This is a genomic window from Paenibacillus sp. FSL R5-0908 (assembly GCF_038006245.1).
Lineage (GTDB): Bacteria > Bacillota > Bacilli > Paenibacillales > Paenibacillaceae > Paenibacillus_AQ > Paenibacillus_AQ odorifer.
Genome location: NZ_JBBOUV010000001.1, coordinates 5,073,905 through 5,304,590, shown reverse-complemented (window position 1 = coordinate 5,304,590; position 230,686 = coordinate 5,073,905). Strand labels below are relative to the sequence as shown.

Genomic DNA, 230,686 nt, shown 5'->3' with positions numbered 1-230,686 from the left:
CATTGTATTGCCCTCGTGACTGTAACCGCCCTCTGCGTTGACTACTGTGATGCCATGAGGCAGCTCTCTAAGACGATTCAGCATTTTATCCCGTTCCTTGGTAACAATGAAGCAGGTTAGCTTAACATGACGAATATGAATCATATCAACCACTCTGCTTTTTACAAAAATACAGAGCATAGCGTATAAGGCTGAGTCCCAGCTTTTAAAGAAACCTAAACTCAGAATAACGATCCCATCCATTACGAAGAGTACATTCCCAATAGGTATATCCCGCTTACGTGTAATAATCGAGCCTAATATATCAAATCCTCCAGATGAGCCCCCGGCACGGAGAGAAAATCCAACCCCGCCAGCAATAATTACGCCGCCAAAAATACTAGCCAAAATCGGGTCTTTGGTCACTTTCACCGCAGGAATAATTGTCATGAACCAGGTGGTAGCTAAAACGGAAAGCATGCTTAGTAAGATGTACTTTTTCCCCACTGCAATAAATCCCCAGATCAGAACAGGAAGGTTTATCGCAAAATAAATGATTGAGATGTACTTCGGATTAGTTACATACCCGATGACTGAAGCCACCCCCGCTACCCCGCCGCTTAGCAGTTGATGAGGAATTAGAAATAATCTCATCCCTGCGGCGACTAAAAAAGCTGAAAAAATAATGATTGCCGCTTCTCTTACTGGTCTGACTACGGACCGCATGCTGAGCGGTAGCCCGTAATTTCGTACGTGCATGACACAAATCCCCTCTTTTTCTTATGTCTTTTTAGTTTGCCTTTTTTTGAAAATATAAACTCACTATATTTCCAATTAAAAAGGATACCACAGATGAAGGCGTTCGTAAAAATTATTTTATCGTACTGATTATATTTATTTATGAACCCACTCACTATGAATTCTTTCACAGTCTGATCTGCAAATCTGTCATTTCTCATTGTCTAAAGTGAAAAAGCCACGCATATCCATGAGTAATAGAAAGCTAAACAAGCCTCAGATCTCTTTTGGTATGAATGAATTAGTAAAAGGAGTGGAGTAGATTGGACAAGTATGTAAGCTGGATGGCGACTCTGCGGTTGTTCTCGGGCAGTGCAGAGATTATAGCTGCGCTGATAATGCTCAGATTAAATCAGGTCGATAAAGCGCTGGCTGTCAATTCTGGACTGGCTTTGGTAGGCCCGACCATATTGATATTGACGACAGCTATTGGCCTGACTGGGATGGCACAGCAGCTGTCATGGAGCAAATTAGGCTGGGTGGGCTGCGGTGTAGCCTTTCTCTTAATCGGGATTTTGAAAAAATGATAGATGATAGGCATATTAGGCGCGTACAAGCATAAATATGGAATAAAGCAATTAAGTAGAGGACAGCTTGGGGGTACTTTGTATGGCAGATGATTGGCTGCAATTGTTTCCTGAAAAAGTAAGAGCGCTGTTAAAGTGCCTTCCCCTTCCGCTGCTAGGAATGGTGGAGGAGATTCGTGTCCGTGAAGGTCGTCCGCTGGAAATTAACTACTCTGGTAAATATCACTTTCTAAGAGTGAATGGCAGTTTGACGCAGAGGCCTGAAGAAGCTTACAAGCCGGATCGGGAAGACACTCATCGACTGCTAGACCTGATCAGCAACCATTCGCTATATACGATGGAAGAAGAGCTGAGAAAAGGATTTATTACGATTCCCGGCGGTCATCGGATAGGACTTGCTGGTCGGACAGTACTGAGTAGCGGAGGTGTAGAGCATCTTCGTGATATCACTGGCTTTAATGTCCGAATTGCTCGTGAAGTACCTGGAATCGCAGATGGAGTGTTGCCTTATTTACTGGACAAGGGGCGGCAGCGAATGATGCACACCTTGATTCTCTCCCCTCCACAGCATGGCAAGACTACCCTACTCCGCGATCTTGCGAGACAAATCTCCTTAGGGGAATTGGGCAAGCGCGAAGGGATTAGACCGGGGCTGAAGGTGGGAATTGTTGACGAACGGTCTGAAATTGCTGGCAGCCGGCGTGGTGTTCCCGCTTTTGACGTGGGTCCGCGGACAGATGTTCTTGATGGCTGTCCCAAGGCAGAAGGCATGATGATGATGATCCGGTCGCTATCGCCAGATGTATTAATCGCGGATGAGATTGGGCGTCCGGAAGATGCCGAAGCAGTTACCGAGGCACTGCATGCCGGAATATCTGTCATTGCTTCCGCTCACGGAAAAGATGTAACAGAGTTGGCTCGTAGGCCGGGTCTTGGAGGACTGCTGGAACAAAAGATGTTCGAGAGATATGTCATACTCCATCGTTCAGAAGCAGGTCTCACGTTTCGCATTCTGGATGGTCAGAAAAGAGGAATGCTGCTTATCTCTCCCGGGGATCGACTAGGTGGTGATTTGCATGCTTAAGCTGTTCGGTGCTGTGCTCATTGTGGTGGCTGGTACGCTTGCAGGTCTCCAGTTTGCTCGTCAATATGCAGACAGGCCCAGACATATCAGAGGTTTAATAGCAGCACTACAGCGGTTGGAAACAGAGATCATGTACGGCTTCACCCCACTGCCGGAAGCCATGCGGCGGATTGGGAATCAGTCGAAGGACCCGCTGAAATCGTTGTTTGTCAAAACAGCGGAGGAGATGAGCCCTCCCTATGACAGAAGCGCCCAGGATGCCATCCAGCGGGCGATGGAAGCATATTGGAAGTCTACCGCTATGAAGGGGACAGAAAGAGAGATTCTTCGCCAGCTCAGCTGTACTCTCGGCACAAGCGATAGGTCGAATCAGAGCACTCATATCGCGTTAGCATTGCAGCAATTGAAGCAGGAGGAGTCGGTGGCCAGAGAGGATCAAGGCAAATATGAAAAGTTAAGTAAAAGCCTGGGTCTGCTGCTTGGAGTACTGATCGTCATTTTGATCTTTTAGCGAGGTGCCAGGAATGAATATTGAAGTCAATGCGATTTTTCAAATTGCCGGCATTGGCATAATTATCGCCATGATACACACGGTGCTCAAACAGATGGGAAAAGAGGATTTTGCACATTGGGTCACCGTGATCGGGTTCGTAGTCGTGCTGTTCATGGTGATTCGTATGCTGGACGGGTTGCTGCAGGAAATAAAAACGATCTTTCTTTTTCAATAGGCGTGCTATGGAGATTATTCAAGTTGTTGGGATTGGGCTGATATCGACCATATTGATTCTCGTACTGAAGGAACAAAAACCGATGTTCGCCTTCCTTCTTGCTACTACAACAGGCATTCTAATTTTCATGTTTCTGATCGGCAAGATCGGAATGATCCTCTCTACACTGGAGCGGGTGGCTGAGTCATCGGGGATGGAAATGATTTATTTGAAGACTGTTTTCAAAATCATCGGCATTTCCTATATCGCGGAGTTTGGTGCACAGATTGTACGAGATGCCGGTCAGGAATCAATTGCTTCCAAAATAGAACTCGCCGGCAAAGTGCTAATTATGGTACTAGCCGTACCCATTATCAGCATCATTATCGAAACCGTCATGAAACTACTGCCTGCTTAAAGCAATCGTGAAGAGAGCTGAGCAACGAATCGGGAGGAGAAATTATGCAAGAGCGCAGTGTTTTCCGACCTCCAAAACTAAAAATAATACTGCTGCTGCTTCCATTCTTTTTCATACTATGGTTTGCAGGTACAGCTCAGAGTGTGCAAGCTTCCTCAACACCAGAATCCGGCAGTTCTTCCCCGGTAGATCAGTGGGTTAAGAGCCAGGTGGATAATTTACCCAAAGATAAAGTCGAGTCGTATTGGGATCAGCTGATGAAGGATTATGGTGGTTTTTTCCCGGACGGGGCCACACCTACGCTAATGGACATGCTGCTTCCAGGAGATAAGGGTCTCAGCTTAAAGGGTGTGTTATCTGGGCTTCTAGGCTTTATGTGGCATGAGGTTCTGTACAATGGAAAGCTGCTCGTGACGATTGTGATGATCAGTGTGCTCAGCATGATTCTGGAGACGCTGCAAACCGCTTTTGAGCGAAAAACGGTCAGTAAGGTCGCTTATACGCTCTGTTATATGGTGGTGCTGGTTATTGCCGTGAACAGCTTCAATATCGCTATTGGTTATGCAAAGGATGCTATCGATCGGATGATCGATTTCATGATGGCGATGATTCCACTGCTGTTCGCGCTGCTGGCTTCGATGGGGAATATCGTTACAGTCTCCGTCACCCATCCGTTAATTGTTTTTATGATTCATACGGTTGGCACCATGATCCACACCCTTGTTTTTCCGTTTCTGTTCTTCTCGGCTGTGCTGCATCTGGTCAGCGCATTGTCGGAGAAATATAAACTAACCCAGCTGGCTAATCTGCTGCGAAACATCGGTGCTGGATTGTTAGGTGTACTGCTAACTGTGTTCTTAGGTGTAATTTCCGTTCGAGGGATAACAAGCTCAGTAACGGATGGGGTCACCATTCGGGCCGCTAAATATATTACAGGGAATTTTGTTCCGGTCATCGGCAAAATGTTCGCGGATGCCACAGACACAGTAATCTCAGCTTCACTGCTGGTGAAGAATGCGATCGGATTATCGGGTGTCATTATCATATTGTTCCTGTGTGCTTTTCCCGCGATCAAAATCCTGGTGCTTGCCCTTATCTACAACATAGCCGCTGCAGTGATGCAGCCGCTGGGAGAGACGCCGATTGTGGTCTGTCTCCAGACGATTGGAAAAAGCATGGTCTACGTATTCGCTGCTTTGGCTGCTGTTTCCTTAATGTTTTTTATGGCGGTTACGATCATGCTGACTGCGGGCAATTTGACCGTAATGATGAGGTGAAGCAACAAAACTTTTAGGAGGGAAACCATGAGCTGGTTGGGCGGTTGGCTGCGGGAGATCATCCTGGTTGTGCTGTTGGCGTCATTTGTTGAATTGCTGCTCCCAAGCAAATCCATGGAGCGTTATGCAAGATTGGTGCTAAGTCTCCTAATCCTGCTCACGATGCTCAGCCCTATCGTCTCTCTCCTGAAAGGTGATGCAATCTCCGAACTGAGTATCGCTATGGGACAGCAAGAGAAAGAGGGCGGTTTGTTCACTGGCGGAGGGAAGGGAGACCCATCCTTGGAACAGATTCTGGCAGAGGGGCAAAAGCTTGCACAAGGCCGTCAGGAACAGAGTCTGCAGCTCGCTGCCGAAGAAGTGGCGGGTCAGATGAAAGAGCAGATTATCAGCGAGACCGGCAAACGCGGGGTTAATGTCACCGTAACACTGGGCATAGGGAAGTCTGGCGGCACCGGTAACGAAGACGTCCCTGTCATTTCTAATGTAAGGGTCTCTATGCCTCAGACAACGGCTAACTCCCCGGGTACTTCCGGAGCTTCCAGCCCAGCGACTACAGCACCCATTACAATCTCTCCTGTAGCACCTGTAGAAGTTAAAATTGGCGCTAATCCGGGAGATAACGTAGAGAGTGAAGCGACATCATCAGCTGAACCTAATAAAGCAGTGAACGGAACTGTAGCTGAAGACAGCGCGTCCTCGAGTGAAATGGAGTCCATTGTAAAGCTGCTGGAGCTGAAGTGGGATTTGGATCCCAAAGTCATTCAGGTGGATGGCAGCGTGGCTAGTAACGTCAAATCATGAGCTTGATGTTTCTAAGAAACTATAATTTTTAGGAGGGATGGGAGTGGGCAATTGGCTGAAAAAGCTTGAGCAGTGGGCTGGGGGTGGGGCCGGCAGTCCAAAGAGAAGCCATACCTTTCGCTGGCTGATCATTCTGGGTCTGCTGGGCGCAGCGATCATGCTATTCAATTCCTTCGTCAATGTGAAGAGGATTGATAACGAGAATACAGGGCGTGAGCCGCCGGTGAATCAGTCCTCTCAAACGGCGCTGGTGCAGAGTGATCCAACCACAACGACCAATTCGTTCGACAGCATCGAACTAGCGATGGAGAACCGGATGAAGGAAATTTTGGAGAAAATCGTTGGCGTCGGTACAGTCGATATCATGGTTACAGTGGAGTCTACAGAAGAAATTGTCGTGGTGCGTAATATGAATGACTCCCAACAGCTTAGTGAAGAGACGGATGCCAGTGGGGGGAAACGTCATACGACACAATATACGAGGGATGGCGAAATCGTAACCTACTCGCAATCAGGGGACGAGACACCCATTGTGACGAAGCGGATCAAACCTCAGATACGCGGCGTACTGGTAGTTGCCAAAGGGGCAGAGAACAAAGTTGTTCGTGGACTCGTCGAGCAGGCTATAGAAAAAGGCTTGAACGTCCCAATCCAGCGCATTTCAGTAGTGCCACGCAAACAAGAGTAGCAGGAGAAAGTCAATAAGTGAGTGCTTCCGAAGCAGCCACTAGATTAAATTTTAGGAGGAATTAGGAATGAACGGCAAAAGACAAACGATATGGTTGGTTTCTATGCTCAGCTTGATGGTGGTCCTCTCTGCATACTATTTATTCACTGAAGACTCAGGTGCTTCGATTCCAAAAGACACGGCTGGCACCATGCAGGTTGATTCCCTGAAAGACACAGCAGGTGCAGCGTTGCCAACGGTTGGCGACAAAGGTGTTGTTGTGAACGAAGTTGTTAGTCAAGGCGATGTTGTTGCCGATGAAGGCGTTGTAGATAGCACTACTGGCGCCGCTACTACAGACGACAGCGCTACTGCCGCCGCTACTACAGACGACAGCGCTACTGCCGCCAAAACGGATGACAGTGCGGCTACCGCTAAAACGGATGATAGCACTACTACTGCTAAAACGGACGAAAGTACAACTACGGCTGCTAAGGACGACAGCAGTAAAGCTGCCGCAAATAGCAGTGACTCAGAGAAGACAACAACCGACACTGCTGCTAAAGATGCCACGAAAACAGATACATCTGCTAAAGATACAGCCGCAAATACAACAACCAAGACTCCAGCCAAAAATGACAAAGAAATTCTTGATGAAGTAGCTTCTCAAAGCGTATCGGCGAGCAGCATGTTCACTAACTACCTTTATGAACGTGAGCAAAAGAATCTTAAGAACCAACAAGACTTGCTTGCTTTGATTAATGACATGGATAAAACACCTGCTGATAACGCAGTCGCTCAAGAACAACTTCTCAATCTTGAAGAAAAAGAATCCAAAATTACTGGTATCGAAGAACAACTTCAACAAAAATATGGAGAAGCGATTGTAAAGGAAGAAGCTGGAGACAGCTACAAAGTAGTCATTCTCAGCGACAAACTGGATGTAAAGCAAGCGGTTAGCATCGTGGATCTCGTAATGAAGGAACTCAGTGTATCTCAAGATAAAATTAGTGTACAATACGTTTCTGAGCAATAATAAGCTGTAAAATTAAAAGAAAAATGACGAAAGAGCTCGGGTTGCCCCGGGCTCTTTCCATTTTTACCGATTGTGATATAATACATAAAGTTATCTTGTCCGCTTAAGAAGTGGCTTCGAGAGAAAGCTGAAGGAGTGAACTGATATATGTTCAAGTTGAGCGAAATTAAGGAATTGATTAAATTGCTGGACCAGACCTCCTCTGTACATGAGTTGGAGATCGAAAGCGAAGGAATGAAGCTTGCAATTCGCAAACCGGATCGCCCTGAAGCTGATGGAACAGCAGTACAGGCGACTCCTTATGCTGCCTATCCCTTTACGCCTGCCCCGCAGCCGCAGAGCGTACCGCAAGTATCCTATCCGGTAGTAGGTGAAGTTCCTCCAGCGCAGCAGCCACAAGCAGCTGCAGAAGGCAAACTACATAAAATTGTGTCTCCAATGGTGGGGACCTTTTATAGTGCCGCTTCTCCGGAAACGCCTTCGTTTGTTAATGTTGGAGACCGTGTAAGTGAAAAATCAACGGTTTGCATTATTGAGGCGATGAAACTGATGAATGAGCTGGAAGCGGAGATTAAAGGTGAAATCGTGTCTGTACTTGCTGAGAACGGTCAGCTTGTAGAATACGGTCAACCACTATTCTTGGTTAAACCGGAATAAATACCGCAGACTACTTAAGGAGCGGAAGCTTCGCAAAACTTTGGGAGGAAACGCATGAACATTCAAAAAGTGTTGATTGCCAACCGCGGCGAAATCGCGGTCCGCATTATTAGGGCCTGCCGTGAACTGGGCATTTCCACCGTCGCGGTCTATTCGGAACCCGACCGGGATTCACTGCATGTCCGGTTGGCTGATGAAGCTTACTGCATCGGTCCGATGCCGGCCAAGGACAGCTATCTGAACTTTACAAATATTATGAGTGTAGCCACCTTAACGGAATGTGATGCCATCCATCCTGGCTATGGATTTTTAGCTGAAAATGCGGATTTTGCAGAGATTTGTGAATCTTGCAATATTATCTTCATAGGACCTTCTCCAGATGCCATAAACCGTATGGGTGACAAGGCTGTAGCGAAGGAAACCATGAAACTGGCTGGAGTTCCGATTATCCCGGGCTCAGATGGTCTTGTAGGCGATGTAGAGGAAGCTGTCATGCTGGGCCGCGATATTGGTTACCCGATCATCGTTAAGGCTACTGCAGGTGGCGGAGGTAAGGGAATACGGATTGCTGAGGACGAGGAATCTTTGGTGAAGCAGATTACTGCTGCACAACAGGAAGCACAAAAGGCGTTTGGTAACGCTGGTGTATATCTGGAGAAATTCCTAACAGGCATGAAGCATGTGGAGATTCAGATTATTGCAGATAAACATGGCAACGTAGTGCATTTAGGTGAACGGGACTGCTCCGTGCAGCGTCGTCGCCAAAAGCTGATTGAAGAGGCACCTTGTTCAGTGCTCACACCGGAAATTCGGGAAGCCATGGGTAATGCAGCAGTTCGAGCAGCGCTTGCCGTGAATTATTCGGGAGCCGGAACACTTGAATTCCTGCTTGGACCGGATGGACAGTTCTACTTCATGGAGATGAATACCCGTATTCAGGTTGAACATCCAGTAACAGAAATGGTTACAGGTGTGGATTTGATTAAGGAAATGATCTCTGTAGCAGAAGGCAATCCGCTGTCATTCACTCAGGAAGATATCGTGATTAATGGCTGGTCAATTGAATGCCGTATAAATGCTGAAGATCCTGAGCGTAATTTCATGCCTTCACCAGGAAAAATCGGCTTTTATTTGCCGCCAGGAGGCCTTGGCGTTCGTGTAGATAGTGCGGCGTACCCAGGATATACGATTTCCCCTTTCTATGATTCTATGATTGCAAAACTGATTGTCTGGGCTCCTACACGTCAGGAAGCGGTTGCGAAGATGAAGCGCGCCTTGGCTGAATTCGCCGTGGAAGGCATTCATACCACCATCCCTTTCCATCAGAAACTGTTGGAGCATCCTGTATTTTTGGATGGTAACTTTGACATTAAGTTTCTTGAAGAGTATGAAATTTAGGACGACTTCGGTTTGTTTGTCATAAAGTTCGTCAAATGATATAGTATGTTTAATAAGAGACGTGCTTTACGCTTGAAATCATGAACAATCTTTCTTGAAAGGTGTGAAGTCTAAAATGAGTACATTGCCGACAGAATACGAACGGACGGAAATCGGTGAAATCCAGATTGCTCCTGAAGTAATCGAGGTTATTGCAGGTCTGGCGACCGTTGAGGTTAAAGGTGTAGCAGGTATGAGCGGCGGATTCGCCGGTGGTATTGTTGAACTTCTTGGACGTAAGAATCTGTCCAAAGGAGTTAAAGTAGAGGTTGGACAACGTGAAGCTGCGGTGGATGTTTCTGTAATTATTGAATATGGCAATCGCCTTCCAGAAGTGGCTGCTGAAATTCAACGTAATGTTAAGCGCTCCATCGAGACTATGACTGGTCTGACTGTTGTGGAAGTGAATGTGCATATTCATGATGTGCAATTCAAGAACAACAACACTGTAGACAAGAACGAAGAAACTGAAACGATTCTTCGTGTGAAATAGCAGTCATCGTTCTTCCATAAACCCCCGACAGCAAAGTCGAGGGTTTACTCTAATTTAAGGAGGTTATGAGACTCGTGGCAAAAATTTTGGACAGACTTTTGCTGTTTGTCTACAGCTTAAGTATCGGAATACTATCTGTTATTGCCATCCTCCTCTTAAGCGGTGCGATTCCTAGAACTTTGGAGATTGAGAATGGACCAGCAGCTTATATTACAGCAATAATAGTAGCAGTTGTCTTGTTCCTTCTGAGCATCCGATTTTTCTACATCTCTCTGCGCCGTGATCGCGCTTCATTGCCTTCGGTCGATCAGCGTACAGAGTATGGGGATATCCAGATTTCAATGGAAACTATTGAGAATCTGAGTCTTAAGGCTGCCGGTAAAGTGAAGGGAATCAGAGATCTCAAGTCACGTATTCGTGTCTCGCAGGCTGGCCTTGAAATTACAATTCGTGCAGTAGTGGACGGTGAGCATTCATTACCGCTGCTTACGACAGAAGTACAACGTCAGGTGCATGATTTCGTGCAGGAGACAACCGGCATTCCGGTTGCTGATGTGTCTGTATATATTGCTAACCTCACGCAGTCTCCAAGCTTCAAAAGTCGAGTGGAATAGAGGTGAGTTTCCCTTATGTCTTGGAAAGAAGTATGGGAAAGTCACGGGGGTAGAATCGCCGGAGTGACTTTCGGCATTGGTCTGGGTTTGATTTATTTAATTTGCGGTTTTTGGGATATGCTGTTCTTTGCACTGGTAGTGTTCATCGGATATACGCTCGGCAAAAGAAAGGATACCGCGCAAGCGCCCCTGTTTCAATGGCAGGAGTTGGTTTCGCGATTATCCGGACGCTGGCGTCCCTTTAAGTGAACCGCGATAGTCTTTTTCCCGGAGCAGGAAACCGTAAGTTTGTGTTGTCCGTTGCCCCCGGAAGAAAGGCTTTGCGGTTTTTTTTGCGACAAGGGACAGGTATATTTGCGAGCTTCCTCTGAAGGTATCTTCGCTTTGTGCAATAATCCTCACAGGAATAGGGAAAGAATGAATAAGTGTGAAGCGATATTTGGGTCGTAGACGTTGATGCAGTACAAGTGAATATTTTAATGCGATATAAGATTTTAGGAGGAACACATGAAAAGACGTATAGCTAGAGAGATTATTGTCCAAAGCCTGTATCAGATGGAAATGAACGATGTGGAAAGCGCGGAAGCCGTAGAAATGCTGCTCGAGGAAGCTTCAGAAGAGAATGAAACCGAACGTGTAATCACGGACGAGATTCAGCTTAAACACTATGTGGTAGAGCATGTGAATGGGGTATGGGAGCACAAGGTAGCGATCGACGATATACTTGAACATTACCTGAAGGGCTGGCAAATGAGCCGTCTGTCACGTGTGGATCGTCAGATTCTACGTTTAGCAGCGTATGAAATGGTGTTCGCCAATGATGTGCCTGCGAAGGTTGCAGTGAATGAAGCAATCGATTTGGCCAAGCATTTTGGAACGGATGATTCCGGGAAGTTTGTTAACGGAGTACTCGGCAAGATGATCCAAGAGATAGATACTATTAAAGCTGACCATTCTTAATTTATAAACCATAGTAAAGTATATAAAAGGGGAGAGACTAACATGACAGCAGCAATCATCAGTGGTAAACAAGTATCCGAGGAAATTCGTATTAGCATTGCCCAAGAGGTTGCTGAACTGGCGAAACGCGGCGTAAAGCCCGGTTTGGCTGTTATTCTAGTAGGTGAAGACCCGGGATCTCAGGTTTATGTTCGCAATAAGGAGAAATCTTGTATCAGCTTAGGATTCCATTCGGAAGTGCATAAATTGGATGAATCCACTTCTCAAGAAGAACTTCTGGCACTGGTAGCAGAGCTAAACGGACGCGATGATATCGACGGAATTCTGGTTCAACTCCCATTGCCTAAGCATATCGAGGAGAAGGCAGTTATTGATGCAATCTCCGTGGAAAAGGATGTAGACGGCTTTCACCCTGTCAATGTAGGCAACCTGGTCATCGGTGCCGACAGTCTTCTTCCATGTACTCCTGCAGGAGTAATCGAACTGATCAAACGTACAGGAACAGGTATGGCAGGTAAACATGCCGTTGTAATTGGTCGTAGCAATATTGTAGGAAAGCCAGTTTCCCTCTTGTTGCAACGCGAAAATGCTACCGTAACTATGTGCCATTCCCGTACAGCTAATATGCAAGAGATTAGCCGTCAAGCGGATATTTTGGTTGTAGCGATCGGACGAGCTAATTTCATTGACGCTTCCTATGTGAAGCCGGGTGCTGTTGTCATCGATGTGGGCATGAACCGTCTGGATAACGGTAAACTCGCAGGTGACGTTGATTATGAAAGTGCAAAAGAAGTTGCCGGATACATCACGCCTGTTCCAGGCGGAGTTGGACCGATGACTATTACAATGCTGATGAGCAACACGCTGATTGCGGCTAAACGCCGTCACGGCCTGGAATAGGGGTAAGATTCATGGCGGCAGAGCGGCAGGTTTATTCGATAAAAGAACTCAACCGTTATATCCGCATGAAGCTAGACTCGGATAATTTACTTTCGGATGTGTGGATTCGCGGAGAGATTTCCAACTTTACACATCATGGCAGCGGGCATATGTATTTCACACTTAAGGACGAGAGCAGCCGCATTAAAGCGATAATGTTCGCTTCTCATAACCAGCGGCTGCCTTTTATTCCGAAGGAAGGCGCTCGGGTAATTGCCAGAGGTAATGTGACCGTCTATGAACGGGATGGGCAATATCAGTTCTACGCCACACATATGCAGCCTGATGGGATTGGCAGTTTATATCTGGCCTATGAGCAGCTGAAGAGCAAGCTTGAAAAAGAAGGCCTTTTTGCAGAAGCTCGCAAGCGTTCGTTGCCGCGGTTCCCGAAGTGTATTGGTGTGATTACTTCCCCAACAGGAGCAGCTGTACGAGATATTGTAATTACGCTTCAGCGGCGGTTTCCGCAGGTAGCTATTGTAATCTATCCCGTATTGGTGCAAGGCAAAGGCGCTGCGCCTTCGATAGTGAAGGCGATTGGTGCGCTGAACGCCATGGGTGAAGCCGACGTGCTTATCGTCGGCCGCGGCGGCGGTTCGCTGGAGGAGCTGTGGGCGTTCAACGAGGAGGAAGTCGCGCGAGCGATATCGGCATCAAGGATTCCGGTCATCTCGGCCGTCGGCCACGAGACCGATTTCACGATTGCCGATTTCGCCGCCGACCTCCGCGCGGCTACGCCCACAGCGGCCGCTGAGCTGGCCGTGCCTCATGCCGGCGAGCTAGCTGCGCAGCTTCGCCAGCTGCAGCAGCGGCTGCGCCAGGCGCTGCAACAACGCGCCCAGCGCGGACGTGAGCGCCACTCGGTGCTGCAGCGCTCGCTGGCGCTGGCAGGCCCGCGCCGCACGCTGATTCAGCACACGCAGCGGCTGGACATGCTGCGTGAGCGGCTCCAGCGCTCAGCGGATGCACGGCTCAGCCGTTCCCGCGAGCGCAAGGCGGTGCTGCATCACAGTCTGCAGCGGTTCCATCCGCGCGACAGTGTTGCCGCAGCACGTCAGCGCACGGACAGTATGCGCCGTGAGTTAATGGGCGCTATGCAGGCTCGCTTGCAGGAGAAGCGCTCTCGCTATGTGGCAGAAATTCGTCACTTGGATGCGCTGAGCCCGCTAAAAGTAATGTCGCGAGGCTACAGCTTAGTGTATGACGAGGCGGAAGAACATTTAATCAAATCGCTGACCGAAGTGCAGCTTGGCGATCTTGTGGTGATAAAGATGAATGACGGACAGCTGAACTGCCAAGTATGGGGGATGAAGGAGGATGGCAAAGACGATGACGAAGGAAGCGGAACTTGATTTTGAAGGCGCTATGGACCGACTGGAGGAAATCGTTCGTGAGCTTGAACACGGCGACGTTCCTCTGGAGAAGGCCATCGATTTATTTCAGCAGGGCATGAAGCTGTCGCAGCTTTGCGGCAGCAAGCTGGAACAAGTAGAGCGTAAGATCGAAATGATTACCCAAGAGGACGGAGAACTGCGCAAAAAGCCGTTTGGTGCACGTCTGGAAGGGGACGCCGATGAATCGCTTTGAGAATGATCTGGAGGGAAGCTCCGCAAGTGAAAGCATGCGGCAGCCGCTGGAGGATTACATCGCATCGATAAGTGATTTGCTCTCACATGAGCTTGAGACTATTCTTCCCGCAGCGTGGACGGTTCCAGAAAATTTACAGCAAGCGATGAAGTATTCGCTAATGGCAGGGGGCAAACGCCTCCGGCCGTTGCTTGTGATCGCTGCTTGTGAATCACTGGGAGGCAGCCGTGAAGCAGCCTTGCCTGTTGCAGCTGCGATTGAGATGGTACATACCTACTCGTTGATTCATGATGATCTGCCTGCCATGGATAATGATGATTATCGGCGCGGCAAGCTGACGAATCATAAAGTCTTTGGTGAAGCATCAGCTATTCTTGCGGGTGATGCGCTTTTGACCCATGCTTTTTACAGTGTGGTACAAGCCTCCCGTAAATTTGGCATTCCTGCTGATAATGTTTTATCCATAGTGGAGGATCTGGCGGAAATGGCAGGTCCACGCGGCATGGTCGGCGGTCAGATTGCAGATATGGAAGGCGAGCAAGGGCTAACAGATCTTGCGCAGCTGAAATATATTCATCTGCATAAAACCGGAGATTTAATTATCTTTTCGCTGTTAGCCGGCGGACGTATCGCAGGGGCAACAGAGAAGCAGCTTGAAGCTCTGCGTGATTTTGGTACAAGCATCGGACTCGCTTTTCAAATCCAGGATGATATTCTTGATTTGGTTGGTGATGAAGGCAAGCTTGGCAAAAAAACAGGCAGCGATATCAAGCAGCAGAAGGTAACCTACCCTTATTTTATTGGGTTGGAGGAATCTCGTGCTGAGGTGAAGCAGCTTACAGAAGCAGCCCAAAATGCTGTGCTGAATGGCGGTTTTTACGACAACCAGCGCCTGCTGGAAATTGCAGATTATTTAATGGCACGTGATCACTAAGGATGAACTTTCGAAGCGGCTGTATTTCGACAGCCGTTTCGTTTGTGTTATAATGGTTTTTATATATTTTACAACATCTAGGAAAGCGGGGAACTATTCGTGCTGCTTCCACAAATAAATGATCCACAACAACTGAAATCACTGTCAGTCGAAGAATTAACTACTCTTGCAGAGGAAATTCGACGATTTCTGATTGAGAAGCTTACAGCAACCGGCGGGCACCTCGGTTCTAATCTGGGGGTGGTGGAGCTCACGCTGGCCTTACATTATTGCTACAACAGTCCTCGTGACAAAATGATCTACGACGTTGGCCACCAAGCCTATGTCCACAAAATACTGACCGGCCGTCAAGATCGCTTTGATACCCTGCGCAAATATCAGGGATTGTGCGGCTTTGTTAAGCGCTCTGAAAGCGAACATGATGTGTGGGAGGCTGGACATAGCAGCACCTCTTTGTCGGCAGCGATGGGGATGGCTATGGCTCGTGATCTTAAAGGCGAAGACAACAAGGTGATTGCCGTGATTGGGGACGGTGCGCTTACCGGCGGGATGGCTTTTGAAGCGCTTAACCACATTGGCCATGAGAAGCGTAAGCTGATGGTTATTTTGAACGATAATGAAATGTCGATTGCTCCGAATGTAGGGGCGATGCACAATTATTTAAGTAAAATTCGTTCGGACCGTCATTATTTGCGTGCCAAAGACGAGGTTGAAGGGCTGCTTAAGAAGATTCCGGCCATCGGTGGACGATTAGCGAAAACCGCTGAACAGTTAAAAAACAGTCTTAAATATATGATGGTTCCTGGAGTATTGTTTGAAGAGCTTGGCTTTACGTATCTTGGGCCAGTGGATGGACATGATCTGGAGAAAATGATCGACACCTTCCATCAAGCAGATAACGTGGCGGGTCCTGTGCTTGTGCATGTGCTGACGACCAAAGGCAAGGGCTACAAACCGGCTGAGACTGATTTTTATAAATCGCATGCCATTTCGCCTTACAAAATTGAGTCGGGTCAGGCACTTAAAGCTGTAGGTCCTCCAATGTACACCGAAGTATTTGGCAGTACGCTGATTGAGCTGGGACGTGAAGATTCGCGTCTGATTGCAGTTACCCCTGCGATGCCAGGCGGTTCAGGTTTGTTTCCTTTTGCGAAGGAATTCCCGGATCGCATGATTGACGTCGGGATTGCAGAGCAGCATGCGGCAACCTTGTGTGCAGCTTTGGCTATGGAAGGGATGAAGCCGGTATACGCCGTGTATTCTACCTTCATGCAGCGTGCCTATGATCAGATCGTCCATGATATTTGCCGCCATAACGCCAATGTTATGTTCGCCATTGACCGCGCTGGATTTGTGGGTGCAGATGGGGAGACTCATCAGGGTGTGTACGATGTTGCTTTTATGCGCCATATCCCTAATATGGTTATGATGATGCCAAAAGACGAAAATGAGCTGCGCCATATGATGAAGACGGCACTTGAATATAATGACGGTCCAATTGCTTACCGCTATCCGCGTATTAACGGAACAGGTGTGGCAATGGATGCTGAACTGCATACCCTTCCTATAGGATCATGGGAACGACTGCGTACAGGAGAAGGATATGCTGTAGTGGCATGTGGTCCTATGGTTCAAGTGGCTGAAGAAGCCGCTGATTTGCTGAAGCGGGAAGGGATTCAGGTGGGTGTTGTGAATGCGCGTTTCCTGAAGCCGCTTGATAACTCCATGCTTCTTGATTTGGCTCATGCTGGAACCAATATGGTTGTTATTGAAGAGGCATGCCAAGCGGGAAGTCTCGGCAGTGCGGTATTGGAATTCTACGCGGAGCATGAAATTTATGACGCTCGTGTACATCTGATGGGTGTGCCCGACATCTTCGTGGAGCATGGCTCCATTAAAGAACAACGTCAGCAAACAGGTCTTACCGTAGAAGCGTTATGTGCACGTATCAAGTCCATGATGGCTCTAAGTGCTTATAATTACAAAACGACTTCGTCTTCCTAAGTGGAAGCCGAAGATTAGTAACCCTTGAACGATCGGGAGATGACCATGGAACACCGTAAAGAACGGATTGATGTACTGCTTGTGGAGCAAGGTTTTTATGAAAGCCGGGAGAAAGCTAAAGCTGCTATTATGGCAGGGTTGGTGCTCGCGGATGAGGAACGTATTGAAAAAGCTGGCATGAAGGTCTCGCGGGAATCTACCCTTAAGGTTAAAGGCTCTGTGCATCCGTATGTCAGTCGTGGAGGCCTAAAGCTGGAGAAGGCTCTTCGCCAATTTAATATTGATCTTACCGGTCGGAACATGCTGGACATTGGTGCTTCCACTGGCGGCTTCACAGATTGTGCGCTTCAGAATGGTGTAAGCCATGTGTATGCCATTGATGTTGGCTATAACCAGCTGGATTGGTCACTGCGTAATGATGAGCGAGTGAGCGTTATGGAGCGTACAAATTTCCGGTATATGACACCTACAGATTTGCAGGGTCCTGTTCCGGACTTTGCCAGTATTGATGTATCTTTTATTTCCTTAAAAATAATTCTCCCACCCCTCAAAGCCTTGCTGCAACGTCCAGCAGATATCGCTGCACTCATCAAGCCGCAATTTGAGGCTGGACGTGAGAAGGTTGGAAAATCAGGTGTGATTCGTGATTCCGCTGTCCATAAAGAGGTTTTGATTAATGTACTGACTATGGCTGCAGAGTTAGGATTCGGTCTCCATGGATTGACTTTTTCGCCAATTACAGGCGGGGAAGGCAATATTGAGTTTCTTGCTCACTGGAGACTGATGCCAGAAGTGGCGGAAGGCGAAGAATCATCCGTACAGCCGGCAGCTGCTGTTGCAGCAGTCATTCCAGTGGAGGACTTTCCATCCCTTGCTGATGAAGTGATTAAGCAGGCTACGGGTACTTTTAATGTGAGTTCTACTCATGGAAACTCCCTGCGCCGCTAGAGCTTTATGAACACCCCGTCAACCTCAAATGGTCAGCGGGGTGTTTTGCAGATTTGCTCAAATGGATTGAATTTATTAAAATAAAGACCCGGTATAAAATCCGGGTCTTTATATTTTGAATCTTTTTTGGAATTACTGTGCTTGTTGTAATTGTAAATTGCTGAATTAGCGAATAATATCAATTATGCGGAAAGCTTATAAAAAGACAGCTTAGAAGCAGGATTTACCAGGGCTTCACGCGAATAAATCACCGAGGTGATTGATAGTGGCGGGTAGCTCTGACAAGGTCGTTATGGCGTTTATTGGGGTAGCATTATCGATTTTTATAATATATCGGATATATGTATGGCTGCAGAGTTCTCCGCGTTCTTTTATGAAGGATCAGATTCCGTTCAATAAAGTGATTATTCCACATCCCTCTATTGATATACTTGAGGATGAGGGATATGAGGTCGTTGGAGGGAAATTAAAAATCCCTTTGTCTTTCAACGTAAATGGGGCGCAGATGTATAGCCGGTTATTTATAGATTATGTGGCGACAAAAGAGGAAGGCTCGTTATATTTAGTTATCCTTTCCAGACCACGCAAGCCTTTGGATTTCACAGGCAGCGGCTTACGTGATACCTTGCTTCCCTACCTGCTGATCTATCCGGAATGCAGCGGCGTTCTATATGTTAATGTAGCAACAGCATCGATCCATGTAATTAAGCTTGGCAAAGACGACGGAGAATCAAACTGAGTCCATATTTTTTATATACCAGGAGGCAACAATGAAGGGACAACGACATATTAAGATTCGTGAAATTATTACACAAAAGGATATCGAAACACAGGACGAGCTTGTGGAAGCCTTGCGTGAATCAGGTTTTCAAGTTACGCAAGCTACAGTATCTCGAGATATAAAAGAGCTGTTGCTCATCAAGGTACCCATGGATGATGGAAGATATAAATATTCACTACCAACAGATCAACGGTATAATCCCATTCAGAAGCTTAAGCGCGTCCTTGTGGATAATTTTGTGCAGATCGATTCCTCGGCTAATCTTGTGGTGATGAAATGTTTACCAGGTACGGCTAACTCTGTCGCTGCTTTGATTGATAATATTGACTGGCCGCAAATTATGGGAACCCTTTCTGGTGATGATACAATCCTTATTATTTGCCGTTTACCTGAGGACAGTAAAACTGTAATTTCACAAATCATGGGTTATATTTCTTAATTATAATTAATCAGATGCCTGTCATCTTCTCGGAGGTGCTCTATTAGTGTTAGAAACCTTGTCTATACGCAATCTTGCCGTCGTTGAGGCGGTTGATGTGCATTTTTATCCTGGCTTCCACGTGCTTACAGGGGAGACCGGGGCAGGTAAATCCATTATTATTGATGCGCTTGGATTGATTGTTGGAGGCCGCGGTTCAGCGGATTCCATTCGTTATGGTTGTGAAAAAGCGGAGATGGAGGCGCTCTTCAGTCTTCCCAGCGGTCATCCCGTTTGGGAGACTTTGGAGCGTCTTGGCATTGAGGCCCAGCGCGAGGAGCATCTTATTATACGACGCGAGCTTACCTCTCAAGGTAAAAGTACATCACGTGTAAATGGACAGATGGTCAATCTTACCATGCTTCGCGAGATCGGCGAGCAGCTGGTTAATATACACGGCCAGCATGAGCACCAGAACTTGCTGAAGGCGGAACGGCATCTGGGACTGCTGGATACATACGGAGATCCGATTATTGGTCCGCTAAAGGCAGTTTTTCAGGAAAGGTATTCTGCCTTCGCGAAGGTGGAGAAAGAGCTGCGAGAGCTGCAGGAATCCAGTCAGAAGGCATACCAAATGCTTGACTTATATCGTTTTCAGCTTGAAGAAATTTCATCCGCCGGATTAAAACCGGGAGAAGATGAATTACTTACCGAAGAACGGGTCAAACTATCCCACAGTGAGAAAATGATGGATTCCGTATCGGGTGCATATGAGCTGCTTTACGACAGACAAGGCTTGGAATCGATCGGTAATGTTATTTCCAGACTTGAGGATGCAGTTCGTTACGATGAGAAGGGTTTGCGAACAGTGCTCGAACAGCTGCAGTCCTCATATTACCAGCTAGAGGATGCTGCTTTTCAGCTTCGTGATTACCGGGAAAATATCGAGTTCAATCCGATGCGACTTGAAGAAATCGAGAATCGTCTGGATTTGATTACTGGACTCCGACGTAAATATGGAGAGAGTGTAGAACAGATTTTGGCTTATTATGAACAAATTCACCGGGAAACTGATTTGCTTGAGAATAAAGATGAATATCTGGAGAAACTGACGGCGAAGCGCGATTCGCTGCTGTCTGTATTAATGGAAGCAGCTACGGAATTAAGTGAAGCACGCAAGCTTTGTGCTGCTGATCTGGCCACCCAAGTGGAGGGTGAGCTTAAAGACCTTCAAATGGAAAGAACTTCGTTGCAGGTCAAATTAGACACGCTGGAGGACCCGCGTGGAGTGGAATACAATGGTCGGCGTATTCGCCTCACAAGACAAGGGATAGACAGCGCAGAATTTATGATATCCCCTAACCCGGGCGAACCCCTGAGACCGCTTGGCAAAATCGCCTCTGGTGGTGAGCTGTCGCGTATTATGCTGGCAATGAAAAGTATTTTTGCGCGCCATGATGCAATTCCAGTTCTGATTTTTGATGAAGTGGATACCGGTGTCAGCGGCAGAGCCGCTCAGTCCATCGCAGATAAGCTGTTTAAGCTGTCCTCTACCTGTCAGGTGTTCTCCATTACTCACTTGCCGCAGGTGGCTTGTATGGCTGACCATCAGTACTTAATCCGCAAAAAGGTTGAGGATGGAAGAACCATGACTGAAGTGGAATCCCTAACGAACGATGGACGTGTAATGGAGCTGGCCCGGATGCTGGGTGGCGTAGAAATTACCGAAAAAACATTGCATCACTCGCAGGAAATGCTTAATCTGGCCGAGGCAAGTAAGGCTGCAACAAGCTAAGCGGAGCAATGATTGACAGTAATAAAAGCCTGGGGGCAAGGTTATCTTATAGGTACGCAATTGGCGACCACCTTTTTCGTCAAGCGAAAGAAGCAAAAGGGAGCGTGACAGCCATTGAAGCCTAACCTCAGGAAGTTAATGCCAGGCCTTTTATTTGCCTTCTTTCTTAGTTTATCGGGCATAACGGGAACAAATCTAAGTTCTGCTGCACCACTGCATGGTGAACCAGCCAAGGTGACTGCACAAGGAATTCATTCCGAGCTTAAGGTGATCCCGGGAGGTCAAACGATCGGTGTGAAAGTGAAATCAGCAGGTGTTTTGGTTGTTGGTCATCATCTGATTGAAGTATCCGAGAAATCTAAGCTTTCCCCAGGAGAGGTCAGCGGTTTAGTGCCGGGTGATCTGATGATCTCCATGAATGGTGAGAAATTGGATGAGTTGTCCAAGGTGGCCAAGCTGGTGGATCGTGCTGGTAAAGCGAATAACCCCTTGACCATTGTCTTCAAACGCGGAGGTAAAGAGCATACAGCTAAGTTAAAGCCCGCGTATGACATTCATGACAAAGTGTGGCGGTTAGGCCTGTACATTCGTGATTCAGCAGCGGGTGTCGGCACATTAACTTTTTATGCTCCCGAGCAAGGTGTATATGGAGCTTTGGGACATGTGATTACAGACATGAATACCGGTACTCCAATTGTTGTAGGCAGTGGTCATATCGTTCAGTCCAGTGTCACCTCCATATCCAAAAGCCAGGATGGCGATCCGGGCGAGAAACGAGCGCATTTTTTGAAAGAAAGCCAAGTGCTTGGAAATGTGGAGAGTAATACTGACTTCGGCATCTTCGGTAAAATGAGCTCCAATCCCGAGCACAGTCTTTACAAAGAACCGATCCCCGTGGCGATGAGCGATCAAGTCAAGGAAGGTCCTGCTGAGATCCTAACTGTAGTTGACGGACAGCAGGTGGAGCGGTTTAAGGTTGAGATCATTCATGTAGCACATCAGCAAACGCCAGCCACTAAAGGAATGGTGCTGCGAATCACCGATCCACGTCTTATCGATAAGACAGGCGGTATCGTTCAAGGTATGAGCGGAAGTCCTATCGTACAGGATGGCCGCCTCATCGGAGCCGTAACTCATGTATTTGTAAATGATCCTAAGTCCGGTTATGGGTGCTTCATCGAATGGATGCTTCAAGATTCAGGTGTGACCAAACAGGAGAATAGGTATTCATTAAATCTTAAGGCGGTTTAGCCTTAAGATTTTTTGTCGAACGATTGCGAAGAACCTCGAACATTGAGATAAAATATTTAATTATAATCCAACGCAGAAAAAAAATAAAGAAAAATAATTTTCGACAGAAGGGAATTCGATCTCCATGTCGAAAACGTAAGAGACAAGAAAAAAATGTTATTTTCGAATAGCAGATATAATTAAGGAGGAAGCAGCCAGTGCAGAATATTGAAGTGTTGTTGGCCGATGATAACAGGGAATTTACGAATTTGCTTTCCGAGTACATTTCTGAGCAAGAAGATATGACCGTAACGGGTATCGCCTACAATGGTGAAGAAGTGCTTCAAATGCTTAGCGAAGCACGTAAAATTCCCGATGTTCTTATTCTTGATATCATCATGCCGCATTTAGACGGCCTAGGTGTATTGGAACGTCTACGTGATATGGATCTGAATCCTCAACCGAAGATCATCATGCTGACTGCTTTTGGTCAGGAGAACATCACTCAAAGAGCTGTACAGCTTGGTGCATCCTATTATATTTTGAAACCGTTCGATATGGAGGTCCTGGCAAATCGTGTACGTCAGCTTGTCGGCTCTCAAGGCAGCATGAGCTCCTCCTCCAACATGTACAATTATTCGTCGACGTCCAGATCGAATGTAGTGCCGCTCTCTAAGGGCAAGAACCTCGACGCTAACATTACCTCGATTATCCATGAAATCGGTGTCCCAGCGCATATCAAGGGTTATCAGTACCTGCGTGAAGCGATCACCATGGTATATAACAATATCGAGATCCTAGGTGCGATTACGAAGACGCTCTACCCAGCAATCGCTGAGAAGTTCAAGACCACGCCTTCACGCGTTGAACGTGCCATTCGCCATGCGATTGAAGTGGCTTGGACCCGTGGCAACATCGATTCCATCAGCCATTTATTCGGCTACACCATTAATATCTCCAAATCTAAGCCTACTAACTCGGAATTTATTGCCATGGTAGCCGACAAGCTGCGGATTGAGCATAAGGTTAGTTGAAAGGGTTAGGGGTAGTGCGGGGTACAGTCAGTATAAAATCGATAAACTTGTTTTGAACCGATAAACTTTTTTAATCTCGCCCGATAAACCTAAATGGTTTATTGGGTTTTGTTTTTATTTAAAGATTAGCCATCTTATAAATGGTGAAACTCAAGCAGGGGGCTTAGAACAATCGGGCGAGCTGGTTAGATAAACCGATTCTTCTATCAGATATAGAGAACTACATTTATGAGTTAAGTCGGAGGAATCTTCATGAATTATTACGAATCAGGTGTTGAAAGAATTAAGAATATTGATGCGAATTTATACATTGGAATTTCAAAAAAAAGATACGAAGAAGTAAGATCTAGAGGTGAATATGAAGCAGATGCTAATTTGATTGCAGAGTATTACCGTAGAGTCGGCGTGTTTTTGCAGTTTATCTCGAGGGAAGCAGCAAGTATATACATAGGAATGGATATGTTATTAGGTTTTAAAATGGAGGAAAATGAGTGGGACAGTTTCTTAGAAACGTGTCCGAATTTTAATAAAATTGATATTATGCTTATGAAATTAATAAGTATACATTATTTACGCTGGTGCTCTTTGCTTGAGGCGCGCGACAATATCGCATTACAGTTTCCAGATATATATGAACCGATGATCAAATTATTTGAGAGAGGTGGGGGACGGATTAATACCCATCACCACGAACTGGTTGGTGGATTTGGAGCTTTTTCACGCTCTATTTATGCAAATAGAGGAGATATGACCCCTTTTGATATAAGCGATGTTGCTCTAGAAAATATCATTAAGGAAGTAGAACTAGCAGAAGGTTACTTAGCGGACTATAAGAACGGAAATTTATCAGAAAATAATTGTATCCGCTGTGGTAACAAATTATTGATCCTACCAAACTTATCGGATTATGGTTATCAGTGGTATAAAATTAAATGCGAGACTAAAGACTGTTTTGATAAAAATTTCTCATGATACTTCAATATAGTCATATCAATCAGAGTGTCCGCGGCAAGAGCTATCAAGAAATCAATGCAGTAAAAAGACACTGAGATCTATTCATCAGTGTCTTTTTTGTAGATACTTTTCCACCAACATTTTATTTCATCGTTCTTGTAATCATTTCATTCAGAAGGTTGGAATTTAAAGCAACTTAATCAGCTCTTCTAGCTCATCAACCATACCTTTTGCAAGTTCAAAATTATTGCCTTTTAAAGCTAATTCTATTTTCATTTCAACTGCTTTTTTATTTTGTTCATTTTCTAAATAATCTTTATCAAAATGACTGGCATAAATCATCTTTCTGAATTTTCGCATACTCATTTTTCTAATCGTCTTATCTTCAATGATTAGTACATAATCCATCCCATTTACTACAGAATAGAAATCATGAGAAATCATGAGTATCGCACCTTTATAGTCTTCAATGGCTTTCTCCAATGCGATTTGTGTATAGGTGTCTAAATGGCTTGTCGGTTCATCAAGAAGCAATAAGTTTGCTTTGCTAGCAGAAACTTTTGCCAATTGCAGTATATTTTTTTCGCCACCAGATAAAGATTCTATCTTTTGATTAAGAATTTCTCCTTCAAAGCCATAGTTTGAAAGATGTGCTCTAATTTCGTCATAAGTTGCAAACCCGGCATCGATGAAGTCTTCTAGTATGGTATTAGAATCCTTTAGCACTTCGTCTTGAAGCTGAGAAAGATAAGCCACTTTAACATCAGCATTTATTTCAATTGAATCATGATTATTTTTAAAGATATCTCGGAGTAAAGTCGTTTTCCCGGTACCGTTTGGACCGATAAGAGCTACTTTATCTGTAGGTTTCATCTCAAAGTTAACATTTTCTAAAATCAACTCATCAAAGGAAACACTATAATTATTCACATTTAAAACAGTGATGTCTTCTTCAATTTCATTGTCCACACCAAAACTGATTTTTGGTTGCTTAATATCAACGAATGGCGCTTTAATTTTTCGCGCTTCCAATCTTTCTTGAAACTTAACCCTAGCTTTTAACGCTCTTCCTCTAGATGCTTCTGAATTATAGGTTGCGATCGCTCTAAGATTATCGATAATGTTATCGTATCTCTCTATTTCTTCTTGTTCAGCGACTGCTATTTCTTGTAACTCAATTTTCGTCTGAAGTAATGAGAAGTTATACTCAATATATCGCCCATCGAACTCTTGGATCTCCATGTTTTCAAGGTGTATAATTTTGTTAAAACAATGATTCAATAGGTAACGGTTATGCGTAACAACTAGCAATATTCCTTTGTGAGCATTAATAAGATTTTTAAGTGCATTTAGGTTTTCAAAATCTAAAAATACATCGGGCTCATCCATAATCATTAAGTCTGGATTCTTCAGCATTTCCTTCATCACTTGAATAAGCTTGAATTCCCCACCACTTAGGTCGGATACCCTAGCATCTTTTAGCTTCAAGAGGTTGGCTAAATTTAGTTTCTTATTAATATTGCTTTCAAAATCATTTCCATCCATTAAATCAAAGGCATCTAGAGCTAATTGATACTTTTCGAGTAATGAATCAATATCTGATGATGTTTCCATTTCAGTGAGGATAGCTGTTATTTCATTTTGTATCTTAATAAATTCTTCTCCTATATATTCAAAAACGGTTGTTTCTTTAGATTTGTCTAGTTGCGAAAACTGACTTACATACCCAATTTTGCAGGTTGGGTCCATCTCTAGCTTGCCTTCGAACAAATATTTTTCTGGATCCATCAGTATATCGATCAGTGTACTTTTACCACTGCCGCTTGTTCCTATAAAAGCGCAATGTTGTGCCTCTTCAAGCGTAAATGAAATGTTTTTATATAGGTCTTTTTGCGGGAATGCGAAGGATAAGTTATCAACTTTTATCATAGTGTTACCTTTCTTAACTAAAAATAGTGACTATTATAAGATGTATTGAAGAGTACAGATTTTGAGTTTACCGTTGATAGAGTAACACTGTTTACAAGCAACTTCAATCATTTCGCATTAAAGTTGCTTGTGAAATTTTAAAATACAACTTAGAACAATATGATCACGCCTGCCCAGATAGCGTCTTATAGCTCGGTTACATCTGGCCAGTAGTTGGGTTGGCTGTGGCACGGAAAGAAGATTGCAGATGCGATTGTAGTAAATAATTCGGCCTACGTATCTGTACGCGCGATGTCCGAAGCGACCGGAGTAGGGGTGACGGTTGAAGGAAAAACGATAATAGTGGAGAGTAAGGAGACTGAGAAGGCAGCGCTAAAGGCAAGTATTGCTGCGGCTAAACTCCGGGAAAGATTAGCAGGGGCAGAATCAAGCATTCAAGTTCACAAAGAAGCGATCCAACTGGTGGACACTACTGCGGGTGACCTAACAAGCGCAGCAGACTTAGAGGCTCGAAGAAACTATATCGCGGAGTTGAATAAACGTGTAGAATTCATGGGAATAGAAATTTTGCAGATTAAGGCGCAGCTCGGCGAATAATAAATGAATAATAACAAAGAGTCTCGTCATTACTGGTGCGGCTTTTTTTACTTGCAATTAGATAAATCCCTTCCATTCTCACAAAGCTCTACTTCACAAAACATACACCCATTTGGCAAATAATGTTTGACATGTGAGGAATGTCACTGATAAGATGATGTAAATTAAACCTAGTTGAATAATCGGATAAGGTTCTTTAGAGGATCTCATTATTTTTTTGCTCTTAATACCTATTAAATACATAAGTATAGTTGAATTTATATTTATCGGAAAGGGTGAATGGAGTGTCGGAGGAAACACTGGTTATCGAACATTTGAATAAAGTATTCGCCGCGCCTGCAGGTGATGTTATCGCATTAAGCAATATTCAGCTGAAGGTGAAAAAAGGCGAGTTGATTACGATTATAGGTCCCAGCGGCTGCGGAAAAAGTACCTTGCTAAAAATAGTGGCAGGACTGGATACGGGCTATAGCGGCACGGTTCTACTGAATGGCAAACAGATCGACGGACCGAGTATTGAGAAGGGATTTATTTTTCAAGAACCAAGACTTTTTCCGTGGTTGACGGTGGAGCATAATATTGCAGCAAATTTATCGCTTAAAAATCCAGAGGTTCGCAAAAAAGTAGCTGAATTGATTGAACTTGTACGATTAAAGGGTTTTGAGAAATCCTATCCACGTGAGCTGTCAGGCGGGATGGCCCAACGAGTATCTATTGCTAGGGCGTTGCTCCGTAATCCGGATGTATTATTGCTCGATGAACCTTTTGGCGCACTAGACGCTTTTACTAGATCACATCTGCAAGAGGTACTTCTTGATATTTGGCAGAGCAATAAGACGACTATGTTATTTGTGACTCATGATCTGGATGAAGCTGTATTCCTGGGCGAGCGGGTAGTCATTATGAATCCCCGACCTGGGCATATTCGCAATATTCTTCCCATCGATTTACCGTTTCCGCGAAAAAGATCCAGTACTTCATTCCAAGAATTACGTCGACTGGTTCTGAGTGAGTTTGAGAAAGTAGAAGAACCGGCAATCGATGTTGGAGCTGGTATCTAGATAAAGAGAGTCCATTTTTTATAAAAAGGGGAGAAATGATCCATGAAATTATTTCGTAATTCACTACTTCTTATGCTTGTTTTGACTGTATTTGCAACGGGCTGCGCTTCGAATGAAAAGAGTGCGGGAAAGAACGACGCCAACAAATATGAAGGTGTGACCATTAAGATTGGCGTGCAGGGCAGCGGGGGGATGTTTGGTAAAGCCCGTGAGGAAAAATGGTATGAGCAAGAATTTGATAAGCTGGGCGTAAAAGTAGAATGGACGGAATTTCAAAGTGGACCCCCAATGACAGAGGCGATCGCTTCTAATAAGTTGGACATAGCGACTCTTGGTAACATGCCGGTGATTGCAGCCCAAGCTGCGGGTATTCCTATTAAGATTATCTCACAAGTATTAGAAGGTACGAATAACGTTGCTCTTCTTGTACCTGGTAGTAGTACTGCTCAGAAACTGGAGGATCTGAAAGGCAAGAAGATAGCTGTTACAAAAGGCAGCAATGCTTACAACTTCCTTTATCGCGGTATTGAGGAATCAGGTCTTAAAGAAGCAGATTTTGAGATTATCCAGCTACAGCCCGATGAAGCACAACCTGCATTTGAATCCGGTGGCGTTGATGCATGGGCTACATGGGATCCGTATATTACTCTAAACGCATTGACCGGTAAAGGGAAGGTTTTGACGGATGGTGAGCAATTGGGTGTCTTATCTCCTTCTTTTGTGATCTCCCGTTCAGCGTTCGCAGAGAAATATCCAGAACTAGTTACGCTTTATTTAAAAGTGACCAACAAAGCTATAGCTTGGGAGACAGATAATCGCGCTGAAGCGACTGAAAGATATGCAGCTGAGCGGAACATTCCGGCAGCGGTAATCGAGGGTACGTTTGAACGTTCCCAGATGATCAACATTCCAATTAGTGATGCTGTTGTTGAAGAATTGCAGAAGACAGCCGATTTTCAATTTAATATTAAGAACATCCGTAAAGAGATTGAAGTTTCTAAAATAACAGACAATCAATATATTGAAGCAGCACTGAAGGAACCTTTGAAGTAACGGATGAAACCACAGATGTAGAAAAGAGGTTGTTTACATGCAATTCAGTGCTGAAAAAGCTGTGATCTCGCCACTAATCCATAAAAAGAATCCAGTAAAGAAACGTGGACTTTCCATCCAAACGACGAATATATTGCTTGGACTTATCTTACCAATTGCTTTACTCCTGATTTGGGAGATAGCCGGAGCGATGGGAAAGTTAAATCCTATATTGCTGCCAAGGCCAAGTGAAATATGGCGGGAACTGGTTAGCTTGACCGCGTCCGGTGAGCTGGCGAAACATTTAGGCATATCTGCTTGGCGGGCACTGCTTGGTTTCTTAATTGGGGGAGGGCTTGGCTTAGCGGCGGGTTTGTGGGTAGGCTTCTCATACAAAACAGAACGTTTGCTGGATCCGTCGCTGCAAATGCTGCGCACGCTGCCTCATTTAGCAATCGCTCCACTATTTATTTTGTGGTTCGGATTCGGTGAAACCTCAAAAATATTGTTGATTGCCAAAGGTTCATTTTTCCCGTTATACGTGAACACATTTCTAGGAATCCGTTCGGTGGACAACAAGTTGTTTGATGTTGGGAGAGTACTGCAATTCAGTAAATGGCAGATGGTGAGTAAGTTAATTATTCCAGCCTCACTGCCCAACATCTTTTTAGGTATCCGCTTGTCTGTGGGCATAGCTTGGCTTGGACTTGTCGTAGCGGAGATGATGGGTTCTAGCTCAGGTGTTGGCTATCTAATCAATGACGCGCGATCGTTTTCTTTGACCACAGTGGTATTTGTTGGGATCATCGTGTTTGCCGTAGTAGGAAAGCTGTCAGACTCATTAGTAAAGTTGTTGGAATCGAGATTGCTAAGATGGCAAGACAGTTATAGAGGAGATAAAGGATCATGAGCAATCACCTATCCAGTAATAAAATAGAGCGTCACGACGATGGTTTAAGCTGGATTCCAAAAAAACTGCATGGCTGGATTGTACCTCTAGCTCTAGTGGTGATTTGGGAAGTGGCAGCTGCGCTCCATTTAGTCTCTGCGACGACATTGCCTGCTCCATCTACCATTATTGCGCAGTTCTTTTCTTTAATAGCTAGCGGTGAGCTGTTTCGACATCTGGGGATTAGCGCCTATCGGGCAGGGCTTGGCTTTTTATTGGGATCTGCTACTGGACTGCTGCTTGGCTTATCTACAGGACTTGGGAAATTAGTAGAGCGTACACTGGATCCATCTTTACAGATGCTTCGAACGATTCCATTACTTGCCCTTATTCCGTTATTCATTTTGTGGTTTGGTGTGGGTGAATTTTCTAAAATACTAATGATTTCATTAGGTGCTTTTTTTCCAGTTTATCTGAACACTTTTCTAGGAATTCGTAATGTTGATATCAAGCTTGTTGAAGTATCCCGTATTTTCCAATACACAAGATGGCAGCTGCTTAGCAAAATGATTATTCCGGCTGCTATGCCTAATATTCTACTTGGTATTCGCTTATCACTTGGTGCATCGTGGCTTGTACTCGTCGTAGCGGAGATGATGGGAACAAGTGCGGGGATAGGCTATATGATTCAGGATGCCAGAGCTTATTCGCAAACAGATATAGTATTCGTTGGAATTTCAATCTTTGCAGTGATAGGAAAACTTTCGGATTCCGCAATTCGATTGCTGGAGAGAAGATGGCTGCATTGGCGTGATACATTCAAAGGTTAACGAACTCTAGAATTCGAAAGGCAGGGTCATTATGGGAACCAGAAAAGATCAGCTACATTTAGGTGCATTTATTTATTATTCAGGACATCATCATTATGGCTGGCGGCATCCGGAATCAGGAGCGGATAAGATCTTCAATTATAAATTTTATCGCGAATTGGCAAAAACCGCCGAGCGTGGGAAGTTCGATATGATGTTTTTGGCGGACTTGCTGTATGTGATGGGTGCGGATCAAGCTGCTTCGGGTATGCTGGACCCATTGACGCTGTTGTCAGCCCTTTCGACAGAAACAGAAAAACTCGGATTAACGGCTACCGTATCGACCACGTATAACGAACCTTATAATGTGGCTCGCAAATTTGCTTCTTTAGATCATATTAGTGAAGGCCGAGCAGGTTGGAATATTGTCACCTCCCAGCTCGATGTGGAAGCTTATAACTATGGGAAGCCGGAGCATCCAGAGCACGGACTTCGGTATAAAATGGCACGTGAATTTGTTGAGGTGGCAACGCTTCTCTGGGACAGCTGGGAGGATGACTCTTTAATCGTCAACCGCGAAGAGGGACAATTTGCTGACGCGAAGAAGATCAAAGAAGTGGAATACAAAGGGGAGTGGTATTCTACAAAAGGAACCCTCAATGTTCCTCGCTCACCTCAAGGATATCCTGTACTTATTCAAGCCGGATCTTCTGGTCCAGGACAAGATTTTGCAGCTAGTTTTGGAGAGGTGATCTTTACGGCACAGCAGTCGCTTGAAGCGGCTAAGGCCTTCTATGAAAGCGTCAATTCCAAATTAGCAGATTATGGCCGTGAACGTGGCAGCTTAAAAATTATGCCGGGCTTATCTCCGATCATTGGAGCGACCGAAGAGGAAGCCCAAAGTAAATATAAAGAACTGCAGGAGTTGATTCCTCCTGCCGCTGTTGTTGGTATGTTGTCTGGCATGTTGAGGTTTGACCTGTCCGAATACCCAGTAGATGGACAGTTGCCTGAGATTCCTGATCCAGTAGAAGCATCAAATGGAATGAAAAGCCGGGTTCAGCTGATTATGGATATGGCTCGTAAGGACAAATTATCGATATTAGAATTAGGCCGCCGTTTGCTTGGTGCACGAGGACATATGCAGTTTGTTGGAACCTATGAACAATTGGCAGATTTAATGCAATTGTGGTTCGAAGAGTATGGCTGCGATGGATTTAATATTATGCCACCAGTACTGCCGGGCAACTTGAATGAATTCGTGGATCATGTTGTGCCCATTTTGCAAGCACGCGGCTTGTTCCGTACTGAGTATACGGGGAGTACCCTTCGTGAACATTTAGGATTGGAGCGTCCAGGTATCCGTCATTTTCAGAATCGTAGAGTGGCTGAAATAGGGGCTGGTAAATAAGGTGATCATCGGAGTGGATTTATTCAGATTGTACCGAGTTGGCTATTGAGGTATCACTATAGTGAGCCAAATGCAAAGAAGCGATTCTTCGATAAATGAGGAATCGCTTCTTTTTTATCGCATTGTCAGAGCGTTCTTGTCTAATAAACAGCAAAGTCTTGGAGCGTTTGTATTCTTAGATCAAAAGGATGATAATTGGTAAATACGCAGGAATAATTACTTTACATAACTTTATACCAAAAAGCGAGGCGTAAGGAAATGAATGCAGCAGAGTTTCAACGGTATGTTAAGGAGTTCAGTGAAATCAAAGGGTTTGATACCAGCACCATTGAGCAGAGAATGCTGTACTTAATGACTGAGGTTGGGGAGTTGTCCAAAGAGGTTTTGTCTGTATCTTTTCATCCAGATGCGGAGCGGAAAGAAAACTTGGGATACGAGATGTACGATGTGGTGTGGAATATTTTTGATCTGGCCAATAAACTTGGCATTGATCTGGAGCAGGCTTTTAAACGTAAGCTGGAGATTAATGAACAGAGGACTTGGGAGTAGGGTGTATCTATTGAATACTTTAAAAAAATCCAAGGACCTCCCCCGAGGGAAGCCTTGGATTTTTTTTACTCTAAATTTTATTTAAATGAAGCATAACCTTCATCAGCCATTACAACACTACCGTTAATTGCACTAGCTTCTGGTAAGGAGAGCAAGTATACAGTGTCTGCAACTTGTTCAGGCAATGTTAATTTGTTACCCATTACTTTACTCTTCATTTGGTCGACCATTCCTTGATCTTTATATCCTTGGATAATTGGCGTATCTACAGCGCCGGGAGCAACGGCAAGCACGCGGATGCCATGAACCGAAAGTTCAAGTGCTGCGGATTTAGTCATCATAATGACCGCACCTTTGGAAGCATGATATGCGAATGTACCTGGGGAAGCTAGGAATCCAAATACAGAAGCTGTATTGATAATCACACCTTTGATGCCGAGCTCACGCATTTTTTTACCAGCAGCGATAATCCCATGGGCTACACCATGCTGATTGACATTAATGACACTGTGATAATCCTTAAGGTCTTGGTCTAGTACAGGAGTGACGCGGCCGATTCCGGCATTGTTGAACATAACGTCAATTCTTCCATAAGTATCTACAGTTTTCTGAACCAGCGCTTCGACATCTTCATATTTGGAAACATCTGTTTTGACGAAGATAGCTTCGCCACCCTCTTTAATAATTTGTGCTACCGTTTCTTCACCTAATTGTTGATTGAAATCGGCAACGACAACTTGATCACCTTTACTTGCGAATTTAATGGCGGTTTGTTTCCCGATTCCACTGGCTCCACCTGTTATTACGGCTACTCTTTTGTCTGTCATTTGAGTTTCCTCCTCAAGAAATATAGTTATACTAGAAATGAAAGTTGATATAGTAAAATTGGTTACTTACTAACTTATTTACATTGTAACACTTGTCTAAATTAATTAAAATTTAAGTAAATTTAATAGTTATTAAGTAAAGATTAACTTAAGGGGTGATTCAAATGAATTTGGAGCAATGCGAGAATATCGTAGAAGTCGCAAAGATTGGTTCTTTAACCAAAGCAGCTCAGAATCGTCATATCACTCTATCCGCAATGAGTCAGTCTATTACCATGCTGGAGGCTGAGCTGGGAGTTACTTTGTTCATCCGTTCGCGGGGGCAAAAGGCGGTTCCCACAGCAGAAGGAAATGCCATTATTAGCAAAGCAAATGAAGTCCTGATGAAAGTAAATGAATTAAAAGAAGAAGCACAGATTTACAGCGATACGTTAAGTGGTCATTTGAAAATTGCTACGATACCTGGACCCATGCATCTGATGGTGAAGGTAATCTCTAGTTTTAAGGCAGATTTTCCGAATGTGAAAATAGAGATTTTTGAAAAGGGGCCTAAAGAAATTCTGGATAATGTACTTCAGGATGAAATGGACATTGGACTTATGGTCTCACCGGAGGGAATGCCTGACACATATAAGGGGGTTAAGTTTGAACGGTTAATGGAGGGAAAGATTGTAGTGGGTGTACACCCACACTCACCGCTAGCCCTGAATTCAATCCTTACACCGGATCAGTTAGTGGGGCAGACGTTAGTTTTATACGATGATCCTTACATTAAGGACTATGTAGAGCGATATTTATCTGGCTATGGGCCGATCAATTTGCTTTTTGTAAGTAACAACACACGGGCGATTGAGAATGCAGTTGCAGAAGGATTGGCCATCACAATTGGTCTGGATTATTCGTTTCTAAAAATATCAGAGATGACTTCTGCCTTCATGAAAACTATCGAGTTACGATCACCAGATACCCGTGCGAAATATTCAGGAGCTATTGTCTCTGCTTCAAAACAGACCTCCCAAACCGCCCGAAGATTTATCAACAGGCTAAAGCATGAATTTGATGAAATGATTAGACGAAGTTAACAGTATGCCTTGGTAAATTTTATCTAACCTTTACGCTTCCTAGTTAATATTAACCCTATGATGTTGTCCAAGCTCAGATCGATATTAGGACAGCCAAGTGGGGAGGATGTCAACACAGTGAGAAGGTATCTAAGGCAAATTAATGTTGTTATTATCTTTGTTTTGTTGATTTCGTTGTTACAACCGGGGGCAAATGTTCGCGCTTCCATTTCTGATTTACCAGCAACAGACTACGGAACCGTTATTGATGTTCGCCAAACAGAGCTTGCAACTGGGGCGATGTATACCTGGATGGATCTCCAGAATGAACGTGGTTTACAAAAGATACATGCAGTGGAGTTCAACCCGCAACAAGGAAATTTGGAGCTGCGGGCAGGCACGAAGGATGGAAAGGTATACGGTATGAAGGGCGTTACAGAAATGGCCACGTATGCGGATTCACCTGGAAACCGAGTGATCGCAGGAATAAATGGTGATTTCTATGAAATCTCCGGTTTTGCTACGGGTGTCCCTAATGGACTTTTTATGGATGAGGGTGTGATCCTGAACAGCTCGATCTCAGCTTTTACATTCGGTTTAAAAGAAGACGGCAGCTCCATTTATGGTGTGCCGAAGCTGACCAAAAACGTGACGATTAATGGAAAAACAACCAATCTGACCAGCATCAACCGATACCGAAATATGAATGAGCTGGTTCTTTATACGGAAGATTATAATACAACTACAAAGTCGACCAATGAGGGTGACGAGGTTGTTCTAGATATTGTCGAGGGAGAAGTGAAAAGCGGCCAGGCCTTGAAGCTGAAGGTATCTGAGATTCGCAACAATCAAGGCAATACGCCGCTTACCAAAGGAAAAGTAGTTTTGTCTGCTAACGGAACGTCTCGTGCTGTTCTGCAAGGGCTATCGGTTGGCGATAACGTTACTGCGACCTTTGCGCTTAGCGGAGAATGGAATGATGTGAAGGTAGCTATTGGCGGCGAGGGGCCGCTGGTAAAAGACGGAGTAGTTCAACAAGGCATTGGGCCTTTAGGAATTCATCCACGTACAGCCATTGGGACAAAAGCGGACGGAAGTCTCGTTTTATTCGAAGTGGATGGAAGATCTCCAGGTTTTAGTGAAGGTGTAGATACGGATGAGCTTGGCTACATTTTGAAGGATATGGGCGTAGTGAACGCCATGAATCTGGATGGTGGCGGTTCTTCTACTTTTGTGGCCAGAATGCCGGGTGCATCTGGTGTCAAAATGATGAATCAGGGCTCTGATGGCTATGAACGTAAAACCGGCAACGGTTTGCTGGTCGTCAACACAGCCCCAGAGCAATCTACAGCTTCTAAGCTGGTTGTGCAGCCGAATACGGAACGTATTTTGCAAGGCTCCAGCTTTATATTCAAAGCGGCAGGAGTGGACGAGAACGGCCATCCGGCGCCTTATTCGGGTACTTTGAATTGGCAGGTGGACGCTAACCTTGGTACTGTCGATGCGAACGGAGTCTTCACCGCAGGAACCACTGCCGGCACGGGGACGGTAAATGTAGAGGCTGAGGCAGTCAAAGGCAGTGCTGAAATTGAGGTTGTAGATAAGCTTACAGAGCTTAGGTTTCCTGATGAGATTAAAACTTATTCTTCAGGTGCTGCTGCACAATTAACTGTGAAGGCGCTGCGTAATGGACAGGTAATTCAAGCCGACAACCATTCCTTCGAATGGCGGGTTGAGGGCGAGATCGGAACCGTGGACGAAAAGGGTCTGTTTCAGGCGACGAGTGAGAACGGGAAAAACGGAAAAATTTATGCTAAGTACGGGGACGTTGAGACTTCTTTTGAAGTAAATGTGGGGTTGCCGCCTGTAGTGCTGGAGGATTTTGAGAATGGCATTGATAAATATATAGCCTCTAGTGCAGCAGCTAACAGTGTGGCGATTCGGGAAGTGACGGATCAGGATTTTGTCCGCAACGGGGATAAAGCCTTGAAGCTGGAATATGATTTTGTTAATAAAACAGGCACATCCGGTGCTTATTTAGCCGCAAGCTCAACCGCCAATCGGATTCAGATTCCGGGGTATCCTGAAAAGATCAGTATGTGGATCTACGGAGATGGCAAAAAGCACTGGCTGCGGGGACAGATTCGGGATGGCAATAATGCGGCAGTGCCCGTGGATTTTACCGATCAGGTAAATGGTGTGAACTGGACGGGGTGGAAATACGTCGAAGTATCCGTTCCTAAGGGAAAAACCACGCCCTTAACGATGGATATGCCTGTCCGCTATATGGAGACAAGCAATCTTAACAAGAGTGCGGGAGCTATTTACGTTGATGATATTCGTGCCATTTATGGCCCGCTAGAGGAGGACAGAACACCTCCTATTCTTAAAGATGCATATCCCGGCGTGAACGAAATTGTCAAAACAGCTACACCGACCCTTTCCGTCAATGGTGAGGATGATGGTTATGATCCAGTGGTGCATCCGGGAACGACCTTAATCGATCCTGACAAAACACGAGTATATGTGGACGATCAATTAGTGGAGCATGGCTTTTATCCTCCAAAGGGTCAGATTACTTATAAACCAAAGGTTCCACTTACAGAAGGCCGTCATAAAGTGAAAGTTGCCATCCGCGATTTAAGCGGTAACCAGACGATAAAAGAATGGTATTTTACAGTAAATTTGGGCTCTCCGTTCTATGTGTACAAAACACCAGAAGTAGTATATGCCGGCAACACTTACACTTTGGACGTAACGGCAGAGAAAGCGAGCAAGCTGAAGGAAGGAAATCTTACGTTTGCTTTTAATCCAGCTGCAGTTAAAGATTTGCAGGTAATTCGGGGGAATAAGTTATCAGAAACACAAGTGGAGTCCATCATTGATCCGGTATTGGGCACTGTGCGTCTTAACTTAACGAATATCAATTCCTCCAATCTGGGAGATACGGATCTCATCGGGCAAATTCAATATACAGTTCGTAATGATTTTGTGGGTCCCTACACTCAGGAGCAGTTGGCTGGAGATATTAGCAAAGCTTTTGTAATCGAAAATACATCCGGATCGGTAACTTCTACAGAGGGTTCTGGGGTTCCTATTTCTTTTATTGGAGCAGCTGTTGAATCTGTTGTGAAGACACAGTTGATGCTCACTTGGAACCATTATGATCTTGCGAAGGGCTTTGATGCATCTTTTGCGGTAAAAGATCTGAATGGAAGTGTCGTTGAAGGAGCAAAGCTGCTGTTCGATGGAGTGGAGGTACAAGGTGTTGCTTCAGGGGCAAGTGGAACACTTACTACTGACTCTGTCACTTCAGCAGAAGGAACTTTTAAATTGCAGGCGGTAAAAGGAAATACCTATAGTCCTGTGATGACGTTCAAGGTTGCTCAGTATGACGCTACTGCAGCTCCGCGTAATGTTAATGTTACGATGGGCCAAGATGCAGCAACTTCTCGCCAGTTCACTTGGCAGACAGAACCGTTGACCATGGATACTGTAGTAGAACTTGTGAAAAAAGCGGAGTTTACAAGCTTTCAAGCTGCGAATGTAATAAAAATTACCGGCAGCAGTTCAATTTACAACACCAACAATGACGGAACGATGCGAGTTCATAAAGCGGAGGCCACTGCGCTTACCCCCGGAACGGAATATGTATATCGTGTGGGTGATGGCGAGTCAAATGTAAGTCTGCAAGGAGCTTTTGTTACAAGTGGTGTTGAGGACACTTCTACAAAATTCCTGTTTATCGGAGATTCCCAAGCAGATTCTAAGGCTGGTTTTGGTCTTTGGGGAAATACGATTGAAGCGGCTTACGCGTATATGCCAGATGCGGAAATGCTGGTTCACGCTGGAGATATGGTGGATAAAGGCTTTGAACAAGAGCAGTGGAACTGGTGGTTTGATGCAGCCCAAAAGCAGCTGAGGAATACCACACTTGTTCCGATTATCGGGAACCATGAAGTGATGGGAACCAATGGAGATGGGGATTATCTGGCGCAATTCAATAACCCGCAAAACGGTGCGGCGAGCGTAAAAGGTACGAATTATTCTTTTGATATTAAGGATACGCACTTTGTGGTTATGAATACAGAGCATTCAGGTAGTCCGTTCACTGAACAGGCCGAGTGGTTGGATCAGGATCTTTCGGCTACAGATAAAAAGTGGAAGGTGATTTTTTTCCATCAAGGACCGTACGGCAGCATCTATTCGAATGAGCAGGTGCAAGCGAAGTGGGTTCCGGTATTTGATAAGCACAACGTTGATTTGGTGATGAACGGTCATGACCATATCTATTTGCGAACTTTTCCGATGAAGGATGGTAAACAGGTTGCAGAAGGCGAAGGCACTCGGTATGTTATCGGCGGTTCCTCAGGTCCTAAGTTTTATGCGCTGACACCACGTTTTTGGCAGGAGAAAATATATGACGAAGATGAGCAAATCTATACGGCTGTTGAGATTGAGAAGAACGAGATTACGGTTACCGCAAGAACAGTAGACGGGGTTGAGATTGACCGTTTAGTGATCGGCAAATTCGTTCCGGAATCCATTACGCTGGATCAAACTGCTGTAGAGCTTGAGCCTGGGGCTAGCCTGCAATTGCAAGCTAAGGTGGGGCCGGATGAGGCTAATCATCTGACAAAGCTTTGGTCCATCGTTCCTGATCCGGCAGAATCAGTAGTTACTGTAAATGAAAATGGCTTGGTTACTGCATTGAAGCCAGGGACAGCTAAGATAAGAGTCACAGTGGCAGGTTACCCGAATATTTTTGCCGAGAGTACGATAACTGTAGATGCGCTGCAGGCAATTAAGCTTCAGGGAAAGAGACAGCTTAAACCGGAAGAAGTTGACCAATCTGTAACAGAAGCTGTCTATGCATCTGGTAAACGTACCGCTATATTAGATGGACTTCATTATTCCAGCTTGAATGAGAATGTTGCTACGATCAATGAACAGGGTTTGGTTCAGGCTCATGAGGAAGGCTCCACTGTGATTTCAGTAACCTATAGGGAGTTCGCCTCGGAGTATAACCTTGTCGTAACAAATGATGAGGCACCTATTCTTACAGAAATAACGATGGATGGGCCGGATTCGCTGGAACAAGGAAGTAAAGGCTCCGTTGTTGTTCAGGCGGTATACAGTGACGGCAGCAAGCAAGAATTGTTCGAGGGAGTAATCTTTGATACATCCGATCATTCCATTGCAATGATTAGTGAAGCTGGAGAACTTCATGCTCTGAGTGCTGGTACAACAAAAGTCAGCGCTGTTTATAACGGTTTGAGCACTGAATATATTCTGACAGTGACTGAGGGCTCGCCGGGTACGACACCAAGCCCAGAGCCAACGCCGACGCCGACGCCAACACCAAGTCCAGAGCCAACATCAACGCCGGGTGCTTGGGAGCCGGGACCTGCGGTGACACCAACGCCAACCGCTACACCAACTCCGTCGGCATCAGCAAAAACGGGCGTAGTCACCATCACTGCTACTCAACTTTCAGAGAGCAAGAATGCTCAAGGTGAAGTTGTGGTTTCTGTTGATGGAGCGGTTACGGAATTACTTTTGCCAGGCAACGCAGCAGAGCTGCTTGGACGCGCACCGCTTAGAGTGGTTATGCAGGATTTATCCGTTACGCTTCCTGCTACAGTACTGGCAGAACTAAGTAAGCTAATCTCAGCTGAGGCTCTTGCCAAGAGTACGATTTCGCTACGACTGAAACCTGTAGCTAATAATACAGCAGTGGATCTGTTGGCTCGTGCAAGTACACTTGCGGGTGCACAATTGCGGGCGAAAAGTGATCTACGGGAATGGTCGCTTAGCATATTCAAACAAAATGACCAGTCCTTCTCGTTAAGACAGTTTGCAGAGCCGATTATGATTTCATATAAGGTTGGTGCGGATGTAGATCGAAGCTTGTTAGGTATTTATTTTATCGAAGATGTGGGTAAATTAGAGTATATGAGCAGTACATGGACGAATGGTTATCTATCTGCTGCCGTCAGCCATTTTAGTAAATACGTTGTTTTAGAAGTTGATAAAACATTCAAAGATTTGAAGTCCGATCACTGGGCTTACCTTACTGTGAAGCAGCTTGCTGCAAAACAACTTGTACTAGGTGTTGCTGCGGACCGATTTGATCCGAACCGTGCGGTTACACGGGCGGAGTTCACAGCGATGTTAGTTCGTGCGCTTGGTTTGAACGGTCAAGCAGAAGCTGGTTTCGCTGATGTACCTACAGATCAATGGTATGCAGAAGCAGTAGGGTTAGCCCAACAAGCAGGAGTGATTAACGGCCAGACTGCTTCACAGTTTGAACCGGAGGCGAAGATCTCCCGCCAGGAGATGGCTGCAATGCTGGCTCGTGCATATGCTTACGCCAAGAGTAATGTATCTGTAGCTAGCCGTAACATTTCAGCATTCAACGATATTGGTTATGCTCCACAGTGGGCTCAAGAGGCAATCAGCGAAGTGTACAGACTTGGTTTGATGCAAGGACGGGCTGAAGGACAATTTGCACCGAACCAAAACGGAACACGTGCTGAAAGTGCACAGATGATCCTCAACCTGCTGAGGGTTATGGAGTAATGATTGTGGCCAGTCTCAGGTTGATGGGGACTGGCTGTTCTTTTGATAATTGGATTAGTTGGATATGTGCAGGGTACACACGCATGAACACACAAGAGGGGAAAAGCGGAGTAAAAGTAAAAACAGGTGGTGAGACACAAAAGGTTGGAGAACGGAAATGGAGAACGGAAATGGAGAACGGAAAGTTAAGGCAGGCTTGCTGAGGTACGGCTAAAGCTAAGACACGCACGCTGAGGTACGCTAAAGCTAAAGTACCTCGCTGAAGTGTGCTAAAGCTAAAGTACGCCAACAGCGATGCACACTTGGTAAGTTCGGCTCGGACGAGGTCCGTTTATCAAGTAAAGTTTGTTTTTAACAGATAGCCTCGATGGTTTGGGATCGTAACGGACTGTATTGCCGCTATTTTAACTTTTTGGTCCATTTTTCCAACTTTTCGGACTCCATAGCTCTTATTGTCATACTTTTGCCCGGAATCGTAATATATTTTAATAAATAGGTGCATCTGAGTCCGATAGATGAGCAGAATGGCTGAAATCAGCTTAATAAGGTCTCCTCGGTCCGATGAGGTAGAATTGAGTGAGTAAGGTGAGCCAAGTGGAGCTAGGTAAGCCAGGTAAGCCAGGTGAGCCAGGTGAGCCAGGTGAGTCAGGTGAGCTAGGTGAGTCAGGTGAGTATAGTGAGTGAGGCGTGCAAGTTGAGTTAGGTAAGTAAAGTGAGTAAAGTGAGTAAAGTGAGCAGAAAGCGGAAGGTAAGACCAAGAAGATGAATGGGGCTTAAGCAGAAAGTAAAACTGAGGTGAGTAACGAGCATATTCCAAATCCTTACAGACGAGCGCTGAGTATTTTTCCTGTATTTTGTGAAGATAGGGTTATATTGGGCGTGGAATACTGGGAATTACTCTTCAGAGGCAAGTAAAAACAAGGAATAATTGTTATTAGCCAACACAAATTGTTATGTTGTGTTATGATAGTAGGGAGGTGACTCCCATGAATGATTTTGAGAACTATCCCGATGAGCTGGGTAATTTCATTCGGCACATCAGAAAGACGAGAGGGTTAACCTTAAGAGGACTGGAAGAAAAGAGCGGTATAAGTTACTCACAGCTTAGCAAAATCGAACGTGGAGAGAGCATTCCGCTTAAAGACAATCTGGACAAGATCATTGAAGCGCTTGGAACGGATCTGAAGAATCGGATGTACCATTTGGCAGATTATATGCCAGATATTGAATATATCAAGACCTTGAAGCAAGGATATGAGCTGCCACAGCTCAAACAGTCTCAAGATTACATCTACGAGACAGCCTTTAACAAGCTTAAGGAATTCAGAGCGAAGGAAGGGAAAGAAACATCGTACGTTTCCTTTGATTCGAATGAAGTTATAGTTTACGAAACGGAATATGGGGCAGGAATAGTAATAGAGAAGATTGAGAAATACAATCTGACCGATGTCCTGAACGATAAGTTTGAGGGTAACCTCGACTCCTTAAGAAAGAGCCCCCGTAAAGGGCGTCAAGCCTTTCTATTTGGCGAGTGGCTACGGGAGTGCGTTTATGAACTGAAGGAAGAGGAACAGGATCAGGTCATACAAGCACTTAAAGAATTTACTCAGTTTAAAGTACAACAAATAAAGGGTGCTTATAAATAATGTATGCCTTTTGCTAATGATCTCAAAAATGAATGAATGTTGCCCTTTCTTGCAGCCATCTATTCATCTTGATCCATAAACTAACAACTAAAAATGGTTTGACAGAAAAGGGGATATTAATAATGAAAATTAACATGAAGTTTACCAGCAAGGGCAAAGTCGCTATAGAGAATTTTAATAACGAGGAATTGCTGGAGATCTTCGCACGTTACATCAAGACATTATCCAAAAAGTATGACATCGAAGTTGATGTTCCTCTTGAAGCGAATCAAAACATTGTTGGTGATGGTGCGGTAATCGCAACTGCAAAAAATGTGAAATGTGATGTTGAAACTTTCTTTAAAGAATTGGGCAGAGATATTAAAGTTCCCTTGAAGAAAAGACTCGGCGGCAAATTGGAGAATGTGTTCAAAACAGAAATTACAGAATAGAGCATTATTTTTATCTGAGATTACCCATCATATGTGCATATAAAAAAGGTAGGGCCGCGGAGGCTCTACCTTTTTTATGTTTATGTACTTGACTTAAGGCGACCTAAGGAGCTTATTGGTGGTTGAAGCTGGAGAAAAATGTGTACCATGCGTCAGTGTGAATTTAATGGGGAAGGGGATATTATATATTTTCAGAATCTATGAGGTTTCTACTTCTCATGATATCTTTAATAATTTCAATGAAATCCGGTAACGCATGGGCATCAACCGCTAGCTCATAGATTCTTAGTAAATCCTCGTCAGATATAGATTCCAGAGATGAGGGCCGTGGAGAGGGATGAAAATAGTAATTCATTATGATCCTCCATCATTAATTGTTTTTATTATAGGTTTATCTATATGGTATCATTTGGAATAGGATCCGTCTCCTGTCATTCATCCTACGAATTTATCTTTACATTTGAGGATTATTATGGCATAATATGCGATTTTGAGGAAAATACTAAAAAGTTTCAATTTTTAATAAAATAATCCCGGCATGTGTGAACATGCCGGGATTATTAAAAACTGAATTTTATTCTGACGGTTTTTTCTTTTGTGAAGTAAGATACTTCTTAAGGCGAGGTTCATTGGATTCCGAAACAGTAGTGAACTGCGTACCTTGATTAAAGCATACAATCTTCCGCCCGGGATCATAGCCTTCTATGTTGTTGATATTGACGACATTGCTGCGGTCAAGGCGTTCGAATCCCTTACCCTCATACGCTACGGAAAGATCGGAAAGCGTGGTGGGGAGAATAAATTCGCCTTCTTTCGTATGGACGAATATTGTATTCTTATAATTGGAGAAATACAATATATCTTCCTCTAGAATATCACTAGAGGAACCGTCTTTCTGTAAGACACGCATCTTTTCCCCATCCTTGTTTGATTACTTGCGCAGTTCTTTTGGAATCTCAGGGCTGTTAGCAAGTGGTTTCAGAATTGTTGCAAAAACTATAGCAGAAGTACCTAAGATGTTAGAAGCATAACGAGCTAAATTTTTCTTCATTTGATTGACCTCCTTTGTAATGGAATTATAACTGTAAAGGATTGAACTAAAAATGCCAATCCAATGACAAACGAATGGATCCAAAAATTCAAAGAAACCAGAATTATGGAAATGATCTTTAAACCCAAATACCATTCTTTGGGGATTTGCGCATTAGCATCAGGATTTGGAGCACATAAGATCATTACAAGCAAAGAAAAAAGATTAATCCAAATAAAATGGTTATGTATTAAATAAGTGATATGAGGGATCAGTGAACAGATAAAGATAGATACAATATTGCAGGACCTTGCGGATTTTAAATGCACTCCACCAGAAGACATTCTTAGGAGCATGAAGCTAAATAAGGCTAAGAATGTTTCCTTTAGCTGTCCAGTGAGCCCGCCGATGCATAACGAAGCTATAATAATGAATAAAGTATTTAAAATAATGCTAAGGGCATAATGCATGATTTCAATGGAATGCGTTTGCTCTGGATTACTTTTCTTAATGACCTCAACAATTTTAAAAGTTAAATGACTCATAGTTATTTCTATCCTTTTTGTGTGAGAAATATAGATATCCCCATAATAGTACTCCATAAAAAATTGGGATGAAGAAAAAGAAAAAAGATTCAAAAAAGTAGGTGAGTAAAGTAACGACAATTACTGTAGGAAGATTAAGAGCAAATAATAATTTTTCGCTAGTCGTTGGTTTAATTCTTACATCGGGTTTGTCAGGTACAAAGTCAAATCCAATACGTTTATGACCCACATACATACCAATGAGAACCGCGGCTAATGCTGATAATATCTGCATTATCATTATGTTTTTTGTAATCGGTTCCGAAGTATTTAGAGGCATGTTGATTACAGAGTCTAATAGATACATAATTATGGTTTGAATCACCGAGTAAGCTTGATAAGCCATTCCGGTTAATATGGAAGCGTAGAAGGGATGAATCCGGAATAACATCCACATAAAACAAAACATTAGTGCATATTGTGAGAAAGTATCTAATGAAGCTATCCCATAGTTGATTCTAAGGGTATAAGAAAAAAAGCCCATAATAAAACTAGCAAACAACATCTCTTTATGATATAAGTCAATTTTGAAAATTTTGAAAGCCAGAAAGAACATTGCATAGGTCTCTAGTATTGAAAATATCATAAAAAGCATAAAATCTATCATGCCGACACTCCCGATGTCTTCTAGTATAACTAACCCTATTATTGCAAGTATCGTATAAAATGGACTAAAATACAACAACTACAGTATAATTTTCCTCCTATTTTTTCAAAAAAATTCAAAATGAGAGGGGTTTAGACATGGATCGACGTCCAGAAAGCAGTGAGTATCTTGAAGAATTATCAAAGTATGTCGATTTAGTGCCAGTTGAAGGGGACATTTGTACTGTTTTTAGAGCGCAGACGGATGAGATTTGTAGCTTTATTTCGAACCTTACGGAAGAACAAGGAGAGCATCGTTACGCTCCTGATAAATGGAGTATTAAGCAAATGGTTGGCCATCTAGCGGATACTGGAAGAATTATGTCTTATCGTTTGTTGCGCGTTGCAAGAGGAGATAAGACCCCGCTGGCGGGCTTTGATGAAAAGGACTATGTGCCTACCGCAAATTTTGAAGCACACACTCTAGAAAAACTACTGGCTCATTACAAGCTTGTCCGAGAGTCAACGCAAGCTCTTTTGGATACTTTGCCGGAAGATGCATGGACTCGTAAGGGAACGGTTAACAATGCAACCATCTCCGCGAGAGCAGTGGCGTGCGTAATGATTGGGCATGATCATCATCATTTGAATATTCTTAAAGAAAGATATCTGGTTTAATCGAGTTTTATTTTTAAAAAAGCATTCCTGAGGCCATTGCGGCTTCGGAATGCTTTTTTAGCTAAAGGTATATATTTGGGGCCCCCGCAAAGTACCTGAGTAAGCATCGAAGCAAAGCCTCACTTTGTGGTTATATTTTATAGTGGAGGATTCTTGTGGCATTTGCGGCATACCGGATAGTAAGCTTCATTACCACCAATCTGGATTTGCTTGCCGCTATATACGGGCTTGCCGTTTTCTACTCGTAGAGCCATAGTAGCTTTGCGCTCGCAGAACCAGCAGATCGTCTTCATTTCCTCGATTTTATCAGCGTAGATCAGCATATATTTGCTGCCTTCAAATAACTGATTCTGAAAATCATTTTTAAGTCCGAAGGCCATTACCGGAATGCCCAGCTCATCAACGATACGCACTAGCTGGAGAATACATTCCTTGCTTAGAAATTGACATTCATCAATAAGTACACAGTGTGGTTTAGGTTGGTTACTGCTGACGATATTATAAATATCTGTGTTCTCATCGATGGGGATCGCTTGTTTCCGAAGCCCAATACGAGAAGAAATAAAACCAACCTCGTCCCGGTCGTCTATGGATGGAGTGAAAATAAGCACCGATTTCCCCTGCTCTTCATAATTATGTGCAACCTTGAGTATCTCAATAGATTTCCCACTGTTCATTGCTCCGTATTTGAAAAACAATTGTGCCACTTCCATCTATCCTTTCGTAAAAACAATGATTATATCTAAAAAATGCGACCTTATTAGAGTATCATATTCGGATCGGATGTATCCAGTGAAAACATTGCAATTGATTGATTGTGGTATGATAAGAGGTAATAAGAGATGGGAAAGGAAGTAATAAGTGTGACTGAAAGATTAGATGAATATAAGGAACGGTTAGCTCTTTTGCAGCAGAATGGAGATTTATCCAGTGACACAGGAAGCTTGCTGGAAGAAATGATGGCGGATTTGGTGGAATTGAACCGGAGTAATAAAGCACTGCGTCGAGCAATACTGAAAACTGGACAGGCTTCCACGATGTCAACTCGGTTAAGGGATGCACTGTACGAATAGAAAAAGAGGGTATGCGAATGGCTTTGATTTTCTCTTTTCTCAAAAAATATAAGGTAGCTGCAATAGCTGCCCTTGTAATGATGCTCATTGAATTGACGGTAGAATTATCACAGCCTTTGATCATTTCCAAAATCATTGACTTAGGGATCCGAGAAAAAGATACCTCTGTAGTATGGCTGTGGGGCAGTATATTGATCGGCAGCGCGGTAGTTGCGTTTACAGCCGGGGTACTCAGTTCTTTTTTTGCTGCCCATGCAAGTCAGAGCTTTGCGTTCGATCTTAGGGACAAATTGTACGAAAAGGTACAGTCTTTTACGTATGAAGTATTCAATCGTTTTGCTACCTCGTCACTGATTACCCGTCTGACTGGTGATGTATCACAGCTGCAGGATACTATTTTTATGAGCTTGCGCTTTATGACACGGGTGCCACTTGTTGTGGTAGGCAGTGTGATTATGGCGTTAGTTGTTCATGTGAAGCTGGGATTACTGCTGACGGTGGCGTTACCTTTGTTGATTTTTTTCCTCTACTGGATTATGAGAGAAGCTTCCTTGTTATTTCGTACGGTCCAGCAGCGTTTAGACGGAGTTAATGGCGTGATTCAGGAGAATCTTACGGGTATTCGCTTGATCCGCGTATTTGTGCGTATGGGGTATGAGATTGAACGTTTCACGGTATTTAGCGGGAATTTGATGAGATCAACGGTGTCTGCCTTGCGTTTGACTGAGACGACGATGCCTTTTGTTATGCTTATTGTGAATGCGGCGATTTTGGCGATTTTATGGTTTGGACGGATAGCCATTTCCAATGGGGATGCTACTTTGGGTCAGACTGTTGCTGTTATTAATTACTCCTTGCGAACGATTGGAGCACTATCAGCGATATCTGGTCTTGTTGTAACGTTTTCCCGCGCTCGGGCCTCCTCTCAGCGTGTTTCAGAAGTTATGGAAGCGGGAGCTGGAGTTCATGAAGGCGGGACTTTGCAAGGCGAGCCGATTCAGGGCCACGTTAAATTTGAAGGCGTTTGCTTTAAGTATCCTAATAGTGATATCTCTGTCCTGGAGGACATTCATTTTGAAGTAGCTGCTGGTGAGCGAGTAGCGATTATGGGGGCGACCGGATCAGGAAAATCCTCACTCGTGAGTCTGATTCCGCGCTTGTATGAAGAGACAGACGGGATCATTTGGATTGACGGTGATAAAAGTGCCGATATCGATATTTCCAGACTGCGGAGATCGATAGGTTATGTGCCTCAGGAATTGCAGCTTTTCAGCGGATCAATTCGCGATAATATTGCTTGGGGAAATGAACACGCCACACTAGAACAAATCCAACAAGCAGCGGCGGCTGCACAAATTCACGAGACGGTAAAAGGGTTGCCCGATGGCTATGACACGATGCTTGGTCAACGTGGGGTTAATCTCTCCGGCGGACAAAAGCAGCGGTTAACGATTGCCCGTGCACTTGTTAGGAAACCGGCTATGTTGATCCTTGATGACAGCACCAGTGCCCTTGATGCGGTTACGGAAGGGCTTTTGCTGGAGGCGCTAAAGGATATCTCCTGTACAACCTTTTTGATTACTCAGAAAATCAGTTCAACGGCATCAGCCGATTTGATCCTGTTGCTGGATGAGGGACGATTAATTGGCAAAGGCTCGCATAAGGAGCTTATGGGAAGCTCCGAGCTGTACCGCAAGATTTATGAATCACAGGTAGAGGAGGCGAAGCAGCATGTTCAAAGCATTAATTGAACCTTTTCGTCATCCTAAACCGAACTTTGAACTTGGCGCGGGACGAAGTCTAGGGACAGCATCTGGCGGCAAACCTAAAGCAAAGGCGAAGGATTGGTCAGGGACGCTGCTCCGGATCTGGAGTTATCTAGCTGAGCGTAAAGCCAAGCTTATTCTTGTACTGATCATGGTTGTCTTCAGCTCAGCGCTAGCGCTGCTGGGGCCATACATGATTGGCAGAGCGGTGGATAATTATCTGGAAGGTACCGGCGGGCGCTCATGGGTTGTTTTTCTGACAAGCCTTGCATGTGTGTACATTTTTTATTCTCTGACTTCTTGGCTGCAAAACATATGGATGATCGAAATTGCTCAAGAAACTGTCTTACGGATGCGTACGGAGCTATTCTCCCATTTACACCGTCTGCCCATTTCCTTTTTTAATCGGAGACAGCAGGGAGAAATTATGAGCCGTCTTACCAATGATATCGAGAACGTCAGCTCTACGTTAAATAGCTCGGCTATTCAGATATTTTCAAGTGTTTTAACCTTGTTAGGAACCGTAGGGGTTATGCTGTGGCTTAGTCCCTTGCTGACGCTGCTCACATTCATGGTAGTGCCTTTGATGTTGTTAGGCATGCGCTGGATTACACGCCGTACAGGCCCACTGTTTAAAGAACGTCAGCGTAATGTAGGGGAGCTTAACGGTTATATTGAGGAGACCTTATCCGGACAACGGATTATCAAGGCTTTTTCACAAGAGGAACGGGTCATCTCTGGTTTTCATGAACGCAACAAGCGAATTATGCTGTCAGGCTACTGGGCGCAGTCCATTTCTGGTTTCATCCCCAAGCTTATGAATGGTCTTAATAATCTTAGCTTCGCCATTGTTGCAGGAATTGGTGGTCTGCTTGCGATCCGTGGGTCGATTACAGTGGGTGTGATCATTGTATTCGTTGAATATACCCGCCAGTTTACTCGTCCGCTTAATGATTTAGCAAATCAGTGGAATACCTTGCTCTCAGCGGTGGCAGGGGCTGAGCGGGTGTTTGAAGTGCTGGACGAAGAGACCGAGGCTAAAGATGAAGGTGCAGCCATATCACTTGAAACTGTACAGGGTGCGGTGAAGTTTGAAAATGTAGCTTTTTCTTATGATGGAGGTTCTAACACGCTGCAGGATATCAGCTTTGAAGCGAAGCCTGGCGAGATGATCGCTTTAGTTGGACCAACCGGTGCAGGTAAAACAACGCTAATAGGGCTGTTATCCCGTTTCTATGATCCTAATCAGGGGGAAATCACGCTGGATGGCTTAGATATCACTTCGATTCGGCGGGAAAGCTTGAGAAGTCATATGGCCTTTGTATTGCAGGATTCCTTTTTGTTCAAAGGGAGTATCCGCGATAACATCCGATACGGGAGGCTGGATGCGTCCGATGAAGAGGTTGAAGAGGCGGCTAAGCTGGCCAATGCCCATTCTTTTATTATGCGAATGCCTGAAGGTTATGAACGGATGCTCTCGGCGGATGGCAGCGGTATAAGCCAAGGGCAGAAGCAGCTGCTCTCCATTGCGAGAGCGATTCTTGCTAACCCCTCTATGCTTGTGCTTGATGAAGCAACCAGCAGTATTGATACAGTGACCGAGATCAAGATTCAGGAAGGGCTGCAGGCGCTGATGAAAGGGCGAACGAGCTTCGTCATCGCTCATAGACTTGGCACGATTCGTGCGGCTGATCGAATTCTTGTGCTTCAGGGCGGCAGATTATTGCAGCAAGGCTCTCATGAAGAGCTGCTGAAGCAAGGCGGACTGTACAGTGAGTTGGTACAGGGGCGGCGGAAAGAGGCGCTTGATAAGGCGGGGATTTAAGAAAAAGGCGAGAATTTTCAGGGAGCGCAGATTGCGTCCATGAAGTTCTCGCCTTTATGTTATTTGCGATAGATAACGAGCACCAGTTCGGGTGAGCTGGGAGGTTTTGATTGTGGGGAAATCTATTGTACAAATTACAATCAGCAGGGAATAAGGCTTGATTGTGTGCGATTCGAGATTCATATGATCAGATGAACAAATGATGAGATGAAAATGCTGATTCTAAGTTTAGTATAGCATCTTAAGAGATCGTTTCCTGCGTTCCGGCTTGTTTCGCCTTTTGCTTCTCCTTGAACCTTGGACCTACGTAATTCTTCTTACGGTCCCTAGCCAGAATCCAGCCACCAAGGAAAGTCATGCCAGCTGCGAAGAGCAGCAATCCACCACCGAAATGCAGCCAAGCAAAGTGGGGCACAACGGTATCATCACCATGCATGGATATGTAATCAAAAATATCATCCTTCATCATGAGGAAGCCCTTCATTGCTATTAAGCCCGGAAACACAAGAATAAGGATGGCAATGAAGCGTGAAATTAACAGTTTCATAAGTGTCTCCTACCCCTCTTAGCCCTTTAGATTCACCCATATGATAACGCTTTAGCAAGAAAAAGTCCATTTGCATATGACGTTTATAAGTTTTGTAATAGAGCAAAAAGAGAGTACAATATACTAAGTAAAATGAACTTACGTGTAATGACTGGAGGATACATATCATGACAATTTCATGTGACGTGGCCATACTTGGCGGAGGTACTGGAGGGTATGTGGCGGCTATTCGCGCTGCACAGCTTGGAAAGTCCGTTGTCGTCATCGAAATGGACAAACTGGGAGGAACCTGTCTGCATCGGGGCTGCATTCCTAGTAAATCACTGCTCCGTAGTGCAGAGGTATATGCTGAAATCAATGAGAGTGAGAGCTATGGCATTGAGACAAGCGGTGTACAGCTGGTATTCCCAAAGGTACAGAAACGCAAAGAAGCTGTAGTTGAGCAACTTCATCAAGGCGTACAATATTTGATGCGCAAAAATAAAATACAAGTTGTCAAAGGTAAAGGGCGCGTAACGGGTCCTTCTATTTTTTCTCCGCGCAGCGGTGCTGTAGCTGTGGAACTGGAAGATGGGGAGATGGAAACAGTAGTTTCCAGCCATCTTATTATCGCTACGGGCTCACGCCCACGAGTATTGCCTGGTCTCGAACCGGACGGGAAAGTGATTCTTAGCAGTGATGAAGCGCTCACGCTCGAAGAGCTGCCATCTTCTATCATTATTGTGGGCGGCGGTGTAATTGGTGTCGAATGGGCTTCAATGCTGGCTGATTTTGGAGTGCAGGTGACTGTGGTTGAAGCGGCAGGTCAGTTACTGCCTCAAGAGGATGAAGAGATAGCTAGGGAACTACAACGGTTGTTGAAAAAGCGTGGTGTTAAGGTACTGACTGAAACTACAGTGGATGCTGCAACCTGCCAGGTAACGGAGGATGGAATTTCGATCGAAGCCCGTAAGGGAGAGCAAAGTCAAAGCCTATCCACAGAAAAATTGCTTGTATCCGTAGGCAGAGTGGCCAACATCGAGAATATTGGTCTTGAAAACACAGATATTCGCTTTGACAAAGGGATTATTGCTGTAAACGCTAGTATGCAGACGGCAGAGCCGCATATTTATGCGATTGGTGACTGCATCGGCGGGCTTCAATTGGCTCATGCAGCCAGTCATGAAGGGATTATGGCGGTTAACCATCTATCTGGTGAGAAGCTACATCCTTACCATACACATTTAGTACCACGTTGTGTCTATACTCGGCCTGAGGTAGCAAGTGTGGGCTACACCGAGAAGGAAGCTAAAGAGCTTGGACATGATGTAGTGATTGGCAAGTTCCCATTTTCGGCCATTGGCAAGGCAATTGTATATGGCCAGAAGGACGGATTTGTCAAAGTTGTTGCCGATCGTAGCAGTGGAGATATTCTTGGTGTGCAGATGATTGGTCCTCATGTGACGGATCTAATTGGAGAAGCGGCCTTGGCACAGCTTCTGGATGCAACACCTTGGGAGATTGGTGAAGCTATACATGCTCACCCTACCCTTTCGGAGATTATCGGAGAAGCAATGTTAGCTGTGGATGGAAGATCTATTGGATTTTAGTTTTTCTTAGCTTTTCTTTTTGGGTAGAAAGGGATTATAATATACTCAAGTCAAGTCTTAGTACCAGGTTTTAAGATCAGGGCACAATTGGTCTTAATTCCTGTAAGACTTCAGGCTTTATGAATAAGGAGGTATCTCTTTATGGAATCCCAAGGTACTGTAGAAACGATTAACAGACATAAGCAGCTTGGACTTAGTGACGGCCAGGTCATCGATATGTACAGATATATGTCGCTCGCTCGTAAATACGATGAGCGCAGTCTGCTGCTTCAGCGCGCTGGCAAGATCAACTTTCATGTCTCCGGCATAGGCCAGGAGGCGGGTCAGGTGGCGGCGGCGTTCGCGCTGGACCGGCAAAATGATTATTTTTTACCTTATTACCGCGATTATGCTTTCGTGCTCTCAGTGGGTATGACTACACGCGAACTTATGTTGTCCGTATTCGCTAAGGCAGAAGATCCAAACAGTGGTGGGCGGCAAATGCCGGGTCACTTTGGCAGCAAACGTCTGCGTATTGTGACAGGGTCAAGCCCTGTAACCACGCAGGTCCCTCATGCGGTTGGCTTTGCTCTGGCGGCCAAAATGCAGAAGAAGAAATTCGTCTCCTTTGTAACCTTCGGTGAAGGTTCCAGCAATCAGGGGGATTTTCATGAAGCTTGTAACTTTGCCGGAGTGAATAAGCTGCCGGTTATTATCATGTGCCAGAACAATCAGTACGCAATCTCTGTTCCTGTTCATAAACAGTTAGGCGGCAAGGTTAGCGACCGTGCGCTGGGTTATGGATTTCCTGGTGTGCGTGTAGACGGAAACGATCCGCTTGAGGTTTATCGTGTCGTTAAGGAAGCGCGGGAAAGAGCCCTCGCGGGTGAAGGTCCTACGCTGATTGAAGCGATGATGTACCGTTTGTCTCCACACTCCACCTCAGATAATGATCTGGCTTACCGGACCAAAGAAGAGGTTGATGAGAACTGGAAGAAGGACGGCGTAGCAGGATTCCGTAATTATTTGATCGGTCTGGGATTGTGGAGTGACGAGCAAGAACAAGATCTTGCTGCTGAATGCAATCTTGAGCTTAAAGCGGCTATCGAGTATGCCGATAATGCTCCGTTCCCGAAACCGGAAGACACACTGCTGCATGTATACAGTGATTCCGACCTCAAAGGAGGGGCATAAACCATGGCTATAATGGAATATATCGATGCCATCAGGCTCGCGATGAAGGAAGAAATGGAGCGCGATGATTCCGTGTTCGTGCTTGGTGAGGACGTTGGTCTCAAAGGCGGCGTATTTACCACAACCAAAGGTCTACAGGAACAGTTTGGCGAAGAGCGGGTTATGGATACACCCCTCGCTGAATCAGCGATTGCTGGTGTAGCCATCGGAGCAGCTATGTACGGAATGAAACCAATTGCTGAAATGCAATACTCCGACTTTATGCTTCCGGCGACGAATCAAATTATCAGTGAAGCGGCTAAAATCCGCTATCGTTCAAATAACGATTGGAGTTGCCCGGTTGTCATTCGTGCCCCTATTGGCGGCGGGGTGTTCGGTGGATTGTATCATTCACAGTGTCCGGAATCGATTTTCTTTGGTACACCTGGATTGAAGATTGTAGCGCCTTACTCCGCTTATGATGCTAAAGGGTTGCTGAAGGCAGCCGTACGTGATCCTGATCCGGTGCTTTTCTTTGAGAACAAAAAGTGTTACAAGCTGATCAAGGAAGAAGTTCCAGAAGGGGATTACACCGTTCCAATTGGCGAAGCTAATCTGCTGCGTGAGGGAACGGATATTACGGTGATTGGCTATAGTCTTCCGCTGCATTTTGCTATGCAGGCTGCGGAAGAATTGGAACGCGAGGAAGGAATTACAGCACATATTCTTGATCTGCGTACCTTGCAACCGCTGGATCGTGATGCGATTATTGCTGCTGCCCGTCAAACCGGTAAGGTATTGATTGTGCATGAAGATAATAAAACAGGCGGAATTGGCGGCGAAGTGGCAGCCATTATCGCAGAGCATTGTCTGTTCGAGCTCGATGCACCAATCTTCCGTCTTTGTGGTCCCGATGTTCCGGCGATGCCAATCAGCCCACCAATGGAGAAGTTCTTCATGCTTAGCAAAGAAAAAGTGAAGGCGGAAATGCTTCGACTGGCGCAATATTAAAATAGCTGAGTGAATGCGAAGCTTCGTAAAACTCAGGTGATGCTTACGAAGCTTCGTAAAACTTTAAGAATATGCTTACGAAGCAAGTTTTACTATGTAGTCTTTCTAAGAGTCAATGCTTCGTAAAACTTTTAAGGAGTGAAAAGATGTCTGACAACCAAAAGTTGACTGACGTGATCATGCCGCAGCTGGCGGAATCGCTAGTATCGGCGACGATCGGCAAATGGCTGAAGAAACCGGGCGATCCGGTAGAGCAATACGAACCAATATGTGAGCTTATTACAGATAAAGTAAATGCTGAATTACCTTCAACGATCGATGGAGTTATGGGTGAACTATTGGCGGAAGAAGGCCAGGTTGTCAATGTCGGCGAAGTCATTTGTCGTATAGCCGTGCCTGTGACTGCATCTGCTGCTGCAAACGTGACTAACACTAACACAGTTGCAGCTAATTCCTCTAATAATGTTGCAGGACAAAGTGCGACTTCAACTGCTGGCGATACGATGCGTGCACGCTATTCTCCTGCGGTACAGACTTTGGCTGCTGAACATAACATCGATCTGACTTTAGTTGCTGGTACTGGTATGGGCGGTCGGATTACCCGTAAAGATGTGCTGACCTTCCTCGAAAGCGGCGGAGCTAGATCTGCAGCTTCGATTTCTGCTAGCCAGCCTGCCCCAATGGCGTCACAACCGCCTGCTCCACAGTTCGTTCAAGCCCAAGAGAAGAAGGCAGAAGAGCCACTTCGCCATTCGGGTCTACACTTGAGCGAATCTCCTCGTATTCCAACAATTGAAGTTGAGGGTGGCAGAGGCAGCAGTTCTGAATACCTGATTGATGTAACGCCAATCCGGAATACAATTGCTACAAGAATGCGTCAAAGTGTCTCTGAGATTCCGCATGCTTGGACAATGATTGAGGTAGACGTGACTAATCTGGTCGCACTGCGCAATAAACATAAGGATGAGTTCAAGCGTAAAGAAGGTATCAATCTAACCTATCTGGCTTTCATGATGAAGGCTGTTGTGAGTGCGATTAAGGATTACCCGATTATGAACTCTGTCTGGGCTGTAGACAAAATTATTGTCAAACGTGATATCAATATCTCGTTAGCGGTAGGTACAGAAGATTCGGTTATCACTCCTGTGATTAAGAAGGCCGATCAGAAAAATGTCGCTGGGTTGGCTCGTGAGATTGATGAATTGGCTCAAAAAACACGCGAAGGCAAACTGAGCCTGGAAGATTTGCAGGGAGGGACTTTCACTGTAAATAATACAGGCTCGTTTGGCTCCATTCTTTCTTATCCAATCATTAACTATCCACAGGCAGCGATTTTAACATTTGAATCGATTGTAAAAAGACCTGTGGTTATTAACGATATGATAGGTGTGCGATCAATGGCTAATATTTGTCTGTCGCTCGATCATCGGATTCTGGACGGAGTCATTTGCGGTCGTTTCTTGCAACGCGTCAAGGATAATATTGAAGGATATACCCCGGATACGAAACTTTACTAAAATAATAACGAGCCAAACTGTGCAGGCATGAGACTGAAAAAGGGGACCTGACGGTATGAATAATTCAGATATTCGTAAGCTGCAGATTTCATATGACCCTATTATGGAGTATGGGACGGCCTGGGAGCTGCAAAAAGAAAGTGTGCATGCCATTGATTCTGGCGAGCAGCCGGAGAGACTTATTCTTTTACAGCATCCGCCTACCTATACTATCGGTTCACAAAATCATCCTGAACATCTTCTCTTGGATCATGAGCAGCTCGAAGAAAAAGGAATCGCGCTGTTTGAAATCGATCGCGGAGGAGATATTACATATCACGGACCCGGTCAGCTTGTAGGTTATCCGATTCTTAAACTCGGAGAAGATGGCAAAGTGGATTTGCATGGGTACTTGCGCAGTCTGGAGGCTGTTATTATTGATTATTTGGCATCCTACGGAATTGTCGGAGATCGTAAACCGGAGTACACCGGAGTATGGGTTGGCGATGAGAAGATCTGTGCTATTGGTGTGAAGTTTAATAAGAGTAAATTCCGAAGAGGTTTTATTACCAGTCATGGTTTTGCTTTTAACATTTCTGAGGGGATTGCGGCGCGCGGGTTTCAAGGGATTATTCCATGCGGGATCACCGATTTTGGAATAACTTCTCTAGAGGAATGTGCAGGTCGTCGATTTGAGCTTCATGAGGTGGCTGAAGAGCTGGTCCCATATTTCTTGAAACATTTTCCATATGAAGAGCTGATGGACACTTTCTGTGATATGGCAAAGGCTGATTAGGAACAAACGTGCAGGCCAAATAGCGGCAAGGAGTTCCTAGCCGCTATTATTAATGCTTCCTGAGCAATGTTTAACCTGCAAGGAAAGGCTCGATAACCATAAAGAGCGTAGAGGCAATCATGGCAAACAACATGACGTAGATGAAGATCTTGAACCATTTATTACGTTGCATGGGTAACTCCTTTAGATTTAGTTTAAGTTATTAACATGAAGATTGTAATGCCGTACAACCATTGTACCGTATTCACGAAAGAGAGGGAAGTCCAGTGATTTCACAAGACCGATTGATTCAGGAGTTTATGGAACTTGTCCAAGTTGATAGCGAAACAAGAAATGAACGGCAGATTGCCGATGTCCTTAAGAGTAAGGTTAACGAACTGGGTTTAGAAGTGCTCGAAGACGATTCACAGGAAAGAACCGGACATGGAGCAGGTAATCTATTCATTACCTGGCCAGCTGAGAATGGAGGAGCTGCTCCAAAGCTTCTGTTCACTTGCCATATGGATACGGTTGTTCCAGGACAAAATATCAAGCCTACACTTGGTTCAGATGGATGGATTACAAGTGATGGTACTACGATTCTTGGAGCTGATGATAAAGCAGGACTTGCTGCATTGTTCGAAGCCATTCGCGTGATCCAAGAGCAAAAGCTTCCGCATGGTCAGATTCAATTCGTGATTACAGCGGGTGAAGAATCTGGATTGCTGGGCGCACGTTCGATGGATCCAAGTAACTTGGATGCAGACTTCGGCTTTGCACTAGATTCCAATGGTGAAGTTGGAGCGATTGCGGTCGCAGCACCGACACAGGCAAAAATCACGATGCAAATCTTTGGGAAATCAGCTCATGCTGGCGTGAACCCAGAGGACGGCATCAGCGCAATTCAAGTTGCTAGCAAAGCGATTGCAGCCATGAAGCTGGGTCGTATTGATAACGAAACCACAGCGAATATTGGGAAGTTCGCTGGCGGCGGCCCAACGAATGTAGTGTGCGATCACGTCCAGCTGGATGCAGAAGCACGCAGTATTGTGCAGGAGAAGGTTGGCGTTCAAATCGCTTCGATGCGCGAAGCACTCGAGACAACTGTTCGGGAATACGGCGCAGAATGCGAATTCCGCAGTGAAATTATCTACCCTGCTTTTAGCTTTAATGAGCATGATCCGGTAGTGCAGCTTGCACAGCGGGCCATTACTTCTATGGGGCTTACTCCATGCCTGTTCCACTCTGGCGGAGGTAGTGATGCTAATGTGTTCAACGGTCTAGATGTTCCGACTGTTAACCTTGCAGTGGGTTATGAACATATCCATACTACCAAGGAACGGATTAAAGCCGAAGATATCGTAAAAGTGGCTGAACTCGTTGTGAATATTGTAAAAGAGAGCGTAAAGGGCTAACAGCCTTATAAAACAGCAGAGCAGTGATTCTTTCGTAACGGAGGATCGCTGCTCTGCTGTTTTTTTATGGTGAGTTTAGTGTAGCAATATTTAGAGCATTCCAAAAAATCCATGCGGCCTCTAATGCCGCTTTTGGCGAGTCTCCAAGTAGGAATTTTCGGAATCCCCGGATGTACCCCTCTCTTGAGGCTAAAGGACCCAGATGACGCTAAAAGCAAAATTATCGCCATTTGAGCAGAGTTTCGGACACGAGTGCAGCTATTCCTTAGGAAGAGGAGCCTATAGTGTGTTTTTCGTGCCGATAGCGTCACTGGGGTCCGATAGCCAAGCAAAAGTGGGGAAAAGGTATGTTTAAGTGCAGCTGTGTCCGACAGCGTCAAGTCCACCCCTCTCTTGAGGCTAAAGGACCCAGATGACGCTAAAAGCAAATTTATCACCATTTGAGCAGAGTTTCGGACACCAGCGCAGCTATTCCTTAGGAAGAGGAGCCTATAGTGTGTTTTTTGTGCTGATAGCTGCAATGGGGACCGATAGCCAAGCAAAAGTGGGGAAAAGGTGTGTTTAAGGGCAGCTGAGTCCGATAGCGCCAAGTCCGCCCCCTCTCTTGAGGCTAAAGGACCCAGATGACGCTAAAAGCAAAATTATCGCCATTTTGGGCAAAGTTTCGGACACCAGCGCAGCTATTCCTTAGGAAGAGGAGTATATAGTGTGTTTTTCGTGCCGATAGCGTCACTGGAGTCCGATAGCATAGCATAAGTGGGGAAAAGGTGTGTTTAAGTGCAGCTGAGTCCGATAGCGCCAAGTCCGCCCCCACTCTTGAGGCTAAAGGACTCAGATGACGCTAAAAGCAAATTTATCACCATTTGAGCAGAGTTTCGGACACCAGTGCAGCTATTCCTTAGGAAGAGAAGCATATAGTGTGTTTTTCGTGCCGATAGCGTCACTGGAGTCCGATAGCATAGCATAAGTGGGGAAAAGGTGTGTTTAAGTGCAGCTGAGTCCGACAGCGTACAAAGGTAGGCGCAATAGCGACCTAATCAAACAACTTGTGCTAGATATCAGCATCGTGAGCGATCAACAAGTTATGTCTGATATGAGCATCGTAAGCGCATAGTCGCTTAATCAAACAACCTGTGCCCATTACCAGCATCGTAAGCACAATACCCCATAATCGGGGGCGACGCAAAAAGACTGGGGTGCCCCAGCAGCCATTTCATGGCTTTTGAGACACCCCTATAGTTGTGTGAACATGTATGGCTAAGTCCCAAAGGATAGGATGAGTTCATCCTGCCTTGGACGGAAGGATTGCGGATTGATCATGCAGGGAAAGAATGTATGCCAAGGGCATATCGCGCCCATACTGCTGGATCCATCCAGCCAAGATGGCCTTTATTTCCTCCGGCTTACCTACCATCATAACTGCGGATGAGCTTGTACGGCTGAAGATTTCGTTCATCTGAAATTCCTTCTTTCCCTTTAAGTTTGCTATAATACACCGTATGCACAATAGAGAAAAAGGAGACCAGAAACTTTATGGGAGAACAACATTTGCACAGCAAACCCGAGCTTGATGAAGTGACATTGTCTACACAGCCTGTTTTTGATGGGAAGATTATATCTTTGCAGGTGGATACAGTGAGACTGCCTGATGGAAATACTGCGACACGTGAAGTTGTGAAGCATCCCGGTGCTGTAGCGGTGCTTGCTTTAAACAACAACAAAATGCTTGTTGTAGAGCAATACCGTCAGCCCATGCAACGCACTGAGGTGGAAATTCCTGCTGGGAAGCTGGATAAAGGTGAAGATCCATTAGTTGCGGCTGGTCGTGAACTTCAGGAAGAGACTGGATTTCACAGTGGAGATCTGAAATTGCTTAAATCCTTCTATACTTCTCCCGGCTTCGCCGATGAGATTATTCATTTGTATGTGACTACTAACGCTCAACCAGGGGACATGTCACTGGACGAGGATGAATTTCTAGAGGTTTCGGAGCTTACCTTGGAGGAAGCGTATCAATATATGGCTGACGGGCGCATCGCGGATGCAAAAACGATGATGGCAGTGTACGCTTGGCATCTATACACGCTGACAGGCCAATGGAATTAACAAATGAACTGAAGAGTTTCTATTGCGATTTGCATGTTCATATTGGGCGAACGTCGGAAGGTCAGGCTGTCAAAATTAGCGGCAGCCGCGAGCTTACCTTTGCGGGTATTGCCAAAGAAGCTGCAGAGCGCAAGGGACTAGAAATGATCGGTATTATAGATAGTCATTCACCTGGCGTCCTGCGGGATATTCAGCGCTCTTTGGAATCTGGAGAGATGACATTAGCTAAAGGTGGAGGCATTGCTTACCGAGGGACTACGATCATTCTGGGAACAGAAATTGAAATCCGCGAGCCTGGGCGAAAAGAGTGCCATGTGCTCGCCTACATGCCGGACGTGGAACGCATGACCGACTTTAGTGCGTGGATGAGCCGCTATATGCGGAACGTGAATCTAAGTTCCCAGCGCCTGTATGCTCCGGCTAGGGAGCTTCAGGATGAGATTTACGGGCGGGGAGGCATTCTTATCCCTGCACATATTTTCACGCCTCACAAGGGCTTGTATGGCTGTGCTGCCGAGCGTATGGCGGACATCTTTGATCTGGAACGCATAGCTGCGGTTGAACTTGGGCTGAGTGCAGATTCCGAAATGGCTGGATATCTCTCTGAACTGGATGATTTCACGTTTCTAACCAACTCAGATGCGCATTCACTGGGTAAGTTAGGGCGTGAGTATAACGTGATGGAGCTGGCACAGCCTTCGTTCGCTGAACTGCGGCTTGCACTGGAACGTAAAAATGGGCGGATGGTAAGTGCTAATTTCGGACTTAATCCGCGGCTTGGCAAATACCACCGGAGCTATTGCGGGGGCTGCGGCAGTATTATTGATGAGGCTTATGTCAACTCGGATCGTTGCCAATATTGCGGCAGTCTTAAGCTGGTTAGAGGTGTCTTCGACCGGATCCTAGATATTGCGGACCGCAAGACGCCGTTAGTGCCTGCTGACCGTCCACCCTATCATTATCAGGTTCCGCTTGAATTTATCCCGGGGTTAGGGAAGGCGAAGATGAACGCGTTACTGCAAGCGTTTGGAACTGAGATGAACATTTTACATGGTTGTGGTGAAGCGGAAATTGCCAGCGTTGTAGGTTCGGATCTGGCGTCGATGATCGTCCAGGCCCGCTCTGGAATTTTGGAGCTATCAGCAGGCGGTGGAGGGACGTACGGTAAAGTGGTTCAGCCCAGAAAGTAGAGTCATTACCTGAAGGACAAGTCATATCGCGGGACGTTTTCTCATATGGTGTAACATGTAACCGGAAAGGGGAACGTCCCAAATGCGTAATTTACGGCTGATGATGAAGGAACAGACGCCTCTGTATATTTTTGTCGGCGTATTATTTCTGGTAGGTGTTGTATTTGGAGCTCTTATCGTTAGTGCGCTTACGATGGATCAGCAGCAGGAGCTGGGGGATTATCTGGGGAATTTCTTTGTTACGGTTGATCAGCAAGGTCTGCCAGCCGCACCTGATTCGTACTGGAGTATAGCAGCCTTGAATCTGAAATGGATCGGACTGATCTGGATTCTTGGGTTGTCGGTCATTGGGCTGCCGGGAATTTTGATTCTTGATTTTTTAAAAGGGGTACTGATCGGTTTTACGGTTGGCTGTCTGGTCAGTCAATATTCTTGGCATGGGATGTTGTTCGCGTTAGTCTCTGTGGCTCCACATAATCTGGTGCTGATCCCTGTGCTGCTGGTTAGCAGTGCAGCTGCGATAGCTTTTTCCTTGCAGATGATCCGCAGCCGGGTGATGGGACAACGACGGACGCCAGTGACTCGTCCTTTTACCATGTACACTATATTGTCATTTGTGATGGCGCTTTTGATCCTGGGTATTTCATGTTTTGAGACCTGGGTTACACCAACCATGATGCGTTGGGTCACGCCTTCACTTGTACAAGCGGTGACGACCTTGACTGTGCAGTAAAAGCGTTTGACTTCTGAAAGCGACACCCCCTATAATGGAAGAAGTGGTTTGAAGACCGGTGCGGTTATTATCCAAGGGGGAGGGAGACAGGTGGAAGCACGGATAGACAAGATTAAGCAACAGTTACAATCCCAAGGATACAAGCTTACACCCCAACGGGAAGCGACCTTAAGAGTGCTGCTGGAGAATGAGGAAGATCATCTTAGCGCGGAAGACGTATTTATGCTCGTGAAGGAGAAAGCTCCCGAGATCGGTCTTGCGACTGTGTATCGTACCCTCGAACTTCTCAGTGAGCTACATGTCGTAGAAAAGATCAATTTCGGCGACGGTGTAGCCCGGTATGATTTGCGAACAGATACTGCGAAGCATCATCATCATCACTTAATTTGTGTGCAATGCGGCAGTATGGATGAGATTCGCGAGGATTGGCTCGGTCCGCTGGAAGAGCGACTGGAGAAAGAGTTTAATTTCACAGTGCTTGATCATAGACTTGATTTCCATGGGATTTGCTACCGCTGTACTGATAAGAACAATACAGACGGAAATCCATCCTAAAGTTATCTTATATTAAGAATTAACTTCACAAGTCCTCCCCGGTTTTATACCGGAGGGGGCTTTTTAAATGATTAGTCTATTAGAGCCATACATATCAGCCTTTTTTGGAGCATAAAATGAAGGACGAGCAGAATTCATTTATATGTAATAGGAGGCGTCCTTATGATTGTTTCTGTGCCCAAAACAGTGCGTAAGCTGTATTTTATGATCATGTTTGTGGCTCTAAGCTATTTACTCTACTATGCTATGAGCTGGCTAGGGGAATGGCTCAGTCCGATAGAGAACTATGGAATTCCTGAAGGCACCGCTGTTCGGGCATTTGATCACGCCGAGGTTGGTGATGATGGTCTGGATGCACGGCAGCGCTTGCGTTTCTATTACTGGTTCGGAGAATGAAAGCTCCACAGGAAGCAGGAACAAGCGAGAAGAATGTCGAAGAAAGCTAGGGTGGATTTATGCAGAGTAAGAGTTGTGTACACATCTGCTGAAGCCTCATGCTGAATGTGCTGCAGGAAGACACTAAGAGTAGCTGCGCCAGGACAGGAGCGTGAAATAATGAAGTCACACTTGCAGCCTTTTTTACATTATTTGTCCGGAGATAAAGGCTTGTCCCCGAATACACTGGAATCTTACGGTAGGGATGTATCGCAGTTTCTAGAGTTTGCTGAAGAGCGGGGGGTTGAACAGCCTGAAGAATTCCGAAGATCTCATGTGATGTTATATCTTAGCTCCTTACGCGGAGCGGGAAGAGCCACTGCAACGCTCAACAGAAACGCGGTGTCCCTGCGGGCCTTTTTTCATTATTTGCTGAAGGAACGTTTAATTGAGCAGGATCCAACACTGGACATGGAAACCATGAAGCCCGATAAGAAGCCACCTATGGTGCTTGCGGTTTCGGAGGTTGAGCGGCTGTTGGCTGCTCCAGATGTGAGTACAGCACAAGGGATGCGCGATAAGGCTATGCTGGAATTGCTCTACGCAACGGGAATAAAGGTTTCTGAATTAATTTCTCTTAACGTAGACGATGTGCATACGGACATGAAGTTTGCGCGCTGTACAGGGACTTCAGGCAAGGAACGAGTGGTACCCATTGGAACCATTGCTGCGGAGAGTGTAGCAGCTTACACTTCTATTATGCGGGACAAGCTGCTTCGTGATCATCAGGAGGAGCCGGCCATGTTCCTGAATAGCCTGGGTGGGCGATTAACCCGCCAGGGGTTCTGGAAAATCATAAAAAAATACGCACGGGAAGCAAACATTGAGCAGGATATTACACCGCATACGCTAAGGCATTCCTTCGCCGCCCATTTACTGGAAGGTGGAGCGGATTTGCGTTCCGTACAACAAATGCTGGGTCATGCTGATATTTCAACGACTCAGATTTATAACGGTATCGCCCGTAAGAATATGAAGGAAGTATATGAGAGGCATCATCCCAGAGCTCGCTGATCTTGCTTCAAAGATGCTTTTTGTGAGTAAGATAGTTATGATGGAATCATACTTATAGGATAGACTGGGGAATGGGTAATTTTCCACAGGTTATCCTTTGGCAGAAACGGATACCTGACAGGCGATACATTGTATCGCTAGCTACGGAAGCGTCTGACTTCCGGGAGAAGGTACAGCCGTTTCTTCTTGTTGGTGCAAACGAATGAACGAACGATCTATATTAAAAAAGGAGTGAAGACAATATGTCCTCATTTAAACGAATTGGTTTTATTGTTTTGGATAGTGTAGGTATCGGAGAAGCTCCAGATGCTGCGAATTTTGGTGATGCAGGGTCACATACGCTTGGCCATATTTTGAACCGTGTTCCCGGATTAAAACTGCCTAACCTTCAGCAGTTAGGATTAGCTAATATTGCTCCGCTGCCGCCGCTTGAACCTGTAGCTTCACCAACTGGATATTATGGCAAGATGCAGGAAGTATCTGTAGGTAAGGATACGATGACCGGGCACTGGGAGCTGATGGGGCTGAAAATAGAGGTTCCATTTAATACGTATCCGGACGGATTTCCGGCAGAATTGATTGAAAAATTCGAAGCAGCAACTGGCCGGAAAGTGATCGGTAATAAACCGGCTTCCGGTACGGAAATTCTAGTTGAATATGGCGAAGAGCAGATGAAGACCGGAGCTTGGATTGTGTACACCTCTGCGGACAGTGTATTCCAGCTTGCGGCACATGAAGATATCATTCCACTGGAAGAGCTATACAGCGCGTGTAAAATCGCCCGTGAGCTAACTATGGCTCCTGAATTCTCCGTAGGGCGCGTTATTGCTCGTCCTTATGTTGGCGAACCAGGAAAGTTCGTACGGACCTCAAATCGCCATGATTATGCCGTGAAACCACCGGAACCAACGGTAATGAATTCGCTGGCTGATATCGGAAAAGATGTTATCGCGGTAGGAAAGATCAACGATATTTTCACAGGTGAAGGGGTTACAGCTTCTTATCCTACGAAGAGCAATGAACATGGTATCGAAGTTACCATACAGCAGCTTCGCCAACCGTTCAATGGCTTGCTGTTCACGAATCTGGTGGATTTTGACTCTTTATATGGCCACCGTCGCGATCCGGAAGGATACGGCCATGCACTGGAAGTATTCGATCAGGCGCTGCCTGAAATTCTATCCACGCTTGGTGAAGATGACCTGTTGATTATTTCTGCAGATCATGGGAATGATCCAATCCATAGTGGAACAGATCATACTCGTGAATATGTGCCGCTGCTTATTTACAGCCCACGCCTTAAGCATCCAGATAGCTTAGGTATTCGTGAGACCTTCTCGGATGTTGCCGCAACCATTGCTGATAACTTCGGTGCGAAGGCGCCGCAGTATGGGACAAGCTTTTTAGCGAAACTGCAATAAAAGGATGTGGGTTGCGCCACAACATTCATTAAGGAGGATCATCCATAGCATGTTAACTCAAAAAGAAATTCAAGAAGCAGCTATTTATATAAAAGACCAATGTCCGGTGGCTCCGGAAATTGGATTGATCCTTGGTTCAGGACTCGGTGTGCTGGCAGACCTGATCACCGATGGAATCAGCATTCCATATGATGAAATTCCTCACTTCCCTGTGTCCACTGTAGAGGGGCATGAGGGAGAACTGCTGATCGGTATGATTGAAGGACGCCGTGTCGTGATGATGAAGGGCCGCTTTCATATGTATGAAGGTTATGGACCGGAGGTTACGGCATTCCCTGTACGGGTTATGAAAGAACTTGGTATAGCCAGCCTACTTGTAACTAATGCTGCTGGTGGAGTGAACACAGATTTCACGCCGGGCGATCTTATGCTCCTTACGGATCATCTTAATATGACGGGACGGAACCCGTTAATAGGACCTAATGATCCTGCACTGGGCGTGCGCTTCCCGGATATGTCAACCGCTTATAGTCGCCGCTTGATAAAGGTAGCGAAGGAAACGGCAGCGCAGCAGAATTTCGAATTCAAAGAAGGCGTATATGCAGGTCTGCTGGGACCTTGCTATGAAACACCTGCTGAAATCGTAATGCTTCGTCATCTAGGGGCTGACGCTGTGGGCATGTCTACTGTGTCGGAAACCATTGTTGCCCGGCATGCAGGTATCGAGGTATTAGGTATCTCCTGTATTACTAACATGGCTGCAGGAATCCTGGATCAACCTCTCAACCATGAAGAGGTTATGGAAACTGCAGATCGTGTGCGTGAGCGTTTCCTGAAGCTGGTGTTGGGCTTTATTCCGAAAATGTAATTTCGGGTACTGCATTTTGAATTTTTGGGAGGTCCAATCTATGACACAAGTGAATGAGCTTGAGCCATTGACGTTTGAACAGATAATGAAGGTAACTAATTTGACTAGACCAAAATTTATCGGACTTGCTCGCGCAATTGTCCGTGAAGTGCAGGTGTAATATGAGAGCTGTCGATATTATTCAGAAAAAAAGAGATGGTGGAGAGCTGAGTCGTGAGGAAATTTCTTTTTTAATTCAAGGCTACAGTAAAGGTGAAGTGCCTGATTATCAGCTCTCTGCATGGGCAATGGCTGTTTATTTTCAAGGCATGAACGCGCGGGAGACCGGCGATTTAACGATGGAAATGGCGATGTCCGGCGATCAAGTAGATCTTAGCCCAATCGCAGGTATTAAGGTCGATAAACACTCCACAGGCGGAGTGGGTGATAAAACAACTGTAGTACTGGCACCCTTGGTAGCTTCTTCTGGAGTACCGGTAGCGAAGATGTCCGGCCGCGGACTTGGGCACACTGGAGGCACGCTCGATAAGCTGGAGTCCATCAGTGGTTTCTCTATCGAGATGGCTCGAGAGCGTTTCTTTGACCAAGTAGGGGAGATCGGGGCTGCCGTGATCGGCCAGTCGGGCAACATTACACCCGCAGACAAAAAGCTGTATGCCCTTCGGGATGTAACAGCAACAGTTGAATCCATCCCCCTTATTGCAAGCTCTGTGATGAGCAAGAAGATTGCAGCAGGTGCGGATGCGATCGTGCTGGATGTCAAAACAGGCAGCGGTGCTTTTATGAAGACTCTGGATGATTCTATAGCACTCGCTCAGGCGATGGTTGACATTGGAACGCATCTGGGTCGGAATACCGTTGCGATTATCAGTGATATGGACCAGCCGCTTGGTTACGGGATCGGAAATGCGTTGGAAATTAAGGAAGGAATCGAGACCTTGAAGGGTCACGGTCCGAAGGATCTGCAGGAGGTCTGTCTTATTCTGGGCAGCCAGATGCTTGTTCTTGGCGGCAAAGCCAAGGATGAAGCGGAGGCACGTTCGATTCTTATGACGCATATTGAAGATGGCAGTGCGCTAGAGAAGTTCAAACAAATCGTGAAGGCACAAGGTGGAGATGTATCGCAAATTGATTCTCCGGAGAAGCTCCCTACTGCTAAGCGATTCATTGAAGTGAAAGCAAAAACCAAAGGATTCATAGAAGGGATTCAGGCCGAGGAAATTGGCGTTGCGGCTATGCTGCTTGGAGCTGGACGTGAAACTAAGGAATCCGTAATCGATCTGGCCGTGGGGATTCAACTTTCCAAAAAGGTTGGAGATGCTGTAGAGATCGGCGAGACGCTTGCAGTCTTGCATATCAATGATGCCAGTGAGAAGAAAGTAGAGGAAGCTGAAGGTAAGGTGTTAGAAGCCTACCGTATCACTTCTGAACCTGTTCCTGCCCAACCTTTGGTATTTGCACTTGTTACTAAAGATGGGGTAACACGGTACTAGTCAAGGCAACATAAACATTGTCATGGCTATGGCCGTAAACAGACAACAAAGCAGCGATCCTCCTATATCGGGAAGGTCGCTGCTTTGCGTTTTGCTTAAATGGTGCAATATTTATAACTGATTATTGATCTTATTGAAAATTTGCGAAGCCGCGCTGCTTGTATTACATAATACGACTACAGTCTCGCCACTAGCTGGATAGATAGCCGACCGGAAGGAAACACCGGGATCATAGCCCATAATGTGAAATTTGAACACTTTTTCTTCGCGGAGAGTAATCCATACACCATAACCATAATAGCCTTCGCCATCCACATGTACATGGGGAGTAAGCAATAATGAAGTGAGTACTGGACTCAATAATGTATGGTTCATTAATCCGCTCCAGAATAGCTGCATGTCGGGGGCAGTGACGAAAGCTCCACCGTCAGCGCCTCCTTTTACCGGGATTGAGTAGATGTTGGTTCTCCAGTTTCCGTTCTCTTCCTCTATGTATCCTAGTGCACAGTTGGCAGGTAAGGCATCTAACGTAAAGTAACCGGATTGCTCCATTCCGCAAGGCTTAAAGATGTGATGCTCTACATAATCGGAAAAAGTCATTCCACTCAGTTCCTCCACCAGAAGGCCTAGCACGATATAGCCGGCATTGTTGTAGTGGAAACGTTCGCCAGGGGTCCACATCATGGGAAGGGTTCGGAACATCGGCACAAAATCCTCAAGCTGCCGCAAGGTGTACATAGGCTGTGCCTTCCACAGGTCCTCGAAATCATTCATAATTGTTTCATCAAAATAATCCGGAATACCAGAGCTATGCGTTAGCAGCTGATGAATGGTGATGTCGGGACTAAAGAGAGGAAAATCTGCTTTTTTAAGATAATCTATTAGTCTACTCTCAAAAGAAATCAATCCCTGATCGACCAGCTGGCAGACAGCGATCGCGGTGAATATTTTACACCCGGAAGCAATGCCGAACCGGGTATGAATATTGTTTTCGCGCTTATCCGACTTATTGGCATAACCGTAACAACTGCTGATGACTTCTTTATCAGGTTGTTGTACCCGCACTACACCAGAGAAATTGTTTTGTTTAGCTTCTGCTTCAATATAATCTGCAAGGTGGTTCATCTGTATATTCACTCCTCTATAAGCAGTTAAGTTCTTAAATACCATTCGTTAAAATCTTCCATTTTCCTTTAAAGTGGATCAAATGAATACGAAAAAATTGGAAATACTTAAAATTTGAAATAATTTTTGATCTCCCCTATAATAAAAATGCTCTGCAACTGCTGCTGGGCTTTTTTTAATTGACAACAACATTACTTCTTGGGATAAATTATTATAGTTATTTACTTAGAAATGGAATAATTTCCACCCTTTCTGACGAAACTGGAACACAGTACCTGTGATATGAAGGTTAACGTTCAGGAGGGGAACCATTGTGAGAAAAATGCGTTTTGCTGTGCTTGTGCTCTGTATCGTTGTGTCGGTTCTAGGACCGGTGTCAGGTGCTTACGCTGAGGAAAAAAGCAAGGATTCTGGCAGTAATGCTGCCGCTGTAGATCTTGCGCCTGGTGCGCGTTCTGCGATTTTGATGGATGCAGGCACCGGCACTATTATTTATGAAAAGAACAGCCATGATAAGCTGCCTCCCGCAAGTATTACGAAGATTATGACGATGCTGCTTACGGTGGAAGCACTGGATGAAGGAAGGCTGCAACTGACGGATAAGGTGCGCACGAGTGAATATGCTGCATCGATGGGCGGATCGCAAATTTTTCTGGAGCCTGGTGAAGAAATGTCGGTGGATGAGATGCTCAAAGGCATCGCTATGGCCTCCGGTAATGATGCATCTGTGGCGATGGCAGAGAAAATAGCGGGTTCGGAGAGCGCTTTTGTCGATCTGATGAATAAAAGAGCGGAAGAGCTGGGTCTGAAAGATACCCACTTTGCCAATTGCAACGGTCTTCCAGCTGCTAATCACTATTCTTCAGCCTACGATATTGCAGTAATTAGCCGGGAGCTTTTAAAGCATGATAGAATTATCAAATATACCGGTTCCTATCAGGATTATCTGCGTAAGGATTCCACCAAACCATTCTGGTTGGTAAACACGAACAAGCTTGTACGTTTCTATACAGGCGCTGATGGACTGAAAACAGGGTATACCGCTGAAGCAAAATTCTGCTTATCCGCTACGGCTGCAAGAGACGGTCTGCGTGCTGTTGCTGTTGTGCTGGGTGAGCCGAACACGAAGACACGTAACAGTGAAGTGTCGGGCATGTTTGACTATCTCTTTTCGCAATATAAGATCCACACTATTCACAAAGAAGGGGACGCTATCGGTACCCTTAAGATTGAGAAGGGTGTGAAGTCCGAGCTGCCGATTACGGCGAAAGAGACGTATAGTGTTCTTTTGAAAAAAGGTGTGACGCAAGAAGGCATTCGTCACGAACTAGTACTTCCAGAAAGCGTGAAGGCACCAGTGGCTGAAGGCCAGTCCATAGGCAAGCTGGTTGTCTACCAAGGAACCCAAGTGATTAAAGAGTATGAACTTAAAGCAGGGGAAGCTGTGGCAAAAGCAGGCTGGTGGAAGCTTTTTAAACGTATAACAGGCTCGATGTTCGGCATGGATTAAAAAGAGCTTTTTTGTAGATTGCGCCCATGTGCTTTGTAGATTCATAGGGGTTTTCTTCTAGTTTTGTCGTGAGGCAGGATTCCTGATTTGCCACGTAGAAACCTTGTCCTTGAAGAGAATGGGTACTGTCTCTTAAGGCCAAGTTTTCAAAGCAACGAAGAGGAGAGTGGCAAGCATGAATTCTAATGTGGAAATGGAGCATCACAGGGGTGTGCTGATTGTCCGTTTATCTGGGGAACTCGATCATCATGCCGCCGATTTTGTAAGAATGGATATGGATGAAGCGATTATGCGGGGTCAGGTATCGCATTTGATCCTTAGTCTTAAGCATCTGCAGTTTATGGACAGTTCGGGTCTCGGCGTTATTCTGGGAAGGTATAAACTGATCCATAGTAAAGGCGGCAAAATGGTGGTGTGTGATGCAACGGCACCTGTGAAGCGACTTCTGGAAATGTCAGGCCTGTTCAAGATCATGCCCCTATATGACGACGAGAGCACTGCACTCTCGGATTTGGAGGTTGCGTTATGACAAATGGTAAGGCTGGTAACTTCATGAACGTGCAGTTCGCTGCACTCTCGGAGAACGAATCATTCGCACGTGTAGTTGTAGCGGCGTTCGTTTCTAGGCTTGATCCTACAATGGACGAGCTGAATGATCTGAAGACAGTCGTGTCGGAGGCGGTCACCAATTGTATTATTCATGGGTATGATAGTGATCCGGAAGGTATTGTGACTATTTCAGCTTCGCTGGACAACGAAACGGTACATTTAACCATTGAGGATCAGGGACGGGGCATTGAGGATTTGGAGCTGGCACAACAGCCGCTATATACCTCAAAGCCAGAGCTGGAGCGGTCGGGCATGGGCTTTACCATTATGGAGAATTTCATGGATGAATTTGAAGTCACTAGTGAACCGGGACACGGCACTTCGATCTCAATGAAGAAAACCATCGTTTCGAAAAAAGCTTTATACAATTAGGGGTTGGAGCCATGGATGCAGAGTCAAAAAAAGCTCCGCCGACCTATTTGGACGATGCGGAGGTCAAACGTCTTATCGCGCTCAGTCAGGCCGGAGATAATCTTGCCCGAGACACACTAGTTAGCTGCAATATCCGGTTGGTCTGGTCGGTAGTGCAGCGGTTTATGAACCGCGGGTATGAACCTGACGATTTGTTCCAGATCGGTTGCATCGGGCTCTTGAAGTCCGTTGATAAGTTCGACCTCAGCTATGAGGTCAAATTCTCCACTTATGCCGTGCCGATGATCATTGGCGAGATTCAGCGTTTCCTTCGCGACGATGGAACCTTGAAAGTTAGCCGTTCGCTTAAGGAGATGGCTAATAAGGTCCGCAAGATGAAGGACGAAATGTCTAAGACGCTCGACCGTCTGCCTACCATCGGTGAAGTTGCTGAGGCACTGGGAGTTACCCCTGAAGAAGTGGTATTTGCTCAGGAAGCTAACAAGCCACCGACCTCGATTCATGAGACGGTGTTCGAGAATGATGGCGACCCGATCACACTGATTGATCAAATCGCTGATGAATCACAGGAACGCTGGTTTGATAAGCTGGCACTGAATGAGGCTATCGGAGGTCTCAGTGAGCGTGAACGGCTGATTGTTTATCTTCGATATTACCGTGACCAAACGCAGTCAGAGGTTGCCAGTCGCCTTGGGATTTCTCAAGTACAGGTATCCCGGCTGGAGAAGAAAATATTGCAGAATATCCGCGAGCAGATTGCTCAGTAGATAATGGCTAAAATGTAAAGACGCTTGTGAAATAGCGAATAGGAAGAAAAAGCCGCCCCGAAAAGGGGGGGCTTTTTATGTGGAGGGAATCTCAATATGCATTCACTTGGTGACAAGGATATGACCTCATGGTCTATTGACATGGAAGCGAATTTGCTGACAATGTCGAATGTTTTGGAGAAATGGGTGGACTGTTCAGATCATGCTTTACCGCATAACCCCAATTTTTTACGTGAATATGTGTACAGTGAGGATCTTGAACGGTTTGATGCGTATATAGATAAATTATACTCTGGTCACCTATGTAATCTTGAGTATCGTATGCAGTTACCTGCAAAAGCGCTGAAGTGGGTTCAAAGTATAGGCACGCCCGTTTTTAATCAAGAGCATAAGGTTTGTCGAATAGATGGCGTCATTATAGATATCACGGAACAAAAAAATGCTCAAGCCCAGTTAGAGAGTAGCTTTTCTCTATATCAGCAGATGTTTGCTACGATCGATGTGGCGATTTGGTCATACGACTACGTATCACGGAAAATATTATTCATATCGGATGCCGTTTTCAATATCACGGGATATTCACCAGAACAGGCGAAGGAAGATGACTTTTGGCTAAGAATTGCTCCTAAAGAAGAGCAGCCTTTAATTCAAGAGATTATAACTACAGTGGGGCAAGGAATAAGCAATCTCAGTGAATATCGGATCATCCATGCCAGCGGTGAACTCCGATGGGTCCAAGTCAGGATCATTCCCAGTATGGATGAGACAGGGGCAGTGGTACGGCTCAATGGGATCTTAATCGATCATACGGAAAAAAAGCAGATGCAAGAGGTTCTATTAAAAAGCGAGCAGCGGTATAAATCCCTGTTTGAACATAACCCAGATATCGTGTGTGAATTGGATCTGCAGGGCAGCATTGTCGCTATCAATCCAGCGGCAGAGCAAATTACTGGAGAAGCTTTTAATAGATTCGGAGAAAACTTATCCATTGTGAATTTATTTGGAGCAGAGAATTCGCATATGATGTCTGATTATTTTGAGAAAACGGTTGGCGGAGTTCTGCAGCATTACACGGTTACTTCTGTCCGCGAGAATGGATTAGTTAACCATTGGTCGATGAAAAACATCCCTGTACATGAAAACAATCAAATTGTGGGTACCTTTGTTATCGCAAGAGATATCACTGCATCTGTGGAGGTAGAAAAGCGGCTGGCTCAGCGGGAGGCGGAGTACAGGCTTATTACAGAGAATATGGAGGATATGATTGGGGTTCTGGATCAGCAAGGGAACTTCATTATTGCTTCGTCCTCTTGTGAGAAAATTATTGGTCTTCCTGTAGGTTCAATAAAGAACACAACCATTTTGGAGTATATACATCCTGATGAACAAGAAGTGTTGCGGGAACAGATCTTGGATATTTTTCGGACAAAAGTATGTAAGATGTTTTACAATCGGTTTATTCACATCAAAGGTCACATTATAGATCTGGAATGCTTGGGTACACCTGTTCTTGGTGAGGATGGAGAAGTAGTTAGTATTGTGATTGTAGCGAGAGACATTACAAAAAGGGTCCAGATGGAGAGTGAACTTAGAGAAAGCGAGGAACTCAATCGGCTGCTTATTGATATGTCACCTGAAGCGGTAGTACTCCATAGTGAATATAAATTCCTTTATGTGAATTTTTCCTGTTTAGGATTGTTTGGAGTTTGCAGTGAGGATCAATTGATTGGCACCTCTATTTTTAATTGGGCCCACCCGGACTATATAACGCTGGCTAGAGATCGGATGCGTGAAATCTATTATGGACCCAATCGGATATTAGCTCCTATTGAACAAAAGGTCGTGCGGTCAGATGGATCTATTATCGATGTAGAAGTAACAGCTAGCTCAATTCTATATAAGGGTAAGGTTGCATGTATCTCTATCTTTAGGGATATCAGTGATCGGAAAAAAATTGAGGTGGAAAGACAGCTCACAGAGCAGATCATTCGGAACAGCGAGGAAAGGTATTTCAACTTACAGATGAGTCTTGATCAATTCTCGCAAGATTTGTTTGGTGCGATGAAGATCAGTCACATGGAACAACGATTACTGAAAGAAGTTAGAGAGGTCTTACGGGTTACCAATATTTGTATGGTTGAAGTTGAAGATAACCATGATAAAATATGCGAGATTATTGAGACCGAGCGGGGCTATTCACTTAAGATCGGAGAGTTCCGAAGAAAAAGCTATATTCTATCCATTAATGAGAAGTCTATTTTATTAGAAATAAGTTCTGTTCGAGTGTGGCTGAAGACGATTACCCGTTATGTTAGTGTGTTATTTGATAATTTTTTGCTCATAGAAGATCTAACTAAGGACCTTGAATTAGCGGCTTCCGAGCAAGCTCCGACATGGTTGCTGCGCTTTATGTTTAATTTATCCGAGAATGAACGCAAACGTCTTGCTCAAGATTTACATGATTCAGCACTTCAAGAACAGATCATCTGGTATCGTAAGCTTGATAATTTTTTAAGTGATAAATCCGTTACAGGGGAACTAAAGGAACAGCTAGAACAGATCACAGAAGGTTTACTCGATGTTATCTATGAACTGCGGATTATCTGCAATGAGCTTAGGCCACCAGCATTAATCAATGAGGGACTTGCTTCCTCACTTGAGACGTTGTTTGAATTTGCTCAGCTGCGGAACGACTATCAGATTTATTTTGAGTCAACAGCTTTCAAGCATAAGTTAAAAGACGAGATTCTAATAGGTCTGTACCGTATTGTGCAGGAACTTTTGGCTAACGCAGCTAAACATTCTTGTGCCACAGAAGTACGTATCTCCTTAGCTAGCGAAGGGCAACAGGTGCTTTTGGATTATGAAGATAACGGAATTGGAATGAGCCTTTTAGGAGAGGATTCTCTTAAGAGCATGGGGATTTATGGGATGAAAGAAAGGGTTCGCAGTATGGATGGGACCATACGATTTCTTTCGCCAGAGAATAAGGGATTAGCTGTCTTTATATCCATACCTGCAGATTAATCATGGGGCATAATAAGGGGATAGGGGTGTATTAGGCATGATTCAAATTTTGTTAGTGGACGACCATCCCTCTGTCATGGAAGGGACTAAGATGATACTGGAACAAGAGGGAGATATAAAGGTTACGCTGGCCAATTCAGCTCATGAGGCACTTAATTTGGTGGGTAGTCATACGTTTGACGTGATGTTGTTTGATCTTCATATCGCTGATGGGAATGGGATTGATTTGGCGAAGGAAGTCTTAAAAATAAACGCAGACGCGATTATCTTAATCTACACCGGATACGAAATTACTAACAAATTCAACTTGATGATCGAATCGGGTTTGTTTGGGTTTATTTCAAAAACGACCAATAGAGAGCAGCTGGTTGCAGCAGTGCGTTGTGCTTTAAGGGGAGATGTCATTTTGCCTCATACCCTAGTTAAACAGTTAAGAAAAGTATCACCCAAAGGAATGGAGATTAATATTGACCAAGCAAACCCGAAGATAAGCAAAAAAGAGCATGAAATGCTGACAGAGATTGCAAAAGGAAAAAGCAACAAGGAAATAGCAGAGATTGTACTTATGAGTCAACGATCGCTGGAATATAGTTTAACGAGTCTGTTCCAAAAGCTAAATGTGAAATCAAGAATTGAAGCGGCAATAAAAGCTAAACGACTGGGCATATTGAAGGAGTCCGATTTCAACAATTCACTATGAAAATTCGTAACAAACAAATAGATCAAAATCCCGTTCACGGTTCTGTGAGGCGGGATTTTTTGGTCTGCGCTTTTTTTGCGGGATGACGCAATATTTTTGCGTGGTCGCGCTATTTTTTTTCGGTTACCTTAATCTGCTTACCGTTTATGATGAAATAGTTCCTAAGAATTACTAAAAAATGACTAACGCCAATGAGGGGCTGAGGAAAATGAAGTGGTTTTATAATTTAAGAACAGCAGTGAAGTTAATCTCCGCATTTCTGTTAGTATCCGCAATATTGTGCTTTGTAGGATTCTATGGAATTACGAATTTGAGTAAGATGGACCGCTCTATCGTGGACATGTACGAAAATCGCTTAACACCTATAGCTTATCTGGGAGAAGCGAATGAACTATTTTTAACAAATAGAATCAATATCCGTGATATAAACACGATGGCTAAAACAGCGGCAGAAAAGAAAGAATACGAAGATAAAATACATAAAAACGTTCAAAGTATTGAAGAGATCATGGGTAAATATAGCAAGACTGCGTTGAGAGCTGAAGAATTAGCCATAATGAAGGATTATCCTGAGATCTGGAAACGGTATATCACAAGCCTGGATGAGGCGATTGAATTGAATAAAACAAATATTAGTAATGAGAAATATACAAATTTTTTGCTTGTAAGTGATTTGCAAACAGCTACAACAGAGCTGACTGACTTTCTGCAAAATTTAATAGACATCAATATGAAGCAGGCTCAAGGTTCGATTGTTAATGCCAATGACCTTTATCAGTCCTCTCGTTTGATTACGTTTAGCGTTACTATTGTTGCGCTGCTCATCAGTATTGGTCTGGGTCTTTTAATATCGCAGATCATAGCACGGCCTCTAAATCAAGTAATGCGCCTGCTAGGTAAAGTGGCCAATGGTGATTTAAGCGAAACGTCGAACCTGGAATCTAAGGACGAGATTGGAATGTTAGCTTATTCTGTTAATGAAATGGTTCTGAACCTAAGACGCACTGTGAGCGGCATTTCGTCTTCTGCGGAAAGTGTCTCAGCTGCTGCACAGCAAATCTCAGCAAGTACAGAGGAAGTAGCTAGTGGAAGTATGAGTCAAGCTAGTGCTGCACAAACAATGAATGAGTTGTTCAGAGAATTATCTGCGGCGATTAATTCAGTAGCCCAGAGTGCTGAACAGGCCTCTGAGCTTTCAGATCAAACGATGCGTATCGCTCAAGATGGAGGGATCGTGGTTAAGAACTCCGTACAAGGAATGGCAGTACTGGATACACAAATGTCTAGACTTGCGGAAGACTCCGATAAGATTGGTGAGATTATCGCGGTGATTGAAGATATTGCCCAACAGACCAATCTGCTTGCCCTAAACGCAGCGATAGAAGCGGCCCGCGCAGGTGAACAAGGTCGGGGTTTTGCCGTTGTTGCGAATGAAGTAAGAAAGTTAGCTGAGCGGAGCAGTGGGGCTACGAAACAAATCACGGGCATTATCAAAGAAATGCAGAAGAATACGCAGCATAGTGTAAATGCCGTAGTAGAAGGAGTAGCTTTTTCACAAAAAAATGGAGAAGCCTTCGAACATATCCTTACGATGGTGAATGATACCGCTCATAAAGTAACGGAAATTGCGGCTGCCAGTGAAGAACAGGCTGCACAATCGTCTGAGGTGATGTTCTCGATTGAGAGCATATCCGCCGCAACTGAAGAAATGGCGGCAAGCAGCAGTGAAACGGCAACGACAGCCAATGCTTTGGCTCAGCTAGCAGAAGAGTTAAATAGTCTGGTATCTATTTTTAAAGTTAAATAAACAGTGTCAGGGGTATTATCATTGATAGGAGAGGAGAAGTAGTGCAAAAAATAAAGGTGCTCGTTGTAGCTGCTTCAGTAACCATGCGTAAACAGATCTCGAACCTAATTTCGGAGGATTCAACCCTCGAGGTCATTGGAGTAGCTCGAAATGCATCCGAAGCGATCAGCATGGTTCAAAAACTCAGGCCCGATGTCGTGGCTATAGATATAGAAATGCCGGAATTGAACGGTTTGGTAGCACTCACAAGCATCATGTCTCAGCGGCCAACACCTATACTTATCCTGAGCTCCGCTACAAAGGATGGAATAACAGCAACCATTACTGCTCTACAAAATGGTGCAGTGGATTTCATATCCAAGCCGGCTCAATCTTATGGACCTGGTCTATACAGCATAAAAGATGAGTTATTGTTCAAAATTAAGAAAGCCGCTGAAATCCCTTTAAGAACTCTTATTCTTAACAATATAAACATCTCCAAAGTGAAAGCTCGACAAGAGAAGCAAAACAACGTTAAGAGTGGATGTACAGAAGTTATTGAGCAGATCGTGGGAATTGGATGCGGAGTAGGGGGGCCGAAGGCATTAGAAATTTTAATTTCCTCGCTCCCGGCGAGCTTCCCGTATCCAATGCTGGTTGTTCAACATATGCCGCCCAAGTACACAAAAGCATTGGCGGAACGACTGAATCGGTTCTCAAGTGTACGGGTGGTGGAAGCCAAGGACAAGCAATCGGTGCTCGGGGGAACCGTCTATATCGCTCCAGGTAATTCTCATATGACCATTACTCAGGAGGGGCAGGATCTCAGAATAAAACTTATGAAAAAGCCTGCAGTGAATGGACACTGTCCTTCGGTCGATGTCCTGTTTGATTCTATATCTGCACTCACTGGTCTACAGCAGCATTTAATCCTAATGACCGGAATGGGAAATGATGGCGCTAAAGGGATGCTGGCTGCCAAACACGCTGGCGCCCAATCAACGCTAGTAGAATCGCAAGAAACTTCTATTGAAAGTGAAATGCCTGAAGCAGCTGCGAAGCTGGATTGTGTGGATTACGAGCTGCCCTCGCATTTGTTAGCCTCGAAGATTATGGAGGTTACGGGGGAGCTGAGATACCGGAGGGACGCATTTCCATCGGTTTGAACGGTCTTATTTTACTTCTGAAAAAGCGTTGGCAGGATAAAATCCGCCAATGCTTTTTTGTATTTCAGGTTGACACTTTCAAGTGATAACAATTATCATTTACGGAGCTAGAGTAGAGATTATGTAACTCATCGTATACAAGGAGCGAAGAAGGAGAGGTTTGCGATGACTTTAAATATATTGAATATGGAAATTCATGATCTTTTTGATCAATTTACAGAACGGATAGAGGGGCATGTTGAACATAACCAATGGGAACAACGGCTTACTATTCCTTCACATATTGGTAAGGGAACTGTCACCCGTACACGGATTCGTCCAGGTATGGAGATTATGTATACGGACATAACTTACGAACAAGATATGAAGCTCTACATTCAAGAAGCTTGTCCGTTGTTTGAACTAAGCTATAATCTAAGCGGAGAAATTTATTGCGAATGGAACGGCAAGGAAAGTTACACGGATAAACAAATGGGCAATGTCCTTTTTCTAGAGGATGTTCAGGTGTATGAAGAGAAAAAAGCAGGTGTCCCCAATCAATTGCTGGAAATACGGTTAGCTCCTAGTGAACTGCTGAATTACGCCGGAGATTTATCGGAGACACAGCAAATGGAAACCTGGCTTAGACATCATCGTGGAAATATTGATCGTTATCCAGATACTGCGGCAATTCGAAAATGTGTCTCCGAAATGATCCACTGTACCTATCATGGAACATTGAGACGTTTATATATGGAGAGCAAAGCCCTAGAATTTATTGCTTTGTTTGGTGAGTCTGATGGTTACGGTTCTATTAGTCAGAGTATGACGCTGCGGCACGATGATATTACCAATCTGAAGCGGGTACATGAATTGGTGCAAATCCATTTCGAACAACCGTTATCTATACGTGAGTTGGCTAAGCGGGTAGGTATCAACGAATTCAAGCTGAAAAAAGGCTTCCGCGAATTATTTGGCATGACAATCTTCGAGCTTGTACGTATAAAAAGGATGGAGAAAGCGCTCTGGTATATGGAGGTTGAAGGTTTGAATATAGGGAAAACAGCTGTTTCGGTTGGATATAGCAATGTCAGCAATTTCACGACGACCTTTCGTAAGCATTATGGCTGCAATCCAAGCGAATACTTAAAACGTATCGAACAACAGAGTTTGGAACGAAACAGGCTGTGGGAAGATTTGTAATTGCAGAAAGTTTAAAGCTTCAAGTGGTAGAACATAAAGTTCGAAATCGAACCTTATATTCTGCATGCTTGAGGTTTTTTTGTGTTTGCTCCCTTATCAAGGAGGGAACCTCCCTTAACAGGTAGAGAAAAAGACCACTCTAAATGATAATAATTTCATAGATTGCAGATATAAAGGTGGTCATACAATGGAACAGCTAGTAGATTCACGCCGGTGGTATGCGCTGGGGGTTATTTTACTGCCAACATTACTTATTTCATTAAATACTTATATGATTCAAGTTGCGCTTCCATCTATGCAAGATAGCTTGAACGCAAGCTTTTCGGAAGCACAGCTTTTCGTTACCGGATTTTCGTTAGGATTAGCTGTGGCGTTAATTATTAGCGGAAAGCTTGGGGATATATACGGCAGAAAACGAATGTTGGTGATCGGGGTGGGCGGGTTTACGGTCATGGCAGTGTTAGGCGGATTGACCTCAGATCCGGCACTTCTAATTGTTATTCGGATTGTGCAGGGATTGGCTGCGGCGCTTATTCAACCTCAGGTTCTATCTACGCTGCAGGTCAGCTTTCTGCCAAAGGAGAAAGGTCTTGTTTTCGGCATTTACGGCGCTATGATTGGTTTTGGATTTGCATTCGGATTCATCCTCGGAGGCACTATTGTGAATTGGAATCCGTTCGATCTCGGTTGGCGGACAGTATTTTTTTTCAATGTGCCATTTGGACTTCTCGTCCTGCTGTTAATGCCGATTGTACCTGAAACACGGGCTGAGCAGGCGCATAGTATTGATTGGACTGGAAGCTTCCTTCTGCTGATCGGTTTGTTCCTGCTGATCTATCCGTTGTCAGAGGGACAAAAACAAGGGTGGCCGTTGTGGATTTTTGGCTGTCTAATGTTAGCTCTTTTCGTGTTAGTTACTTTTATCTGGGTTGAAAAGCGAAAGGGAAAGCAAGGGGCGTTACCGTTAATCGACCTGTCTATTTTCAGAGATCGAACATTTAGCGCAGGTCTGGCAACCGTTCTTGTCCTTTATCTAAGTATGTTCTCTTTCTTTTTTATTTTGAGCTATTATATGCAATTTGGTTTGCACTATAGTGTTCAAGATACAAGTATGGTTTTTTTGCCTATAGGGATAGGCTTTTTTCTAACTTCCCTAATCTCGTCTAGAATGGTCAAAAGATGGGGGATGAGTGTACTTAAGATAGGAGCGCTGATGATGGGGAGCTGTAGCCTGCTGCTTATGTTAGAGCTAAATGTGGACGTTACGCAGCTGCTGGACCCTCGTAATATCCTACTATTATTGATATATGGTTTCGGTCTCGGAATGGCTACTACGCCCCTAGTTAACGTCACGCTTAGTTCAGTACCCACAAAGATCGCGGGTACGGGTTCAGGCTTGATCACGACCTTTATGTATTTTGCGAATTCGTTAGGAGTGGCGTTAATCGGTATTTTATTCTCCGCTTCGCTAAAGCATTCTCTTTTGGAAGCAGATCTGGCGGATTATGTAAGGGCGTTTTCCTTCTCATTAGCAGCAATCGGAGGACTTGCTTTTACTGGTTTTCTTTGCCTTTGTTTTTTGCGGGAGCGGAAATTATAGAGGAGGTATCCTGCTTTTTTTGCGCTGTGAGCAATCTAACAAACGAACGCCCTTCTTAGCTTTATAGTAATACCGAGTGATTGAATTCCATTTAATGTAACTCACTCCAAACCTATCAATGAGAAGGTGCCAGGATGTCCATACTGCAAGTAGAGAATCTCTCGAAAGAATATAAAGGCAAAGGCAAAACGAATCGGTTTCGAGCGTTGAACGGGATTAGTCTTAGTGTGGATAGCGGCGAGTTTGTGGCGATTATGGGACCCTCGGGGAGCGGGAAAACGACACTTTTAAATATACTAAGCGGAATCGACACGGATTATAGTGGGGTTGTAAGAATTGCAGAGACTAGTATAAATGAGATGTCCAAGAACGAGCTTGCGCTTTTTCGTCGGCAGCGTATGGGATTCGTTTTTCAGGATTACAATCTGCTGGATAGTCTGACCCTACGGGAAAATATCATGGTGCCCATGGTGCTGGATGATCAAGAGGTAGAGGATATCAATGCCAAGACAGATGAGACGTTATCGCTATTTGATCTGGATGAGGTGAAGGACAAATATCCTTATATGGTTTCAGGGGGGCAACAGCAGCGGGCGGCGATCAGCAGGGCGATTATTAATCATCCAGATGTGATTTTTGCGGACGAGCCGACGGGGAATTTGGATTCCAAATCCTCGAGTACAGTGATGGCAACCTTTGCCAAGCTCAACGCTCTAAAAGGAGCAACGATAGTGATGGTCACACATGATCCTTTTGCGGCCAGCTATTGTAATCGCGTGCTTTTTATCAAAGATGGGAAGGCTCTACTAGAGATTGCTAGAGAGAATAAAGAGCGCAGAGCATTTTTTGATCTGATTCTGGAGAACCTGGCCTTTATTGGAGGGGGAGAAGATGACCTTTAGGAGAATGGCATTTCAGATATTTAAGGCGGATCTTAGAAGATATTTGTTATTTTTCCTATGCAGCAGCTTTACGGTCATGATCTTTTTTACATTTTATTCGCTGTACAGTAATCCTGATTTTAATGACCCTTATCAAGTGAATGGGATGGTGTCGGGTAATTTATATGCTCCTTTTTTGGTGATAAGAGTGTTTGCTGTTCTGTTTATTGTATATGCGCAAATGGCCTTTTTGAAATTTAGAAAAAGCGACTTCGGGCTATTAATGGTACTTGGAATGACAAGCCACAATATCCGCAAAATCATTTTGTTCGAGAATAGCATGATCGCTTTAGCCTCGATTCTCACTGGTCTAGGTGCAGGGACAGTTTTCTCCGGTATTTTTTTCTTTATGGTTTCGCTGTTTGTAAATATTGGGGACAGTGCTTTTATTCTGACGCCGGATAGTTATCTGTATACCATTAAATTCTTCGCGGTGATTTACATAGTTGTGATTGCAATCAATTTGCTATTAACTTTGCGATACAGCATTTTACATCTTTTAAAAGAGTCCAGAACCGCAGAACGCAACCTGATTCATGGGAAAATCACCGGGGTCATCGGAGTTTTGTTCTTGGGAATCTCCGTTTATAATATGCTCACTCATTACAACCCTTCCGATGCTCGCATGATGTTAATAAATCTGGGAATTAGTATGCTGGGCGTTTATTTGCTGCTGTCAGGACTTGGGGACTGGATGAAACTTTTTATATCGCGATCAAGCAGAGCATATCACAAGCACCTGCTGTTTAGTTCCAATTTGATCTATACCCTTGGTCGCTCCAAAATAGTACTTTCTCTTATCACCTTCCTCGTCTTCATCACGATTTCTCTAAGCGGGATTATTTTTTATTTGACCTGGAATGCTGAGGAAATTCCGGTTGCAAGCAATCCATATGATATTGCCTATTCAGAAGTATTCGGAAAAAATAGCATCTCACCAAAATTACTAAGCGAGATCACGGATCATGGCGCTACGCCACTGCTTTCACACCAAAAGCTGGAGTATATCGACTTGTTTAATTTTAAAATATTTCTGGACCAGAATATAAATGCATTAATCGGCTCTGATTATCATGTGGAGAAAGATCACTTTCTAAATCTGGCCACAGTTGCACAAGGAGAAGAGTGGAAGAATCAAAGACCGGAAATGCCCACATTTGACCTGACGCTTGTTTCCGGGAAGCATACGCTGTATTCACAAGGTATCCTATTTCACATGGTATTTAACCCTGTGCCGAATCTAATGAATGGTCTTCATGTCATTGTAAACGAAAAGGATTATATGGCGCTGAAAGCGGAAAATAAAAAAGCGATCGGTAACCTTCAGCTTCTGAATTTTAAGGATTGGAAAAAAACTGCGGATATAGATGCTAAGTTAAATGCCGCTTTAGCCAAATATAACAAAGACAATACAGAGTCCTGGTATGGCAATGAGCGGCAAGAGGCTCTTGTATTCTCTACGAAGTCTAGAATAAGTGACTATCTACAGTTACAGGAGTCTGGCCGATTTGGAATCTTCGTAATTTCATTTGTTGGTTTAATATTTTTCGGCGCCTCCGGGATAGTGCTGCATTTCAGTATTCAGACCGATTTAGAGCGTGAGAGGATCAAATTCAGGAAGCTGAACAAGATTGGAATTACTACTAAGGAGGTGGCTCGCATTATAGGCGGCCCTTTAAAAGTGCTGTTTTTTCTCCCGTATGCATTAGGTATTGCATTGTCTTCTTTTTATGTTGTCAGTTCTTCCAGGGTTGAAATGTCTACAGCTCTGGAGCCGATGTGGTTTTGTTTGTTGGTAGGCGGAGCATATCTTTTATTTCAAGTCCTTTTTTATCGTATATACACCAAAATATACACTCGCAATATGCTGGCACATATTCAGCTACTCGATATTCCCTATAATAGAACAAAATGAGATTTCAATTTAATCCCAAATATGATAATATTGGTGCACAAAACGTGGGGGGATTCCATTTGAAAAAGATTTTTTCCAGAATTGCAGTCGCATTAATGATCTTGACCCTTGTTGCGATAGTCACTTGCTTTTATATTGGTGAATTCACCTATGCGTATGGATTAATTTTGGTGCTGTTTTTCGTATTTGCGGGGATGGGGCAGCTCTATAAGCTTAAAAATGATGAGTATATGTACAAGAAATTAAATAACACCGATGAGTATAATGAATATACTAGATGATATAAATTTAACAGAAGCTTCCTATGTATAGCCAAACACCCCACTTTAGACAGTGCCTAAAGTGGGGTGTTTTTGTATGTGCCTATGTTTATTTCTTACCGTTGCGTGCAAGAATCATATCTACGAACAGATCAATCTGTGCGGTAATCGCAATCGGATCATAGCGGTAGTAGGTATCAAAATCATTGTAGAATAGATGATCGTTCTTCGCAGCATCAAGTCCGTTCCAAACTGGAGATTCCTTCAGTTCTTTCAGCTTATCCCCTTTTTTGTCAGGATCATAAGTGGTGAGGAACATGTAGTCAGCTGCATATTCTGGCAATAGCTCCATGGACAGCTGCAACGTTTGGTTGTCGTTGCTGTTCTTAGTAGGCATTTTTAGCTTAAGTGCGTTATAAAGGGCTTGTCCGCCACGGCCAGCATTATTTCCGAAGGTCCATAGCTCCCCTTTATCAGTCAGCTCATAGATTCCAAAAGTATCATTTTCATTTACGACACCTTTAAGCTTCTCGCGGCCTTCAGCAGCCTTTTTCTCAAAGTCAGCAATAAATTGTTCAGCTTTGTCAGGCACACCTACAATGTCGCCGAACAGTTTAACAGTTTCATAGATATTTGTAGCGGTTCCGTATGGAATATGAATGGTTGGAGCAATTTTGGATAATGCATCGTAGTTATCATCGTACATAACGACGATCAGGTCAGGTGTAAGTTCCAGAGCTTTCTCGGCGTTAACCGGAGCACCGACATCTTGTGTGTTTGTGAGCAGGTCTTTCAAGAAGGGATTATCAAAGGTACTAGGTTCGACACCTACAACATTTGCTCCTACGGAGAGCAACTCCCCACCATAATAATCTGTAATAATCCGCTGTGGTTTTACAGGTATCTGTACAGTACCTTTAGTGGTTTCATAGCTACGCATTTCAGCAGCTGAAGCCTCAGGAGCAGTCGTTGGCTCAGTGCTCGGTGCTGTAGTTGCTTCTGTTGTTTCTGTTGGTTTATTAGATGAAGCATTGTTTGTTCCCCCGCAAGCTGTCACAAATACAGATAATAACATTATGAGTGCCAGGATGGGGAAGAGGGTCTTTCTTTTTAGCATGATAAACCTCCCTATATATATGTACAAACAAATAATAATGAGAATCATTATCAATATTATTTTCAATTTGAACTTTATCAAATCCTAGAATTCCTGTCAATGCAATAAAATAAATGCCTCCTATTAAATCTATCTATTGCCAAACCTAGGAAGGCTCATTTACAATAGCATAGTGATAATGAGAATCAATTTCATAGAAATAGGGTGGCATTCATGAATCAACAGATATCTTCCAAGATTAGACCTAATAAAGGGTCAGCCATACAAGAGTTCCGTTCTCGTCCTTGGGCTGCCACGTTAATCTTGGTTGGCGGTCTGGTACTATTAGCACTAGGTATCGCTGTTTCAGTCTCCTTCGGAGCGGCTGATATTAAACTTTCTGTGGTGTGGGCAGCTGTGTTTCACTTTGATCCGGAGATCATGGATCATCAGATTATTAGAGAATTACGATTACCCCGTGTACTTGGCGGGGCCATGATAGGGGCCAGCTTTGCAGTTGCGGGTGCCATTATGCAGGGGATGACCCGAAATCCACTCGCAGATTCAGGTTTGATGGGCATCAACTCAGGCGCAGGATTTGCGCTGGCGCTTTGTTTTGCATTTTTCCCGAATTTATCGTTTATGTATTTGATCCTATATTCCTTCGTTGGTGCCGGAGTAGGGGCTGGGGTTGTGTATGGGGTCGGATCATTGGCCAAGGGAGGGCTGACTCCTGCTCGTCTGGTGCTGGCAGGTGCTGCTTTTAGTGCACTGCTGTCAGCGCTGAGTGAAGGGGTAGCTTTATATTTTCACATTGGGCAAGATTTGGCTTTCTGGTATGCGGGAGGCGTGGCTGGGACGAAATGGATTCAGCTTAAAGTCATGTTCCCTTGGATAGGAGCGGCGTTAATTGGGGCTATGGTATTATCCCGGTCGATCACAATGCTCAGCCTAGGTGACGATGTTGCTAAAGGGCTAGGCCAGCGCACAGGGCTTGTTAAGCTGGCAGGGACTTTAATTGTATTGATTCTGGCTGGATCATCAGTTGCCGTAGTAGGAGCCGTTGGGTTCATTGGACTAATTATTCCCCATTTGACCCGTTTTTTTGTAGGTGTGGATTACAGATGGATCATTCCATGTTCAGCTATTCTCGGCAGTCTGCTTGCAGTATTTGCAGATTTAACAGCGCGGATGATTAATCCCCCTAATGAAACGCCGCTGGGAGCTATTATTGCACTGATCGGTGTACCTTTCTTCCTTTATCTTGCACGTAAAGAAAGGAGGGAACTGTAATGATAGAGAAAACTTCATTCGATTCCTTCCAAGCCGCCAAAAATAAACGTGGCTTAGTTATAATGATTATTTTAGCTGTACTGATTGTTATTGCTTTTATTATTAGTATGAATACAGGATACATACGTTTGACACCTATGGAGCTGCTTAATACGTTATTCGGTAAAGGGACGGATAAGCAAGAATTAATCTTGTTTCAATTTCGGTTACCGCGGATTGTAATCTCCGTTCTGATAGGCGCAGGTTTGGCTGTATCCGGAGCTGTGATGCAGGGCGTCTTTCGTAATGCTTTGGCCGACCCCGGCATCTTAGGGATTAATGCTGGCGCAGGAATTATGGTTATGCTGTTAATTTCTTTTTACCCAACGGCAACCGCGGCTCCGGTGTATCTGCTGCCTATGGTAGCTTTTGTTGGTGCGGCAATTACTGCTGCCTTGATTTATATCTTAGCTTATAAACGGCATGAAGGAATAAAACCCATGCGCCTGTTGCTGACCGGTGTAGCGGTTGCAGCTGGAATGAGTGCAGCGATGATCGTGCTGACTCTTCGGCTGGATCCGGAGAAGTATCAGTTTGTGGCTACTTGGCTCGCGGGAAGTATTTGGGGCACAAGCTGGAAGTTTGTACTTTCTTTACTTCCGTGGATCGTAATTCTCGTGCCGTATGTCATCTATAAAGCAAGGGTAATGAACGTCCTTAATTTGGGTGAACAGACAGCCGTAGGACTTGGGGCTGCTGTAACCAAAGAACAATTCCGGCTTCTTGCGGCTGCGGTTGGTCTAGCTGCGGCAAGTGTTGCTGTGAGTGGTGGGATTGGCTTTGTCGGCCTTGTCGGCCCCCATTTGGCGCGACGGCTAGTTGGACCCAAACATCAGCTCATGCTGCCAACCTCAGCGCTGCTCGGCTCACTGCTAGTCATTATAGCGGATACCATTGGACGCTGGATCTTACAGCCATCTGAGATCCCCACTGGAATCGTTGTTGCTGTAATTGGAGCGCCATACTTTTTGTATTTGCTAGCCCGTACTAAATCTTGATGAAAGAGGATGGTCACTCACCGGAAGGAGCGAATTTTTACAATGTTGCGTCGTTTTTTTGCTTACTATAGACCCTATAAGGGATTGTTTATTCTTGACTTTTCCTGTGCTATTGCTGCTGCACTGCTGGAACTAGTCTTCCCACTGGCCGTTAACCGGGTAGTGGATGATATGCTGCCAAGTGGGAATTGGAAATGGATTCTCTATTCTTGCCTCGGTTTGCTGGGGATCTATATCGTCAGCGCCTTTATGCATTTTGTCGTCACTTATTGGGGGCATAAGCTGGGGATCAATATCGAGTCGGATATGAGAAAAAAGCTGTTTGATCGTGTACAGAAGCTCTCTTTCAACTTCTTCGATAATAATAAGACAGGCCATTTGGTCTCACGGATGACAAATGATCTGATGGACATTGGTGAGATTGCCCACCATGGTCCTGAAGATTTATTCATAGCAGTGATGACGCTGCTGGGTGTATTCGGTATCATGCTTAGCATTAATTGGCAATTAGCGATTCTGACCTTTGTAATTGTCCCGCTGATGATTTATTTATCCATGTACTTCAGTCGCAAAATGTCCAAAGCGTTCCACATCATGTTCGCGGACATTGCTGACTATAACGCACGCGTAGAGAACAATGTAAGCGGGATCCGTGTTGTGCAAGCTTTTGCTAATGAGAATCATGAAATTTCCCGCTTTGCAGTTAATAACGAACGCTTCCGTATTACGAAGCTAATGACCTATCGAATTATGGCTTGGAATTCATCCTTTAGCTTTGTGCTCATGAAGCTGGTCTCGTTATTCGTTCTTGTGTGCGGAACCTATTTTGTAATCCAGAAGCAGATGACTTACGGTGAATTTATAGCCTTTGTGATGTTGTCTAATGTCTTCTTAGGACCTTTGCAACAGATTAACTCGGTCATTGAGACCTATCCTAAAGGGATCGCTGGTTTCAAACGTTATCTTGAACTGCTGGAGACTGAACCAGATGTTGATGACGCAAAAGACGCTAAGCCCGTGTCTCATCTGTCAGGGAATATAACCTTCCAGGAGGTAGCTTTTGCTTATAGTGATAAAGAAAAGGTGTTAACCAATGTGAACTTATCGATTTCAGCAGGAGAGACCGTTGCGCTTGTGGGTCCATCCGGTGCGGGTAAAACAACACTTTGTAGCTTGCTGCCACGCTTTTACGATGTAAGCGAAGGCAACATCTCTATTGATGGAATAGATATTCGCTCCATGACGTTAGAATCACTTCGTTCCCATATCGGGATTGTACAACAAGATGTATTCCTGTTTGACGGAACTATCCGTGAGAACATTGCTTACGGCAGATTGGGAGCTTCCGATGAAGAAATTTGGGAGGCTGCGGGGCGCGCTCAGCTGGAAGAACTGATCAAATCTCAGCCCGCCGGGCTGGACACCATGATCGGAGAGAGAGGCGTCAAGCTTTCTGGCGGCCAGAAGCAGAGGTTGTCCATCGCCCGGATGTTCTTGAAGAATCCGACGATTCTCATTCTGGACGAAGCTACGTCTGCACTGGATACTGAAACGGAGTCCGCTATACAAGAGGCGCTCGCCGAGTTGTCTGAGGGACGCACAACACTTGTTATTGCTCATCGCCTTGCGACGATCAGAAATGCGGACCGTATTGTTGTCGTTGCGGAAGGCGGCATCGCAGAACAAGGTAAGCATGAGGAACTGCTGCAGACTGCCGGAATTTACAGCCGATTGCATGAAGCGCAGTTTGGAGCTTAAGTAGCTGAAGGGATCACTAGAATATAATTTTGGAGGGACACGATGAATAAACAACTGGAATTATACGATGTAACCATTATTGGTGGCGGACCTGCTGGGATGTATACAGCTTTTTATAGTGGAATGAGAGACTTGAAGACAAAGTTAATTGAAGCGAAGGATGAGCTCGGAGGAAGAATGCTTATTTATCCCGAAAAAATGATCTGGGATGTAGGAGGCGTAACCCCAACGCTTTGTCATCAACTAATCGGTCAGCTCAAGGAGCAGGCTCAAACCTTCGATCCTACTATTGTGCTGGGTCAGCAAATTATGAATCAAGAGAGACAAGAGGATGGAACATACATCTTGACCTCTTCTACTGGGGAACAACATTGGACCCGCACAGTCATTTTGGCGATTGGTTACGGAATTCTGCAGATGGCAAAGCTTGAAATTGAAGGTGCAGATCGTTATGAGGTGACAAATCTTCATTATACCGTTCAAGAGCTGGAGCCGTTCCGCGGTAAAAGAGTGCTAATCTCCGGTGGAGGCAACTCCGCAGTAGATTGGGCGAATGAATTGGAACCTATCGCTGCAAGTGTGACGATTGCGCATCGCCGCGAACAGTTTGGCGGACATGAGAAAAACATTGTGCGGATGAAGGAATCCTCAGTCAATGTCCGTGCGCCATATGCAGTAAGCCAATTACACAGCAGTAATGGTGAAACGATAGATCAGGTTACGATCAGCCATATAGAGACAGGTGAAACTGAGCAGTTTGAAGTGGATGCTGTCATTGTGAATCATGGTCTGAAAAGTGATTTTGGTCCTTTAAAAGAATGGGGCCTTGATATGGGCGAGTGGTGTGCGAATGTAACCGATAAGCTGGAAACCAATCTTCCGGGTATATTTGCAGCAGGAGACTTTGTGGATTATGCGAGCAAGGTTCGTTTGATCGCAGGTACTTTCACTGATGCGGCTCTGGCGCTTAATAGCGCTAAGCTGTACATAGACCCAACCGCGGCCAAAGTCGCTTATGTATCTTCTCACAATGAACGGTTCAAAGAGAAGAATAAAGCGCTTGGAGTGGTTGACGACCACTAAGGATAGAGGCTTCTCAAACCATAAAATCTGAAGCTTTATATAAAGCGTATAGGGGATCTTATCCATTTCGAGCGGAGAGAACCCTTATACGCTTGCTTTATATTTTATGGATTATTAAGTCTAGCAATCTGGGAGGGAGCAGGAATGAAGCTATCTAATAATAATCCGAATCATAGAATTTATCTGTTAAAAGAGGTAGGGAAACGCCAATGCGGCGGCGGTCACATCAATAAACCCCAGATTGCCCAGTCCCCACTCTTCCTGACACCAATAGAAGCTATCATTCAAATAACCATAGAAGGAGAGACAATAGCTCTTAAAAATGGTGAAATTCTTTTTCTAAGCGCAGGTGTGACTTATCAAATTAATGCTCCATTAGAGACCGTCTCTGTTCTAGCAATCTCCTATGAGGTATATGGGCTAAGCAATAGCACGGAGCAAGAATTGGTCTATGGACTTTGCCGTGAAATTTTTCCGGTCAATGGGATTTTACCTATACGTACGACGAATAAAATAACCCGCTTATTCAGCGAATTGGAGGACGTTGCTGCCAATAATTTAGAAGCGCAGGCAGATAGAATTCAATCCTTGCTGTATCAGCTACATCAACTGGTCGTAGAGGCTGACGCTGAAACAGACATTACGGATAGTTCATATTTCAGAATGCTCTCTTATATCCACCAGAATTTCCAAAGGGAGATTACGCGGGAGATGATGTCTCGAATGATGGGCTTCAATCCTCGTTATTTCTCAGTATGGTTCCGCAAGCAGACGGGTTGGAGCTTCACCGAATATGTAGCTCATTTAAGAGTAAATAAAGCGAAAAAACACTTGATGTCCAGCAAAGCAACAATACAGGAAATTTCGCAAAAAGTAGGCTATACAGATGGACTATATCTGAGCCGCAAATTCAAGCAAGTCACCGGGATGACCCCGACAGAGTTCCGTTTGCGTCCCAAACCGAAGCGAATAGTAGCGTTGCAGTTTTTAGGAGATTTGCTTGCGCTGGGGGTGAAGCCTATCGCGGTTGAAGAAGATGTGATGAATTACTCCTTGCTTTTGCTGCCGGAACTGGCGGATGTACGATCATTTGAGTTGCAGGGATGTCCGGCGGAAGCGGAATGGCCTGGGCTGGAAGCCGATTTAGTCATTGCACCAACCTATCTGAGTCCCCGTCAGCTTAAATGCATGGAGAGGTTGGGTCCACTAGTTACGGTAGAGTGTGATAAAATGGACCGCCTGGAACAGATTCGTTTATTCGGCAGACTGCTGGGAGAAGAGGAGCGGGCAGAGGCATGGATAAGGCACTATCATTTGAAAATAGATTTGGCCAAGCAGCGCTTGTCCTCACTAATTGAATCTGGTGAAACGGTAGCGGTGTATGAGATTAGGCAAGATAACAGTATTTATATCTGGAATCATACAGCCCGAGGGGTGTACAATCTGTATCCAATGCTGGGGTTAATTCCACCGGACAAGGTAAGGTCAGATGTTCTGGAGCGGAATGATCATTTATGCATCTCACTGTCGGAATTGCCAATATACGCGGCTGACCATATGTTTGTGGTTGTATCAGGACAAGAGGACTGGATGTCGAGGACACGTAAACGGATTAGTAAAAGTGCGTTTTGGCGCAATCTTCCAGCATTCAGGAATGAACGCATATATTACCTGAAGCTTGAGGAATTTTGGGGCAGCGAAGGGCTTGCGCTCGAACGCCAATTGGAGATACAGACAGATTTGTTAACCAGCCATAATTTAAGCTGACAATCGTCCATAGCAAAATTGATGTATTAGCGTGTATATATGTTTTTCCGCGGAGACGGTATATTAAACAAAGATCTAAATGATATTGATTATCAATATCATGATAATATAAAGTCTCAAGGGGGATTTACATTGTACCAAATAATATCGTTAGGAAAAACAAGCATGATAGCCGTTATGCTTACGCTGGTGCTGCTGTTGAGCGCATGCGGACAAGCAGCTAATCAGGGGAATGCTCCAGCTAGCACGTCTGCTGAAGTGACTAAAAGCACTAATAATGATTCTGTAGTTGCCAGCTCGGAGCCGGCTGCTGATGCAGAGTACTGGACATACCAAAGCGATAAAGGCCCGGTGCAGATCCCACGCAATCCACAAAGAGTTGTGATCCCGGTACAAGACTTTATTGGTGATCTTCTGACGCTTGGCGTGACGCCCATTGCCGTTGCCGGGAATGACATCTTGAACCATCCATATTTCAAAGAGGCGCTGACAGGTGTAGAAGTAGTAGGCGATGACATGACCGTCTCCCTGGAGAAAATAACAAGTCTCGAACCGGACTTGATTATCACTTATCAGGAAGATACCTATGAACAAATCTCCAAGATTGCTCCAACGGTCTTTATTCCTTGGGGCAAATACGATTATAAGGAACGATTGATCGAGATCGGGAAAATCTTGAACAAGGAGCAGCAGGCTGTAAAGTGGGTGGCGGATTTCAATCAGAAGCTGGAAGCGAAGAAAGCGGAATTGGCTGATCTGATCGCAGCTGATAAAAAGGTGGCGATCTTTGAAATTGCCGGGAAAGAGCTGTATTTATACGGTTCGTCATATGGGCGTGGTGGAGAGATTATATACAACGGATTGGGGCTGCATGCACCTGATCTTGTCCAAGAGGCAGCCTTTAAAGAAGGCTGGGCTTCCCTCTCACTTGAAGCGTTGCCCGAGTACTTAGGTGAAGCTGATTATATCTTCCAAGGCTTCAGCCGTGGCGTGGAGCAGGATAAGCTGGACATTCTGGACAGTGTCTTCTGGCAAAGCCTACCTGCTGTTAAGGCGGGTCATGTATTCACCTACGATCTTAAAACTTATTATCTCTCCGATGCTTATGCGCTGGACAAGCAGCTGGATGAGATAGTTACGTTGCTGAAGTCTCTTCAATAAGTTAATTTCAAAGGAGTATAAGGGGATGTTTGCTGAGCTATAGAGCTCAGGGACATCCCTTTTGTGTGTTCGTATTCCAAGTTAAGCGAGGTTATAGATTCCATTTGTTGCATAAAAAAGCGGTGTAGAACAAATAGTATGAGTAGGAGGTGTTAATGATGGATCCCTTTAACTCTACTATTTTGGACGATAATCTTAAAGAGCTTCAAGAAAGGCTAGGCCATAGCCCTGATATTGTTATTCGTAGAATTAAATCCATAACCACAGAGGTTGAGGTAGCTGCCGTATATATTGAGGGATTAATAGAAAAATTGAGGGTCAACGAGTTTGTGGAGCATGCGATGTCGTTCGATAAACTAAGTGAAGAACACCCGGTGGTAACATCCGCTGAAGATATCTTTTTGTATATGAAAGAAGTGGCGAGAGGGATCGGAGAAGAACAGACACTTGAAGATTGGGATATGCTTTTTGAGGCTTTATTCTCTGGGGATACCCTTCTTTGGGTCAACGGGATAAGGGAAGCTATCAGAGGGAATACAAGCGGCGGTGAGGTTAGAACGGTATCGGACGCTACAACTCAAGTAGCCATTCGTGGCTCCAAGGAAGGTTTCACAGAATCTATTGGGACGAATATCTCTCTGGTGCGCAGGAAAATAAAAAGCCCTAATCTCTGGGTGGAGTCGATGAAGATAGGTGACGTCACGCAAACGAATGTATCTATTATGTATATTCATGGAATCGTCAATGATAATACCTTAAAGGAGCTCAGAACTAAGCTGCAAAGCATTGATATAGACGGGATTCTGGAATCTGGATACATTGAGCAATTTTTAGAAGATACTCCCTTTTCTCCATTCCCAACATTATATAATACGGAACGTCCTGACAGTGTTGCAGGAAATCTTTTAGAAGGTCGAGTTGCTATTTTTGTGGACGGGACCCCGTTTGTGCTGATTGCACCTACAACCTTTTTTATGTTTTTACATGCCGTAGAAGATTATTACCAGCGTTATGATATTACGACTTTGATCCGATTATTGAGATTTATTTGCCTTGTTATTTCGTTATTTGGCCCTGCACTTTTTATTGCGATTCTAAACTTTCATCAAGAAATGATCCCAACGGCCTTACTTATTAATTTTGCTTCACAAAGGGAGGGGGTTCCATTTCCGGCTTTTATTGAGGCTATGCTGATGGAATTCACCTTTGAGATTATACGTGAAGCAGGAATTCGTATGCCATCTCCTATAGGTCAGACTGTATCGATCATTGGGGGCTTAGTGTTAGGACAGGCAGCCGTACAAGCCGGTATTGTCTCTCCTGCAATGGTTATTGTAGTTTCACTTACAGGAATATCGAGCTTTGCTACTCCTGCTTTTAATATGGCTCTTTCGATACGCATCTTGCGTTTCATCATTATGTTTATTGCAGCCTTCATGGGGCTTTATGGAATAACGATCTTTACTTTTATTTTGGTTGCTCATATGTGCAGCTTGAAATCGTTGGGTTTTCCGTATATGTCTCCATTTGGTCCTTTTATCGCTGAGAATCAGAAGGACTCGATCTTGCGTGTGCCCTTGAAATATATGAAAACTCGGCCGCGTCTTGTTAGCCAAAAAAATAATACTCGACTTAAGGTGAATGATGGAAAGCCGGGGAATGGCAAATGAAGGTCGGATGGATGATGCGTTCATTTATTTATATATGCTGCTTAATGTTGCTGACAAGCTGCTGGAACAGTCGGGAGTTAAACAATTTAGGCATTGTGACCGGTATAGGTGTGGATAAAGTGCCGAATAAAGAGGAATATCATGTTACTTTTCAGATTGTGAATCCATCCTCAACAGCCACAAGTGCAGGAGCTAGCACCGGACAACCCACGATCACTATTTATTCTTCTACGGACCGTACGATCTTTGGTGCTTTTCGCAAGACCTCAAAAAAGGCGGCAAGACAGATGTTTTTTGCACACACGCAGCTATTAGTTTTAGGCGAATCTACAGTGAAGAGCGGTATTGATGGGATTTTTGACATCTTTGAAAGGTCCCATGAGCTGCGGCTCAACACGAATGTTATTGTAGCCAGAGATACGGAAGCATCCTCTATTCTGAAACTATTGCTTCCCGTAGAAAGCCTGCCTGCAATTGGGATTATTAAAAAGAGTAAAAATACCGCTAGAATATATGGAGAAAGCCGGGATATCAATGTTTTTGAACTAATTAATGGTCTCAGTGGAGAAGGGTCAGTGGTGATATCCGGAGCCAGAATTCTTGGAGATGCTGAAGAAGGAACTAAAAAATCCGGGATGGAGCAAACTAAAGTAAAAGCACTTGTCACAATGAGCGGGCTTAGCGTATTGAAAAAGGGGGTTCTTCAGGGATGGCTGGATGGCCCTCTTGCCCGGGGAGCACTATGGGTACAGAACGAGATTAATGAAACCAGTATTAATGTAGATTCAAATGAGGTTAAAGATTCGATAGCCGTTAACATTAATTATTCAAAAACAAAAATTAAGATTGAACTCCGCAATAAAGTACCCGTCATTCATGTAAATGTTGCGGAAGAGGGGACGCTTAGTGAGGCACAGAGTTATATTGAGCTAAGTGATAGAGAGGTAATCGTTCAGTTGGAACAACAAGTGGCTCTTAAAACTAAACAGGAAATAACCCAAGCCTTACAGGCTGCTCAAACTATGAAATGCGATATTTTCAATTTCGGGAATGAACTGAAGCGCACAAATCCAAAAGCATGGGAGACTGTTAAGGACGATTGGGAGTCAGTGTTCGCGGAAGCGGAAATGGACGTTTCTGTAGAGGCCTATATTCGCAGTGTTGGAATGAGATTAGAGCCGAAATTGTTAAAGGAAAAATGAAAGCGTTCAGTGAGAAAGGAGGGAGAAGGCCACTTTATGAAAAAAGAAACCATCAGCGCGAGTCAATTATTTGCTTTGATTTTTTTGTTTGAATTGGGAACGGCCCTTGTGGTACCGATTGGACTTGAAAGTGGCCATGCTGTCTGGATTGCTATTCTGTTAGCTTTGCCCGGTGGACTTCTTTTGTATTTGATTTATGTTTATTTATACCGGCAATATCCGGGCATGATTATTAGCGGGTATACAAGAAAGATACTGGGCAATGTAATAGGCTGGCCGTTAAGCTTAACATACATTCCAATCCTTCTCTTCAATGGCTCTCGAAATCTGCATGAATCAGGTGAGTTGTTAATAGCTGCTTCTTACGACAGAACACCCGTGTTCGTCATTTATGCAATGATGGTGGTTGCGGTAATTTACATCTTAAATAAGGGGATTGAGGTGTTTGCGCGGGCGGCTGAGATTTATATGCTGATTATAATATTGTTGGGCTTGACCAGTTGCTTTTTGGTTATTGCCGCCGGACTTGTAAAACTAGATAACTTGTTTCCGTTACAGGCCTCGGATTGGAAGAATGCATTAAAATCAGCCTATCTGAATATATGGCTATTTCCGTTCGGGGAGATGGTATGTTTCACTACGATTTTACCTCATATCAAAAAAACTAAGGTAGCAAAAAGAACCGGAGTCATCGCAATGACTTTATGCGGATTATTACTCAGTTTTACCCATGCCATCGAAATATCCGTTCTAGGAACAGAAATGTACAGTAGAGCCAATTTTCCGATGTTCACTACGATAACGTTAGTAAACCTGGCCAATTTCATTCAACGTTTGGACGCACTTGTGCTCTTAACCTTAATCATTGGAGTATTTTTTAAAATGTCAGTATATTGCTATGCTGCAATGGTAGTCACCGCGGATCTATTCAAGGTGCAAGACAGCAGAAAGCTCGCCGTTCCCGTTGGTATTGTTGTTTTGTTCGGGGCTTTTATTAGTTCAGCGAATTATCCGATACATATGGACGAAGGAAGGATATTTCTGAAATATATTTTGCCGTATTTCTGTGCCGCTGTACCTATTCTCTTGTGCATCGTTCATTACATCCGCAGAAAATTAGGGAGCATAGGTTAGTTTATTTTATTTGATGGATTTATTGCTTCTATTTCGGATAGAGGATGCAATTGTATTAACAAAAGGTAAGGAGATAAAAACGAGCATAGTTATTGATTCCTGTATGCTTGTAGCTGCAAAGGAGTCATAGATCGTCCGCATTGAAGCGATGAGGGTTTCTCCTGATAAAAGGTCGATGATTACTGCCATCAGCAACCCCATAAAAGCAAGCATGAAATATAGTGATAGTAATTTCATAATGATCAACTCCATTTGCTAGATTAACCTTAGGCTAAATGTATTATTACCTCTTGAGTGTTTTTGTAGTCAAAAGAAATAACAAATCCCCTACTGCTCCAACGTTGTTGGAAGCAGTAGGGGATTTTATTTAAAACGCATTTTATTGTGTAAGCCAAGCAGCCAGCTCTTCGGTCTGGGATAACACGGCAATTGGATCATAGTACCAGGATCGTTCTTCTTTCCATACATAGAGATGGCCATTTTTTACAGCGGGAAGGCTACTCCAGATTGGATCAGCTTTGTAATCAGCTTCTGTACGGTTATTGGAAGTTAAGATAATATAATCTCCTGCGTATTTAGCGAGTGCCTCTGTAGAGATTTCCGCCCATTGCTTCTCCATAATCTCTGCGGCTACAGCTGTAGGGGGGGTGCGACCCAGTGCCTGATAGACAGGCTGTCCGCCTCGGCCAAAGTTGTCTCCATAGGCCCAAATGGATTTTCCGCCGTCTTCCATGATGGAAAACGTTGCATCTGCAGAGAGCACTTTGTCTACTTTGGCTTTAGCTTCAGCTATCCGTTTGTCGTAATCTGCAAGCCAGCTTTTGGCTTCTTCTTCCTTACCAAGGAGTTCTCCGAAATAGGTCAATTCGGCATGAGCATCTTTTAGATCACCATATGGCACAACGATGGTTGGAGCGATTTTGCTTAGTGCTTCATAGCTTTCAGCTTGTCCAGAAATAATCAAATCAGGATTAAGTGCGATGATTTTTTCAGGTGACATTTTGCCGTAAGTTCCAGTGTCTGCAACTCCAGTAAGTGCCTCCTTAAAATACATATTCTCCAGTGTTAATCCGGGAGCACCAACAGGGATGGTATCTAGCGCGATCAGACTGCCCAGATATTCCTCAGCGACAATCCTTTTAGGTTGAACAGGGATTTCAATATCACCATTTATAGTAGTGACCTTTTTAAGAGCAGCTGTTTCCGTAGTTTCTGTTGGTTGACTAGTTTCGGTAGGTGCTGTAGTAGCCGATGATGTGTTGCTGTCTGTATTCCCCACAGAATTATTGGAATTCCCGCAAGCTGATATGACTAGAATTAATGCCAGCATGAGGGGAAAAAGAAGCCAATGGGATTGTTTGGTGCTATTTTTTCCTGGATTATGCAATTTGTTGTTCCTCCTATGTATATTGATTATCATTCTCAATAAGAACTTTACAAGCTTCACCGGGTATTTACTATGGACGGATATGATCTCAGCTTATGCAAATTTATGATGTCATTACCCGTAGCAATTCTTGAAGCTGTGCCTGTGAGGACAGTGGGTCAAATCCGTAGAACATATCACCCTGGTTCAGAATATATACCCGTCCGTTACGTACTGCATCTAATTGCTTCCAAGCTTTAGAATGTAGTAGGCGAGTAAAACGTTGTCTTCCCTCAGATGATGAAGGGATGCTGGTGATAATAATATGGTCAGCAGGAAACGATACGATATCCTCAATAGATGCCTCTAAGTACCCGGAATCTGTAATCCCTTTTTCAATAATTACGGAGGGGGGCTTGAAGCCAAGATCACCGTATAGAATTTGGCAACCTCTGCCGAAGCTGCTACTGAAACAATAGGCGGATCGGGAGCTAACCTCCCACACGATAGCCGTACCTCTCTCCATTCCTATTGCATGGTTTAATAACCCGTTGGCGGTAAGACAAAGTCTGTCATAATGACTTAGCCACTGTTCAGCATGCTGTCGTCGATTCACAACCTCGGCAATCAGAGCAAATTGCTCTCGCCAACTCATTTGCATAAAGGGCAGCTCAATAACCGGAGCAACAGGAGTCAGAATCTTATTGTCGGGTAGACTGTAGCCGATAATGACATCTGGTTTTACCGCAGCTACTGAGTCATAGAGTAATGAAAATTTACCTTCGCTCATTTGAAGCTGTTTGGAAGCGGGAATTTGTTCCAAGCTATGCTGCCATTCGGAATAAACCCCGAGTTGAGGCATGATTTCCAGTACTCGCAGGCTAGCGGTGTGATTATAGTTCAGGGCAACGACCCGTTTATTCTTATTCTGGTAGGCTGTAGGTGAAACGCCAACAAGCTGCTTGAATTTTCGGCTCAAATAAGTTCCCTCTTCGTAACCAACCTCATGTGCCAATGTAGTTAGATTAGGGGAACTGGTGAGGATTCGTTGCTGGGCTTTACGGATTCTTAATAGTGTAATATAAGCACTGAAGGATAGGCCAATTGATTTGCGAAAGGCTCGCGAAAAGTGCTCAGGGCTCACTTCAGCTAAAGCAGCCATTTGATCCCGTGTGATATCTTCATTGTAATGAGCTTCTATATACTCAGTCACTTGCTCCATCCAACTGCTTGATCTTTCTTTACGGGATGTCAGTTCACTATGAAGCTCCACGAGGAACTGGGTGAATAGCTGCTGGACCCTAAACGGCTTTTGCTTATCAGCGTCTATCCAAGCACTGTAAAGCTCACCTGCCAAGGCTGTCAAACGTGTAGAGGCATGGTGGACAGGGGAGTTGTCATTTATAAAAATGTCCTCATCTTTACTCTGGGGTATACAGGAATACTCCATCCATATCCCCTTTAACTGTAATTCAGGTTCCATCTTCAATAAAGAAGAACTACTAAGGGCTATTAAGCTTCCGGCCATGACCTTGTGTAGCTTACCGTCTATTTCAAGAAAACCTTTCCCATCCCAGATCATCATAAGGCTGGAATTAGTAGAAGAAATGTTTGAGGCTGTGTGTTTGGTTATTCCAGATAAGCTGATGACCCGAAGGGGCATATAAAAAGGATGGGATGAATAAGGCATCCCGTCGGATTGGATCTGCATGTAGTAATCCCCTTCTTTTCATTGATAATCATTCTCATTTATAGTATAACAGTCTTTCTTACTATTGACTATAATGATGCTTATGATAGTGTTTAAAATAATCCACGAACGGAATAGGGTTAGCTGATAGGAAGGGGTTGAAGTCATCCATGACGACCTGGAATTTACAAGGAACTGTAAGTCACTTATTAATATGTAACGGTAGCAGCTGCAAGAAACACAAAGGTGAAGAGGTAGCTGAAGCGATAGAAGACGAGATTGAGAAGCAGGGCGCACAAAGTCTTATACATACGACTGTGACCCGTTGTAATGGAAGATGTTCAGATGCTTGTGTGGTGATCGCTTATCCCGAAGGTGTGTGGTACAAAGAGATTACACCTAAGCTGGCGAAATCATTAGTGCGGAAACATTTGCAGGGGGAGAAGCTTGAAGATCACTTGTTATACACCTATGATGGACAATTGATTGCTTCAAATGAAAAGGGCGCTAAAGGGAAAAAGAAAAAATAGCAAGGCTTGTAAGTACCTTTTAGTTGCGGTTCAAACCCTGTACAGAGGAATATCTCGTGCAGGGTTATTTATTTATAAACAGGGGAGGATTATGATTGAATCGGATCATGACCAGACTCGTAGTAGGACTGTGTGCTTAATTAAGGGCATCAAATTTGACTTGCAGGGCTAACGTTGACTATGCTATTAAAAAGTGAATGAAATAACACAGTATATATGATGGTTTATAGGGGAGAGGGTACGATGGAGAGGCTGCAGGTGTGGCCAGAGAAGTTCAAAAAATTTTTTCTGAATAATAAATTTGTAGTAGTGCTGCTCATTATGCTGCTGGTTGGAATTAATATTCTGGTATTCTCCAAAATACCGTTTATTTTTAAGCCGATATCAGTATTGCTGCACACCGTGGCCGCACCATTATTACTGGCAGGTATAGCTTATTATTTGCTGAATCCGTTGGTAGATCGGATGGAGAAAAGATCCCGAATAAAACGTGTATATGCAATAATCATCCTATATTTGTTGATTGCTGGTATCATCACGCTGGTTTTGTTTATGGTCATTCCAATTATACGGACTCAGCTATCAGGTTTGATCGATAATTTTCCAAGGTATAGTGAATTAATTCAAGAACGGTTTATGGATCTGACCGGAACGGAGTTCTTTGGGCAAGTTCAAGACAGTATCGGAACGAACCTTAGTGAGATAACATCTAAGATAACAGCGTGGGGCAGTTCTTTTCTGAATAATGCCTTGACCGGTGTTGGCAGCTTTGTAGGAGCCCTTACAGAGATTGTCTTGGCGGTTGTAACGACGCCATTTATTTTGTTCTACTTGCTTCGCGATGGAAAAAAATTGCCGGATTATATTCTGAAGTTTGTACCTACTTCTCTGCAGCCGCAGACTCGTATGGTCATGTCGGAGATGAACAGTCAGGTATCCTCTTACATACGCGGGCAAATTATTGTCAGCTGCTGTATTGGTCTGCTGCTCTATATTGGCTATTTAATCATTGGTTTGGAATACTCTCTCGTTCTGGCTATTGCTGCTGCTTGTACAGCAGTTGTTCCTTATCTGGGCCCGGCAATCGCGATTACACCTGCCCTAATTGTGGCGATGGTCACTTCTCCATTTATGTTGTTGAAGATGATTATCGTGTGGACAGCTGTTCAGCTGATTGAAGGGAAATTTATCTCACCACAGATCATGGGCAAGACGTTGAAGATTCATCCGATAACCATTATTTTTGTAATTATATTCGCAGGTAAAATGTTTGGAATTCTGGGGATTATCCTTGCAGTTCCGGGTTATGCGGTACTTAAGGTGGTATTTACACATCTTTTTGAATGGTTCCGGTTTCGATCCGGCTTTTATAAACAGATTGAAGAGAATAAGGAATAATGTGGAAGGGTGAAATGTAATGGGAGCACCAATAGCAGTAACCTCTTATGGTAAGCTTCAAGGAGTACAGGAGGGGGACGTGAACATTTGGCGCGGGATCCCTTTTGCAGCTCCACCTGTTGGAGAACTTCGGTTTCGTGCACCACAGCCGCCAGAAGCCTGGGATGGGGTTAGAGATGCTTCTGAATTTGGTCCAGTTAGTCATCAGCCAGCGGATACGAGAGGTACTCGGTTCGGTGGCAAGACGCCGCTTCATTCCGAGGATTGTCTGTATTTAAATATTTGGGCGCCAGCAGTTCATGATGAGCCCTTGCCGGTTATGTTCTGGATTCACGGGGGGACGTTTGTGACCGGGGCTGGAAGTCAGCCGCAGTTTGACGGCACAAGCTTCGCAGAGCGCGGCAAAGTAATTTTAGTGACCATTAACTATCGGCTGGGTCCATTTGGATTCATGAATTTGTCTCCATTTGGCCATGGGCTTGCTTCTAATCAAGGATTATTGGATCAAATCGCCGCGCTGGAATGGGTAAAGCTGAATATTGCTGCTTTTGGCGGGGATCCGCAGCGGGTAACTGTATTCGGAGAGTCAGCAGGGAGTATGAGTATCGCAGCCCTTTTGGCCATGCCAGCAGCGAAGGGGCTGTTCGCTGGTGCGATTATGCAAAGTGGGGCTGCTCAGACGCTGCCTTCCGAGCAAGGAAAGTACATTGCAGCTGCACTGCTAGCTGAATTAGGGATTGCTCCAGATGGAGATGCCAGTCTTCTGCAAACATTTTCTTCTGAACAAATTATCGATGCAGCCGCAAGAATGACTAAAAAGTTAACGGGTGGCTCAATTGGCATGTTATTTCAGCCTGTCATTGATGGGGATACACTTCCTGTAGAACCTGCACAGGCTGTGGCAGAAGGATCGGCACAGGGTATTCCGCTATTGATCGGAACCAATCGTGATGAGGGCAACTTGTTCTTCAGAGAAGAATCACCTGAGGCAGACTTTGACGAATCACTCAAGGCGTTGGAGCAGATGATGGGTACTGGCAGTCTGAAAGAGATTGCTAACCATTATTCTTCCACCTGGGAGGGACAAGCCGAAATTCTAACGGATCTTTACTTCTGGGCAGCCTCGGTGTCTCTGGCGGAAAATCAATTGAATTATGCACCTGTCTGGATGTACCGTTTTGACGGCACGATCCCAGGTCATCCTTTGTTAAATAAAGCTGTGCATAGTGCAGAAATCGTCTATGCCTTTAATAATCTATCTCATCTAACCCATCTTAGGGCAGAAATTAATCCAACGATGCAGAAGTTGGCTGAAGTTATGCATGACGCTTGGATTGCTTTCGCTCATCAAGGAAATCCGGCTACAGCAGAGAGGTTATGGCCGAAATACAATCTGGAAGAACGGGCTACCTTGATCTTTGATGAAGATACGCATGTAGCTTATGATCCTGAGTCAGAGAAACGCAAAAGAATTGTTACTATACTGGCTTAAGAAGATTGAGAGGCTGAATAAAGATGCAGGTAGAAGGCTTTAACCATGTGACCGTAAATGTCAGTAATTTAGCAAAATCCCTGAATTTCTACACAGGAGTTCTGGGCCTTGAGCTAGTTCATAGAGGTAAAACTGATGCTTATCTGGAATGGGGAAGTGCCTGGATATGTCTTGTTGAAAAGCCTGATTATATGGCGATTGCAGATAAAGTGGTTGGGGTAGATCATATCGCTTTTAGCATTGCAGAGGAACATTTTGAGGAGGCCGTCCAAGGATTACAAACCCAAAATGTGCCCATAATTAGAGGGCCAATCAAACGGGGAATAGGCTGGACGGTCAATTTTCTAGATCCAGATGGTATACAGCTGGAGCTGCACACCTCGAATCTGCACGAACGAATGAGTGTTTGGAACACTGCTACCGAATAAAAGATGGGTGTCCTATCAGCCTAAACGGCTAATGGGACACCCATTTTTTTTAGCGACCTAAATATTCTTTGATTCCTAAAACTACTGCTTCGGCTATTTTATTTTGGATGTCCGGGGTAAACAGCAATGCTTCATCCTTGGTATTGCTTAAGTAACCACATTCTAATAATATTGCTGGCATTTTGGTTTCTCTTGTTACATGATAGTTTGCTTGACGAACCCCTCGGTCCTGCAGTCCTGTAGCAACAGCGAGGTATTTGTGAACGGTTTGAGCGAATAATAAGCTATCATTGCGTGTGTAATAGGTCTCTGTGCCACTAGGGTTACTTTTACTGCCCGCCGGAATACTATTGGCATGAACAGAGATAAATAGATCGGCTTTTACATTGTTGGCGAGGTTAGATCTGTCCTGTAGAGTTGGGTATGTATCGCCACTGCGCGTGAGTATAACCTCGATATTGGGTTCTTTCTTTAGTAATTCTGCAATTTTCAGTGCTGTCGGCAAGGTGAAATCTTTCTCTTTAAGCTTGTTAACACTTGAACTCCCTGGATCTTTCCCACCATGTCCTGCATCGATGACGATTATCTTCTTGTCTGTGTTGCCGGTAGAAGGTGGAGGAGTTGTAACCGGTACTTCTGGTAAGGTGGTTTCAGGAAGCGTAACACTAGTCCCATTAAGATCCACAATAATAAGTCCATCATTAGCATTTATCAGACTGTAGCTATTAGCGCTGTTTAGATCAATGACGATCCGAATGGTCGATGGGGAACTGCTGAACAATGAATAGCGAACGGCAGTAACATTAGGATAGTCGGTAACCGTTAACTGTCCGCTTTGGTTCTTTCCTACGGACAGATTCTGATGGAAGTCGGTTCCAAAACCAGTATTCGGTAAATCCACGACAATTCGGTCTTTGTCTGTCATAGTGAACACGGTAGGTTTTATACTGCCGTTCACTGCAATGACCAGCTGGTTATCGATGAAGCTAAGATTGGTGACTGTAGCTACTGAGCTATTTCCTTCAGTTGCTGTATTCCCGTTTGATCCGTTATCTGAAGGTGCTGTTGGAGTGGGTTGTGGAACCGTAATTTCCGGATCGCTTCCCCCAATCTCAGGTACTGGAGAGGTTAAATATACGGTTTTGGTTACATTGTCCCAACCGACAGTAGTTCCTGTCTGTTCCCCAACAAATCTTAAAGGAACAAGGGTTGTGCTGCCACTGAGAAACGGAGGGTTGTCCAGTTTGACTGGTTTCCCTGAAGCTTCTGCCATCGTATTATCCACGATCAGCTTTAAAGTAGTTCCCTTTTGCTCAATGATCGCCGTCTTGGCCACATTATCCCACTTTACGGTATAACCAAGCTGTTCCGCAACAACACGAAGAGGAACCATTACACTGCCATTTACAATTTGTACCTGTGCTTCTTTTGAAATCTTAAGATCATTGCCGTCTAGGTTGATGTGTGTTTCCGCAGAGCCGGCATACCCAGTTCCTGGATGAACCAGCACCAACAAAAGCAGCAGTAACGCCAAAAAACCAAACTTTTTCATCTGCAATCCCTACCATCCCCGTTTATTGGTCTCTAGCAATTCTTACTTTTTCTTCCTTTGATGCCGTTTAAGGCTCGTATAAAGTATAAACGACAATAGTTTCCAAAAGTTGCGCTCTACAACAGATAAAAAGGAAAATTTTCGGTATAAAAATAGAAAAAGAGCCTTCCCAAACCTTTGGGATAGCTCTCATTTGAAAGAAAGATTTTATTTTAACGATGTATAACCTGTTTTCTCTACCAATTTCTGACCTTGAGCAGATTGAATCCAATCCAGAAAGGGCTGAATATTAGGGTTGTCGCTTCCCGCGGTCACTGCATAAAATTCTGTTGCCAAAGGGTACTGTCCACTACGAATACTTTCCTTGTCTGGTTGAATACCATCGATGGCCAGCAGGGCTATTTCCCCGTTTCGATTCATTTCTGAGGCGTAAAATAAGAAGCTGTAGCCCAGTGCATTTTTATAGTTGCGATAGCTGGAGGTTTGTTGAATGATACCGCTCATAATATCAGCTACGTCTTCTTGAGGCGGCTTCATGAGTGGAGTGTCCTTCATAAACTTTTGCAACATCGTCTGGCTTCCACTATCTTCAGGCCGTTGAAAAGCACGGATTCGGTTATTAGCTCCGCCTACATCTTTCCAATTTGTGATCTTGCCTGCGTAAATATCTTTAAGTTGAGCGGTGGAAAGTCCGGTTACGTCGTTTCGTTTGTTTACAAAAAATACGAAGGCCTCGCGGCCGATCGGCGTAAGCTTCAGTTCGACACCTTTGCGTTTAGCTTCTTTTTGTTGTGCGATTGACGGAGCCGCTACAAATATAATATCGGTTTCTCCTTCAATTAATCTCTTGTAAGCTTCAGGTGTGCTGCTGCAAATTACTTGACTTGCTTGAAAATCATACGGATTATAATAACCCTCAGGATAAGTAGTTTGAACGAAAGCTGAATATAGTGGATAAAGTGCGGTTGCGCCGTCCAATCTTGGAAGATTGTTATCGATATGATAGGAAGAAGGTTCATCCAGATTCACTGCTTTGGTCTTCTCAGCAAAGGGTTCATATTGTAGCAGATTAACCTCCCGATCATCGACCATGGCAATTCTGTTGACGTACGCTTGCTTGATCTCATATCCTGCGGTTGCAAGCAGACTAAGTCCGAGGATAGATAACAATACAATATTGCTTGTTTTTCGGGACAACACATTAAATATGATGAGTACAACATAGATGGCTAATACGATCGCTAAGATTGCCACAAGTGGGGTATAAAACAGCAGTCCTCCGTAAAGCGCAGTAATTATAGCACCTATGAATCCTAAAAAAGCTATTCCTCCAACGGCAAAGAAGGAGAACAATAACTTCGTCCAGAATGCTTCTTTCATAACAACCTCCTCGACATGATTACTAAACTATGGAAAAGTCAACATAATTTCATTATACAGAAGTTTTTTGGATGAAGCAGTAGAACAATTACGAACAAACATGTAATAAAATGCTGCGAAACATGAAAGTAATGTGTACATTTTCATAAAGTACTGGACGAATGGCAAGAAGAGGTTTATTCTGAGATTGTGAAAAAAACAACGGAATACGATTCTCGGGGTAGGGTGAAATTCCCGACCGGCGGTAATGTTCAAAGCGAACTGAGCCCGCGACTCACTTGATCTGCTTGCAGGGAAGTGACTGATCTGGTGTAAATCCAGAGCCGACGGTAAAGTCCGGATGGGAGAGGATCATAAGATAAAGACGCTAGGAGTCTATCCTTGCACGTCTTTATTGATAATGCCCCCGAGTTTACCTTTTTGGTAATTCGGGGGTTTTTGGTCTCTTATCGAGGGTTTGTATCGACAAGGAGAATGAAATTATGAGTAATGTTACAGCATCATCATCAACTAAGGTTGGCAGTACACCAGCGCTACGCAGTGGATTTTGGCTCGTTGTGATTGGTGCAGCATTATGGGGCGTTGATCCACTTTTTCGTATCATCCTGTTAAAATCTTTGACTTCATCGCAAATTGTTCTTCTGGAGCATGTGGTGCTTTTCTTGGCTGCTTCACCTGTTCTTTGGCGTCACCGGGCGGAGCTTAAAGGAATTGGATTTCGCCAGATTGGTGCTTTATTGATTGTTTCATGGGGAGGTTCTGCCGGGGCGACAATCCTATTTACGATGGCACTTTCCAGTGGGGATTTGAATGCGGTGCTGTTACTGCAAAAGCTTCAGCCAATATTCGCTATCGGTCTCGCTGCTTTAATTCTTAAAGAACGTTTGCCTAAAAATTTCGGACCACTCATTGTGTTGGCGCTGGTAGGAACCTATCTGCTGACCTTTGGCTGGAGTATCCCTTTCGGACATGTGAATAACTTTATTGGGGTTAGCAGTCTGATGGCCTTGGGAGCAGCTGCACAGTGGGGGGGATCGACAGTCATGGGACGTTATCTGCTCGGTTCTATGAAATATGAGACAGTGACTTCGCTGCGGTTTATCCTTGCGCTTCCTTTACTTTTCGTTATCACTACGCTAGAAGGTGCCCCGTGGCAGATTCATGGCGGGTTTGGTGCATCGGCAGCTATTGCAGTTAATCTATTGCTGCAAGCTTTACTGCCAGGACTTCTTAGTATGTTGTTGTATTACAAAGGACTTAGCACGACCAAAGCTTCCTTCGCCACATTGGCTGAACTCAGCTTTCCTATGACGGGAGTAATCATTAACTGGATCGTGTTCCAACAGCTGGTCACTATCCCGCAGATTCTCGGATTTGCCTTGATCTGGGTCGCTTTATTCTTTTTATCTAATCAACAGTCCAAACCACAAACGCTCTGAGCAGATTGAAGTGGAATGGTTCTACCTATATAAAGATGATTCGAAGCCGTATGGCTTTTGGATCATCTTTTTTTGTATGTGATTTTACTCCTTGCTTAGATCAAATCGACTGCAAAAACTGCTGAAATGTTTCTAACGTAACATATAGCAGAGTTAATAAAGCGTTTACAATTAGGGAGTGCACAAAATGACTGTGCTGCTGAGTACATAATCCATGATTAAATTATTTAGGAGGAAGCATACATTGAAGAAATCATTTGTATTATTTATGATTCTGACCTTTCTTATTTCCCCTTTTACGTTTGGGCAGTCTGCTCAAGCGGCAGGAGATGAGAATATTGCCCTAGGAAAGCCTGCTATATCCGATAGTGAGCTTGCAGGGTATGAAGCGGGTAACGCAGTGGATTCCGATGAATGGAACACACATTGGACGGCGAATGACGGGAGTTTTCCTCATTGGCTGGAAGTAGATTTGCAAGGTGCATATGATTTGTCAGGTGCAACCGTCATCTGGAATGCATGGAGTTACATTAATCAATATACGATTGAAGTATCACGTGATCATAAGGTATGGATAACAGTTGTGGACAAAAGTCAGAGCAGCAGTGTAGAGCAAACTCAGTACAATGCTTTTAAGCTGCGGAATGTTTCTTATGTAAGGGTCAACCTGACCGGCATCAACGGCGGAAAATGGGCAGCCATTAATGATCTGAAGGTCTGGGGTGTTCCCGCAGACAGCGCTCCGCATGAGCCGGCACAGGGTGAAATACAAACTGTATTGCCAGTACGGTTGGACACGGAAATTGGGCAAGCCCCTGAGCTTCCAAGTGTTGTAACTGTGGTATATAGCAATTCTGACACGGAGGATGCTCAGGTTGCTTGGGATGTGATCCCACCAGCAGAGTATTCCCGTCCTGGAACCTTTACAGTAAGCGGTTCTATTTCTGGTACAGTGCAGAAAGCAGTGGCGAAGGTAACAGTAGTAGGTGACAGCAGCACGCCTATTGTCGGATTTGAGAGCATAAATGTCAGCACAATTACGGATGTGCCTGCTTTATTGCCATCAGCGGTAACGGCTATATACGAAGATGGGTCAAGTAAACAGCTGCCTGTAACCTGGGATGACCTTACTGAAGCGGAGTATGCGGTTGAAGGAACTTACAGCGTAATGGGGAAAGTTGCAGGGACAGACCTACAACCCACAGCTGGTATTCAGGTTACTCCGCTTGTGCTGCAATCCGGGTTCATAAAAGGTGCGGACATTTCCACTCTGGAAGCGATTGAGGATGCCGGTGGAAAGTATTACGACAATGGAGTAGAAAAGGATTTGCTGGATATTCTTAAAAGCCGGGGTGTAAATTACATTCGGCTGCGTTTATGGAATGATCCACAGGAAGCTGGCGGCTATAATGACCGTGAGCATGTTGTGGAAATGGCGCAGCGCGTCAAAGCCAAAGGGTTTAAGCTGTTGCTTGATTTCCACTATTCTGATTTCTGGGCTGATCCCGGAAAGCAAAACAAGCCGGGAGCATGGGCGAATTACTCCTATGATGAATTGAAGCAAGCGGTATATGTCTATACCAAAGATGTTATGGATGAGCTAAAGGAAAAGGGAGCTTCACCCGATATGGTCCAAATCGGAAATGAGATTAATGGGGGCTTGTTATGGCCTGACGGCAAATCCTATGATCAAGAGAATGCTTTTGAGAAGGTTGTTCCGCTTCTGGAGAGCGGAGTGAAGGGAGTTAGAGACAGCCAGGGTGCAGATCAGGATATCAAAATTATGATCCATCTTGCTGAAGGTGGCAAAAATGATATGTTTCGTTGGTTCTTTGACGAATTAACGAAGCGGAATCTTGATTATGATGTGATCGGCGCGTCCTTTTATCCGTATTGGAGCGGAACGATGGATAGCCTGCAGTTTAACTTGGACGATATCTCTAAACGATATGGTAAAGAAGTGATTGTGACGGAAACCGCATATCCTTACACGCTGGAGGACGGCGACAACTTTGAGAATAACATCGCCCGTCAGGATCAGCTAGACGGGAGTGGCTTTCCAGCTACGGTTGCTGGTCAAATGGCTGAGGTCAAAACAGTAATGAATGTATTGTCCAAAGTACCCGATGGTAAAGGAACAGGCTTGTTCTATTGGGAACCAGCTTGGATTCCAGTGCAAGGTGTAGGCTGGAAGGTAGGCGAAGGAAATGCTTGGGAGAATCAGGCAATGTTTGATTTTGCAGGGAATGCACTCTCTTCATTAAATGTCTTTAAAACCCCGGTGGCTGGTGAGGGTGGCGAAGAGAAACCCGGAACGGGAGGAAATCCCGGCACTGGCGGAGAACCCGGAACGGGAGGAAATCCTGGCACTGGTGGGGAACCCGGAACGGGAGGAAATCCTGGCACTGGCGGAGAACCCGGAACTGGAGCAAATCCCGGCACTGGTGAGGAACCCGGAACGGGAGGGAATCCCGGCACTGGTGAGGAACCCGGAACGGGAGTTAATCCTGATCCTGTCATCACGGTCAGAGATTCAAGCGTTGTAAATTCAGCAAATAAAGCAGTGGTCGAACATACAGCGGCAGGACAACTTCAGGTGAAGGCACAAGCAGGAATTTCCGGCACAGCTGATATCACGCTAAGTATAGAGGATATCAATAAGGCGCTGTCGACGCTTCCGGCGGATGAAAAACTGATTATTTCTGTTCTACCATCGACGGGAGAGCTTAAGGGAGCAGTCGTTCATCTTCCGTTGAGTTCTATACTAGAGCAGGGCAAACATCCTCAAATAGTAATTGTATATGGTGCGGCATCTGTTACGGTTTCTACGGAAGCTAGTGCAGGAATTATAAAGACGGGAGCTAAGGAACTAACGCTCTCACTGGTTCAGGTAGCTACGCCAACCTTGCCTTCACCATTGGCAACTGGAGCAAAAGACTACCCGGCCTATAACATCCACTTGTCAGTAGACGGGACTTCTATCGATGTTTTAAAAAAAGGAGCAATATCGGTAGCCTTCCACTACAAGCTGAAGCTCGGGGAGCAGAGCCAGCGGATTGCTGTTTATTCGATACTTGCTGATGGAAAACTTGAAGTTATCAAAGCTGTGCGGTACAACCCAACCGCGGAACAGATTGTGTTTAATCTAAGTCATTTCAGCATTTATGCTGCGGGGTACGCAGAGGTGGGGTACACAGATTTAAAAGCAGCAGATTGGGCCACCTCAGCGATTGAATCTTTGACGGCTAAAGGGATCGTGCAAGGAATAGGAAACGGGATCTTTAATCCGCAAGGGGAGGTTACACGCGCTGAATTTGTCAGCATGCTGCTGTCTGCGCTGGAGCTAAAAGCAGAAAGAGGAGCAGGCAGTTTTAAAGATGTGAACCTTGATGCGTGGTATAGCTCTGCTGTGATTACTGCTGGAAAATTGGGTGTTGTACAAGGACATGCGGATGGCACTTTTGGCCCGAATGATAAATTGTCCCGTGAAGAAATGGCAGCTATTTCTTACCGTGCGCTTAAGTTGGCGGAGAAAGTGAACGGTCAGACGGATGTGAACGTTATTTCTTTTAAAGATAAAGATCTGATCTCGTTGTATGCCAGTGAAGGGATAACAGCGCTTGCGCAGGCAGAGATTATCAATGGATTCGAAGATGGGAATTTCCGCCCGCAAGCCCATACAACACGCGCTGAAGCAGCTTACATCATACTCAATCTTTTGCAGCAATAATAGGCAGACAGGCAATAACTGTGCTCGAAAAGGCAGTTAGGGCCTGTCTTTACCACATTTTTTAGATATTTATCTTTTCGCAAGTAGGGATTGTTTGTACAATAGGGGCTATGACATTTGAGCCGGAGAGTGAAGGAACGTGTATAGATATAATTTATTTACCAAAATCGTGAGTATCATGGTCATTATGCTGATCCCGATAACCATCCTTTACTTCTATTCCAATAAAACGACCACGGATGTGCTGCGTACGGAGTTAAATACTTCGAATAATAATCAGCTTAGTTTTTTTCAGAATCAGGTAGAAAGTAATATGGAGCTTTTGTCCTCGTGGCCGATTCTGCTGATCCATGATCCTGATATCCTCAGCCTTAAGGATACTTATCTGGAAAAAGGGCGTTTGAATCTGGATACGATAAACCTGATCAAACGGATTCAGACCAAAATCAGCATTCAAGAAAGCTCCTCCAATTGGAAGAGTAAGCTGTATTTATACTCCCCGTCTATTCATCGTATGGTGTCTGAAAATGATGCGAAGTTATACGAAGATGAGGATCTGAAGCGGGAAGTAAAGTCGGGCTGGCATGTGGAGAAGATCGAAGGGCAGGAGGGTGACCGCTTCGTATTCTCGTGGTTTTCTTTTACACCTTTTATGTCAGAATTCGCTCCGGAAAAAGTCAAAACGGTTATGAAGGTAGAGTTCGACAGCCGGAACATAGAAGATATGCTGGATAAATTCAAAAGTGATGGCAGAAGAGATCCTTTTTATTATAAGCAAGGAACAGGACTTATTTTTAACCGCAGTGCCGACAAGGTGTTAGCTAAAGAATTGGTAGACAGGCTGGAAGAGACCCAGCTGAAGCCTAGTGAGAATCGCACGGTCAAAATAGAAGGTGAATCCTACAGTGTAAATATCGTCTTTTCGGACAAAATGGGCTGGTATTTGATCGACTATATGCCGTTGACTGAAATCCTACATCCGATCCTGACCTCTAATCGTTTATTTTATTTTGCGATTAGTGCTTTGTTGTTAATGAGCTGTCTCGTAGCCTATCTGTTATATGTTCAAGTGCAGGTGCCTATAAGGTTATTAGTTGGAGGCTTTCAACGGTTGAAGCAAGGGGATTATTCTGCGCGAGTGGAGATTAAAGGGAAGAATGAATTCAGCTTCCTGTCCGGCCGGTTTAACAGTATGGTAGAACAGATTCAGATGCTGATCGAGAATGTGCTGATGGAGAAGATCCATGTTCGCGAAGCCCGCTTAAAGCAGCTTCAATCACAGATTAATCCACATTTTTTCTATAATTGCTTCTCCTTTATTACAAGTATGGCGAAGCTTGATAATATGGGGGCGGTCGTTGGAATGTCGCATAATTTGTCCCGATATTACAGATACACCACTCGTCAGGAACGTGATTTGGTTGCGCTGTCAGAAGAGGTGGAATTTGTGAATCATTATCTGGAGATCCAGAAGATGAGGATGAGCAGACTTCGTTATGAGATCAATATCCCACCGCAAATGCGCAAAAGAGAGCTTCCGCCGCTCGTACTGCAGCCTCTGGTGGAGAATGCGGTTATACATGGAATTGAGCCCGTCGCCAAAGAGGGACTGGTGCGGATTACGGGTTCATGTGTAGGCAGAGAAATGACGCTTACGGTTGAGGATGATGGTCAGGGCATGACGCCAGAGGGAATTATAGAACTGGAAAATAAACTAAGCAGAGCGATGGATGAAGAAATGGGCTGCGGTTTATGGAATGTGCATCAGAGGATGCGGTTGCGTTTTGGAGAGACGTCTGGCTTGCGCATCTCGCCTTCTCCACTTGGAGGATTACAGGTGACACTGCAGTGGCTGCTGCCCTACACAGACAATGAAATGGAATGACATCTAGGAGGGGAAAGAATGATTGAGCTGTTGTTAGTTGATGATGAGCCCTATGTTACGGAAAGTTTAGCCCGTACTATTCCATGGGCTGAAATTGGGGTAAAGCAGGTGCATCAAGCGGCATCGGGTGCTGAAGCTCTGCAAATTATGGAACAGCAGGCTATAGATATTATGGTTACGGATATTTCAATGCCAGGAATGACTGGCCTGCAATTGATTGAAGCCGTGGGCGAGCAATGGCCAAATATTCGGTCCATTTTATTGACGGGTTATTCCGATTTTCAATATGCGAAAAAAGCTATTCAACTGCAGGCATTTGATTATATTTTGAAGCCGGTAAGTGATGATGAGTTTATCAAAAGCGTATCCAGTGCGATTGAATCTTTGAAAGATGAATGGGAAGCCCATGATAGATATCATTTGCTGCTGTATAATCGCAAAGCCGATTACAGTGTTTTGCGCGCTAATCTGATGCACGAATTGCTTCTCGGCAGGGTGCTGTCTGAGCGGACGCTGGCCATTAAGCTGAAGGAATATGAAATCTCCTTCCAGGCGGATGCTGAAGCGGCGATGCTGCTGATTCAGCTGGGTAAACATTATGCCGCAATGGATCACCATTCGGTCTCGTTAATGGAATATGCGATCGGCAACATTGCCGAGGAGCTTTTTAAGGAACAGTTCCATGTCTGGTTCTGCAAAGCGCCGCATGATTGCTTGATTCTGCTTGTTGAATTAAAGCCGGCTGTACAGCAGGAATTGGAGCAAATGGCTAACTATGAAGCTGCAAGGCAGCAAATCCTAAAAGCGGTGATCGCGAATTTCCGAATTAGTGTAAGCAATTACCTCAAAGGGGAGATTTCACTGATTGTAACGGAGTGGTTCACCTTTCCAGAGGGGATGACGGCTGCCTATCGAAGCGGCCTTAGCTCGATGTATTTGGCAGCACATGATGAATCCAGCTCCGTGCTGTTTTTGGATGACCGCCAGCATCAGGAGACGATCAGCATCAAATCGCTCGAATGTCTTTATCGTCCACCTACACTCATTCATCTGCTGGAATCCAAACAATGGGATACAGCAAGGCAAAAAATTGCTGACGTGTTCCGGGATATGGAGAATGCACGGTTTTCCAGTGAACATTTGTACGAGGTCTTTCTATCGATAACGAATGCATTTATGTATATCGCGCATAAGAGTGGTCAGTTCATCTCCAAGATCGACCAATATGCTTTAGATCCGTTGTTGACGCAGAGTATTATTGTTTCTTTTGATAAGCTTAAAGATTGGGCGTTTGATATGCTGGATAAGCTTCAGAAGGAGCTATCCGAAAGCGATCAGAATACGAAAAGTTATATTATCAAGCAGGTGCATGAGCTGGTAGGAAACCATTCGGGGCATGAGCTGTCTGTCAAAACCATTGCCGATCATGTATATTTGCATCCTGTCTACTTATCCAAGATTTATAAGGCTGAGACTGGGGAAGGACTTGGGGATTATATTATTCGGATGCGGATGGAACGGGCGCTCTATCTGCTTAAAAATACGAATAAAAAAATCTATGAAATCACCTCTGAGCTTGGATATCAGAATCCGCAATATTTCAGTAAGATGTTCAAAAAACACTACAATATGACACCAAATGAATTCCGGGACGGATAGAGGTTGAGAAAGGTGCAGAAACCTTGTTTAAATGACGTATTCGGGCTAAGCGCCGTTCCCTATAATTAAATTGTAACCAACACTTATGGAATCCAAGGGGGAACAAAATGAGCGCGATGAAGAGAAAAAGATGGCTGCCGCTCCTGTGTATGAGCATGCTTTTGGCGGGTAGCCTTGCGGGTTGTTCAGGCAATAACGCTGCTAATAGTAAAGACACTGCTGGAGATAAAACAGCTGGTGAAGCGACTGCAAATACAGCTTCTAATTCTGAAAACGCCTACAAGGATAAATACGATCCTGAGGTTACATTTACAACCGCATGGGGCGTGGACCCTGAGCTTAAATTCAAAAACGGTGAAAGCATTGAGAATAACGTGGCTACAAAATGGGCTAAAGAAAAATTCGGCATCAACATTAAGTCCCTTTGGTCTATCACAGATACGAACGGCGCATTTGGTACGAAGCTGCGTTTATCCATGTCTTCAGGTCAGGACATGCCTGATGTCGTAACCATCGGTACAGCCGACAACACGATTGCACAGGACTTGATCGATTCCGGCATGTATGCAGATGTAGGAACTTTGTTTGATAAATATGCTTCAGATACTTGGAAAGAAGCGATGGCACAGGATCCTAACGTTTGGAATCAATACAGCCGTGATGGCAAAAGAATGGGTCTGCCTGTTCTCGATTATGCATATAACCATGATTACATTCTGTGGATCCGCCAAGATTGGCTGGATAAGCTGAATATGCAAGCCCCTAAGACGATCGAAGAGCTGGAAAAAGTGATGGATGCGTTCAAGAATCAGAACCCTGATGGCTTGGCACCAGACAAGGTAACTCCACTTAGTATCGGCTTCAAAACAACAATGAACACTTGGATGGGCGATCCATCTTGGATCTTTGGTGCTTACGGAACCTTGCCACAGCAATGGAATCTAGATGCTGATGGTAAACTAGAATACGGCTCGGTAAATGCTGGCATGAAGCAAGGGCTAGAAAAACTGAAGGAATGGTTGGCGAAAGGTTATATTCCTCAGGAAGCAGCTCTTTGGGATGAGAACAAAACTGCCGAACCAGCAGTTGCAGGTACAGCAGGGATTCTCCCGGGTCCTTACTGGATGAGCGGCTGGCCGCTTCAGGATACCGTGAAGAACTCTCCAGATGCAGTATGGGCTCCAATTGAAATTCCAGCGGGTCCGGAAGGAAAAGTTATGCGTCATGGCACACAATTCACTAACGGTGTAACTTTGATCAGCACGAAAATGAAAAATCCAGAAGCCTTCTTTACTTATCAAAACTATCTGTTCGATAACTTTGCTAATCCAACGCCAGGCAGTGAACTGGATAACGGTCTTTTTGCAGGATACGACTATGAGCTAGACGCGAACGGCAAGATGATCGAAAATGATAAAATTGCTGGCGGTTATGTGAATAGCGTTCGTTATATGCTGGTTCGTGACGGTGCCCGGATCCCGGATGCCCAAATGAAAGCACTCCTTAACCTGGCAGATGGCGCAGAGCCAACAACCCGACTGGAGAAGGACGTAGCTGTGAATTATGGTAAAGATACCCCTGCGGCTGCCAAAGTTCTGCTGGCGCAAGAGGATAAATCCTTTAAGAATATGTTCACAGGTCCTACGACCGAAACTATGAAATCGAAGATGGACTATCTGAACAAAATTGAGAACCAAACGTTTAATGAAATCATCTATGGCAACAAACCGCTGGATGCATTTGATTCCTTTGTAGCAACCTGGAAATCAGGTGGTGGCGATCAAATCACTAAAGAAGTTAACGAATGGTATGACAGCGTAAAATAAGGTTTGGATTAAGTTTGACTAGGTAAAAAGCGTAAACGGGACCATCTCTTCAGCCGTAGCATTAGGCTTTAGGGAGGGTCCCTGTTTGCGTTTGAAGTCCTCTTTTTTCAATGTGATAAAGAGATTGCTTTTGTACCATATATATTGGTTTTGCTCGCTATTTGAGGAATTCGGGCGTTGCTATAATTTGAGTATGGTTACAGAAGAACTTGACACGATATGGGGGACCAAGGATGAGAACACTAAAAAAAACATGGCCTTTTCACTTGATGTTATTGCCGGCGATGATATTCCTGATCATCTTCAGCTTTATTCCAATGGGCGGAATTGTGATGGCATTTCAGGATTATAAGCCATGGCTGAAAATTTCAGGCTCGGCATGGGTTGGATTGGACAATTTCCGTTATCTATTTGAACGTAATGACAGTATGCAGGTCATTTGGAATACATTGATTATTGCTGTTCTAAAAATGATTTTCAATCTGGCTGTACCGTTTGTATTCGCCATTTTGTTAAATGAGATTCGCAAGGTATACATACAGCGTACTATTCAGACACTGGTATACTTGCCTCACTTTTTATCTTGGGTTATTCTCGGCGGGATCTTGCTGGATTTGCTTGCTACAGATGGTTTTGTCAATCAGATCTTAGGCAGCATGGGTTTCAAACCCATCTTTTTCTTAGGGGATAACAACTGGTTCCGGTTCACAGTTATTCTCACAGATGTGTGGAAGGAATTTGGTTATAATACGATCGTTTTCTTAGCTGCTCTAGCAGGAATCAATCCATCATTATATGAAGCTGCTGAAATAGACGGCGCTAACCGCTGGAAGCAGACACGTTTTATCACGATGCCATCTCTATTGCCAATGGTTGTGGTGGTAGGTACCTTGGCTCTTGGAAATGTATTGAACGCAGGGTTTGACCAGATCTTCAACCTCTACAATCCACTGGTCTATCAGAAAGGCGATATTATTGATACCTTCGTGTACCGCACGGCTATTCTGAATGGTGAGATGGGCTTTGGTACGGCAATCGGACTGTTTAAGTCGGCCATTAGCATGATCCTAATTCTCGTCTCGTACAGTTTGGCTAAGAAGTGGGCAGGATATCGCATTTTCTAATCTACCAAAGGAAGAGGGAGACAACTTATGTATTACAAAACAAGAGGTTATCGTATATTCAACGTGTTTAATACTTGCTTTCTAATCCTGCTCGCACTGATGTGTATTGTACCTTTGATTCACGTGCTGGCTGTATCCTTTAGTGCGAAGTCGGCAGCGGATGCCAATTTGGTAGGGTTATGGCCAAAGCAATTCTCTCTGGAAGCTTATAAAAAGACAATAAACAATCCGATCTTTCTACACTCCATCTGGGTATCTGTACAAAGAACCATACTCGGGACTGGACTTACACTTTTAATCACTTTTCTGGCAGCCTATCCGTTGTCCAAAGAAAACTCAGCTTTCAAGGGCCGTAATGTCTACTCTTGGTTGTTCGTTTTCAGTATGGTGTTCAACGGCGGATTGATTCCATTTTACATTGTGATTCAAAAGATTGGTTTGATGGATTCCTTCTGGGTACTTGTTCTGCCAGGTGCGGTAAATACGTTCTTGGTGATTCTGATGCTGAACTTCTTCCGTGGTATTCCAAAAGATCTGGAGGAGGCCTCGCTAATAGACGGAGCCGGACATTTCCGAACGTTGTTCAGTATTTACTTGCCGATTTCTCTGCCGTCGATCGCTACGATTGCCTTGTTCAGCATGGTATTCCATTGGAACTCCTGGTTCGATGGACTATTGTATTTGAATAATTCCAAACAATTTCCATTGGCGACATTCCTGCAGACGGTTATCATTCAGCGGGATATGAGCTCCATGAGCATCAATCCAAAGGAAATGGAGCTGATCTCGCAGACGACGGTGAGAGCCGCGCAAATATTTATCGGAGCCGCTCCAATTTTGATCGTATATCCTTTCCTGCAAAAATATTTTGTTAAAGGGATGACACTTGGTTCTGTAAAGGAGTAGCAATGATGACAACCACATTTATCAATGGAATGGATATCTCGTTTCTGGATGAAATTGAGCAGGGTGGAGGAGCGTATTACAGCGGTGCTGAAGAGTCCGTTGAGAACGCTGAGGATTTGCTCTACATTCTGAAAGACAATGGCGTGAACGCGATCCGGCTGCGGATTTGGAATGATCCTCCGGGCGGTTTCTGCAATCTAGAACGTACGCTGATTATGGCACGCTGGATGACTTGCGATCTAATCTGAATGAATTGGCGGAGCGGTACAATAAGGATATTATTGTTGTTGAAACAGCTTATCCTTGGACGCTGAATGCACCTGAAGGTTTCCCCTTAATAGTAAGTGAGGAAAAGCAACTGCATGAAGGTTATTCGGCTACAGTAGAGGGTCAGACTAATTATATGAAAGATTTTATTAGTGTAATTGAGAATATACCTGACGGTAAAGGTATTGGGTTTTATTATTGGGAGCCAGCCTGGATTCCTTCGCAAAAGGAATGGTCCGTGGGACATGAGAATGGTTGGTCCAATCTGACCCTGTTTGATTTTGCGGGAGGGAAATTGGATTCGCTTGAATTCTGACATATTTAGAATTGAAACAAAAGACAGCTTAAGGTTAATTACCTTGAGCTGTCTTCTTTTTAATTTCCAGAAGAAGGATTGGCCTTTCCTGATACCTATAAACAAGCAACATTTCAGTATTTCAAGAAATTGATTCAGAGCAGCAAGAGTAAAAATAAGGCTTTACTCCCATACTACCGTTATCTTGGACCTGAGCTTCACCATAACCTTTAGGAGGAATGCGGATGAAACAACATTCTGCTCCCACCATCTATATACAGCTTAAAAATCGGGTGATGGTTCCCAAGGGTAAAGGTGTCACGTTGGGTGATATTGCTTTTTTGATAGCGGAGCCTGAACTGAAAGAGTCGTTGGAGACAATTCTCTTAATGAAACCGGAACAAAGTGACGGCAATCTGATTTTAATTGATCTGTTGATGGTTATCCCCCGGATATATGAACTTATACCGAATGCGGACATTGAACCGATCGGTGAAGGGAGGACGATTGTGCAGATTGAGAGTCAGGTGGAGAGACGGAAACCTTCGGTGGCGATGTTTGTTTTAGTGTGGCTGCTGCTTTTCTTTGGGTCTGCTCTGACGATTATGAACTTTCATGCTGATGTAAATATGCTGGAGGTCCAAATTCGAATTGTGGAGATGCTAACGGGTCATCGGGATGAGCATCCCTATATATTTCAGATTGCTTATTCTTTGGGCATCGGGTTTGGGATGGTCATTTTTTTCAACCATTTATTTAAAAAGAAGTGGAACGAGGAGCCTACTCCGCTGGAAGTGGAAATGTATCTGTATCAGAAGAACATCGACCAATATGTCATCAATGAGGAATACAGCAAGATGAGGCGCCGCAGTGAAAACCAATCTGAGAATACGGAGGACTGAAGATGACGGCACCCATAGCACTGGGACTAAATTTGCTGCTGGGCATTGCGGGTGGTATTGCTGTAGGCGGTGGAGTGATTGCTCTATTTGTTGTGCTCGATATGGTGCCGCGTCTGGCGCAATTAACCTCTTCTTACGATAAAGTTCATTGGTATGAAGGCGCGATGGTTGGTGGATCTTTAGTAGGTACTGTTAGTGATTTTTGGAATTGGAAAATTACCTCAGGTCCTCTAGTTGAACTTGGTGTAGGACTATTTGATGGGATTTTTGTCGGGATGCTCGCTGCAGCATTGACCGAGGTATTAAATGTGCTGCCGATACTCGCTAAACGCTTAAATATGACACATTATCTATTCGGTCTGTTAATGGCGATGGTGAGTGGGAAGGTTGCGGGTTCTTTGTTCGACTGGTTTGTATACCGACAGTAAACAGGGGGTTAGGAAATGAGCAAGTTTATACACAGCGGTGATTCTGCACCGGAAGATGACCATCTGGAAGATAATGCTGCAGCTGCTGCAGCAATGAAGACAACTGCAGCGGATCTAGTTGCAGATCACACAGAACCTGAAGGCGCTCCAGCTAGCGGGGGAAGTGAAGATTCAGTGGAAAATTCTACAACATCTGAAACTAGCCCAGAGCAGCAGGATACAGAGGCATCAGCCGAATTAGGCACTGAGCAGCAGGATGCAGAAGCCACTGCTGAGCAGGGAACAGAGCAGCAAGATGCGGATGCCACTGCGGAGCAGGGAACAGAGCAACAGGATGCAGAAGTGACTGCCAAGCAGGGAACAGGGCAGCAGGATGCAGAAGTGACTGCGAAGCAGGGAACAGAGCAGCAAGATGCAGAAGCGACTGCGGAGCAGGGAACAGAGCAGCAAGATGCAGAAGCATCGGATGAGCTCGGCAATCAGGAGCCAAATGAGCCGAGTAAAGGTTTTTTTGCCAGGTTATTTGGCATGGATTCAGAGGATTCGGAATCAGATGATGAGGCACAGGATCAGAATGCTCAGGCAGCAGGAGGCACAGATAACGATGCCGGAACTGGAGAGGGATCTCAAGCTCAACCGAAACCTTCAAAGAAGCAGGCACAGCAGCAGTCTCAGAACAAGGGGAAAGATAAGCTGCAAGACAAACGCGATAGTGAGCATTCTAACTCATTAAAGGAATCCGTTATTTATTGGCAAGGCAATGATCATATCCCAGGTTCTCTACAAGAAACAAAAAACACGCTGACCGAAGTGATGGGGCTGGGATCAAGTTTTGATGTGACGTTTAGAGAAATGTCCTTTGGGGGACATAAGACAGCTTTACTCTGCTTAAGCGGATTCACCAACGAAGATGTAACGGATGAAATTCTGAAACGATTAACCTACCTTTCTTCAGAAAATCTGTCCGCAGGTGTATTAGGTAGCTTTATGAACGAATACATCCCTCATATTCAAGTTGAAGAGGGTAGTGTATTAAGCGAATGTTTCGATAAAGTATTAAAAGGAATGAGCGCACTATTTATTGAGGGTGAGAACAAAGTTATCCTAATGGATACTCGATCTTACCCCATGCGAAGTCCTGATGAACCCTCGATTGATCGGGTGGTGCGGGGTGCGCGCGATGGTTTTACAGAAACCCTGCTTAGTAATATTTCACTTGTAAGAAGACGGATACGTGATCCGGGGCTGAAGCTTGAAATGTTTCAAGTGGGACGGCGGACACGGACAGATGTCTGCGTGGCTTACATCGATGATATCGTTGATAAAACACAGGTAACGTCAGTCATCGATAAAATCAACAGCATCGATATCGATGGTATCCCACTGGCGGATAAGCAATTGGAGGAAGCGATTATCGGCGGAGGGTGGAACCCTTATCCTATGGTGCGTTATTCTGAACGCCCTGACGTTGTAGCCTCCAATTTATTGGAGGGACGGGTCATATTGTTCGTGGATACCTCGCCCATTGTAATTGTTCTTCCGACTACCTTTTTTGATCTTTGCCAGCATGCGGAGGAGAATCGCCAGACTCCTTTTATGGGGACATATCTTCGGTGGGTCCGTTTCATCGGCATCTTCGCTTCCATGTTCCTGCTCCCGTTATGGATGCTGCTTGTTATCCATCCGGAGTTAAAGCCTGCTATGCTGGATTTTATCGGCCCGCAAAAGACAGCAAGAATTCCTATTCTCGCTCAGTTTCTGATTGTAGAGCTTGGGGTTGATTTACTGCGGATGGCCGCCGTGCATACCCCAACACCTTTAGGCTCAGCGATGGGTCTGATTGCAGCCATATTGATTGGTGATATAGCGGTGCAGAGCGGTCTGTTTGTAAACGAAGTAGTACTGTATATGGCGGTAGCCTCAATCGGTATGTTTGCGACTCCGAGTTATGAGCTGGGTCTGGCGAATCGTATAGTCAGGCTTGTGTTATTAATTGCCGTAGCGGCGTTCCAGGTACCAGGCTTTATGATTGGCACGACGTTACTGACTATTTTCTTAACCACTCATCGGTCCTATAACTCCTCATATATGTGGCCGTTTATACCTTTTAATGCAAAGGCAATGAGTGAAATTCTATTGCGTAAACCGGTCTTAAGTTCGAAGGAAAGGCCGTCTTTTAACAAAACCAGAGACAATACCAGAATGCCGCCATCTCAAGAGAATGAGTAACAATCGTAGGAAAATACAAAACTACTGCAAATTAGTCCATTCAATGGAGTTCCCACTGTCTGTTATACTGAATACACTAAGACAGGGTGGAACCTTGATATTCCACAGAAATTGGAGGACTAAAGAATGTTTCTACACGGTACTAGCCGCATTAACGATGCTGGGCATTTGGAGATCGGCGGATGTGATGTAACTGAATTGAAAGCGGAATATGGAACCCCGCTATATATATTGGACGAGCAATTGGTTAGACAACGTTGCCGGGAATATATGGATGCTTTTAAAGCCTCCGGCCTTGGTTTCCAAGTAGCTTACGCAAGCAAGGCGTTTTCAGTAATGGCAATGGTTCGTTTGGCTGATGAAGAAGGTTTGTCACTGGATGTTGTATCTGACGGCGAACTATATACAGCTTTGCAAGCTGGCTTCCCGGCAGAACGTATTCATTTTCATGGCAACAATAAGACATCTGAAGAGATCGAAATGGCGATTGATGCCAAAATCGGCTGCTTCGTAGTCGATAATCTGGTAGAGCTTAACCTTTTGCAGTCCATTGCCGCACGTAAAGAAGTTAATGTGAACATCTTATTGCGGGTTACACCAGGTGTAGAAGCGCATACTCATGAATATACCGCAACGGGCCAGACGGATTCCAAATTCGGCTTTGACATCGGTAATGGATCGGCCTATGAAGCAGTGAAAGCAGCAGTCAGCAAAAAGAATATCACGCTGCTTGGTGTGCATTCCCATATTGGTTCGCAGATCTTTGAAACTGATGGTTTCCAGCTAGCTGTTGAGCGTGTGGCAACTTTTGCCCGCAGTGTTAAAGAAGGCTTGGAAGTGGACTTCCGTGTAGTCAATCTTGGCGGAGGTTTCGGCATTCGTTATGTCGAAGGAGATACCCCATTACATGTTTCTGAATATGTAGCAGCGATTACGGATGCAGTGAAGACTCATTTTGCGGGAATTTATAGTGCTTTGCCGGAAATTTGGGTGGAGCCGGGCCGTAGTATTGTTGGAGATGCAGGTACTACATTGTACACTGTAGGATCTAACAAGGACATTCCTGGCGTACGTAAGTACGTTGCTGTTGATGGTGGAATGACCGACAATCCACGCCCTGCTTTGTATCAGTCTAAATACGAGGCCTTGCTTGCTAACCGTGCTAACGAAGACGCAACTGAGACTGTCTCCATCGCTGGTAAATGCTGCGAGAGCGGAGATATGTTGATCTGGGATGTAGAGCTGCCGAAGGCTGAAAGCGGCGATTTGTTGGCTGTAGCCTGCACAGGTGCGTATAATTACTCCATGGCCAGCAACTATAACCGTCTTCGCCGTCCGGCTTTAGTATTCGTACAGAACGGACAAAGCGATCTTGTAGTGCGTCGTGAAAGCTATACGGATCTTATTGCCAACGACATTGTACCAGAGCGTATCGCCAAACAGACAGTTGTTGCTAAGTAATAGCCTGCTGCTGTAAGGTGGGTAAAGTTGAGCAGCATATAGAGCAAGCAGGAAAGTCTCCTGCTTGCTTTGCTTTGTGCGTGGTTTCATAGTAATATAATTGAGGTATTCTAAATTTGTTAATTTTGAAAGGGGTCATTTACATATGGCAAAGCAAGCGAAAATCACTCTAGAAAATGGTGGCGTAGTGCTGCTGGACTTGTTCGATCAAGATGCACCTAACACTGTAGCTAACTTTGAAAAGCTGGCAAAAGAAGGTTTCTACAACGGATTGACATTCCACCGTGTTATCCCTGGTTTCGTTGCTCAAGGCGGATGCCCTAACGGAACTGGCTCTGGCGGCCCAGGTTACACAATCAACTGCGAAATTAACCCAAACAAACATGAACGCGGAACACTTGCTATGGCACATGCAGGTAAGAACACAGGCGGAAGCCAGTTCTACATCTGCTACGCTCCACAACCACACTTGGATGGAGTACACACTGTGTTTGGTAAAGTAGTAGAAGGCATGGATCTTGTTGATGCTTTCAAAGGACGCGACAAAATGACTTCGGTAGAAATCATCGAAGCTTAAGATTTAATAGTTAAAGCCAGTCTCCGAATATCGGGGCTGGCTTTTTTGTGTTGTTAAAGAATCCGCCTAACCTGTCTACGCCGTGAATTGCGCCGCTCTGGCAGCCAGAAGAATATCAAATACATAGCTAGAAACACAGTGAAGGCAAACAGCTCTTCAACAAGCAGGTAATAAGGATAAGGTCCAAAATAATCCAATACGGAATAGGTACTAGGTTTCTGAGATAGGAACATGTAGTTTGAACCTAGGAAGTAATTAGCAGTCCAGATGCAGGCCGCCACAATATTGAGGCCGAGCATGGTGATGAGTAACGATCTCCAAGTCGGCTTGTAGCCCTCAATCCAGGTCATATAAAGAGATGCCAGAATAATAGAACCATGAGCTATAAAAAACAGGAGAAAGCGGAAATGAGGGAACGGATAAACTAGGTTAGGGGTGAGCAACGCAATAAATGCTCCGCCGATCCCGGCAAAGTAGAGAAAGGAATAAAGGGTTCGACTGCGTGAAATTAACATGATAATAGACAGCAGTAGAGTGATTCCACAGAGCTCGAACGGTAATGAGGAGCTGGAGCGCCAGATGTTCTGAGAGATGTACCACATTTGCAGCCCGGCTTCTGAGACTACAAGTAGAATGATTAGCAGCAAACGCACGCTTTGCCGAAGTCTTGAATCTGTACGAATTTCAAACCGTAAGCCATAGAGCAGTAGACAACTTAACGCAATGATAGACAGCGCAACCCAATGCGAAGATGAGAACATGATGAAATCCTCCGCGTGCTGGCGATCAAAAAAAGATGAAAGCTGCATAGACGAACCTCCTTTGAACGTGAAAACATCCATCAAAAATAAAGTTTGAGAATTTTAATAATCTTGATTCTAGATATCCATAAAATGGGTATATATGTATATGTTCTGTCAACTCCACCGCATAAGGAAGACTTTTCATTATATTAACATAAGATGGGGCGTAGGGCGCGGAATTACATATGAAGCTTATGAACATGCAGGGGTGGAAAACAATTAGAACAAGAAAATGGAGGCAACAGGAACATGTTTAAGAAAAAAATAAGTGTAATGGTCATTATTTTGATGCTTGTGGCCCAATATGCCTATGGCATCGGATTTGCTCCGCAAGTAAAAGCGGCTGCGATTGATGACGAAAGAAATATCATCACCAGTGTTTCAATGGCTGTGTACGGGCCAGATGGAATCACGGTCACGAACAGCGTATACGAACAAGATGCTAATGTTACCTTGGATTATAATTGGTCTCTTCCTAAAAATCATAATTACAAGCAAGGTGACACTTTTACTTTTCAGCTTCCAGAACAGTTCCGGCTATTTAATGATTTTAACGGTCCCTTGGTCTCTGAGGATGGAGATGTAGGGAGCTTTGAAGTTAGGCAAATTTCACATGAAGTGATAATGACTTTTAATGACTACATAGAAACGCATGATGACGTGCAGGGAACGCTGCGGTTAAATACTAAATTCGATAAACAGAAAATCTCGGGCAGTACTATTCAAAATATTTTATTTCCCGTGAGCGGCGGTATTCAGACAGTGACAGTGAATTTTAAACCAAGTGTTGGATCGACTATAGAGAAGAGAGGTATTCCCGAAGGCTTCAATGCGAACCAAATATTATGGACTGTTGATGTCAATAAGTCTTTGGAAGCCGTGGGGAATGCCATTGTGACGGACCCCATCCCTTCAGGCTTATCATTAAATACTCCAGTCACTGTGAGCGTGTATCACCTCAGCATTCAATTGGATGGTTCAGTAACGGAAGGAGCATTGCTCGACACAAGCAAATACTCTGCAGAGCTCTCCGGAGGGTCACTTATTGTCCGTTTTACGGAGCCTGTGATTAAAGAGGCTTACCGTATTGTATATTCCACAGGGATTATTAATGACCATCAGCTAACCTTCACCAATACTGCAACTTTTTCAGGAGATGGGCAAGAGCCTGCCAGCTCCTCTGCCACAGTGAATGTAGAACGTGGAGGAAGCTTGAAAAAGTATTCCACGAGCTATGATGGGGGCAAGCAGATCATTTCCTGGGCAATTGAATATAACTACAATGAAAAGAACATCCCGCAAGGAAACGCTGTGTTAACAGATTTGTTCGATGCTTCTCAAGAGCTGATAGCCGATTCGCTAAAAGTATATGCTGTGCAGCTGGATTCTTCCGGTGGTGCAACGTTAGGCAAGATTTTGACAAAGGATGTTGACTACACGCTTGTTCCCACGTCAGACGTTCATAAGGCTGGATTTGTATTGCAATTTGCACACGATGTTACATCACCATATCGAATCGAATATAAAACCAAAGCGATAAAACGCGTGTTTGAGGATGCCACCATAACTAATACAGTATCTGATAGTACGTATAGTGATCAGGCTACCCGATTAATCCGGTCTTCCATTCTTTATAAGACTTTATCAACCGTAGATTATCAGAATAAAACATTGGGTTGGAAGGTCACATTGAATAGTGATAATTACCCGATGAGTCATGTTACAGTTACCGAATCTTTCCCATTTGGCGGCCTAAAGTTTATTCCAGAATCACTGGTGATTAGAAATCTGAATGGGAATGTTTTAAATCCGAATAACTATGATCTAGTGTACAACTCACCTGTCGAGCCTAATAAAGGCTTTAAGGTAGTGTTTAATTCACCGATATCTGGTCTTTATACGATTAGCTATACTACAGAATTTAACAAGGATTGGATTTGGGCTAAAACTGAAAATTTCAATAACAAAGTTCGGCTAGACTGGATGGACACTACTGAAGCCTTACGCACGATAGAAGCAGAAGGGTTATTCATTCCTAGACCTGAGGCGAAAAACAATGGATTTAAAGGGGGGGCCTACGATGCTTCAACTAAAAAAATTACTTGGTCGATAGGCGCCAATTATAATGGCAAAACCCTCGAAGCTCCGGCGCTTGTTGATATTTTAAAATCAGGCCAGTCCTTGGTTCCGGGTTCACTAAAAGTTTACACTATGAATATTGCAAAGAATGGTGACCCTACCAAGGGTGCAGAAGTGAATCCTAATAAATATACCTATAGCATAAATAGCGATAATGAATTAAAGGTTATTTTTACAGATAAGATTAACTCCGCTTTCTACATTGAATTTAATACAAGTCTTGAAGGGCAAATAATAGGCTCTACTATTGAGAATAAAGCTAATCTCTATGATGGAGCAAAAGTGGTTTCCAAAGATTTGACCGCCTCCGTAAAAATTCCTTTTGGAGAGGATTATGTGCTGAAGGACGGTACACAAAACGGGGATAAAATGGACTGGAGCCTGCAAATTAACCGGGGGCAGTCCACAGTAAAGGATGCATTAGTCAAAGATACTCCTAGTGCTAATCAAATTTTGCTGCAGAATTCATTCCATCTGTATCCTACGGCTGTAGCTGTGAACGGAGATATCACGAAAAGCGGCCCTGAACTGATTCAGGGTATTGATTATAGCGTAGTTATTACAACGGATGCCGATGGAAAACAATCCTTTGAGTTAAGCTTTGCCAAGGAAATCAGCAGGGCATACATTCTCGAATATCAATCCCTGATTGTGGCTAACACTGGAGACAAAGTAATAAATACTGTACATTTCAGTGGTTTTAACGGCAGCGAAATAAGGAAAGAGACCTCCAAAGAAATTATTGTCGGGGTCTCCAGCGGTTCTGGCACAGTCAGCGGGGTTAGAGGCACCCTCAATATTAAGAAGCTAGATGCTGAAGATAACTTAAAAGCGCTTGGTGATGCGACTTTTGCATTGTATCGACTAAATGGAGCGGAACGTGTATTGATTAACAGTCTAACTACAGATGCAGAGGGTACAACTACATTCAATAAAATATGGCTGGGTAGCTATGTATTGGTGGAGACAGCAGCTCCAAATGGTTACGTGCTCGATACATCCGAGCATCCAGTGGAGATTCGTTCCTCGTCAGCGATTCAACTGGTGATTACGAATCAAAAAGCAGTGGAGCCAACGCCTACGGCAACACCAGAACCAACCGATGCTCCAACAACAACACCAGAGCCAACCGTAACACCTGCACCATCAACAACGCCAGCACCTACGGCTTCTCCATCACCTGAAGTGACTGCTGCACCTACAACAATTCCTACAAGCAGCACATCAGGAGGTTCGGTGGTACCTACGTCTACAAGTTCACCCGTACCCGGAGTAATTATTAATGATCCAGCTGTTCCAGCTGGTCCTGGAAATGCGGCCGATCTAGGATCCGCGACATCAACCGATGAGGGAACTCCTGAGCAAGAGATTACCGAAGAAATTCCATTAGGAGAAGTTGATATCGACGATGAAGAAGTACCAAAAGGTACGGTGAACAATAGCACTTCAGGTGCTCCTCAGCTGCCGAAGACAGGTGAGAATAGTCCTTTGCCTTTGTATCTGTCGGGAATAGGGTTGATAGCCATAGGATTTGTTTTGAACCGAGTATTTAGACGTAGAGGTAAGACGGAGTGATCGAGATTAGTGTGATTTAAGATTTTTATGCAAAAGCACCCAGCATGATAAATGCCGGGTGCTTTTGTGCTTTTTTTTGAAAATTTTATGGCTGATTCTTAAGTGTACCGGCGTTTTCTGAGGGGCTTAGATTATACCGCAGCCATTCGCCTTCTTTTTCACTTGAGACATTCCAGCCGAGCTGTTCCGCAACAAAGGCTAGCGGGACTAAAACTTTTCCTCCTGCCACTAGCGGCGCAGCATCAATGGTGAGAGCATAGTTAAATAAGATAGATAACAAGATTAGAGGAACATATCTATATTCCAATACCCGTAAAAAACTAAAGAGGCGAGGGTAAGCCATACCTTAGCATAGAGTGTGAGACGAAGACGATTCAGAATAAAATATCCGGCCAGCACGATAGGGCAGAAAACCAAACATAAAGGGATACGAATTAAATAGCATAACAACAATCCTCACTTATAGCAGATTTGGTATGAAATCACTATAAGTCAGAGATCTTAAGGCTTTATGTTATGAAATCTTATCATTTTCTTAATGGATGAGATTGTACAAAAAATCCCTGCAAGCATTATTCGCTCACAGGGAAAGAGGTTTCAAATTCAGTTTGTTTGCGTGTGCTTTTGGCTGTAATGGTTCCGCCGTGAAGCTCTGCAATACTCTTGGCTATGGCGAGCCCTAAGCCACTTCCGCCTGTCTCTCGGGAGCGGGATTTATCGACACGATAAAATCGTTTGAATAAGTGGGGGAGGTCGGATGCAGGGATAGGAGTACCGTAATTCGTACATAGAGCAACTATTCTATCGTCTTTTCTAACAACAGAAATGTCTAGAATTTTTCCTTCCTTACCGTATCTTACGGCATTGGTAAATAGGTTCTCATACAATCGCACCAGCTCGTCCGCATCTCCGTTGATGATCAGAGGTGCTGTATCCGTATGAATACGGTAGGTCATATCTGCTTGTTCCAGTACGGGTGCAAATTCCTCAATCAGCTGTTCGAGCAGCTTGCCGAGATCTACAGGCTCAATATTTAGCGGTAATCCGCTGCTGCTGACGCGAGTGTATTCAAATAAATCGTCGATTAGCTTTTTAAGAGTCAAAGATTTCTCATAGGCAATATTCACATAATAACGCAGCTCAACCTCGTTTTTATAACGATCCTTCTCCACATATTCAAGGAATCCGAGAACAGAGGTTAGTGGGGTTCGGAGGTCATGGGACACACCTGTGATTAGTTCGTTTTTGGCTTTTGCAGCAGCTCGTTCTTCCTCTATAGCAGATTTTAGCTTGCCAGCCATAGTGTTCATATTTTCAGCGAGCTTTCCGAGTTCATCCGTACCTGTTACCGGCACCTTGAAAGACAAATTGCCATCCGCAATGGCCTGAACTCCGCTCGTAATGTTATGAAGATTCTTAGTTGTATTTCTGGACAGTTTTAGGATGAAAAAAATAAATAAAGGAATCCCTATAAGAATCACAACTGGCGTTGATCCAATGGTATTGATCACCCAGAGAATGAGTCTGACTCCCCAAAAGGAGCGTGAAGGATTTAACCACAGCAATAGTGAAGTGCCATAATAGCCGCCCATTAAGATTAAAGCGGTGAGTGCTAGGCTCGTTAAGCTGAAGCCAACTATTTTCCAGGATAGGGTATCGAATCGTTTAAAGTTCAACTAGAAGGACCTCCTTTTTCCAGTTTGTAGCCAACGCCCCATACCGTTTTTAAGTATTGTGGTTTACGCGGATTTTCTTCTATTTTTTCTCTGATTTTACGAATATGCACCATGAGTGTATTGTTGCTTTCCAGGAATTGTTCTTTCCATACTTTGGCGTAGATCTGCTCCATGCTTAGGACTTGTCCCTTATTACGGGCGAGCAGTTCTAGAATCGCAAATTCTCGCGGGGTAAGTTTAACTGGCTGATCATCCACACTAATTTCATGCGTAACCGAATTAATAACTAGGCCATCAATGATGATTTCATCCTGTTTGGCGTTTAGATCTGCCATGTAATTTCGAGTTCTGCGCAGCTGGGATTTAACACGGGCAACTAACTCCAGCGGACTAAAAGGTTTCGTAACATAATCATCTGCACCTACGCTAAGTCCGGTGATTTTATCAAGTTCCTGCCCTTTAGCAGATAACATGATGATCGGAAATTTTTGCGTTTCACGAATTTTAATACAAGCCTCAATGCCGTCCATATTAGGCATCATGATATCAAGAACCATGAGGTCTATAGTCTCTCTATTGATAATTTCGAGTGCTTCCAGCCCGTCTTTGGCAGTTAACAGCCGGTAACCCTCGTTCTCCAGATAGATCTGCATTAGTTTAATAATCTCGGCTTCGTCGTCCACCAATAGCAGCGTTGCGTTGTGCATTTCTCAGCGTCCTTTCTTGCTAGTAAAGCGCAATTCTTGCTATAAGAAGTATACAACATTTTCTTGTTTGGAAGCCTCATTTGAAGACCCGTGAAGGCAAGACCAAATCCCCCACAGCATTATGCCAGTTTATTTTTCTTTTTAGCTTGCTCTGATCGCTGTGCCTCATCCATGTGGTGATCTGTGGATAATACATTCTCAGCCATGGCTCTAACAGTAAGAAGAAAAATTCTTAAACCTTATTTAACAGGAAACTTCTTAACAGCGGTGGCAGGTAAAAGTAAAGGGAAACTTAATAGTTTCTTAACAAGTCTTAAGAATTAGGAAGCTACTATGCTATAATAATTTCAAATTATATATGTTGGGGGTTATTTGGAATATGTGGAAAGAATTTAAAGCTTTTGCCTTAAAAGGAAATGTTCTTGATTTAGCGGTTGCGGTCATTATTGGAGCTGCATTCGGAAAGATTGTAACTTCATTAGTAAATGACATTATTATGCCAATTGCAGGTTTGCTTACGGGTGGTATAGATTTAAAGGATCGGGTGCTTGAAGTCACTACGGACCTGAAAATACCTTACGGACTATTTTTACAATCGGTTGTTGATTTCTTTATTATTTCGTTCTCTATCTTTCTGGTGATCAAGCTCGCCAATAAATTTCAGCGCAAAGAAGCCGTTAAAGTTGAAGTGGTAGAGACTCCAGCACCTGCAGAGGATATCGTGCTGCTTACGGAAATTCGTGATCTTTTGAAACAACAAGAACGTGGTTTGTAATCATGAAATATAACCAAGAAGCGCCAGGAGTCCTTGTCCTGGCGCTTCTTGGTTTCCTTTTATAAACTCAGTACAATCTATAATCTAGTTACAAATTTTAAGTAAATATAATAAACGCACTTGCATTTCGCTGGTGTAAGTGATAATTTTGTTAGTAAGGAAAACTTGAACCTCAATTAAATAAAGGATCAATCCTTCAGGGCAGGGTGTAATTCCCTACCGGCGGTGATGCTGTTGTAGAAGTAACTTATTTAGTTCATCTACAGTGCTCAGTCCGCTACCCGGCTCGCGTTGTTGACGCGAACGGTGGACCTGGTGAAATTCCGGGACCGACAGTATAGTCTGGATGGAAGAAGGAGAGGTTGACCGCTTGTCTGCAATGGACTGGCGGATCGCAGTGTTTTCATATAATCATGTGCGATATTTCACAATACCCGTCGATTGACGGCTATTTAAGCACACTTTTATTTGGACTGCCGATTAACTCTCGCATAACCCATCTTGAACTCCTCCTGGAGAATGAGATGGGTTTTTCTGTTTTTTTAGCTTAAGAATTGACAGCAGTGGATAGGAGGAAGAAATGGACAACATGAATGATGAGTTTTATATGTCGCTAGCACTGGACATGGCCGAACGTGCCCAAGGACAGACGGGAATTAACCCTGTTGTTGGCTGCGTTGTGGTGAAGAATGGAGCAATGATTGGACTCGGAACTCATTTACAGCGAGGTACGGGGCATGCCGAGGTGCACGCCTTGAATATGGCAGCTGGGCAAGCACAGGGCAGTACGGCATATGTCACACTAGAACCGTGCAGCCATTATGGAAAAACTCCACCTTGCAGCCAAAGGCTGATCGATGAAGGGGTAGCTAGGGTTGTAGTTGCTTGTGAAGACCCGAACCCTCAGGTGGCAGGGCGCGGAATTCAAATGCTGCGTGATCAAGGGATTGAGGTCGAAGTAGGCTTGCTGCGTGATCGCGCGCTTCGATTGAATGAGCGTTTTATCAAATATATTTTGACAAAACAACCTTTTGTTACGCTGAAGAGTGCAAGTACGCTTGATGGCAATCTAGCTACCAAATCTGGTGACAGTAAATGGATTTCGAATGGGGAAGCGCGGGAGATCGTACATACGCTGCGGCATCGGAATCAGGGTATCATGGTCGGTGTGAATACAGTGATTGCTGATAATCCCTCTCTGACAACAAGAACAGAAGTGCCTGGCATTAACCCGATGCGGATCATCATTGATTCCCAGCTACGTATTCCTCTGGATTCGGCAGTTGTAAGTGATGGTCTAGCGCCTACACTTATTGTAACAACGGATGCTGCAGATCCTGCTAAGAAGGCTGAACTGCTGGAAGCAGGCGTTCAAATCGTTGTGTGCGGAGCAGGTCCAAGAGTGGATCTGAAGGCGGCCATGATAGCCCTTGGCGAAATGGAGATTGGCTCTATTTTGCTGGAAGGCGGGGGGACGCTGAATGGCTCGATGCTGGAGAGCGGGCTAGTGGATCGTGTGATTCTCTTCTTCGCTCCAAAAATTGTCGGCGGTGGTGCAGAAGCGAAAGGGACTTTCGTATTTCCGGGTGTAGAGCTGATGAAAGATGCGATCTCACTTGAAGGATTGGAAGTAAAAGTGCTAGGAGATAATGTATGTATCAGCGGCACTCCAGTACGCTAACAAAAGCTATGCAAGAGTGAAATTGAGGAAGTAATGCTTTTTAGGGGGGATATCATGTTCACCGGATTAATTGAAGAGGTTGGTGTTTTGCGCAGTGTCTCCGCCGGTGGGGAAATGATGGTGCTGAATATTGCCGCTTCGGTCATCATGGATGATCTAAAAATCGGTGACAGTGTGTCCGTCAATGGGGTTTGCCTCACGGCGACAACTTTGGGCGATCATTCCTTTACAGTGGATGTAATGCCGCAGACCTACCGGAATAGCAACCTGAAGGAACTGAAGCCCGGCAGCCGGATGAATCTGGAACGAGCGATGGCAGCCGGCGGGCGTTTTGGAGGGCATATTGTTCAAGGACATGTTGATGGCACTGCCATTATTAAGAGTGTGAAACGTGATCAGAATGCTGTTGTATTCGAGATTGCACCGGATCGTAAATCACTATTTAAATATATTATCCCCAAGGGGTCGATCACGATCGACGGCATCAGTTTAACTGTAGTGAAGACTACGGCCACATTGCTTGCAGTGTCCATTATTCCGCATACGTTAGGGGAAACAGTTCTGACGCACAAACGGGCCGGGGATAGTGTAAATATCGAGTGTGATGTACTTGGCAAATATGTAGATCATTTATTGCATTATGGCTCAGCCGCTCAAGATGAGGGAGGCGAGAGCCGCTCCGGGATTAGTCATGATTTTTTGGCGGCGAACGGGTTTGTTTAAATAAAGAGTTTGCTTACGAAGAAGGGAATAATCTTTCGTAAAGCTTTTAGGAGGATAGGATCATGAGCGAGCAATCGAAAAAGGAAAGTGTCTTGGATCCGATTGAAGAAGCAATATATGACTTAATGCGCGGTAAAGTCATCATTGTAGTGGATGATGAAGATCGTGAGAATGAAGGGGATTTTATTGCCCTTGCTGAACGTGCGACACCAGAGGTCATCAATTTTATGATTACGGAGGGACGTGGATTGGTTTGTATGCCTATTACCCAGGAGCGTGCGGCAGAACTTGAACTGCAAGCCATGGTAACCCACAATACCGATAATCACGGTACGGCTTTTACCGTATCTGTTGACCATAAAGATACAACCACTGGGATCTCTGCGGGGGAAAGATCTTTGACCGTTAAGGCCATGATTGATCCAAAAGCGAAACCTGCTGATTTCCGCAGACCGGGGCATATGTTCCCGCTGATTGCGAAAAAAGGTGGCGTTCTGCGCCGCTCCGGACATACGGAGGCTGCTGTTGATCTAGCGCGGATGTGTGGCGCTTATCCAGCTAGTGTCATTTGCGAGATTATCAAGGAAGATGGCTCAATGGCCCGCTTACCTGATCTAATCGAAATTGCCCGCAAGCATGATCTTAAGCTGATCAGCATCAAGGATCTTATTCATTATCGAAATGAAAAAGAACAACTCGTCACGCGAGAAGTGTCTGTACGACTTCCTACCGACTTTGGGGATTTCCAGACCATAGCTTATACAAATGAAGTGGATGATAAAGAGCATGTAGCTTTGGTAAAAGGCGATATTTCCGGCGATGAGCCAGTACTTGTACGTGTTCATTCCGAATGTCTGACGGGTGATGTATTCCACTCCCATCGCTGCGATTGCGGCCCGCAATTTGAAGCTGCGCTGCGGCAGATCGAAACTGCCGGTAGGGGCGTGTTGCTCTATATGCGCCAAGAAGGCAGAGGCATCGGCCTTATCAATAAGCTTCGGGCTTACAAGCTGCAAGAGGAAGGTCTTGACACTGTAGATGCGAATCTAAAGCTTGGTTTTCCAGCAGATCTGCGTGATTATGGAATTGGAGCACAGATTCTGAAGGATCTGGGTGTGCGCCAAATCCGTCTGCTCACGAACAACCCGCGTAAGATCAAAGGGCTGGAGGGTTATGGGTTGGAAGTCGTTGAGCGCGTGCCGATACAAATGCCGGAGAACAAGGACAACACCAACTATCTCCACACGAAGCAAGCGAAGCTTGGACATATGCTGTCTTTTGACGATATTGAACAAAATGAGGATTCGAAAGCCTAACCATACATTATAAAAAACGAAGGGTAGATGATGGATATGCCGAAATATTTAGAAGGACACTTAGTTTCTGAGGGGTTAAAATACGGAGTTGTTGTAGGACGTTTTAATGAATTTATTACCAGCAAGCTTTTGTCAGGTGCACTCGATGCCTTTAAACGCCATGGTGTCGGTGATGATGAAGTGGATGTTGCTTGGGTTCCAGGGGTATTTGAAATTCCATTGATCGCGCAAAAAATGGCTGAAAGCGGCAAATATGACGCTGTAATTACCTTAGGAACGGTTATCCGTGGTTCTACTACACACTATGATTATGTATGTAATGAAGTTGCCAAAGGAGTAGCCGCTATCAATCTTAAGACCGGCGTGCCGACCATTTTTGGCGTAGTTACTACTGAAAATATTGAACAGGCCATCGAGCGTTCAGGAACCAAAGCAGGCAATAAAGGCTGGGATGCTGCGACTGCTGCGATTGAAATGGCGAATCTTAACAAACTGTTTAAGTAAGTCAGCTATTGACGAATCAGTCGAATTCGTGCTTATTTATAGTATAAGAAGAAAGCATGGATTATAAGAGCCCTTTCTACTTGTGTAGCGTCCAGACGGGCGCTGCACTTTACTTTTTTTGGCGGGAGGATGCTTCGTGACTGTATTGTACAAGCTGGAGACGTTTGAAGGTCCGCTGGATCTGCTCTTGCATTTAATTGATAAGGCGGAAATCGACATCCAGGACATTCCGGTCGCCGAGATCACCGAACAGTATATGGAATACCTGCGTAGCATGCAGGAGCTTGAATTGGATATTACGAGTGAATTTCTCGTGATGGCCGCTACCCTTTTATCTATAAAGAGCAAGCTATTGCTGCCCAAACCACCGGTCATTGAGATCGATGATTTTGAATATTACGAAGAGGATGAATTTGATCCACGAGCTGAACTTGTTCAGCGACTGATTGAGTATCGTAAGTTCAAGAGTATTGCTGTACATTTAATGGATATGGAGAGCGAGCGGAGCTTGATTTTTACGAAGGAGCCTGAGGATTTGGGTCCATTCGTGCCAGAAGAGATTGATCAAACGCTAAAAGGACTACATACCTCAGACTTAATAGCCGCTTTTCGTAAAGCGCTAAGTAAGGCTGCCAGAAGGTCTTCTTACCAGCGGATCACCCGGGATGAAATATCGGTAAAAGATCGTATACGTGATGTATCAGATGCGCTGCAGCGCAGAGGAACAGGCGGTAAGCTGCATTTCTCGGCACTGCTTCACGATGAAATGGCACGGCACGAAATCGTAGTTACTTTTCTTGCGATTCTGGAACTGATGAAAATGAAGGCGATTTTTTGCTACCAAGAGAAATTGTTTGATGACATCGTAATGGAGTGGAGAGGAGGAGAACACTTCAATGGATTACAAAACGCTGAAATCGATTATTGAGGGCCTGCTGTTTCTATCAGGGGATGAAGGAATCTCTGTGCGCCAAGTGGCTGAAATTACGGAACAGCGCCCAGAGCTTGCGGCTGGAGCCTTAGAGGAACTGAAAGAAGATTTTGTAGCACAGGAGCGGGGCTTACAGGTAGTGCAAATTGCCGGGAATTATCGCCTGGCTACATTGCCTGATCATGCCCACTATTTTGAGCGTCTGGCCTATTCACCATCCAGATCAACCTTGTCTCAGGCCGCCTTAGAGACTCTTGCAATCGTGGCTTATCGCCAACCGATTACGCGGGTGGAGATTGAAGAAATCCGGGGTGTGAAGTCGGAACGCGCAATTCATACGCTGAATAACAAGGATTTGATTCATGAGGTTGGTCGTGCGGAAGCGGTAGGCCGGCCAATTCTGTACGGGACGACTAAATCCTTCTTGGAGAGTTTTGGTCTTGCCAGTCTAAAGGATCTGCCGGAACCGACAAACTTTGAGTCCACGGATAATTTGGAAGAAGAGACACAGCTATTGTTCAATAAGCTGGACACTCAAATGACTTTTGAGGATGTCGAGCTGCCATAGTTCGTACGAGAACGCTAATAATTGTATTGAAGGGACTGCCCTTAAACCATTTATGTGGTTTGGGACAGTCCCTATTTTTATTTAAGCTCATATTTTTTATGCAAACCCCGAATTTTTTCCAGCTTAAATTGCCATACTAAACCAAAGGTTCCCATTATTAAGGTTTCTTGGAGGTAAATACGTGACGTTATGGCTTGCAATTCCCCTCGTTTTGCTTGTACTGGTCCTGATCCTGGTCCTGTCTTCATCTATCGATTTCCGCATACGGTGTTATAAACATGGAAAAAATGACCTGCTCGAATTAGATGTTACTTCTCTTTTTGGTCTGATAAAGCTTCACTATGAACTTCCCCAACTGGTCTTTAAGGGATTGGAGCAGGGTGTGTGGGGAAAGTTTAAAGAGACAGGGACTGCGACGACAGGTGTAGATACCGTAAAAGAAGAGATATTCGATAAAGAAAGAGTAATGCACTGGCGCGACAATGTTAACCAAGCTGTGAAATCTACACGCGGGTTGAAGGAATGGTTAAAAGAGACTGTAGCTCATGTCAAAATATCAAAGCTCGATTGGTCCACCGATTTCTCTCTTGGTGATGCAGCAGATACTGCGACCGCATCGGGAGCGGTTTGGGGCCTGAAGTGGAGTATTGTTGGTTTTATTTCGCAGTGGGTGAAATTGCAGCAGCACCCTCGAATTTTTGTTAAGCCTGTTTTTGAAGATGAGCTTTGTTTTGCAATGGAGCTTGTCTGTAAGGGGAAAATGTCAGTCGGCTATACTTTGTATGCTTTAATGCGGCTATCTCGGCGTGTCTTGCGTGAAAAAGGCGGGCTCGGCCATTGGAGAAATCTGCTGAAACAGATGCGTCAGGAGCCACATGGGAAAGTTTAAAATGAAAGTTACATACAAATGGGCGGATGTGGGGATGATATACGCTGTAGAAGAAAGAGAAATCGTACTCAATTAAAGGAGGAAACAATATGAGCGACCATCCTATTCAAGGCCTAATGCAAACAGCGATGGAAAATATCAAGGGCATGGTAGATGTGAATACCATTGTCGGAGATCCGGTACAAACCCCTGACGGTAGCATCATCCTGCCTATCAGTAAAGTTGCCTTTGGATTTGCTGCTGGTGGTAGTGATTATCGAGTAGAAGATTCTATAAGTGGTTCAAACTCCCAAGGTGGAGTCAAAATGCTTCCATTTGGTGGAGGTAGCGGGGGAGGCGTCTCCATTCGACCGATCGCTTTTTTAGTGGTAGGTAAGGATGGAGTGAATATTGTCCCTCTGGACAATCAAACGCACCTATTCGAAAAAATCATCGATGCAACACCAGGGCTCATCGACAAAATTCAAACGATGTTCCAAACCAGCAATGCTGCAGCTCAAACGCCGCCAACACCTGCCACACCAGCAGCAGCACCTGTTAAAACCGATCCAAGTACATCTCAATCTTCAACTCATTAGGTACACATAATTCTACAAATAGCCTCGGGGATATCGCCATACATCAGGCGGTGTCCCTTTTTTGACGTATCAGTAAGTATATTTTGTTTCCCGCAAATTACCTGAAAAAAAATCGAAGCAAGGCCTCACGTTGTGGGGATATTTTGTGTGGAACATCCCAAGGAGTGGACATACCCTAAGGCTGGTCCGCATACACTTGTACAACATAAACACTTTTACTTAAGATCCGATAAGAAGCCGGAGGATGAACATGAAGACAATAACCCGTAAATGGCCATTCGCCTTAATATTGTGCCTTTCGCTGCTGCTTCTGGCGCCGCTATCTTCAATTCAGGCCGAGAACAGCTCTATCTCTACACATGCAAGAGCAGCGGCACTGATTGATGTGGAATCCGGGCGTATTTTGTACAGCAGCCGTGGGGATGAGCCTATGCTTATTGCCAGCTTGACCAAAATTATGACCGCCCTCGTCGCCATTGAGAATGGTGATTTAGCCTCTAAAGTCAAAGTAGGAAAAAATGCCTATGCGAAAGAGGGCTCTTCTATTTACTTGCAGCAGGGGGAAGAGATGACGCTGGAAAATATGCTGTATGGCCTGATGCTGCGCTCAGGGAATGATGCAGCAACGGCGATCGCTGAGCATATTGGTGGTTCTGAGGAAGGTTTTGTATACCTTATGAACGCTAAGGCTGAGGAGCTAGGGCTAACCCATACTCATTTTGCTAATCCCCATGGTCTTGACGCTGAAGGGCATTATTCAAGTGCCAACGACTTGGCTGTTCTGACCGCTTATGCTCTTCATAATCCTGTATTTAAAGAAATTGTGAAGACGCAGGAGAAAACTGCAGACAATCCAAATGAGAAATGGGATTACAAATGGAGAAACAAAAATAAGATGCTGTATTTATACGAGGGAGCGGACGGTGTAAAGACAGGTTATACCAAAAAAGCTCTGCGCTGCCTTGTCAGCTCTGCCACCAGAAACGGCCAGCAGCTTGTCGCAGTTACTATAAATGACGGGGATGACTGGAATGATCATGCTTCCCTGCTAAACTTCGGGTTTAATCACTATCCGCTCAAAACATTGATCGAACGTGGGGATGCCGTGAAGGGCTATAACTTTGTAACCTCCAAAACCTTTGCTTATCCACTTGGACAAGGTGAACAAAATAGAGTGATCACGAAACTTCTTTTAAATCAGAAGGAAAGTGCTTCAGCCGAAGCTTCGCGAGCAAATTTTGGATTGCAAGGGGCGCTTGTGCTGGAGCTGGGCGGAAAAGAAATAGGTCGCGTGCCGGTGTATACTCCTGAGAACCTGCCTCCTGAGCAATCTGCTTATATGAAAAAGTATAGTCCCACACTAGCACAGGCTTATCCGGCAAATAATTGGTTCCAGGCGCTGGGCAGTGCGCTGAAAGCTCTATTTGAAATGGGAGCGAGTTCGAAATAAGTAAATGGGCTGATGAATGAAGAAGGAGGCGTGTCCATGATTAACGGGATTTGGCTAGGAATGATCATCATCGGTTTTCTGTTCGCCGCCGTTAACGGCAGAATGGATGAGTTTACAGCCGCCGTATTCGACGGAGCCAAGAGTGGGGTAACGGTAAGTTTTGGCTTAATCAGTGTGCTTGTGTTCTGGCTTGGAATCATGAAGATAGCAGAAGATGCAGGTTTACTTAAAAAGATTGCCAAGGTGCTTGGCCCTGTCGTAGCTTTTTTATTCCCTGATGTGCCGAAAGGGCATCCTGCCATTGGATATATTCTCTCCAATATGAGTGCTAATCTGCTCGGACTAGGCAATGCCGCAACGCCAATGGGCATCAAGGCGATGCAGGAGCTGCAAAAGCTCAATCCTGATAAAGAGACCGCCACTCCAGCCATGTGTACTCTTCTAGCGCTTAACACAGCAAGCATTACGCTTATCCCAGCCACACTGATTGCCATCCGGTTAAACTATGGTTCAGCCGATCCTGCAGGCATTGTAGGTACAACACTTGCAGCAACGGCCGTGGCTACACTTGCAGCGATTGCGGCAGACCGGTTTTTCCGAAGGTTGACTTTACTGCGCAAACCGCCGAAGCCCCCTTCAGCAAAGTCCGGGGTTCCTCCTTTGGCGAAGACAACACTCCCTAATTCCTCATTGAAAGGGTGAACGTGATTTGTACCAGTTTATCAGTCTCATATCGGCATGGGCGATTCCGGTCATGATCACGTTCATCCCGCTCTATGCTTTTACGCGCAAGGTGCCAGTCTACGAATCCTTTGTTGAAGGTGCGAAAGATGGGTTTGGCACAGCCATTGCGATTATTCCACATCTTGTGGGGATGCTGGTTGCGATCAGTGTTTTTCGCGCTTCCGGTGCGCTGGACTTTTTTATGGGCTTCATATCCCCAGCCCTACGGGGGCTTGGTGTTCCTGCAGAAGTATTGCCGCTTGGTCTTCTTCGGCCGCTTACGGGGACTGGGTCGCTTGCTTACACTACGGATCTAATCCGTGTACATGGCCCGGATTCTTTAATTGGTATGATTGCTTCCACCATACAGGGGAGCACAGATACTACGCTTTATGTTTTGACCGTTTACTTTGGAGCTGTAGGCGTACGTAATGGGCGTTATGCGCTTAAGGTTGGCTTGTTCTCCGATGTTGTCGGCTTTGTCGCCGCGATCGCTGTGTGTTTGCTATTATTTGGATAATCACCCCATTGCCCCCCTGAACATATGCTATTGCAGCAATGTGGAGGGGGGCATTCCGCAATGAACTATAAAGGTTTTATTCTGCATCATTCTAGCTGCACATCCATTAACGGTAAAGGTTTTGACTTCTGGGTAGGAGTGGATGGCGCGATTTATGCAGCACCGCTACTGACAGATCCGGAGTATATTCATATTTGTTTGGAAGGTGATTTTGGTAAGGAAGTGGGCGATCCTCCAATATCCGGAAGGCAGGAGCAGCTTTTTGCAACGGCTAAACTCCTTTTAGAATTAGTAGAACGCTACCAAATCTCCCCTTTAATCATCGAACCCCACAATAATTCCTGTCCAGGAGCATTTTTTCCTTGGAATGAACTTGTGATTTATCCCTCTGATGGTTATCATTGATCTGAGGTGACTAGTCGAATATGGAAAGATTACAGAAAATTTTGGCGCAGGCCGGTGTGGCGTCCAGACGTAAGTGTGAAGAAATGATTTTGGCCGGTAAAGTGGAAGTCAACGGGGAACTCGTAACTACGCTTGGCACGAAGGTGGACCCCGCAACAGATATTATTAAAGTTTCCGGTAGACTGATCCGGGGCGAGAACAAAATCTATATTATGTTCAACAAACCTAAGGGAGTTATCACAAGCGCTTCCGATCCAAAGGGTCGTAAGGTTGTAACTGACTACCTAAAAGGAATTACTGAACGGGTTTACCCTGTAGGCCGGCTCGATTACGATACGGAAGGTTTGCTGCTGCTGACAAATGATGGGGACTTTGCTAACTTGCTAACCCATCCGAAGCACCATGTACCTAAGACGTATCATGCTACGGTCAAGGGTATACCGCATGGTACTGCATTGGACAAGCTGAAAGCTGGCATTAAGCTGGAAGATGGCATGACAGCGCCTGCGGAAGTAGAGTACAAGGATATTGATGAAGCAAATAAAGAAGCGGTAATCAGCATCACGATTCACGAAGGACGTAATCGTCAGGTACGACGCATGTTTGATGCGATTTCACACCCCGTACTCCGTCTGAAACGGATTTCATTCGGGGATATTATGCTGCAAAATCTCAAACGTGGCTCATACCGTCATTTGACCAAGGATGAAATTAACCATCTGCAGCAAATTGCCAAAGCAGGATTGCTTAAAGAAAGAACTCCACGTAAAGAGTCATAAAGACACAGAATATTCACAATTAAACCCCCTAAAGCTGTGACGAAATTCGCTATAATGTTCATAGGATGTTCACACCTTACAACATAAGTATGAGTTGCGTCACAGAAGGGGGCTTTACGTGTGGGTAAAGCAAGAAAACCAATTCAAATCGTGATTCTGTTTCTAATTGTTATAGTGGGCGGTTATGCCATCGGTTCCTCTGTATTTGGGGGAAGCGGCAAACCAGAGGAAGGGAGCAAAGCACCTTCCTTTGATTTGCTTGGGCTTGACGGTCTGGCTCATACCCTAGACGAATATAAGGGCAAGACTATTGTGCTTAATTTCTGGGGCTCTTGGTGCGCACCTTGTGTCAAAGAAATGCCGGCTCTCCAAGCGCAATGGGAGAAATGGAAGGACAAGGACGTAGTGGTCTTAGGCATTAATGTGGGTGAAGACCGGATGACTGTCGAGAATTTTGTGAAGCAAGTAAACATCGATTTTCCGATTTTGATGGACACTGGACGTGATGCTGTACGAAGTTATGGTATTTCTCCGCTGCCAACTACCTTATTCATTAATTCCAAGGGTAAAATTGACAACATTCATATCGGCCAGCTTGATTTGAACTCACTTGACGATCAAATTGGGAAGCTGGTGGATTGATGAGTGAACGCGAGGCATTTATAACCAATACCAAATGTGAATGTGGCCACCAGAACCCTGTAGGCACTGTTTTATGCGAAGCATGCGGAAAGCCGTTGGGTAAAGAATCAGACTGGGGCGAGAATTTGGAAATGCGTTACGATGGCGTAGCTCGCCGTTCTCAGCGCGTTAACCCGGGGATTATTGATCGGGTGTGGAACTTCTTCTCTTCCGTCAAAATAGCGATCTATCTGATCGTGTTGACACTTATAGGCTCTATGCTGGGGACGATTTTCCCGCAGGAGAGTACTTTTCTTAATATTGATGCCTCAATTTATTACAAGCAAGAGTACGGAACAGCCGGATATATTTATCACAAACTTGGACTTTCACATACATACGAATCCTGGTGGTTTGTAACTCTACTCGTAATGATCGGCGCTTCACTTGTGATCTGTAGCTTGGATCGAGTACTTCCGCTCTATAAGGCCTTAACCAGACAGAAGATTCGGAAACATCGCCAGTTCTTAACTCGGCAAAAAGCTGTGTTAGTGACTGAAGTACAAGAGGAACCAGAAGCTTGGGTAGCCCGGGTAATTCAGCCAATGCGTAAAAAGGGCTATCGCGTGAAGACGGATGGAGGAGCTCTGCTGGCAGAGAAACATCGCTTCAGCCGCTGGGGACCTTATGTAATACATATTGGCTTAATTATTTTTTTACTTGCTGTATTAGCAAGAGGATTGCCGGGACTGAACATGGATCAGCATCTTGCTTTCCCGCAAGGGGAGATCACACAGATTCCGGACACCACCTATTATTTGAAAAATGAGAAATTCACCGTGGAGTTTTATACGGAGGAAGAGATGCCTGAGGAATTTCGAGGCAAAAAAATACTTCCAAAGCTATTCCAGACCCAAGCTGTGCTTTATGAATGCACCGCGGATTGTGGAGACCCTTCGAAGGAACCACAGCTATCCGAGGTGACGAAACATGATATCCAAGTAAATTCACCTTTGGATTATAAAGGATTGAAAGCGTATCAGTTTGATTATGATCTGACCCCGGTGCTGCGTTCGGTACAGCCTGAGCTTAAAAATTCCACCACTGGCGAGGCGTTCGGCAAATTTAAGCTGGACATGAAGAATCCTCCGCGGGCAATTCAGGCGGGTCCTTATACTTTAACTTTGAAAGAAAAGTATATGGATTTTGGTCTAAATGAGGATGGACAGCCGATTTCCAAATCACCTTATCCGAATGCACCTGCTTTTTTGTTCGTGATACAAGGTCCGGATCTCCCGGCGGAAGGGCAGCAGTATTTCTATTTTCCTAAACAGGTGGATAAGGCGCAGTTTCAACAGGCTGCCATTAACGATAAGCTTGGCGGGAGCAATAGATTTCTTGAGCTTGAAGTGGACAACATGAGCGACGTTGATTTTTCGGAATCGACTACTTACTTGAATATACGTATTGATCGTGCAATGCCGTTTGTTTGGCTAGGTGCAGCAATCGTGATGCTGGGTTTAGTGCTTGGCTTCTACTGGCAGCATAGACGTATCTGGCTTACCGTTGCTAACGGGGAGCTTATCCTCGGAGGACATACGAACAAGAACTGGTTCGGGTTCCGCCGTGAGATCGTTTCTATTTTAGAAAAAGTAGATCTGGTAGTCGATGAAAAATCATTAGATAATGGAGGAGGCCTTTCATGAGCTTGCTCGACATCAGCAGCGCTGTCTTTATTGCCGCATTTTTATTATACAGCGGTTCGTTTATGTTATTCACTATCGCCATCATGGGTCGCAAGTGGTCAGGCCGCAAGCCGGAGGAACATACCGCACGTTGGGGCAAAATTGCTTTTATTTTCTCTTCAATAGGTCTTATCTTTCATCTTATTTATTTCTTTACACGTTGGGTGGGCTCAGGGCATATTCCGGTCAGCAACATGTATGAGTTCATGACTTTTTTATCGATGATGGTCATGGTTGCCTTTACTGTGATGTACGCTATTTATCGTAAGGTAATCCTGGGTCTCTTTGCAGTTCCAATCAGTATTATTGTGATGGCTTATGCCGCAGTATTTCCACAGGAAGTACAGCCGCTGATTCCATCTCTTCAATCCAACTATTTAAAGATTCACGTAACACTGGCTGCACTAGGTGAATCCTTCTTCGCAGTAGGGTTTGCGGCAGGACTGATGTATCTGCTGCGAACAGTCAATTTTTCCAGTAAAGAGAAGACGGATCGCAAGCAACAGAGGCTGGTCGAATTTACTCTCTTTTCAATCATTGTTATAATTGGGTTTCTGGGTTCTGTTTTTGCATTCCGCGGAGCAGGCTATGAAACTGTTTTTGTCCGTCCGAACGTTACGATTGACAGCCCCGGGCAGGAAAATAGTACAATAGAGAAAGTGAGTTATCGAATGCCGCCGATTGTGGCACCACACAATAGCGAAATTGAGAGCTTCCAGTCGTTTCTTGGCATAAAAGAACCACTCTTTGAGGCACCATCTTGGATGAATGGTGTAAATGCTGGACGGAAGTTTAATACTGTAATTTGGTCACTCCTTTCCGGATTAATCCTCTACGGAGTTCTTCGCTTGATCGTACGTAAACCGCTGGGCACTGCTTTACACCCGGTGATGGACGGAATTGATGAGGGCGATCTAGATGAGATTACGTATAGGGCGATAGCCATTGGCTTTCCTATTTTCACATTAGGCGCTTTGATCTTTGCAATGATATGGGCGCAAATCGCTTGGGGAAGATTCTGGGGATGGGATCCTAAGGAAGTCTGGGCGCTTGTCACTTGGCTCTTCTATAGCGCTTATCTTCATTTACGTTTGGCTCGTGGATGGCAAGGAAGAAAATCTGCCTGGCTGGCTGTGCTTGGCTTCCTGGTCGTAATGTTTACCCTGGTTGGCGTTAATTTAGTCATCGCCGGACTTCATTCTTACGCGGGGACGGACTGAGCATAGTTTACCTGTTAACGTTGCACAATGGTTTAAAGGTTACGTTCTACTGTATTGATGAAGGGGTTGTAGTGAAATGGCAGATCATTTAAACAGAATTCTGGTAGTGGATGATGAGGAACGCATTCGCCGCCTGCTAAAGATGTATCTTGAAAAAGAAGGTTATGAAATTGATGAAGCGGAAGATGGAGAAATCGCTCTTCGTAAAGCAACAGCAAATGACTACGGTCTAATTTTGCTGGATGTTATGCTGCCTGGCATCGATGGGATGGAAGTGCTGACAAGACTCAGAGGAGTGAAGTCAACTCCGGTCTTAATGCTTACAGCTAAAGGCGAAGAGATCAACCGTGTTCAAGGCTTTGAGATGGGCGCAGACGATTACGTTGTGAAGCCCTTCAGTCCACGTGAAGTCATTTACCGGGTGAAGGCTATTATGCGCCGTTCGTCGGCAACTGCTTTCTTGTCCAAGGAGAGCAATTCCAGCAATAACATTGTATTTACTCATCTTATTATTGAGCATGATGCTCACCGTGTGACTGCTGGTGGTGAAGAAGTAAGTTTGACACCTAAAGAATATGAACTTCTGCATTATTTGGCTATTTCGCCTGATAAAGTATTTTCTCGTGAAGAACTGCTTAAGGATGTCTGGAATTATGAATTTTTCGGAGATTTGCGTACTGTAGATACTCACGTAAAACGTCTTCGTGAAAAACTGAATAAAGTATCACCGGAATCCGCAGCGATGATTACGACCGTATGGGGCGTAGGCTACAAACTAGAGGTACCTAAATAAGTGAACTTCTGGAGAAGTCTTGTCGGCAAACTGTGGGTTACGATCATCTGCCTGGTCGCTGTCGTGCTTATTACCTTGGGGTTATTTTTGCTTCCCTACATAGACAGTAACTTTGCCAATTCCGGAGATATCAAGCGTTTATTTATGTATACTTGTATGATCGGATTTTCTTTGACGACATTTTTTGCGTTATTTTTGTTTACCAAAATCACTCAGCCGATGCAGCGTGTCATTGAAGCTGCGAATAACATTCGCCGGGGCGAATACGGAACAAGGCTTACGCTTGTCACAAGTGATGAAATTGGCCAGTTGGCGACTTCCTTTAACCATATGGCTGAGGAGCTTGAAGAGAATATTCGCAGTCTGCATCATGAGAAGGGGCATCTGTCCAGCGTACTGCGCAGTATGAGCGATGCTGTGATCACCTTTGACATTGAAGGGCAGATTATTTTGACCAATCCGCACGGACAAGCTCTGCTAGAGAGCTGGAGCGATTTGCAGTGGGAACATGCGAGTGATGCTGAGCTTCATCCCGAAACGGCTGAGAGCAGTGTTCCTCCTCCCTTGCGTCCTTTATTTTTAAGCACCTTGAAGCAAGGTGGCGATGACCGCTCTAATGTACATGTGCGGCAGGGCGTCTGGTCTGTTCATATGGCACCGTTATATTCTGAAGGCAGCATCCGGGGAGTAGTTGCTGTACTGCGGGATGTGACGGAAGAGGTTCGTCTGGAAAAGATGCGCAGAGACTTCGTAGCTAATGTCTCCCATGAAATCCGCACTCCATTGTCGATGATGCAAGGGTACAGTGAGGCTTTATTAGACGGGATGGCTTCATCCCCCGAAGAAAGCAGTGAGCTGATCCAGGTCATTCATGACGAATCACTGCGTATGGGGCGTCTGGTTAAGGATTTGCTTGATCTTGCCCGAATGGAAGCCGGACATACGGATATGATGAGAGCTCAGGTGGACATGAACGAACTGCTGGAACGAGTCTACCGTAAATTTTCTGTACGTGCGAAAGAGCGCGATATCCATCTTCACCTACAGCAAGAGAGCGATATTGCTGTTCTGAAGGCAGCGGATGAGGATAAACTGGAACAAGTCTTAACCAATTTACTCGATAATGCTTTTCGCCATACACAGGGTGGCAAAAAAATCACGGTTCATACAGGAACTTGTGTATTAGAAGGCCGTCGTTATCTTGAGATTAAAATTCAGGATGAAGGGGTTGGAATTCCACCAGAGGATCTGCCGTATATATTCGACCGCTTCTACAAAGCTGATAAGGCGCGTGTACGGGGAGAATCGGGTGGAACGGGACTTGGGCTTGCGATTGTTAAAAATATTGTAGAGTCGCATCACGGGACTATCTCAGCTTCAAGCAAACTAGGCGAAAGTACAACCTTTACGCTAAGACTTCCTGTCGAAAAACAGTAATTCCAAACACAATGTGTGATAGCGCCTCTGACAGCAGAGGTGCTTTTTGTTGAAACAAACACATTAATCTTGTTCATCGTGGAACATATCTTGTAGGTTTTGCTTGGGAGGGCATAGAATGATTTTATCTTTAGACCAAGGTACTACCAGCTCACGAGCCATATTGTTCGATACGGAGGCTAAATGGGTCTCACAAGGTCAATATGAAGTTAAACAATCCTTCCCCCATCCAGGCTGGGTAGAGCATGACCCTGAGCAAATCTGGGAGTCACAGCTCGCAGCGGCAAGAGATGCGATTGCGCGGGGTGGCATAGCAGTTGAGGAGATCTCTGCCATCGGAATAACCAATCAGAGAGAAACAGCTTTAATCTGGGATAAAATAACGGGCAAACCGATATACCCTGCGATTGTGTGGCAGGACAGGCGTACTGCAGAGCAATGTGAAGAACTTAAAAGTAAAGGGCTGGAGCAAGTTATTGCGAGCAAGACGGGCCTTGTTGTAGATGCTTATTTCTCAGCTACTAAAATCTCCTGGATACTGGATCATGTGGATGGCGCCCGAGAACGGGCGAATCGAGGTGAACTTCTAGCAGGGACGATCGACAGCTGGTTAATCTGGAGACTTACTTGCGGAGCCGTACATGTCACTGATGTTACCAACGCCTCACGTACGATGCTGTTCAATCTTCATGAACGGTGCTGGGATGAAGAGCTAATGGAAGAGCTTCGTATTCCGCGTGCCATCCTGCCAGAAGTAAGAATGTCTGGCGGCGAATTTGGAGTAGCAGACAAACAGTGGTTCGGAGCGGACATTCCAATTCGCTCTGTACTTGGAGATCAACAGGCTGCATTGTTTGGACATACTTGTCTAGAACCCGGCAGTGCCAAAAACACCTATGGTACAGGCTGCTTTATTCTAATGAACACAGGCACAGAAGCTGTAGCCTCCAGCCATGGCTTGTTGACCACTGTAGCTTGGGGTATGGGAGATGAACTCTATTATGCTCTCGAGGGCAGTGTGTTCGTGGCCGGAGCGGCCGTTCAGTGGCTGCAGGAGGGGCTTGGTCTTATAGAGGAGCCAGCAGGCTCAGAAGATAAAGCACGGGAAGTAGAGGACAGTGAAGGGGTTATCGTTGTGCCTGCGTTTACCGGACTGGGGGCACCCTATTGGGACATGTATGCCCGTGGAGCCATATTTGGCCTTACTAGAGGCACTACCTCAGGACATCTGGTACGAGCTACATTGGAGTCCTTAGCCTTTCAATCCAGAGATGTAATAGGAGCTATGGAAAAAGACGCAGGCATGCCATTGACCGGCCTTCGTGTGGATGGCGGAGCTGTGCGTAACGATTTGCTGATGCAATTCCAGTCTGATATCCTGGGCAGTGAGGTTACTAGAACAACATATGCGGAGACAACAGCTTTGGGTGCGGCGCTTCTGGCCGGGTTAACGTCCGGCGTCTGGACACGTGCCCAGCTAGAGAGCTTCAACAAGGCTGAGAGGGTCTTCTCGCCTGAGATGGGTATAACTGAGCGGGAAGGTCGTTACAATGCCTGGAAGGACGCTGTAGCGCGTACTATGGGTTGGGAGAAGCATGAAGGATATCAGTAATAAAGGGGCTGTATATGTCTATGGTTAACGGAACAGAATCTGATCTGCCGGGCGGACTATCTAAGCCGGCGCTTCGAGCCCTGCATGGGGCTGGATATGTTCAGCTTCAACAATTCAGCAAGCTTACGGAGGCAGAGCTTCTGCGGCTACATGGATTGGGGCCAAAGGCGATCGTTCTATTACGAAGTGCCCTCGCGGAAAAGGGGCTCACCTTTGCAAGTAAGTCCTGATGTTGCGTTCATATTTATATTAAAAAGCGGCAAGCTTAGGTGAATCCCTAGCTTGCCGCTTTTTGTTATATAGCTCCTAATATTCAATAACAAATGCTACATTTTGCCAACCGGCGCCCACTGTCCAGAACAGGACTTTATCACCACGTTCGATCTTTCCAGTAGTTACAGCTTTATGTAGAGCAATAAATGGGCTGCTCGTAGAGGTATATCCGAATTCATCTCCTATGTATACCGCTACATTGCGATCAATGCCGACTTTCTCACACATCTCTAAGATATTAGGCAATGAAAACTGTGAGAAGCAGGCTGCTTTAATGGCTTCAGGCGCGATATTGTTGTTAGACAGTAGAGTACGAATAGACTCAGAAGCAGCATCTATGCAAATGGAATCATCAAAAGGAATAAACTTCACATTAAACTCTCCAGCCGCTACACCTTGTTTACCCAGTTTAGCCAGGCCTGCGCACGGGAACTTGGAATTATCGCAAACACATGGATCCGTTTGGTAGATAGAGTCAATGAAACCGACCGCATCCTCAGCTTGTTCAAGAATGACTGCCGCCGCTGCATCACCAAAGTTAGCGTAGTAGACCGGATCATTCTTATCGGCATGAGGGGTTACATAATCGGAGCCGATTACCAATGCTCGTTTAATCCTAGGATTCGCTTGCATCTGACGGCTAACCTGTTCCACAGAAGCCGTCATACCCGCACAATTAGCATTGCTGTCAATGCAGATTGTATGGGATGCGCCTTTGATCAAACGGTGAATCATTAATGAGTTGGTAGGAAAGATATACTCAGGAGTTTGACTTGCATAGGCAATAAGGTCGATATCGGCACCTGTGAGACCACTTTTCTCCAGAACATTCCGGACAGCCTCAAAAGCCATCGTAAGGGAATTCTCATCCGCATCCTTAATACTATACCGTGTAATACGACCTAATGCGGATAATAGACCTCGAATATCAATGCCTTTTTCGTCAAAATGCTTAATGAAAAAGTCGTTACCAACTATATTGCTGGGATGATAGATATCAATGCCTTTAATACGAATTCCGGTCATAATACGCCTCCAGGAAAGCAGTAAGATGTGGCCTACATATTAAGATTAAAAGATCTAGACTGTGACCGCAGAAATGATCTCGATGTTATCGAGTCCAGCTTTACGGCCAAGACGGGAAAGCTGCATTTTGAGGATCGGGTTATTTTCAAGCGTTAGATTTACTTTTACAAATCCATCATTCTTAAACATTACAAAGCAGCTTTCTAAAAGAGGTACAACATCTGGTGCAGTTACATTTAGCTTTCTGCAGTCGATTTTTAGTTCATAGTCAGCTGGAGTAATTGGATTGATAGTTTGTTGATAAGCTTGAATAGATTTTAGACCATCTTCTTCAGAAAATGTTCCATCCAACTCAATGTTAATAACCTTGTTTGCAGTGTCTGTCTTCAAAACGAAACTTCCCATGCCTAAATCTCTCCCATAGATTGAATTTGTCCAAAACAGTTCGACTGCAATATCCAGCCATATGTATATCCACTTAGCTGTTTTATAAAAGTCAAAATTCGACACTATACAGCAAGTAATGGGATATTCCGACTCTATTATAGGCATATTTTTCAAGCGTGTGCAATAATAAAGTCGAATTTTGTATATTGTTGTCGAACTGTTGGATTATTGGATTTCTTCTATGGTTGCAAGCAGGATATTAAAAGCTGTGATGATTCTAGGTGCCCCTATAACGGGTACTAAGTGTAATAGAATACCTTTAAGCTGTTCTACGGTGACTCCAACACGAAGGGCCATGACATAATGAACACCCAGCTGTTCGAATTGACCCATTGAAATTAAAGATGAAATGACTGCGATTTCCTTCCAGTCAGGGGCTATAGTATTACGTTGAAAAATATCGCCATAGGCATTCCCCATAATAAATTCAGCCAAGTCAGGGAAGTGGTCTTTAATTGGAGCTAGTGCTTTTGCGCCATAGTCTCCTGATAGATTCGTGAAGTGGTTGAGACCACTGTTGATATTTTCCTTCATGGTTAGCCTCCTAGTTTAGGTTCAAAGTACGGTGTGCAGTCGGAGGGACTTCATCACGGTCTGTTAGTAGTTCAATAACGGCAACATGGTTTAGAGCTACCGCATCTTTAATTGCAGCTGTGAATTCATCCGCTGTCTCACACTTGTAGCCTTTAGCACCTAGAGATTCAGCGAATTTCACGGCGTCCATAGGTACTTCATATAGAGTTCCATCGATACGACCTGTGGTTTTCTCCATACCCTTAAGAGCCATATCTAGTTGCTTATTATTGACCACGATAAAGATGACAGGGATATCTTTGCAGACAGCGGTGTTAATCTCAGCGCCGAGCATCATGAAACAACCATCACCTGTAATGCAGAGGACCGTTTCTTCAGGAGCTGCAACTTTTGCACCAATAGCCATGCCGATCGAATTACCCATGCAAGCAAAATAAGCATCAAAAACAAAGCTGCCCGGTTTCTTAACCTTGTACCATTTTGCAGCGTGGAATCCATGACTTCCATCATCAACGAAAATTGAATTATTATAAGGAATTAAATCACTTAAAGTGCTCATTACCGAAGCAAGGGAAAGATTCTTGAGGGTTGGAAGCTCTTCTGAATAATCAGCATCGGCCAAAGCATCACGTTTGGTGATTGTGCTTGGGTCAATATGATTTAGGCAGTGCACCAAATTATCGCGCAGGTCCCCAGTGACCGGGATCGTTTTGGACAATAGTATTTTTCCGACAAAGGTTGGATCAATATCAAATTGAATTAAAGTTGCTGGATGATTCTCCCGTTTAAGATTACAGATGGTCATATCACTTAAACGTGATCCAAGCACTATAAATAAATCGCTTTTATTTAATAAATCGTCCCCGTGGGTCGAACCGCCAACGCCAATAGGACCATGATAGAGTGGGTGATCCCAGACTATAGCCCCTTTTCCACCAGGAGAGGTTACTACAGGAATATTAAAAGTTTCTGCGAGTTGAACAAGCTCTTTATGTGCTCCGGAGCGGTTAATTCCTTTACCCGCAATAATCAAAGGATTCTTAGCAGCTTGAATAGCATCGATGACTCTATCGATATTAGCTTGACTAATTAGAGACTCTCTTTCTGGGATTACTATATTGCATTCTTCCAATACTTCAGTTTGTACATCAAAAGGAATACAAAGATGAACAGGACCACGTTTGGTCAGGGCCACAGAAATCGCATGATTAAAAATAGTACCAAAGTGATCCCCACGTTCAACCAATTTACTGAACAAGGTGGCAGGTCTGAACATATCAGCTAAATCAGCCAGAAAAGAAGTGGAGTCCTGACATTGAGGAATTCCAAGCTCTGTAATGGATTGGTGGCCAGTAATAAATAGGACAGGTAGGTTGTTAGCTTTCGCATGTGCTGCTGCTGTAAGCAGGTTAGTTCCCCCAGGACCCGAAGTACCAAATGCTACGCCTAGGTTACCTGTTTTCAGCGCATATCCTGCTGCTTCGAATCCGGAGCTTGCTTCGTGTCTGCCGGGAATAAATTCAATACCGTAATCCACCATCTTTAGAACTATTGGACAAATCGATTTGCCAATGATCCCAAAAGAATGGGTGACTCCAAGGTTACGTAGTGCTTCCGCCATGTAATCTGCGACTGTCTTCAAAAGAAACACCTCACAAGTTTTTTGATATATATTAGTTATTAATCTATCGCATAGATACGATAGATCAATATACTCAAAAAGTAAAAACCTGTGCTCTATAGTAAGCACAGGTTGGTGGCATAAGGCGCCGCTAAGACTGAACAATAGTTCAGCCGTCCTGGTTCCTCTGCAACCTGGCAATCATGGCCTCAAACGAAAAAATGAGGCTGTAGATCCATGGTTTTGCGTCATCCTCTTTCGAGGATTTTGCCAATATTAATTTATAGTTGATAAGAATAATTTTCCTTTACAATATATTCCTCATTAATTTTTGTCAACATAATCCGCTAAAAAAACTCGAAATTTGACGAAAGTCTTGTCCAAGAGATGAAGTTTTGCCTCGCGAAAAAAACTGCCACCTAAGACTCAGCTTAGGTGGCAGTTGATAGTTTTGAACTAGAATTTAAAGATATGAATGGTTTTTTGCAGATTAAATACGGCCTGGGTCATTTTTTCCGTTTCTTCTGCAACAGATTGCAGGGCATTAATCTGTTCATTCATAGCCGCCGATACCTCTTCTGTGCCAGCAGCGGTTTCTTCGGTGATTGCTGAGATATTCTCGATTGCACTCGAAATTTTCAAGGCACTTTCTAGCATAAGATCACTCTCCGCAGAGAATGAAGAGATTTGCTCGGTAATGTACTGCACGCTTTGTACAATTTGTGCGAAAATATGGGCAGTTTGTGTGATCATTTCGTTCTGAACCTGCACGACCTCTTCATTGATGGCGATATTATCGATGGCTTGTTTAATATCTGACTCAATGCTGCGGACCAAACCGAATACTTCTTTTGTGGATGCCGTAGATTCCTCAGCAAGCTTGCGAACCTCTTGAGCTACAACGGCAAAACCCCGACCATGCTCTCCGGCACGAGCAGCTTCGATGGAGGCATTCAGTGACAGCAGGTTGGTCTGCTCAGCGATCTCTGTGATGGTCTTGGTGATCATCGTAATCCCGCGGGCATTTTGTGAAAGAGCTTCAATAGTATCAGCCACTTTTTGTGTAGCCTCTATGTTTTTACGCATGCCTTCAGCCTGTGTATCTACGGATTGGCGCCCTTGCTCAACAAGTTCTAAGGTATGTATTGAACGTCTGTTCATTTCTTTGGTGGAGTTCGTATAATTGGATACTTTGGTCTCAATGTCTTTAATGGATTCTGTCATATCAGCGATATCCGTAGATATTTCATTTGCACCAAGAGCGAGCTCAGTAGAGGAAGAGGCTACTTGTGCCATGACAATTTTCAGGTTCTGGTTCTTATCTTCGATTCCGCGGCTTGCATCCATAACTTGACGGGTGATCTGTGATGCATCGGTCAGAATCTTCTTGAGCTTATCAATCATTGTGTTAAAGGAGCGGCTTACGTCACCCATTGAACCGTTTTCGTCCGCTCTGCTAGTGAAATCCCCCTTCGAAATACTGTGAGATACATTAGCAATATCATCAAAAGAAGATGTAAGCGTTCTCTCCACGAAGCGAGCAACAGGTAAAGTCAGACCTGCAAGAACAACTACTAGTATAATTCCTACGAGAAATTGACCTAGAATCATTAACGTAACTAAGACAGGAATAGCAAACAGTGCGGCAACGAGGTAACATCCGGCAACAATTCTTTGTTTTAACGGAAGTTTGTGCATCCAGCTCATTGGTAAAATGTCCCCCTTATTAAATTTTATGTAATGGTGTTATTATAGGGGATTTATAGGTCATTGGTCTATAGAGAAGTGTCATAAATCTTCTTTAAGTAGTAGATATTTAGAATTCATGTCAAAATTCCTCATATATTGTGGAAATTGTTTTAATAGCAGACTTTACCATCCCTACTAGTTCGGTAGGAGCTAAAACAATAACTGAAGGAGAGAAAGAGAGTACGATACGACAGGCAGATTCTATAGTATTAAACTCGGCCTCTACGTTCATCCACCCAGTATTAGCAGAGGGTTCTACTAAAGTTATAGTTACATATCTTTCACGTTGTAATTCTTTAAGAATAGACTCATTCACCTTTAATTTCACTACATATTTTGGCAGTGCTGCTTTAAAAGCTGAAGTCGATTGTTCCCAGTAGCTTTTTAAATCAAAAACCTCAGGTCTGACAAATGATTCATTAGTTGCTTCAGCTTGTATTAATCTTGACACGCGAAAAGTCCGCATTTCACCCTCGGTTCGTGCCACTACATACCAAACTCCACGTTTTGCGACTAACCCGAGAGGTTCAATGAAACGCTCCTTCATCTCGTCGTTCCGTGGGTAAGTGATCTTCACTTTATGGTCTTCCCAAACAGCTTCCTGCAGGATAGATAGAAACGGGTACGTCTCGTCGGAAGGGTGCCAGCTGGCACCATCAATATGAATGCGCTGGCTCAGGTAACTGGCTGGATTATTCGGCCTGGATGGGGAAGCAGCCTCCAGCTTAAGCACGGCAGAAGAGAAGTCGTTTTGTATACCCAGATCTTTTAAAATCGAGGAGTCTGCGGACAACAGCAGAGTAGCAATCTCTGAGGGCTTCATACCCGTTAACGAGGTTCGGTAACCTTCTGTGAGCATCCAACCCCCTTCGCGTCCCCGTTCGGCAAGAATCGGTATTCCTGCTGTACATAAGGCTTCCATATCTCTAAACACAGTTCGTTCAGACACTTCTAAGGTCTGGGCTAGCTCACGGGACGTCATCTTTCCACGATTTTGCAGCAAAAGTAAGATGGATAACAAACGATCGGCTCTCATTAAGTGAACACTCCTCCTCCTAATAAATGTTAGCTAGTTCTTAATAAATTATTATATTATATATGTCAGTTGATGTCATATTAAAGAATTATACTTATATAAGGTAAGGATTAAATACAGAACATTTAGAGAAAAACAAGTGTAGAAAGGATTGAGAACATGACTTTAAAAGGAAAAGTAGCATTGGTCACCGGGGGCAGCAGAGGTGCTGGTAGAGGAATTGCATTGGAGCTGGCAAGGAAAGGTGCATTCGTTTATATTACGGGCAGAACGACAGAGGCTTCTGGCACAGAGCATAGCAAGCGGAGCATTGATAACGTACTTAGGGAAATAAAAGCAGAGGGAGGGTCCGGCAGCGCCATACGATGTGATCATACAAAAGATCAGGAGACAGAGGCAGTCATTCGCCAGATTGCTTCAGAGCAAGGGCGGCTTGATATTTTAGTCAATAATGTATGGGGCGGGAATGACTTGCCTATTGAGCAGAAGTCTTTTTGGGAGCTTCCTACAGCGCACTGGGATAATATGTTTAATGCGGGTGTGAGGGCGCAATTGGTAACAAATTATTTCGCAATACCTTTAATGCGCGAGGCAAAAGCTGGCGGTCTAATCATCCATACAACCTTTTGGGATCATTACAAATATCTAGGAAACTTCTATTATGATCTTTCTAAAAATACACTTGTGCGCATGGCCTACGGGTTATCGAATGAGCTTAAAGAGGACAACATTGCAGTTATTCCGCTCACTCCGGGCTGGATGAGGACAGAGGCGGTGCTGGAGAGCATGAACACGGATGAGGAGCATTGGCATGAGGTTGAAGAATTGCAGATGACTGAATCCACAACCTATATCGGTAGAGCAGTCACTGCTCTAGCAGCCGATCCTGAGGTCATGTCTATGACCGGACAACCGCAGCAGGTTGCTAAGCTGGCTGAAAAGTATGGATTTACAGACATCGATGGTCGGACTGTTCCCGCATTCTTAGTCTAAACAGCAATCTTGATCTGTTTGATCCCATATGTGCGTACGAAGCAGTATAGGACACAGCTGATCTAAAATGCAGCATTTTCGTATATTTAGGACGCTATCGGTCCCCATAGACGCTATTGATAGGCAAAACACCTGATTTAGCTCTCTTTTTGAGGAATAGTGACACTGGAGTCCGAAACCCTGCTTCAAAAGCGGAATTATTGCATATAAGGTCATCTGGGTCCGAAACCTCAAGGGTGTCCGTAAGCCTCACGAGGGAACTCGGTTCGGCGTTGTAGATGAATTCGAAACAGGTTAGCTAACAATCAACAACAAAAGCAGCGAAACTCCTATAAGAGGAGAATCGCTGCTCTGTTGTTTGATTTCTATCCTATTGCTTACAGAAGAATGATTTCTTCTGCAGTGTTGATTTCTGGCAGGCCAGCAAGCTTCACAAGCACATGAGTAGGTACAGCTTTATCAACGGTCAGCAGCATGATTGCTTCGCCACCAACGATTTTACGTCCCACTTGCATGGAGGCGATATTGACATCATTTTCGCCCAGCAATGTACCCACAAGTCCGATAATCCCTGGTTTGTCGTTATGGGATACGACAATTTGATGTCCTTCAGGAGCGATATCAACGGGGAACTTGTTCACTTGAACAATTCTTTCTCCATAACCTTGCAGCAATGTTCCGGCTACGAGACGTTCTTGGTCGTGATCTGTTTTAAGGGTCACGGTAATCAGATTAGTGAAGCCTTTAGTTTTGGAAGCTTTAGTTATTACTACATTAACGTCGCGTGTTTTTGCCAAGTGCATGGAGTTAACGATGTTAACATCCTCAGCAAAGTGGCGGGAGAGCACGCCTTTCACAATATAGCGGGTAAGTGGTTGGGTATCGACATCTGACAGATCACCCGCATACTCAACATGGATTTCACGAATAGCACTATCTGTAATTTGGGTAACAAAGCTGCCCAGCTTCTCACCAAGTGTGAAGTAAGGCTGGAGTTTGTTCATTACGCTTGGAGCAACTGGAGGAATATTTACAGCATTGATGAACGGTTCATTACGCAGAATATGCAGTACTTGTTCCGATACATCGATCGCTACATTCTCCTGTGCTTCAATTGTAGAAGCGCCCAAGTGAGGAGTCACGATAATTTTTGGATGCGACAAAAATGGGTGATCTGCTTGTGGCGGTTCTTTTTCGAATACGTCAAATGCAGCGCCAGCAACAATACCGCTATCAATAGCTTCTACTAACGCCATTTCATCAATTACACCACCACGGGCACAGTTGATGATGCGCATTCCCTTTTTCATCACTTCAAATTGCGGGCGGGAAATCATATGGCGTGTTTCCGGAGTAAGTGGAGTGTGCACAGTAATGAAGTCTGCTCCGCGGACTACATCGTCAACGGAAGCTAATTTCACTTCCAGTTTCTCAGCACGCTCAGCAGTTAAGAAAGGATCAAAAGCAAGGATTTCCATGCCGAAAGCTTTGGCACGTTTTGCCACTTCGCTACCGATTCTGCCCATTCCCAGCACACCTAAAGTTTTGCCACGAAGCTCTACACCCACGAAGGTTTTTCTATCCCAGGTTCCACCAATTGTTTTTGCATAAGCTTGTGGAATGTGACGGGCCAGCGCCATCATCATTGCAAAAGCATGCTCACAAGTTGTAATGGTATTTCCATCAGGAGCGTTGATAACAACAACCCCACGTTGAGTAGCAGCTTCCAGCTTGATATTATCTACACCCACACCTGCACGACCAATGACCTTTAAGTTTTTTCCAGCTTCGATAATTTTTTCAGTTACTGTAGTTTGACTGCGGACGAGTAGACCATCATATTCACCGATGATTGCAACGAGCTCATCTTCACTGAGACCTGTTTTTTTGTCTACAACCACATCTGTTGCGTCCATCAATTGCTGAATGCCCAAATCACTGATTGGATCCGATACTAATACTTTAAACATGGTTTCTTATCCCCCTTAAAGTTGAAAAGCTTTATATGTCGAGGACGCCCTGATGGGCAGTCCACAATACCAGAAGGTTCACGAACTAGTAGAGAAAAACATGTAATAATAGTAGATCAACGCGGTGTCGCACAAAAGAAATAGCGTGCAAGAGTACCGCGAAATCGGTAACTTTGGGCATAAGGTAGTATTTATGGGGGATTAGGGAATTAAAAAAACTCCCAACCCCATACTACTGCCGTAGTAAGGGACGAGAGTTATCTTCGTGGTACCACCCTAATTCACTGCAACTTGGAAGAAGCAGCCTCATTGGCCTGCATAGGCCACACTGTTAACGGAGTTGATCCGATTGTACCTACTTTAAGGTTCGATACAATATCTCAGGAGCGCTAAAGATAACTGTTCGTCACCGGTTTGCACCAACCACCGGCTCTCTGAAGACTTTCAGGATCTTTGTTCCATCATCGGTTTTGAATGATTAATTTTTTCATAATGTAACACGGTATGCAAGTTGTGTCAATAGGCTTTACAAGTAGCGTTTCTTGAAGTGAACTTCATTTTTCGTTATGATTCAATAACTGGTTCTATTCAAAAAAGAACGGAAGCTGTGGAAGTGTCTCCTTGTTATAATACTGTTCCCGCCATTTTACAAAATCCTGTTCCTGCACAGCACCTGTAGAAATCAACAAGGTTACTGAGGACTGGATATCCGAAAGATTTAATGAGCTTGCAGTGCCTGAGTAAATCATATCGTCTATTTTAGCAGTGATGTCCTGAGGATCATAACCTGCAAAAATTCCGCGATTCAACATCATATCAGCGATAGAAGCATTTTTCAAAAGCAGCGGCATTTTTTTCCACTGGATGAAAGACATCGTTTTTAGTTCGCCAGGTGCAGAAGGTATTTTCTGGTTTGTCTTAGAGCCCCATTTTAGCATAGAATCATAGAAGTTCTTTTGTGCTAAGAGACCGTACTTCACGGCGCCGGTTGTAAATTCATCATTTTTCAATAACTTGGCTGTTTCTGCACCAGATGCACTAGTAGAGACTTTGCCGGAGGCTTTAGAAAATAAAGTTAAGCTTTTGAGTACATTGACCTGTGACTGATGTAATAGAGGAGAGTTAGTGAAAATTGAATCTTGATTAACTCTTTCATATTGCTGGTCTGCTAGAATACTTAGATTCTTCATTACTGCCGCATTCATACGAGCATCTGTGCTGCGCGCTAACTTATCTACTTGAATGTTCCAATTCCGCTTGAATTCCCGATAGGGCAAAAATACGTTATGATAGAAAGTAACAAGATCCTGCTGTTGATATGAGCCCGTGAATTCTACTAATCCATTCATGCTTGATGGATTGTCATATTTGGCTTCAGTTTTGTCTGCGCCTACCTTAACGCCAGTAAAAAATGCGGCGAAGGCGCAAACTAGGAAAAACAAAAAAACTAGCGTGTATAACATTTGATTGCGGGACTTACGTTTGCTCATAATAAATGCTCCTTTTTCTGGGGGGATTATCCTATGTATTATGTATTGATAGCAACACTATGGACGGTTTCTCTCTCGGAGCGGCCCGAAAAAAATAAAGAACAGGCAGGTCACGATGAAAAAATTCAAATTTGGCGAGATTAAGGTTAAAAAGGTAGAACCAGGCCAGTTGACAGACCGTCTTCTGCTGCTCAATCTCTATATCACTCAGGGGCTCACATTAATTATCGGTTTGATATGGATATTATTTCAGAAAAGAAATCCTTTTCAGCTATTAATTATTCCAGAAAAAGTACATTTTGTGGCATGGGGCCTCGGTCTTGCTGCTGCAATGCTAATTGTTGACTATTTATTGACACATATTGTCCCTGAGGAAAGCATGGATGATGGTGGAATAAACGACCTTTTATTTCGAAATCGCCCTGTGTGGCATATTATCGTCATAGCAGCAATTGTATCGGTATGTGAGGAGCTCTTATTCCGCGGAGCCATCCAATATTCCATTGGCCCTTATTGGACGAGTATAGTATTTGCTCTTATTCATGTCCGTTATTTACGTCACTTTGTACCTACCGGCTGGGTATTCTTAAGCAGTTATGGTCTTGGATATATTTATATTCAATCGGGCAGCCTCTGGGCCCCTATACTATGTCACTTCTTCATCGACCTGATCTCAGGTCTGGTGATCCGCTATAGGAGGGAATCATGAGTGAGGAATTAAGCCGGGTAAAGTCTCGACAAAAACAACACAAGAGTGAAAGCAAACATCCTGGCAAAGGTAAAAAAGAAAAGCGGACTTCGGAGGCTGTAAAAAAGGCTACTCCTGAAAAGAAGCCTACTCCTATAAAGAAAAATGCTACCGCTCGGGTTTCTACGGCAACTTTATCAAGAAAAGCTCGCCGCCCAGCAGGTTCTGCAAAGCGCTCTTCCACAGGAAGTAAAGAGAAGGACGAAGAATCTGTTCCTTCTCGTTCAGATACTTATTCTTCAGAAAAAGTTCGTTTAAGCAAGATGTTTGTGAATTCTTTGATTTTTATCTTTGTTATTTTGCTAATAGGGCTGCTTTGGTGGGGAATTGAAGGAGCGCCTCCGCTGAGTACATTATGGTGAGTACATGGGCATGGGGAGTGGTCTTGGCCATTCTATTGATAGCTGCGGCTGTTGTCATAATCATGGTGATCAACGCGTTTAGAAACAGAATTATTACCGAGGAAATAATGCTAGATTCGCTACCTGAAGAGTTCGATGGATTTCGTATCTTGTTTATAACAGATATCCATCGCCGCCGCCTTCCGTCCTCGCTTCTGATGCCATTAAAGAGTGGAGTAGATGTTGTCTTTCTGGGAGGAGATCTAACGGAAAAAGATAGCCCTTTAAATCGTCTTGTCGATAATATGACTCTAGTTACTTCTATTGCATCTACCTATGTAGTGCATGGAAATCATGATTATCGGGCTAATATTACAAGGGTGGATGAGATTATTCAGGACAGTGGTGCAAAACTGTTAATGGATGAAAATGTGGCTTTTGAACGTGAGGGAGCTAAACTTTGGTTAACCGGAATTGATTTTCCGGAAAATGGGGGCAAAACTCCATACCGTCCTTTTCCGCAATTAGCCACAAACACTTCTGCTGAAGATACCTGTCGTATAATTCTTGTACATGATCCGCTTTGGTTGTCCAAGCGCCAAAGTGTGCCAGCGGACCTGATTCTGGCAGGTCATACGCATGGGGGCCAGGTGATCCTTCCGTTTGTGGGTCAAAGACATGTTGAGCATTTCTATCATAAATATGACGCTGGAAAGTTTAATTGGCCAAGAGGTGACGGTTCCGCAAAAAATGCGCTGCTGCTGATCAGTAGAGGGTTTGGAACAGCACATCTGCCAATTCGCTGGGGCAGTCCTGCTGAAATGCATGTGCTGACACTGCGTAAATCAACCCAATAGTGCTTGCTCTTTCCAGTAAGAAAAATAGGTAGCGTAAAAAAAGGGGGGTCCAAAGCCATGGAAATGGCTTTTGGAACCCCCTTCTATTTTTCGTTTGATTTGAAACATTTGCACTGACGAAGCAATTATCGGACATGTACGGATAATGAGATCAACGCATTTTTAGCTCAATGCTGCGCGGATCAACAAAGCTATATCCTTTGCCCTCAAGTGTAGTGAGCAGGGTATCCAGACCTTCAACGGTCCATGGTAGCTCATGCATCAGGATATTACTGCCAGAATGCAGCTGATCGGTAACATTGCTGATCAATTTTTCTGTCTTACCCGTTTCTTTTTCTTTCATTTCCCAGTCAAGAGAGCCTACAGACCAGGTCATGTATAACATTCCATTCTCGGCAGCGACCTTCTTGCCAACATCCCCGCCAGCACCATGTGGCGGACGGAAAAAGTGAGGAGCTTCTCCCAGCGTTTCTTTGACAATATTTTGAACATCTTCGATTTGCTTTTTAACCTCAGTATAGGACTTGTCTTTCAATACAATATGATCCCAGCTGTGGTTGCCGATAATTCCACCGCGGTTATGTATTAACTCCAGAAGCTCAGGATGCTCCTTAACACGATAACCATTCACGAAAAAGATGGCTTTAGCTTGATGTTTGTCCAGAACATCCATCAAAGGGTTAATCATTGCCGCATCTTTAGGACCGTCGTCAAAGGTGAGCAAAACCACTTTTTTATTTGTAGCTTCCTCATTAGGGACGATATCGTAATTTTTGTTCATATGGTACAGCAGTGGAATTTCAGCGGATGCTTCGCCCTTACTGGCTGTACTATTTCCTGTAGTACCTCCATCTGCTGTTGCTTCAGGGGTAGGACTGGCTGTTGCTTCAGGTGATGGCGCCGTAGTTTCTGCGCTTTGTGTAGCTGCCGCCGTGGGCGGATTGTTGGTGGTGGTGTTTGTTTCCTTGGCTGTATTTCCATTTGCACCGCTGTTGCCACAGGCAGTAAGCAGCAAGGTAGCCAATAGGAGCACTGATGTCATTTTACCCACTTTTTTCAACTCGCTTTCTTGTTATTAGGTTGTATGAGCCGGAATCTTTCCGCGAACACTAAACATGATTTTACCATACAAGGAGGCTGGAAATATGAATACTTCGTCATTTTTATGCGGGGTGCTGATGGGCGCCGCAGCCAGTATGATTATGTCCAAAAAGCGGAATTCTTTAATGTCTTCGCTAGGGCAATCGGGTGGTCCCATGAGTGGAGCAGCAGATAAAGCTAAAGAAAAAATAATCGGTATGGCCACGACTGGTTTTGGTAACACTGCTGTTTCAAGCAGTAATGCTCAAAGTAACGGTTCAAGCAGCGGGATTTCTGAGCATAAGACTGAATCACCAGTGAAGTCGAAGGAATCCAATCTTAAATTGTTAAAGGAATTCATTCGCAGCAATCCTGAAGTAAAGAGCGAAGTAGAGCAGATTCTTAAAGAAACGCATACAACCATACCGGGATTGTAACCGTAAAGGACTCCATCAGAATCATTTTGGGGATGAAATATTCCGCAGAATGATTCTTTTTTATTATTCAGGGCCTTGGAAATGGTTTATTCAATAGAGAGGATTTTATATATTTATTTACGTGCATTTATCTCGGCAAAATGATAACATACTTACATAGTAACCATTTTTGGCTCATTACTCGGGACTCATCATACATTATAATAAATGAGCTTGCAAAAGGAGGATCCTGTCATGAGAATAGAGCGATTAAGTCAAGATAAGATACGGATTTTCCTCACTTTTGACGACCTGAGCGAGCGGGGCATACAGAAGGAAGACATGTGGCAGGAAGTTCCTAAGGTTCATGACCTGTTTACGGAGATGATGGATCAAGCATATAGTGAACTAGGTTTTGATGCCACGGGTCCGCTTGCCGTAGAAGTTTTCGCATTGCCCGCGCAAGGCATGGTCGTTATAGTGACCCGAGGAAAATATGATCACCATCAGTACGGTGCGTCCGGGGAAGAAGAATTGCCAGAAGAGATTTATGAAATGGAAGTTACTCTTGAACAAAGCGACTCCATTGTATATGCATTCCGCGATTTCGAGGTTCTGGTTGAAGCGGCTCATGTGCTCATCGGTAATATTACTTCCCAGGGGAAACTGTATTCTTATAACAATAAATGGTATCTGTATTTCGATCCAAAGGAATTTGAAGAAACGGCGTTGTCAGGTCTTGTTGGCGTACTTGCTGAGTTTGGAGATTCCTCACCGGTCACAGAAGCTGTTCTCGATGAATACGGGAAAACAGTGATGCCGGAGAATGCGGTCCAGTTATTGTGCACTCATTTTAAGCGTCAGGAGTAATTAGGCAAGATCTAGGGGCTGATGACCATTGTTTAGGCCGATCAGCCCTAGTCTTGTTGTTGGTGATATGTCGGTCATTCTTGTATCAAAGTTATCATCTACCTTGCTGTGTAACAGCAGTAATAGGGTTTAGGGGTGTAGGGAGGTTATTCGGTGCTCGTGTTATCGGTTATTACGTCGGCAGTAGCGCCGGGACTTGCTCTGTTGACCTTTTTTTATCTGAAAGACAAGTATGATCAAGAACCGCTTCATGTAGTCATTAAAGTATTCTTGCTCGGCCTTCTGATTGTGTTTCCAGTAATGATCATTCAGAGAGGGCTGATGCTGGGACTAAATGGTGGTCCCTATGTGGAGTCGTTTCTCATATCCGCTGGCGTGGAAGAATGTCTAAAGTGGTTTGTGCTGTACCATATGATTTACAATCATACCGAATTTGACGAGCCATATGATGGGATACTATACGCTGTGGCGATTTCGCTCGGCTTCGCAACAATAGAAAATGTAATGTACGCTTGGTATAGCAACGCTTCAATCGGATCAATGTTTCTGAGAGCACTTCTTCCGGTTTCTGGACACGCTATGTTTGGTGTGATCATGGGCTACCATATGGGAAGGGCGAAGTTCTCAAAAGGAGTTCATACCCGCAGAATTCTGGTGTTTTCTCTCCTGTTGCCATGGATGTGGCATGGGATATATGACTTTATTTTGAGTACGACAGCCAACTATTGGATATGGTTTATTGTGCCTTTGATGGCTATTCTATGGTATGGAGGTATGGGAAAGGTTGCTAGGGCCAACAGCCGTTCTCCTTTCCGCTTTCTGAAACGTGAAGAAGAGGTTAACCTATAATCGAGATGGACACACTTATATTCGAAGGGCAGTTCCTAGTAAGGAATTCCAGAGAGGAGAGAGGTGTCTTTTTTTGCGTATAAAAGTACGTATCGTTTGCAAACAGTGCGGTGAGACTTACATATTAAGAGGGATTAAAGAGCAGGGTGTCATTCAAACCGGCTTTAAACAATGCCTTTGCAGTAATAGCAGTGGCTTTGAGATTGAAGAGAGAGCATGAGCGGACGTTATAGTCACATTGTGTAGCAACTTCAGTGCATAAGACTCCTAGTTTATTGTCAAACTAACGCCAATAAGCTATCGAAAGGAGTCTTGTAGCCCTATGTACAAAAGATTAAGTGCTGTAATGTTCCCGCTGACCGCGCTGCTGCTGATTGGTGCGCTTGTGTGGGGTTATCAGGAGAATCAGGAGAAGAATTCAATACTAATTAAGGCGGAGAATCAATATCAACGCGCCTTTCATGATTTGTCCTATCATGTGGACCGTCTTCATGGTGAGCTTGGAAATACGCTTGCGGTTAACTCTGCTTCTAATGGGATGCACCGTAAAGGACTTGTGAATGTGTGGCGGATGACTAGTGAGGCGCAAAATGAGATTAACCAGCTGCCGCTGACCTTGCTGCCATTTAGTAAAACAGAGGAGTTTCTGTCCAAAATCTCCAACTTTTCTTATAAAGCCGGGATTCGTGACTTCACTAAAAAACCTCTGACAGATGGAGAGCTGAGCAATCTAAAAGCATTGTATAAGAACTCAGGAGAAATCTCTAAGGATTTGCAAGAGGTACAAAATAAAGTCATTGGCAATCGGCTGCGCTGGATGGATGTTGAAACGGCGTTGGCGACAGAAAATAAAGCGGAGGACAACACGATTATTGACGGCTTCAAAACGGTGGATAAACGTGTAGGGGCATATCCTGAGCTAGACTGGGGTCCTTCAGTAGCAAGCATCTACGATAAACGTTCCGTCAAAATGCTCGGAGGTACCCCCGTGACTGCCGAAGACATCAAACGTAAGGCGTTGAAGTTCGCGGATGCGGGCTCCAATGCTAAAGTGGATGTTAAAGAAAATGGGAAGAACACCGAATGGCCATCCTATACAGCAACTGTTAGCGCTTCGAATAAGAAGCACACCATTAGTATGGATTTCACCAAAAATGGCGGGTTGCTGATCTCTTATTATGATAACCGTGAGGTTGGCCCTGCCAAAGTTTCTATTAAAGAAGCAGTAACCAAAGCAGAGCAGTTTCTAGAGAAAAAAGGATATCCACATATGACTGCAGTCAGCGCTGATCGTTACGATAATATCGGGAATTTGACCTTTGTAACCAAACAGAATGAAGTATTGATTTATCCTGAAAAGATGACCATTCGTATGGGGCTGGATACAGGTGATACCATCGGTTTTGAGGCCAGCGAATACGTCAATGAGCACAAGGACAACCGTAAGCTTCCAAAACCAAAACTTACCCTTGCAGAGGCAAGGAAATTTCTGAATTCTGATTTCAAGGAGCAATACAACCGCCTGTCCTGGATTAAAAATGATGATTCCGTCGAGGTCTTGACTTACGAGTTCGGTGGAGGGGTCAATGGCTCTAAGTATCGTATTTACATTAACGCCGAGGATGGAATTGAAGAGTCTGTGGAAGAAATCAGACCTTCTTCGGGGTCTGAGGCAAAATAAAAGGGAGGGCGCATCCAGCAGTTGGGTGCGTCCCTTTTTTTTGCAATATCTATAAAATATATCTGACTGGCTGATATTCCCATGCTATAATCAGGGGTAGTGATAATTACTAAACTGATGTGGCGGTGACATCTTTGTATCCTAAAATTAACGAATATCTATACATACAGGTTGCTTCCAGTGACGCTGCTGAAGCAGAAGTTGAATATAGATCAAGAATTGCAGAGACGGAAGAAGACGCATTCCTGATTGAAATTCCTATGCAGGAGAGCAATGGTCGTCTAAAAAGGCTCTTTATGGGGGACGAGCTTTCGGTTTATTTTCTAACTGAGGGTGGCATCAAAAATTACTTTAATACTTATGTTCTGGGCTTTAAAGAAGATGTAATTCGTATGGTCCGGATTCAAAAGCCGGAGACTGATTCGATTTTTAAGATCCAGAGAAGAAGCTTTTTCCGAGTGAATGCTGATCTAGAGCTTGCTGTGAAGGATAGCCTTGGTAAACGATTCCTGGTTCGTACAGATGATATTGGTGGTGGAGGAATCTCCTTTTTGGTGGATAACCAGGTTAAGCTGGAGGTTGGTAATAAATTGTCCTGCTGGGTACTGGTGCCTTATCGAAACGGAAGCACGGAGCATGTTAATTTTGAAGGTGAAGTAGTGCGCATTAAAAAGCTAGAAAATGGACGTCTTTTAGCGATGTTGAAATTTGTCGCTATTTCAGATTTGGAACGCCAGAAAATTATCCGTTATTGCTTCGAACGTCAGTTTGATTTCCGCAACAGATAAGCATTTTTTACAGCTCTATTAAGCTGTCTGATTTTGCACTGAAGTATAAACTGTGGTATAATTTTATAAGTCGCAGGCAATGCCTGCTTTTTTCTTGATAATATCATCAAGCATAACAATTTATGTGTGCTTATTGATATTGCAGGAATAGTTTTCGTAACGCTAGATGCTTTTTTTATGAAAGAGTGTTTGAGGAGGAATGCCCCGTTGGATAGGCAGGGTACACATACTTATGACAGAATAAACGTCGCCATCGACGGACCTGCCGGGGCAGGCAAGAGCACTGTAGCCCGATTGGTAGCCCAGAAGTTGTCTTATATCTATGTCGATACTGGTGCAATGTACCGGGCAATCACCTGGTATATGATCCAAGAAGGCATTGAACCGGAAGATCAGCATCGAGTGAACGAGAAGGTTCGCGACATGGTGATTGAACTTATTCCGGAACGAGATATTCAGAAGGTGCTGATTAATGGGGAAGACGTGACCCCACATATTCGGAGCCTTCAGGTTAGCGGCCTTGTGTCGCAGTATGCGAAGATCGAGGATGTTAGATCCAGACTGAGTCAATTGCAGCGTCAGATGGCGCTTCGCAAAGGCGTGGTAATGGATGGCCGCGATATCGGTACAACCGTGCTGCCGGATGCCGAGGTAAAGATTTTTATGACGGCAAGTGTGGAAGAACGAGCTCTCCGTCGTTATAAGGAACTGAGAGACGCGGAATCGGTGACGCTTCAGCAGCTTGAACACGATATTGCAAAGCGGGACCGTCTGGATGAAGGACGGGAGATTTCACCGCTGCGCCGTGCAGAGGATGCTATTCTTCTGGATACGACTTTAATGAATATCGATCAAGTTGTGGAGGCCATTGTATCCCACTGTAGATCTCATGTTGACGGGGAGAGAAATCATTTATGATTTATGCAATTTGTGTTGGATTGCTTCGCTTGATTTACGCAATCCTTTTCCCACTTAAGATTGTGGGGAAAGAAAATGTGCCAAAGGAGGGCGGGGTACTGCTCTGCGCTAACCACATTAGTCTGCTTGATCCAATGACTATTGGAATTAAGCTGGACCGTCAGGTAAAGTATATGGCTAAGGCTGAACTGTTTGAGGTTCCGGTGCTTGGCTGGCTCATTAATAAATTGGGTGCTTTTCCGGTGAAACGTGGCGGCGTAAGCAAAGAATCCATAAAAACGGCCCTTAACACACTTCGTAATGGTAATGTCATGGGTATCTTCCCGGAGGGTACGCGTAACTCTGATGCCGGAGTGGCCAAGAAGGGTGCTGCTAGCTTTGCACTTCGAAGTGGCGCAGCAGTTATTCCAGCGGCTATTATCGGCCAGTATAAACCCTTTCGACGCATGGTCGTTGTCTACGGTGCTCCTGTAGACCTTAGTCAATTTGCCGGTGCGGGGAGCGAATCTCTCGAGGCTGTTACCGATGTCATTATGGATCGCATCCGTGAGATGAAAGAGACAGGTAAACCAAGTGCTAGTTAAGGGATGAGCAGAACAACAAATTTTGCTCAATGTTTTGATTAAATAACGGCATAGCCGCTATTTTTTGGAACATACTATCATCAAGTGTAAGTGAAATATTATGCATGGCTTGTTTTGAACTCTGCTATACGCAGGTTTAAATAAATGGGGTTTTGAATCGAGGAGGCTAATCACATGTCTGAAGAAATTAAAAATCAGGAAGCTGCGGAAAAGAATGAATCCGTAGAAGCGGTGGATTCCGCTGTGACAGAAAATAACGGAGCTGTAGAAGAAGTTGCTGCCGTTAACGAAGAAGAAGTGACTAACCAAGCTGACTTGGAAATCATTTCTCTGAAAAAAGGCGATACCGTGAAAGGAACAATCGTCAAAATCGAAGATAACCAAGCTTATGTAAGCATTGGATATAAATACGACGGTGTGATTCCAATTCGCGAATTGTCCGCAGTACAACTGGACAACGCTGCTGCAGCAGTAGAAGTTGGACAGGAAGTAGAATGTAAAGTTGTCAGCATCAACGACAACAAGGAAAGCCTTGTTCTTTCCAAACGTGCTGTTGATAGTGAAAAATCATGGGAAGATCTTGAGAAATACTTCGCTTCCCAAGAAGCTTTCGAAGTTACTGTGGCTGACGTTGTTAAAGGCGGCCTCGTAGCTGATGTTGGAGCTCGTGGATTTATCCCAGCTTCCATGGTAGAGCGTCACTTCGTTGAAGATTTCAGTGATTACAAAGGCCGTACCTTGCGCGTTAAAGTGAAAGAACTTGACCGTGAGAACAGCAAAGTAATCTTGTCTGCTAAAGAAGTTCTTGAAGAAGAATTCGAAGCTAACAAGCTGAAAATTATGGCTGAACTATCTGAAGGCCAAATCATCGAAGGTACAGTACAACGTCTGACTCAATTCGGCGCATTTGTTGATGTGGGCGGAGTTGACGGTCTTGTACACGTATCTGAAATCGCTTGGAGTCACGTAGAGAAACCTTCTGATGTAGTATCTGAAGGTGATAAAGTACGTGTTAAAGTATTGAAGGTTGATCCTGAAAAAGGAAAAATCAGCTTGAGCATCAAAGCTGCTGCTCCAGGTCCTTGGGACTCTGCTGCTGGCGAAATCAACATCGGTGATGTTGTAACAGGCGTTGTAAAACGTCTTGTGAACTTCGGAGCGTTCGTAGAATTGCTTCCGGGTGTGGAAGGTCTTGTGCATATCTCACAAATCTCCCACAAACACATCGCTACTCCACACGAAGTATTGAAAGAAGGACAAGAAGTTCAAGTGAAAGTTCTGGACTTCAATCCATCCGAGAAACGTGTTAGCCTGAGCATCAAAGAAACTGAAGAAGCTCCAGCTCCATCTGCTAGACCTGAACGCAGCAATAGCAGAGACAGAGCTCCTAAAGAAGTTCTGAACAACCCTAACGTTTCCCTTAGCAACGAAGGCCTTAGCTTTACGCTTGCTGAACGTTTTGGTGACAAGCTGGACAAATTTAAGGGTAATAACTAATCCCTAAATGAGCTTTTGAATATACGGGTAAAGTAATCGGCGAGCCCTCGATACGGGGGTTCGCCGATTGTCTTTTTTTCGGAACTGGTCGGATTGATGAGAGTTAACATGATTGTTAGCCAATTTAAATGTTTTTTGCTATGATGAGTAACGTAAGGATGACAGGAGGAATGAATATGGCAAGACCCGTTGTGGCAATCGTTGGGAGGCCTAACGTCGGAAAATCGACGATATTTAATCGGCTGATTGGCGATAGATTAGCCATTGTAGAAGATAAGCCGGGGATTACACGTGACCGGATTTATGGTATTTCAGATTGGAACGGTAAATCGTTCAGTGTGATTGATACCGGAGGTATTGAAATTGATGGAGAAGATACAATTCTGAAATCAATCCGCGTTCAAGCGGAGCTGGCGATTGAGGAAGCGGATGTTATTGTATTTATGTGTGAAGCGAAGAGTGGTGTAACGAATTCAGATGAAGAGGTAGCTCAGATTCTGTTCCGTTCAGGTAAACCAGTCGTTCTTGCCATCAACAAAGTGGATAATATGAAGCGTGCGGATGACATTTATGAGTTCTATAGCCTTGGTTTTGGCGATCCAATCGGAATCTCTGGTAGTCACGGAACCGGACTCGGCGATTTGCTAGATGCTGTAGTTGAGCGCCTACCTGAGAAAATAGATGATGAATACGATGAGGATGTCATTCGTGTAGCTTTGATTGGCCGTCCGAATGTAGGTAAATCCTCTTTGGTTAACGCGATTTTGGGCGAAGAACGTGTTATCGTCAGCGATATTGCAGGGACAACAAGAGATGCTATCGATACTCCTTTTGAACGTGATGGGCAACGTTATGTGCTTATCGATACGGCAGGTATGCGTAAAAAAGGCAAGGTATACGAGAACATTGAAAAATACAGTGTTATGCGTGCTATGCGTGCGATTGAACGGGCTGATGTGGTCCTCGTTGTAATTAACGGCGAAGAGGGCATTATCGATCAGGACAAGCATATTGCGGGTTATGCACATGAAGCTGGTAAAGCATCTATTTTTGTTGTGAACAAATGGGATGCCATCGTGAAAGACGATAAGACTATGCAGAACTTCGAGACGAAGATTCGTGACCATTTCTTGTTTATGAGTTACGCACCGGTTGTCTTTTTGTCGGCTTTAACCAAACAGCGTTTGCAAAAGCTGCTGCCTGTTGTACAGCATGTATCTCAACAGCATGCACTGCGCATTACTACACATTTGGTGAACGACGTTGTATCTGATGCAATCGCGATTAACCCTCCACCAACTGACAAAGGCCGTCGCTTGCGTATTAACTATGTAACGCAGGTTGCGGTTAAGCCGCCTACGATTGTGGTGTTCGTGAATGATCCGTCGCTGATGCACTTCTCCTATGAACGTTATCTGGAGAATAAAATTCGCGCAGCGTTTAATTTCGAAGGAACACCAATCCGTCTCTTTACACGGCGCAAATCCGAAAACGAAGGTTAGGGGAGAAGAAGTGTGGCGCTTGAACTTCTGGTTATCGTTGTAAGCTATTTGCTTGGTTCTGTCAGCTTTAGTGTACTGCTTGCAAAGTTGCTAAAGGGAATTGATATCCGTCAATACGGAAGCGGAAATGCGGGGGCTACCAATACACTGCGTGTATTGGGTAAAGGTCCTGCAATACTAGTGCTGTTGCTGGATGTGCTGAAAGGGGTGGCCGCTGTATGGTTAGGAACCTGGGTCGGCGGTTGGGGAACCTGGGTTCCGGCTCTTTGCGGAATCGCTGCCATCATCGGACATAATTGGCCGCTCTATTTTCGTTTTCGTGGGGGGAAAGGCATTGCTACTACGATCGGTGTTATGGCTACGCTTTGTTTATGGCCAGCGCTGCTCGCCGGTATCATCGCCATTCTGTCTATCTTTATCACACGTTACGTGTCCCTTGGCTCATTAATATTTGTAGCACTGACACCAGTGGCTTTATTGTTGACAGGATTTACACAACCTGTGCTATGGACCAGTATTATTATTGCGGTCTTCGCCTTCTGGCGGCACCGGACGAATATTGTAAAGATCGTAGAAGGCCGTGAGAACAAGATAGGCTCAAAAGTTAAAGGAGGGAATCGTGTTGTCTGATAAAGTTACCGTACTTGTAGCGGGGAGCTGGGGAACTGCACTGGCTAGTGTGCTGGCTGCAAACCACTCGGAAGTTTATCTGTGGACACGCAACTCTGATCAAGCTGCCGAGATCAATGGCTCTCATACGAATAATAAGTATCTGCCTGGCATCGCTCTGCCAGCTAACATTATTGCAACTACGGATATGGAAACGGCAGTGTCCGGTTCTAAGGCGGTTGTAATTGTAGCTCCGTCATCAGGAATGCGGCAGGTTGCTCGCAGTCTGAAGCCATTCTGGAAGGATGACATGTTATGTGTTCATGCTACGAAGGGCTTTGAGTCGGAAAGTAATAAGCGGATGTCCATCGTAATTGCAGAGGAACTAGGCTGTGACGAAGGGCAGATCGTCGTCCTCTCCGGTCCAAGTCATGCAGAGGAAGTTGTACGCCGGTGTCCTACAACAGTTGTAGTTGCTTCACCTGATGACAAACGTAGCGCCGAAGCGCAGGAATTGTTCATCAACAACGATTTCCGTGTATATACGAATCGTGATCAGGTTGGGGTAGAGCTTGCCGGAGCTCTTAAGAATATTATTGCCCTTGGTGCAGGTCTATCCGATGGCCTTGGATATGGGGACAATGCTAAAGCAGCGCTTTTGACCCGTGGACTCGCCGAGATATCTCGGGTGGGAGTTGAGCTTGGAGCCAATCCTTTGACCTTTGCCGGCCTTGCCGGAATTGGCGACCTTGTTGTGACGGCTACTAGTCAGCACAGCCGTAACTGGCGCGCTGGGTCCATGCTTGGTCAAGGCAAGCCGCTGGCCGAGGTGCTGGAATCCATGGGGATGGTAGTCGAAGGTATTCGTACTACCGAAGCAGCTTATGCAATTTCGCTCAAGCTGGGTGTGCAGATGCCGATTACGGATCAGATTTATCATGTGCTCTTTCAAGGAAGAAGCCCACGCAGTGCGGTTGAAGCCTTGATGGGTCGTGATCGTAAGCCTGAGCTTGAGTCGATCTCCCAGGAAACTTGGGAGCAGTGGCATTCCTGATCCTGTTCACCTTTTTCCGCAAATTCTCATATGTTGTAATGGGGATTGACGGAGGAGGGATGAAAAGTGAGCAGAGATTTTTCCAAGGATGCATTGAACGCCATTAACAAAAAGGCGGGCAAGAACATTACGGAAAGTGCCGTCAAAAAGCTAGCCAGTACGGTAAAGCCAGGAACTACGCAGAATGAAGCCCAGCTCCGCCAGTTAATTAAGCAGGTGTCATCAATGGCGAAAGTGCCGGTCAGTGAAGCTACTGTGCAGGAGATTATCAATGCCGTTAAAAAAGGCGGCGCAGGTTCCAGCACAATGGAGTCTTTAATGAAAATGATGCTTAAAAAATAGCTTTATGTTGGGTGAGCAAAAGAAAACGGATCAATGAATGATTCCGTCGTCTTTTGCTTTTTTTTATATTCCTGATAATTTTCACGAAGCGTAATCTATTTAAAATAATACATAAAAAATGATGTTTTTTTACAGAAAAGGATAAGGTCATGATATAATAGTCCCTAATAAATTACAGGTGAATGGGGGCTTTGACCATGGATCCGATGACAAAAATGTGGTTATCCCTGATTGCGATGCTGATTATGGGATTATCAGTATTTCTTATAACTTTTGCTCGGAGCAAAACTAAGGGATTGCTTAAGGCTGTACTGTCTATACTTGCTTTTGTCATCATGTTAGTGGGCCTATTGGGCGGAGTTGTTTCAATTATGTAAGCAGTTACATAGCGTTGAGGAAGGAAGTAACATCATGAAATCACAAAAAGGAGTTACCGTTGTATTTCTACCAGAAGGTCGTAAAGCTGTTGTGAACCGTGGCATTTCGTTATTAGAGGCTGCTCGTAAAGCAGGAGTGCCAATAACAACTAGATGCGGAGGCAAAGCAGGCTGTCTGATGTGTAAGGTTACAGTCGCGAAGGAAGAGGCTGCTGCACTAAGGCCTCCCGGTGATATTGAGCGGCGTAAGCTTGGATCGGCCTTAGAAGAAGGAACGCGTCTGGCCTGTCAGGCTGCCGTATGGAGCGACGTAACCGTTCAGGTGCCGGAAGATCCACTGAAGGCTGCGGTGCGCCGTAAGCTTGAAGCAGCGCGGCGTGGGGAAGAAGATGAGCTGTGGTAGCGTAAGAATGTCACCGTGGGAGGGACTCGGTTGGAGTTTATAGGATATAAAATGAAACTGAAGGCAGGGGCCAAGCTTTTGCTAGGGATGGTATCGCTCGCGCTTACGCTTTCGGGCTGTCTATACCCAGGTGAAGAGAAGCGGGCTAGTGTTAATTATCGGGAAAGTGTTAAACGGATACAAGCAGCCGTTGATGATTATCAACAGGAGGAAGGGGTACTGCCCATTCTTAATGCGGATGAAACTACTCCAAGGTATGAGAAGTTTCGTATCGACCTGGGGAAGCTGATTAATAAGGGATATTTGGATGATATACCGGCTACCGCTTTTGAGCAGGGTGGAAGTGCTTATTTTCTTATTTTGAATGAGGAAATTGATCCTGTGGTGAAGGTGATGGACCTTGTTACGGTTCAAAAGGTGAATGACGTGCAACGACAGGTTAACCGCTACAAATCAGCTCATGGCGGCAACCTGCCTGTGCTTGATGAGCTATACCCCGGATTGTATACCATTGATCATAAGCAGGCGGGTACAAGCTCTATAACGTTAACTAGTGTCTATTCCGGTCAAGTTCTTGATTTTATCCTGGATAAGGATGGAACTGTCTACGTAGATTATGTTTTTGATATCATGGCTGCCGTCGATAAGAAGGGTGGAGAGCACGACAAGAATCAGGACTTGCGACTGGATCTGGAGGAAGCTTCATATTACGTTCCCGTAAAGTCTTTGCCGTATCTATGGATTAATAATCAGCCGATCCCGCAGCCTCCAAGTTAGAGTTAAAGTTCAAAAACGTCTAAGCTTCGGTTTTATCCGGGGCATTAGGCGTTTTTTGTTTATAACCTTTTAATCTCAGCATCCACTAAAAATAGTTCTATCAAAGAATCCTACCTCATAAGATGGATGAGTAAGCTTCCGGGCATCAGACGCCTTGCGGCGCGCAGACTTAACTTTTTTTGAAATTACATTGTGAAATGCGCGAATACGGGTCATAAATTCGTTCCGGATACATATGATGATACTAGTCCAAATGCATGTCCGAGCATTCGGAGTTTAGCGCGGGGCAAGTACGTCCCGGTCGAAAGCAGCTAGGCTTCGGGCGGGCATACGATAAGTCCGGTTGATGTCCTGCAAGGGTCAGATTACCGGCGGAACGCGAAGTCGATGCTCTTCAGGCATTTTTTCTTCGGAGTAATATGAGGAGGGGATCTCTTTTGGAAAAAGTGGATATTTTCAAGGACATTGCCGAGCGTACCGGCGGAGACATTTATCTTGGCGTCGTCGGCGCGGTTCGCACGGGGAAATCGACATTTATCAAGCGCTTCATGGAAACAATTGTCCTGCCAAACATCACGAATGAGGCTGATCGAGTAAGAGCTGTGGATGAGCTTCCGCAAAGCGCAGCAGGCAAAACGATTATGACGACAGAACCGAAGTTTGTGCCAAACAACGCAGTCCAAATCAAGGTTGCGGAAGGGCTTGAGGTTAATGTTCGTCTGGTAGACTGTGTGGGTTACGCTGTAGAGGGTGCAAAAGGTTACGAGGATGAAAATGGACCACGAATGATCTCTACACCTTGGTTTGAAGAGCCTATTCCTTTTCAGGAAGCGGCAGAAATCGGGACACGTAAGGTTATTCAGGAGCATTCAACGCTAGGTGTAGTGGTAACAACAGATGGTACGATTGCAGAAATTCCGCGGAACTCGTACGTGGACTCTGAAGAGCGCGTCATTGCAGAGCTGAAGGAAGTGGGTAAGCCGTTTGTGCTTGTCATTAACTCCACCCGGCCGCGCAGTGAAGAAGCGCAGCAGCTCCGTAACGAGCTAGCCATCAAATACGATATCCCAGTTATGACGCTAAGCGCCGCAAACATGAGCGAAGATGACGTAACTGGTGTGCTGCGGGAAGTGCTTTATGAATTCCCAGTGCATGAAGTAAATGTAAATCTGCCAAGCTGGGTTATGGTGCTTGGAGAAAACCACTGGCTGCGTAGTAGTTATGAGAACTCCGTTCGGGATACGGTAAAAGACATTCGCCGCCTGCGGGATGTTGACCGCCTCGTATCTCAGTTCACCGAATATGACTTTATTGATAAAGCTGGCCTAAGTGGTATGAACATGGGTCAGGGTGTAGCAGAGATCGACCTGTATGCTCCAGAAGAGCTGTACGATCAAGTTCTGATGGAAGTGGTTGGGGTTGAGATCCGCGGTAAGGATCATTTGCTCCAGCTTATGCAGGAGTTCTCACATGCGAAACGAGAATACGACCGATTCTCAGAAGCTTTGGAAATGGTCAAGACTACTGGCTATGGTATCGCGGCTCCATCCTTAGCCGAAATGGCACTCGACGAGCCAGAACTGATTCGTCAGGGCTCTCGCTTCGGGGTTCGCTTAAAGGCTACGGCACCGTCCATTCATATGATTCGGGTGGATGTGGAGTCTGAATTCTCGCCAATCATCGGAACGGAAAAGCAAAGCGAAGAGCTGGTTCGTTATCTGATGCAGGACTTTGAGAATGATCCTATTAAGATTTGGGAATCCGATATTTTTGGCCGCTCCCTGCACTCCATTGTAAGAGAAGGAATTCAAGGCAAGATAGCTATGATGCCGGATAATGCGCGCTACAAACTGCAAGAAACGCTTGGCCGCATTATAAATGAGGGTTCCGGCGGACTTATTGCAATTATTCTCTAAGCTGAATATAAATAAATTCAAAGAGTGGGAGAAATCCTGCTCTTTTTATTTGTATATATCCTAAAACTTGATTCCTAGTTCCTATAATAACGGTGAATCTGACTCAATTATTCTGATGAAATAAAGACCTTAACTGCTCCAATAGGTCTAACAAATTAGTTTGAATTTAGATAAATATGCAAGGATAGATGATAATTTCTGCTCCTTTTTTGAGTAACAGCTTGAATTTATGGATGGGCTGTATTACTATAAGTTTGTTGCGCTTCAAGGTCTAAGGGCGCCAAAGTTAAGTTTTAAACGGGATTATCACGTATATTTTACGTTGAAACGGAAACAGTGTATGATACCGGAGAATTTACTCAGGGAGGTGAGAAAACATGAATAAATCAGATTTGATCAATGTAGTTACAGAAGCAACTGAACTTCCCAAGAAGGATGCTACTAAAGCTGTAGATGCGGTTTTCGAAGCAATTACAGAAGCACTGCAAAGCGGTGATAAAGTACAACTGGTTGGATTCGGAAACTTTGAAGTGCGTGAGCGTTCTGCACGTAAAGGCCGTAACCCGCAAACTGGTGAAGAAATCGAAATTCCTGCAAGCAAGGTACCGGCATTCAAACCCGGTAAGGCGCTGAAAGACGGAATCAAATAAAGATTTCTACATACCTATCCCATAGTCTTTTTAAGAACAACTATGCCGCCCTCCAAGGCGGCATTTGTTTTTTGATATACTATGAACTGTATAATAGGTTTAGAGGAGGATGAGTGATGATGGATAAAAATACGGGTACTACTCCGCTTCCAACGGGCAGCGACTATATTGTGGTTAAGGCTAAAGATAATGGCGTTCAGGTCATTGGGTTAACCAGAGGTACAGATACACGTTTTCATCATACAGAGAAGCTGGATAAGGGCGAGGTATTGATTGCCCAGTTTACTGATCATACCTCAGCAATGAAGATCCGCGGTAAGGCTGAAATATGGACAAAGCACGGACAATTGGAAAGTGAAAGCTGAAAAGCAGGCATAGCCTGCTTTTTTTCAAAATATAGTAAAGATAAATGATCGTATTCCGCTAAGAGTGGGAATTATGGATAAGGGGGCGTGTTCATGAACAAGGCCTGGTGGGTTGGAGCCGTATTACTCTTGACTGCAACCTCTGCTGTAATATTGCCCAAAGTGGCAGATATGGATTCAACCTTACAGCAGCGAAATGGTGCGGTGGAGACTTTTACTGGCGGCCATAACACGGTGCTAGACAACGAGAATCTTGTTGATGTTCTTGGCGCACTTCCATTGACCTTATCCATTGATAGCGTAGGCTGGGAGGATCACGTTCTGTCTCTGGATTTAAAAGTGAGCGGAAATGATCATGAACCCCAGGAGCTTTATCGAAATATGGCACAGACTATTTCTTTTGCTTTTCAAGAAACCTCGAATGTGGATCAGCTTCTGCTGCGCATCGTGGTCATGGATAAATGGCTGGATAGCCGCCGGCTGCTGCTAGCAGGGGATATCAGACGCCCGGAGTGGTCCGTTGAACTCCAGAATGAACTTCAGTCTGCGGGTAATCTCCCCATATCCGAGCGTCTCAAGACGGGCTTCCGTATTAGTGAGACTGAGCTCTGGAAGAAGCAGTTCATTTATCCTTGAGAAGAATAAAAGAAACTCAGTTGTATCACAGTGCGTGACAAAAAAACATGTGATATAATAGACAAGATTGTGAACAAAGGAATTAATATAAATGTCAATGGCTTCGGAGGCTGAAATGAAACCGTACTGCATACCGCAACTGGCAAAACCCTACACCGACTACGACATGATTCAGAAGCATACGGATTTGCCGCCGTTTTCTGATGGCCGGGGTCATTTGTTATATATTTTTCTAAACCATGGATCTTCTGTAAAAGGAAGTACCGGTGAGTTGTATACGCTCGTAACCGCACTTATTCAACTTGGACTAGATACACATGAGGTAATTGACCGCTCGAATGATAGAAGCGGCGGAGATCCTATGCGTTCCCGTCAATTAAAGGTATTGGCTGGCGATTATTTTAGTAGCTGGTTTTACCATCTGCTTGCAAAGAGTGATCAGATTGAGATGGTTGGAATCTTGAGTAAGGCGATTGCTGATTTCAATGTCTTGAAAGCGAACCTCTATGTGAAGATGAGAGGAATCCGTCTTTCGGCTGAACAATACTTGCGGCACATGGTACAGCTCAATATGCGGCTGTTCCTTTCTTTTACGCCCATGATCGAGAATTCATTAGTGGAATTGTGGGAGAAGTTATTGACAGAGTTCAGTCAGTGCGAAACTGTTGCCATAGAGCTTCAGCGTTGTGATAACCTTGAGAATGCTAGCAATGGTTATTGCTACTGGAAGATGCTGGAGTCAGCGACAGAGGAAGAACGCAAACAGCTTCAAGACCAGAACCTTGATCAGAAGGACTGGAAGATGCTGAAGATGAAATATAAATGTGATTCTCTGCTGACGGACAAGCTCCATCAGTCGATTCAGTCGATTCAGGGACTATTACAAAGCGTTAAAGACGAAAGCCTGCTTAGAGAGCTTGAGATAGCGCTGGATCGTATTCTCCTGCAGATGAAAGTCTCAGGACAAGCAGCCGTGGAGGGTTAGTGGATGACTATGGACAAAACTACAACTGCTGTGGGTGATAACAGCAAGCCAAAGGAACAGTTTGTGCACTCGGTGTTTGAGAGTATTGCAGGTAAATATGATTTGATGAATGACATCTTAAGCTTTCGCCGCCATAAGGCTTGGCGCAAGTTCACGATGAAGAAGATGGGCATGAAGCGCGGGGATTCAGCTGTAGACTTATGCTGCGGCACTTGCGATTGGAGCATTGCCTTGGCCGAAGCCACACAGACAGGGAATGTGATAGGACTCGACTTCAGTGCAGGCATGCTTGAAGTGGGGCGCCGTAAGGTGGAGGAGCGCAAGCTTCAGGACCGGATCTCTCTTGTACAGGGTAACGCTATGGAGTTGCCTTTTGAAGACAACGCATTCGATTATGCAACGATTGGTTTTGGACTCCGCAACGTACCGGATCTTGTTCAAGTATTGAACGAGATGAAACGGGTGGTGAAGCCCGGAGGAATGGTGGTCTGCCTGGAGCTTTCCAAGCCGATGAAACAACCATTTAAAGGTATCTATTTCTTTTATTTTCAGCGTGTACTTCCATTGCTGGGCAAGTTATTCGCTAAAAGGTATGAGCAATACAAATGGCTGCCAGAATCGCTGGCGCTGTTCCCTGACCGGGAGCAATTAGCTGCTATTTTCCGTGAAACCGGACTGCAAAAAGTGGAATCCTTCCCCTTGACCGGAGGCATCGCGGCATTACATATTGGGCTCAAGGAGAACGGGAATGTTTAAGAAAATCGGTATCTTTTTACAAATGATCAAGTTTGAACATACGGTATTTGCTTTACCTTTTGCTTTTATGGGTGCTTTACTTGGTTCCGTTGTCATGTTTGGCACGCTACCTACCTGGAGCCAGATTGGTTGGATCGTAGTGGCTATGTTTGGGGCACGGAGCGCTGCTATGGGGTTGAATCGACTGATTGACCGGATAAGTGATGCTAAGAATCCACGCACAGCGGGAAGAGCTATTCCTGCAGGATTATTGAAGATCGGTGAAGTCGTCATTTTTATCGGCATTTCGTTTTTCTTACTCTTTTGGGCAGCCTTTAAGCTGAATCCTTTGTCGGCCAAGCTCTTGCCGATCGCAGTTTTCCTTCTTGTCATTTATTCATTTACTAAGCGCTTTACATGGGCCTGCCATCTTATCCTCGGTCTGACCATTGCGCTTGCACCTTTAGGCGGCTGGGTAGCTGTAACTGGTAGTGTGAATTGGACTTCAATGGTATTTTATTTCACTATTGTGTTTTGGACTGCAGGTTTTGATGTAATTTATTCTTGTCAGGATGTTGAGTTTGATCTAAAAGAGGGTTTGAAGTCCATTCCGGTTCGGTTCGGGGTTCAAGGTGCACTCTTTATTGCCCGCGTATTTCACATTCTCACGGCGATTGGATTCGTATCGTTGCTGTTTATGACGGATTTAAGCTGGTGGTATGTAGCAGGCATGATCATCGCATATATTATTCTCTTTTATGAGCACTACATTGTATCTCCGAGTGACCTTAGCCGTCTGCAGACTGCTTTTTTCACTATGAACGGCGTATTGAGCATCGTAGTGTTCTCTTTCACTTTGATTGACTTGGTGGTGCAGTTCTACTAATGACGCTTACTAAACCGAAAAACATCGTGGTTGGAATTACAGGAGCTAGCGGTGCGATATATGGTGTTCGTCTAACTGAAACCTTGCTATCACTAGGATACTCCGTGCATTTGGTAGTTAGCAATGCGGGCTGGCGCGTATTTAAAGAAGAACTTGGTTATATCGCATCAGACCGGGAGGGCTTTTTGAACGAAAGGTTCAAAGGCTATCCCGGTTCTCTGCTTTATCATCCTGTTGCGGATATCGGCGCATCCATTGCAAGTGGTTCGTTTCGTGTGGAAGGGATGATTATTATGCCTTGCTCTATGGGAACATTATCCGCGGTAGCGAATGGGACTTCTGATAATCTGATGACACGTGCGGCTGACGTTATGCTCAAGGAAGGCCGCCCACTGGTGCTTGTACCTCGTGAGACTCCACTGCATGCTATTCATCTAGAGAATATGTTGAAGCTGTCCCGTCTGGGAGTTCGGATGATTCCCGCAATGCCGGCTTTTTATTTTGGGCCGCAAAGTATGGATGATCTGATTAATTTCATGGTGGGCAAAGTGCTTGACAGCTTTAATATTGAACACAATTTATTTCGAAGATGGGGGGATTGAAAGGATGGACAATAACAGCCACACCATCATCGGCAAAATCAGCTATACCAACTCATGGCCGGTATTTCACAATTTTCATCCCTCTGCATTGAAATATCCTGCAGAGATGGTGAGTGAGGTACCTGCCATTCTTAATCAGGGGATGAGCCGTGGAACTATTCATGTAGGTGCTTTATCCTCTTTTGCTTATGCTGAGGCCAGTGACAAATTATTACTTCTACCTGATTTATCGGTTAGCGCGGACGGTCCTGTGAGATCAATATTCCTTTTTTCCAGGGTGCCATTTGCTCAGATTGGTAGTGGTAAGATCGCTGTTACGAATACTTCTGCAACCTCGGTAAATTTGCTGAAAATTTTAATGGAAAAAGCTTTTGGCAATAAACCGGAGTATATTAGCGCTAATCCTGATTTGGATGCCATGATGCATGAAGCGGATGCCTGTTTATTAATTGGTGATAATGCTATTAAGGCCTCATGGCAGGATCAAGGTTATATCGTTACTGATCTAGCTGAGGTTTGGAAGGAATGGACGGGCTTAGGGATGACCTTTGCGGTCTGGGCAGTGAACCGAAAGGCTGCTGAGGACAAACCGGAGGCTATTTCTGAGATTGCAGAGGCTTTTGCCGAGAGTAAAATGCGGGGATTGAGAGATTTAGATCCTATTGTACAAGCAGCTTGTTCTAACATTGGAGGAACAAAGTCTTATTGGGAAGGGTACTTCCGCAATTTATGTTATGATTTTGGAGAAAGGCAGCAGCAAGGTTTGAACCTCTATTTCCGCTATGCCTATGAGATGGGCCTGCTGCCGCAGGAAGTGAAGATGGAGATTTGGAGCCATAAACTGTTGACACGGGTGAAAGAATGAAACGACTGCAAATATTCGGATTACTGAACAGAGATATGGATCAGATTGAAAAGGAGCTGTACCGCAGTGTACAGGGGGATGACGATCTGCTTACAGAAACTTCCCTGCATTTATTAAAGGCAGGCGGCAAAAGGTTACGTCCCGTATTTGTCCTAATGGGCGGGAAATTTGGTAAGTATGATCTGGAAAAGCTGAAACGGGTGGCGATACCGTTAGAGTTGATCCATAGCGCTTCACTGGTCCATGATGATGTGATCGACGATGCAGAATTGCGCCGTGGTGAACTCACCGTGAAAGCAAAATGGGGCGATAAAATTGCCATGTACACTGGTGACTACATATATGCAAAAGCACTGGTTATGACTACGGAGCTGAAGAATCCACGAATTCATCAAATTCTGTCTAAGGCGATGATCGAAATGTCGATCGGAGAGATGGAGCAGATTCGTGACTTTTTCAACAGTGAGCAAAGTGTACGTCATTATCTACGGCGTATCCGCCGCAAAACAGCCCTGCTGATTGCGGTTAGCTGCCAACTAGGAGCACTTGCTGCTGAAGCAGATCCAGAAGTAGCTCGTCTGCTTTATAATTATGGTTACAACGTGGGTATGGCGTTCCAGATTCGTGATGATTTACTGGATCTCTCAGGCACAGAGAAACAGATCGGTAAACCTCCGGGCAGTGATATGCGGCAAGGAAACATTACACTTCCAGTGATTTATAGTCTTGAAGATGAGCGACTGCGCGAGTCATTGCTTGAGGAACTGAAGTCTATACGTGAGGGCCATAGCACGGTAGGACGTGCGATTGATCTCATTCTTTCCGGTGACGGAATCGCCCGTTCTGAGGAGCTCGCTTCACGTTATATCGACAAGGCGCTGGCGGCGCTGGAACAATTGCCTAACAATAAGACTAAGCGCAATCTGCGCGATATTGCGTATTTTATAACAGGAAGAAGTTATTGATCTTCTGGTGAGATTGAAATTAAACGTTTCCAGAAAGCAATGTTTCTGTTAAGATAGCGTCAAAACAACCCTTCAAATGGGAAAATGGAGAGTGCTTCTATGGAAAAGACGTATCTGATGGTCAAGCCTGATGGAGTTCAACGTGGATTAATAGGGCGTATTGTTGCCCGCTTTGAGGATAAGGGGTTTAAATTGGTCGCGGCTAAACTGATTACAGTCAGTGAGGATCAAGCGAAAAGACATTATGCTGAGCATGCAGGCAAAGACTTTTTTTCAGAGCTGGTCTCTTTCATCACTTCAGGTCCAGTGTTTGCAATGGTATGGGAAGGCGATGATGTCATAACTTTATCCCGGACACTCATAGGCAAGACAAAAGTTGGAGAAGCTCTGCCAGGCACGATTCGTGGCGACTTTGCCAGCCATACACCACTTAATTTAATTCATGGATCAGATTCGCCTGAAAGTGCAGAACGGGAAATAGCTAATTTCTTTGCTCCAGATGAACTGAATCAGTATAACAAAGACATCGCAGTCTGGATGTAAGGTCCAGGTAGGAGGCAGGGGATTAACATGTCTGATCGTAATGTTGCAGCATTAACAACAGATCCAGATTATAGCGGATTTATTCACAACGTTAAACAAAGCACCGGAATTGATCTGGCTCAATATAAAGAAGCGCAGATGAAGCGGCGTTTGACGACTCTTCGGATGAAGAATGGGTATCATACCTTCAGTGATTTTTTTGCAGCGATGATGAAAAATAAGGACTTATTTTATGAATTTTTAGATCGAATGACGATCAATGTCTCTGAGTTCTGGCGGAATCCGAATCGCTGGGAAGTTTTGCGGGATATTATCCTACCTGACCTCCAGCAGTCGGGCCGCAAATTAAAGCTGTGGAGCGCGGCGTGTTCCACTGGCGAAGAGCCTTACACGCTGGCTATGATTTTGTCGGACAAGAATATATTGGCGCAGACAGGCATTCTTGCCACTGACATTGATGATGGCGCTTTATCCAAAGCAAAGCAGGGTCTTTATTTGGAACGTTCTTTAAAGGATGTGCCCAAAGACGTGGCAGCACGTTATTTTACACCGGAAGGTCCTGTCTTCAAGGTCAGCGATTCACTTAAGAAAAACATAGATTTCCGCAAACAGAATCTCCTCTTGGACAAGTTCGACGAAGGCTTCGATCTAATTATTTGTCGCAATGTAATGATCTATTTTACTGAAGAGGCGAAGAACAAGCTCTATCATAAGTTTTCGGCTAGCTTACGTCCGGGTGGTTATTTGTTTGTGGGCAGCACAGAGCAAATCTTTACACCGGCTCAATATGGCTTTGAATCGACGGAAACTTTTTTCTATCGTAAAAAATAAATACTTTTTGCTCCTTCGCCATTAACTTCAAAGGTATACTTTCGCAAAAGTTCAGTGATACTGGATAGTAGAATCTGTACGCTAAGTGAAAGGAAAGTTAAACCGATGGACAAAAGCAAGGTCATTGCCGCGTACAAACGAGGCTTTATCACCGTTCGTGAGTGCGGGCAAATTCTCGGTGTGGAGGAAATGCAATTGGAGCGCCTTTTGCAGCTGGAAGAGCGTAAGTCTACATTCCCTCCACCAAGCCAGCGGCTCGGCAGCTAACAAGCTGAAGACCGAGCCGAGGAGCGCCATTCATACTCTTAAGGGTATGGATGGCGCTTTTTATTTCGGTATACATAGAGTGTTTCTAGAGAGAGCCCTTTCTTGTCAAAGCGGATTCCCTATACTATAATGAGCAAAGATCATAGGATTTTAGCGGTTTACAGTTTAAAAGTATAAAAGGGGGAAGACATCATGAGTTTACGCTATTTAACAGCGGGGGAAACGCACGGCCCCCAGCTAACGGCTATTATTGAGGGATTGCCAAGTAATTTAACTTTGGATTTTGAAGAGCTTAACTTTCAATTGCATCGTCGACAAAAGGGATACGGACGTGGACGCCGCATGCAGATTGAGAAAGATACGGCACAAATTGTAGGTGGAGTACGTCACGGCTATACTACGGGTGCTCCGGTAGCCTTGGTAGTAGAGAACAAGGATTGGACTCACTGGAAGAACATTATGAATATTGAACCTATTCCAGGCAGTGATGAAGAAAAACGCCGGGTAAATCGGCCGCGCCCTGGACATGCAGATTTGAATGGTGGATTGAAGTACAATCATACGGATCTTCGCAACGTTTTGGAGCGCTCCAGTGCCCGCGAAACCGCAGCCAGAGTTGCATGTGGCGCTGTAGCCAGACAGCTGCTGGCAGCCTTTGGTGTGAAAGTAGCAGGTCAAGTCATTCGCATTGGTGAAATTGAGGCACCTGCAAATGATCTGCCTATCGATGAGCTGATTGAACGGACAGAACAGTCTTCTGTCAGAGTTGTCGACAAAGAAACGGAACAGAAAATGGAGGCTTACATAGATCAGATCAAGGAAGAGGGCGACTCCATCGGTGGAATCGTTGAATGTATCGTCGAAGGACTGCCCATCGGACTTGGCAGCTATGTACAGTCAGACCGGAAGCTGGACGGGGCGATCGCTGGGGCAGTGATGTCGATTAATGCCTTCAAAGGCGTTGAAATCGGCATTGGATTTGAAGCAGGAAAATTGCGTGGATCGCAAGTCCATGATGAAATTATGTATGAAGCTTCTAAAGGATACTATCGCGCAAGCAATCGTTTAGGCGGTTTTGAAGGCGGGATGACGAATGGCATGCCTATAGTGGTTCGTGGGGTTATGAAGCCTATTCCTACCTTGTATAAGCCACTTCAAAGTGTAGATATCGATACGAAAGAACCTTTTACAGCTCAAGTAGAACGTTCGGATGCATGTGCGGTTCCAGCGGCATGTGTAGTTTTGGAAAGCGTAGTGGCATGGGAAGTTGCCAAAGCTTTTCTTGATAAGTTCGGCGGGGATTCTCTCGAGGAAATTAAAGCGAACTATGAAAACTATCTTGCACAATTGGAGAGTTATTAATCATGCGTACAATCAATGTAGATTTGGGAGATCGTTCTTATCCAATCCACATCGGTAGTGGTCTGCTGCAGAACATTGGCCAGTACTGTGCTGAAGCTGGACTGTCCACTCGCAGCCCACTACTGGTTGTGAGTGATAGTGAAGTAGCTCCACGGTATTTACCGGCACTTGAAGAAGCTCTAAGTCAGCAAGGCTATACCGTAGTAAGCCATATTATGCCGGCAGGGGAAGCATCCAAATCATTAACCGTGTATGAAGAGGTTATGACGACCGCAATTCAAGCGGGACTAGATCGCAACTCAGCGGTGTTGGCTTTAGGTGGCGGGGTTGTTGGCGATTTAGCTGGTTTTGTAGCAGCTACCTACATGCGCGGAATAGGATTTTTACAAATTCCAACGACGATTCTAGCCCATGACAGCAGCGTAGGCGGCAAAGTGGCTGTCAATCATCCACTAGCCAAAAATATGGTTGGTGCGTTCTATCAACCTTCGCTGGTGCTTTACGATTTGGATACCCTTCGCACGCTTCCGCCACGCCAAGTCTCTTCTGGCTTAGCTGAAGTAGTGAAGCATGGTCTGATTATGGACAAAGAATTTGCATATTGGTGCCGTGAACATGCTGATGAGCTGCTTGCTTTGAATGCTGAAGCCCTCGGCTATGCCCTTGAGCGCGGTTGTGCGATCAAAGCTCATGTCGTGGCGAACGATGAACGTGAGCATGGACTTCGGGCGATCCTGAATTTAGGCCATACGATCGGCCATGCTATTGAAGCGGTTGGCGGATACGGTGTGTTTTTGCACGGTGAAGCGATTGCGATTGGAATGGCGGGTTCGGCGCTGCTGGCTGTAAAGCTTGGACGTGACCGATCCATTTATGAGGATACAGTATCTATGTTATCTGCACTTTCACTGCCTATACAGCTTCCTTCTGAATATGATGAAGAGGAGCTAATGGAAGCAATGATGCATGATAAGAAATTCAAAGAAGGCAGAATGACTTTTATTGTGCCTGATGCCATAGGAGCCGTTAGTATTGTAAACGATGTACAGGAATCGCTTGTGCGAGAGGTTCTCGCAGAGCTAAAAAAGGAGGGGAAACCGTGGTAAATCGAGGGATTCGCGGAGCAACTACCGTGATTAATAACGAAGAAACAGAGATTTTGCGTGAAACTGTTGTGCTGCTGCGGGAGATCGTTGAACGCAATAATGTTATAGCTGAGGATATTAGCAATGTATGGATTACGATGACCAATGATCTGGATGCTACTTTTCCGGCAAGAGCCATTCGTGAGATTGAGGGCTGGGAAATGGTGCCGCTTATGTGTTCAACGGAGATCCCGGTCAAAGGCAGCCTGCCGATGTGTATCCGGTTAATGGTGCAGTTTAATACGGATAAATCACAGCGTGAGATCCGCCATGTGTATCTGAATGAAGCTCAGAAGCTTCGTCCGGATTTGTCGCAGAGTAAGTCTTAAATTTGAGTTGTGGGTTGTCAATGACCCTTGTCATCATGTATAGTGTAATTAGCCGAGTATAGAAGAGTTTAGTTGAGTTGAGATGAGTATAGTTGAGCAGAGTGCAAGAAATTTTTGCGAATATAAGAAAGTATATACATTTCTTATATTTCACGCATATACGCTTACCGTCCTTATAAGGACGCTGAAGACGTTTATGCCTGATTAGCAGTTTTTGTGTACACAGAGTCTTTATTTTGATATGTACTGGAGTGTTATTTCACATCCGTGATGTATCTTATTTAGAGATAAGTCTGTAGGCACAACATAACGATGCTGATCATTGCTCAAAAACATATACTTACTTACACAAACCCTCTACTTTGGTAGAGGGTTTTTCTGTGTTTCGGAAAGATTTATATAACTAAGGGGGCATCTAAAAATGACGAATCCGAGTGTTCAAGAGGTGGTAAAGCTGTCGCAGGATTATAATCTGATTCCTGTTGTGAAGCGGCTGCTGGCTGATATGGAAACACCTATCCGGTTATTCCAACGTTTTGCTGAACGTGACCGCGCGTTCTTACTAGAAAGTGTAGAGGGTGGCAAACAATGGGCCCGGTATTCGTTCATCGGCAGCGATCCCTTTTTAATGATATCGGGAAAAAAGGGTGCAATTAACGTAGAGATCGACGGGAAGAAAAAACAGCTGCATGGTAAGCCGATTGAGGAGCTTAAGGCGCTGCTTCGTTCATACCGTAGCCCTAAGCTGGATGAGATGCCCCCATTTACTGGAGGAGCTATCGGATTTTTTGGATATGATCTGCTGCAATATTATGAGAAGCTGCCTGAGCATCCAGTAGATGATCTCCAAATGGATGATATCCGGTTTATGTTCTGTGATCGCATCATTGTTTTTGATCATGTGAAACAACAAATTCTCCTAGTTGGCAACCTGCATGTTAAAGACGGTGATACGGACTCAGATATCAAATCCAATTACGAAAGCTTAAGTCGTAAGCTTGAGGATATGGCCGAAGAGCTGCAAAAGGAAGGGCCAAAGGAAAATGTGAACCGCCGCAGCATTCCGCAGGATATTGAGCTGGGTGAGATTCATTCGAACCTGACTAAAGAACAATATATCAACAACGTAGAACAAGCGAAGGAATACATTCGGGCTGGCGATATTTTTCAAGTGGTGTTGTCGCAGCGCCTGCATATTGAAACGGAAGTTTCTCCACTGCATGTATACCGGATGCTCCGGACGCTTAACCCATCTCCATATATGTATTATTTGAAAATGGATGAAGAGATTATTGTTGGAACCTCACCGGAAGCACTCGTAAAGGTAGATGGAAATCGTGTGGAGACACGGCCGATTGCCGGAACAAGGCCAAGAGGTGAAAGTGAAGCTTCGGATCGTGCTTACGCCGCGGAGCTGCTGGAGGATGAAAAAGAACGTGCAGAGCATTTGATGCTAGTTGATCTAGGTCGTAATGATTTAGGAAGAGTGTCCAAATTCGGTTCTGTAAAATGTGATTCCTTTATGGAAATTGAAAGATACTCTCATGTCATGCATATGGTATCGAATGTGTCAGGCACGCTTAGCGAGGATAAAGATTTCTTTGATGCCTTTCTCTCCTGTCTGCCAGCCGGTACTGTCTCAGGAGCACCTAAGCTACGGGCAATGGAGATTATTGCTGAATTGGAGCGAGAAGCCCGTGGTGCTTATGCGGGGGCGATTGGATATTTGGGATTCTCGGGAAATATGGATTCATGTATCACCATCCGTACAATCATCTTCCGTAAGGGCAGAGCATATGTGCAGGCTGGGGCGGGTATCGTTTGGGACTCGGTTCCGGAGAAAGAGTATGAAGAGACGGTGAATAAAGCGAAGGGCATGCTAAAAGCTATTCGTATGGCAGAGGCTATGTTCCCACCCGAGATAAAAGAGAAACAAGTCATCAATCAAGATTACATGTACGCATATACCCCCGAACAGGTGGTTTGATTAATAAAAAAGATTACATTAAGGCTGGGAGGATGAACATTATGGATGCAACAAAATTGATACAATCAGGAATCGCTGGACTAATCGAAGGCAAAAGTCTGACACGTGTGGAAGCACGGGATATAATGGGCGCAATCATGCTGGGAGATGCTTCACAGGCGCAAATCGGATCACTGCTGACCGCTTTACGGATTAAGGGAGAGACCGTGGAGGAGATTACGGGGTTTGCGGAAGCCATGAGAGGTTTCGGCACACCTGTCCTTACTGAAAAAGCGCGTCTGCTAGATACATGTGGTACGGGCGGTTCCGGCATCCATAAGTTTAATATTTCGACCGCCTCAGCGATTATTTCATCAGCGGCTTCGGTACGAGTTGCCAAACATGGCAACCGCTCAGCTTCCGGTAGAGCAGGAAGTGCAGATGTACTTGAAGCTCTGGGCGTCAACATTCATCTGAATGCGGATCAGGCTCGGGAATGCTTGGATCGAATCGGCATTTGTTTTTTATTCGCGCAAATCTATCATCCTTCGATGCGGCATGCGGCAGCACCGCGTAAAGAGCTTGGAGTGCGGACGATTTTTAATATGCTTGGTCCGCTTACGAATCCCGCGGGTGCTGACCGTCAGCTGCTGGGGATTTATGATCGGAATAAGACAGAGACGGTGGCTAATGTCCTGAAGGAGCTGGGGTCCAAGCGTGCGATGGTTGTTAGCAGCGTGGATGGTCTGGATGAAATCAGCATCTCGGCCCCTACATTAGTGTCTGAGCTAAAAGAGGGCATCGTAACCACGTATGAGGTAACGCCAGAGGCATTAGGTCTTAACAGACATCCACTGGAAGCTGTGCTGGGTGGAGATGCAGCTGAAAATGCGGCGATTATTACCTCGGTCCTTCAAGGGCAGATGAATCCTTATCGTGATATCGTTCTTGCTAACGCCGGAGCCTGTATATATGTTGCTGGTTTGGCAGATACCATGGCCGGAGGCGTAGAGAGAGCAAAAGATGTAGTGGATTCAGGCAAGGCACTATCCAAGCTTAATCAGCTTGTAGCTATGACGGAGGAACTTAATTATGTATCTTGATAAAATTGTCGCGACTAAGATTAAAGAGGTTGAAGTGCTCAGTAAAAACTTTTCGTTGGCACAAGCAGAGCGTGATATTGCGCTTCTTCCGGCAACAAGAGGTTTTCGTAAGGCTCTGACCCAAGGGAAGAACAGAGATATGGGCTTGATCGCTGAGGTGAAGAAGGCTTCTCCTTCCAAAGGGTTGATCCGTGAGGATTTTGATCCTGTTTCCATTGCAAAAGGGTATGAAGCTGGAGGTGCAGATTGCTTATCTGTTCTGACGGACACAGAATATTTCCAGGGCAGCGCAGCTTATCTGCAGCAAGTGAAGGAAGCTGTAAATCTGCCGCTGCTTCGCAAAGATTTTATTATCGATGAGAAGCAGATCTACGAGGCACGTCTTCTCGGAGCGGATGCCGTGTTGTTGATCGTCGCTATTTTGACACCAGCACAACTGTCTCATTTTATAGATATAGCTTCAGGGCTTGGATTGGATATCTTGATTGAGGTGCATGACCGAAATGAACTGGCGGTTGTACTGAGCACAGAAAAGATAACCCAACCTAACGTCCTGCTAGGAATTAATAACCGTAATCTACGTACCTTTGAGACCTCTTTGGAGACAACAGCCGAGCTGGCAGCTCTTGTGCCGCAAGGTGTTCCAGTGATCAGCGAAAGCGGAATTTCCGGGTCAAAAGACATCGGCTACCTAAGAACTACTGGTGCTCACGGAGTGCTTGTTGGGGAGTATCTAATGCGTCAAGCTAACGTAGAGGATGCGGTTAACGGTTTGCTCGGTGAGCTTCCTAACGGAAAGGACCGTGTCCGGCATGGCTGAGACATTAGTAAAAATCTGTGGACTTCAGGACGTTGAAGTGCTAAAATCTATGTTACACTTACCACTAGATTATATCGGATTTGTTTTTGCACCTAGCCGCCGGAAGGTATCCATAGAGCGTGCTGCCGAACTGATTGCAGAGCTTCCAAATTGGAAGGCTGGTGAAATTCCTAAGGCTGCCGGGGTTTTTGTTAATCCGGAGCTGGATGAGTTGAACGAATTGCTGTCTGTGGTGCATTTAGATGTAATTCAGCTCCATGGACAGGAGAGCCCAGCTTTTTGCCAGCAGGTTCGCCAAGCTTATCCACAGGTTCAGGTATGGAAGGCACTGTCCGTTGCTGATCAAGAGCGGGATAAAGCTGAAAATGAATATACCTTGGAAGATTACGCAGCTGCAGTAGATGCGGTTTTATTAGATACTTATGATCCATTGCAGAGAGGCGGCTCTGGCCGAACCTTCGCATGGAACAAATTACCTGTGTACCAAGAAATTGCAGTACAACATGACTTGCCCTTGTTTGTGGCTGGAGGGCTTCATTCAGATAATGTTGGTGAATTGCTTGATACCTATGTCCCGTATGGGGTAGACGTGTCGAGTGGAGTAGAGACTGACGGCATTAAGGATATTCAAAAAATGACAGCTTTTGTGGAAAGGGTGAAGCAATCATGATACAAGTACCGGACCAGCATGGACGTTTCGGTTCATTCGGAGGCCGCTTCGTGCCCGAGACTTTGATGAATGCATTGATTGAGTTGGAGGAGGCCTACCGTAAGTTTTCGGCAGATCCAGCTTTTCAGGAAGAAATAGATTATCTATTAAAGCAGTATTCCGGACGGGAGACCCCGCTGTATTATGCGGAACGTCTAAGCAAACATTTGGGAGAAGCTAAAATATATTTGAAGCGTGAAGATTTGAATCATACAGGTGCCCATAAGATTAACAATGCGATTGGTCAAGGGATTTTGGCCAAAATGATGGGAAAAACGAAGGTAATCGCTGAGACTGGTGCGGGTCAACATGGTGTAGCCACAGCTACAGTTGCAGCTCTGCTAGGTATGGAATGTAAGGTGTTTATGGGGGAAGAGGATACGCGTCGCCAGGCCCTTAACGTATTCCGGATGAAGCTGCTTGGTGCAGAAGTGATTCCCGTTACTTCCGGATCGCGCACATTAAAAGATGCCGGCAATGAAGCGCTTCGCTACTGGGTTAGCAATGTAGACGATACCTTCTATATATTGGGTTCAGCTGTAGGACCGCATCCTTATCCGATGATGGTCCGTAACTTTCAGCGGGTTATTGGGGATGAAACACGGCGCCAGATTCTGGAGGCTGAAGGAAGGCTGCCGGATGTGCTCGTAGCTGCTGTAGGCGGCGGCAGTAATGCTATCGGTATGTTCTATCCATTTGTTGAGGATGAAAGTGTCGGTATGATTGGTGTAGAGGCGGCTGGTAAAGGCATTGATACCCCTTTTCATGCGGCAACAATGAGTAAAGGAACTCATGGCGTATTCCAGGGATCGATGAGTTATCTCCTGCAGGATGAGCATGGACAAGTAACAGAAGCACATTCCATCTCCGCAGGCCTGGATTATCCTGGTGTGGGTCCTGAACACTCCTATCTAAAAGATATCGAACGCGCAAAATATGTCCCGATTACAGATGCAGAGGCGCTAGATGCACTGAAGCTGCTATGCGTAACGGAAGGCATTATTCCAGCGTTAGAATCGGCGCATGCGATAGCACATGTTGTAAAAATGGGTCCAACCCTTACTAAGGATGATATTGTTGTCATCTGCCTGTCAGGCCGGGGAGACAAAGACGTAGAATCCATTATGGCGTATACAGAAGGGAAGGGAACTGAATGACAACCCAAACTACAAACCGGATGGATTTGGTATTCCGGAAGCTTAAAGCTGAGAACCGGACCGCATTGATTCCTTTTCTGACTGTTGGAGATCCAGATTTGGAGACTACTCTTGCCATCATCACTGAATTGGAGACAGCAGGGGCAGATATTCTGGAGCTAGGAGTACCATACTCTGATCCGCTTGCAGACGGCCCTGTAATTCAGCGAGCATCTGCCCGGGCACTGCGGGGTGAAGTTCACCTGCGCACTTGCATGGAGACCGCGTTAAAGGCTCGTGAAGCCGGCAGCAGTTTGCCATTTATCTTGTTTTCTTATTACAATCCTATCCTGCAAATGGGTCTAGATACGTTTTTTGCTGATCTGAACAAGCATGAAATCAGCGGACTTATTATCCCGGATCTTCCCGTTGAGGAATCAGCGGAGATGCGGCGCCGTAGTGATGAAGTTGGAGTCAACCTCATTCCTTTAGTTGCACCCACCTCAAGCGAACGTATTGCAAAGATTGTATCCGGTGCGAGCGGGTTTATCTATTGTGTATCTTCATTAGGGGTGACTGGAGAAAGATCCTCTTTCCATGCGGATGTAGAAGCCTTTATTGATTCCGTTCGTCAAGCTACGGATCTGCCAGTGGCTGTAGGATTTGGGATCTCTACTGGCGAACAGGTTGCCCGTTTTGCTCAGATTTGCGATGGTGTTGTAGTAGGGAGTGCCATTGTCCGCAAAATAGAAGAGGTAATTCCGTTGCTCGATCATCCTGCTACGCGGAATGAGGGACTGTTGCAAATTCGAGAATTTGTGGCACAATTAAAAAGACCATAACAGTGTCATTCTGACCTGTGTATAGTGGAGTAATCAACTATGGAGAGCGAGGACTATTGTATGAATCCAAAACCGAATATAGTTAATCTCCCTGTCTACAAACCAGGGAAACCTATAGACGAAGTCAAGAAGGAGCTTGGCTTAAGTGAGGTTATTAAGCTTGCATCCAATGAGAACCCGTATGGAGCTTCACCGAATGCAAAAGAAGCAATTCTAGCAGAACTTGAGAATCTTTATCTTTATCCGGACGGCTCGGCCGTTGAATTGACTTCAGCACTTTCCAGCCGTCTTGGCGTGAATAACGACAATATTATTTTTGGCTGTGGCTCAGATGAGATTATTGCACTTATTGCTCGTGCCTTTTTCTTACCGGGTGATGAGACAATCATGGCGGACCAAACCTTCTCCGTGTATAAGAGTAACGCAGACATCGAAAGTGCGGTATCTATTGAGGTGCCACTTGTAAAAGGTACCCATGATCTGGATGGGATGCTGGCCCGTATAACGGACCGCACTAAGGTTATCTGGATCTGTAATCCGAATAACCCAACAGGTACGATTGTTCCAGAGGAAGCTTTGGTTTCTTTCCTGGATGCTGTGCCTTCCAATGTAATGGTTGTCCTTGATGAGGCATACTGTGAGTATGTAACAGATCTTTCATACTCCAATGGTATCCAGTTACTGACTCGTTACAAAAATCTGGTTGTGCTTCGCACCTTCTCCAAAATTTATGGCTTAGCTGCATTGCGTATTGGATACGGTGTTGCGAGTCCTGAGATCATTTCGTTGATCAACAAGGTACGTGAGCCTTTTAATACCTCACGGCTTGCTCAAGCTGCAGCTCTTGCTGCTTTGAATGATCAAGATTACGTACAGGAATGCCGTCGTCTTAATAGCGCGGGTATTGTCCAATTGCAAGGTGAATTCAAACGTCTGGGTCTAGAATCCTTCCCGGCACACGGGAACTTCATCATGGTAGATGTTCGTAAGCCTGCTACAGAGGTCTTTGATGCTTTGATGCATAAAGGAATCATCGTAAGAGCGGGTCATCAGGTTTATCCGACTTATATTCGGGTTACTGTGGGCTCGGCTGAGCAGAATACAGCTTTTATCACCGCGCTCGAACAAACGCTTATAGAGAGCGGAGTACGCGCCTAGTAATAACAGCAAGTCAAGACTAAAGAAGGCAGGTAGTTCAAAGAACATGACGACAAAAATAGCAATATTCGGTGTCGGTCTGATCGGAGGCTCACTGGCCCTTTGCTTTAAAGGCAAGGAGGGCCTGACCGTCGTTGGCCATGCCCACCGTCCTGAATCCGCGAGTAAGTATATTAGCAGAGGTGTGGTCGATAGTGCCACATTGTCTGTGGAGGAAGCGGCAATCGATGCCGATTTCATTTTTCTATGTGTGCCAGTGGGTATGCTAGAGGATTATTTGCAGCAGTTAAGCAAATTGCCGCTCAAGCCCGGCTGCATCATTACAGATGTTGGAAGTACGAAAGCTAGTATTGCCGCATGCGCGGTGTCTTTGGATATTCCTGGAGTACATTTTATCGGCGGTCACCCTATGGCAGGATCAGAGCGTTCAGGTGTTGAGGCAGCTTCATCGCTGTTGTTTGAAAATGCCTATTACGTATTAACGCCTCCACCGGGAGTGCCAGATGAGGCTTATCATGCGTTGGAGTCCTTACTCCACCTTACTAGAGCGCAGATTGTACGCCTTAATCCAGAACGTCATGATGAGATTGTAGGCGCCATTAGTCATTTACCACATATTATTGCCGTTGCGCTGGTAAATCAGATTAAAGCTTATGATGATACTGACTCCTTGTATAGTACGTTAGCTGCAGGGGGCTTTCGGGATATTACACGGATTGCGTCTAGTGATCCAATTATTTGGCGTGATATCTTGTTAAACAATCGTTCAGTGATGCTTCGATTGCTGAAGGATTGGAACGAGGAAGTTTCTTCTTTTGTTCGTTTGCTGGAAAGTGAAGATGGTGTAGGGATTGAAGAGGCATTTCATGAAGCCAATGGCTTCCGTAGTCAGTTGCCAGAACGGCGTAAAGGTATGATAGCACCTTTATTTGACCTACATATTGATGTACCCGATCATCCGGGGATTATCGGTCGTATTGCTACAGAGCTGGGGGATCAAGGAATTAACCTTAGCAACGTACAAATTATCGAAAGCCGTGAAGATGTGCCGGGGATTATGCGTCTCTCTTTCCGTCAGGAGAACGATATGGAGCGGGCGAAGATCCTGTTGCAGCATCATGATTATACGGTATACGTGTAGTATAAAGTTCGCTCGGGTTCATTTTCAAATCATAATAAACAGTAAAACAGCGATTCTCATGTGAATAGAGAATCGCTGTTTTTTGTTGGCTGCTTATTTCTACGTGCCTTCGTCAGTATCGTCATCGGTATCGCCATAAGTACCACCATAAGTACCACCATAAGTACCACCATAAGTACCACCATAAGTACCACCTAGTACTTACGGACCCTAGTGACGTTATTTGCTCGTTTTTTGCCTTTGAAGCAGTCTTTCGGACTCCACAAACGCTATTTCACATGAAGAGGCTTATATTGTGTGTTTTTCGTGCCAATAGCTGCTATGCGGTCCGTTAGCATCCCAAATGCGGATTAATGCTGCGTTTAAGGTCAGCTGTGTCCGATAGCGTCTTCGTATAAGCTAAATGTTTATTGGATCAACGAAGAAAAGAAAGGAGTGCCGCAAAATGCTTCCGGATTTATACACGCAGACTCTAATTTAGGTTTGGTTTGTTGCAACTGTTCCCAAACTCGCTTTCTTCATTTCGATCAGAATTTCTTCCAAGAAATTCTCTGGTACTTGAGTTTTTTTCGTCGTAACTATTTCGACTACCTACAAAACGATTTCTTGCTGCTCCTAGACCGACAATAAAGAGTAAAACCGAAGCGCCAAGCAGTATGAAAAGTGGCAGGTTCCAACTATTTGTCTTATCATGCAAATATCCTATAAGTGCAGGACCAATTGCGGCAAGCAGATATCCGATCGATTGCGCCATACCAGACAGTTCCGCTGCTTGATGCGCATTTTTTGTACGTAAACCGAAAAACATCATGGACAAGCTAAAGGCGCAGCCTCCACCAATTCCGAGTATGATGATCCACAACAGAATGATATTGGAGCTTCCGTAAAGCAGTCCGAGCGTTCCCGTCAAAAGCAAAATGGTTGTGATGAACACTAACGAACGTTGATTTGACATTCGCCCTGCAATAACGGGGACAATAAAGGTAAATGGAAGCAGCGCTAACTGCATTATTGAGAGGTACCATCCTGATTGGCTTGAGTCAATACCTTGCTGTTTTAAAATTTCAGGCAACCATGCGATCAGCACATAGAAAATCATGGACTGCATTCCCATAAACAAGGTTACTTGCCAGGCAAGAGGGGAACGCCAAACATTCACATCATTGCCGATCATCTGTTGACTTGTCGAGGTTGTTTGCTTCGTATGCTTCCTTAATTGAGGCAACCAGCAGAGGATCGATACAAAACTTAGAATCCCCCAAATTCCCAATGCTCCCTGCCATTTTAACCCTGCGTTTGCAGCTAGCGGCACACTGATTCCCGATGCGATCGCTCCAGATAAACTCATTGAAATTGCAAAGACACCAGTCATAGCACCGATTTTATTAGGGAAATCGCGTTTGATTAAACTTGGCATTAATACATTACAAACGGCAATTGCAAATCCAAGAATTGCAGTTCCAATATACAGATTTGCAGCCCCAGATAAAGAACGTATTACAATACCAACAGTCAAAAAGATCAGGGCAAACAAAATTAAAAGTTCAACTCCATACCTACGTCCTAGTTTTGGTACTAGAGGCGATAATAAAGCAAAGGTAAGTAAAGGTACCGTTGTGATCAAGCCTGCTAAAGTATTGGAAATATGAACGTCATCCCTTATGAGACCTACTAAAGGACCGACCGAGGTTAAGGGAGCACGTAAATTTGCGGCAATAATAATAATGCCGAGTATTAGCAGCCCTAAAGATGATGGTACGAATTTTTTATTCGGCATTCTTCATTTTCCCTCCCAGAATTAATGCGTACTAATATCCGCGCGGACAATGAAAGTATAGTATAATATATTAAAATTAACAATAAGTATTTTAAAGTTTACTTTATTGAGATAGTTCTATAACTTGAAATGCTTATATTAGATAAAAAAATACAACTCAGAGTTTCCATATAGAATGGAATACTGAGTTGCATTTTATAGGTGAAATTTTCGACTTTAGAAACCATATTTTAAGGAGATATGGAGCACTGTTTCGCTATTTGTATGATTGGTATAAGAGTGAGGGCGATCTGCACGAAAACTGATCGTATCATATTGATTTAATGTGTACATTTCTCCATCGACTCGAATTTCAATGGAACCAGTCATTACTGTCGCAATTTCAGTTGTATTCACATGATGACCTTCAGGGTGATACGAACTATTTGGCTGTAAGTAAGCCCGACACATTTCAATATCGTTGCTTACGTTTTTGAAGACGGGTTCGATGATCCAATTATTTTGATCATTAGAAAACCGGAGACCTTCGCCTGCTCGATACAAACTAACAGGGTCTTCAGATTTGAACAAAGCTAATAGGGGCAAAGATATGCCTTTTGAAATTTTCCATATTATCGCCAAAGTTGGATTTGTCTCGCCACGTTCGATATTCCCCAGAGTAAGTTTGCTTACGCCTGTTAATTCCGCTAAGTCATCTAAGCTCATGTTTTTTTCTTTTCTGTACTTTTTTAAGGCACCGCCGATTTGTAGTACCAGTTGTTTTGAGTCATCGATTTCATCCATTTCAAATTCACCTCAACAAATAACTTTATAGCTAGTATATTGTTTATCCTGACTCTTTTCCATACGATTAGGATTAGAGGGTGGATTACACACGCAGCTATACAAAATCTGACGTCTATGTAACGAACCAGCCCGTAAGCTTATCACCGTCCCCGGTTTAATCCTTTATTTTTGCAAAAAGGAAAGGATACCAATGGTGTGAGCGCTGAGGAGGCTATATTTGTAGGTGATCATCCAATGAATGACTTACAAGCGAGCCGTAACGCAGGGCTGCAAGACATTTGGAAACGTAATCAGCATATCCCTCTTCAAGTGGACGTAGACGGGGTAATAGATAATTGTGGGGATTTTTGGAAGCTAATTCGCTTGCTACAGTAAAATAATCTAATATAGATCATCTAATAAAAGGTAGAGCGCTTTCAGGACAAAAAAAGACCGCTTACAAAGTAAGCGGCTACAGTTCACAATAAATTGGAACCGTTAAGTATTGGATAGGAGTGGAGAGAAACCATACTGTACTTTTATTATATGTATACGTTTACATTTTGTCAACAGTTTTTAAAAATTGATAAATGTGTTATTTTTAAAGCCGGATTCTAAGTCAGAAATCCAATGTCAGGTCTTGCTGGCGAGTGGACCTATCTTAAGTCTATTAATGTCATCCTATGAGAATATGTGGTACAATAGAGCAGGTATGTTTCTAGATTCGTTTCTATATTTATGTAAAATTAGAAGTATGCCTTATTTCTTTTTGTCTTCTTCATATACATCATGCCTTAATTATCGGGTAGTTGAATATACATAGGTGTATTTCATAAAAAAACTAAAAATTTGCAGTAACACCGCAACTTTTAAAGCCCAAACCGGTATAATAAGTACGGACCGGATGGGAAAAGACGTGCAAGGGCGAGGAGGGCCAATCTCACCATGACGGATTCCCAGTTGATCCAGCAAATTAAACAAGGAAACACAGAATTATATTCAGAATTAATGCGTCGTTATCAACGTAAAATACTAGCATTTGTATATCATATGCTTAGAAATTCACATATGGAGCTTATCGCAGAGGACCTTTGTTCGGAGACCTTCTACAAGGCATTTCGTAGCTTACATTCCTTTCGAGAGGTAGATGCTTCATTCTCAACATGGCTGTACACTATCGCCCGCAACACTGTGCTAAGTGAGCTTCGCAAGAACCGTGCCGGTAATGTATCTCTGGAAGAGAGTGGATACACACCAGTAGCACCGTTTGAAGTTGCACCCGAGCAGGCTGCATTGCGCAATGAACGGATGAATTTGGTCCGTGAGGCGATAAATAATCTTCCCGAAAAGCAACGCTCTGCACTTATCCTACGTGAATATGATCAAATGGACTATCAAGAAATCGCAGAAATTTTAGATCAGAGTGTAAGCTCAGTGAAATCATTATTGTTTCGTGCCAGGAGTAGTGTGAAGCTTCAACTCGAATCCTATTTCAATGAGCCTGAAGTTGAAGAGCAGGTTGAGAGGGTGTAAGGCGAATGAATTGCAGGGAAGCGCAAGAATGTATTCCGCTCTTGTGGGACGCTCCCCCCACACATCCTAGGCGGATTTTGCTTGAAAAACATATCGAAACTTGTCCTTACTGCGCTGCAGAATGGGCTCTATGGCAAGAGAGCAGCCTGCTTATGCAAGATTTGAGGGAAGAGATCAGTGAAGAGCGTGCTGAAGCCATAAATGTTAAAGTCATGGAGCGGATTTATTTAGAGAGTCCATGGTTGATGCCCGGTGACGGGAAATCTGCTGGGACCTCTGCTATTGTTCGCCATCGGCTTAGCTTATGGATCGCATGCTTTCTGGCAATATTTCTGTCCAGCGTTCTTTATTTTACGATGTTCAGAACTCCAGGTGATGCAGTTGTTGCTCAGAGTGGAATTGTGGAGACAGGTGTCGCTGGATCCTCGATGGAATGGCAATCAACGTATCCAATCTTGGGCGCTGAAGGTGGGATCATTGAACCCCTTGTTGTAAGTATGGGACCCACTCATCCTCAATACTGGATGATGTTATCGATGTTAGGTGTAGGCTTTGCAGTGTTTTCATTAACTAGGCTGAATCGTTATCGCCGATCATAGAGGGTTATTAGACGTATGTCTTTGCTTCCGTTGTTTATACTATTCAGAACATTGAATGAGTCCCTTTACTTCATGTAATGAGGGGCTTTTTGCATTGTAAAACTCATAAAAAGAAGACTTTTTATTTCATCCATGTTACATTTAGAGACAAATACTTTGCTGAAAAGGGGGAGGCAACATGCTAATCGGCTTGATACGCCATGGATTGACGGACTGGAACGCGATAGGGAAAATACAGGGACAAAGTGATATTCCACTTAATGATGAAGGACGGATGCAAGCTGCAATGCTTGCTGACCGCTTATTACAGGAACCGTACAACTGGGACTACTGCGTTACTAGTAATCTTTCCCGCGCTGCTGAGACCGGTAAGATTATTGCTGACAAGTTAGGAATTCCGCTATTAGAACCTGATCAGCGTATACGGGAACGTGCTTACGGGCAGGTAGAAGGGCTTACTGCCGCAGAACGTGAAGAGAAGTGGGGCAAGGAATGGAGCCAGCTCTCCCTCGGTCAAGAAACCGACGAACAGCTTCAGGCTCGCGCTCTTGCTTTTATGGAAGATATTTCTGCGCTGCATCCCAATCGGAATATACTCGTCATATCCCATGGAGGATTTCTTGCTCAGCTGTATACTGCTCTTTACAAGGATAAGTATTCTGAACGAATTGGCAATCTATCCTTGACGATTCTGGAGAAGAAAGAGCGGGAATGGAACCCTATTTTATATAATTGTACTCGCCATATCCTGCAAAATCAGCATTAACCCGGGCTTCGGGTTATTTTTTTTGCAATAAAGGGAATAAAATAGGCAGTATTCCCCATAATGGTAGTAAAACGGTGAGGCGATAAAACATGAATCTGGCGGATATGCTTACTTATGCAGATATTGGACAGCTGACCGCCATAGCGGGCCGCTACCGGTGTGAATGCAAACAGAATTCCAAACACGACTTGATCCAAAGTATTTTGATTATGCTTGGAAGCAGAAGTTTTATGGAGTCTCATATCCGGGAATGCGCTCCGGAGGATTTACGGTTTTTGAATACATTGCTTTTTGATGAACGCACCTACTTTAGTCTTGAAGATTTGTTGGCTGTAGCAAGGCAAGCGTCTTTTGATGCACCTGAAGGAAAAATTGGAGGTTTCCGGGAGATGGTCTCTCGCTTCAAAAGTGGAGGCTGGCTCTTTAGTGGTTCCTCACAGCAGACCAGATATTTGTACCAGGTACCCAAAGATTTAAAAGAGCGTTTTCGGGAGACGATGAGTGCACATATCAAAGAGAGTATCGCAACTAGCCCTGAACCTGTGATGTATCGCAGTGAAGGAGAATTAATGATCAGTGATCTGGTAATGCTGCTGAGATATATTAAGGACAATGAGCCAGAACTGAATCAGGAAGGGGCAATGTATAGGCGATATCAGCAAGGTGTGATGAACGCGCTTCATATTCCGGAGGAGCTTCTTAGCAAAGGCGGTTGGAGGTTTGGTTATGGGAGAGCATGTGAGCATTATCCTCCAAGATTTGCGCTTTTGTATGACTATATTCGTCACCGCCGCTGGATCTCTGAGGAAGGCTTCCGGCTAAGGCTTACTGCGACCGGTGAGGCTGTGTTAAACGATGGAAAATGTGATTCGTTGATGCAGATATTCTCTTTTTGGTTAAGACTATATAAAGGGGCTGTGCCAAATCTACCTTCACTTGTGTATTGGGTAAGCATCAGCGCCGGTAATTGGGTGACAGTACCTTCTTTAGTGGATGGTGTGGGGTGGCTAATTAAACCGTTTTATTATGACAGTGCTGCTTCTATTCTAGAGCAACGTATAATACGGATGATGGTGCACCTAGGCATGCTTAAACTGGGCGAGACTTCTGGTGGACTCGCTGTGATGATGACACCATGGGGGATAGAGACAGCCGTGCCTAAGTATCTTCGGTAGAGGTGCGCGTATGAATGCTTATGGGGATTACATATGCAGAAGTAGGAATCCGTTATTGTTGCTGATGGGTACAATAGAGGAAGTATTGAGCGGAATGGGCGAATATGTAGAACGAAGACAGGATTGATGAATATGCTTTAGTAGGTGCCGATTCTCTTGAAACCGAAAACATAATCATCTTGATGAATATCAAAATATCAAATAACAAGAAAAAAGGATCTCTTAAACAGCGGAGGTGTATCGAATGGACAAAATGAAGGCTACGTATGAAGTGATGCTAGGACTTGCGGCAGAAATGGTGTGGGATGAAGCGCTGCGAAAGCGTCGCTCCGACATCTTGCACCGTGAGATTGACACGGCGCTGGCTACCGGAGATGAGATGGCTTTCCGAAATCTTACTGAGGAACTTAAAAGTTTGGCATAAAGAAATGCGCTTAGCGCATTTCTTTTTTTGCTTATAGTCTACTCAATTTGCTTAATCGGACGAAAATAAAAAATCTAAATCTGGACGTTCCTCCTCCTCCTTCAATATAATGGGTTCTATAACTTCAGGAAGTTCTGCGAAAGACCGGAAAAATTAACAATTATACATAGGGAGATGAATGGGAATGAAATTCAGCGATTTTGAAGTGGACACTTGGGAAGAGAATCGAAAATTCTATGATACATGTCTCATTCCTTTTACAGGATTGAGTGGACTGGAGAGTCCTCCTGAGACCGTTCAGGCACTCGAAAGATTACGTAATTTCATGGATATGGTGGAAATACCGTTCAAGGGGCGGATCGTGACTTACCCAGCCATTCAGTACGCTGGAGAGGGCTATGTGAATTTAATAAATGAGATTTGTCAAAAAGTCAAATCCAGTGGTTTCCAGCATGTAGTGGTGTTGACAGCGGATGTACCTCTCCAAGAAAGCCAAATCTATGAAAGCGATTTAGTTCTCTCTCTGCCTATCATTGAGGCTACTCAGGAAGGGAAGAATTACAGTGAAATTAGTATGAAAATTCAAGACATGTGGCGGCGGTGATCTCCTTATAAATGTGACAGAAAATCAACAATTATAGGTTTAAATCGCTTTTTGGCCTGTCACAAATTAGACAATATTCTTGACGGGTTTTGGAGCCTAAGCTATTATTAGGTTGAATCCAAATGGTATGTGATGTATTTCATTGAAAAGATTTGAAAACGGATTATTTATATTGAGACATCTCTGATCGGACACCACAGATACTTTCTTATATCTTGAGAAGGGGGTTATATAACAGTATGAGCAGCCATAATGAACAACAGGAGACATGGCCTGAACAACCACCCAGCCGTAATGAGATGTCGCGCAGGCAATTTTTGACCTACACACTTGGTGGCGCTACTGCTTTTATGGGGGCGGGTATGATTCTCCCCATGGTCCGTTTTGTCGTGGATCCGATATTACATAAGAAGGGTGCTGGAGATTTTATCAAGGTTGCTGAGATAAGCAAAATCACCGAAGAGCCCCAGGAATTTACTTTTGAATTGAAACAGAAGGACGGATGGTACGACAGTACAGCGACACTCACTGCGTGGATCCGGAAAGACGCAAACGGTGATATTTATGCGCTTTCACCGATTTGTAAACATTTGGGATGTACGGTCGGGTGGAACAACGATAAAGCTCATCCGGACGAATATCACTGCCCTTGTCATGGTGCACGTTATACAAAGCTTGGCAAAAATCTTGAAGTTGCTCCTAAGCCGCTTGACCAGTATAAAACGAAATTCGATAACGGGTGGGTGCTTTTGGGAGACATTGTGCCAAATACAGTAGCTCGTGAGGAGGCGTAGTTCTGATGTTTAAAAATGTCTATAACTGGATTGACGAACGTCTGGATGTTACGCCGATTTGGAGAGACGTGGCCGATCACGAGGTTCCTGAGCATGTTAATCCGGCCCATCATTTCTCTGCGTTCGTGTATTGCTTTGGCGGACTGACCTTTTTTATTACTGTCATTCAGATTTTATCAGGTATGTTCTTAACGATGTATTATGTTCCGGACATTATTAATGCTTATGCTAGTGTTGAGTACTTGCAGACAAGTGTTGCATTTGGACAGATTGTCCGCGGGATGCATCACTGGGGCGCAAGTCTAGTAATTGTTATGATGTTCCTTCATACGATGCGCGTCTTCTTTACAGGCTCTTACAAAGCGCCACGCGAGATGAACTGGGTAGTTGGAATGCTGATTTTCTTCGTAATGTTGGGACTTGGTTTAACCGGTTACTTGTTGCCTTGGGATAATAAAGCTTATTTCGCAACAAAGGTAACTCTTGAAATAGCCAATTCTGTTCCAGTGATGGGGCCGGTGCTGAAGGAACTGATGCAAGGTGGAACGATTGTTGGTGCCGAAACCTTAACTCGTTTCTTCGCATTACATGTATTTTTCCTCCCAGCGGTGCTTCTTAGTCTGCTCGTAGGACACTTTATTATGATCCGCAGACAAGGGATTTCCGGACCGTTGTAAGATAATCTGAGAGAGGAGGAATACGGATGGCGCATGGAAACAATTCTAAGGAAAAGGTTGTATATGTCGGTGATTCCAGAGTTCGCAGAGGGAACGGATTTATCACACCTCCGGACTACACAGCTTACCCCGGCAAATCGGAAGCCTTTATCCCTAACTTTCTACTGAAGGAATGGATGGTCGGAGTCGTTGTACTTGTAGGAATATTAGTACTTACTATTTCAGAGCCAGCTCCGCTGGGGTTTCCAGCAAATGCTAGTGCTACGGTTATCCCGATTCCTGACTGGTATTTCTTGTTCCTCTATCAGTATTTGAAGCTCCCATATGCTTCGGGTGATTATATCGTTCTGGGTACACTAGGAGTTACTGGTGTGGCTTTTGGTTCACTTCTGTTGGCTCCTTTTCTGGATACGGGTAGAGAGCGTCGCTTTTACCGTAGGCCGATTGCTTCATCTTTAATGTTCTTGTCGCTTGCAGCAATTGTTTATTTGACCAATACAGCCTGGACTGAATACAAACATGAAATGGCTGAAACGGGTCAGATTCCTGAAGATGTTCAACGGGAAGAAAAGGCGGCGGAGAACAGGGCAAAGGGTCTTCCAACCTCCAGTGCCGTTAAGCCAAAAGAAGTAGCGATTGTGGACAAGGATGATCCTGCTATGGGGCTCTTCAAGCAAGCCACTTGTATCTCCTGTCACGCAGCGGATTTGAAAGGGGCGGGCGGGCCTTCTCTTCGTGGAGTTGGGGACACCCATGACAAAGAAGCAATCCTTACCATTATAAAAGAGGGTCAAGGGCAGATGCCGAAAATGTACGATACCGCCTTGGGAGCGGGTCTATCAGAAGCGGATATCGATACCTTGGCCGGCTGGCTTGCCAAACAAAAAAGCGAACAGTAAAATAATGATAACGCAACCTGATCGTGCATGCGGTCAGGTTTTTGTATGTCTAAATGCAAAGTGCCATTACTTGGGGAGGTTAATAATCTGTATGCCAGTTCATTGGTTTAACAAACTGTTTAAGAACCGGGGAATTATCTGGTTGTTATTTATCGTAAATTTCCTGGGTACAATTTATGGTTACATATGGTATGGCAATCAACTGGAGTTCACTGCGGCTAATTATCCACACTGGCTGCTTCCATTTGTTCCGGATAGCCCAACCGCAAGTTTGTTTTTTACCTTGGCTCTGTTGCTGATGCTCTTCCCTCCGAAAAGCTACACAGGAAACAATGTAAGGGAACTTATTGAGGCTTTGGCGGTTGTTACGTCAGTGAAGTACGGGATATGGGCAGTGAGCATTATTTTTGCCGGGGGTTATCACGGTGATGTTTTGGTTTGGAAAGATTGGATGCTGGTAATCTCCCATACGGGGATGGCAGTTGAGGCATTGATTTATGCAAGGTTTTTTTCTTTCCGCAAAATGATTCCATTAGCCCTGCTTTGGACACTCGCCAACGATATGCTGGATTATTCTTACGGAATCTATCCGTGGTTACCTTCTGTTTTGGACGATTATGTTATACAGGTACAGTACTTTACAATGGCGCTTACGCTGCTTAGTGTTGCAGCTGCTTGGTTGTTTAGTAGAAGACAAAGACCGGTAGAGTCAATCTATCAGTTCAAGAATAGACGTTAGTAAGCAGTTCTATCCCTTGTCCCCCTGCCATACATTTAGAATTATAAGAAGTATAAGTTTTATACTATGCTTTATCCTTATAATTTTACGAGAAACGAATATCGTCTTTAAAAGACGACAACGAACGTCGTTTCTTCTTAAGTAGGAGGGGGATGTCTCATGCTCCGCGGGAGATATTATGTAGTGGTTGTTCTAGTATTCTGCTGGCTATTGTCCAGTATGGATGTTGTAAAGGCTTCAGCAGCGCTAGGGGATGCTGGTGAAGGGTCTGGCAAAGCTTCGAAGCAAAGCGCCGACGTTAGTTCGGGCGACGGTTTGGCAACAATGAGCGGAAAGACTGGAGCACAGCAGCTGGAACAAGCCGCTGAGGCATTGTATGGGTATGTTTTGGAAGGGGATGTAATGAAGGTCCGACAGGAGACGGAAGCGATCTCCAAGATCTTTGTGTCCTCATCCTTTGAAGGAATGACCTCTGTGGAGGGTATTAATGCATTGTCAGGGGTCATTATGGACCTGAAGGCTACCGTGGCAGGCGCAAAAATAAATTCACAGCAATGGGAAGCGGCAGCCGCCAAGCTACGTCTAGCCGCCAACAGTCTTAATCATCCGCGGCAGCCTATTTGGCTTCAGTACTACAAATTGATTCGTGAGGATCTAAATGCGATGGAGCGAAGTGCGGTTGCAAATGATTTGGCGGGCTGGAAAACAGCTCTGGAAAGACTGCAGGACAGGTATGATAACATCCGGCCGGCAGTGATTGTCTCCCGCCAGCCTGAGGTTGTGAATGCTTTTGATTCCTGGCTCTCATATGCGGCAGGCATTCCTTCGTCCTCACAAAAGGTTGAACGTACCCGCCTGCTTGAAATTGTATCTTATGGTCAGGATACGGTAAGAGTGATGTTTGGAAAAGAGAAGGATGAACCTGCATTGTCCTTGCCGCTGGCATCGCAAGAATTTGGGATTTGGGGAGGGTTAGCCGCAAGCTTCATTATAGCTGCGTTAGCCTATGTAGCCTATCGCAAGTACCGTGGTCAGAATCAGAATTGGAAGCCGATTCCGTAAAGTGAAATTATAAGCGATAAAAAGGAGTGTGGGCTTGAAATGGCCTACACTCCTTTTTATTTAGGTTTCTCGAAAGCCTTCTCCATGTACGTCGTGTACATCGCTAATAATTACGAAGGCGCGTGGATCAACGGATTTGACCAGCAGACTTAGCCGGCGGATTTCTTGCCTTGAGACTACACAGTACACCATATATTTGGCTTGCTTGGAATAAGCACCAATGGCAGGGATGAGGGTTACACCACGGTCCATTTCGGCTGTAATCAGATCGGCAATTTGCGGTGCATCATCACTGATAATCGTAAATGCCTTGGCAGCATAGGCACCTTCTTGGATAAAATCTATAACTCGTGATGAGATAAAAACTGCGACGAGTGTGTAAAGTATTTTTTCTTTAGGAATGTAGAGGATGGAAGAGCCAATAATAATAATGTCGATGGCCAAAATAATCTGCCCCATGCTCCAACCAAAATTCCGTCCCAGAATTCTTGCGACAATATCAACACCACCTGTTGTACCCCCAAAACGGAATACAAGTCCAAGCCCCGTTCCAAGCGTTACTCCTGCGTACAGTGCCGCAAGAATAAAGTCGTGTTCGGTACTGAAGGGGATAATCCATCCCGCAGTAATCATTCGTTCGAAAACCCACAGGAAAAAGGTCAACGCCCCAATCCCTACACCTGTATACACAATTTGCCGCCCGCCTAGAACTTTCCAGCCCAACAGAAACAAAGGAAGATTGATCAGCAGTGTGGATAAAAAGATGGGAATACTAAAGGCATAATTAAGGAGAAGTGTGATCCCGGTTACGCCGCCTTCCATCAACTGGTTAGGAATGATGAAATACAGTAGCCCGAAGGCATATACTGCGGCTCCGAGCAAGATGGGAGCGACTGTCTTGCTGATTGTAATTACCTTTTTTGAATTCATGAAATCCCTCGTTAGGCCTTTTGTAGGCAGTTTTTCTTTTCCTATAATAAGTATACCTTTTCTTGCGTGTGTTAAAATATTCAAAAAAGATTGTCTTCAAAACGTCTTTACGATAACATAGGGGCAAACAGAAGGCAAGATATACAGAGGGGGAGAAGTTACATTTTATGGACAAAAGTCTTGGTGACATACAGCGTGAAGTAGACGCTTATATATCGCAGTTTAAGGAAGGGTACTTCAGTCCACTCTCTATGCTGGCCCGCATGTCCGAGGAAGTCGGAGAACTGGCTAGAGAGGTCAATCATGAGTTCGGCGAGAAGCCTAAGAAGTCTGATGAAGCTGAGAATTCTATTGAACTTGAACTGGGCGATATTCTGTTTATTACCGTTTGTTTTGCAAATTCTCTAGGGATAGACCTGACGGAAGCGCATAATAAGGTAATGCATAAATTTAATACCCGTGATGCGGGACGTTGGACACCGAAAGACACCGATTAGGCCTCTATAACATATGCTGTACCAAACGAACGGGATTTAGCCGTGAGGATGGTGTGTATATGGATCATAAGGATTATGTAAGAGAGGCCTACCGCTCGATATTGCGCAGTGACTTTGCCGAAGCTATTGTTTGCTTCGAGTCTGCAATTGCAGCAAGCCCTGCTGATGCCGAGGTTAGATATCGTTGTTCCATAACGTATGCCCGCAGTGGTATGCTAGATAAAGCTTTAGTTCATGCTCAGGCTGCTGTAAAGCTGGACACCAGCAAACCTGAGTATAATCTGCATCTGCAGCATTTGCAGGCTATGATGCATGTACAGGAAGCCAAACGGTTGATAGAAGATGAAGACAACAAAACTCGCAACCCTTATCATCCGATTACACTGCTCAAAGAGGCGATTACCCTTGATCCATTATATGGGGATGCTTATGTATGGCTTGCTATCGCGCATAGCCGAGTGAATGAACATTTACAGGCTATGACTGCCTTAAAAGAAGTGATTTCGTTACATCCGGATGATTCTGGCTTGCGGGAATTGATGAGAGACCTTCAGAAATCCATACAATCGTATATGCAATAACTATATAACTAGTGAGAGCGAGGATGGAAAAAATATGAATAACAAGATCAGGGTCGTTGTATCCGGCGCAGGCGGAAGAATGGGTAAAGAGGTTGTTAAACTTGTATTGCAGGACGAAGAGCTGGAGTTAGCAGCAGCAGTAGATCGTTCTTCGGGCGATATTGATGCAGGGCGTCTGGTAGGTCTGGAAGACTCAGGCGTTATTGTAACTTCTGATCTTGAGGCCGCCCTCGCGGGAAGCAACGGAGATGTCCTTGTGGATTTCACTACACCGCAGTCAGCGTATACGAATACAGCGCTAGCTATTAAGTACGGAGTGCGTCCGGTTATCGGTACAACCGGATTCACGCCGGAGCAGATGGTGGAACTGGACAAGCAGTGTCAAGAACAGGGGATCGGCGGACTTATTGCTCCGAATTTCTCCATTGGAGCTATTCTATTGATGAAATTTGCGGCACAAGCTTCAAAGTACTTCCCGCATCTGGAAATTATAGAGTATCATGGTGACCAGAAACTGGATGCTCCATCCGGAACTGCGGTCAAAACCGCAGAAATGATTTCGGAAGTTCGTGAGGAACTTCGTCAAGGTAATCCTAAAGAGGAAGAAACCATTGAAGGTGCCCGTGGTGGTTACTATAACGGATTCCGGATACATAGTGTCCGTCTTCCTGGTGTGTTTGCTCAAGAAGAAGTGATTTTTGGTGGATTCGGACAATCCTTGAAGATCCGCCATGATTCTTATGAGCGTGCAGGATATATGCCAGGCGTTAAGATGGGTATTGAAAAGGTAATGGGATATACAGGCTTGATCTATGGATTCGAGCACTTTATAGAATAGACAGGAGAGAACACCATGTTAAAGATCGCATTTATTGCCCACGATCGTAAAAAAGATGAAATCGTAAATTTTGTATTAGCTTATGAACATGTATTTGAAGGTCATGAACTTTTTTCTACAGGGACTACTGGCCAACGGATTATGGATGTAACTAACTTAAAAATTCATCGTTACATGTCTGGTCCATTAGGTGGAGATCAGCAAATCGGTGCAATGGTTGCACAGGATGAACTGGATCTTATTATTTTCATGCGTGATCCATTAATGGCGCAGCCACACGAACCTGATATTTCAGCTCTGCTTCGTCTATGTGACGTATACGGAATACCGGTAGCTACGAATATTGCCACAGCGGAGGTTCTTGTGAAGGCGATTGATCGTGGTGATTTTGCTTGGCGTGCACTGGTTCACAAATACAAACCAGGTGTTGATGAATGAAGCTGGACATTCTTGTATTTGGTGCTCATGCAGATGATGCTGAGATTGGTATGGCAGGAACAATTGCAAAGCATACCGCTGCGGGACTTAAGGTGGGACTTTGCGATTTAACAGCCGCGGAAATGTCATCGAACGGTACAGTAGAACTTCGCAAGCAAGAAGCGCAGCAAGCTGCAGACCTTCTCGGAGCATCTGTGCGGACAAACCTGGGTCTGCCAGATAGAGGGCTTTTTATTACAGCAGAGCATGTGGCGGCTGTGACTGCTGAAATTCGCCGCTTTTCTCCTACAATAGTTTTTGCTCCTTATTGGGAGGATCGTCATCCCGATCATATCGCCTGTAGCAAGCTGGTGGAAGAGGCTGTTTTTAATGCCAAGCTACGTAAATATATGCCGGACAAGCCGGCAATTCCTGCTCCACAGCTGTACTTCTATTTTATCAATGATTTAGGACGTACCGATCTTATTGTTGATGTTACTGAACAATATGGCTTGAAGGAGCAGGCATTGTCCTGCTATCGCTCCCAGTTCACCAAACCTCCGGGTGCGGATACTGTATCCACACCGTTAACGGAAGGCTATATTGAACGAGTCCGTTCGAGAGATATGCTGCTTGGCCAGCGCAGACTGATTCCTTATGCAGAAGGGTTTGCAACCAAGGTACCTCATACGGTGGAATTGTTTACTTAAGGAACGGATATAACGAAGTTTGTATGATAATATAATAAGCTGATTATGATTGATCCAGGAGCGCTTGGAATTAACGCCAATGCGCTCCTGAGAGCTTTTTTTGAACAGCTTAGAGAAATGAAGTCCTGTGTGATTTTGAAAGAAACGGTGTTCGCTTCGCTTTTTTGAAAGCGGCCGACAAACAATAGATGATTCATTACACGAATCAATACTGGAGAAGAAGGAGACAGGAAGATGGATCGTATGCTAAAAATAGGAATTACCTGTTATCCGTCTCTTGGCGGTTCAGGCGTAGTTGCGACTGAATTAGGTAAACTCTTGGCCGAGAAGGGTCATGAAGTTCATTTTATTACACATAGTATCCCGTTCCGGTTGGGAACGTTTCAGAAAAATATTTTTTACCATGAGGTAGAAGTAAACGATTATTATGTATTCCGCTATCCCCCGTACGATCTAGCGCTTGCTACGAAGATGGCTCAGGTTGCCAAAATGCAAAATCTGGATCTTCTCCATGTCCACTATGCAGTGCCACACGCAGTGTGTGCTTTCCTTGCAAAGCAAATGCTAGGGAACGATATGAAGGTTGTAACGACTTTGCATGGTACGGATATAACGGTGCTTGGTCAGGATGAATCGCTTAAAGATTTGATTCGTCTGGGGATTAATGAAAGTGATGCCGTTACAGCGGTCTCTCAGGATCTTATTAGAGAAACACGGGACGTACTCGATATTACCCGCGACATTGATCTTACTTATAACTTTGTGGATCATCGGGTTTATTATCCGCGTGATGTAACGGATCTGCGGGGTGATTTCGCAGCGCCTGATGAGAAGATTCTGATGCATATCAGTAACTTCCGTCCTGTAAAAAGAGTCAGCGATGTTGTTGACGTATTTGCCAAAGTGAATCGTGAACTGCCTTCACGCCTGCTGCTTGTAGGTGAAGGTCCGGATCTTCCCAAAATTCAAGCCAAAATTAGCGAAATGGGTCTGGAAGATAAAGTTCGTTTTCTGGGAAGGCAGGATGAAATCGCTCAGGTGATCTCTTTAGCTGATCTGCTTCTGCTACCTTCCGAGAAGGAAAGCTTTGGTCTGGTTGCTCTGGAAGCAATGGCTTGTGGCGTACCGACGATTGGCTCGCAAACCGGAGGCATCCCTGAGCTTATAGAGCATGGGAAGACTGGATTCCTTGCACCGATTGGCGATACAACGGCTATGGCTAAATATGCAGTTAAGCTCCTGTCGGATGAACGTATGGTGCAACAGTTCAGAGAAGCTTGTTTACAAACAGCCTGCAAAGATTTCTGTAAGGATTCAATAACGAAACAATATGAAGATATTTATTACCGGGTGCTGGGGCGCAAGGTACTTGGACTGGACCCAGTTCGGGGGTAAGGAGTCATATATGGAATGGACAATGGCACCTTCTGCGATGGCAATTGCAGCGGAGATTGTAATTTCCGAGTTAACCCAAAATGGCCACGAGGCTTATTGGGTTGGAGGATGTATTCGCGATGAGCTATTGGGTAGGCCAGTGCATGATATGGATATTACAACCTCAGCACTGCCAGAGGAAGTGATAGCTATCTTTGCGCGCAGTGTGCCAACAGGATTAGCTCATGGTACGGTCACCGTGATACAGGATGGTTGTGGGTTTGAAGTGACGACATATCGGACAGAAAGTGGTTATGTAGACCATCGTCGTCCTGAACATGTTTTTTTCGTCAACGATGTGAAGGAGGATCTTCGTCGTCGTGATTTCACGATTAACGCGATTTGCTGTGGATTAAATGGGGAACTTATTGATCCTTTTGAGGGTGAGAAGGATCTACAGCTGCAGGTGATTCGCTGTGTAGGCGATGCGGAGGAGCGGTTTGACGAGGATGCGCTTCGCATGCTTCGCTGCATTCGTTTTGCATCGGTGCTGGATTTCTCCATCGCGAAGAACACGTGGAGGGGCCTGATGCGCCAGCGGGATAAGCTGGCGCATATTGCTGTGGAGCGTGTCCGCGCGGAGCTGGACCGCATCGTCGAGGGGCCGCATCCTCTGCGCGGCCTCGGCATGCTAGCGCGCTGCGAGCTGCTGGCGCGCGGCAAAGCCCCGTTCCCCTGGACCGGAACCGATATGGCGGCTGCTGCCGCCTTAACGGCCGGGATCGGGGAACTGGAGAGCGCCCGCCTGCGGTGGGCGCTTCTCCTCCATGCCCTGAAGCAGTCGGCCCAAGAGGCCGATGTGCTGCTGCGGGCATGGACGTTCTCGGGGACGACGCGGAGCGGCGTCGTCCAGGTGCTGCGGGTCCGCGAAGCTTGGACCGCTGCGATAGAGGCCATGCCGCCGGGTACGGGCGGCATGGAAGGTCTGCGGCGGCAATGGATCGCCGCGGTGCTGGCCTTCGGCGTGGAAGCCGCCGAAGGGTGGCTCTCGCTGCTGGCGATCCTGCCAGCCGCCGCACCTACTCTTCCCACTGCGGCCTCTTCTGTCTTTTCCGTCGTGGAATCGTCAGAGGCCTCAACCTCACCTGCCGCTGTAAATGTACAAGCGGCAAGAGAATGGATCGCTCAAATGCCGCTAACCAGCCTTTCAGAGCTTGAGATTACAGGCCATGAGCTGGTGGAGGCTTTGGACAAACGTCCGGGACCATGGCTAGGCAAAATGTTAAATGGACTCCTGCAAGCGGTCGCTTCAGGTGATTTACCTAACGATAAACAATTATTGCTGCTTGAAGCAAAAAGGATGGATGGACATGAGCGTTGATAAAGCGCTGTCGCTAACTGAGCTGAAGCGAGAGACCTCCGCTTCGAATTGGGTAGGCGACATTCAGTTGCTGGAAACTGTGGTGTCCACTCAAGAAGAAGCTAAGTTTTTAGCCGAAAACGGCGCGCCGGAAGGGACAACTGTCATCGCGGAGGAACAGACGGGTGCCCGAGGCCGAATGGGAAGAAAGTGGTTTTCTCCCCGTGGCAAGGGCATTTGGATGAGTATTGTGTTACGGCCCCAATTACCCTTGTCGGAGACTCCGCAGCTGACATTGCTGGCTGGGGTTGCCGTCTGTAAGGCAATTCGACGGGTAACGGGTGTAGATGCCGGCATCAAATGGCCGAATGATCTGCTCGCAGGCGGTCGTAAGATTTGCGGGATTTTACTCGAATCTTCTCTAAGAGAAGGGGAGCTTCATTATTGTATTGCTGGAATTGGCATTTCCGCGAACCTGACAGAGGAAGATTATCCTGGTCATCTGCAGGAGGTCGCGACTTCACTTCGGATCGAGCGGGGAGGTGCTCCAGTTGACCGTTCTGAGCTGGTAAAAGCGGTTTTGGACGAGCTGGAGATGCATTACAATTTGTACATGAAGCAAGGTTTTAAACCCATCAAAGAGCTCTGGGAGTCCATGTCAGTGACTTTGGGTCGCCAGATCGCACTGAATAGCCCTCAGGGGCGTTCTGAAGGTGTGGTAGTAGGTTTGGATGAAATAGGTGGTCTGCTGCTTAAAAACAGCTTGGGAGAGATCTCTAACGTATGCTCAGGTGAGATTGAACTTTTATAATATTTTTTATATGACAAGGGTATCATCCCTTGTCATATTTTTTTCGTGTAATTCCGAGCTTTTTTTGTTATACTATGGGTCGGAGGCGGTATCGTTTATCGAACTGTACTCTTGAACGGAAGAACATTTTTATATTTTTATTATTGGAAATACCTTCATAACTGCGTTTGACGGTTACGTTGGATTCTGCTCTGAGCCGTAAGGACCGAGACAGAAGGGACGATCGCAAGTGACTCTTTTTTGCCCTTCGGACCTTTTTAGCAAATGATTGCTAAAAGGTTTTTTTGTTGCGATTTTTACGGGCAGGTTACTTAAAAAAGGAGGACGAAAAGAGAAATGGCAAACAAACAAGCGCTAAATATTGTAAAAATGAAAAAAATGAAAGCAGAAGGTGTGCCACTGAGCATGCTGACCGCTTATGATTATCCGTCTGCAGTTCTTGCAGAAGAAGCAGGTATCGACCTTATTTTGGTTGGTGACTCTCTTGGGAATGTAGTCCTTGGATACGATACAACTTTACCGGTAACCATTGAAGATATGGTCTACCATACCCGCTCGGTAACTCGAGGAGCACAGAGCACCTTTATCGTGGCGGATATGCCATTTATGACTTATCACGGAAGTGTAGATGAAACTCTGCGGGGTGTGCGCAGATTAATGCAGGAAGGGCGGGCTCATGCCGTCAAAATGGAAGGCGGACTCGAGATTTGTGAGACTGTAGCTACGGTTGTAGCTGCGGGAGTCCCTGTACTGGGACATATCGGTCTTACGCCTCAATCCGTGAATATGATTGGTGGTTACCGGATTCAAGGCAAAGATGCCAAAGATGCGCAACGCCTGATGGATGAAGCTAAGGCGCTTGAGGCAGCGGGTGCTTTTGCGATCGTACTGGAGCTAGTAACGGAAGAAGTAGCCCAAGCGATCTCTGAAGCGCTTAGTATCCCAACCATTGGGATCGGTGCAGGCCGTTACTGTGATGGACAGGTATTGGTTTTCCATGATTTGCTGCGGTACGCCTCACCTTACCGTGAGAAACGTTTTGTCAAAACCTATGCTGATGTGGGTAATGTAATCCGTGAGGGCATCAGCCAATATGTGAAGGAAGTGAAGGAACGTTCCTTCCCAGATGAAAGTCACGTTTTTAATGCAGATGAAACGGTTTTGGAATCTTTATATGGCGCTGCAAGAAAGGAAGGGAAATAAATGAGAGTCGTCAGAAGCATTGAGCAGCTGCGCGAAGCTTTGGAGTATATGAGACAAGGTGGCCACGCCCCGATTGGGTTCGTTCCTACGATGGGATATTTGCATGACGGACATGCCAGTCTGCTTCGCCGGGCTGGAGAAATGAGCAACACAGTGGTAATGAGCATTTTTGTGAATCCTTTGCAATTCGGGCCAAACGAGGATTATGATTCCTATCCGCGTGACGAGCGTCGTGATTTGGAACTCGCTGAACGTGAGGGAGTAGATATTGTATTTATCCCCAGTGTGGAAGAAATGTATCCGCAGCCTACTCGGACTACGGTCTCGGTATCGGAGCTTACTACCCGTCTTTGTGGGGCTTCCCGCCCTGGGCATTTTGATGGTGTAACCACAGTGGTTAATAAATTCTTCAATATCGTACAGCCGGATTATGCTTTTTTTGGGCTGAAGGATGCTCAACAAGTTGCAGTGCTTCGCCGAATGGTGTCCGATCTTAATATGAATGTTGAAATTATCCCTTGTCCGATCGTTCGTGAAGGGGATGGACTTGCACTCAGCTCACGTAACGTATTCTTGTCTCCTGAGGAGCGTAGTCAGGCATTGGTGTTATCTCGTTCCTTACGTGAAGCACGTCAGTCTATTGAAGAAGGAAAAGTAAGAACCGTTGCTGAAGTGCGGGAATTGTTGACATCGGTTATTTCCAGCTCACCTCTTGCGGTGATTGATTATGCGGAGATCCTAACATTCCCTGATCTTGAAGGATTAGAGGATGAAGCTCTTTTATCAGAAGTGGATGGGGAAATTATTATAGCGCTCGCCGTGAAGTTTGGTAGAACACGTTTGATTGATAATAATGTATTTATTCCAAAGGAGGTTGCTGCACTTGTTTAGACATATGATGAAATCCAAAATTCACCGCGCAACAGTAACGGAAGCGAATTTGAACTATGTGGGCAGTATTACCATTGATGAGAGCTTGATGGAAGCCGCGGACATTCTTGAGAATGAAAAAGTTCAAATTGTGGATAACAATAATGGTTCGCGACTGGAAACCTATGTAATCCCTGGACCGCGTGGAAGCGGAGTGATCTGTCTTAATGGTGCCGCAGCTCGTCTTGTTCAGCCGGGCGATACAGTAATTATCATTTCGTATGCGATGTTGTCCTCGGAAGAACTGGAGTCACATAAGCCAACGGTGGTATTCGTGGATGAGAATAACAAACCAGTGAAGCTGGCTGATCATGAATTGCATGCTACAATCGCTTAATGTATGGACTTACGCCATGTAATGAATGGCAGGGATGAAAGACCCCGATCTCGCAGAAAATGAAGTCAGGCAAGCTGAACTGATTTCATCTTCAGTAAGGGGGGATCGCCCATGTTTCAACATTTGTTTGCTGAAATGAACAAGGTGCTTCAGGAGATCGTAACAGATTACCCTACAGCGGAGGGTGCCCGCCGGAACGAGCTTTTATGCAATTATAATATGCTGCATAGACTGAGCGATAAAGTGATGGATGAATGGCTCGCTTTCGCTGAGAAGCTTAGTTCCTTTCGCGAAAGTGCGGATTTTACAGCAGTGGTCGAAGAGGAAGTGCCGGAACAGGAAGCACCAGAGCTGTGTATGGATTCCTTTGTAAGAGGTCAGGGGTATTATAAGCTGCTGATGTATGGAAAGTGTATTGATCAGTTTAAAGAAGTTATTGCGCAATACCCGGATAGCTTGGCTGCTCGATTATATTTAGCCATCTCTTATCTGCAGGAAGGTGACGGTGAGTCCGCTTGGAGTCATCTGAACCATATGCTGGGCTTGATACGGGAAACCAAGCTGAAAGCCATGGTTTATAATGCTTTAGGCTGCATACGAGCCTCACAGGAACGTTTCAATGAAGCGCAGGAATTGTTTGATCTTGCTTTGCAGCATGACCCTGCGCTTCCGGAACCAAACGTTAACTTAGAGGTATGCCGCCGTCGTGGAGGGAAGCTGCATTTTGGAAATCAGCTGGTTTCCCTTTTGTAAAAGAATAACGGTTTTGGAAATTTCCATTCAAGCGATGCATCCCCTGAACCAGTGGTGTGCATCGCCTTTTTTCGCAACTTCTGTTATGCTGATTAAGAGTCTCAATTGAAAGGGAATAGAATTATAATGAAATTTGCCGTGCTTGATTTTGAAACAACAGGAACCCAATCCGTGGGTGAAATTATCCAGGTTGGCCTTGCAATTATAGAAGAAGACCGGTCCATCTCCCGGGTATATGGTTCCTATGTCAAGCCCGGAACGCCGATTCCTCCTTTTATAACAGGTCTGACGGGGATTACTGATGATGATGTGAAGGATGCGCCTGAGCTGGATGAGATGATGATGGAGCTTGTTCCGCTCTTGGATGATGTTGTGCTCGTAGGGCATAATGTCGCTTTCGACTTCCATTTTTTACAAAATGCTTTAGATCGTTGTGGTTATTTGCCATTTCAAGGGCGGATTTTGGATACGATTGATTTTCTCAAAATTTGCTTTCCTTCGCTCACATCTTATCAGCTAGGCTCTGTCAGTGCTCATTTTGGAGTGACGCATGATCGTCCGCATCAGGCAGATAGTGATGCACTTGCGACTGCTTTAGTGCTGTTGAAATGTCTTGAGGAGCTCTACGAGCTGCCGCTGCTTACGATCCAGAGACTCTGTGAGCTGTTTACTGAAGAGGATAGTGATCTGGGCTGGTACTTTGATGGTCTGCTGCGAGAGCGGGAAGCGGAGACGCTACAGCCTGAAGGTGATCTGACTTTCTATCGTCAATTAGCGCTTGCAGTAGGAGACTGGACGGAGTTAGCGCCACCTAGAGATGAGCATGCTGAGAATCCGCTAGCGAATTTATCTTTTACTGATTATATGGACGAAGTAACCAAACGACTTAAAGACACATTACCGCAGTATGAAAGCCGGGAAGCTCAGGATATTATGATCAATGAGGTGATGACGGCACTTGCCGAAGACAAACACCTACTGATCGAAGCGGGCACAGGAACCGGTAAATCGCTCGGTTATTTGTTGCCTGCCATTTATCAAAGCGTTCGCACCAATGAAAAAGTCATGGTCAGCACTCATACTATTAATCTGCAGGACCAATTGCGCGAGCGGGATATCCCTTTGTTAACGCAGGTAGTTCCTTTTCCGTTTAAAGCTGCTATTTTTAAGGGAAGAGGACATTATTTGTGTCTGCGTAAGTTTGAGCATAAAATTAATAAAAAGGACTTTATAAGCCCAAGGGAAGATGCGCTTACTGCCGCTCAGATGATCGTATGGCTCACTCAAAGTGAATCAGGGGATGATGAAGAGCTGAATTTAAGCGGCCGGGGTGGTGATTTCTGGGAGACGGTGGCAAGCGATACCGACTCCTGTCTGGGCCGTTCCTGTCCGTGGTTCCGCAAATGTTATTATCATAGGGCTAAGCATGAAGCTGGGATTGCTGACGTGGTCATTACAAACCACTCTAAGCTATTCGCAGATGTTAAGGCTGGGCACCAGCTGCTTCCGGCTTACGAGCATCTTGTCATTGATGAAGCACATCATTTAGAAGATGTGGCTGGTAAACATCTTGGCATGCATATGAAGCATTTCACTGTGGCACACACGTTATCGCGACTGTATAAAGATAGCCGAAACGGACAGCTTCCTGCTCTGCGCCAGATATTACAGTCGTCAGGCAGTGAAGAGGCTTCAGAATGGAGCGGAGTCATCGATCGGATTTACCCGGATCTGCTTACCGTCAAAGAAACCTGGGATGCACTCAGCGACAAGCTGTTCAGCCTTTTGCCGGAACGCAGTGATGCAGGGGCGGGGGAAGCGGGACAACTGGTTATGCGGTTGCTTCCCGCCCGTAAGCCGAAGGATTGGGATGAATTAGTTGCGCTAGAGAACACTATGAATCTGACGTTAAGCGACATCATCCGTAAGGGTGATAAAATGCTTAACGAGATGCGTGACCAGGAAAGCCAATCCTCAGCAGACAGTCTTGTTACTGATATTAGCGGTTTATTTAAGGATTTGGCTTCCATTCGTGAGCAAGTAAGATTCTTTATGGGGCTGAATGACGATAATGTAGTATATTGGCTGGAGGCAAATGGAAATTACCGCAGCAAATCACTACAGCTGTATGCCGTCCCTGTGGATGTTAGCAGCCAGCTTAAAGAGTTGTTCTTCGATAAGAAAAAAAGCATCGTGCTTACCTCGGCGACGCTGTCTGTAGATAAATCTTTTCAATTTATGATTGATAATCTCGGACTTAACGAAGCTGCGGAAGAGGGACGTCTAATGACCTCACTCCTTCCATCTCCCTTTAAGTATCGTGAGCAGGCACTGTTAGTTATACCGCGTGATTTTCCTAGTGTGAAGGGCAGTGTGGGCGATGCTCGATTTGTCGATACACTCGTACAGTCATTATCGGAAGCTGCTAAAACAACACGTGGGCGGATGCTGGTTCTGTTTACTTCTTATAAAATGCTGCGTCAGGTATATGATCCGCTTAAAGAGGCTTTGGCCTCACAAGAGATTACGGTGCTTGGTCAAGGCGTGGAAGGTGGCAGCCGGAGTAAGCTGATCCGCCGCTTTCAGGACAGTGCAGCATCCGTTCTGCTGGGGACGAGCAGCTTCTGGGAAGGTGTAGATATTCCAGGTGAAGCACTGACTTGCCTGGCCATCGTGAGACTTCCGTTTCAACCGCCGAATCACCCGTTGGCGGAAGCGAAGTCGGAGTTATTGCAGGCCCAGAAGAAGAATCCGTTCATGAAATTATCTGTTCCTCAAGCGGTTATTCGTTTTAAGCAGGGATTCGGAAGACTGGTTCGCACGGCGCAGGATCGCGGAATAGTTATTGTTTATGATACAAGGGTTATTGAATCTCATTACGGAAAGTATTTCCTTTATTCATTGCCTGGTCCCAAAATGGAGCATATGCTTACTGATCAAATGGTCCCCCGCATAGCGGAATGGCTAGAGGATGGCGGCGCTTCTTAAAACGCTCGTCTTCAGTTTAGCTCCTCCTTATCCTTAAGGGCGGTCTGTTACAGTACCGCCCTTAGTAAGGAGAGGTAGACGTTTGAATATGGATTTACACAAGAACATTATTATTTTTAGGAGGAAAAATATGAAATCGGATAAAATATCAGAAGCCGTTGTTCGCAGACTGCCTGTGTACTTGCGTTTTTTGAATGATCTCCAGAATCGCGAAATATTAACAGTTTCCTCTCAGGAACTTGGACAAAAGCTTGATCTTAATCCCGCACAGATTCGTAAGGATTTAGCATATTTTGGTGACTTCGGCAGAAAAGGTATCGGCTACGATGTAACGTATCTTATTGAGAAAATCCGTCATATCCTGAAGCTGGATCAACAGCTTAATGTAGCTTTAGTTGGAGCAGGTAATCTCGGACATGCCTTGTCTAATTACAATGCATATCTTAAAGATACTATGAAAATCACGGCTATATTTGATTCGTACGCTCCTAAGGTTGGACGTAAGATCAACTCCCTTACTGTGCAACCGATGGATGAACTAGGCAGCACGATTCGTGAGCAAGGTATTCGCATTGCCATTATTACCGTACCTGATTCAGAAGCTCAAAATGTAGCAGATATTCTCATTTCTTCTGGGATTGAAGCGATTTTGAACTTTGCCCCTGTGATTCTGAAGACACCACCGAATATCCGGGTGCATGCAGCTGATTTTACAACTGATCTGCAAAGTCTTGCTTATTACTTGCGGGATGGAAAGGAAGAAAGCGAACATGAACAACAATAAAACGATAATTAAGGGCGGGTATTTTCTGACTCCGGGAACGGATGAGCCGGTTCTGAGTGGATATATGACTATTGAAGATGATTTAATCACTTACATAGGAAAAGAAGAGCCTCAGATGGAAGCTGGAGTGCAAGTGGTTGATGGCAGCCGTCTGCTGTTCATGCCTGGACTTGTAAACACACATGGTCATGCGGCGATGTCTTTGCTGCGTGGATATGGAGATGATTTAGCGCTACAAGTGTGGCTTCAGGAGAAGATGTGGCCGATGGAGGAAAAGTTCACCGGTGATGATGTATACTGGGGAACCTCCTTATCTGTATTGGAAATGCTGAAGGGTGGAACTACGACCTTCCTCGATATGTATGATCATATGGACCGAGTAGCCGAGGTAGCTGAGTTATCAGGTATCCGTTCCGTATTGATGCGTGGTGTGATAGGGTTATGTCCAGAGGATGTACAGAATCACAAGCTTGCGGAAGCGATTTCTTTTGCCCGTAACTGGCATGGAAAGGCTGACGGTAGAATTACTACTATGATCTCGCCACATGCCCCTTATACTTGCCCTCCGGACTTCCTGGTTAAGTTCGTGCAGGCAGCGCATGATCTGGATTTACCGATGCATACGCATATGTCCGAAACGAAACGTGAAGTGGAACAAAATGTGGCGGATTACGGGTTGCGTCCTGTAGCTCACTTAGAGAAGCTTGGAATGTTCACACGTCCCTCGATAGTTGCACATGGTGTTCATTTAAATGATGAAGAGATTGAGATCTTGGCTCGCCATAATGTGGGTGTATCTCATAATCCGGGCAGTAATTTGAAGCTGGCTAGCGGAGTGGCTCGGGTTACTGATCTTCTAAAAGCTGGTGTGAAGGTGTCTCTTGGCACGGATGGCGCGGCAAGCAACAATAACTTGGATATGTTTGAAGAGATGCGGCTTGCAGCTCTCATTCATAAGGGTGTCAGCGGTGATCCAACGGCTGTTCCAGCTCCAGAGGCTCTGCGTATGGCTACAGAATATGGCGCGCAGTCCATCTTTTTAAATAATGTAGGCAGACTTGCTGTAGGGATGAAAGCTGATTTCATTGCTATTGATATCGATCAGCCGCATTTGCTGCCACACACAGATCTGTTGTCTCATGCAGTTTACTCTGCTAGCGCTAAGGATGTTGAGCATGTGTGGGTGAATGGTAAACAGGTCATCAAGCATGGACAATGCTTAACCCTGGATGAGGAAGCTATCCGGCGTAAAGCGCAAGAAGCCTTCGAAGGTTTATTGAAGCGTTAAGTCTGGAGAATAACGAATAAATAATAGGCTGCGACTTTTTGCTTTTAGCAAAAGTTGCGGCCTTTTGTGCATTTTTAAGGCTGGGAAAGCTAGAAAATTATGAAATTTTGGATAAACACGCGGGTGTGTTATATAATCAAAAAAGATATATTACTAGAAAGGGAGCTGTACCTTGAAGAAAAGGAAAAAATGGATCCTCCTGGGGTCAGTTCTGATTCTGCTCCTGGGGTTTGGACTTATCCAGTTCTATGCCTATATTATGAAAGATCAATGGAACGAGCGTGATATCGCTAAGGATGTTGCCAAAACCAGAGCGGGTCTAACAGAGGTAACCAAAGCACAAAAATCGGTTTGGGATGAAAATGCAGTGTACTGGGTATTAACAGGGAAAAATGAAGCCGGGACTGCTCTTATGACCTGGGTCCGCTTTACGGTAGATGGAAAATTTGCTGAAGGCGACGATGCAGTGTTTGCTGAGGAACTAAGTAAAGGAACCTCGGAAGCCCAAATACGCGGCATTATCAAAGCTGATCTTCCGGACATAACGATTGAACGCTTGCTGCCGGGAGTATATAACGGAGAGTATGCTTGGCAGCTTTTTTATAAACAGAGCGGTCGGTATTATTATCAATTTTATCGCTTTTCGGATGGGTCCCGAATGGGCGAAGGTTACAGTTTACCTAAAAGTTAAGCTGAACATAAGGAAATTAAGGGTGGCATAGTAAACAAGCGAACTTAGTATAAGTTCGCTTGTTTACATTTATTTGATGTACAAAAGTGATATACTAAGTGATATACTGAATGGGTGGTTATCACCGAATATTCTCTTAAATTCACACACAAAAATAGGCTGATTGATTAAAAATCAAGGCCGATTTTGTCGAAAGTGAGGAATATATTTGGTATTGATGGAAATATTTAAAAAATTAAATTTTAAATATATTCACATTTATTTTGAAATTAGTATATACACCTGTGATATACTACTACTTGTAATTAGAACAGCAATAAGAGACTTCAGTCTCTCTGATGAGCTCTCAAGTAGCTATAAATTATTATACTGAGCTTTATATTTTGTCATCTTTGAGAGGAGGACGTTTCTTGAAATTACGTCTTGTACCTGTGCTGATAACGTCTCTA

Annotated in this window: 226 protein-coding genes, 3 riboswitches and 1 other annotated feature (2 of these 230 cut by a window edge); of the genes, 191 read left to right on the top strand and 35 right to left on the bottom strand. The window is 44.8% G+C overall.

Going from position 1 to position 230,686, the window contains the following annotated elements; genetic code table 11:
* Window positions 1-738 carry the 5' portion of a YitT family protein gene (locus MKZ09_RS24190; protein ID WP_081382367.1) on the bottom strand. The gene continues 129 nt to the left of window position 1, outside the view, so 738 of the gene's 867 nt are visible here — the first part of the coding sequence; the start codon lies at window positions 736-738; its stop codon lies beyond the left edge, outside the window.
* Window positions 739-1,040: 302 nt separating this feature from the next.
* On the opposite strand from MKZ09_RS24190, the gene MKZ09_RS24185 reads away from it, so the two are divergent.
* From MKZ09_RS24185 to MKZ09_RS24055, 27 genes are all read left to right on the top strand, one after another.
* Window positions 1,041-1,304, top strand: coding sequence for a YqhV family protein (locus MKZ09_RS24185; RefSeq protein WP_371915730.1), 264 nt, complete (start codon window positions 1,041-1,043; stop codon window positions 1,302-1,304).
* Window positions 1,305-1,386: 82 nt separating this feature from the next.
* Window positions 1,387-2,388, top strand: a complete 1,002-nt coding sequence (gene spoIIIAA, locus MKZ09_RS24180) for a stage III sporulation protein AA (protein WP_076134500.1) — start codon at window positions 1,387-1,389, stop codon at window positions 2,386-2,388.
* Entirely contained in the window at window positions 2,381-2,899 is a 519-nt protein-coding gene (gene spoIIIAB, locus MKZ09_RS24175) for a stage III sporulation protein SpoIIIAB (RefSeq protein ID WP_076104383.1), read from the top strand. The genes spoIIIAA and spoIIIAB overlap by 8 nt, the downstream gene beginning before the upstream one ends.
* 13 nt (window positions 2,900-2,912) lie before the next feature.
* Complete coding sequence (gene spoIIIAC, locus MKZ09_RS24170) at window positions 2,913-3,116, top strand: stage III sporulation protein AC (RefSeq protein WP_036682849.1); 204 nt, start codon at window positions 2,913-2,915, stop codon at window positions 3,114-3,116.
* Between the two features lie 7 nt (window positions 3,117-3,123).
* A complete protein-coding gene (gene spoIIIAD, locus MKZ09_RS24165) occupies window positions 3,124-3,513 on the top strand; it encodes a stage III sporulation protein AD (protein ID WP_036682847.1) in 390 nt (129 codons plus the stop codon).
* Window positions 3,514-3,557: 44 nt separating this feature from the next.
* The gene (gene spoIIIAE, locus MKZ09_RS24160; RefSeq protein WP_076204886.1) at window positions 3,558-4,790 is read left to right on the top strand and encodes a stage III sporulation protein AE; all 1,233 of its coding nucleotides are present in this window, start codon (window positions 3,558-3,560) and stop codon (window positions 4,788-4,790) included.
* Window positions 4,791-4,817: 27 nt separating this feature from the next.
* Entirely contained in the window at window positions 4,818-5,594 is a 777-nt protein-coding gene (spoIIIAF, locus tag MKZ09_RS24155) for a stage III sporulation protein AF (RefSeq protein WP_076204883.1), read from the top strand.
* A gap of 43 nt (window positions 5,595-5,637) precedes the next feature.
* Window positions 5,638-6,282 (top strand): stage III sporulation protein AG, encoded by a 645-nt coding sequence (gene spoIIIAG / locus MKZ09_RS24150; RefSeq protein WP_076204880.1) that lies wholly within the window; start codon window positions 5,638-5,640, stop codon window positions 6,280-6,282.
* Between the two features lie 67 nt (window positions 6,283-6,349).
* Entirely contained in the window at window positions 6,350-7,297 is a 948-nt protein-coding gene (locus MKZ09_RS24145; protein WP_076204875.1) for a SpoIIIAH-like family protein, read from the top strand.
* 147 nt (window positions 7,298-7,444) lie between these two features.
* Complete coding sequence (gene accB / locus MKZ09_RS24140) at window positions 7,445-7,954, top strand: acetyl-CoA carboxylase biotin carboxyl carrier protein (protein ID WP_076098642.1); 510 nt, start codon at window positions 7,445-7,447, stop codon at window positions 7,952-7,954.
* Between the two features lie 54 nt (window positions 7,955-8,008).
* Window positions 8,009-9,352 (top strand): acetyl-CoA carboxylase biotin carboxylase subunit, encoded by a 1,344-nt coding sequence (accC, locus tag MKZ09_RS24135; protein WP_076129648.1) that lies wholly within the window; start codon window positions 8,009-8,011, stop codon window positions 9,350-9,352.
* Between the two features lie 115 nt (window positions 9,353-9,467).
* Window positions 9,468-9,884, top strand: coding sequence for an Asp23/Gls24 family envelope stress response protein (locus tag MKZ09_RS24130; protein WP_076129649.1), 417 nt, complete (start codon window positions 9,468-9,470; stop codon window positions 9,882-9,884).
* A gap of 74 nt (window positions 9,885-9,958) precedes the next feature.
* Window positions 9,959-10,498: an alkaline shock response membrane anchor protein AmaP gene (gene amaP, locus MKZ09_RS24125; RefSeq protein ID WP_036682827.1), complete on the top strand. Its 540-nt coding sequence runs from the start codon at window positions 9,959-9,961 to the stop codon at window positions 10,496-10,498.
* Window positions 10,499-10,513: 15 nt separating this feature from the next.
* Window positions 10,514-10,747 carry a DUF2273 domain-containing protein gene (locus MKZ09_RS24120; RefSeq protein WP_036682825.1) on the top strand — a complete coding sequence of 78 codons (234 nt, stop codon included), beginning with the start codon at window positions 10,514-10,516 and terminating at the stop codon, window positions 10,745-10,747.
* Between the two features lie 258 nt (window positions 10,748-11,005).
* Entirely contained in the window at window positions 11,006-11,458 is a 453-nt protein-coding gene (gene nusB, locus MKZ09_RS24115; protein WP_036682824.1) for a transcription antitermination factor NusB, read from the top strand.
* Window positions 11,459-11,500: 42 nt separating this feature from the next.
* Complete coding sequence (gene folD, locus MKZ09_RS24110) at window positions 11,501-12,358, top strand: bifunctional methylenetetrahydrofolate dehydrogenase/methenyltetrahydrofolate cyclohydrolase FolD (RefSeq protein ID WP_036682821.1); 858 nt, start codon at window positions 11,501-11,503, stop codon at window positions 12,356-12,358.
* Window positions 12,359-12,369: 11 nt separating this feature from the next.
* Window positions 12,370-13,749 carry an exodeoxyribonuclease VII large subunit gene (gene xseA / locus MKZ09_RS24105; RefSeq protein WP_038572529.1) on the top strand — a complete coding sequence of 460 codons (1,380 nt, stop codon included), beginning with the start codon at window positions 12,370-12,372 and terminating at the stop codon, window positions 13,747-13,749.
* Window positions 13,727-13,984, top strand: a complete 258-nt coding sequence (gene xseB, locus MKZ09_RS24100; protein ID WP_036682818.1) for an exodeoxyribonuclease VII small subunit — start codon at window positions 13,727-13,729, stop codon at window positions 13,982-13,984. Before xseA ends, xseB begins: the two co-directional genes overlap by 23 nt.
* Complete coding sequence (locus tag MKZ09_RS24095) at window positions 13,971-14,918, top strand: polyprenyl synthetase family protein (protein ID WP_076204872.1); 948 nt, start codon at window positions 13,971-13,973, stop codon at window positions 14,916-14,918. The genes xseB and MKZ09_RS24095 overlap by 14 nt, the downstream gene beginning before the upstream one ends.
* A gap of 99 nt (window positions 14,919-15,017) precedes the next feature.
* On the top strand, window positions 15,018-16,922 hold the full coding sequence (gene dxs, locus MKZ09_RS24090) for a 1-deoxy-D-xylulose-5-phosphate synthase (RefSeq protein ID WP_036682816.1): 1,905 nt from the start codon (window positions 15,018-15,020) through the stop codon (window positions 16,920-16,922).
* A 45-nt stretch (window positions 16,923-16,967) separates the two neighbouring features.
* Window positions 16,968-17,870: a TlyA family RNA methyltransferase gene (locus MKZ09_RS24085; protein WP_076204868.1), complete on the top strand. Its 903-nt coding sequence runs from the start codon at window positions 16,968-16,970 to the stop codon at window positions 17,868-17,870.
* A gap of 265 nt (window positions 17,871-18,135) precedes the next feature.
* On the top strand, window positions 18,136-18,609 hold the full coding sequence (locus tag MKZ09_RS24080) for a hypothetical protein (RefSeq protein ID WP_232061423.1): 474 nt from the start codon (window positions 18,136-18,138) through the stop codon (window positions 18,607-18,609).
* 31 nt (window positions 18,610-18,640) lie between these two features.
* Window positions 18,641-19,090 (top strand): transcriptional regulator AhrC/ArgR, encoded by a 450-nt coding sequence (gene ahrC, locus MKZ09_RS24075; protein WP_036682813.1) that lies wholly within the window; start codon window positions 18,641-18,643, stop codon window positions 19,088-19,090.
* A 46-nt stretch (window positions 19,091-19,136) separates the two neighbouring features.
* Window positions 19,137-20,864: a DNA repair protein RecN gene (gene recN, locus MKZ09_RS24070; RefSeq protein WP_076134493.1), complete on the top strand. Its 1,728-nt coding sequence runs from the start codon at window positions 19,137-19,139 to the stop codon at window positions 20,862-20,864.
* Between the two features lie 138 nt (window positions 20,865-21,002).
* Window positions 21,003-22,115 (top strand): SpoIVB peptidase, encoded by a 1,113-nt coding sequence (spoIVB, locus tag MKZ09_RS24065; protein ID WP_080742549.1) that lies wholly within the window; start codon window positions 21,003-21,005, stop codon window positions 22,113-22,115.
* Window positions 22,116-22,312: 197 nt separating this feature from the next.
* Window positions 22,313-23,128, top strand: coding sequence for a sporulation transcription factor Spo0A (spo0A, locus tag MKZ09_RS24060; protein ID WP_036682806.1), 816 nt, complete (start codon window positions 22,313-22,315; stop codon window positions 23,126-23,128).
* Window positions 23,129-23,380: 252 nt separating this feature from the next.
* A complete protein-coding gene (locus MKZ09_RS24055; protein ID WP_076134492.1) occupies window positions 23,381-24,100 on the top strand; it encodes a hypothetical protein in 720 nt (239 codons plus the stop codon).
* 168 nt (window positions 24,101-24,268) lie between these two features.
* Here MKZ09_RS24055 and MKZ09_RS24050 read toward each other — a convergent pair whose 3' ends face one another.
* Window positions 24,269-26,011 (bottom strand): ABC-F family ATP-binding cassette domain-containing protein, encoded by a 1,743-nt coding sequence (locus MKZ09_RS24050; protein WP_076204865.1) that lies wholly within the window; start codon window positions 26,009-26,011, stop codon window positions 24,269-24,271.
* Between the two features lie 213 nt (window positions 26,012-26,224).
* Between MKZ09_RS24050 and MKZ09_RS24045 the strand changes: the two genes are divergently transcribed.
* The 7 genes from MKZ09_RS24045 to MKZ09_RS24015 all read left to right on the top strand — a co-directional run bounded on the left by MKZ09_RS24045 (window position 26,225) and on the right by MKZ09_RS24015 (window position 32,359).
* Window positions 26,225-26,608, top strand: coding sequence for a hypothetical protein (locus tag MKZ09_RS24045; RefSeq protein WP_076204861.1), 384 nt, complete (start codon window positions 26,225-26,227; stop codon window positions 26,606-26,608).
* A gap of 284 nt (window positions 26,609-26,892) precedes the next feature.
* Window positions 26,893-27,669, top strand: a complete 777-nt coding sequence (locus tag MKZ09_RS24040) for an ABC transporter ATP-binding protein (protein ID WP_076134489.1) — start codon at window positions 26,893-26,895, stop codon at window positions 27,667-27,669.
* 42 nt (window positions 27,670-27,711) lie between these two features.
* Window positions 27,712-28,722, top strand: coding sequence for an aliphatic sulfonate ABC transporter substrate-binding protein (locus MKZ09_RS24035; RefSeq protein WP_076204858.1), 1,011 nt, complete (start codon window positions 27,712-27,714; stop codon window positions 28,720-28,722).
* Between the two features lie 37 nt (window positions 28,723-28,759).
* Window positions 28,760-29,611 (top strand): ABC transporter permease, encoded by an 852-nt coding sequence (locus MKZ09_RS24030; RefSeq protein WP_038572516.1) that lies wholly within the window; start codon window positions 28,760-28,762, stop codon window positions 29,609-29,611.
* Entirely contained in the window at window positions 29,608-30,420 is an 813-nt protein-coding gene (locus MKZ09_RS24025) for an ABC transporter permease (RefSeq protein ID WP_076129474.1), read from the top strand. Before MKZ09_RS24030 ends, MKZ09_RS24025 begins: the two co-directional genes overlap by 4 nt.
* Window positions 30,421-30,451: 31 nt before the next feature.
* Window positions 30,452-31,810, top strand: a complete 1,359-nt coding sequence (locus MKZ09_RS24020; RefSeq protein WP_076204855.1) for an LLM class flavin-dependent oxidoreductase — start codon at window positions 30,452-30,454, stop codon at window positions 31,808-31,810.
* Window positions 31,811-32,068: 258 nt separating this feature from the next.
* Window positions 32,069-32,359, top strand: coding sequence for a MazG nucleotide pyrophosphohydrolase domain-containing protein (locus MKZ09_RS24015; RefSeq protein WP_076134486.1), 291 nt, complete (start codon window positions 32,069-32,071; stop codon window positions 32,357-32,359).
* A 77-nt stretch (window positions 32,360-32,436) separates the two neighbouring features.
* Here the strand turns inward: MKZ09_RS24015 and MKZ09_RS24010 are convergent, their stop codons facing one another.
* Complete coding sequence (locus MKZ09_RS24010) at window positions 32,437-33,186, bottom strand: SDR family NAD(P)-dependent oxidoreductase (protein ID WP_076129478.1); 750 nt, start codon at window positions 33,184-33,186, stop codon at window positions 32,437-32,439.
* Between the two features lie 164 nt (window positions 33,187-33,350).
* Between MKZ09_RS24010 and MKZ09_RS24005 the strand changes: the two genes are divergently transcribed.
* The 4 genes from MKZ09_RS24005 (at window position 33,351) to MKZ09_RS23990 (ending at window position 42,906) form a co-directional block, all read left to right on the top strand.
* Window positions 33,351-34,268, top strand: coding sequence for a LysR family transcriptional regulator (locus MKZ09_RS24005; RefSeq protein ID WP_076134485.1), 918 nt, complete (start codon window positions 33,351-33,353; stop codon window positions 34,266-34,268).
* 117 nt (window positions 34,269-34,385) lie between these two features.
* Window positions 34,386-40,829 (top strand): phosphodiester glycosidase family protein, encoded by a 6,444-nt coding sequence (locus tag MKZ09_RS24000; protein WP_076204852.1) that lies wholly within the window; start codon window positions 34,386-34,388, stop codon window positions 40,827-40,829.
* Between the two features lie 986 nt (window positions 40,830-41,815).
* Window positions 41,816-42,475 carry a helix-turn-helix domain-containing protein gene (locus MKZ09_RS23995; RefSeq protein ID WP_076204844.1) on the top strand — a complete coding sequence of 220 codons (660 nt, stop codon included), beginning with the start codon at window positions 41,816-41,818 and terminating at the stop codon, window positions 42,473-42,475.
* A gap of 122 nt (window positions 42,476-42,597) precedes the next feature.
* On the top strand, window positions 42,598-42,906 hold the full coding sequence (locus MKZ09_RS23990; protein WP_036676014.1) for a hypothetical protein: 309 nt from the start codon (window positions 42,598-42,600) through the stop codon (window positions 42,904-42,906).
* Between the two features lie 181 nt (window positions 42,907-43,087).
* On the opposite strand, the gene sda is transcribed toward MKZ09_RS23990, so the two are convergent.
* The 4 genes from sda to MKZ09_RS23975 form a co-directional block, all read right to left on the bottom strand.
* The gene (gene sda / locus MKZ09_RS34530) at window positions 43,088-43,261 is read right to left on the bottom strand and encodes a sporulation histidine kinase inhibitor Sda (protein ID WP_080742544.1); all 174 of its coding nucleotides are present in this window, start codon (window positions 43,259-43,261) and stop codon (window positions 43,088-43,090) included.
* A gap of 219 nt (window positions 43,262-43,480) precedes the next feature.
* Complete coding sequence (locus MKZ09_RS23985; RefSeq protein WP_076134482.1) at window positions 43,481-43,816, bottom strand: LytTR family DNA-binding domain-containing protein; 336 nt, start codon at window positions 43,814-43,816, stop codon at window positions 43,481-43,483.
* Between the two features lie 137 nt (window positions 43,817-43,953).
* A complete protein-coding gene (locus tag MKZ09_RS23980; protein ID WP_076204840.1) occupies window positions 43,954-44,481 on the bottom strand; it encodes an accessory gene regulator ArgB-like protein in 528 nt (175 codons plus the stop codon).
* A complete protein-coding gene (locus MKZ09_RS23975) occupies window positions 44,462-45,127 on the bottom strand; it encodes a hypothetical protein (protein WP_162636777.1) in 666 nt (221 codons plus the stop codon). The genes MKZ09_RS23980 and MKZ09_RS23975 overlap by 20 nt, the downstream gene beginning before the upstream one ends.
* A gap of 137 nt (window positions 45,128-45,264) precedes the next feature.
* On the opposite strand from MKZ09_RS23975, the gene MKZ09_RS23970 reads away from it, so the two are divergent.
* On the top strand, window positions 45,265-45,783 hold the full coding sequence (locus tag MKZ09_RS23970; RefSeq protein WP_076204837.1) for a DinB family protein: 519 nt from the start codon (window positions 45,265-45,267) through the stop codon (window positions 45,781-45,783).
* 137 nt (window positions 45,784-45,920) lie between these two features.
* Here MKZ09_RS23970 and MKZ09_RS23965 read toward each other — a convergent pair whose 3' ends face one another.
* Complete coding sequence (locus MKZ09_RS23965) at window positions 45,921-46,490, bottom strand: thymidine kinase (protein ID WP_036676019.1); 570 nt, start codon at window positions 46,488-46,490, stop codon at window positions 45,921-45,923.
* A gap of 135 nt (window positions 46,491-46,625) precedes the next feature.
* Between MKZ09_RS23965 and MKZ09_RS23960 the strand changes: the two genes are divergently transcribed.
* From MKZ09_RS23960 to MKZ09_RS23950, 3 genes are read left to right on the top strand one after another with little or no spacing between them, the layout of a single operon-like run.
* Entirely contained in the window at window positions 46,626-46,856 is a 231-nt protein-coding gene (locus tag MKZ09_RS23960) for a hypothetical protein (protein WP_076134478.1), read from the top strand.
* 17 nt (window positions 46,857-46,873) lie between these two features.
* On the top strand, window positions 46,874-48,607 hold the full coding sequence (locus MKZ09_RS23955; RefSeq protein ID WP_076204832.1) for an ABC transporter ATP-binding protein: 1,734 nt from the start codon (window positions 46,874-46,876) through the stop codon (window positions 48,605-48,607).
* Window positions 48,588-50,447 carry an ABC transporter ATP-binding protein gene (locus MKZ09_RS23950; protein ID WP_076204829.1) on the top strand — a complete coding sequence of 620 codons (1,860 nt, stop codon included), beginning with the start codon at window positions 48,588-48,590 and terminating at the stop codon, window positions 50,445-50,447. Before MKZ09_RS23955 ends, MKZ09_RS23950 begins: the two co-directional genes overlap by 20 nt.
* Before the next feature lie 241 nt (window positions 50,448-50,688).
* Here the strand turns inward: MKZ09_RS23950 and MKZ09_RS23945 are convergent, their stop codons facing one another.
* A complete protein-coding gene (locus tag MKZ09_RS23945; RefSeq protein ID WP_038572486.1) occupies window positions 50,689-50,994 on the bottom strand; it encodes a DUF2627 domain-containing protein in 306 nt (101 codons plus the stop codon).
* Window positions 50,995-51,161: 167 nt separating this feature from the next.
* Between MKZ09_RS23945 and lpdA the strand changes: the two genes are divergently transcribed.
* The 5 genes from lpdA to lipB all read left to right on the top strand — a co-directional run bounded on the left by lpdA (window position 51,162) and on the right by lipB (window position 57,038).
* On the top strand, window positions 51,162-52,583 hold the full coding sequence (gene lpdA / locus MKZ09_RS23940; RefSeq protein WP_076204826.1) for a dihydrolipoyl dehydrogenase: 1,422 nt from the start codon (window positions 51,162-51,164) through the stop codon (window positions 52,581-52,583).
* Window positions 52,584-52,724: 141 nt separating this feature from the next.
* Window positions 52,725-53,756: a thiamine pyrophosphate-dependent dehydrogenase E1 component subunit alpha gene (locus MKZ09_RS23935; RefSeq protein WP_036676031.1), complete on the top strand. Its 1,032-nt coding sequence runs from the start codon at window positions 52,725-52,727 to the stop codon at window positions 53,754-53,756.
* 3 nt (window positions 53,757-53,759) lie between these two features.
* The gene (locus MKZ09_RS23930) at window positions 53,760-54,746 is read left to right on the top strand and encodes an alpha-ketoacid dehydrogenase subunit beta (RefSeq protein ID WP_036676034.1); all 987 of its coding nucleotides are present in this window, start codon (window positions 53,760-53,762) and stop codon (window positions 54,744-54,746) included.
* A 146-nt stretch (window positions 54,747-54,892) separates the two neighbouring features.
* Window positions 54,893-56,263 carry a dihydrolipoamide acetyltransferase family protein gene (locus tag MKZ09_RS23925; protein WP_076134475.1) on the top strand — a complete coding sequence of 457 codons (1,371 nt, stop codon included), beginning with the start codon at window positions 54,893-54,895 and terminating at the stop codon, window positions 56,261-56,263.
* A 55-nt stretch (window positions 56,264-56,318) separates the two neighbouring features.
* A complete protein-coding gene (lipB, locus tag MKZ09_RS23920; protein WP_076134474.1) occupies window positions 56,319-57,038 on the top strand; it encodes a lipoyl(octanoyl) transferase LipB in 720 nt (239 codons plus the stop codon).
* A gap of 70 nt (window positions 57,039-57,108) precedes the next feature.
* On the opposite strand, the gene prli42 is transcribed toward lipB, so the two are convergent.
* Window positions 57,109-57,210: a stressosome-associated protein Prli42 gene (prli42, locus tag MKZ09_RS23915; protein WP_094872112.1), complete on the bottom strand. Its 102-nt coding sequence runs from the start codon at window positions 57,208-57,210 to the stop codon at window positions 57,109-57,111.
* A gap of 94 nt (window positions 57,211-57,304) precedes the next feature.
* On the opposite strand from prli42, the gene MKZ09_RS23910 reads away from it, so the two are divergent.
* Window positions 57,305-58,432, top strand: a complete 1,128-nt coding sequence (locus MKZ09_RS23910; RefSeq protein WP_076204824.1) for a tripeptidase T — start codon at window positions 57,305-57,307, stop codon at window positions 58,430-58,432.
* 1,282 nt (window positions 58,433-59,714) lie between these two features.
* Here the strand turns inward: MKZ09_RS23910 and MKZ09_RS23905 are convergent.
* Window positions 59,715-59,888 (bottom strand): hypothetical protein, encoded by a 174-nt coding sequence (locus MKZ09_RS23905; RefSeq protein WP_162636775.1) that lies wholly within the window; start codon window positions 59,886-59,888, stop codon window positions 59,715-59,717.
* Between the two features lie 77 nt (window positions 59,889-59,965).
* Between MKZ09_RS23905 and MKZ09_RS23900 the strand changes: the two genes are divergently transcribed.
* The 9 genes from MKZ09_RS23900 to MKZ09_RS23860 all read left to right on the top strand — a co-directional run bounded on the left by MKZ09_RS23900 (window position 59,966) and on the right by MKZ09_RS23860 (window position 68,247).
* A complete protein-coding gene (locus tag MKZ09_RS23900; RefSeq protein ID WP_036676048.1) occupies window positions 59,966-60,538 on the top strand; it encodes an NUDIX hydrolase in 573 nt (190 codons plus the stop codon).
* The gene (locus MKZ09_RS23895; RefSeq protein WP_076204156.1) at window positions 60,529-61,728 is read left to right on the top strand and encodes an endonuclease Q family protein; all 1,200 of its coding nucleotides are present in this window, start codon (window positions 60,529-60,531) and stop codon (window positions 61,726-61,728) included. The genes MKZ09_RS23900 and MKZ09_RS23895 overlap by 10 nt, the downstream gene beginning before the upstream one ends.
* A gap of 82 nt (window positions 61,729-61,810) precedes the next feature.
* On the top strand, window positions 61,811-62,461 hold the full coding sequence (gene spoIIM / locus MKZ09_RS23890; protein WP_036676050.1) for a stage II sporulation protein M: 651 nt from the start codon (window positions 61,811-61,813) through the stop codon (window positions 62,459-62,461).
* A 90-nt stretch (window positions 62,462-62,551) separates the two neighbouring features.
* Window positions 62,552-63,016: a ferric iron uptake transcriptional regulator gene (fur, locus tag MKZ09_RS23885; protein WP_036676051.1), complete on the top strand. Its 465-nt coding sequence runs from the start codon at window positions 62,552-62,554 to the stop codon at window positions 63,014-63,016.
* 162 nt (window positions 63,017-63,178) lie between these two features.
* Window positions 63,179-63,412: a DUF4227 family protein gene (locus MKZ09_RS23880; protein WP_036676052.1), complete on the top strand. Its 234-nt coding sequence runs from the start codon at window positions 63,179-63,181 to the stop codon at window positions 63,410-63,412.
* A 159-nt stretch (window positions 63,413-63,571) separates the two neighbouring features.
* Entirely contained in the window at window positions 63,572-64,465 is an 894-nt protein-coding gene (gene xerD, locus MKZ09_RS23875) for a site-specific tyrosine recombinase XerD (RefSeq protein WP_076204159.1), read from the top strand.
* Between the two features lie 242 nt (window positions 64,466-64,707).
* Window positions 64,708-65,886, top strand: a complete 1,179-nt coding sequence (gene deoB / locus MKZ09_RS23870; protein ID WP_076134750.1) for a phosphopentomutase — start codon at window positions 64,708-64,710, stop codon at window positions 65,884-65,886.
* A 49-nt stretch (window positions 65,887-65,935) separates the two neighbouring features.
* Window positions 65,936-66,754, top strand: coding sequence for a purine-nucleoside phosphorylase (locus MKZ09_RS23865; RefSeq protein WP_076134749.1), 819 nt, complete (start codon window positions 65,936-65,938; stop codon window positions 66,752-66,754).
* A gap of 161 nt (window positions 66,755-66,915) precedes the next feature.
* Complete coding sequence (locus MKZ09_RS23860) at window positions 66,916-68,247, top strand: pyrimidine-nucleoside phosphorylase (protein WP_076204163.1); 1,332 nt, start codon at window positions 66,916-66,918, stop codon at window positions 68,245-68,247.
* 111 nt (window positions 68,248-68,358) lie between these two features.
* Here the strand turns inward: MKZ09_RS23860 and MKZ09_RS23855 are convergent, their stop codons facing one another.
* Window positions 68,359-69,372, bottom strand: a complete 1,014-nt coding sequence (locus MKZ09_RS23855; RefSeq protein WP_076204166.1) for a serine hydrolase domain-containing protein — start codon at window positions 69,370-69,372, stop codon at window positions 68,359-68,361.
* Window positions 69,373-69,685: 313 nt separating this feature from the next.
* On the opposite strand from MKZ09_RS23855, the gene MKZ09_RS23850 reads away from it, so the two are divergent.
* The 13 genes from MKZ09_RS23850 (at window position 69,686) to MKZ09_RS23790 (ending at window position 85,228) form a co-directional block, all read left to right on the top strand.
* Complete coding sequence (locus tag MKZ09_RS23850; protein ID WP_370511171.1) at window positions 69,686-70,882, top strand: D-alanyl-D-alanine carboxypeptidase family protein; 1,197 nt, start codon at window positions 69,686-69,688, stop codon at window positions 70,880-70,882.
* 175 nt (window positions 70,883-71,057) lie between these two features.
* Window positions 71,058-71,411: an anti-sigma F factor antagonist gene (gene spoIIAA / locus MKZ09_RS23845; protein ID WP_036676057.1), complete on the top strand. Its 354-nt coding sequence runs from the start codon at window positions 71,058-71,060 to the stop codon at window positions 71,409-71,411.
* Complete coding sequence (gene spoIIAB, locus MKZ09_RS23840) at window positions 71,408-71,863, top strand: anti-sigma F factor (RefSeq protein WP_036676058.1); 456 nt, start codon at window positions 71,408-71,410, stop codon at window positions 71,861-71,863. Before spoIIAA ends, spoIIAB begins: the two co-directional genes overlap by 4 nt.
* An 11-nt stretch (window positions 71,864-71,874) precedes the next feature.
* Window positions 71,875-72,630, top strand: coding sequence for an RNA polymerase sporulation sigma factor SigF (gene sigF / locus MKZ09_RS23835; protein ID WP_036676059.1), 756 nt, complete (start codon window positions 71,875-71,877; stop codon window positions 72,628-72,630).
* A 96-nt stretch (window positions 72,631-72,726) separates the two neighbouring features.
* Entirely contained in the window at window positions 72,727-75,657 is a 2,931-nt protein-coding gene (locus tag MKZ09_RS23830; RefSeq protein ID WP_076204169.1) for a sensor histidine kinase, read from the top strand.
* A 37-nt stretch (window positions 75,658-75,694) separates the two neighbouring features.
* Complete coding sequence (locus MKZ09_RS23825; RefSeq protein ID WP_076134746.1) at window positions 75,695-76,357, top strand: response regulator transcription factor; 663 nt, start codon at window positions 75,695-75,697, stop codon at window positions 76,355-76,357.
* Window positions 76,358-76,565: 208 nt separating this feature from the next.
* The gene (locus MKZ09_RS23820) at window positions 76,566-78,164 is read left to right on the top strand and encodes a methyl-accepting chemotaxis protein (RefSeq protein WP_076134745.1); all 1,599 of its coding nucleotides are present in this window, start codon (window positions 76,566-76,568) and stop codon (window positions 78,162-78,164) included.
* 41 nt (window positions 78,165-78,205) lie between these two features.
* Complete coding sequence (cheB, locus tag MKZ09_RS23815; protein WP_076204173.1) at window positions 78,206-79,309, top strand: chemotaxis-specific protein-glutamate methyltransferase CheB; 1,104 nt, start codon at window positions 78,206-78,208, stop codon at window positions 79,307-79,309.
* 165 nt (window positions 79,310-79,474) lie between these two features.
* Entirely contained in the window at window positions 79,475-80,491 is a 1,017-nt protein-coding gene (locus MKZ09_RS23810; protein ID WP_076134743.1) for a helix-turn-helix transcriptional regulator, read from the top strand.
* Window positions 80,492-80,678: 187 nt separating this feature from the next.
* A complete protein-coding gene (locus tag MKZ09_RS23805; RefSeq protein WP_076204176.1) occupies window positions 80,679-82,091 on the top strand; it encodes an MFS transporter in 1,413 nt (470 codons plus the stop codon).
* A 134-nt stretch (window positions 82,092-82,225) separates the two neighbouring features.
* Window positions 82,226-82,993, top strand: a complete 768-nt coding sequence (locus tag MKZ09_RS23800; RefSeq protein WP_076134741.1) for an ABC transporter ATP-binding protein — start codon at window positions 82,226-82,228, stop codon at window positions 82,991-82,993.
* Window positions 82,983-84,947: an FtsX-like permease family protein gene (locus MKZ09_RS23795; RefSeq protein ID WP_076204178.1), complete on the top strand. Its 1,965-nt coding sequence runs from the start codon at window positions 82,983-82,985 to the stop codon at window positions 84,945-84,947. Before MKZ09_RS23800 ends, MKZ09_RS23795 begins: the two co-directional genes overlap by 11 nt.
* Window positions 84,948-85,006: 59 nt before the next feature.
* Complete coding sequence (locus MKZ09_RS23790) at window positions 85,007-85,228, top strand: hypothetical protein (RefSeq protein WP_042190339.1); 222 nt, start codon at window positions 85,007-85,009, stop codon at window positions 85,226-85,228.
* A gap of 88 nt (window positions 85,229-85,316) precedes the next feature.
* On the opposite strand, the gene MKZ09_RS23785 is transcribed toward MKZ09_RS23790, so the two are convergent.
* Window positions 85,317-86,324 carry an ABC transporter substrate-binding protein gene (locus MKZ09_RS23785; RefSeq protein WP_076204180.1) on the bottom strand — a complete coding sequence of 336 codons (1,008 nt, stop codon included), beginning with the start codon at window positions 86,322-86,324 and terminating at the stop codon, window positions 85,317-85,319.
* A 213-nt stretch (window positions 86,325-86,537) separates the two neighbouring features.
* Between MKZ09_RS23785 and MKZ09_RS23780 the strand changes: the two genes are divergently transcribed.
* The 9 genes from MKZ09_RS23780 to MKZ09_RS23740 all read left to right on the top strand — a co-directional run bounded on the left by MKZ09_RS23780 (window position 86,538) and on the right by MKZ09_RS23740 (window position 98,408).
* Window positions 86,538-87,596, top strand: coding sequence for a FecCD family ABC transporter permease (locus tag MKZ09_RS23780; protein ID WP_076134738.1), 1,059 nt, complete (start codon window positions 86,538-86,540; stop codon window positions 87,594-87,596).
* Window positions 87,597-87,658: 62 nt separating this feature from the next.
* The gene (locus tag MKZ09_RS23775) at window positions 87,659-88,633 is read left to right on the top strand and encodes a FecCD family ABC transporter permease (RefSeq protein ID WP_370511172.1); all 975 of its coding nucleotides are present in this window, start codon (window positions 87,659-87,661) and stop codon (window positions 88,631-88,633) included.
* Between the two features lie 42 nt (window positions 88,634-88,675).
* Entirely contained in the window at window positions 88,676-90,391 is a 1,716-nt protein-coding gene (locus tag MKZ09_RS23770) for an ABC transporter ATP-binding protein (protein ID WP_076134736.1), read from the top strand.
* A 42-nt stretch (window positions 90,392-90,433) separates the two neighbouring features.
* On the top strand, window positions 90,434-91,474 hold the full coding sequence (locus MKZ09_RS23765; RefSeq protein WP_076129508.1) for an NAD(P)/FAD-dependent oxidoreductase: 1,041 nt from the start codon (window positions 90,434-90,436) through the stop codon (window positions 91,472-91,474).
* A 144-nt stretch (window positions 91,475-91,618) separates the two neighbouring features.
* Window positions 91,619-93,241 (top strand): helix-turn-helix domain-containing protein, encoded by a 1,623-nt coding sequence (locus MKZ09_RS23760; RefSeq protein WP_076204182.1) that lies wholly within the window; start codon window positions 91,619-91,621, stop codon window positions 93,239-93,241.
* Between the two features lie 132 nt (window positions 93,242-93,373).
* Window positions 93,374-94,402 (top strand): iron-hydroxamate ABC transporter substrate-binding protein, encoded by a 1,029-nt coding sequence (locus MKZ09_RS23755; RefSeq protein WP_256719193.1) that lies wholly within the window; start codon window positions 93,374-93,376, stop codon window positions 94,400-94,402.
* Window positions 94,403-94,557: 155 nt separating this feature from the next.
* Entirely contained in the window at window positions 94,558-96,072 is a 1,515-nt protein-coding gene (locus MKZ09_RS23750; protein ID WP_111504915.1) for a spore germination protein, read from the top strand.
* On the top strand, window positions 96,069-97,274 hold the full coding sequence (locus MKZ09_RS23745; RefSeq protein WP_076134733.1) for a Ger(x)C family spore germination protein: 1,206 nt from the start codon (window positions 96,069-96,071) through the stop codon (window positions 97,272-97,274). The genes MKZ09_RS23750 and MKZ09_RS23745 overlap by 4 nt, the downstream gene beginning before the upstream one ends.
* Before the next feature lie 36 nt (window positions 97,275-97,310).
* Window positions 97,311-98,408, top strand: a complete 1,098-nt coding sequence (locus tag MKZ09_RS23740; protein WP_076204183.1) for a GerAB/ArcD/ProY family transporter — start codon at window positions 97,311-97,313, stop codon at window positions 98,406-98,408.
* Window positions 98,409-98,414: 6 nt separating this feature from the next.
* Here MKZ09_RS23740 and MKZ09_RS23735 read toward each other — a convergent pair whose 3' ends face one another.
* The 3 genes from MKZ09_RS23735 to MKZ09_RS23725 all read right to left on the bottom strand — a co-directional run bounded on the left by MKZ09_RS23735 (window position 98,415) and on the right by MKZ09_RS23725 (window position 101,485).
* Entirely contained in the window at window positions 98,415-98,645 is a 231-nt protein-coding gene (locus MKZ09_RS23735) for a hypothetical protein (RefSeq protein WP_076134731.1), read from the bottom strand.
* A gap of 142 nt (window positions 98,646-98,787) precedes the next feature.
* Entirely contained in the window at window positions 98,788-99,738 is a 951-nt protein-coding gene (locus MKZ09_RS23730) for an ABC transporter substrate-binding protein (RefSeq protein WP_232061539.1), read from the bottom strand.
* Between the two features lie 160 nt (window positions 99,739-99,898).
* A complete protein-coding gene (locus MKZ09_RS23725) occupies window positions 99,899-101,485 on the bottom strand; it encodes an AraC family transcriptional regulator (protein WP_076204185.1) in 1,587 nt (528 codons plus the stop codon).
* 149 nt (window positions 101,486-101,634) lie between these two features.
* Here MKZ09_RS23725 and MKZ09_RS23720 point away from each other — a divergent pair, with 149 nt between their 5' ends.
* From MKZ09_RS23720 to MKZ09_RS23705, 4 genes are all read left to right on the top strand, one after another.
* A complete protein-coding gene (locus MKZ09_RS23720) occupies window positions 101,635-101,994 on the top strand; it encodes a (2Fe-2S) ferredoxin domain-containing protein (RefSeq protein WP_036676102.1) in 360 nt (119 codons plus the stop codon).
* A 243-nt stretch (window positions 101,995-102,237) separates the two neighbouring features.
* The gene (locus MKZ09_RS23715) at window positions 102,238-103,392 is read left to right on the top strand and encodes an AI-2E family transporter (RefSeq protein WP_076134728.1); all 1,155 of its coding nucleotides are present in this window, start codon (window positions 102,238-102,240) and stop codon (window positions 103,390-103,392) included.
* Between the two features lie 19 nt (window positions 103,393-103,411).
* On the top strand, window positions 103,412-104,884 hold the full coding sequence (locus tag MKZ09_RS23710) for a carboxylesterase/lipase family protein (protein ID WP_076134727.1): 1,473 nt from the start codon (window positions 103,412-103,414) through the stop codon (window positions 104,882-104,884).
* Between the two features lie 23 nt (window positions 104,885-104,907).
* Entirely contained in the window at window positions 104,908-105,312 is a 405-nt protein-coding gene (locus MKZ09_RS23705) for a VOC family protein (RefSeq protein ID WP_076134726.1), read from the top strand.
* Window positions 105,313-105,361: 49 nt separating this feature from the next.
* Here the strand turns inward: MKZ09_RS23705 and MKZ09_RS23700 are convergent, their stop codons facing one another.
* Both MKZ09_RS23700 and MKZ09_RS23695 read right to left on the bottom strand, forming a co-directional pair.
* Window positions 105,362-106,864 (bottom strand): N-acetylmuramoyl-L-alanine amidase family protein, encoded by a 1,503-nt coding sequence (locus MKZ09_RS23700; protein WP_076134761.1) that lies wholly within the window; start codon window positions 106,862-106,864, stop codon window positions 105,362-105,364.
* A 207-nt stretch (window positions 106,865-107,071) separates the two neighbouring features.
* Window positions 107,072-108,244 (bottom strand): PstS family phosphate ABC transporter substrate-binding protein, encoded by a 1,173-nt coding sequence (locus tag MKZ09_RS23695; protein WP_076204187.1) that lies wholly within the window; start codon window positions 108,242-108,244, stop codon window positions 107,072-107,074.
* A 207-nt stretch (window positions 108,245-108,451) separates the two neighbouring features.
* Window positions 108,452-108,600: riboswitch (FMN riboswitch) on the top strand.
* 126 nt (window positions 108,601-108,726) lie between these two features.
* On the opposite strand from MKZ09_RS23695, the gene MKZ09_RS23690 reads away from it, so the two are divergent.
* From MKZ09_RS23690 to MKZ09_RS23625, 14 genes are all read left to right on the top strand, one after another.
* On the top strand, window positions 108,727-109,683 hold the full coding sequence (locus MKZ09_RS23690; protein WP_076204189.1) for a DMT family transporter: 957 nt from the start codon (window positions 108,727-108,729) through the stop codon (window positions 109,681-109,683).
* Between the two features lie 244 nt (window positions 109,684-109,927).
* Window positions 109,928-113,413 carry a glycosyl hydrolase 53 family protein gene (locus MKZ09_RS23685; RefSeq protein WP_076204191.1) on the top strand — a complete coding sequence of 1,162 codons (3,486 nt, stop codon included), beginning with the start codon at window positions 109,928-109,930 and terminating at the stop codon, window positions 113,411-113,413.
* 139 nt (window positions 113,414-113,552) lie between these two features.
* Window positions 113,553-115,298, top strand: coding sequence for a sensor histidine kinase (locus MKZ09_RS23680; RefSeq protein WP_076134722.1), 1,746 nt, complete (start codon window positions 113,553-113,555; stop codon window positions 115,296-115,298).
* 18 nt (window positions 115,299-115,316) lie between these two features.
* Window positions 115,317-116,957, top strand: a complete 1,641-nt coding sequence (locus tag MKZ09_RS23675; RefSeq protein WP_076204195.1) for a response regulator — start codon at window positions 115,317-115,319, stop codon at window positions 116,955-116,957.
* A 107-nt stretch (window positions 116,958-117,064) separates the two neighbouring features.
* The gene (locus MKZ09_RS23670; RefSeq protein WP_076204198.1) at window positions 117,065-118,783 is read left to right on the top strand and encodes an extracellular solute-binding protein; all 1,719 of its coding nucleotides are present in this window, start codon (window positions 117,065-117,067) and stop codon (window positions 118,781-118,783) included.
* Window positions 118,784-119,016: 233 nt separating this feature from the next.
* Window positions 119,017-119,907 (top strand): ABC transporter permease, encoded by an 891-nt coding sequence (locus MKZ09_RS23665; protein ID WP_036676126.1) that lies wholly within the window; start codon window positions 119,017-119,019, stop codon window positions 119,905-119,907.
* Between the two features lie 27 nt (window positions 119,908-119,934).
* Window positions 119,935-120,813 (top strand): carbohydrate ABC transporter permease, encoded by an 879-nt coding sequence (locus tag MKZ09_RS23660; protein ID WP_036676128.1) that lies wholly within the window; start codon window positions 119,935-119,937, stop codon window positions 120,811-120,813.
* Window positions 120,814-120,815: 2 nt separating this feature from the next.
* Window positions 120,816-121,061 carry a glycosyl hydrolase 53 family protein gene (locus MKZ09_RS23655; protein ID WP_305953769.1) on the top strand — a complete coding sequence of 82 codons (246 nt, stop codon included), beginning with the start codon at window positions 120,816-120,818 and terminating at the stop codon, window positions 121,059-121,061.
* Entirely contained in the window at window positions 121,046-121,396 is a 351-nt protein-coding gene (locus MKZ09_RS23650; protein WP_076204204.1) for a glycosyl hydrolase 53 family protein, read from the top strand. The genes MKZ09_RS23655 and MKZ09_RS23650 overlap by 16 nt, the downstream gene beginning before the upstream one ends.
* A 224-nt stretch (window positions 121,397-121,620) precedes the next feature.
* Window positions 121,621-122,277, top strand: a complete 657-nt coding sequence (locus MKZ09_RS23645) for a stage V sporulation protein AA (protein WP_036676129.1) — start codon at window positions 121,621-121,623, stop codon at window positions 122,275-122,277.
* 2 nt (window positions 122,278-122,279) lie between these two features.
* Window positions 122,280-122,705, top strand: coding sequence for a stage V sporulation protein AB (locus MKZ09_RS23640; protein ID WP_036676132.1), 426 nt, complete (start codon window positions 122,280-122,282; stop codon window positions 122,703-122,705).
* A gap of 528 nt (window positions 122,706-123,233) precedes the next feature.
* Window positions 123,234-124,934, top strand: coding sequence for a spore germination protein (locus MKZ09_RS23635; RefSeq protein ID WP_076204415.1), 1,701 nt, complete (start codon window positions 123,234-123,236; stop codon window positions 124,932-124,934).
* Window positions 124,935-125,060: 126 nt separating this feature from the next.
* Window positions 125,061-126,395 (top strand): diaminopimelate decarboxylase, encoded by a 1,335-nt coding sequence (gene lysA / locus MKZ09_RS23630; RefSeq protein ID WP_036676133.1) that lies wholly within the window; start codon window positions 125,061-125,063, stop codon window positions 126,393-126,395.
* Window positions 126,396-126,540: 145 nt separating this feature from the next.
* Window positions 126,541-126,972 (top strand): peptidylprolyl isomerase, encoded by a 432-nt coding sequence (locus MKZ09_RS23625; RefSeq protein WP_036676135.1) that lies wholly within the window; start codon window positions 126,541-126,543, stop codon window positions 126,970-126,972.
* Window positions 126,973-127,025: 53 nt separating this feature from the next.
* Here MKZ09_RS23625 and MKZ09_RS23620 read toward each other — a convergent pair whose 3' ends face one another.
* Entirely contained in the window at window positions 127,026-127,781 is a 756-nt protein-coding gene (locus MKZ09_RS23620; RefSeq protein ID WP_076134716.1) for a YwaF family protein, read from the bottom strand.
* Window positions 127,782-128,024: 243 nt separating this feature from the next.
* Between MKZ09_RS23620 and MKZ09_RS23615 the strand changes: the two genes are divergently transcribed.
* Complete coding sequence (locus tag MKZ09_RS23615; protein ID WP_076204207.1) at window positions 128,025-131,489, top strand: collagen binding domain-containing protein; 3,465 nt, start codon at window positions 128,025-128,027, stop codon at window positions 131,487-131,489.
* Between the two features lie 85 nt (window positions 131,490-131,574).
* Here the strand turns inward: MKZ09_RS23615 and MKZ09_RS34525 are convergent, their stop codons facing one another.
* From MKZ09_RS34525 to MKZ09_RS23605, 3 genes are all read right to left on the bottom strand, one after another.
* Complete coding sequence (locus MKZ09_RS34525; protein WP_111504895.1) at window positions 131,575-131,832, bottom strand: stalk domain-containing protein; 258 nt, start codon at window positions 131,830-131,832, stop codon at window positions 131,575-131,577.
* Window positions 131,833-132,061: 229 nt separating this feature from the next.
* Window positions 132,062-133,165, bottom strand: a complete 1,104-nt coding sequence (locus tag MKZ09_RS23610; RefSeq protein ID WP_076134714.1) for a sensor histidine kinase — start codon at window positions 133,163-133,165, stop codon at window positions 132,062-132,064.
* Window positions 133,162-133,872: a response regulator transcription factor gene (locus MKZ09_RS23605; protein ID WP_076134713.1), complete on the bottom strand. Its 711-nt coding sequence runs from the start codon at window positions 133,870-133,872 to the stop codon at window positions 133,162-133,164. Before MKZ09_RS23605 ends, MKZ09_RS23610 begins: the two co-directional genes overlap by 4 nt.
* A gap of 379 nt (window positions 133,873-134,251) precedes the next feature.
* Between MKZ09_RS23605 and mscL the strand changes: the two genes are divergently transcribed.
* From mscL to MKZ09_RS23500, 21 genes are all read left to right on the top strand, one after another.
* A complete protein-coding gene (mscL, locus tag MKZ09_RS23600) occupies window positions 134,252-134,647 on the top strand; it encodes a large-conductance mechanosensitive channel protein MscL (RefSeq protein ID WP_076127447.1) in 396 nt (131 codons plus the stop codon).
* Between the two features lie 188 nt (window positions 134,648-134,835).
* Window positions 134,836-135,009, top strand: a riboswitch (FMN riboswitch).
* 218 nt (window positions 135,010-135,227) lie between these two features.
* On the top strand, window positions 135,228-136,328 hold the full coding sequence (gene ribD / locus MKZ09_RS23595; RefSeq protein WP_076204212.1) for a bifunctional diaminohydroxyphosphoribosylaminopyrimidine deaminase/5-amino-6-(5-phosphoribosylamino)uracil reductase RibD: 1,101 nt from the start codon (window positions 135,228-135,230) through the stop codon (window positions 136,326-136,328).
* 54 nt (window positions 136,329-136,382) lie between these two features.
* On the top strand, window positions 136,383-137,051 hold the full coding sequence (gene ribE / locus MKZ09_RS23590) for a riboflavin synthase (protein ID WP_076204215.1): 669 nt from the start codon (window positions 136,383-136,385) through the stop codon (window positions 137,049-137,051).
* Between the two features lie 62 nt (window positions 137,052-137,113).
* Window positions 137,114-138,367 carry a bifunctional 3,4-dihydroxy-2-butanone-4-phosphate synthase/GTP cyclohydrolase II gene (locus MKZ09_RS23585; protein ID WP_076127453.1) on the top strand — a complete coding sequence of 418 codons (1,254 nt, stop codon included), beginning with the start codon at window positions 137,114-137,116 and terminating at the stop codon, window positions 138,365-138,367.
* Between the two features lie 36 nt (window positions 138,368-138,403).
* The gene (gene ribH / locus MKZ09_RS23580; protein WP_036676377.1) at window positions 138,404-138,871 is read left to right on the top strand and encodes a 6,7-dimethyl-8-ribityllumazine synthase; all 468 of its coding nucleotides are present in this window, start codon (window positions 138,404-138,406) and stop codon (window positions 138,869-138,871) included.
* Window positions 138,872-139,007: 136 nt separating this feature from the next.
* The gene (locus tag MKZ09_RS23575; RefSeq protein WP_036676147.1) at window positions 139,008-139,799 is read left to right on the top strand and encodes a segregation and condensation protein A; all 792 of its coding nucleotides are present in this window, start codon (window positions 139,008-139,010) and stop codon (window positions 139,797-139,799) included.
* On the top strand, window positions 139,768-140,370 hold the full coding sequence (gene scpB, locus MKZ09_RS23570) for an SMC-Scp complex subunit ScpB (RefSeq protein WP_076204219.1): 603 nt from the start codon (window positions 139,768-139,770) through the stop codon (window positions 140,368-140,370). Before MKZ09_RS23575 ends, scpB begins: the two co-directional genes overlap by 32 nt.
* A 181-nt stretch (window positions 140,371-140,551) precedes the next feature.
* Window positions 140,552-141,259, top strand: a complete 708-nt coding sequence (locus MKZ09_RS23565) for a DUF2953 domain-containing protein (RefSeq protein WP_076204224.1) — start codon at window positions 140,552-140,554, stop codon at window positions 141,257-141,259.
* Window positions 141,260-141,348: 89 nt separating this feature from the next.
* The gene (gene ytfJ, locus MKZ09_RS23560; RefSeq protein WP_076134709.1) at window positions 141,349-141,837 is read left to right on the top strand and encodes a GerW family sporulation protein; all 489 of its coding nucleotides are present in this window, start codon (window positions 141,349-141,351) and stop codon (window positions 141,835-141,837) included.
* Between the two features lie 250 nt (window positions 141,838-142,087).
* Window positions 142,088-143,287 (top strand): D-alanyl-D-alanine carboxypeptidase family protein, encoded by a 1,200-nt coding sequence (locus MKZ09_RS23555; protein ID WP_172628841.1) that lies wholly within the window; start codon window positions 142,088-142,090, stop codon window positions 143,285-143,287.
* Between the two features lie 36 nt (window positions 143,288-143,323).
* Window positions 143,324-143,989, top strand: coding sequence for a nucleoside recognition domain-containing protein (locus MKZ09_RS23550; RefSeq protein ID WP_076127464.1), 666 nt, complete (start codon window positions 143,324-143,326; stop codon window positions 143,987-143,989).
* Between the two features lie 7 nt (window positions 143,990-143,996).
* Complete coding sequence (locus MKZ09_RS23545; RefSeq protein WP_036676158.1) at window positions 143,997-144,530, top strand: spore maturation protein; 534 nt, start codon at window positions 143,997-143,999, stop codon at window positions 144,528-144,530.
* Between the two features lie 60 nt (window positions 144,531-144,590).
* Window positions 144,591-144,935, top strand: a complete 345-nt coding sequence (locus tag MKZ09_RS23540; RefSeq protein WP_076204228.1) for an N-acetylmuramoyl-L-alanine amidase — start codon at window positions 144,591-144,593, stop codon at window positions 144,933-144,935.
* 20 nt (window positions 144,936-144,955) lie between these two features.
* Complete coding sequence (locus MKZ09_RS23535; RefSeq protein ID WP_036676166.1) at window positions 144,956-145,714, top strand: pseudouridine synthase; 759 nt, start codon at window positions 144,956-144,958, stop codon at window positions 145,712-145,714.
* A gap of 120 nt (window positions 145,715-145,834) precedes the next feature.
* Window positions 145,835-146,356: a redoxin domain-containing protein gene (locus tag MKZ09_RS23530; protein ID WP_038572444.1), complete on the top strand. Its 522-nt coding sequence runs from the start codon at window positions 145,835-145,837 to the stop codon at window positions 146,354-146,356.
* Window positions 146,356-148,041: a cytochrome c biogenesis protein ResB gene (gene resB, locus MKZ09_RS23525; protein WP_076204231.1), complete on the top strand. Its 1,686-nt coding sequence runs from the start codon at window positions 146,356-146,358 to the stop codon at window positions 148,039-148,041. Before MKZ09_RS23530 ends, resB begins: the two co-directional genes overlap by 1 nt.
* The gene (gene ccsA / locus MKZ09_RS23520) at window positions 148,038-149,300 is read left to right on the top strand and encodes a cytochrome c biogenesis protein CcsA (protein WP_076204235.1); all 1,263 of its coding nucleotides are present in this window, start codon (window positions 148,038-148,040) and stop codon (window positions 149,298-149,300) included. Before resB ends, ccsA begins: the two co-directional genes overlap by 4 nt.
* A gap of 76 nt (window positions 149,301-149,376) precedes the next feature.
* On the top strand, window positions 149,377-150,093 hold the full coding sequence (locus MKZ09_RS23515) for a response regulator transcription factor (protein ID WP_036676174.1): 717 nt from the start codon (window positions 149,377-149,379) through the stop codon (window positions 150,091-150,093).
* Window positions 150,094-151,530 (top strand): ATP-binding protein, encoded by a 1,437-nt coding sequence (locus MKZ09_RS23510; protein WP_076204239.1) that lies wholly within the window; start codon window positions 150,094-150,096, stop codon window positions 151,528-151,530.
* 118 nt (window positions 151,531-151,648) lie between these two features.
* A complete protein-coding gene (gene glpK, locus MKZ09_RS23505) occupies window positions 151,649-153,142 on the top strand; it encodes a glycerol kinase GlpK (RefSeq protein ID WP_076204244.1) in 1,494 nt (497 codons plus the stop codon).
* A 14-nt stretch (window positions 153,143-153,156) separates the two neighbouring features.
* Entirely contained in the window at window positions 153,157-153,372 is a 216-nt protein-coding gene (locus tag MKZ09_RS23500) for a DNA-binding protein (RefSeq protein WP_076204249.1), read from the top strand.
* 76 nt (window positions 153,373-153,448) lie between these two features.
* On the opposite strand, the gene MKZ09_RS23495 is transcribed toward MKZ09_RS23500, so the two are convergent.
* From MKZ09_RS23495 to MKZ09_RS23470, 6 genes are all read right to left on the bottom strand, one after another.
* Window positions 153,449-154,441: a ketoacyl-ACP synthase III gene (locus MKZ09_RS23495; protein ID WP_076134703.1), complete on the bottom strand. Its 993-nt coding sequence runs from the start codon at window positions 154,439-154,441 to the stop codon at window positions 153,449-153,451.
* Window positions 154,442-154,495: 54 nt separating this feature from the next.
* Entirely contained in the window at window positions 154,496-154,846 is a 351-nt protein-coding gene (locus MKZ09_RS23490; RefSeq protein WP_051490905.1) for a hypothetical protein, read from the bottom strand.
* Between the two features lie 207 nt (window positions 154,847-155,053).
* Window positions 155,054-155,422, bottom strand: coding sequence for a carboxymuconolactone decarboxylase family protein (locus MKZ09_RS23485; RefSeq protein WP_036676184.1), 369 nt, complete (start codon window positions 155,420-155,422; stop codon window positions 155,054-155,056).
* Between the two features lie 10 nt (window positions 155,423-155,432).
* Entirely contained in the window at window positions 155,433-157,073 is a 1,641-nt protein-coding gene (locus MKZ09_RS23480; protein WP_111504887.1) for a thiamine pyrophosphate-binding protein, read from the bottom strand.
* Window positions 157,074-157,228: 155 nt separating this feature from the next.
* Window positions 157,229-157,325, bottom strand: a riboswitch (cyclic di-GMP riboswitch).
* 174 nt (window positions 157,326-157,499) lie between these two features.
* A complete protein-coding gene (locus tag MKZ09_RS23475; protein ID WP_076134700.1) occupies window positions 157,500-158,750 on the bottom strand; it encodes a methyl-accepting chemotaxis protein in 1,251 nt (416 codons plus the stop codon).
* A gap of 121 nt (window positions 158,751-158,871) precedes the next feature.
* Window positions 158,872-159,828, bottom strand: a complete 957-nt coding sequence (locus MKZ09_RS23470; protein ID WP_076204256.1) for a helix-turn-helix transcriptional regulator — start codon at window positions 159,826-159,828, stop codon at window positions 158,872-158,874.
* Between the two features lie 159 nt (window positions 159,829-159,987).
* Between MKZ09_RS23470 and MKZ09_RS23465 the strand changes: the two genes are divergently transcribed.
* Window positions 159,988-160,821: an SDR family NAD(P)-dependent oxidoreductase gene (locus MKZ09_RS23465; RefSeq protein WP_076134698.1), complete on the top strand. Its 834-nt coding sequence runs from the start codon at window positions 159,988-159,990 to the stop codon at window positions 160,819-160,821.
* 377 nt (window positions 160,822-161,198) lie between these two features.
* Here the strand turns inward: MKZ09_RS23465 and serA are convergent, their stop codons facing one another.
* Both serA and MKZ09_RS23455 read right to left on the bottom strand, forming a co-directional pair.
* Window positions 161,199-162,791: a phosphoglycerate dehydrogenase gene (serA, locus tag MKZ09_RS23460; protein WP_036676193.1), complete on the bottom strand. Its 1,593-nt coding sequence runs from the start codon at window positions 162,789-162,791 to the stop codon at window positions 161,199-161,201.
* A 243-nt stretch (window positions 162,792-163,034) separates the two neighbouring features.
* Window positions 163,035-163,265: a binding site (T-box leader), on the bottom strand.
* A 110-nt stretch (window positions 163,266-163,375) separates the two neighbouring features.
* Window positions 163,376-164,281, bottom strand: a complete 906-nt coding sequence (locus MKZ09_RS23455; protein ID WP_076134697.1) for a hypothetical protein — start codon at window positions 164,279-164,281, stop codon at window positions 163,376-163,378.
* Between the two features lie 115 nt (window positions 164,282-164,396).
* Between MKZ09_RS23455 and MKZ09_RS23450 the strand changes: the two genes are divergently transcribed.
* The 3 genes from MKZ09_RS23450 to MKZ09_RS23440 are packed head-to-tail and all read left to right on the top strand — an operon-like array spanning window position 164,397 to window position 166,227.
* Window positions 164,397-164,990, top strand: coding sequence for a CPBP family intramembrane glutamic endopeptidase (locus MKZ09_RS23450; RefSeq protein WP_036676197.1), 594 nt, complete (start codon window positions 164,397-164,399; stop codon window positions 164,988-164,990).
* Window positions 164,987-165,391: a hypothetical protein gene (locus tag MKZ09_RS23445; RefSeq protein ID WP_076134696.1), complete on the top strand. Its 405-nt coding sequence runs from the start codon at window positions 164,987-164,989 to the stop codon at window positions 165,389-165,391. The genes MKZ09_RS23450 and MKZ09_RS23445 overlap by 4 nt, the downstream gene beginning before the upstream one ends.
* 23 nt (window positions 165,392-165,414) lie before the next feature.
* Window positions 165,415-166,227 (top strand): metallophosphoesterase, encoded by an 813-nt coding sequence (locus MKZ09_RS23440; RefSeq protein WP_162636769.1) that lies wholly within the window; start codon window positions 165,415-165,417, stop codon window positions 166,225-166,227.
* Window positions 166,228-166,378: 151 nt separating this feature from the next.
* Here MKZ09_RS23440 and MKZ09_RS23435 read toward each other — a convergent pair whose 3' ends face one another.
* Window positions 166,379-167,269 (bottom strand): polysaccharide deacetylase family protein, encoded by an 891-nt coding sequence (locus tag MKZ09_RS23435; RefSeq protein ID WP_179088891.1) that lies wholly within the window; start codon window positions 167,267-167,269, stop codon window positions 166,379-166,381.
* A gap of 103 nt (window positions 167,270-167,372) precedes the next feature.
* Here MKZ09_RS23435 and MKZ09_RS23430 point away from each other — a divergent pair, with 103 nt between their 5' ends.
* From MKZ09_RS23430 to MKZ09_RS23240, 39 genes are all read left to right on the top strand, one after another.
* A complete protein-coding gene (locus MKZ09_RS23430) occupies window positions 167,373-167,744 on the top strand; it encodes a hypothetical protein (RefSeq protein WP_076134693.1) in 372 nt (123 codons plus the stop codon).
* Window positions 167,745-167,978: 234 nt separating this feature from the next.
* Window positions 167,979-168,593 carry a genetic competence negative regulator gene (locus tag MKZ09_RS23425; RefSeq protein ID WP_036676203.1) on the top strand — a complete coding sequence of 205 codons (615 nt, stop codon included), beginning with the start codon at window positions 167,979-167,981 and terminating at the stop codon, window positions 168,591-168,593.
* Window positions 168,594-168,746: 153 nt separating this feature from the next.
* On the top strand, window positions 168,747-169,442 hold the full coding sequence (prsW, locus tag MKZ09_RS23420; RefSeq protein ID WP_076134692.1) for a glutamic-type intramembrane protease PrsW: 696 nt from the start codon (window positions 168,747-168,749) through the stop codon (window positions 169,440-169,442).
* Window positions 169,443-169,764: 322 nt separating this feature from the next.
* On the top strand, window positions 169,765-171,123 hold the full coding sequence (gene ypeB / locus MKZ09_RS23415; RefSeq protein WP_076134691.1) for a germination protein YpeB: 1,359 nt from the start codon (window positions 169,765-169,767) through the stop codon (window positions 171,121-171,123).
* Between the two features lie 134 nt (window positions 171,124-171,257).
* Window positions 171,258-171,911: a flagellar brake protein gene (locus MKZ09_RS23410; RefSeq protein ID WP_036676209.1), complete on the top strand. Its 654-nt coding sequence runs from the start codon at window positions 171,258-171,260 to the stop codon at window positions 171,909-171,911.
* A 207-nt stretch (window positions 171,912-172,118) separates the two neighbouring features.
* Complete coding sequence (cmk, locus tag MKZ09_RS23405) at window positions 172,119-172,829, top strand: (d)CMP kinase (protein WP_254848699.1); 711 nt, start codon at window positions 172,119-172,121, stop codon at window positions 172,827-172,829.
* Window positions 172,826-173,413 carry a lysophospholipid acyltransferase family protein gene (locus tag MKZ09_RS23400; protein WP_036676211.1) on the top strand — a complete coding sequence of 196 codons (588 nt, stop codon included), beginning with the start codon at window positions 172,826-172,828 and terminating at the stop codon, window positions 173,411-173,413. Before cmk ends, MKZ09_RS23400 begins: the two co-directional genes overlap by 4 nt.
* Before the next feature lie 174 nt (window positions 173,414-173,587).
* Window positions 173,588-174,910 (top strand): 30S ribosomal protein S1, encoded by a 1,323-nt coding sequence (gene rpsA / locus MKZ09_RS23395; protein WP_170914203.1) that lies wholly within the window; start codon window positions 173,588-173,590, stop codon window positions 174,908-174,910.
* A gap of 176 nt (window positions 174,911-175,086) precedes the next feature.
* Entirely contained in the window at window positions 175,087-176,412 is a 1,326-nt protein-coding gene (der, locus tag MKZ09_RS23390; protein ID WP_036676212.1) for a ribosome biogenesis GTPase Der, read from the top strand.
* 12 nt (window positions 176,413-176,424) lie between these two features.
* Window positions 176,425-177,042 carry a glycerol-3-phosphate 1-O-acyltransferase PlsY gene (plsY, locus tag MKZ09_RS23385; RefSeq protein ID WP_036676213.1) on the top strand — a complete coding sequence of 206 codons (618 nt, stop codon included), beginning with the start codon at window positions 176,425-176,427 and terminating at the stop codon, window positions 177,040-177,042.
* Window positions 177,035-178,075 (top strand): NAD(P)H-dependent glycerol-3-phosphate dehydrogenase, encoded by a 1,041-nt coding sequence (locus MKZ09_RS23380; protein WP_076127494.1) that lies wholly within the window; start codon window positions 177,035-177,037, stop codon window positions 178,073-178,075. Before plsY ends, MKZ09_RS23380 begins: the two co-directional genes overlap by 8 nt.
* A gap of 66 nt (window positions 178,076-178,141) precedes the next feature.
* Entirely contained in the window at window positions 178,142-178,417 is a 276-nt protein-coding gene (locus MKZ09_RS23375) for a stage VI sporulation protein F (RefSeq protein ID WP_038572437.1), read from the top strand.
* Window positions 178,418-178,614: 197 nt separating this feature from the next.
* On the top strand, window positions 178,615-178,794 hold the full coding sequence (locus tag MKZ09_RS23370; protein WP_036676218.1) for a DUF2768 family protein: 180 nt from the start codon (window positions 178,615-178,617) through the stop codon (window positions 178,792-178,794).
* Window positions 178,795-178,828: 34 nt separating this feature from the next.
* On the top strand, window positions 178,829-179,197 hold the full coding sequence (locus tag MKZ09_RS23365; RefSeq protein ID WP_076134689.1) for a 2Fe-2S iron-sulfur cluster-binding protein: 369 nt from the start codon (window positions 178,829-178,831) through the stop codon (window positions 179,195-179,197).
* A 30-nt stretch (window positions 179,198-179,227) separates the two neighbouring features.
* Complete coding sequence (locus MKZ09_RS23360; RefSeq protein ID WP_256719195.1) at window positions 179,228-179,974, top strand: DUF3939 domain-containing protein; 747 nt, start codon at window positions 179,228-179,230, stop codon at window positions 179,972-179,974.
* A gap of 437 nt (window positions 179,975-180,411) precedes the next feature.
* The gene (gene spoIVA, locus MKZ09_RS23355; RefSeq protein WP_036676222.1) at window positions 180,412-181,890 is read left to right on the top strand and encodes a stage IV sporulation protein A; all 1,479 of its coding nucleotides are present in this window, start codon (window positions 180,412-180,414) and stop codon (window positions 181,888-181,890) included.
* 377 nt (window positions 181,891-182,267) lie between these two features.
* Window positions 182,268-182,540, top strand: coding sequence for an HU family DNA-binding protein (locus tag MKZ09_RS23350; protein ID WP_036676223.1), 273 nt, complete (start codon window positions 182,268-182,270; stop codon window positions 182,538-182,540).
* 116 nt (window positions 182,541-182,656) lie between these two features.
* Entirely contained in the window at window positions 182,657-182,905 is a 249-nt protein-coding gene (mtrB, locus tag MKZ09_RS23345; protein WP_051490908.1) for a trp RNA-binding attenuation protein MtrB, read from the top strand.
* A gap of 93 nt (window positions 182,906-182,998) precedes the next feature.
* Entirely contained in the window at window positions 182,999-183,541 is a 543-nt protein-coding gene (locus MKZ09_RS23340; protein WP_076134688.1) for a hypothetical protein, read from the top strand.
* A 91-nt stretch (window positions 183,542-183,632) separates the two neighbouring features.
* Window positions 183,633-184,526 carry a heptaprenyl diphosphate synthase component 1 gene (locus MKZ09_RS23335; protein ID WP_256719196.1) on the top strand — a complete coding sequence of 298 codons (894 nt, stop codon included), beginning with the start codon at window positions 183,633-183,635 and terminating at the stop codon, window positions 184,524-184,526.
* A gap of 9 nt (window positions 184,527-184,535) precedes the next feature.
* Window positions 184,536-185,282 (top strand): demethylmenaquinone methyltransferase, encoded by a 747-nt coding sequence (locus MKZ09_RS23330; protein ID WP_036676394.1) that lies wholly within the window; start codon window positions 184,536-184,538, stop codon window positions 185,280-185,282.
* Window positions 185,275-186,147: a UbiA-like polyprenyltransferase gene (locus tag MKZ09_RS23325; protein ID WP_076127498.1), complete on the top strand. Its 873-nt coding sequence runs from the start codon at window positions 185,275-185,277 to the stop codon at window positions 186,145-186,147. The genes MKZ09_RS23330 and MKZ09_RS23325 overlap by 8 nt, the downstream gene beginning before the upstream one ends.
* On the top strand, window positions 186,147-186,749 hold the full coding sequence (locus tag MKZ09_RS23320; RefSeq protein WP_036676229.1) for a UbiX family flavin prenyltransferase: 603 nt from the start codon (window positions 186,147-186,149) through the stop codon (window positions 186,747-186,749). Before MKZ09_RS23325 ends, MKZ09_RS23320 begins: the two co-directional genes overlap by 1 nt.
* A gap of 4 nt (window positions 186,750-186,753) precedes the next feature.
* Entirely contained in the window at window positions 186,754-187,614 is an 861-nt protein-coding gene (locus MKZ09_RS23315) for a menaquinone biosynthetic enzyme MqnA/MqnD family protein (protein WP_076101474.1), read from the top strand.
* Window positions 187,611-188,579, top strand: a complete 969-nt coding sequence (locus tag MKZ09_RS23310) for a polyprenyl synthetase family protein (protein ID WP_036676233.1) — start codon at window positions 187,611-187,613, stop codon at window positions 188,577-188,579. The genes MKZ09_RS23315 and MKZ09_RS23310 overlap by 4 nt, the downstream gene beginning before the upstream one ends.
* Before the next feature lie 99 nt (window positions 188,580-188,678).
* Entirely contained in the window at window positions 188,679-189,122 is a 444-nt protein-coding gene (ndk, locus tag MKZ09_RS23305; RefSeq protein WP_076134687.1) for a nucleoside-diphosphate kinase, read from the top strand.
* A gap of 27 nt (window positions 189,123-189,149) precedes the next feature.
* Complete coding sequence (locus MKZ09_RS23300; protein ID WP_036676236.1) at window positions 189,150-189,953, top strand: CheR family methyltransferase; 804 nt, start codon at window positions 189,150-189,152, stop codon at window positions 189,951-189,953.
* A gap of 105 nt (window positions 189,954-190,058) precedes the next feature.
* The gene (locus MKZ09_RS23295; protein ID WP_169744788.1) at window positions 190,059-190,220 is read left to right on the top strand and encodes a hypothetical protein; all 162 of its coding nucleotides are present in this window, start codon (window positions 190,059-190,061) and stop codon (window positions 190,218-190,220) included.
* A 192-nt stretch (window positions 190,221-190,412) separates the two neighbouring features.
* Entirely contained in the window at window positions 190,413-191,582 is a 1,170-nt protein-coding gene (gene aroC, locus MKZ09_RS23290) for a chorismate synthase (RefSeq protein ID WP_036676238.1), read from the top strand.
* A gap of 2 nt (window positions 191,583-191,584) precedes the next feature.
* The gene (gene aroB / locus MKZ09_RS23285; RefSeq protein ID WP_076192205.1) at window positions 191,585-192,688 is read left to right on the top strand and encodes a 3-dehydroquinate synthase; all 1,104 of its coding nucleotides are present in this window, start codon (window positions 191,585-191,587) and stop codon (window positions 192,686-192,688) included.
* Window positions 192,682-193,056, top strand: coding sequence for a chorismate mutase (gene aroH, locus MKZ09_RS23280; protein ID WP_076127508.1), 375 nt, complete (start codon window positions 192,682-192,684; stop codon window positions 193,054-193,056). The genes aroB and aroH overlap by 7 nt, the downstream gene beginning before the upstream one ends.
* A gap of 421 nt (window positions 193,057-193,477) precedes the next feature.
* Window positions 193,478-195,043 carry an anthranilate synthase component I gene (gene trpE / locus MKZ09_RS23275; protein ID WP_076127509.1) on the top strand — a complete coding sequence of 522 codons (1,566 nt, stop codon included), beginning with the start codon at window positions 193,478-193,480 and terminating at the stop codon, window positions 195,041-195,043.
* 41 nt (window positions 195,044-195,084) lie between these two features.
* On the top strand, window positions 195,085-196,125 hold the full coding sequence (trpD, locus tag MKZ09_RS23270; protein WP_172628839.1) for an anthranilate phosphoribosyltransferase: 1,041 nt from the start codon (window positions 195,085-195,087) through the stop codon (window positions 196,123-196,125).
* The gene (gene trpC / locus MKZ09_RS23265) at window positions 196,115-196,945 is read left to right on the top strand and encodes an indole-3-glycerol phosphate synthase TrpC (RefSeq protein WP_076204263.1); all 831 of its coding nucleotides are present in this window, start codon (window positions 196,115-196,117) and stop codon (window positions 196,943-196,945) included. Before trpD ends, trpC begins: the two co-directional genes overlap by 11 nt.
* Window positions 196,938-197,615, top strand: a complete 678-nt coding sequence (locus MKZ09_RS23260; RefSeq protein ID WP_076204267.1) for a phosphoribosylanthranilate isomerase — start codon at window positions 196,938-196,940, stop codon at window positions 197,613-197,615. Before trpC ends, MKZ09_RS23260 begins: the two co-directional genes overlap by 8 nt.
* Window positions 197,612-198,811, top strand: coding sequence for a tryptophan synthase subunit beta (trpB, locus tag MKZ09_RS23255; protein WP_076134682.1), 1,200 nt, complete (start codon window positions 197,612-197,614; stop codon window positions 198,809-198,811). The genes MKZ09_RS23260 and trpB overlap by 4 nt, the downstream gene beginning before the upstream one ends.
* Window positions 198,808-199,632, top strand: a complete 825-nt coding sequence (gene trpA / locus MKZ09_RS23250; protein ID WP_076127517.1) for a tryptophan synthase subunit alpha — start codon at window positions 198,808-198,810, stop codon at window positions 199,630-199,632. The genes trpB and trpA overlap by 4 nt, the downstream gene beginning before the upstream one ends.
* A gap of 60 nt (window positions 199,633-199,692) precedes the next feature.
* Window positions 199,693-200,790 carry a histidinol-phosphate transaminase gene (hisC, locus tag MKZ09_RS23245; RefSeq protein ID WP_076204424.1) on the top strand — a complete coding sequence of 366 codons (1,098 nt, stop codon included), beginning with the start codon at window positions 199,693-199,695 and terminating at the stop codon, window positions 200,788-200,790.
* A gap of 46 nt (window positions 200,791-200,836) precedes the next feature.
* The gene (locus tag MKZ09_RS23240) at window positions 200,837-201,931 is read left to right on the top strand and encodes a prephenate dehydrogenase (RefSeq protein ID WP_036676253.1); all 1,095 of its coding nucleotides are present in this window, start codon (window positions 200,837-200,839) and stop codon (window positions 201,929-201,931) included.
* 56 nt (window positions 201,932-201,987) lie between these two features.
* On the opposite strand, the gene MKZ09_RS23235 is transcribed toward MKZ09_RS23240, so the two are convergent.
* The 3 genes from MKZ09_RS23235 to MKZ09_RS23225 all read right to left on the bottom strand — a co-directional run bounded on the left by MKZ09_RS23235 (window position 201,988) and on the right by MKZ09_RS23225 (window position 204,491).
* The gene (locus MKZ09_RS23235; RefSeq protein WP_256719197.1) at window positions 201,988-202,116 is read right to left on the bottom strand and encodes a hypothetical protein; all 129 of its coding nucleotides are present in this window, start codon (window positions 202,114-202,116) and stop codon (window positions 201,988-201,990) included.
* 287 nt (window positions 202,117-202,403) lie between these two features.
* On the bottom strand, window positions 202,404-203,708 hold the full coding sequence (locus tag MKZ09_RS23230) for a CynX/NimT family MFS transporter (RefSeq protein ID WP_081394249.1): 1,305 nt from the start codon (window positions 203,706-203,708) through the stop codon (window positions 202,404-202,406).
* Between the two features lie 216 nt (window positions 203,709-203,924).
* On the bottom strand, window positions 203,925-204,491 hold the full coding sequence (locus MKZ09_RS23225; protein WP_076204271.1) for a helix-turn-helix domain-containing protein: 567 nt from the start codon (window positions 204,489-204,491) through the stop codon (window positions 203,925-203,927).
* 237 nt (window positions 204,492-204,728) lie between these two features.
* On the opposite strand from MKZ09_RS23225, the gene MKZ09_RS23220 reads away from it, so the two are divergent.
* The 12 genes from MKZ09_RS23220 (at window position 204,729) to MKZ09_RS23165 (ending at window position 213,745) form a co-directional block, all read left to right on the top strand.
* Window positions 204,729-204,869 carry a hypothetical protein gene (locus MKZ09_RS23220; RefSeq protein ID WP_341041357.1) on the top strand — a complete coding sequence of 47 codons (141 nt, stop codon included), beginning with the start codon at window positions 204,729-204,731 and terminating at the stop codon, window positions 204,867-204,869.
* Between the two features lie 549 nt (window positions 204,870-205,418).
* A complete protein-coding gene (locus MKZ09_RS23215) occupies window positions 205,419-206,006 on the top strand; it encodes an RNA polymerase sigma factor (protein ID WP_036676255.1) in 588 nt (195 codons plus the stop codon).
* 5 nt (window positions 206,007-206,011) lie between these two features.
* Entirely contained in the window at window positions 206,012-206,605 is a 594-nt protein-coding gene (locus MKZ09_RS23210) for a zf-HC2 domain-containing protein (RefSeq protein WP_076134679.1), read from the top strand.
* Window positions 206,606-206,783: 178 nt separating this feature from the next.
* Window positions 206,784-207,371: a histidine phosphatase family protein gene (locus MKZ09_RS23205; protein WP_076134678.1), complete on the top strand. Its 588-nt coding sequence runs from the start codon at window positions 206,784-206,786 to the stop codon at window positions 207,369-207,371.
* 89 nt (window positions 207,372-207,460) lie between these two features.
* Complete coding sequence (locus MKZ09_RS23200) at window positions 207,461-208,546, top strand: hypothetical protein (protein WP_076204279.1); 1,086 nt, start codon at window positions 207,461-207,463, stop codon at window positions 208,544-208,546.
* Between the two features lie 244 nt (window positions 208,547-208,790).
* Window positions 208,791-208,970: an IDEAL domain-containing protein gene (locus tag MKZ09_RS23195; RefSeq protein WP_036676261.1), complete on the top strand. Its 180-nt coding sequence runs from the start codon at window positions 208,791-208,793 to the stop codon at window positions 208,968-208,970.
* A gap of 184 nt (window positions 208,971-209,154) precedes the next feature.
* Window positions 209,155-209,574, top strand: a complete 420-nt coding sequence (locus tag MKZ09_RS23190; RefSeq protein ID WP_076204284.1) for a DUF2487 family protein — start codon at window positions 209,155-209,157, stop codon at window positions 209,572-209,574.
* A gap of 239 nt (window positions 209,575-209,813) precedes the next feature.
* Window positions 209,814-210,368, top strand: coding sequence for a QcrA and Rieske domain-containing protein (locus MKZ09_RS23185; protein WP_076204289.1), 555 nt, complete (start codon window positions 209,814-209,816; stop codon window positions 210,366-210,368).
* Between the two features lie 5 nt (window positions 210,369-210,373).
* The gene (qcrB, locus tag MKZ09_RS23180) at window positions 210,374-211,045 is read left to right on the top strand and encodes a menaquinol-cytochrome c reductase cytochrome b subunit (protein WP_036676266.1); all 672 of its coding nucleotides are present in this window, start codon (window positions 210,374-210,376) and stop codon (window positions 211,043-211,045) included.
* Between the two features lie 26 nt (window positions 211,046-211,071).
* A complete protein-coding gene (locus tag MKZ09_RS23175; protein WP_076134674.1) occupies window positions 211,072-211,944 on the top strand; it encodes a menaquinol-cytochrome c reductase cytochrome b/c subunit in 873 nt (290 codons plus the stop codon).
* A gap of 91 nt (window positions 211,945-212,035) precedes the next feature.
* Entirely contained in the window at window positions 212,036-212,683 is a 648-nt protein-coding gene (locus MKZ09_RS23170) for a DUF1405 domain-containing protein (protein ID WP_076134673.1), read from the top strand.
* A 159-nt stretch (window positions 212,684-212,842) separates the two neighbouring features.
* Window positions 212,843-213,745, top strand: a complete 903-nt coding sequence (locus MKZ09_RS23165) for a sporulation protein YpjB (RefSeq protein ID WP_081394250.1) — start codon at window positions 212,843-212,845, stop codon at window positions 213,743-213,745.
* Window positions 213,746-213,805: 60 nt separating this feature from the next.
* On the opposite strand, the gene MKZ09_RS23160 is transcribed toward MKZ09_RS23165, so the two are convergent.
* The gene (locus MKZ09_RS23160) at window positions 213,806-214,675 is read right to left on the bottom strand and encodes a YitT family protein (protein WP_036676270.1); all 870 of its coding nucleotides are present in this window, start codon (window positions 214,673-214,675) and stop codon (window positions 213,806-213,808) included.
* Between the two features lie 167 nt (window positions 214,676-214,842).
* Here MKZ09_RS23160 and MKZ09_RS23155 point away from each other — a divergent pair, with 167 nt between their 5' ends.
* The 17 genes from MKZ09_RS23155 to MKZ09_RS23075 form a co-directional block, all read left to right on the top strand.
* Complete coding sequence (locus MKZ09_RS23155) at window positions 214,843-215,172, top strand: nucleotide pyrophosphohydrolase (protein ID WP_036676271.1); 330 nt, start codon at window positions 214,843-214,845, stop codon at window positions 215,170-215,172.
* A gap of 59 nt (window positions 215,173-215,231) precedes the next feature.
* A complete protein-coding gene (locus MKZ09_RS23150; RefSeq protein WP_076204292.1) occupies window positions 215,232-215,753 on the top strand; it encodes a tetratricopeptide repeat protein in 522 nt (173 codons plus the stop codon).
* Between the two features lie 34 nt (window positions 215,754-215,787).
* Entirely contained in the window at window positions 215,788-216,591 is an 804-nt protein-coding gene (gene dapB / locus MKZ09_RS23145) for a 4-hydroxy-tetrahydrodipicolinate reductase (protein WP_036676273.1), read from the top strand.
* A 15-nt stretch (window positions 216,592-216,606) separates the two neighbouring features.
* Window positions 216,607-217,029 carry a methylglyoxal synthase gene (gene mgsA / locus MKZ09_RS23140; protein ID WP_036676275.1) on the top strand — a complete coding sequence of 141 codons (423 nt, stop codon included), beginning with the start codon at window positions 216,607-216,609 and terminating at the stop codon, window positions 217,027-217,029.
* Complete coding sequence (bshB1, locus tag MKZ09_RS23135; RefSeq protein WP_076127533.1) at window positions 217,026-217,718, top strand: bacillithiol biosynthesis deacetylase BshB1; 693 nt, start codon at window positions 217,026-217,028, stop codon at window positions 217,716-217,718. Before mgsA ends, bshB1 begins: the two co-directional genes overlap by 4 nt.
* A gap of 234 nt (window positions 217,719-217,952) precedes the next feature.
* On the top strand, window positions 217,953-219,113 hold the full coding sequence (gene bshA, locus MKZ09_RS23130) for an N-acetyl-alpha-D-glucosaminyl L-malate synthase BshA (RefSeq protein WP_036676278.1): 1,161 nt from the start codon (window positions 217,953-217,955) through the stop codon (window positions 219,111-219,113).
* Between the two features lie 10 nt (window positions 219,114-219,123).
* Window positions 219,124-220,473 carry a CCA tRNA nucleotidyltransferase gene (locus tag MKZ09_RS23125; RefSeq protein WP_076134672.1) on the top strand — a complete coding sequence of 450 codons (1,350 nt, stop codon included), beginning with the start codon at window positions 219,124-219,126 and terminating at the stop codon, window positions 220,471-220,473.
* The gene (locus tag MKZ09_RS23120; protein WP_076134671.1) at window positions 220,463-221,263 is read left to right on the top strand and encodes a biotin--[acetyl-CoA-carboxylase] ligase; all 801 of its coding nucleotides are present in this window, start codon (window positions 220,463-220,465) and stop codon (window positions 221,261-221,263) included. Before MKZ09_RS23125 ends, MKZ09_RS23120 begins: the two co-directional genes overlap by 11 nt.
* A gap of 336 nt (window positions 221,264-221,599) precedes the next feature.
* The gene (gene panB, locus MKZ09_RS23115) at window positions 221,600-222,466 is read left to right on the top strand and encodes a 3-methyl-2-oxobutanoate hydroxymethyltransferase (RefSeq protein WP_076127540.1); all 867 of its coding nucleotides are present in this window, start codon (window positions 221,600-221,602) and stop codon (window positions 222,464-222,466) included.
* The gene (panC, locus tag MKZ09_RS23110; protein ID WP_038572414.1) at window positions 222,467-223,357 is read left to right on the top strand and encodes a pantoate--beta-alanine ligase; all 891 of its coding nucleotides are present in this window, start codon (window positions 222,467-222,469) and stop codon (window positions 223,355-223,357) included.
* Window positions 223,350-223,733, top strand: a complete 384-nt coding sequence (gene panD / locus MKZ09_RS23105; protein WP_036676288.1) for an aspartate 1-decarboxylase — start codon at window positions 223,350-223,352, stop codon at window positions 223,731-223,733. The genes panC and panD overlap by 8 nt, the downstream gene beginning before the upstream one ends.
* A gap of 111 nt (window positions 223,734-223,844) precedes the next feature.
* A complete protein-coding gene (locus MKZ09_RS23100) occupies window positions 223,845-224,486 on the top strand; it encodes a tetratricopeptide repeat protein (RefSeq protein WP_076134668.1) in 642 nt (213 codons plus the stop codon).
* Window positions 224,487-224,612: 126 nt separating this feature from the next.
* Window positions 224,613-227,474, top strand: coding sequence for an ATP-dependent DNA helicase DinG (gene dinG / locus MKZ09_RS23095; protein WP_076134667.1), 2,862 nt, complete (start codon window positions 224,613-224,615; stop codon window positions 227,472-227,474).
* A 130-nt stretch (window positions 227,475-227,604) separates the two neighbouring features.
* The gene (locus tag MKZ09_RS23090) at window positions 227,605-228,258 is read left to right on the top strand and encodes a redox-sensing transcriptional repressor Rex (protein ID WP_036676294.1); all 654 of its coding nucleotides are present in this window, start codon (window positions 227,605-227,607) and stop codon (window positions 228,256-228,258) included.
* Window positions 228,245-229,546 carry an amidohydrolase gene (locus MKZ09_RS23085; protein WP_076127547.1) on the top strand — a complete coding sequence of 434 codons (1,302 nt, stop codon included), beginning with the start codon at window positions 228,245-228,247 and terminating at the stop codon, window positions 229,544-229,546. The genes MKZ09_RS23090 and MKZ09_RS23085 overlap by 14 nt, the downstream gene beginning before the upstream one ends.
* Before the next feature lie 172 nt (window positions 229,547-229,718).
* Complete coding sequence (locus MKZ09_RS23080) at window positions 229,719-230,237, top strand: cell wall elongation regulator TseB-like domain-containing protein (protein WP_076204296.1); 519 nt, start codon at window positions 229,719-229,721, stop codon at window positions 230,235-230,237.
* 410 nt (window positions 230,238-230,647) lie between these two features.
* Window positions 230,648-230,686 carry the start of a hypothetical protein gene (locus MKZ09_RS23075; protein WP_076204300.1) on the top strand. 504 nt of this gene lie beyond the right edge of the window, so 39 of the gene's 543 nt are visible here — the first part of the coding sequence; it begins with the start codon at window positions 230,648-230,650; its stop codon lies beyond the right edge, outside the window.

Excerpts from the sequence above, each read along its gene's own strand:
- spoIIIAA (WP_076134500.1), top strand. The coding sequence starts at position 1,387 with ATGGCAGATGATTGGCTGCAATTGTTTCCTGAAAAAGTAAGAGCGCTG.
- spoIIIAB (WP_076104383.1), top strand. The coding sequence starts at position 2,381 with ATGCTTAAGCTGTTCGGTGCTGTGCTCATTGTGGTGGCTGGTACGCTT.
- spoIIIAC (WP_036682849.1), top strand. The coding sequence starts at position 2,913 with ATGAATATTGAAGTCAATGCGATTTTTCAAATTGCCGGCATTGGCATA.
- spoIIIAD (WP_036682847.1), top strand. The coding sequence starts at position 3,124 with ATGGAGATTATTCAAGTTGTTGGGATTGGGCTGATATCGACCATATTG.
- spoIIIAE (WP_076204886.1), top strand. The coding sequence starts at position 3,558 with ATGCAAGAGCGCAGTGTTTTCCGACCTCCAAAACTAAAAATAATACTG.
- spoIIIAF (WP_076204883.1), top strand. The coding sequence starts at position 4,818 with ATGAGCTGGTTGGGCGGTTGGCTGCGGGAGATCATCCTGGTTGTGCTG.
- MKZ09_RS24145 (WP_076204875.1), top strand. The coding sequence starts at position 6,350 with ATGAACGGCAAAAGACAAACGATATGGTTGGTTTCTATGCTCAGCTTG.
- accB (WP_076098642.1), top strand. The coding sequence starts at position 7,445 with ATGTTCAAGTTGAGCGAAATTAAGGAATTGATTAAATTGCTGGACCAG.
- accC (WP_076129648.1), top strand. The coding sequence starts at position 8,009 with ATGAACATTCAAAAAGTGTTGATTGCCAACCGCGGCGAAATCGCGGTC.
- MKZ09_RS24130 (WP_076129649.1), top strand. The coding sequence starts at position 9,468 with ATGAGTACATTGCCGACAGAATACGAACGGACGGAAATCGGTGAAATC.
- MKZ09_RS24120 (WP_036682825.1), top strand. The coding sequence starts at position 10,514 with ATGTCTTGGAAAGAAGTATGGGAAAGTCACGGGGGTAGAATCGCCGGA.
- nusB (WP_036682824.1), top strand. The coding sequence starts at position 11,006 with ATGAAAAGACGTATAGCTAGAGAGATTATTGTCCAAAGCCTGTATCAG.
- folD (WP_036682821.1), top strand. The coding sequence starts at position 11,501 with ATGACAGCAGCAATCATCAGTGGTAAACAAGTATCCGAGGAAATTCGT.
- xseA (WP_038572529.1), top strand. The coding sequence starts at position 12,370 with ATGGCGGCAGAGCGGCAGGTTTATTCGATAAAAGAACTCAACCGTTAT.
- xseB (WP_036682818.1), top strand. The coding sequence starts at position 13,727 with ATGACGAAGGAAGCGGAACTTGATTTTGAAGGCGCTATGGACCGACTG.
- MKZ09_RS24095 (WP_076204872.1), top strand. The coding sequence starts at position 13,971 with ATGAATCGCTTTGAGAATGATCTGGAGGGAAGCTCCGCAAGTGAAAGC.
- MKZ09_RS24085 (WP_076204868.1), top strand. The coding sequence starts at position 16,968 with ATGGAACACCGTAAAGAACGGATTGATGTACTGCTTGTGGAGCAAGGT.
- ahrC (WP_036682813.1), top strand. The coding sequence starts at position 18,641 with ATGAAGGGACAACGACATATTAAGATTCGTGAAATTATTACACAAAAG.
- spoIVB (WP_080742549.1), top strand. The coding sequence starts at position 21,003 with ATGCCAGGCCTTTTATTTGCCTTCTTTCTTAGTTTATCGGGCATAACG.
- MKZ09_RS24055 (WP_076134492.1), top strand. The coding sequence starts at position 23,381 with ATGAATTATTACGAATCAGGTGTTGAAAGAATTAAGAATATTGATGCG.
- MKZ09_RS24050 (WP_076204865.1), bottom strand. The coding sequence starts at position 26,011 with ATGATAAAAGTTGATAACTTATCCTTCGCATTCCCGCAAAAAGACCTA.
- MKZ09_RS24035 (WP_076204858.1), top strand. The coding sequence starts at position 27,712 with ATGAAATTATTTCGTAATTCACTACTTCTTATGCTTGTTTTGACTGTA.
- MKZ09_RS24030 (WP_038572516.1), top strand. The coding sequence starts at position 28,760 with ATGCAATTCAGTGCTGAAAAAGCTGTGATCTCGCCACTAATCCATAAA.
- MKZ09_RS24025 (WP_076129474.1), top strand. The coding sequence starts at position 29,608 with ATGAGCAATCACCTATCCAGTAATAAAATAGAGCGTCACGACGATGGT.
- MKZ09_RS24020 (WP_076204855.1), top strand. The coding sequence starts at position 30,452 with ATGGGAACCAGAAAAGATCAGCTACATTTAGGTGCATTTATTTATTAT.
- MKZ09_RS24015 (WP_076134486.1), top strand. The coding sequence starts at position 32,069 with ATGAATGCAGCAGAGTTTCAACGGTATGTTAAGGAGTTCAGTGAAATC.
- MKZ09_RS24010 (WP_076129478.1), bottom strand. The coding sequence starts at position 33,186 with ATGACAGACAAAAGAGTAGCCGTAATAACAGGTGGAGCCAGTGGAATC.
- MKZ09_RS24005 (WP_076134485.1), top strand. The coding sequence starts at position 33,351 with ATGAATTTGGAGCAATGCGAGAATATCGTAGAAGTCGCAAAGATTGGT.
- MKZ09_RS23995 (WP_076204844.1), top strand. The coding sequence starts at position 41,816 with ATGAATGATTTTGAGAACTATCCCGATGAGCTGGGTAATTTCATTCGG.
- MKZ09_RS23990 (WP_036676014.1), top strand. The coding sequence starts at position 42,598 with ATGAAAATTAACATGAAGTTTACCAGCAAGGGCAAAGTCGCTATAGAG.
- sda (WP_080742544.1), bottom strand. The coding sequence starts at position 43,261 with ATGAATTACTATTTTCATCCCTCTCCACGGCCCTCATCTCTGGAATCT.
- MKZ09_RS23985 (WP_076134482.1), bottom strand. The coding sequence starts at position 43,816 with ATGCGTGTCTTACAGAAAGACGGTTCCTCTAGTGATATTCTAGAGGAA.
- MKZ09_RS23980 (WP_076204840.1), bottom strand. The coding sequence starts at position 44,481 with ATGAGTCATTTAACTTTTAAAATTGTTGAGGTCATTAAGAAAAGTAAT.
- MKZ09_RS23975 (WP_162636777.1), bottom strand. The coding sequence starts at position 45,127 with ATGATAGATTTTATGCTTTTTATGATATTTTCAATACTAGAGACCTAT.
- MKZ09_RS23970 (WP_076204837.1), top strand. The coding sequence starts at position 45,265 with ATGGATCGACGTCCAGAAAGCAGTGAGTATCTTGAAGAATTATCAAAG.
- MKZ09_RS23960 (WP_076134478.1), top strand. The coding sequence starts at position 46,626 with ATGGGAAAGGAAGTAATAAGTGTGACTGAAAGATTAGATGAATATAAG.
- MKZ09_RS23955 (WP_076204832.1), top strand. The coding sequence starts at position 46,874 with ATGGCTTTGATTTTCTCTTTTCTCAAAAAATATAAGGTAGCTGCAATA.
- MKZ09_RS23950 (WP_076204829.1), top strand. The coding sequence starts at position 48,588 with ATGTTCAAAGCATTAATTGAACCTTTTCGTCATCCTAAACCGAACTTT.
- MKZ09_RS23945 (WP_038572486.1), bottom strand. The coding sequence starts at position 50,994 with ATGAAACTGTTAATTTCACGCTTCATTGCCATCCTTATTCTTGTGTTT.
- lpdA (WP_076204826.1), top strand. The coding sequence starts at position 51,162 with ATGACAATTTCATGTGACGTGGCCATACTTGGCGGAGGTACTGGAGGG.
- MKZ09_RS23935 (WP_036676031.1), top strand. The coding sequence starts at position 52,725 with ATGGAATCCCAAGGTACTGTAGAAACGATTAACAGACATAAGCAGCTT.
- MKZ09_RS23930 (WP_036676034.1), top strand. The coding sequence starts at position 53,760 with ATGGCTATAATGGAATATATCGATGCCATCAGGCTCGCGATGAAGGAA.
- MKZ09_RS23925 (WP_076134475.1), top strand. The coding sequence starts at position 54,893 with ATGTCTGACAACCAAAAGTTGACTGACGTGATCATGCCGCAGCTGGCG.
- lipB (WP_076134474.1), top strand. The coding sequence starts at position 56,319 with ATGAATAATTCAGATATTCGTAAGCTGCAGATTTCATATGACCCTATT.
- prli42 (WP_094872112.1), bottom strand. The coding sequence starts at position 57,210 with ATGCAACGTAATAAATGGTTCAAGATCTTCATCTACGTCATGTTGTTT.
- MKZ09_RS23905 (WP_162636775.1), bottom strand. The coding sequence starts at position 59,888 with ATGAACGAAATCTTCAGCCGTACAAGCTCATCCGCAGTTATGATGGTA.
- MKZ09_RS23900 (WP_036676048.1), top strand. The coding sequence starts at position 59,966 with ATGGGAGAACAACATTTGCACAGCAAACCCGAGCTTGATGAAGTGACA.
- MKZ09_RS23895 (WP_076204156.1), top strand. The coding sequence starts at position 60,529 with ATGGAATTAACAAATGAACTGAAGAGTTTCTATTGCGATTTGCATGTT.
- spoIIM (WP_036676050.1), top strand. The coding sequence starts at position 61,811 with ATGCGTAATTTACGGCTGATGATGAAGGAACAGACGCCTCTGTATATT.
- MKZ09_RS23880 (WP_036676052.1), top strand. The coding sequence starts at position 63,179 with ATGATTGTTTCTGTGCCCAAAACAGTGCGTAAGCTGTATTTTATGATC.
- xerD (WP_076204159.1), top strand. The coding sequence starts at position 63,572 with ATGAAGTCACACTTGCAGCCTTTTTTACATTATTTGTCCGGAGATAAA.
- deoB (WP_076134750.1), top strand. The coding sequence starts at position 64,708 with ATGTCCTCATTTAAACGAATTGGTTTTATTGTTTTGGATAGTGTAGGT.
- MKZ09_RS23865 (WP_076134749.1), top strand. The coding sequence starts at position 65,936 with ATGTTAACTCAAAAAGAAATTCAAGAAGCAGCTATTTATATAAAAGAC.
- MKZ09_RS23860 (WP_076204163.1), top strand. The coding sequence starts at position 66,916 with ATGAGAGCTGTCGATATTATTCAGAAAAAAAGAGATGGTGGAGAGCTG.
- MKZ09_RS23855 (WP_076204166.1), bottom strand. The coding sequence starts at position 69,372 with ATGAACCACCTTGCAGATTATATTGAAGCAGAAGCTAAACAAAACAAT.
- spoIIAA (WP_036676057.1), top strand. The coding sequence starts at position 71,058 with ATGAATTCTAATGTGGAAATGGAGCATCACAGGGGTGTGCTGATTGTC.
- spoIIAB (WP_036676058.1), top strand. The coding sequence starts at position 71,408 with ATGACAAATGGTAAGGCTGGTAACTTCATGAACGTGCAGTTCGCTGCA.
- sigF (WP_036676059.1), top strand. The coding sequence starts at position 71,875 with ATGGATGCAGAGTCAAAAAAAGCTCCGCCGACCTATTTGGACGATGCG.
- MKZ09_RS23830 (WP_076204169.1), top strand. The coding sequence starts at position 72,727 with ATGCATTCACTTGGTGACAAGGATATGACCTCATGGTCTATTGACATG.
- MKZ09_RS23825 (WP_076134746.1), top strand. The coding sequence starts at position 75,695 with ATGATTCAAATTTTGTTAGTGGACGACCATCCCTCTGTCATGGAAGGG.
- MKZ09_RS23820 (WP_076134745.1), top strand. The coding sequence starts at position 76,566 with ATGAAGTGGTTTTATAATTTAAGAACAGCAGTGAAGTTAATCTCCGCA.
- MKZ09_RS23810 (WP_076134743.1), top strand. The coding sequence starts at position 79,475 with ATGACTTTAAATATATTGAATATGGAAATTCATGATCTTTTTGATCAA.
- MKZ09_RS23805 (WP_076204176.1), top strand. The coding sequence starts at position 80,679 with ATGGAACAGCTAGTAGATTCACGCCGGTGGTATGCGCTGGGGGTTATT.
- MKZ09_RS23800 (WP_076134741.1), top strand. The coding sequence starts at position 82,226 with ATGTCCATACTGCAAGTAGAGAATCTCTCGAAAGAATATAAAGGCAAA.
- MKZ09_RS23795 (WP_076204178.1), top strand. The coding sequence starts at position 82,983 with ATGACCTTTAGGAGAATGGCATTTCAGATATTTAAGGCGGATCTTAGA.
- MKZ09_RS23785 (WP_076204180.1), bottom strand. The coding sequence starts at position 86,324 with ATGCTAAAAAGAAAGACCCTCTTCCCCATCCTGGCACTCATAATGTTA.
- MKZ09_RS23780 (WP_076134738.1), top strand. The coding sequence starts at position 86,538 with ATGAATCAACAGATATCTTCCAAGATTAGACCTAATAAAGGGTCAGCC.
- MKZ09_RS23775 (WP_370511172.1), top strand. The coding sequence starts at position 87,659 with ATGATTATTTTAGCTGTACTGATTGTTATTGCTTTTATTATTAGTATG.
- MKZ09_RS23770 (WP_076134736.1), top strand. The coding sequence starts at position 88,676 with ATGTTGCGTCGTTTTTTTGCTTACTATAGACCCTATAAGGGATTGTTT.
- MKZ09_RS23765 (WP_076129508.1), top strand. The coding sequence starts at position 90,434 with ATGAATAAACAACTGGAATTATACGATGTAACCATTATTGGTGGCGGA.
- MKZ09_RS23760 (WP_076204182.1), top strand. The coding sequence starts at position 91,619 with ATGAAGCTATCTAATAATAATCCGAATCATAGAATTTATCTGTTAAAA.
- MKZ09_RS23750 (WP_111504915.1), top strand. The coding sequence starts at position 94,558 with ATGATGGATCCCTTTAACTCTACTATTTTGGACGATAATCTTAAAGAG.
- MKZ09_RS23745 (WP_076134733.1), top strand. The coding sequence starts at position 96,069 with ATGAAGGTCGGATGGATGATGCGTTCATTTATTTATATATGCTGCTTA.
- MKZ09_RS23740 (WP_076204183.1), top strand. The coding sequence starts at position 97,311 with ATGAAAAAAGAAACCATCAGCGCGAGTCAATTATTTGCTTTGATTTTT.
- MKZ09_RS23735 (WP_076134731.1), bottom strand. The coding sequence starts at position 98,645 with ATGAAATTACTATCACTATATTTCATGCTTGCTTTTATGGGGTTGCTG.
- MKZ09_RS23730 (WP_232061539.1), bottom strand. The coding sequence starts at position 99,738 with ATGCTGGCATTAATTCTAGTCATATCAGCTTGCGGGAATTCCAATAAT.
- MKZ09_RS23725 (WP_076204185.1), bottom strand. The coding sequence starts at position 101,485 with ATGCAGATCCAATCCGACGGGATGCCTTATTCATCCCATCCTTTTTAT.
- MKZ09_RS23720 (WP_036676102.1), top strand. The coding sequence starts at position 101,635 with ATGACGACCTGGAATTTACAAGGAACTGTAAGTCACTTATTAATATGT.
- MKZ09_RS23715 (WP_076134728.1), top strand. The coding sequence starts at position 102,238 with ATGGAGAGGCTGCAGGTGTGGCCAGAGAAGTTCAAAAAATTTTTTCTG.
- MKZ09_RS23710 (WP_076134727.1), top strand. The coding sequence starts at position 103,412 with ATGGGAGCACCAATAGCAGTAACCTCTTATGGTAAGCTTCAAGGAGTA.
- MKZ09_RS23705 (WP_076134726.1), top strand. The coding sequence starts at position 104,908 with ATGCAGGTAGAAGGCTTTAACCATGTGACCGTAAATGTCAGTAATTTA.
- MKZ09_RS23700 (WP_076134761.1), bottom strand. The coding sequence starts at position 106,864 with ATGAAAAAGTTTGGTTTTTTGGCGTTACTGCTGCTTTTGTTGGTGCTG.
- MKZ09_RS23695 (WP_076204187.1), bottom strand. The coding sequence starts at position 108,244 with ATGAAAGAAGCATTCTGGACGAAGTTATTGTTCTCCTTCTTTGCCGTT.
- MKZ09_RS23690 (WP_076204189.1), top strand. The coding sequence starts at position 108,727 with ATGAGTAATGTTACAGCATCATCATCAACTAAGGTTGGCAGTACACCA.
- MKZ09_RS23675 (WP_076204195.1), top strand. The coding sequence starts at position 115,317 with ATGATTGAGCTGTTGTTAGTTGATGATGAGCCCTATGTTACGGAAAGT.
- MKZ09_RS23670 (WP_076204198.1), top strand. The coding sequence starts at position 117,065 with ATGAGCGCGATGAAGAGAAAAAGATGGCTGCCGCTCCTGTGTATGAGC.
- MKZ09_RS23665 (WP_036676126.1), top strand. The coding sequence starts at position 119,017 with ATGAGAACACTAAAAAAAACATGGCCTTTTCACTTGATGTTATTGCCG.
- MKZ09_RS23660 (WP_036676128.1), top strand. The coding sequence starts at position 119,935 with ATGTATTACAAAACAAGAGGTTATCGTATATTCAACGTGTTTAATACT.
- MKZ09_RS23655 (WP_305953769.1), top strand. The coding sequence starts at position 120,816 with ATGATGACAACCACATTTATCAATGGAATGGATATCTCGTTTCTGGAT.
- MKZ09_RS23645 (WP_036676129.1), top strand. The coding sequence starts at position 121,621 with ATGAAACAACATTCTGCTCCCACCATCTATATACAGCTTAAAAATCGG.
- MKZ09_RS23640 (WP_036676132.1), top strand. The coding sequence starts at position 122,280 with ATGACGGCACCCATAGCACTGGGACTAAATTTGCTGCTGGGCATTGCG.
- MKZ09_RS23635 (WP_076204415.1), top strand. The coding sequence starts at position 123,234 with ATGGATTCAGAGGATTCGGAATCAGATGATGAGGCACAGGATCAGAAT.
- lysA (WP_036676133.1), top strand. The coding sequence starts at position 125,061 with ATGTTTCTACACGGTACTAGCCGCATTAACGATGCTGGGCATTTGGAG.
- MKZ09_RS23625 (WP_036676135.1), top strand. The coding sequence starts at position 126,541 with ATGGCAAAGCAAGCGAAAATCACTCTAGAAAATGGTGGCGTAGTGCTG.
- MKZ09_RS23620 (WP_076134716.1), bottom strand. The coding sequence starts at position 127,781 with ATGCAGCTTTCATCTTTTTTTGATCGCCAGCACGCGGAGGATTTCATC.
- MKZ09_RS23615 (WP_076204207.1), top strand. The coding sequence starts at position 128,025 with ATGTTTAAGAAAAAAATAAGTGTAATGGTCATTATTTTGATGCTTGTG.
- MKZ09_RS34525 (WP_111504895.1), bottom strand. The coding sequence starts at position 131,832 with ATGGCTTACCCTCGCCTCTTTAGTTTTTTACGGGTATTGGAATATAGA.
- MKZ09_RS23605 (WP_076134713.1), bottom strand. The coding sequence starts at position 133,872 with ATGCACAACGCAACGCTGCTATTGGTGGACGACGAAGCCGAGATTATT.
- mscL (WP_076127447.1), top strand. The coding sequence starts at position 134,252 with ATGTGGAAAGAATTTAAAGCTTTTGCCTTAAAAGGAAATGTTCTTGAT.
- ribD (WP_076204212.1), top strand. The coding sequence starts at position 135,228 with ATGGACAACATGAATGATGAGTTTTATATGTCGCTAGCACTGGACATG.
- ribE (WP_076204215.1), top strand. The coding sequence starts at position 136,383 with ATGTTCACCGGATTAATTGAAGAGGTTGGTGTTTTGCGCAGTGTCTCC.
- MKZ09_RS23585 (WP_076127453.1), top strand. The coding sequence starts at position 137,114 with ATGAGCGAGCAATCGAAAAAGGAAAGTGTCTTGGATCCGATTGAAGAA.
- ribH (WP_036676377.1), top strand. The coding sequence starts at position 138,404 with ATGCCGAAATATTTAGAAGGACACTTAGTTTCTGAGGGGTTAAAATAC.
- scpB (WP_076204219.1), top strand. The coding sequence starts at position 139,768 with ATGGATTACAAAACGCTGAAATCGATTATTGAGGGCCTGCTGTTTCTA.
- ytfJ (WP_076134709.1), top strand. The coding sequence starts at position 141,349 with ATGAGCGACCATCCTATTCAAGGCCTAATGCAAACAGCGATGGAAAAT.
- MKZ09_RS23555 (WP_172628841.1), top strand. The coding sequence starts at position 142,088 with ATGAAGACAATAACCCGTAAATGGCCATTCGCCTTAATATTGTGCCTT.
- MKZ09_RS23550 (WP_076127464.1), top strand. The coding sequence starts at position 143,324 with ATGATTAACGGGATTTGGCTAGGAATGATCATCATCGGTTTTCTGTTC.
- MKZ09_RS23540 (WP_076204228.1), top strand. The coding sequence starts at position 144,591 with ATGAACTATAAAGGTTTTATTCTGCATCATTCTAGCTGCACATCCATT.
- MKZ09_RS23535 (WP_036676166.1), top strand. The coding sequence starts at position 144,956 with ATGGAAAGATTACAGAAAATTTTGGCGCAGGCCGGTGTGGCGTCCAGA.
- resB (WP_076204231.1), top strand. The coding sequence starts at position 146,356 with ATGAGTGAACGCGAGGCATTTATAACCAATACCAAATGTGAATGTGGC.
- ccsA (WP_076204235.1), top strand. The coding sequence starts at position 148,038 with ATGAGCTTGCTCGACATCAGCAGCGCTGTCTTTATTGCCGCATTTTTA.
- MKZ09_RS23515 (WP_036676174.1), top strand. The coding sequence starts at position 149,377 with ATGGCAGATCATTTAAACAGAATTCTGGTAGTGGATGATGAGGAACGC.
- glpK (WP_076204244.1), top strand. The coding sequence starts at position 151,649 with ATGATTTTATCTTTAGACCAAGGTACTACCAGCTCACGAGCCATATTG.
- MKZ09_RS23500 (WP_076204249.1), top strand. The coding sequence starts at position 153,157 with ATGTCTATGGTTAACGGAACAGAATCTGATCTGCCGGGCGGACTATCT.
- MKZ09_RS23495 (WP_076134703.1), bottom strand. The coding sequence starts at position 154,441 with ATGACCGGAATTCGTATTAAAGGCATTGATATCTATCATCCCAGCAAT.
- MKZ09_RS23490 (WP_051490905.1), bottom strand. The coding sequence starts at position 154,846 with ATGGGAAGTTTCGTTTTGAAGACAGACACTGCAAACAAGGTTATTAAC.
- MKZ09_RS23485 (WP_036676184.1), bottom strand. The coding sequence starts at position 155,422 with ATGAAGGAAAATATCAACAGTGGTCTCAACCACTTCACGAATCTATCA.
- MKZ09_RS23475 (WP_076134700.1), bottom strand. The coding sequence starts at position 158,750 with ATGAGCTGGATGCACAAACTTCCGTTAAAACAAAGAATTGTTGCCGGA.
- MKZ09_RS23470 (WP_076204256.1), bottom strand. The coding sequence starts at position 159,828 with ATGAGAGCCGATCGTTTGTTATCCATCTTACTTTTGCTGCAAAATCGT.
- MKZ09_RS23465 (WP_076134698.1), top strand. The coding sequence starts at position 159,988 with ATGACTTTAAAAGGAAAAGTAGCATTGGTCACCGGGGGCAGCAGAGGT.
- serA (WP_036676193.1), bottom strand. The coding sequence starts at position 162,791 with ATGTTTAAAGTATTAGTATCGGATCCAATCAGTGATTTGGGCATTCAG.
- MKZ09_RS23455 (WP_076134697.1), bottom strand. The coding sequence starts at position 164,281 with ATGAGCAAACGTAAGTCCCGCAATCAAATGTTATACACGCTAGTTTTT.
- MKZ09_RS23450 (WP_036676197.1), top strand. The coding sequence starts at position 164,397 with ATGAAAAAATTCAAATTTGGCGAGATTAAGGTTAAAAAGGTAGAACCA.
- MKZ09_RS23445 (WP_076134696.1), top strand. The coding sequence starts at position 164,987 with ATGAGTGAGGAATTAAGCCGGGTAAAGTCTCGACAAAAACAACACAAG.
- MKZ09_RS23435 (WP_179088891.1), bottom strand. The coding sequence starts at position 167,269 with ATGACATCAGTGCTCCTATTGGCTACCTTGCTGCTTACTGCCTGTGGC.
- MKZ09_RS23430 (WP_076134693.1), top strand. The coding sequence starts at position 167,373 with ATGAATACTTCGTCATTTTTATGCGGGGTGCTGATGGGCGCCGCAGCC.
- MKZ09_RS23425 (WP_036676203.1), top strand. The coding sequence starts at position 167,979 with ATGAGAATAGAGCGATTAAGTCAAGATAAGATACGGATTTTCCTCACT.
- ypeB (WP_076134691.1), top strand. The coding sequence starts at position 169,765 with ATGTACAAAAGATTAAGTGCTGTAATGTTCCCGCTGACCGCGCTGCTG.
- MKZ09_RS23400 (WP_036676211.1), top strand. The coding sequence starts at position 172,826 with ATGATTTATGCAATTTGTGTTGGATTGCTTCGCTTGATTTACGCAATC.
- rpsA (WP_170914203.1), top strand. The coding sequence starts at position 173,588 with ATGTCTGAAGAAATTAAAAATCAGGAAGCTGCGGAAAAGAATGAATCC.
- der (WP_036676212.1), top strand. The coding sequence starts at position 175,087 with ATGGCAAGACCCGTTGTGGCAATCGTTGGGAGGCCTAACGTCGGAAAA.
- MKZ09_RS23370 (WP_036676218.1), top strand. The coding sequence starts at position 178,615 with ATGGATCCGATGACAAAAATGTGGTTATCCCTGATTGCGATGCTGATT.
- MKZ09_RS23365 (WP_076134689.1), top strand. The coding sequence starts at position 178,829 with ATGAAATCACAAAAAGGAGTTACCGTTGTATTTCTACCAGAAGGTCGT.
- MKZ09_RS23350 (WP_036676223.1), top strand. The coding sequence starts at position 182,268 with ATGAATAAATCAGATTTGATCAATGTAGTTACAGAAGCAACTGAACTT.
- mtrB (WP_051490908.1), top strand. The coding sequence starts at position 182,657 with ATGATGGATAAAAATACGGGTACTACTCCGCTTCCAACGGGCAGCGAC.
- MKZ09_RS23340 (WP_076134688.1), top strand. The coding sequence starts at position 182,999 with ATGAACAAGGCCTGGTGGGTTGGAGCCGTATTACTCTTGACTGCAACC.
- MKZ09_RS23335 (WP_256719196.1), top strand. The coding sequence starts at position 183,633 with ATGTCAATGGCTTCGGAGGCTGAAATGAAACCGTACTGCATACCGCAA.
- MKZ09_RS23330 (WP_036676394.1), top strand. The coding sequence starts at position 184,536 with ATGGACAAAACTACAACTGCTGTGGGTGATAACAGCAAGCCAAAGGAA.
- MKZ09_RS23325 (WP_076127498.1), top strand. The coding sequence starts at position 185,275 with ATGTTTAAGAAAATCGGTATCTTTTTACAAATGATCAAGTTTGAACAT.
- MKZ09_RS23320 (WP_036676229.1), top strand. The coding sequence starts at position 186,147 with ATGACGCTTACTAAACCGAAAAACATCGTGGTTGGAATTACAGGAGCT.
- MKZ09_RS23315 (WP_076101474.1), top strand. The coding sequence starts at position 186,754 with ATGGACAATAACAGCCACACCATCATCGGCAAAATCAGCTATACCAAC.
- MKZ09_RS23310 (WP_036676233.1), top strand. The coding sequence starts at position 187,611 with ATGAAACGACTGCAAATATTCGGATTACTGAACAGAGATATGGATCAG.
- ndk (WP_076134687.1), top strand. The coding sequence starts at position 188,679 with ATGGAAAAGACGTATCTGATGGTCAAGCCTGATGGAGTTCAACGTGGA.
- MKZ09_RS23300 (WP_036676236.1), top strand. The coding sequence starts at position 189,150 with ATGTCTGATCGTAATGTTGCAGCATTAACAACAGATCCAGATTATAGC.
- MKZ09_RS23295 (WP_169744788.1), top strand. The coding sequence starts at position 190,059 with ATGGACAAAAGCAAGGTCATTGCCGCGTACAAACGAGGCTTTATCACC.
- aroC (WP_036676238.1), top strand. The coding sequence starts at position 190,413 with ATGAGTTTACGCTATTTAACAGCGGGGGAAACGCACGGCCCCCAGCTA.
- aroB (WP_076192205.1), top strand. The coding sequence starts at position 191,585 with ATGCGTACAATCAATGTAGATTTGGGAGATCGTTCTTATCCAATCCAC.
- trpE (WP_076127509.1), top strand. The coding sequence starts at position 193,478 with ATGACGAATCCGAGTGTTCAAGAGGTGGTAAAGCTGTCGCAGGATTAT.
- trpD (WP_172628839.1), top strand. The coding sequence starts at position 195,085 with ATGGATGCAACAAAATTGATACAATCAGGAATCGCTGGACTAATCGAA.
- trpC (WP_076204263.1), top strand. The coding sequence starts at position 196,115 with ATGTATCTTGATAAAATTGTCGCGACTAAGATTAAAGAGGTTGAAGTG.
- MKZ09_RS23260 (WP_076204267.1), top strand. The coding sequence starts at position 196,938 with ATGGCTGAGACATTAGTAAAAATCTGTGGACTTCAGGACGTTGAAGTG.
- trpB (WP_076134682.1), top strand. The coding sequence starts at position 197,612 with ATGATACAAGTACCGGACCAGCATGGACGTTTCGGTTCATTCGGAGGC.
- trpA (WP_076127517.1), top strand. The coding sequence starts at position 198,808 with ATGACAACCCAAACTACAAACCGGATGGATTTGGTATTCCGGAAGCTT.
- hisC (WP_076204424.1), top strand. The coding sequence starts at position 199,693 with ATGAATCCAAAACCGAATATAGTTAATCTCCCTGTCTACAAACCAGGG.
- MKZ09_RS23240 (WP_036676253.1), top strand. The coding sequence starts at position 200,837 with ATGACGACAAAAATAGCAATATTCGGTGTCGGTCTGATCGGAGGCTCA.
- MKZ09_RS23235 (WP_256719197.1), bottom strand. The coding sequence starts at position 202,116 with ATGGTGGTACTTATGGTGGTACTTATGGTGGTACTTATGGTGGTACTT.
- MKZ09_RS23230 (WP_081394249.1), bottom strand. The coding sequence starts at position 203,708 with ATGCCGAATAAAAAATTCGTACCATCATCTTTAGGGCTGCTAATACTC.
- MKZ09_RS23225 (WP_076204271.1), bottom strand. The coding sequence starts at position 204,491 with ATGGATGAAATCGATGACTCAAAACAACTGGTACTACAAATCGGCGGT.
- MKZ09_RS23220 (WP_341041357.1), top strand. The coding sequence starts at position 204,729 with ATGAATGACTTACAAGCGAGCCGTAACGCAGGGCTGCAAGACATTTGG.
- MKZ09_RS23215 (WP_036676255.1), top strand. The coding sequence starts at position 205,419 with ATGACGGATTCCCAGTTGATCCAGCAAATTAAACAAGGAAACACAGAA.
- MKZ09_RS23210 (WP_076134679.1), top strand. The coding sequence starts at position 206,012 with ATGAATTGCAGGGAAGCGCAAGAATGTATTCCGCTCTTGTGGGACGCT.
- MKZ09_RS23205 (WP_076134678.1), top strand. The coding sequence starts at position 206,784 with ATGCTAATCGGCTTGATACGCCATGGATTGACGGACTGGAACGCGATA.
- MKZ09_RS23200 (WP_076204279.1), top strand. The coding sequence starts at position 207,461 with ATGAATCTGGCGGATATGCTTACTTATGCAGATATTGGACAGCTGACC.
- MKZ09_RS23195 (WP_036676261.1), top strand. The coding sequence starts at position 208,791 with ATGGACAAAATGAAGGCTACGTATGAAGTGATGCTAGGACTTGCGGCA.
- MKZ09_RS23190 (WP_076204284.1), top strand. The coding sequence starts at position 209,155 with ATGAAATTCAGCGATTTTGAAGTGGACACTTGGGAAGAGAATCGAAAA.
- MKZ09_RS23185 (WP_076204289.1), top strand. The coding sequence starts at position 209,814 with ATGAGCAGCCATAATGAACAACAGGAGACATGGCCTGAACAACCACCC.
- qcrB (WP_036676266.1), top strand. The coding sequence starts at position 210,374 with ATGTTTAAAAATGTCTATAACTGGATTGACGAACGTCTGGATGTTACG.
- MKZ09_RS23175 (WP_076134674.1), top strand. The coding sequence starts at position 211,072 with ATGGCGCATGGAAACAATTCTAAGGAAAAGGTTGTATATGTCGGTGAT.
- MKZ09_RS23170 (WP_076134673.1), top strand. The coding sequence starts at position 212,036 with ATGCCAGTTCATTGGTTTAACAAACTGTTTAAGAACCGGGGAATTATC.
- MKZ09_RS23165 (WP_081394250.1), top strand. The coding sequence starts at position 212,843 with ATGCTCCGCGGGAGATATTATGTAGTGGTTGTTCTAGTATTCTGCTGG.
- MKZ09_RS23160 (WP_036676270.1), bottom strand. The coding sequence starts at position 214,675 with ATGAATTCAAAAAAGGTAATTACAATCAGCAAGACAGTCGCTCCCATC.
- MKZ09_RS23155 (WP_036676271.1), top strand. The coding sequence starts at position 214,843 with ATGGACAAAAGTCTTGGTGACATACAGCGTGAAGTAGACGCTTATATA.
- MKZ09_RS23150 (WP_076204292.1), top strand. The coding sequence starts at position 215,232 with ATGGATCATAAGGATTATGTAAGAGAGGCCTACCGCTCGATATTGCGC.
- dapB (WP_036676273.1), top strand. The coding sequence starts at position 215,788 with ATGAATAACAAGATCAGGGTCGTTGTATCCGGCGCAGGCGGAAGAATG.
- mgsA (WP_036676275.1), top strand. The coding sequence starts at position 216,607 with ATGTTAAAGATCGCATTTATTGCCCACGATCGTAAAAAAGATGAAATC.
- bshB1 (WP_076127533.1), top strand. The coding sequence starts at position 217,026 with ATGAAGCTGGACATTCTTGTATTTGGTGCTCATGCAGATGATGCTGAG.
- bshA (WP_036676278.1), top strand. The coding sequence starts at position 217,953 with ATGGATCGTATGCTAAAAATAGGAATTACCTGTTATCCGTCTCTTGGC.
- MKZ09_RS23125 (WP_076134672.1), top strand. The coding sequence starts at position 219,124 with ATGGAATGGACAATGGCACCTTCTGCGATGGCAATTGCAGCGGAGATT.
- MKZ09_RS23120 (WP_076134671.1), top strand. The coding sequence starts at position 220,463 with ATGAGCGTTGATAAAGCGCTGTCGCTAACTGAGCTGAAGCGAGAGACC.
- panB (WP_076127540.1), top strand. The coding sequence starts at position 221,600 with ATGGCAAACAAACAAGCGCTAAATATTGTAAAAATGAAAAAAATGAAA.
- panC (WP_038572414.1), top strand. The coding sequence starts at position 222,467 with ATGAGAGTCGTCAGAAGCATTGAGCAGCTGCGCGAAGCTTTGGAGTAT.
- MKZ09_RS23100 (WP_076134668.1), top strand. The coding sequence starts at position 223,845 with ATGTTTCAACATTTGTTTGCTGAAATGAACAAGGTGCTTCAGGAGATC.
- dinG (WP_076134667.1), top strand. The coding sequence starts at position 224,613 with ATGAAATTTGCCGTGCTTGATTTTGAAACAACAGGAACCCAATCCGTG.
- MKZ09_RS23090 (WP_036676294.1), top strand. The coding sequence starts at position 227,605 with ATGAAATCGGATAAAATATCAGAAGCCGTTGTTCGCAGACTGCCTGTG.
- MKZ09_RS23085 (WP_076127547.1), top strand. The coding sequence starts at position 228,245 with ATGAACAACAATAAAACGATAATTAAGGGCGGGTATTTTCTGACTCCG.